Raw genomic sequence first — 172,971 nt, forward strand, 5'->3', positions numbered from 1 at the left:
AGTGAGGCGAATTTCGTAATTAGTAATTTTACTGACCGCTTCATAGAAAGAGACCATAGCAACGAGCTATGGTCTCTTCATTTTATCTAGGTTCTTCATTATTTATTGAGAAATGGATCTATTTCGTGACCCTCGCTGATACTGGCAGCCTATTTGTAATTGTGCTATCGTTCCTCGTTAGCTTAATTCAGTAAAGCCTACATACTCTATTCCAACGCTAAAAATGCTTGCTTCATTAGTGTGATTACTTTTTTTTGCTTTTGAACTTTTCAACCAGTTTTAGAAATTCAGGTGTCGTCTTTACACTAACAATCCCAAGATCCTTGGGTAGATTTTCATCCTCAACTATTTTAAAACTTAATATAAACTCCGAGAATGAATTTGCTACTAAGTAAACATTATTCCATAATTCTTCTTCTGAGGGGTCGAAGTGTTCTTGGTCATGATCCCAAAAGTAAATTTTTCCCCATACATCCTCAGTAACTCCAATGCAAAGTTGATCCCCACCTGTAATATCCGCAAAAGGTATCATTTTTTCAGGCATTCGCCCCAGATAACATTCGATATTACTGATTAAATCGTTATTGTTATTTTGCAGGTTATAAAAATAGCCCAGTTCCCCTCGTTCATTGTGCTTTGGTATGTTGGTTATTAATGAATAGCTTATTGGATGATTGTAGTTTATTCTCCCATATGTCAAAAGAAACTTTTTATAATCTTGAGGCAAGCGAAACCCATATTTCTGTTCAATTGAAATAACTAAATTATCAGAGTAAATACCACCTTCATTAGTGATTCCTACCTCTAATAATTTCTGTTTCACCTTTTCAAAACTACTTTGCATCTTTATTCACTCCACCTATTCAGATACATTTACTGGAAATATTTTACCACAAATTACTTACTCTTAACTACGCTAATCTGTCCGTTACTTTAATGAAACCAGGGAGCAACTGCCGCGTGGCAATCTGCTCCCTGGTTATTCCGTTATCGTTAACCGATAGCTTAATGACGTTTTTAAATCGTTTAACGTTAACTCTTATAAATCGTGAGATATCTACTTTCATATCTTAACTTTATGTAACCTCAAGATGAAGACTGCTGCCACAATAAAGAGGGACAACATTAGAAAAGCAAGCCCAAGCACGCTTCTCCCAGCTGCGTACAAAGCTGCTGAAGCTACAACGAACACAACCAATTTAAGTGCCGTTCGAAAGGGGAAGGAGAAGATGGATAACGAAGCCTTAGGAGAGAGAAACACCCCCCAAAGAATTGCGACGACCAGTGGTGAAGCGATTACCAGCATGATTTTGACCGCACTTCCTGCCTTGATATGATAACCCCAGTATCCAAACGCAACCATTGCTCCTAGCTCCAGCAGGAAAAATGCGGTGAGGATGATAACACCTATCGATTTCACTTCCATCTGCCTCCCATTCCAATTATCCGGTGTATTGCTTCGCCTTACACCTATATAGAACTCCTGTGATGATTGCTTACGCCCGATCGATCCGTGGTATGCTGGGCTATCGTTCTTACGTTAGCTTAACTTTAAATCCTTCCGTTATCCCATGTGAAGTCACTTTGGAAAGGAAGTACAAATTTGATTGAATAAGGGATTTATGTAAGCGACATATGGAATAAAATAGAACCAGACCAAGATTACCTAATACTCGCCAGTCAGCGTGAGGGGCATTTAGAAGCTAATTTATGTGGAAATTCACAGCTTTGGTCCGAGGTGATCCAAGCGCAAATTAAAGAGCTTCGCAAGGGGAACTGATACCCGTGAAGAATGTTAGCATTAGGCGGTTATGTTAGCAATACGTGCTTATCGTTTTCGGAGAAAGTGAATATGCCTGTATAGTCATTGTGTAAGAGATGCCCTCCCAGTGTTAAATCATGTCGGAGCTGTAATAGCCAGGCTACCCAGACTTTTGTCTAGGGGAGTGAGTGACCAAGGACCGGTTTAATTATCTTACGAGCTTGCTATGATGAATATATAAACTTATTTCGAATTTCACAACTGTATGATCTTGCAAGAAAAATCGAGACGGACACCATTTTTTTGTGATATTTACATTGAAATAAAATTGAACCTGTTGAAGGGGTTTTCATGGAGAGAACGTATATTATCGTTTCGCAATTCACAACGGAAATATACCAAGTCATTCACACCGCTTGTAGAGTTTCTCGATAAACAGAAATTGCGAATCGGTAATCGGTACACAATAAACGCCAGCGAGAGTTACATGATTAACCCACTAACATTCAAGTGGTTACAGAATTCTAAGGAGGATCAATAGTGAAGAAGAAAATACTAATACTAAAGAGAATAGGTTATTGTTTGGGGGGAATTGTAGGACTTTTTGTATTAGCTGCTTTAGTTGTAGTGATCAATCACAAAATCCATTTGAGCAGGGAAGATTCATTAGTTAAACCTATGGGGCAAACGGTTTCAGTAGGTGGACATAAAATGAGTATCTATACAGAAGGTCAGGGAAATACCACCCTGGTATTTCTGGCAGGAGGCGGAACAGCCTCGCCTATATTAGATTTTAAAAGCTTATATTCTCGATTAAGTGATAGATATAAAATCGCAGTACCAGAAAGAATAGGGTATGGTTACAGTGATGTTGCGGACGTTCCAAGAGATCTTGATACCGTATTGGAGGAGGACAGACAAGCATTATTATTAGCCGGGTTGAAACCTCCTTATGTATTAGTTCCTCATTCTATTACGGGATTGGAGTCAGTTTATTGGGCACAAAAATATCCAAAAGAAGTATCTTCCATTATAGGAATAGATGTAGGTACTGTAAATGCTTATTTTGACCCCAGTTTGCCGAAAGCTTCTGATTTTATACCTAAAATAAAGATACTGGCATTTGCAGAACATATGGGAGTAACTCGTTTTATCCCATCCATGGTTAAAAGCGAAGCGGCAATATCGGCAGGAAACTTGACAGATCATGAAAAAGATATTTATAAAGCAATATATTATAGGAGAACGAATACACCACCGATGATACAAGAGCTAGTGGATCTTTTGGATAATGCTCATAAAGTAGATGCATTGCCACCACCACAGTTACCAGTATTGTTTTTCATATCGAATGGTGACGGAATTGGTCTTGGTTATACTAAAGAACAATGGCAAGGGTTCCAAATATCTTACCTTTCAAAAATTGCTAATAGCAAGTATGTATTAATGGACGACTACGGACATTATCTTCAAGATTTTGCACCTGATTTACTTGCACAGAAAATCAAAGAATTTATACCAGCTAATTAACTGATGTGCGTGAAATTTGGCTTCCAAATAGTTGCTGGTATATGGGAGGCAACGTGATGAGCACGAATCTGCGGTTCCGGTTTCGCGAATCAAAAGCCAATTTAAAACCTTACAATGAAAAAGTGATTAGGATTCGAGATGCTAAACTTGACTTTATTGAACTATAGCTAAATATACCATCTAGGTGAAGCTGCCGTTTAACGCGGCAGCTTTGTCATGGTGTAATTTATTGCGCTATCGTTACCAGTTAGCTTAGAAATTTATTAAACACTGTAAACACAGATTGAACAGATAGGGGCGCTCAATTCATCCCATACCTGATCATATTCATCGACGTCCTTCAATTCAAAACAGATCCCCTCGATATTTGGCATCTTCACAACATACGAATCTTGTGTACAGTTACCGAAATGTTCTTCGATATCCGATATTGTATCACCGAGTCCAATAAGCTTTGCATACTTCCCAAGGAAACCGTCAATTGCCATAATCTGAAACGTCTTATTCTCTTCATCCAACCAAAACCACAATGTGGACGTCTTAACCACGATGCAGTTGGATCTTTGCTCACTTTGATAATCCTCAAGCATATTTAGTAACTGCTCTGCCTTCATACCGATTTGAAATGCTCCTATGCTTTCCCCTGGTACTACGTCTCCATAACGAAAAATATCCATTTAGATCACCCAATAAATGTGTCTTTGTTTCATTTTACCATTAAACAAATCTGCCCGTTAGCAGGGTGAAGGGCCACCTTCCATCATGCATGCATATTATATTGTTTGTATGGCAACCACCGATAGTCAACAAATGACTCCCCAGAATTAAGATAAGTGAATGTTCAAAAAGTAAACACTCACTAACGAATTCTATTTTCCACTAACGGACTTTATTTTCTTTGATCACAAGCTATCACAGCATCCCAGCTCATTTTTTTAATTTTACAATTTAAGTAAAAAGTGATATCATATAAATATCACAACGATATACACTAGGGAGGGTTTTCAACGTATGAAAGAAACGAAAACATGGGCACTCAATGGCTTTATCGGCTTACTCTTATTTTTCGCCGCGCTCGGGCTAGGTATTTACAGTTTCACACAAGAGAGCTTTTTAATAGGGGCTATTTTGATCGTAGTTAGCATCATCTCCCTCACGACAATTAATGTCGTTCAGCCGAATCAAGCCTCGGTCATTACTTTTTTCGGGAGCTATCTAGGGACGATTCGCAAAAGTGGCATGTGGCTCGTCATTCCTTTCTCTTCACATAAGAAAATATCGCTGCGTGTTCGCAATTTTAACAGTGTCAAATTAAAAGTGAATGATATCGATGGGAATCCGATTGAAATTGCTGCTGTGATCGTGTTCAAAGTCGTTGATACGTACAAGGCTTTGTTCGATGTAGATAGTTATGAGAAATTCGTAGAAATTCAAAGTGAGACTGCACTACGTCATGTGGCCAGCAAGTACCCATATGATCGTTACGAAACAGAAGGCTATTCGTTAAGAGGGAATGCTGATGAGGTTGCGGCTGAGCTCAGCACAGAGCTTCAACATCGTCTTTCCGTTGCAGGTGTTGAGGTGATTGAGTCCCGTTTGACTCACCTGGCCTACTCCACCGAAATTGCCAGCGCCATGCTGCAGCGTCAACAAGCCTCTGCGATTTTATCAGCACGCTCCATCATTGTCGAAGGCGCCGTGGGGATGGTTCAACTGGCTGTCGAACAATTGGAAGCGAAGGGCTTGCAGCTTGACGAGGAGCGTAAAGCTGCCATGATCAACAATCTTCTAGTTGCGATTGTGTCTGATCGTTCAGCAACGCCGGTCATTAATACCGGAACGTTGTACTAACGGAGCCATGTTATGGCTCCCAAGAAGAATTTCCCGCTTCGACTAGATCCGAAGCTGCACCAAGCTCTTGAGCAGTGGGCAGAAGACGAATTTCGAAGTGTTAACGGACACATTGAATATTTACTCCGCGAAGCGCTCCTCCGTTCGGGACGGCTCTCCAAAGTTAGTCTAGCTCAGCAAACGAATGATGAAGTAGACAACTAACAACAAAAAAACTTACATGTCATAGACATGTAAGTTTTTGTTGTTTTCTTAAGTTGTAACATCAATCGCTGGTGCCGAAATAGTCTGTGGTGTAGTAATCGTAGAATCCGTGTTTGAGAAATCAGCAACTTCGAGAACGACAGGTGTGCCTGCTGTTGCTAAGATCGTGGCTAGAACCAATGAAGCTGTTGTTAACGTAGAGAGACCCTCCTGTTGTAACACACCATTGACATATACGTTAATGTAACCGTCAGTAGGCACTGCTGGTAGAGAGTTCGCGTCTACGGGATTTCCATTATCATCTAAGAAATCATCTGCAGGAATGGTTGTTACCGCACCGCCAATCATTCCTCCTGTAATCACTGCATTAAATCTTGTAACAGCAGGATCTACGGTTGTTGTCACAACACCGCCCGAAGCTACTGGAGCATTAGCCAACGCAGCTGTAATAAATAGTTTAATAAGTGAGGCTGCCATCTAATTCACCCCCTTCCCGATCTTCGCTTATATATGCGAATGCTTTGCACGATGATGGGAACACCTTTTTCAGGCACATCCTTCGATGTTAACGTTAAAGAGCCTTTTTCTATTTGATAGAGCGTGCTAGGCTGGAGTACACCATTAACGAAAACTTGTGCAAAAGTAACCGCTTTGGGATCAGGAATTGATTGAGCGCCATAACCTTTGGTCCGATCCTCTTCCGAATAGCAACGCTTGTCTCCATCTGAAATGGCGTAATAGAAATAAGTTTTCGATACATAGTCAGCTTTACGTACCCGTTCTTTGCTCTTTTTCGACTTTCGGACAGTAGTTCCAAGACATTTTCGCTTCCGGATATGAATCACCTCACAGACCACTCATAGATTAGGATATTCTATGCGAGAAACTTTACCTTAAATTGGATATTCATCTCAGTACGTATCCCCATTTATAACAAACAAAACCCCCTAATCATGGTGATTAGGGGGTTTTCTAAAGTTTTAGTTCTGCACTTCGATTCCGTTCGCGTTGATATAGCCAATACTATTTTGATCCTTACGCTCAACTTCTCCCTGATACAGGATGTTCCCCGTTTGCAGCTCAATGATAGCAGCGGATGGTTTGGGACGACCAGACATGAGTAGATACAATCGATCCTTCTCTACTACGCTATAATTGACTCTGCCCCACTCTTTCTGAATAGCTTGCAGCGGTAATTGCACATCACGAATCACTTTATTCTCCGCTACATGTACTACCATGACGTGAGTGTCTTTATTTTCCGAGATAGCGGCCAGTGATAGCTCCTGATTGGCAAACTGAATAGACATCCCCATCGAGTTATCCTCCATCAAAAAACTATGCAGTGGCTCACTCTGCAGTGTCCGCCATTGTCCGTTCCAAATATCGTATACTCGAATTTCCCGGTTTACTAACCCTTCATTTCTCTTTACGGTCTGACTTTCGACCTTATCTATGATTTTATTTTCACTGCGATCAAATATCGCATATTCACTCGGGCCAAGCTTACCTTTGTCCGATATATACCATGTAGTCGTTCTTATCCCATCGGCCTGTGTTTCAGCAGTCAAGATCTGCTCGCTGTTCAGCAAGCTTTTGTTTGTTAGATCAATCGTATACATATCGTATCCAACATGATAAAACTGCGGATATTTGTCAGATCGCATACGATTAACGAGCACCTTCATGACCTGATCTTTGACCTGGACGTCATGGATACCTATATATTCATCGTTTTTCTTGTTCGTACGAATTTGAAATGATGATTCCACTTGGTCCATTTTCCCCATTATTGAGATGGTTAACCTATTAGATTGCTTCTTGGATACATCATTGTGCGCTTCGGTATCTACATACGCCAGTACCTTATCATCCTCATAAAAGGCATTCATATCATTCTTCCCTCGCATGAAAGAACGTTGCTCTTTGACAAGCCGTTTTAAATCATCCTCATAGTAAGATTCCGCATCAAGCCTTTCCAAATAGGAGAGTTGCTCGACTTCCGACTCGCTCCCTTTCGTAGAAACTGTTGTCGTGATGCCATCCATATTTACCTTAATTCGCAGCCCAGCAGCATCGCTTTCTAAGCCTTTCATCGTTTTCAACACAAATTCCTGCTTCTGATCACTAGTACCTGACACATAATACGTTCCCATGGCTATTACACAAAAAGGTATCAGTGTAGCAAGCAGCCAGTATCGTTTCATGCGTGCACCTCCTTAGCATTGTCTTTGAAAGTTTTTCATGAGAATTTCGAGAATTCGAGAATTTACACCGTCACCTTTTTTCTCAGTAAATAAGAACTAAATCCGATTGAAACGGCGATCATACACAGTCCGATGAACACCTGCAACAACACGATTTCGCTTGGAAATAATGGAAGCGTAATTCCTAATTGACTTATTTCTTGTGGCAAAATGATCACGATCAGAACCGCTGCACCGTACAGAATACCCGCAACAATGCCCTTCCAACGATAACTTCGTTCCAACAGTATGGCCGTGAAGAGTACAAAAACCCCTAGAATCCCAGCTCCATAATACAAAATAAATTGCATAACATAGCTTGGCATAAACAAATTCAGCAAAGGATCTCTTCGGATCAGTTCCCCTATAGAAACCGTTACTCTTAGTTCAGCTGGAATGATGGCAAGGAAGGAGGCCAATTGAAGCGGAATCACCACAAATTGTAGGGAGACATAACCAAATACAAACAGCACAATTGCACTTAACTTAGCGAAATATACGTTCATTCGTGATGTTGGCAACATAAGTAGTCGATATGCAAACGTATTCCGGCCGAACCATTCCTTGTACCAAATCATAAAAACATAAAGGAGTAGAACGATGGCACATAAACTGATGGCTCCTTCGTACCAGACCGAATGAAAAATATTAATAAGATTCAATTTTTGAAAGTTTTCCGCGTATTGCGCTTCTGTTCCACCATTTCTGTCTACCCAAGCATGTGCATCACTGAGATAGGATTGGACTGTAAGCCAAATTCCCACAAACTGAGATACTACTAACAGAAGTGCCAAGGCACCATATAGTTTGCTAAACCGTACAAGTTCCCAGTTCAACAACTTGATAAAGAATTTCAAGTCACATACACCTCTCTCATGACATCCACAACGGACTTTCCTTCATTCGTTCGCATTTCCTCTGGATAAAACTGTTTGCGAACCCGCCCTCCATCCAGCAAAACAACTTTATCAATCAAATGCTCGATATCTTGAATTTCGTGAGTTGTGATCAGAACACCGCGGTCTTCCATCAAATGGCTTGTGAATACGGCTGTAATTTGTTCGCGACTGAACATGTCAATCCCCGAGAATGGCTCGTCCATGAGTAAATAGTCTGCGTCCAAAGACAGTCCTAGCAGCAGATTCGCCTTCGCAGAGTTTCCTTTGGACAAGCTCGAAAGTCGATCCTCAGGATTCAATTTGAAAAAGGTGATCAACTCTTCCGCCCGCGCTTCATTCCAGTTCCCATAGAAATCCTTCATAAATAGCATGGCTTCTTTAATTTTCATATGTGAAGGCATAATTAAAGTATCAGGAATAAAAACAACCTTCTCATACGTCTTGGTAGTTGGAATCTGACCATCCACACGAATGACTCCACCTTGAATGGAGGTCAGCCCCATGATCGCCTTCATAATCGTAGATTTGCCCACGCCGTTTATCCCAATCAAACAGGTGATTTGGCCTTTCTCCGCGGTAAAGGAAACGAGATCCAACACATTTTTCCGACCATATCGCTTCACAAGTCCATCCACTTCGATCATTCCGAAACCTCCCTTACGCGTTCTGCCTCATACTTTTCTTTAACAACACGCAATAATTCATCCGTTGGCAGCCCAATCTTGCTTATGGATTGAACGAACACCCCAACGGCTTCTTGAATGAGTTCTTCACGAATGGTATTCAAAATGTGCTTATCCGTCGTTATCCGACTCGGTGAATTACCAGCAGTTGTAATCAACTTCTGCTCCTCCATTTCTTTATAAGCCTTCTGTGCGGTATTCGGATTGATTTGAAGCAGCCCTGCTAGCTCACGCCGCGACGGAATTTCTTGTCCGCCTTTCAGCCTGCCTGTGGCCATTTCCTCTTTGAAATACCTGACAACCTGCAGATAAACGGGATCGCGATTATTAAACGTAATGTTCATCTACCCATCTCCTATGTTCCTTTCTAGGTAAAACTGGAATTATTTAGTGTGTGTACTAACTAGTTCATACACTTTAAGTGTACTATACTACCCATACACTTATTCTGTCAACATCTGGATTTCCCAAAAGTTCTTCCTTCGTTTTTTCACACCTATGACATACCTGACTAGTTACATGCAAATAATAGAAAGTAGGATTACGTTTCTAGAGAGGAGGCCATCATGAGAGTCAATCTTCCACCAAAAGACAAGGATAATCAGGGGTTTTACGAGAAAATGCGAGGACTGCCAGGTGCAGTTGTACAGCTTGTTAAACAGCAGGCCGCCAAGTTCATGATTTCCTCAGAGCTTGCTGAACATGGGTCATCGACTCCCAACATCGAAATCCCTCCTGCCACACAAGCTAGATTAGAAAAAGCGTTGCATCAACAAATAGCCTTACAGGAAGGAGGCGTCTTATCTCCCTCACCCACTGTTCAAGAACAACAGATTGTGGAACAAATCGTTGCCCTAACTAAGATCAATAATCGCAATAACGTGACACGTACACAAGCCTACTGGGCTTGTTATCGTGATTATCCCGAGTTGCATTGGGCCTTGTTAGCCCATATGGTTTCCCGCAATGGCGGCTGGTGCATGACGGATTTACGTGGTGAACTTATGCCACACCTGTTGAACAACGATGCCACGGCGTATATATTTTCCTTTCTTGAGCGCGCGAATGCCCTCATTTTTCAAGATGCTTACCCGCAATTATTGCTCTATGCTGAAAGCAAAAAAAGGCGGATTAACCTATTTCACCTTCTTCCGCATTTACATATATCCGCTTGGATGCTCCCCATCTGGCAGGAATTCTGGCTTCATCAAGATTCGGCACTGCTCACCTTAGGTCTGATTGTCAATGAGCAGCATTATGTCGAAGAACGTGTTGTTCAGAATCCGCTCTACAAACAAACGGTCTTAGATACCGCTCTGTTCAAAACACAAGCCTGGCTGCAGCTCAATCATGTCGGATTCCCTTTTCGTTCCACATCCATGGATCCACCTCAACCCCATCTTGCTGGCCTTATTCTTGAAAATTTCTCAAAGCTCTCCGAACGCATCGAATTCGGCAAAAGCTTATACGCGATCCTGTTTGGAGCTCCAGGTGTGCTTCAAGGCGCTTTAGCTTTCGCGTCTGCTACTCCACACACTGGCTCTCGTTCCGACTACTGGCCTCATCTATTCGCCCCCATACGAAAAACCCCTCCTGATCGCAAATATCAGGAGAGGCTCGATGGCTACAGCCTTAAGAAAGGAGCTGCGCCGTTCTATAGTCCCCCGCTTCACTCGGCATGGCCTGACAGGCCAATGGCTCCCGTTGAGCGAGGTGATTGGTTAAAGCTTGAACATGAACCTTTACAGCATATTAGCTCGATGAAGGTTCCAAGTGCTTACGATTTGACACAAGATCTGTGCCTAGGATTAAGTAAAATTGAACTCGCTGTTCTAAGTGCACAAGCGATTAAGAAGATCATTCGCTAACAAGCGGGATGCGATTACGAACGTCGGAGCAAACGACTCGCTTTCCCAATGAGCTTCTGTATGGGTGATGGAAAGTTCTTCACATCATCCTTCGTCACCACGCGCGTAACCATAAGCATCAGCGGATACAAAGCCACTGTTAATCCGCAGATCAGCACCGCTTGGATACCTTGATTCAAACGGTACCAAGAAAATGGCACCACATAGTTGTGCGTCACCCATTCCGCTGCAAAGCCAAGAACGCCGATGACAATGATTGTTATGAGAAGTCCACCGAATCGACGCCCCAGAATCGTGAACGATACTTCCTTACGGAGCGTGCGTAAATTCAGCCATGACATCGCGATAAAGCAAAGTCCTGTTGAAATGATGATGCCGTATATGCCAAACCAATGCCCGAGAACGAAGCTGCCAAGCAGCTTAATTGCGATGCCGACACCAACATGAGCCATTAGTGGCTTCATCCGTCCCATCCCCATCAGAACGGCTCCTGAGGTCTGCATCACGATCTGGAACATTGCGCCTGCCGTCAGCAAGGAGATCATCGCAGGTCCATGGGCGATTCCATAAGCGGAATCCTCATACCCAAACACGAAGAAGTCGATCGGTCTAGCCGCAATACTGATCATAAGTACAGCAGGAAGACCTGATAGAATCGCAAGCTGTAACACGCGCGTCGTCTGCTGTCCGACCTGTTTCAAATCTTTACGCGAATACGCTGCTGAAATAATAGGTACAACGGATTGACTCAAGGCGATGGCCAAAATAATGGGAATCCCCGCGAGTGATTGCGCGCGTCCACCAATGATCCCGACTAAGCCTAGGGCCTCCGCGGCACCGATCTTATCTTCAAGCAACGGGATAATCATCGAGGTATCGATCGCATACACCAGTGTTACGGTGACGGAGAAAACGACGATTGGGATCGAAAGCTTTAGCAAGCTTCGATAAATATCCCGATACCTGAACATTTCAGCTGGTTGATCGCCTGTACCTGTCGCTCCGATCTGCTCTGCAGCGGCTTGTGATACTGCCCCGATGGATTGACGTGTTTGCGCATCATTTCGCTTCAGCTTCATAGCGTAATACAGCATGACGGCAAGTGCGGCAACACCTCCGACAACGCCTCCGAAGGAAGCCCCTGCCACACCCCAGCCCAGTGAAATATTGAGCAAGAAATAGGCAAGTAAAATGGACGTAATCAAGCGGAATATTTGTTCCACTACTTGCGAAATACCATTGGGCATCATATGTTGTCTGCCTTGGAAATAGCCGCGCATAATGGCAATAAGCGGGAAGAACAGCATCGCTGGTGCAATGGCTCTAGTCGCTAGCGTAGCATCCGGTCCACCGTGCGAGATATTCTCAGCATAAATAGGTGCGAAGACGTATAACAGTACCGTCATCCCAACGCCAGCCACGACAGCAAACCAAATTGCTGCCCGATAAATCCTTTGTGCTTCTTGCGGTCGACCGATGGCTCTCTTCTCGGCAACCATTTTACTTAATGCACTCGGAATACCCGCTGTTGCGATAACGAGCAGGATGGAATATAAATTAAAAGCAATGGAATAGCTGCCCATCCCTTTTTCCTCAAGCAGATGTACCAGCGGTATTCGCTGGAAAACGCCGAGAAACCGCGCTACAAGCGCGGCCACGGTGAGAATGAGCGTCCCTTTTACAAGGGAATCTTTGGTTACCTTCGTCAAGTCCGTTCCTTCTCTCTCTTACAGTTTTCTTACGTCCTTCTAAGCCTCAAAAGATCCACAGGAAGAAAATAACAATCATAGCCAGCTGCAAAACAATTTTCACCACAGAGCTGGCAAAAAAACCAAGCACAGACCCAATTCCTGCGCGTATAGCGTTTTGCCAATTGGTTCCGGCAATTAATTCACCCACTACGGCGCCGATGAATGGTCCTAGGATGATCCCGAATGCTGGAATCACGAAAGGACCAATGATTAAACCAATGGTGCTTCCAACGATTGCCGGTTTCGAGCCTCCGAACTTTTTGACCCCTAAGGCACTAACCGCATAATCCGCCACGATAATAATAATGACAACCAAGGTCTGGATCAACCAGAACCAGAAGCCGAAGTGCTTCCAAGTGATCAGCCAACCATAGATGAAAAAGGCAGCATAAATAGCTAGTACACCAGGCAGGATTGGATAGACGGCACCCACCATTCCGATGACAAATAAAAGAATAACGACAATCCAACCCAAGGTAATCATGCGCAGTTCATTCCTCCATGTTAGCGTGAATGTGGAGCTTAGTCCTGGGCTAGGTGAGCAGGTAAGTGCGAATGACTTGCGCGACAGCATCCTCATTGTTCGTCACTGTCGTAATATCAGCGATCCGTTTCACTTCATCTTGGGCATTTCCCATAGCCACACCTAATCCTGCTTCACGAATCATCGCAATATCATTTTCGCTGTCGCCCATAGCAATTACCTCGGACATCGCAATGCCCAGAAGTTGGCATACCGTTTCAACACCCGTTGCTTTGCTGATCCCGAGCGGATTCAGTTCCAAGTTCGACGGGTGTGAATTGGTGATTTCAAGCGTCCCCCAACTCGACACCACTTCGCGAATGCGTCGCAATTTCTCAGCATTGTCTGTGAAGTAACCGAATTTTAGCCATTCATGCTGATTCAAATCTAATCCTTCACTTTCTCGATTGAACACACCCGCTACGGAATACGCCCACCACCAGCAGTCGTTTTCCACCGCTATCTGGTGCAGATTACGTATCGTTTCAATCGGTACTAGCGTTCGTTTCAGCAACGTATCTGGAGACGCCCACACTTCACTACCGTTTACCACAACAAGGGGTGTTGAGAGCCCCAGCTCTTTAATGAAAGGCATAGCACTGATGGCACCGCGTCCCGTGGACATGATCACCACTTTACCTTGTTCAGAGGCTTCGCGAATCGCCGCTTGATTCTCCGCAGATATTTTCTTGTCCTCGTTCAATAAGGTGCCATCCATATCAAGTGCGATTAATTTGTAGTTACCCATTGGCGTCAACTCCTGTCTCATGCTGCCTTACATTTGTCTTTGTCGTTCTAGTAAGCAGTAAGCACTCTCTTAGGCAGCTCTTCCATGAACGTTTTGTGCCATAGTGCAAAAATATAGAGAGTCCACAAGCGTCGTGCGTAGTCTCCTTGACCAATACGATGCTTATGCAGCATTTTCTCAACTGCTTCAATGTCGATGTAATCCTCAATACCGCTGGTTTTGATTTGATCCATCACCATATCGCCCATAGCGCCTTTCATCCAATCCCGCAGGGGTACTGGGAAGCCTAACTTCGGACGATTCAGAATCGGATCTGGAATGATGCCTTCCATCGCTTTTCGGAAAATGTACTTCGTTGTCCCATTCGCTATGCGATACTTCGCTGGAATGCGGCGAGCCACTTCGAACAGCTCCTTGTCCAGAAAAGGAACGCGCAGCTCCAAGGAATGCGCCATCGTCATTTTGTCGGCTTTCATGAGAATATCGCCAGGCATCCACAAATTCATGTCGATGTACTGCATCCGGCTTACTGGATCTAGATGTTTCGTTTTGTTATAGTAATCGCCGGCGATTTGCACAGGATTCTTGTAGGCGCGCAGCATCTCACTATCGAGACGGAGCACTTCCGCTTTCATATCCTCGGAGAAAATTTTGGCATTCCCGAGGAAGCGTTCTTCTAGCGGAGTCGTCCCCCGCAACACATAGTTGCGGCCTTTCACTCCGCTCGGCAGAATGCGTGCGAAGCGGTTCAGCATGCGCTTCACCGATGGCGGCAGCTGATCCAGCGGCTTGAGCGACTGCGGCTCGCGATAGATGCGATAGCCGCCGAAGAGCTCGTCCGCGCCTTCGCCGGACAGCACGACCGTTACGTGCTCGCGTGCAAGCTGAGCCACGTGGTAGAGGGCAATGGCCGAAGGATCGGCGACAGGCTCGTCCTGGTGCCAGATCGCCTTCGGCATCGTCGCAAAGAAATCATCCTGCGTGATGATTTTGTCGTAGTGCTCGGTCCCGAGCGTCGCTGCGGTCTGAGCAGCGATCGGCGTCTCGTTGTTGGCGCCATCGAAGCCAACGGAGAATGTGCGGATCGGTTCGATATTCCGCATGTGCGTAGCAATCGCCGTCGAATCGATCCCACTCGACAGGAAGCATCCGCGTTCCACATCACTGACCATGTGGAGCTTGACCGACTCTTTCAAGCCTTCACGAATTTGTTCCACATAGTAGTCAAATGGCTTCTCTTCCGGCTCAAACATAGGATCCCAATATTTATGTAGGGTCATTTTGCCGTCAAAAGTAATTGTAACCGAATGAGCAGGCGGCAGCTTATAAATACCTTGAAACATCGTATGTGGCTCTGGCACATATTGAAAGGTCAAGTAATTCAGCAAGCTGTCCGTATGGATCAACCGATTCATGCCTTCCGCCGCTAGCAAGCTCTTGATTTCCGAGCCGAACAGAAATTGACGGTCACTCACATGATAATAAAACGGCTTAATACCGAAGTGGTCTCTCGCACCGAACAGCTGCTTTTTCTTGCGGTCCCAGATCACAAAACCGAACATACCACGCATATGCTTCACGCAATCCTCGCCAAACTCCTCATAAAGATGGACGATAACTTCTGTGTCGCTCTGCGTGCGGAAAATATGACCGCGCTCCTTCAACATCGTGCGCAGCTCTTTGTAATTATAAATTTCACCGTTGAAAATAATCCAGACGGTTTCATCTTCATTCGCTAACGGCTGATGGCCTTCTTTGATATCAATAACGGATAATCGTCTAAATCCTAAGCCAATGCGGTTCTCAGTCCAGAAGCCGACATCATTAGGCCCCCGATGCACAATCACATCTGTCATTTGCTGAAGCATAGCCTCAGTTGGTTCTCTATCTTCAAAATACATAACACCCGTAATACCACACATGGTGAGACTCACTCCTCCGTACTCTCATCATTCTTTCTCTTGGACAACCGATATATTAGTATACCATATCAGCCCGTCTTTCAGGAAATACCATGAGCGTACGAGAATGGAAAAACCCAGATGCCTATAGAAAAATGATGGAAATGAGAAGTCGTTTTAGAGAAGCAGATAACCGGCTTTTTTTCATGAGATTCGACCACCTTTCCTCTGTGCACAAAAGTTGACCTCGGGCAACATTTAGGGTGAAGCTAATTCTTACCCTTGGAATAGGATATGCCGTTGGGCAGTAACTGGTGCACGTTGCTAAAAAGGCAGAGTATCTTTACTCGATTACGTGCCAGTAGATCAACTTAAACTTATCTCGACCTGACTTAATTTTTCTCAGCTTAACTTGATTCAACTTAACTTAACTGGAAAATGTACAGCTATTTAGGAGAAATCCACCGGGTAAATCGATTTAGATGGAAAACATGTAGCTAATTCTCCCCCATCAGCACATATTAGCGAAATTTCCTGAAATTAACTGTACAAAATCCAGCTATTCTCGATTTATATCGATTTTACGAAGAATTAACTACAGGAAATCCATCTATTCGCAAAAATGGGTCGACCGACGTTCAGTGGGCGGGGAGTCGCAGCGGCAGCGGCAGCGAGCAGTTGCAGCGAGCAGTTGCAGTTGCTATGTGATTAGTGGTTTGCGGTTTGCGGTTTGCGGTTTGCGGTTTGCGGTTTGCGGTTTGCGGTTTGCGGTTTGCGGTTTGCGGTTTGCGGTTTGCGGTTTGCGGTTTGCGGTTTGCGGTTTGCGGTATGTGATCTGCGGTTTGGGGTTTACGGGTTGCGGTTTGCGGTATGTGATCTGCGGTTTGGGGTTTACGGGTTGCGGTTTGCGGTATGTGATCTGCGGTTTGGGGTTTACGGGTTGCGGGTTGCGGGTTGCGGCTTGTACTTTGTGATTTGAGATTTGTAGTTTATGGTTTATAGTTTGCGGTTTGTGGTTTCCGGTATGTGCTTTGTGGGTTGAGGTTTATGGTTTATGGTTTATGGTTTATGGTTTATGGTTTATGGTTTATGGTTTATGGTTTATGGCTTGCGGTTTACGGTTTGTGGGCTGCGGTTTGTGATATGTGGTTTCCGGTTTGCGAGTTTCGGGTTACGGATTGCGGATTGTACTTTGTGCATAGTGGCACTCTCCACTCAACTGTTGACAACCGATGCCGACATAACTCGGCAATATATCCATCACCAAATTCAATAGCTTTAATCACAAAAAAGAGCCTGCCGCAGCAAGCTCTCTTCCCATTCGTACTTCTTCCACTATCTTTCTTCCACTTACTTACCAAGGCCGCTTCCCGCCGCCAAGTTTCGTCAGAACACCACCGTATGCCGCGTCATATGCTTCGAAAATTTTCGCCGCAATTGGAGATGCTCCATAACGTCCGAAACCACCTTCCGGCACTACGACCGCTACGGCCAGTTTGGGATTCTCCACCGGTGCAAAGGCGATCAGTACGGCATTCTCAACTCTTCCTCCAGCCACATCCTGTGTGGATGTTCCTGTCTTACGAGCGACATTGAAGGGTAATTCGTCAATGCCTTGAGCACCGCTTTTCATCCCATGAATAATTGTATTCCAGTCCGCTTGTGAGAACTCCTTGGATGAATCATCTAGGACTTCAGGCTCAATTGTTTTCACCAGATTGCCTTGATAATCACGTATTTCTTCTACGAATTGAGGTTTCATCCGTTTCCCACGACTAGCAAGCGTTGCCGTATACTGCGCAAGTTGCAGCGTAGTCGTCTTCTCATTCTGTCCCCAGGATGCGTAAACCATCGCGGATTGGTAACTGTCTTTCTCCGCATTTTTAATAAAGTCATTGGATCCAGCGTATTCACCAGGCAATCCACTGCCCGTTTGCACACCCATCCCGAACTTAGCTAGATACTCTGCCCATTTGGCTGTAACCTTCGAGTTTTCCCGTCCATATTTATTCCAGAAAGGGATACCTACCATTGCCGACATATACGTATTCGAGGAAACCTCAATGGCGGACGACGCATTTAAACTGCCATAAGCGTGTTTATCGGAGTTTGAAATGGAGCTATTGCCATCCCTACCAAAGGTAAATGTACCTGTATCATTGTAATTCTGAACCCCCGCTGAAAAGAACTTTTCTTTTAATCCGATTAATACGGATAACGGTTTAATCGTTGAACCCATGAAAACAATGGAAGAAGGATGCTTCGCATTCTCTTTAGCGTCTGGATATTTGGCTTTAGCTGTAGTGATCGTACCATTCTGTATGTACGTCTCGATCTCCTTATAGGTGGCTGTTGCCATCCCACCTGTCCAAGCATTAGCATCATAATCCGGGTAGTTCGCCATCGTGATGATACGTCCAGTGTCCACTTCCATCGCTACTGCGAAGCCCGAGGAGGCCTTTACCCCATATTTCAAATACGCATCATTCGCATTGGAAGGAGAACGGAGATATTGGATATGATCATGCAGCATTTTCTCCGTCGCCTTCTGAACGTCCTTGTTGATCGACAGATACAGATTATTCCCCTTAATCGGGGCTGTGACTTCGGCTCTTCCAATGATTTTCATCGCGGCATTCACTGGATACTTCTTACTCCCATTCTTGCCGCGCAGCTCATCTTGATACATGCGCTCGATCCCATCGAAACCGACATTCTCATTACTTAAATATTCTTCACTATTCGGATTATCCTTATAGATTTTTTTCGCTGTTTCAGTTGAAAATGCATTCGTATATCCGACCAATTGTGTAGCAATTGTCGTCTTATCGTCTTCCACCTCATAGGTACGGATACTTTCTTCCGTCACTTCCAGCCCTTTGAATTCATCCCGGTGTTCCAGCAAAAATGCAATTTCAGCATTGGATAAATCTGCTTTAATACGGCGTGGTACGGAATAGTAGCTAGGGTCTTTCACTTTATTTTTATTAATGTCATAGCCCAAGTCCATGGCAAGAACAATCTCTTCAGCTGTTGGGCTAACTGTATTCGGTTTAGCATACTTGTCAAATACTTCGCTCTTAATGCGTTTGGCTAAATCAATATTAGCATCCTTATCCTGGCCTGGTTCAATACGGAAAAATAAGGACTGTACGGGAATGGTATACGCCAGCGGGGATTTCGTAGAATCATAAATATTGCCGCGAATTGGGGCGATTTTGTTGGTTTGATTCGTATTGGTATTCTCCGCAGCCTTCAGATCCTTGGCTTGAACGAATTGAAGAATCGCTAACCGCACAATGAGTACGGAAAAAAGTAAAAAAGTAACGAAGAAAAATATATTGATCCGAAACGAAAAGTGCCGTTTTTTAGTGATTTCTTTTTTCTTCGGATCATCCATAATGGATGACTTCATGCGGGTTCATATCCTTTCTCACTATCACTTAGATCGTACTTCAGCGGCAGGTTCCTGAATCAATTCGAGTAGAGATCGGATTCCATCTCCCGTGTGATAAGGGTACCGAATAATACGAACAGCATCTATTCCTACTTGATTAGGGGCCCAAATATCATTCGTCTCATGATCCCCAACATATAGGACATCACTAGCCTCAACGTCCGCTATCTGTAAAGCAAGCCGAAAAATTGCAGGGTCAGGCTTCTCCAAACCAACTTCGGTGGATACCAGTACGGGGTCAAAATAGTGTAATACCCCTTTGTCAGCTAGAATCGCTTTCAGTGTCGGCGCAAAATTAGAGATAATACCGATACGAAAACCTTGTTTCTTCAGCTCTTCCAGAAATGGCTTCACATCATCAAATAAATCATAATACTCCGGTGCTGTGAAAATCTCGTATAACTCATGACAGCAGTTGAAAATCTCTTCCTCTGTCCAATCTTCATGAACGCCTAACTTATGCAGAACATAGTTGTATAGGTTAACCCAGAATTCACGATCTGACTCTGGACTGCATACTACGAAGTTATCTTTTTTCTCAACATAATAAAATAGACGAAATGCTTCTGTAAAAAGTTCATTAATATGATCTTCATCACGGTCAACTGCCCGCAGTTGCAAGTATTGTTTTAAAATCGTTTGTGCCGCAGGAATCGTTACTAACGTATCACCTGCATCCAAATAAATCATCTTATAAGCATGTAACTCTCTCCGCATATTCTCTCCTTTAAACGTCCCTCACATGTGTTTGATCGAAATTCGGCGGATTGAACCAATTAGCTCCACTTGCCACCCAAGTAGAATCCAGAGGTACCCACTTATTCGTTTCCTTGAGATACACTTCATTCCAGGCGTGCGGGCCATATCCACCCTGACCATCATACCCTAGACCTGTGACAACCTTCACATCAAGTCCAATGGATCTGGCCATTTGTGCGTATAACCTTGAATAATCAATACAAACGCCTTCTTTGGTATTGAACGTATCTTCTGGCGTTTGCTCCTTCCAAATTCGCTGTTCTTCATACAGCTTTACTTTATTCCAATCATACTGAACGCGGGTTCCGACCCAACTGTACAGCAATTTAGCCTTTTCTTCATCTGTCGTGGCATTCGCTGTAATTTCTTTGGCCGCATCCGAAATGTTACCCGGAATTTTCGCGTCAAGAACTTCATATTTTCGTTGCAAAATATTCGTGAATTCTTGCTCTACAGCACGCGTGAAAACAGGCGCCTTCTCCGCAATAAAATCACCTGTGAACGGTGAAATCACTTCTTGAGCTCCTTTTTGATACATATGTGAAGACTCTATATACGGGGTTAGCATCGAATGAGGGAATATGGAAACATAAATGAATAAAATAGCTATTAACATTAGAGCTCTAGCAAATCCAGCTATGGATCCAATGGCCCCGCCTGAAATCGAGCTCAAGATAGAATGACTCCGTTTGGGCATGGCAAACCGTTCTGCTAACCAACGCCCTAACACTAAATCAACCAAGTGATTCAAGATTTGTTTGATAATAACATAGCCGAGAATAAATAAAACGCCAAAACGGAGTAATGGAAAATCGCGCAAGCTAGTAATGACGGTATAGTAAGCTTGTTTTAACGCACTTATGTCCACCGTTGGAATCTGCAAATTCTGATCTTTCAGCCACGTTTGAATCCAAGGTGAAATCAGTTGCACACCCTTCCAAGCAATAAACATGGCGAGGATGGCGAGCACTGCTTCCACCAACATAGCAACGAAATGCCTGGCTGAACCAGAGCCACCACGGAAAAACCCCTGCAGCACAGAAGCTGCAATCGTGAGAACGATCAAGATGGATATAAAATTGATTGAGGTGGTTGAAAACCACGCGTTATCCGTCATGTGTACTCACCTTCCTTTGATAGGCTAGCCCAGCTAATGACTAGGCATTTTTCTTTGCTTGCTCGATGAATGCATTCACCGCAGCATTTGCATTCATTTTGAAAGTTTTCCCGAGAAAAGTGACCTGAACCTCATCGGATCCTGGTTTCCCTTCTACTTGCAAACTTTTCGTCGTAATTAAAAAGGAACCGTCTGGGTTAGCCTTGAATTTCGCCTCTTTGGCTTCCGAAGTCAAGGCACTAATCGTCTTATCTTTGATGTCATCGCTGACTTGAGAAATAACCGTTGCCCCAATATCTTTTATTTTATCCTTATAACTCGCTCCATAAACGATAAGCGCCCCAACGATGACAAGGACTACGACCCATTTCACCACGGTTTTGACAATACCAATCACAATAAATAGAACAATAATAGCCCCTACAATTAAATACCAACGATCCTGTGCAAACGAAATCCACTGATCCAACTTTAACCCCTCCTTATAATCCAAAAGTCCCTTCCTATCATACTACACGGACTCCTTAATCTTCATCTCTTTTTTTCCTTAACTGTGCTAGCTTCTGCTCGATTTCTCTGGTCTTATCTATGCTTTTTCCCGTTTTACGATAAGATTGTCTTAAACGAAAAACTAGAAAAATTCCGACGGCAGCCAAAAGTATAAAAACTATAGGGTCCATACTTCCTCCCTGTTTCGAATTTGTGTCATTTGTCCCGAACGGTCATATCCTTGGGACGAGCGGCGTAAAACTTAAGAAGAGATGAAACTAAAGGATCGAGGTGGTAAAACCGTGCGAACAGCCATATGGTTATACTTATTTATGTTTGTTGCATTTTTTGATTTACACGCGCAATACCCGATTTTATCCCCTTTCGCCTTATCGCTGGGAGCTGCTCCTTCATTTATAGGGCTCATCATGGGCGTATATTCACTCACACACCTTCCTGGCAATCTCCTTGCAGGCTATGGTGTAGACAAATACGGCAGTAAATTTTTCATTGTCTGTAGTTTAATTGTAGCAGGGATCATCTTACTATTTCAATCCAATGTGAAAGATCCGTGGCATCTGCTTTACATTCGTTCCATCAGTGGATTTGTACTTGCCTTTCTATCACCTGCTTGTTTATCTCTACTTGCTCGCATAGCGCGTGATCGCATTCATCAAAGCAAACTCATGGCAGGCAACGGCCTGGTCCACACACTAGCATCCGTAGTCTCACCTGCGGCAGGTGCTGTATTAGTAGCCAAGATTGGCTTTACAACCTCTTTTTCCGTATTAGGCTGGATCCTTATTTTCACGGGTATTCTTGCCATTTTCGGTGTAAAAGAGAAGGAAATGCTAGCTCACAAAGCGGACAAGGCAGGAGCCAAAGCCCTCTTAGATCCGCACGGACATCATGCATCACAGGATATCAAAGAAGATGATGAAGGTGATGGTGTCTCTATCCCCTGGCTTTTCTTCCTTATTCCCATGGCACTCTCTTGCTCACAGGGGATTTTGTTCTTCGAGCTGCCCTTAATGAAATCAGCACGAGAGTCAATCCTTACTTCTGGCGTTTTTTTCACATTAGTCAGTTTAGGCGCATTGCTTAGTATCTCTTTTTGGTTTTTGAATAAAATATCACCTTTTTTACGGACAATCTGTGGGAGTATCGGGCTTGCCGCAGTTTTCTTCGGATTAGCCATCCAGTGGCCAATTCCATTAACCGTATCCCTTTTCTTAATCGGAATGGCCAAAGGTGTCATTTATCCCGCACTTGCAGCTTTACTTGCCAGTATTACCAGCAGCTCTAGATATGGTCGTGTGTTTTCTTTGCTTTCGATTTCATACTCGGTCGGTGCCTTTATTGGACCCATGATGGCCGGCCAACTTCGCGATCATATATCCTCCTACTTCATTGCATTCTTCATCCTGATGTTAGCCCTATCGCTTCTGCCGTTTCGTACGTTCAAATCACCTGTGATAACTTCATAATTTCTCTTCACTATAAAAAGGCTTGATGTCGTCAGGCCTTTTTCCATGTGTCATACGCTGTAAATCCTTGTCATTTCCCAGGAAATATCGCAGCTCCGCATTACTTGGATCGCCGCTCCAAACGGGGTATACTACTCTAAAAAGGAGTGAAGGTGAATCCATGTCCATTACCATAATTGTTGAGGGAAAAAATGATAAAAGTCGCTTGAAGCGAGTCGTTGATGATACTGTCATCATCCACTGTACCTTCGGCACTCCCAGTTCCATTACCTTGGACTCGCTGCGCAAAAAGGTAGGCGATCTGCCTGTTTATATTTTCACTGACAATGACGCATCCGGCAAAAAAATCCGCTATTTGCTGCGCGATACATTTCCCGACGCCGAACACATCTATACCCGTAAGGGCTACGCAGGTGTCGAAGGCACACCAGAAGAATATCTCATTGGGCAATTAGAAAAAGCAGGACTGGACGCGTATATTATCTACCCTGCGCCCAACCCTGCTTATGAATAATCACTTTGCGTTATTTCCCTTTTGAAAGGGTTACAACATCCTTCACGATATGCTCCGCATCCAACTCTGGATTGCTTGCATCATAGTAATTTCTTAGCTGTCCTTTCGGATCCACTAACAAAATCGCATTGGCATGCGAGAAATTACCGTCCTTCTCTTTGATGACCATGATACCGAAGTCCTCAGCAAGCTTCTGAACCTTCGCTTCCTCACCTCGGAGGAACGTCCATCCACCTGGAATCGGCTTCGATTCGAAACGATTTCCGAAAGCTTTTAACACCTCAGGCGTATCTCTTGTAGGATCAATTGTAATCGATAGGATTTCTGCTTTCGATCCGAGAAGATCCTTCTTCTTCAATTCATCTTGTACTTGTGAAATTAAGAAGCTTGTTGGCAAACATACATCCGGACAGTATGAAAAGAAGAAATACACGAGTCTCACTTTACCCTCCATATCTTGGGAGGTCACTGTTTTGCCATCTAAATCTTGAAGCTGAAACGAAGGTGCTGCTTTCATTGCTGTTAATCTTTCATCCGGCTTACTGCCGTTCGTCACTAATTTATAAGCAAAGGATGCAATCATCGCAATTAAAATCGCACCCAGTGCTAGCTTAAACCAGTTTTTCTCCAAAAACGTCCCCATCGTTTTCGTCCCCCAGACTAAATTTTCGCTGTCGTATCAATAACCATCAAGATCGATAACAGCGTTAAATATAAAAGGGAGAACAAGAACATGCGCTTTGCCCATACAATTTCTGCTTCCCCATTTGCTTTGAATCCTTTGACACTCATGAAAACCCACGTTAATCCAAGAATGGTCGATACGATTAAGAAGATCGTCCCTACATACCCATATGCCGTTAACATTACTGTAACAGGTACTAATAGAACGACATAACGAACCATACTAATTTTCGTTACAAAAGTTCCTCTGACTACCGGCAATAACGGGAAGCCCGCTGCACGATACTCTTCCATACGGCGAATACCAAGCGCCCAGAAATGCGGCGGCTGCCATAAGAATAAGAACAAGAAAACCAAGATCGCTCCCAAATCAATATTCCCGCTAACTGCGCAATAACCGATCAGAGGTGGTACTGCTCCTGAGATCGCTCCTACGAATGTGCTCCATACCGATGTTCTTTTGAACCACGCTGTATAGATCCAAACATAAAAGAACAATCCAAGTAAACCCATTAATGTAGCTAAAGGTGAATGCGCCCCTAAATAGAGAACCCCTAATCCAATCGTACCAAGAATAATTCCGAACCAAAGAACAAAATTGGCGCTTAACCGTCCACTTGGCAGTGCTCTATTCTGTGTGCGTTCCATCTTCGCATCCATCTCACGGTCCAGATAATTATTCAGTACCGTACCTCCAGCCATAACAAGTGCTGTGCCTAGCATCGTCATAAATAAATGGAGCCAGTCAACTTCCCACTTGGCCGCTACCCAGTATCCAGCGAATGCTGTCATCAAATTGGAATAAATAATACCCGGTTTCACCAGTCGGTAATATTCCTTCAAGGTCACAGGCCCATTTGCACCTTTCGTCGAGCTAGCATCTATGGCATCAGTTCCAGCTTGCCCTTGGGACGAGCCGGTTGAAACATTTTCGTAAGTGACTTGATTATCCATGTGCGTTTACCTCCTCTATATCGAATTTCCGATCCTACACCTTAATGAACATTCTCATCATACCAACCCCTACATCATTTGACAATGAAGCACGGGCAGTTGTCATCATATTGTCGATTCTCCCTTCCAGTATGCGTGGAAAATGCACTTACCATTCGATTCCATTTTGGAATATGTGAAAAATTTGTGTAATTAGCCTCTGGGACACCTTATCGCCGCTAACTATGTTCCCATAAAGCTATCTATCGCCACTATCCCCTTCGCTCAGGCAAGCACGCGTTGGCGATCCTGAGCCATTGGGATAGTGTCCATAAGCTTCAGCGTTAAACATATTCCCCCGCCCACAGCCGGATAAATAGAAAGAGGAGACAGGTTATAACCTGCCTCCTCTTTCTATTTATTCACTAACAACGGCGTTAAATCAAATAAGCTGCGGCGGATTTGATGCCATGCCTTCGTCAAGACATCTTGCAGCTCCCAGGCATGCCTGCCCATGACGTTCACAACAAGTCCATATTTGTAAGTTAGACTTGCTCCTACTCGAACCCTATGGCTTTCCAGCTGACTTAATTTGTCCACAATGACTTCAAGGTGGCGTGGACCGAGCCGGTCTGAGAAGACAAACAGATTCCCCATATGCGTCTCGCCTTCCCAGCAGCCTGGTGAAGACAGCAACATCGTCCCTGGTTCAACACGCTGATTCTGATAAAAGATCAACTCGCCCTCATACCAGACTTTCATCCTGTTCACATACCTAGTATAGTGAAATATTTCCCCTCGCTGCGTGCGACCGGGACAAAGGACATCGGAGAAAATCAATGCTGATCCTCTCGATAGATGCGCTTCCGTTTCAGCGAATAAATCCGCATCCTTATAAAGCATTAGCGGCTCCGGCATATACTCGAGCAGCGCGTCAGCTTCCAGTCGAAGTATTTGATGCTGCGTGCTTCCTTGATCCTCCGAAGAAGGATGCACCTTCGTGAACGACTGGTTCGTTAGAAAAACACGTGCGCCCTCTTCAAGGCGCACGTTAATTTCATAATGATCACCGGCCATCAGTCCAGGTGAGCAATCCATCATATATACGCCCAATTGATCTTTGGGCGCGACACCATCCAGAAACGTTTCGTTCTCGTAACGAAACGTTTTGGCGATTTTGAGCGGGGAGGCATGATATTTGTGTACGAGCCGTGTGAAGCCGCTGCGCACCGCAAATTGTGCGGATATCTCCCCAGTCAGCTTAGGCATGGCTGAACTCCGTCTCCACCCAAGACACGATATCATCCAACCCTGTACCACCCATCAGGTTTGAGAAGATATACGGGCGCTCGCCGCGCATTTTTTTCGTATCGGAATCCATTACTTCCAGAGAAGCGCCTACATATGGAGCAAGATCGATTTTGTTAATGATCAGCATATCTGATCGCATGATGCCTGGCCCGCCTTTACGAGGGATTTTCTCCCCTTGGGCTACGTCAATAATATAGATGAAGCGATCCACGAGCTCCGGACTGAAAGCAGCTGCCAAATTATCACCGCCACTCTCAATGAAAATAATATCGAGATTCTCGAATCGTTTCTCCAGCTCTTCAATCGCTTCGAAATTCATCGATGCATCCTCACGAATCGCCGTATGCGGACATCCGCCTGTCTCTACCCCAATGATTCGCTCCTCTGGCAGGGCTTCAGAACTAATCAGAATACGTGCATCTTCCTTCGTATAAATGTCATTCGTGATAACGGCGATACTATAGCGGCCGTTCAACTTTCTTGCCAAGCGCTCTACTAGCGCTGTTTTACCGGAACCTACGGGACCTCCGATCCCAATTCGCATCGGGCGACTGCGGTCTGCTGCTGGCTTCTCCCATTCGTGATGATGATGACCGTTTCCTTGACACATAGTAATTCCTCCTCAGATATATCTAGATTTCCTTCTATGACATAAACAAACGCGAATATAACGTTTCATGCTGCATCATTGCTAAATCAGCCGCCGGTGAATTCGTGTAAGCCTCCATTGGATCCAAATGTGAAACTCGCTGCCATTCACTTCCCGTCAAAGGAATGAGCTTCGCCAGCAGCATCTGACCTTGCGTTTGACCAATGGACATTAGCCTGAGTGCACTATTGATACATGTCATGATACACATATATAGATAGCCTTCAGCAGCCTGATGGAGAGGAACGCCTAAATGGTAGCTCACCCATCCATGAATAACGGGATGATTCGAGCTGCATTTCCCAGCACTTACCGCATCATCGAGCGGCTGCCAATTCAGCTCCGGATACAGCGAACGTGATAATTGGAGCAATCTGCGCCCCATTTTCTGAACGCCGCTTCGCGTCTCACTCCCTACCCGCTGCACATGAAGCATATGGTCGAGGTCCCAAAGCTGCCCCAACTCCCCTCGAGGGATGTGCAGATAAGCCGCTTTAATGACCATGGCATCCGAGGATGCCCAACTGCCCGCAAGCATCGACCGAATATAGGATTCGAGCTCCCCAATCGTCGTCAATCTCCCTTGCTGGACGAGTGTTTCCAATCCAAAGGAGTGGGAAAACCCGCCAATCGGAAGCGCTGAATCCAACAGTTGCTGATAAGCTAACCAATGGAACGGCGGATGTTCTAACGCAGTCAATGTTGTCACCTCAATCGGGACTTTCTTCTCTTCTTTTTAAAATAAGAAATATAACTGAGCCATCGGCAACTCTGTCGCAGGCTCACAGGTTACGGCTTCGCCATCAACCTTCACCTCATAGGTTTCCGGATTCACTTCTATAGAAGGAGTTCCGTCGTTATGAATCATATCTTTCTTGGAAATGCTGCGGCAGCCTTTCACCGGCTCAATCCGCTTCTGCAATCCGAATCGCTCCCCGATCCCGCTGTCATACGCTGCCTGAGAAACGAAGGTAATCGAGCTTTGCGTCAACGCTTTCCCAAATGCAGCGAACATCGGTCTACCGAAGACAGGCTGCGGTGTTGGGATGGATGCGTTCGGATCTCCCATTTGGGCATAAGCAATGCTGCCGCCTTTCAGGACGAGATCCGGCTTCACACCGAAAAACATCGGACTCCAAATGACCAAATCTGCGAATTTGCCTGGTTCAATCGACCCTACAAGATGCGAGATGCCGTGAGTAATCGCTGGATTTATTGTATATTTCGCCATGTACCGTTTGATGCGAAAATTATCATTGCTTTCGGTATCCGGAGCTAGCGGTCCGCGCTGTTTTTTCATTTTATCCGCGGTTTGCCACGTTCGAATAATGACCTCACCCACTCGCCCCATTGCCTGTGAATCGGAGCTCAGCATACTGAACACGCCTAAGTCATGCAGAATATCCTCCGCTGCAATCGTCTCCGGGCGAATCCGAGAATCGGCGAAAGCGACATCTTCCGGAATTCGACTATCCAAGTGATGGCACACCATCAACATATCCAAATGTTCTTCTATTGTATTGATCGTGTACGGGCGTGTCGGATTGGTCGAGGAGGGCAGGACATTCAGCTCAGCGGCCGCTCGGATAATATCCGGTGCATGACCGCCTCCCGCTCCCTCGGTATGATACGTATGAATGGTACGTCCTTTGATCGCTGCAAGCGTGTCCTCAAGAAATCCCGCTTCATTTAATGTATCCGTATGAATCGCCACTTGCACATCATAACGATCTGCCGCTTCCAAACACATGTCGATCGCTGCCGGCGTTGTTCCCCAATCCTCATGAAGCTTCAAGCCAATGGCGCCCGCTTCAATTTGTTCCGTCAGAGGCGCCAAGAAGGAAGAGTTCCCTTTGCCGGTAAAGCCCAGATTCATCGGGAACCCTTCGGCTGCCTCCAACATCCGCTGCATGTGCCATGCGCCTGGCGTGCAGGTTGTCGCATTCGTTCCGGTTGCTGGACCTGTACCACCGCCGATCATCGTCGTCACGCCTGAGGAAAGCGCAGTTTCAATTTGCTGCGGACAAATGAAATGGATATGCGCGTCGATGCCGCCAGCCGTTACGATTTTACCCTCACCCGCAATAACCTCGGTGCTCGCACCTACGATCATATTCGGATGGACGCCATCCATAATATCTGGGTTACCTGCTTTGCCAATACCAACAATATGACCATCACGAATACCGATATCACCTTTGACAATTCCCCAATGATCAATAATGACAGCATTCGTTATTAAGGTATCTAGAACACCCTGTGCACGGGTCGCGCCGCTGGATTGTCCCATACCGTCACGGATAACCTTGCCGCCGCCAAATTTACATTCATCCCCATATACGGTGTAATCGTGCTCAATTTGTGCCCATAGTTCTGTGTCTGCCAATCGAATGGCATCGCCTGTAGTAGGGCCAAACATCAGTGCATAGTTCTTACGATCTATTCGACTCACCGTGCATCCCCTCCCAAGCCTGCCATCTTGCTTTCGTTTCTGCCGGCATTTTGTCTTTTTCCGCTAATCCTTGACTTAAATTATTGAGTCCATAACTCAATTTGGCTCCGCCTAATTCGACAAGTTGAACTGGTTTCTGCTCACCAGGCTCGAAACGGACTGCCGTTCCTGCTGGAATGTCTAGGCGCATGCCAAAGGCCAGCTCTCTAGAGAAATCCAACCCTCGATTGACTTCAAAAAAATGAAAATGCGACCCCACTTGAACTGGTCGATCTCCTGTATTCGTAACGATGATTTCTATCGTCTGTCTGCCAACATTCATTTCTATATAGCCTTTGGCTGTTCGATATTCACCGGGAACCATGTGCTCGCCCCTTTCATGGTAATTAAGTAATAGGTTCATGTACGGTAACTAATTTGGTTCCATCGGGGAACGTGGCTTCCACTTGCACTTCGTGAATCATTTGAGGCACACCTTCCATAACTTGATCTGCCTTCAATATCGTCGTACCGAAAGCCATGAGCTGCGCGACCGTCAAGCCATCCCTAGCTCCTTCCATGATTTCGGAGGTCAGCAGAGCAATACTTTCTGGATAATTCAGCTTTAAGCCTCTGGCAAGCCTTCGTCTAGCTAAGTCAGCAGCTACGGTAATGAGTAGCTTCTCTTTCTCTCTTTCCGTTAAATGCACGTTTCTCACCTCTTCTAAATCCGAATAATGGCAATCCTTTACACTCATTATATTCGTGTATTTCACGATTGTAAATCTTTAATGTTATGTATATTGACGTTAAAACGGTGTAATCGAACCGAATTTTTCGTTTTCATGTGATTTTCACAAGTTTTCCGCTTAAGTTTGTGCATTTTTACCAAAAAACTGTATTTCAATGTCATCTATATTGACATTAACTTGTATCGCCATTTATCATAAGCCATGTAATCCAAATCTTGTAAGGCAAGGGAGTGGGACGTGAATGAGAGAGATAAGAAACAAAGGTAAGCTTACAGTTGCACTAAGTATGGCTTTGATGTTAGTAGCGGCCGGCTGTGCGAAGACAGAATCTACCACCTCTACGACGACTGCACCTGTGGCTTCAACATCTGGCGATACCGTACCAGTGGGAATTCTTCACTCACTAACAGGTACAATGTCCATCAGTGAGGTATCTGTACGAGATGCTGAGCTCATGGCGATTGATGAAATTAATGCAGCTGGGGGACTATTGGGCAAAAAGATTAAACCCGTGATCGAAGATGGGGCATCGGATTGGCCAACTTTTGCAGAGAAGACAAAGAAGCTCCTGCAAAAAGACAGCGTAGTAACCATTTTCGGTTGTTGGACATCAGCTAGCCGTAAAGCCGTACTACCGGTTGTCGAGCAAAACAAAGGATTACTGTGGTACCCGGTACAGTATGAAGGCGTAGAATCCTCACCTAACATCTTCTACGTCGGCGCAACAACGAACCAACAAATCATCCCCGCAGTAACATGGCTCCTGCAAAACAAAGGCAAGAAATTCTTCCTCCTCGGTTCTGATTACGTCTTCCCTAGAACAGCCAACAAAATTATTAAAGAGCAGCTGAAAGCGGATGGCGGGACACTGGTAGCTGAAGAATACACACCGCTTGGACACACAGACTACAATACAATCATTAGTAAGATTAAAAAGGAAAAACCAGACGTTGTCTTCAACACATTGAACGGCGATAGTAACGTTGCTTTCTTCAAGCAGCTGAAAGATGCTGGAATTTCGGCAAAAGATTTAACAACCATGTCCGTTAGTATTGCTGAAGAAGAAGTGCGTGGTATCGGTGCTTCCGTTCTCGACGGTCACTACACAGCATGGAACTACTATCAAACAACAGATACACCTGAAAACAAAAAATTCGTTGATGCTTACAAAGCCAAATACGGTAAGGACCGCGTAACGGATGATCCAATTGAAGCTGGGTACACAGCTGTGTATCTGTGGGCTGAAGCTGTGAAGAAAGCAGGTTCCTTTGACGTAGAGAAAGTAAAAGCAGCAGCCAAAGGAATCGAGTGGAATTCACCTGAAGGTAAAGTCACCATCGATGGTGAGAATCAACATATTTACAAAACAGCACGTATCGGTCAAATTACAGCCGATGGCCAAATCAAAGAAATTTGGAATTCCGGTAAAGCACTCAAACCAGATCCATTCCTCAAAACATACCCTTGGGGCGCAGAAGTAACGAAATAATTCTTACAAGTTGGTACTCAGAAACCAGGACTGCCTAACCGCAGTCCTGGATTTCATCATTTTACTCCGGTTTCAGAGAGGAGAGGTCGCTATGAGTTTGCTACTGCTTCAAATATTTAACGGACTCAGCTTAAGCTCCATTCTGCTTTTGATCGCAATTGGTCTCGCTATTACCTTTGGTCTCATGAACGTTATGAATATGGCGCATGGCGAATTTATTATGATTGGTGCTTATATGGCTTACCTCGTACAGAAATGGTTTCAATCGTATATGCCCGCTTCTGCATTCGGCTGGTATTTCGTCGTTTCACTTGGCGTTGCCTTTGTCGTTGCCTTCGCCATAGGGTGGCTGCTCGAAGTTGTGCTCATTCGCTTCATGTACGGCAGACCGTTGGATAGCCTACTCGCTACCTGGGGCGTCTCCCTTGCCTTACAGCAAATTGCACGATCCATCTTCGGCGCTCCTAACGTCGCTGTGAAAGCACCACAATGGCTAGAAGGCGGATGGCATGTAACGGCTGACTTAATTCTTCCATATAAGAGACTCTTTATCATTGGGCTTGTCGCAATATGCATCTTGATTATCTATCTGTATCTCTATCACTCTGCTGGCGGAAGACGAATGAGAGCGGTTATGCAAAATCGCCAAATGGCTTCGTGTTTAGGAATATCTACCCGTAGAGTTGATGCGCAATCCTTCGCTTTTGGCTCCGCTATGGCAGGTATTGCCGGTTGTGCCCTGTCCTTACTAGGACCGATCGGGCCCACAATTGGGACCTATTATATTGTAGATGCCTTCATGGTCGTCGTGCTTGGCGGAATCGGCAAGCTAATCGGCACCGTAGCTGGAGCACTCGGCATCGGCGTTTTCAATACGGCTTTGGAATATACAACCAGCGCTACACTCGGTAAAGTACTTGTGTTTACACTGATCATCGCCTTCCTACAATGGAAACCAATGGGACTTGTAACGATGCGTTCGAGATCCTTAGATTGAAGAAAGGATGTGACTACCATCTATGCTTTTGGCCAAACAATCTAAGCTCAAACTAACCATCTATGGGATCTGTCTACTACTCATCGCGCTTGCCCCCCTATTCTTGTCTGACTTTCGTTTATCCTTACTCGGCAAATTCCTGGCTTATGCCATTATCGCGATCGGAATTGATTTAATCTGGGGATATACCGGCATTTTGAGCCTTGGTCATGGCGTATATTTCGGTCTCGGCGCTTATTGTATGGCCATGCACTTGAAGCTGGCTTCCACGCCAAATCAATTGCCTGATTTCATGTCCTGGAGTGGTGTCAAAAGCTTGCCGTGGTTCTGGGTGCCGTTCCACAGTGCCGCGGCTGCGTTCCTATTGGCGCTCATCGTACCGATGATCGTCGCCTTCATCCTTGGTTATTTCACGTTTCGCAATCGGATTAAAGGTGCATTCTTCTCGATTTTATCCCAAGCCTTGGTCATCATTACGGTGACACTCTTCGTTGGGCAGCAAGGTTATACGGGCGGGACGAATGGTTTGACGAATTTCACGACCTTTCTTGGTCTGAACCTACAGTTGCAATCAACCAAGCTGCTGTTTTTCTATCTCACCTTAGCTGTCGTACTACTCGTGCTGATCCTTAGCACCATGCTCGTGACTAGCCGACTCGGCAACATTCTTACGGCCATTCGCGATGGTGAGAATCGCGTGCGCTTCATTGGCTATAATCCGGTAACGTATAAGGTATTCATCTACTGCCTCTCCGCGGGGTTAGCTGGGCTTGCTGGCGTACTCTTCGTACTTCAAGAAGGGATCATCTCCCCTGCGCAGATGGGTATCGTGCCATCTATTGAAATGGTGCTATGGGTAGCCATTGGCGGTCGATCAACGATTGGCGGCGCTGTTCTTGGCGCATTAGTTACGAATACAGCTAAAACAACCTTCAGCGAAGCCTATCCAGCTTGGTGGCCCATCATGCTCGGCGCCATGTTCATCGTCGTGGTTCTTTTACTGCCGAAGGGAATCGTCGGCACATTGACCCACTTTTTCTCCAATTGGAAAAGAAACAGAAATCAGCTTCCGAAGCAGATCTCTACATCGCAAGAAGTCATAGAAACATAACCGCTTATGCAAACCGGAAAGGGGAACATTTCAATGCTAGGACAATTAGCGAAACAACAACCGACAACTGACGAGACAATCCTGAGCGTCAAGGGACTTGAGGTGAACTTCGACGGTTTCAAAGCCTTGCGAAATCTAGATTTCTCGTTAAAACAAGGTGAACTCCGCTTCCTTATCGGGCCTAATGGTGCGGGCAAAACAACGCTGCTTGATGTCATTTGCGGCAAAGTAAAGCCTTCGCAAGGCCACGTCATATTCAAGGATTCGATTGATCTCACCAAGCACCAAGAGCACCAAGAGCACCAAATTGCCCAGCTTGGGATTGGACGCAAATTTCAGGCGCCTACCGTTTTCTCGACGTTGACAGTGTTTGAAAATTTGGCACTATCCATGAAGCAGCAGCGCGGCCTTCTCAGCGCGCTCTGGGCCAAAACCACCAGTGAACAAAGAGAACGACTTCACCTCAGGCTTGATATGATCGGTCTGCAAAGTAAAGCCAAAGAACGTGCGGGCTCCCTCTCCCATGGGGAGAAACAGTGGCTTGAAATCGGGATGCTTCTCATGCAAGAGCCTGATCTCTTGCTGCTCGACGAGCCTGCCGCTGGCATGACAGATAGCGAAACAGAGAAGACGGGTGAACTGCTCCATGAAATTGCAGCCAATCAAACTATTATTGTCGTTGAGCACGACATGGCTTTCGTACGCCAATTCGCTAGAATAGTAACGGTTCTCCATGAAGGAACTGTCCTGCGCGAAGGCACCATGCAAGAGATTCAGAATGACGACAAAGTGGCGGAAGTCTACCTCGGAAGGAGAGTTGAACGCGGTGCTTAAACTACAAGGTATAGAGTCCGGCTATGGCGAAAGTATGGTCATCCGTAACGTCAACCTCGAAGTAAGACCCGGTCAGATCGTTTGTCTAATGGGGCGCAATGGGGTTGGTAAATCAACTTTAATGAAGAGTGTTATGGGACTCATTAAGCCCCGATCGGGTTCCATTCACTACTCGGATACAGACATCACTTCATCTTCACCAGATCGCCGTGCCAAGTCAGGCATTGGCTATGTACCACAAGGCAGGGAAATATTTCCCCAGCTATCCGTTGAGGAGAATCTTTTATTAGGCTTAGAAGCCTCATCCGATCGTCGCAAGAAATTACCAGATACGATCTTCGATACGTTTCCTGTATTACGACAAATGCTCCATCGCAAAGGAGGGGACCTCAGTGGCGGCCAGCAGCAGCAATTAGCTATCGCACGGGCATTGGCTCCTGGACCTAAACTATTGCTCCTAGATGAACCTATGGAGGGGATACAGCCATCTATCGTCATGGAGATTGAGGCGATCATTGAAACGATTAAACGCAATCGCGAAATTGCCGTTCTATTGGTAGAGCAAAGCTTAGAATTTGCTACAAGCATCGCTGATTATTACTATGTGCTTGACCGCGGCACCATTGCTGCCGAAGGGAAAGCAGAGCATCTGAGCGAAGATCTCGTCCGGAAGCATTTGACGGTATGATCGCTCCCCTTCTTCTCCCCCTAACCGAATGAAGCTGACTAACTTGACCTAAAGATTGAAGGTTCAAGTAAAGATCAGCTTCTTTTCTCTGTTTAAAAATAAGTTAAAACTGGACGTCACAAAATGGATAGGATAACATGTCATATAGATAGGATCGATTATTGCGGGAAGGCATATCGAGCACCTAACCTTTTAAAGGAAAAGGAGGGGAACCTGTATGTCCAAAATTTTAATCATCGAAGACGACTTAAGTATCGGTGAAATGATGTCCATTTACTTATACGAAGATGGCTATGAAGTGAAACGAGCAGAGAACGGCCGACAAGGCGAGGTCTTATTCCGGGATTTTCAACCTGATATGATTATTCTTGATCTTATGTTACCTGATATGGATGGTATTCAGCTGTGTACAACAATTCGTCAGACCTCAACCATACCGATCTTGATGGTATCGGCCAAGAACGAAGTTTCGGATCGTGTGAAGGGCCTTCAAACAGGTGCAGATGACTATTTATGCAAACCTTTTTCGATGAGAGAGCTATCGGCCAGAATACAAGCCTTATTTCGACGTTCCAACGCCTATCCTTTACAGGTCCCATCGCCATCTGACGTGATTGATCCCCTAGGAATTCACTTGGATCTGGAAAAGCGCTGCCTATATGTTAGTGGCAGGAGTATCGAGACAACCTTCTCCGAATACGAAATTATGAAGCTATTCTGGCAAAATCAAGGCAGGGTTTACAGTCGAGAAGAGCTGTTAAATCGTGTTCGCGGCTTTGATTCCCAGGTAACTGAGCGTGCAATCGATGTACATATCGCCAACCTTCGCAAAAAAATCGAGGTTGATCCTAAAGAGCCCAAGCACATCAAGACGGTGTGGGGTGTCGGTTATAAATTTCTACTTTGATAAAGCTCCTTCGGGAGCTTTTTTGTTTTGTAAAATGCCTACAAATTCGTCACCAAATAGGCAGAAGCACAATATGATGATTATGGAAAATGACCTTTTCGATCGTTCAAACACATTATGTGAAGAAAGCTTTCGTATGGAAAGCTCAAGGAGGAAATTATCATCATGTTGAATAACCCTTACAAAATAGGTAATCAAGCAATGCCGCAAATGCAATATGGTAATCCGTATCCAGCGTACCCCGTTCCAACTGCAATTACGAATAAAGTTGTTCCCCAAACACCAGCCGGATCTGTCCTCACTCCACCAGGAAGTGGTTTACAAACAGGCGTGAACGTACCGGGAGTTCCACAATTTGAAGAATCGTATATCGAAAATATTCTTCGTTTGAACCTTGGTAAAATGGCAACCATCTATATGACATATGAAAACAACTCCGAGTGGAACGCCAAAATTTTCAAAGGAAGATTAGAAGCCGCAGGTCGTGATCATATCATTATCAGCGATCCTGTTACTGGCATGCGTTTCCTATTACTTATGGTGAATTTGGATTACATTACATTTGATGAAGAACTCAATTACACCTACCCCTTCCGGGGCGGAGCACTCTCCAGATAATAGCTGAATCGCATACGAAAGCCGTTGCTCGAATAGAGAGCAGCGGTTTTTGCGTTTTAAGAATACGTAGCTGGTGAGAAATGCCACATGTGCAGTTTGGGGATGCCTCCTTTGATCCATTGCTCCCAGTCACCATGCTGCCCATCACGCAATCGTTCAACGTTCAATCGCTCCTCCTTCATGCTCAGGTAGTCCTCATACGTTACATCATGCCAAATTTCTACATAAAGTCCTTCTTGATCAGTCCCCACCAATAGCTCCAAACGCCCTTCCCGCAACTGAAGTTCCTGCATATAGATGAGAAAAGAAGCTCGAAATTCGGATTTTATGGCATACTCTACAAAAACTTTAGACATTTTTAGATCTCCTTCTGATTTATTTTTTGCTCTAAAATGGTAAACTAAGAGCAAGATGTAAATTGTCCCTTCAGCCAGATACAGAACAAACCATGTGTACAGAACACTTAGGAGGATAACCAGTTGGATACAGGCACTCATCTCGTCATTGGTTTAGGATTAGCAGGGCTCTCGCAAATCGACCCGAGCATTTCCGCAAACACAGCAGCAACAACTGCTGTTTTCATCGGAACTGTCGTTGGCTCTCAGATTCCCGATATTGACGGATTGCTCCGATTCAAGGGCAATGCCCTCTATATTCGCAATCATCGCGGTCGCTCACATTCGTTGCCTGCCCTCCCCTTATGGACGTTGTTGATTACCGGTGCACTTGCGCCATTTTTCCATGGCATTTCCTTCCTTCATCTCGCTATGTGGATTGGGATCGCGGTTTGCGTTCATGTGTTCACCGATTGTTTCAATACGTATGGTACGCAAGCCATTCGACCTTTTTCGGAAAAATGGGTGTCATGGAACATCATTCACATCTTTGATCCATTCATATTCACGAGTCACATTGCCGCGATCTTCATGTGGTCTTTCCATCTAGCGAAGCCGCAGCTGATTTTCCCTACCTTATACGGCTTACTTGCGCTGTATTACATTTGGCGGACGCTGGACCATGCTATTATTGAAAAAGGGCTCTATCGCAAAGATGCCACGTATCAGCCAGGAGATAAATATACCCTTATTGTAACATTCAACCTCTATGTCTGGAATGTTGTGAAAGAGTGCACAGACGGAACTTACCAATTAGGCGAACTCAAAAGTGGCAAGCTGAAATGGCTCGACGCCATCACTTGCTCTGATCACCCGGCCGTCGAGGTTTCCAAGCAGCATGAAGACATTCAAGCGCTGCTTTATTTCTCCTCTTTCACTTGTGCTGAGGTCAAAGAACATCGGTGGGGCTATGAAGTGAGATGGGCGGATGTCCGCTACCGCCATCGCAAGCAATTCCCATTCGTCGGTGTTATTCGGATGGACCGCAATTTCCAAACGCTCGATTCTTATGTAGGCTGGGTGAACGATACAAAGCTTGAGAAGAAGCTGAAAGTTGACCTTTATTAAGATGAGGCCCTTGCTTGGTTGCAGGGGCCTTCTTTTTTCATAGTTAGCTCTTACACCGAACGCACCAAAAGCCCAGAAGCTATTTAGGCTCCTGGGCTTTATTATTACTTAATTCGGGTATGCTAGTACGGAGACAAGTTTTCTAAGTTAACGGAAGTTAGACCCAGAGTGTCCCGCGAGCGATTGCTCAGCAATTTGTACCAAGCGGCGAGTAATCGCACCACCAATGGAACCAGTGTCTCGAGTTGCCATGTTTCCATAGTAACCGTCTTGAGGGATTTGAATGCCCAGCTCTTGAGCTACCTCATATTTCAATTGATCTAGAGCTTGATTGGCTTGCGGAACTACCAGTGTGTTGCTACGAGATTGTGCCATCAGGATCGTACTCCTTTCAGTCAGCTATAATCTTTGATGTATTTGCAAGCTTGCAAAGATAGTATGTGGAGGAAATGAATTTATATGCACAGCGCTCAAAAAAGTTTAATATAAGAAGGTGTCATGAACTTCAAGAAAGTAGGTCGCCTATATTGAGTAAACCACTTGCTCTCCTATTCGCAGTTGTTGGTACGCTGCTGCTCGCTTGTATCTCCCTATTCATTGCTCTACGCGAGCCATGGATGGTGCTTCTCTTCTCCCTCATTTCGTTAGGATTTATCGGTTACGGCTTCGTTACGAAAGCCAAAATGCGTCGTCGGAAAAATACCCCTTCCGAATGAACAAAAAGCTCAAATCCCCGGTCGTTGGGATTTGAGCTTTTTGTATGTGTAGAGATGCGCTTAGCGAACAATAAAGCCCATCCGTTTCTTTACTTCAAGCAGCGTTTGATTCGCCACTTCGGCAGCTTCGTCCGCACCTTTTTTCAAAATATCAAAAATAGCTCCAGAACTGCGAATCTCACGATAGCGCTGCTGGATCGGCTCCAGAACAGCAACGATGTGTTCGGCTAGTTCCTTTTTAAAAGGACCATAACCTTGCCCCTCATACCTGGCCTCAATCTCCGCTAAACTCATCTCCGCAAAGTGAGAATAAATCGACATCAAGTTACTAACCTCTGGTTTATTCTGAGGATCATACTTCACTTCACGCCCAGAATCGGTAACAGCGCGACTAAGCTTCTTACGAATGACATCTGGCTCGTCGAGCATCGCGATGTAACTGCCCGCATTTGGACTGCTTTTGCTCATCTTCTTGGAAGCATCATCTAATGACATGATACGGGCGCCTACCTCAGGCATATAGGGCTGTGGCATTGTAAACATATCGCCGAAACGGTTATTAAATCGGTTAGCCAAATCACGCGTCAGCTCCAAATGCTGCTTCTGATCATCTCCAACTGGAATAAGGTCAGCGTTGTATAACAAAATGTCAGCCGCCATCAGGGACGGATACGTGAATAGTCCTGCACCGACAGATTCTTTACCTTCGGACTTATCTTTAAATTGTGTCATGCGCTCAAGCTCGCCCATATGCGTCAGCGTCGTCATAATCCATCCTAGCTCTGCATGTGCGTGAACATGGGACTGTAGGAAGACCGAAGCCTTATTCGGATCTAGACCCGCAGCAATGTATAACGAAGCGATGGACTCCGTTTGTTCCCGAAGCGCAGCCGGATCTTGCGGCACTGTGATCGCATGCATATCGACCACCATGAAATAACAGCGATGAAGTTCTTGCAGCTTCACAAAGTTGCGAAGTGCCCCAATATAGTTGCCAATCGTCAGCTGACCGCTGGATTGCATGCCAGATAATACACGTTTCATTCCAAAAAACCTCCTATTTTGTTAAACATTTTCAACTTATCAGGTAAAAAAGACAACAAAAAGGCCTCCCTCCGCAAGGGACGAGAGACCGTGGTACCACCCTAATTTGTCTACCTACATAACCAAAGTTATGTGCACGTAAACCTTCAGGCTCTGATAACGGAGAGCTACCGTTTAGCATAATTAACTGTGGTTTTAATCCGGCCTAGGTTCCGGTGATTCTACACAGTGTTCAGCTTCAAGCTCAAGGATCCATTCGGTCTGCTTGTTTCACCGGTTCGCACCTACCACCGGCTCTCTGAGAAACGGGAGACAAACGTACTTGTTCCTATCATCGCAATTGATTTCCTATTATTATACACGCTTAAGTAACAATGTCAATCAAGGACATTGTCCTAGATAGCCTAGCATGTACATAGGATAGTTACATACCAATTCCTTCGGCAAAGGGGTGTCAATGCATTGTCCTCAACTCTATACCGCTGGAGCCTTCCCGTCTCCTCGGTGATTTGCGTGTTTCTCTTGTTTCTGATTGTAACAACAAGACAACTCCCTCCAATGGGGATGGTCATGGAACCGATCAGCCATGTCTTTATGGCTTTTATGGACATCTTCTTAGATGCCCTTCCGTTCATGATTCTCGGCGTACTGTTATCTACGATCGTTGAAAACTTCATTCCTGAGGGTGTCATCCAAAGATTGACCCCCAAACACCCCCTCGGTGGTGTGTTATTCGCCTGCGTGCTGGGAATTATGTTCCCCCTCTGTGAGTGCGGCATGATTCCTTTCGTACGCAGGTTGATGCGCAAAGGCATGCCCGTCTACATCGCTGTTATTTTCATTCTAGTGGGACCTATCCTTAACCCCATCGTCTTCGCTTCCACTTGGATGGCTTTCCGCGGTAACCCTGCTATGGCCTATTCACGTATGGGGCTCACCTTTGGCGTCGCGCTGGTCGTTGGCTTCTTGCTCACGCGTTTCCTCAAAAGCAACCCTTTGCGGCATCCCATTGAGCCAGCAGCAGCAAGCCTGACACATCAACATAACCATGCGCATGGAAAAGAACACATCGACCAGCATGATCATCACCACAGCCACGATCACGCTCACAAGCACGACCACAGTCATGACCATGATCATAGTCACAATCACGATCATGGACATGACCATCATGGCCACAACCACACCCATGGAGGAAGCCAGCTCATGACCATGGTCAGCCACGGCTCCTCCGAGCTATTCGAGATGAGCAAGTATTTGATGTTAGGCGCGCTTCTGACAGCCCTGATACAGACATTCGTGGCACAGGATAGCTTGAGCGCCATCGGCCAGGGAGCCTTCATCTCTCACGTATTCATGATGGGCTTCGCCTACCTGCTCTCCTTATGTTCGACCACAGATGCCTTCGTCGCGGTCTCCTTCGCCAAGTCATTCTCGCCTGGCTCCCTGCTCGCCTTCTTAGTATTCGGGCCCATGATCGACGTGAAGAGCACTCTAATGATGTTATCGATTTTCAAGGCACGGTTTGTATTAACGCTTTCGATTGTCGTGGCGATAACAGTTTTGAGTGGCTCTCTTCTGTTTATGCATTTTTTTCTGGCTTGAATTCCCTACACGCTTGATTCGTACGTTATATGTGTAACACTTCATCAATGTTCTTCATGACAGCAAAATCTATGGCCACTATCCCTTTCGCTAATGTTCTTCATGACAGCAAAATCTATGGCCACTATCCCTTTCGCTCAGGTTGTCGGTTCAACGAAGGCTGAACTGAGCTTAGGGGATAGTGATGACAGCATGTCTCGCATCCAATAGTTGTACAAAAAGCCCTACCCGACACAAGTCGGATAGGGCTTTTATCTTGTAAAGAATTAGATTTTCAAAATAGCGCCAGCGCTTGCGTTCGTTACCATTTTCGTGTAACGAGCTAGGTACCCAGAAGTAATCTTCTGTTGGAATCCTGCCCATGACTCACGACGTTTGGCAAACTCTTCATCGCTGATTTGCAATTCGATTTTGCGTCCATCCATGTCGACATCGATAATGTCGCCATCATGTACGAAAGCAAGTGGTCCACCTTCAGCAGCTTCAGGTGACATATGACCAAGCGAGATCCCGCGGGATGCGCCAGAGAAACGTCCGTCTGTAATCAAGGCTACCTTCGCGCCAAGACCCATACCTACGATTTGGGATGTTGGTGCCAACATTTCTGGCATACCAGGTCCACCCTTCGGTCCTTCGTAACGAATGACAACAACGTGTCCTTCTTTTACTTTCCCGTTTGCGATACCGTACAAAGCTTCGTCTTGGGAGTCGAAGCAGATCGCTGGGCCTACGTGACGTCCGCCAACGGACTTATCAACAGCACCAACTTTTACGATACTGCCTTCTGGAGCCAAGTTACCGAATAGAACAGCAAGACCACCGCGCTCACTATGCGGGTTCGTCAATGGACGGATAACGTCAAAGTTCTGAATTTCACGTCCAGCCACGTTCTCGCGAAGTGTTTGTGCTGTAACGGATAGACAGTCACCGTTGAAAGCACCTGGTTTTTTGAGCAACTCATTGATTACCGCACTCACACCGCCTGCCAAATGCACATCTTCAATGTGGTAATCGGAAGCTGGAGCGATTTTCGCAAGGTGAGGTACGCGCTCTGCTACTTCGTTAATACGAGCGATCGGATACTCGATACCCGCTTCAGCCGCGATAGCCAAAGTGTGTAGAACCGTGTTCGTGGATCCACCCATCGCCATATCCAAAGCAAATGCGTTATCAATCGCATCAATCGTAACGATATCACGCGGCTTGATGTCTTTCTCGATCAGAACCATCAATTGCTTCGCGCAATCTTTAACGAATTGCTTACGCTCTTCCGCAACAGCAAGAATGGTTCCGTTACCTGGCATTGCAAGTCCAAGACCTTCAGCTAGACAGTTCATGGAGTTCGCTGTGAACATACCGGAGCATGATCCACATGTTGGACAACCGTATTGTTCCAACTCTTCCAGACCCGCTTCATCCAATTTACCAGCTTGGAAAGCACCAACGCCTTCAAATACGGAAGAAAGGGAGATGGATTTACCGTTTTTATCTTTACCAGCTTTCATCGGTCCACCGCTCACTAACATCGTTGGGATGTTAACGCGAAGGGCACCCATGATCATACCCGGTGTAATTTTATCGCAGTTAGGAATACAAACCATGCCATCAAACCAGTGTGCGTTTACTACTGTTTCCAAGGAATCGGCAATAATCTCACGGCTTGGCAAGGAATAACGCATCCCGATATGACCCATTGCAATTCCATCGTCAACACCGATCGTGTTGAACTCGAAAGGAACCCCGCCTGCTTCGCGAATCGCTTCTTTCACAAGTTTACCGAATTCTTGCAAATGAACATGTCCAGGAATAATGTCTATATAAGAGTTACAAACCGCAATAAACGGCTTGCCGAAATCTTCCTCTTTAACGCCAGCTGCACGTAGTAAGCTACGGTGTGGAGCGCGGTCGAAACCTTTTTTAATCATGTCACTGCGCTGTTTTGGATGAGCCATACTATATTCCTCCTAGAATTCATATCTGTTATGAAAACAATGAAACTATCATACCACACTTCTCGCAATATTTCTCCCTTTAGTGTGATAACGCATCAAAGTAAAAGCAAACCAACTTATTCACGAATTAGCACGTCACATTCATTCGACTTACTTCCTGCCGAAATCCGCCTTGATCTCGCCCCATTTTTTCGTGTCCCACTTGACGATCTTATTGGTATACGTATTCGTATGCAGCCATTTCAACGCGCGATCCACCAAAGTCCATATTTCCGCGGTAGATGCATCTCTCACTAAATTAGTAGATACTTCCTTCTTCCGAATCCAACTTAATGCTGTAACCGAATCGGTATAAATGGTTTGTTTACTTCCTTTTTTCTGCAGGTAAGCCAGTCCATGGACAATGGCAAGAAACTCCCCTAGATTATTCGTACCCTTCGAAATCGGTCCTTGATAGAATATGATTTCACCAGTCCGCGTATCCACGCCCTTGTACTCCACAATTCCTGGATTTCCTGAACAGCCTACGTCCACTGATATACTGTCATAATCCACCTCAGGCGCTGACTCAGGAGTCGCCGTTTTTTTACCAACAGCCGGAGCTCCAGTCCCTTTTGCCGCAAAATTCAGTGACTTCTGCCATCCCTTCTCAAGTGCTTGACGTGCTTCACCTTCAGATTCATAAGACTTGAACTTTGCTTGTGGATAGCCATTCGTTTGCGCTTGGCATTCGGCCCATGAACGATACACCCCTGGCTTGTGCCCAACCCAAACCACATAAAATTTCGATGCAGCCATATTATTCACTCCGTAATGTTAGTTGTAATTGCTCTACCAGCTCTTCGACGACCTTCACCGTATTCTGAAAATAAGGGCGGTAATCCAAATCTGCCACAAATCGCAAATAGGTTTCCCCAATATCTACAACTTGTTCGCGATAATGGCGAATCGGGATGACATGCGTCTCCAACTCGCGATATGTACCATTCGTTCGCTCTTCCACAGAAGAGAGTTCAAGCTGCTCCCCGGGCAAATGCCGAACAACAAATGAGAAACCTCTGCACTCTGGGTCACCGCATCCGCATACGAAGAACGGCATCCGTTCCCACTGATCGGCAGGGGCGAAGCGGTTCGGCGCTGTATCATGCAGCGCACTATATAACAAAGCAGGAAGACCAACATCAACGCATAGAGGTTCTTCAATAATGAGACTATCATCCACAGACATATGAACATCCGCTTGAATAATTTGTAAATCTTTATCTAAGGACCAGCCCTTAATTACTAGTTCAAACATGTTCTCTCCCCACTTTCCCGATGTCCCATTTCCATTATAACAAAGTCGAAACATTCCTGCTTTTACGCTTTTATAAAAAGGATTAAATTTCCAAAAAAAGTATGAGTAATATTTACAAAACTGTTCATACTACCTATTACTGGAGGTGATATCAGATGGCTACAGGACAATCTCGCAGCAGTAACTCCTTAGTAGTTCCTCAAGCTTCATCAGCCCTAGACCAATTGAAGTATGAAGTTGCTCAAGAATTGGGCATCCAAATTCCTCAAGACGGCTACTACGGTTATATGACGTCTTATGACACAGGTTCTATCGGAGGCAGCATCACTCGTCGTCTCGTTCAAATTGCTGAGCAACAACTTGCTGGTACTAGCAATAAATTCAGCAGATAATTTCGCTCCAAAATACTTAAGCAACAAAAGGGCCTTCTTCCGGGTAGTTACTCGGAGAAAGCCCTTTTTTTCAACCTATTTAATGTCGTAGATTTTGTACAAATCATCCAACATAATGTTTGCTGATCGAACGCCGCCGCCTGTATTCCAAGTTGCATCGTTTACTTTGACAATTTTATTTTCTTTCACTACTTTTAGATTTTTCCAAAGCGGATCATTCATCCACTCTTGCTCTTGTTTATTTCCTTTGCCATCACCGATTTCATACGTAAAGTAGAATACGCGATCTGCATTATCCAGTTCAGTTAAACGTTCTTTGGTAATATCTTCGAAGGACTTCTCATCACTCTTAGCATCCGAACGAGCGAAGCCAAGTTGTTTGAAAACAACCCCAGAGAACATATCACCATAGTAATATCTGGATTTCCCCCCCATAAACCGGACAACAGCCACTTTTTCTTTCAGCTTGTCACCTGCTTTGGATTTGAAATCTTCAATACGTTTATCGTAATCCCCGATCACTTTGGCGCCTTCGGCTTTCTTATTCAATGTATCTGCATATAGACTGAAGTTATTTTTCCATTCACCACGAAGTGTTTCTGAGAACACAGTTGGCGCAATAGCTTTCAATTGCTCGTATACTTTCTCTTGGCGAAGCTTATTCCCAATAATTAAATCAGGCTTCAATGACGCGATGACTTCCAAGTTCGGCTGTCCTTCGACACCTACTGTTGTGACACCCTGCATGTCCGCTTTGAAATGGTCAAACCAAGGATTACCATAGAAGGATTCAACAGCTCCAACTGGCTTAATTCCTAGAGCAAGTAAAGCTTCTGTTCCTTCATTCGTTAAAATGACAACACGTTTAGGGTTGGCCGGTACGGCTGTTTCTCCCATAGCGTGCTTAATTGTGCGAGGAGCATCCGTTTTTGCTGATTCTTGCGGAGCTGTAGAGGCAGGTGACTTCGTTTCTGCTTTCTCTCCACATGCCGTTACGATCATACTAAAAACAAACAGACATGCAACAAGAGCCCACGCTCTTCCAAACGTGCGGCGTTTTTGATTAAACATAATAATTGTGTTCCCCCTAGTTGAACTTTATTGTGATAACGATTCTCACTACTTTGCACATAATACTAGAAATCAACCTAATTTGTCAACAATTTTGATAATGATTCTCATATTCATTGACTTCAATTAACGTTGACTTTAGAATATATGAAGCAAGAAAGGTAGGAAGGAAGAGGGTAACCACCGTGCATACACCAACAACAGAACGTCTCTCTCACATTTATAAAAGTATCGGGTTACTAGCAGCCGTTTGTGTTCTACTTGTACTCGTACTTAGCAGTGTCCGATTCGGACTCAAAACATATTCCTGGGATCAAATCATGACTTCTTTTGATCCTTCTGACAAACCAACGAATGAATCGATTATTATTCAAACAGTGCGAATTCCTAGAGCTTTAATTGCCGCACTCGTTGGTGGCAGTTTGGCCGTTGCTGGTGCACTTATGCAAGCAATGACTCGAAATCCACTCGCTTCGCCGAGTATATTCGGAATTAATTCTGGGGCTGCGTTTGCTATTGTTATAGCTGTTAGCTTTTTCAACATATCCAGCCTAACGCAATTTACGTGGGTTGCTTTTTTTGGTGCTGCCGTGAGTGCTACATTGGTCTATGGGCTTGGATCGCTTGGCCGAGACGGCTTGACACCCATGAAGATCACACTTGCAGGCGCTGCGATGACGGCTTTTTTCGCTTCACTCACACAAGGAATATTGCTGGGTAATGGCAAAGCCTTCGAACAAGTACTTTACTGGCTTGTAGGATCTGTCGAAGGGCGTACGATGGCTATGCTGCAATCCGTGTATCCATATATGCTGATCGCTTGGATCGGGGCTATTCTGCTATCCCCCCACATCAATGTCTTATCCATGGGTGATGATATTGCCAAAGGATTAGGACAACAAACCGTGTACATCAAACTAATTACTGCACTTATTATTATTATTCTTGCTGGCGGATCTGTGGCTGTTGCAGGCCCAATTGTGTTCGTCGGCCTTATGATACCTCATATCGTCCGCTTTCTTATCGGGATTGACTACCGATGGGTCATTCCTTATTGTGCTGTGCTAGGCGGTATTCTATTGGTAAGCGCGGATATCGGAGCTCGCTTTATTATTATGCCGAAGGAAGTCCATGTCGGGGTGATGACCGCTATCCTTGGCGTTCCTTTCTTTATTTACATAGCGCGTAAAGGAGGACTCCTGAAATGAGTACTTCTAAGCGAGATATTACGATTCGAAGCAAAAGTTACTCTTTTTTAATAAGTAAAAAAGCCATTATCGTCACGCTATCTCTATTCCTGGCGGTCATCCTCATGATGATTATAAGCACAGGCGTCGGCAGTATTACGATTAAACCGTTGAATGTCATAAAGGCCGTATTCGGCTATGGAACAGATTCAAGTATGATGATCGTTCGCTCATTGCGTTTGCCTCGTGTCATCGTAGCTGTTCTAATCGGCGCATCTTTAGGTGTAGCAGGCGCTATTCTACAAGGGATCGTGCGCAACCCGCTCACTTCACCAGATACGATTGGAACAACAGGCGGTGCAACGCTTGGCGCTGTATCTTTCTTCTTCTTTTTCTCAGATAAACTTAGTATTCATTGGCTGCCGGTCGCAGCTATCCTAGGTGCATTCCTTGCAACCTTGCTGGTTTACCTCTTTTCTTGGAAAAATGGCATTACGCCGCTGCGACTTGTCCTCATCGGGACAGGGCTCACAGCTGCAATGAGCGCAGTATCCTATCTCATGATGCTGACTGGCCCTATCGTACTCGCCCAGCAATCACTAACTTTTATGACTGGCAGTATCTATGGCGTATCTTGGGCCAAAGCGGTTTACCCTTTGCTCCCTTGGGTCGCTGTGCTGATACCCGTTATCTTCTTCTACGCGCGGCACATTACCATCCAGTCACTCGGAGAAGATATTGCACAGAGTGTTGGAAGCCATGTACAGCGTCAACGTTTTCTGTTAATTATGCTGAGTGTTGCCCTGGCTGGAGCTGCTGTCGCCTTTGGCGGTGCGATAAGCTTCATTGGGCTCATGGCTCCGCACATTTCACGTAAACTTGTCGGTCCTAGCTTCGGCTCCTTGATTCCTGTCTCTGCATTCACTGGCGCTCTGCTGTTGCTGCTCGCAGACTTATGTGGTCGTTTCCTGTTCAAGCCACTCGATATCCCAGCAGGTGTATTCACAGCAGCCATTGGCGCACCTATTTTCATCTACGTCCTATATCGCAGTAGGAATCGGGGATAACCCTCGTGTCTACGAAAAAGGAGAACGAGCTTATGACAACCTCAGACCAAGCACTCGAAGCCCAATCGCTTCAATTGACATATGGCGATACAACGATTTTCCAAAGTTTACATGTACAAATCCCTAAGGGTAAAATCACGGTATTTATCGGCAGTAACGGCTGTGGAAAATCCACACTTCTACGCTCACTTGCTCGACTTATGAAACCAACCTCAGGTAGCATTCTATTAGACGGAAATGAGATCGCGAAGCTCTCGACCAAAGAGATCGCACGACGAATGGCGATCTTGCCCCAAGGGCCAACGGCTCCAGAAGGCCTCACCGTTAGACAACTTGTTAAACAAGGGCGCTATCCATATCAGAGTTGGCTGCAGCAATGGAGTCAAGAGGATGAAAACAAGGTTATGAAGGCACTCGATCTTACCGATATGCTAGAAGTTGCCGATCGCACCGTGGATTCGCTCTCTGGCGGACAACGCCAGCGCGCATGGATCGCGATGACTTTAGCACAAGACACACCTACATTACTCCTAGATGAACCAACCACCTATCTCGATCTTACCCATCAGATTGAAGTGTTGGACTTATTATTCGACCTGAACGAGAGAGAACAGCGCACAATTGTCATGGTTCTGCATGACATTAATCTAGCTTGTCGTTACGCACATCACATTGTCAGCATCAAAAAAGGTTCCATTTATGCGGAAGGAAAGCCAGAGGATATCGTCAATGCATCTTTGTTGCGTGAAGTGTTCGGGATGGATTGTCAGGTAACAACTGACCCGATCTTCGGAACTCCAATGTGTATTCCGTATGGTAAGGGCCGCATACTGTTAGCGAAAGAACCCCAATCACAATTGTGATCGGGGTTCTTCTTTCACTTAATAGAAACGGGTATAAGTGCTAAATCGTACGTGCGAATGTGGCCATATTGTAATTGCTTTCAAACATGATACTAATTGAAATAACATTCTTTCTTACCGTAAAGTCAAACATAATTTCCCCATGCGTCCAGCTCTTCTTACGCTTAAGTGACTCGATTGCCATTTGACGAAACGTTTGGAATTGTAATTCGGTTAACCCTGCGTTAGAAGGAGCAGGCAATACACCCTCTGAGCTTTCAAACGGCAAATGTTTAATACCAAATTTGCCAATCTCATTGTTACGAATATGAACAAACACTGTGCCTGAGTTCACATGAGAAAGCTCATCTTTAATCTTACGAAATACCATATCGATTTGTCTCGCGAGTGTAAACTGTTCCAATTTTATAATACTCCTCCTTAAATTGCGTATATTTACTAATTATGTTAATTATGTGACTGTAGACCTATTATACCCAGACAATTTACATAATTCAACAGTTTATTTCCAATATTTGAATAATTCACTATATTCTTTATATTCACTTAATGTAATTTCCAAATTTCTTGTAAATACCGAACGATTGGTGTCGAAAAACTGTAGAATGTTTCCAAGTTCGGTGATATAATTTCCAAATACACCTATTATTTTTCTCCATAAGTAAACAAATTTTGCAGAGGAGTCGATCGGATTGGAACAAATCTCATCCTTATCGTTTAGAAAGAAACTACAACTTGGTTGTTTTGCACTAATTGGTTTGAATTCGATCTTCATGTTAATTGTAACTTTCGCCTCAGACTGGAACCGCTTACTTGGCATTATTTTCCTAGTCATTATCTTAGCCGGAAGCTTTCCCTTCATCCGTTGGTTTGAAGCTCAACTTACAGAGCCAATTGCCGATATCTCTCGCATTGCGCTTAATATTTCCAAAGGGGACTTCTCTCAAAAGGTGGCAATCACTACTGACGATTCACTTGGTCAACTCGGCCAATCTTTTAACAAAATGATTGACAAGCTACGCGATATTTTACGCGATACTGGATCAATTTCGAAGCAAGTTTTCCAGACAAGCCGCGATATTTATGTAAAGAATGAGAGCTTTCGTACTGTTCTTGAGCAAGTGAGTATTTCGGCCCATGAGCTAGCTGCTGGTGCAGGACAAATCTCTGAAGAGGTTTCTGGCGTATCTATCACTTCCAAAGATATTGAAGTGAAAATCGTGAATTATGCTGGATCTGCCCAAGAAATGAAACACCGTTCAGATCTAATGATGACCCTCGTTGAAAAAGGACGCACATCGGTTGAGAGCCAAGGCGTCGGTATGAAACGAAATGTTGAAGTAACGAGACAAGTATCCGATACGATTGATATGCTCGCTCGCCAAGCCGCAGGCATTACGAGCGTTACGCGCTCCATTTCCGAGATTGCTGAGCAAACGAACCTATTGTCCCTCAACGCATCCATTGAGGCTGCTAGAGCAGGTGAGCATGGCCGAGGCTTCGCTGTCGTAGCGCAAGAAGTACGTAAGCTTGCTGAAGAATCAACTTCCCTCACACGCGAAGTATTTGGCTTCGTTAAGAGCATTGAGCAAGGCATTCAAGATGCGATTCGCAGCATCCAAGTCAATGAAGATGTCGTTAAGAAACAAACCGTCTTAATCGATCAAACCGAAATTGTATTTGCTGAAATTGTTGGCAGCGTTGGCTTCATTTCAGAGGAAATTACACGCTTCGCCGAAGAAAGTGAAAGCATGCTTCAAAGCTCCGGACAAATCGCCGCAGCGATGGAAAATATTTCAGCTATTACCGAAGAGTCCGCGGCGGGTACGCAAGAAGTGTCTGCTTCCATGAATGAGCAAATTTCAACCGTACAGGGCATCGTTACCCAAGCGGAAGAAATGACGCGGGTTGTGACTCAGTTGCAGCAAACCATTCAAATCTTTAAACTTTAATACATAAAAGAACAGCCCCTCAGAGACCTTCTCCGAGGGGCTGTTTATTTGTTAAAACTTACAGACGTACCTTCGATTCAGTTAGCTCCATGAATTGCTTCACATCTTGCGCTGCCATGTCGACAGCACTTTGCCAGAAATCCGGCTCCGTGAGATCCACGCCTAAATGTTTCTGCGCTAGTTCCTCTACGTTCATGCTGCCTGTATCGCGAAGCAAGGAAATGTACTTGTCTTCGAAGGTTGCACCTTCCTGCACAGCTCTTGCATAAATACCAGCACTGAACATGTACCCGAACGTATATGGGAAATTGTAAAACGGAACATCTGTCGCATAGAAATGCAGCTTGGCTGCCCAGAAATGCGGATGGTAGCTGCTCAAGGCATCCTTGTAAGCGAGCTTTTGCGCATCGACCATGAGCTCATTAAGGCGCTCTACACTAACTAAGCCTTGACTGCGTTCAGCATAGAAGTTCGTCTCAAAAATAAATCTCGCATGAATGTTCATGAAGAACGCGATAGCCCGCTGGATTTTATCCTCGAGCAACACAATACGCTCCTCATCTGTCGATGCACTCTTCACGACCGCATCTGCTACGATCATTTCAGCAAAAGTGGAAGCTGTTTCGGCTACATTCATCGCATATTCTTGCGCAAGTGCCGGCATATCCGTCATCACATGCTGGTGGTAACCATGTCCTAGCTCATGAGCGAGCGTAGAGACGTTATTCAGCGTCCCGCCATACGTCATGAAGATCCGAGTCTCACCCGCTAGAGGGAATGAGGTACAGAAGCCGCCAGGGCGCTTACCAGGGCGATCCTCCGCTTCGATCCAGCGCTTCTCGAAAGCTTCCTCAGAGAAAGCAGCAAGCTTCGGACTAAAGCGTTTGAACTGATCAATGATCAGACTCGCACCCTCGTCGTAAGAAATCTTCTTCGATGAATCGCCAAGCGGCGCATCCACGTCAACCCATGCCAGCTTGTCAACGCCTAGCAGCTTCGCTTTTCGATTTAAATACTCCACGAAAAGACCTTTATTACGGTCAATAACGTCCCACATCACGTTCAATGTTTTTTCTTCCATACGATTGATTGCCAGTGGTTCTTTATGTATCCTTTTCCAGCCTCTTGCCTTATAAACTTGAAGACGGAAGCCAGCCAAGTGATTTAATGCTTCTGCACAGTATTCTTCTTTATCCGTCCAGGCTTGTTCCCATTTATCAAATAAGTCTAAACGTTCCTCACGATTCTCGGTATGCAGCTTATTAAAAGCTTGGCCTGCGGATAGTTCAACCTGCTTCCCGTCAACTTCAACAGCCATGCTGAATTGACCTACGGTCGAATTATACAAGTCGCTCCACCCGTGATAGCCATCAACGGCTAAATCATTAATTAAAGCTTCTTGCTCAGGCGGGAGTTTCTCCTTAGCCAGTGCGCGACGTTCATCGAGCGAAAAAGCGATAGCTTGAAAGGGCTCTTGTTGCAGCACGGCTGCCCAAACCTGATCTGGAATCCCTTTTAGAATTTGATCAAAATGAGTAAGGGAAGATAAATGCTCGGCATATAAGCTTTTCACTTGTCCACTTAACACAGGTGCTTTCTTATCCTTCTGATTATCCGCTTGCAAACAACCTACGAAAGAATCTGCCTCGTGAATATGCATCACATTATGCTGAAGCAATTCAATCAATTGGGCCAGCGATGAGGTATCCTCTACGCTTTGCGGAGATGCTGTACGACGTACTTGCTCTTGAAAAGATGCAATGGACTCCTGAAGCTTCTTCAGATGTGCAGCGAATGCAGGAGAATCACTTCCTCCAGGGAAAAATGTTTCAAGATTCCATGTTTGATTAAGAGGTAATGTTAACAATGCGATCACCTTTCCTTTCCACTTTTAATTAAATCATATCCACCAGGCATTCGCCAACTATCCGCATCTTCCTCATTGCTTCTCTTCAAAAAGTATGATTCAATTATGTATAGTTCCTTCGGACTAAATCGGAACAGGATGGGTGATTTCTAAATTATGAAACCGTTACAAATTTCTCCTGAAACAGCTGTTAAGTTAGCGGAGCAGCTTAAAGTACCTTTAGAACATCTCATGCATATGCCACAACATATTCTTCTTCAGAAATTAGCAGAGCTCGCGAAAAGCACATCGTCAGACACGAGCGAATCGGAATCGAAGTAACCCTTGATACCTTTTGCTAACACTTGGCCTTACGACATCATTATGAAGGACATTTATGTGGCCCAATGTCCGTTCTGTCTAAGCTCAAATGTCCTGCTGCCGCTCAAAATTCATGAGCTCGAGTCCATACACGAGGGGAAAAAGAAACTGCTTGTCTTCCCTTGTTGTCATAACAAGTTGACGCTTGTGGATACAGATCGCGATTATTTACTAGCGGACACCGCGGTACGAAATAAACATAATTCATAGTTCATTGCAAGGAGCAAACGAACCTTTATGAATGAGTACCTCATTCCTTTGACAAGCGCATGTACATTAGTGACCTTAAATTATTTAGCCTTGAAAGTTCATAGCAAGATGTTAATTGATTCGCATGAACATCTATTCGCCTCCTTGCTTACAGGGTTAGCCAGCATCGTCATGATGCTGGTTCCACTTCCTGAGACATTCGGCTTAATCGATCTACGCTCGTTACCCATCTTCATGGCCGGATTGCGATACGGATTACCTGTAGCCCTCTTCTCGACCATACTGCCTGCTGGTACTAGTATTATTTCACAAGAAAATCAAGACTGGTTCATCATCGCACAAGACCTCATTGCCCCAGCCTTCATTAGCTCCTTTTTCCATAACAAAGAATACCGAAATGGCTTCTTGGACATACCTATTCGACTCGCGCTACAAATATGTGGTTTCGTTTTCATTATGCGTATACTTACCCATAGCTTCCTGGAACGCAGCTTATCTTGGTCCTATACCCTTGATCAATTGTTCATGTTTGCCATTACCTCCGCCACCCTCTTCATGATCATCATTATGGTGAATGACGAGAACAACAATTGGCGACTGCAGCGCAAGCTTGAAATGCAAGCGAATCAAGATGGTTTAACCAAACTGCCCAACCTAAGAAGTTTTATGCCTATCGCTCAGAGTACCTTACATAAGCGTAAAGTATCTATCATGATGATTGATCTCGATAATTTCAAGCTGTATAACGATCGATTCGGACATTTAGAAGGCGATCAATTACTCCAAGAAGTAAGTTCTGTTCTTCGTCATTTGATTCAAGAGCAAGACTACCTGGCGAGGTATGGGGGCGAAGAATTTATTCTGCTCTGTACGGAAACAGACCCTGCTCGAGTCCTTAGCTACGGCCAAACCTTATGCACCTCCATTGCGGAACTATTTCTCTACAAAAAGAACGGCTTAGAAGCGGCTCCCATCTCTATTTCTATCGGGATCTCAACGGCTGACTCTCCACACATGGATCTTAAAACACTGATCTCGGAAGCCGATCACGCCCTCTATCAATCCAAGCATACCGGCAAAAACCGTCCCACACTATTCAAGCAGCCTCAAGGAATCGCACAAAAAATGAACGCTTAACCATCCGGTTAAATACCGTGCCATGGCTAAGCGTTCATTTATTTTTTTACAATTCAATTGTGCATTTACGTAGCTTGTTTCATCTCATCCGGCAGTTCTAAACGCATAGCAAGCATATCTTCTCGCGTTGTCACCCATTGTTCGCGACTAGCCCTAATCATCCCGGCATCCATAATCTTACGATCATTAATGACCCGTGAAAACCATTTAACTGCTTCTTGGAAACGTTTTAATCTCCGGTTCAGCTCACCCAGTAGATACATGAGCTTCGCATTATTCAAATCCATGCCTTCGGTTTCGAAAACATTCACATAGGCATCTAAGGCAAATGCGAGGAAACGTTCTTCTTGCTCCCAGTCGCCTTTGTCCCGATAAAGCCAAGCCAAATGATGCAATAAACCAGCAACGATACGTGACTTCTCGTTTTTGATTTGTGCACTTAGAAGTGCTAGCTTAAAGCACTGAATGGAATCTTCCCACGTTCTCTCCTTGCAATAATCCCGCATCGACCAGTTCTGAGCTACTTTTTCTTGGAACATGGCTCGTTCCGCAGGAGTCCATTTATCCGAGAAGTTCTCCGTATGTGCATACCCGCAAAAAGGGCAGATCCGCACAACGTAGAAATCAGGATTAATATCCTTATAGTGAAGGCAGAAATCCGCATCTGTTTTACTTGCCTTCTTGAAGCTTGGTCGAACCTTCTTCGACTTAAACGTATTGGTACAGTAAGTGCATGTCACTGATATGTCATATAAAGGTTCGACCACTTGCAATCCCGCCTTTTTCCCTAATTAATATGGTATAGGAAGAATGGACTAGTCTTCCTCAGGTGTATTGATAAAATGATACGCAGAACCTCTAAGACGTTCTATGAGAAAATCCTGTAAATCATCCGGCATGCCGATCTCAGCCATCGCTTCTGTCATACAAGCTAACCAGGCATCCGCACGCTCTCTTGTAATCGGAAAAGGCATATGCCTAGCTCGCATCATCGGATGACCGTGGCGATCGGAGTACAAGGTGGGGCCACCGAAAAATTGGGTTAGAAACAACGTCTGTTTCTCTATAACTGGGTCTATGTTAGCAGGAAAAAGCGGCGAAAGTAACGGGTGCTGCTGTACTTTCGGATAGAAGGCCTCTACCAAACGACTTAACGTCTCCGCCCCCCCCATTAACTCAAATATGGTTCTGCTTTTGCTCTCTGACATACCAAGAAACCTCGCAATTCGTATTCAATAGTTCTCTAAATCCTCGTCCCCTGCGTGCATGAGCGTTTCTCGAATGACAAACACGAACATACAGACAACCAATCCGGCAATGACACCTGTCATTTGAATCACTCCCGACGTATGGATTTAAGTTTTACTAGTTCTATTTTACCATAAAAACAAGGACTGAACAGTCCCAAGCACCAAAATAAACGACCACACAGTCCTACTTGGACATAGGCGCTCATCTATCTACTATTTCATGAAATTCGGGACGGTATGTATGTCCAAGCTTATTCATATAGTTGACTAAGAGGAGGTATCTACGATCTATGCCGAAACAAAACTTCACCCCAGCCTTGCTTATGTCATTTGTTATTATAGGCATCATTGTATGCTTGGTTCTATTCCCGCATGACGGTTTTCAAGCCGCTTTACGCGGTGTTGCTATTTGGTGGGATGTGCTCTTCCCAGCCCTGTTTCCCTTCTTCGTTATCTCCGAAATTATGCTCGGCTTCGGGATCGTTCATTTCTTCGGTACACTGCTTGATCCGATGATGCGTCCCGTCTTCCGTATCCCTGGGATAGGTGGATTCGTGATGGCGATGGGTTTTGCCGCTGGATATCCCGTAGCGGCTAAGTTAACTGCTCAGCTCTGGGAACAGAAGCTGGTCAACCGGGAAGAAGGCGAACGACTTGTTGCCTTCACAACGAGCTCGGATCCGATTTTTCTAATCGGAGCCGTGTCGATTGGCTTTTTCCACGACGCCACCTTAGCATTTATTTTGGCCATTGCCCACTATGGAGGATCGTTCATGATTGGCCTCATCATGCGGTTTCATGGCAGGAAAGCCTTACCTACTCCTGGGCCACCTAGGGAGAGGGGCTCAATATGGAAACAAGCCTTCCAAACAATGCATAGCGCGAGATTACGGGATGGAAGATCTTTAGGTACTTTATTAAGTGAATCGATTCTCCACTCTCTCCGCTTGATGTTCGTTGTAGGTGGACTTGTTGTCTTCTTCTCTGTCGTTCTAGAGGTGCTTACCTCTGCCCAGGTTATGAATGTGTTCTATCTGTTAATTACATCCCTCTTATCCATCACAGGGTTACCTCACGAGCTCTCGCAAGCCGTCATGAATGGGTTATTCGAAGTCACACTGGGTGCAAAAGCTGCAGGTGGTGCCCCTGCTTCGATTGCCCTTTCCAGTAAAGTCGCGATAGGCGCCTTTATCCTCTCCTGGGCCGGCATGTCCGTGCATGCTCAAATTGTCAGCTTATTAAGCCATACCAACATGCGCTATCTCCCGTTCCTTTTTGCCCGCCTCCTTCACGGCATACTCTCTGCTGCTATTGTTCTCCTGATTTGGGAGCCTATGCAGCGATTTCGAAGTCCCCAGGCTGTATTCTTGCCGTACTATGAGGAGAATTCACCCGTTATAAGCTATCTAAAGCTTATTTTCCCGATAAGTGCGATGGTCTTTGTTGGTGCTTTTGCTGTCATCATGAGTCTCTTCCTCGCATATTCCTTACTTAGACTGGTGTATGAAAAGGTTGGTGGAACAAGATAATATGGGTAACTACGATCATGTTTATAAAGGGAGAGAATATATGATAGCAGCCGACCCCCAAGAGGCGAAAGGTTTACCGCAGGCGATTGAACGACTTCGCGAGCTGGCTTTTAATTTATGGTTCAGCTGGAACGATGATGCTCTGCAGCTTTTTGAAAGCATGGACCCTGGCCGTTGGAAAGCTCTCGGTCACAATCCGGTTCGACTGCTTCATGAGCTAGAGACTCCCCAGCTTGAAGCCTTAAGCCAGAACACTGATTTTGTCGAGCATTATCGCCAAGTCATGCTAAGATTTGATACGTATATGAATGAACCCAGTTGGTATTCAACTAACTATGCCGCCGAAGCTGATGTGCAAATTGCTTATTTCTCTGCTGAATTTGGTTTTCATGAATCGCTTCCGATTTATTCAGGCGGGCTCGGCATTCTTGCCGGTGATCATATCAAATCTTCCAGTGATCTCGGAATACCGCTTGCAGGCATGGGCCTACTCTATAAAAAAGGCTATTTCACGCAAAAAATTGATGCGAGCGGCAGTCAGCAAAGTGAACTATTCCCCTATGATTTTGAGCAATTACCGATTCGTCCGGTACTTCAGCATGACCAGCAGCTTACGGTCTCACTTGATATCTCTGGCCGCACGATTACCGTCTTGGTTTGGGCTGCTAAGGTCGGACGCAATCTGGTCTTTTTGCTGGATACTGATCATGAAGCCAATCAAGACGCAGATAAAGCATTGACCGCACAGTTGTATGGCGGGAATCAAGATATGCGGATCGCGCAGGAAATGGTACTGGGAATCGGTGGTGTCAAAGTGCTCCGTGCACTCGGTATTTACCCGAATGTGTACCACATTAATGAAGGTCACGCGGCTTTCCTCACGTTAGAACGGTTGAAGGAACTGGTTCACATGGGCCTTCCTTTTCATGTAGCAGTAGAGACTGTGCGCTCCGCTACCGTTTTCACGACCCATACACCTGTTCCAGCAGGTCATGATACCTTCTCTGTCGGGATGGTGGAACACTATCTCGGTCACCTTTTCAGCGAACTGCCTAAGCATAAACAAAGCATTATTTCATTAGGGCTTGATCATAAGTCCGGTCAATTCAATATGACACATCTAGCGATGAATACAGCGGGGCTGCGTAATGGTGTCAGCAAGCTGCATGGGCAAGTTTCACGCGAAATGTTCAAGGAATTCCATGGTCATATCGATGCCAGCGAGGTGCCGATCAGCTCTATCACGAACGGTGTCCATTTGGATACTTGGACCGCCCCTGCTTGGAAGGAGCTCTTCGATCGATTCCTCCCCGGCACATGGCGAGCAGAGCAGTCTAACGAGCATCAATGGGCGCAAATTGAGGTCATTCCCGACGAATCCATTTGGAAGGTTCATCAGCATTTGAAAGATGATCTGGTACGTTATGCTCGCAATAGCCTCATGGAGCAACGCAAACGTAACGGGGAATCCGAAGAACGGATTGAAGAGGTTCGGCACTATTTAAATCCTAAAGCCCTTACAATTGGGTTCGCCAGACGCTTCGCTACTTACAAACGGGCCAATATGATTTTCAATGATTTGTATCGGCTCAAGAAATTAATTAATAATCCTGAGAGACCCGTGCAATTTATATTTGCGGGTAAAGCCCATCCTGCTGATTACCCTGGCCAAGATCTCATCCGAGAAATTTACCGCATCTCTCAGTTAAAAGAGTTTCTCGGTAAAGTCGTTATTCTCGAGAATTATGATATCAACATGGCTCGCTATCTCGTGCAAGGCGTCGACGTATGGCTAAACAACCCTCGCAGACCCCTCGAGGCTAGCGGGACTAGCGGCCAGAAAGCGGCCATGAACGGCGTTCTTAATTTCAGCGTGCTGGACGGCTGGTGGGAAGAAGGCTACAACGGTATGAATGGTTGGGCTATCGGATCCACGGGAGCCGCGGACTGGGCCGCACAGGAGAAAGAAAATACGAAAGCGATTTATCACCTTTTGGAGAATGAGATTATCCCTCTTTACTACAATCAGGGTGAGATCCCTCATCAATGGATTGGACGCATGAAGCGGTCCGTGCAATCGCTCAGCCCCGTCTATAACACGCACCGAATGGTGCAGGACTACACGAATCTTTCGTATGTACCAACAGCCAAACGTGCTCGTTTGTTTGTCGCGGACAATTATGATGTGGCTACCAAAGTTGCCGACTACAAGCAGTTTATCCGCAGCAATTGGCATCAGGTAAGAATAATGAATATTGATGATCATGCCGATAAATCGACATCTGACGTCCCCTTAGACGAGATTCTCCCATCAACGAAAGAGATTACGGCGCAAATCCATTTCGGCCCTATTTGGCCGCAGGATACAGCAGTAGAAGTCATTTATTATGCAGAAAATGGCGAAACGTGGGAGCAGAAAATTATCCTCATGGCTCCAATCGGGGAACTTATTGAGCAATCGCAGCGCTTCCAAGCAACCATTCCATCCCATCTTATTCATGGACCTCACTTCTCGATTCGTGTGCGTCCGATCTCAACCAACTTTGCTCATTCGTTTGAACTCTCCCTCGTTACGAGCACCTTGTCTTAATAATAAAATCGCTTAACCTAAGCTAAAGCCCCGTTTGGGGCTTTTCTTATTGACTTAGATAAATTATGATGAGAAGAGTATTTACAGGATGTACAGGCAGATGTGAATGTAAATCTAACGACTTGGTGATGCTATGGATTGGAATAAGGTACTAGAATTGGCTTCTTTTTCGCCAAATCAGGATTGTCATATTATCATTGTTGGTGAAAGTAAAGATGGACAACCTTTCTGCTTTGAAGATAACTTTGCTATCGACAAAATAAGCGAAGATTCGATAACCGTATGTCTTGAACAATTGGGTGTCTACCCCTTTGACAAGCTCGAACATGTTTCTTTCGTTGAATTTTCTTTCAAAGATGGTGCCATTTTATATTACGCTTATGTCGATTTGATTCAGCTTGAACTCAAGAAAACGATCTGTTCCCTGACACTATCTCTTCCAGAGGAAGTTTTTCAACATCAAAACCGCAGACATCCTCGTGCTAAGCTTACACTGCGCACACCGATTACACTGCGCGTCGCTGGCATACGAAGCTTATCTGCTCAGAAGGGTGTCGCTTTTACCGGACAACTCCTTGATATCAGTGTTGGCGGATTATCCTTTGTCACATCCAATCGACTATTCTTTCCGTTGATTCTGGAGTTCAGCTTCATTCTCCCGAACGTCTCTCAGCCTATGACTGTCTATGGTGAAATTGTAAGAGTTACGCATTTCAGCAACGACAGCTATCGGGTCGCCGCAGAATTTCGGTATACGCCAGAATCCATTCTCCAAGATATTGATGCCTTCTGTTCCAATTATTAAGATAATAATTCTACGAAAACTCAGTCCACGCTTACGAAGCAAGTTTTGCTGAAGCAAAACTCTTAGGAGGAACAAGATTGAAATATAACGTCATTGAACGAGGCGATGACATCTCTAAGGGGCTGACCGAACGCTTCCACGCTCTCGCCGCTCAGCAAGGCATGCCAAGGGATGAAGATCATCCCGATATCGTCCTGTCCATTGGCGGAGATGGCACGATGCTCCAAGCTTTTCATAAATATGTGGACAAGTTAGATCATATCGCATTCGTTGGGATCCATACGGGGCATCTTGGCTTTTTCGCAGATTGGAAGCCGGACGAATTAGATCATCTAGCTTCATTAATGTTTAGTGTCGCAACACCAGCGGAGTTGCAAGTCGTGCGCTATCCCGTTGTCGAAATCGAAATTACGACGGACAAGGGTGTTGAAACACACCTCGCACTTAACGAGTTTACGATTCGTGGGATCGAAGTTTCACTAGTCGCAAGACTTCACGTGAACGATGAAATGTTTGAAATGTTCCGCGGTGACGGTATCTGCATATCTTCTCCTGCAGGCAGTACGGCTTACAACAAGAGCTTGGGCGGCGCCATGGTCCATCCATCGCTGGAAGCTATTCAAATTGCCGAGATCGCATCGATTAACAATCGCGTGTATCGTACACTGGGTTCATCGATGATCTTGCCGAAGCATCACCACTGTGACATTTATCCAAAAGCACAGCAGAATATGCTGTTGTCGCTGGACCATAAATATATGCAGCGTGCCGATGTCGTTTCCATTCGTTGCCGAGTGGCTTCCAATGTGAAAGTAAAGTTCGCACGGTTCCGTCCGTTTCCTTTCTGGAATCGTGTTCGCGAAGCCTTCGTTGGCCTTGAAGTCAAATAAGCTTTAACTCATATATAACAAAAAACAAAACGCCATCTGCTCTCCACACTTGTTGGAGTTCAGATGGCGTTATTTGGTTTATTGCTGATTAAACCGTTGTAGAACTAATAACTTCAGATGGTATTTGTTGTTTAGGCGCGTTTACTTTCTCGATAATAAAGTAAGCACAGCCGAAGTTGCAGTACTCATTCAAATAATCTTGAAGAGCTGCGATAGAGGATTCTTTGGTCGCCTTTGGGTGGATTTCTTTGAAAAACCCTCTCAGTCTTAATTGACTATATCCCCAATCGCCCACAATATAATCGTACCGCTCCAACACTTCGCTGAAGCGTTCCTTGAACACTTCGAAATTCCAACCATTTTTGTGGTCGGTAACAAGCTCGTATGTTTTATTGGCAATATGAATCATGGTGGTAGGAAGCTCTCCTTTCTATGATCCGTTCATTGAATTCGCATTCTAAACGCTGGATGCTGCTTTCACCTGTTCATGTGCATGATAGGAACTGCGTACCAGCGGACCCGATTCCACGTGCTTAAAGCCGCGTTTCATGCCCTCTTCCTTCAGCATAGCAAACTGTTCAGGTGTGTAATACTTGGATACCGATAAATGCGTCGTGGACGGCTGTAAGTATTGACCGATCGTCATAATATCACAATCCGCTTCACGCAGATCTTCCATCGTTTGTAGCAACTCGTCCCATTCTTCCCCTACACCAATCATGACACTGGATTTCGTTGGAATGTTCGGAGCTATCCGTTTAGAACGCTGTAACAGCTCGAGGGAACGACGGTATTTCGCTTTGGAACGAACACGATCTGACATCCGCTCGACCGTTTCCATATTGTGATTCAGAATATCTGGCTTTGCCTCAAGCACGATAGCTAGTGATTCTTCTCGACCTAGGAAGTCAGGAATCAACACCTCAACTGTACACATCGGCAGTTTACGACGGATCGCTTTGATCGTCTCTGCGAAAATCATGGCACCGCCATCTGTTAAATCATCGCGTGCCACAGAAGTAACAACACAATGACGAAGCCCCATTTGTAGCGCTGCATCTGCAACACGTTCCGGCTCTTCCAAATCAAGCTCCGTTGGGAGACCTGTTTTAACTGCACAAAAGCGACAAGCACGCGTACAAATATCACCTAATATCATAAAAGTCGCTGTCCGATTCGCCCAGCATTCATGAATGTTCGGACACTTGGCTTCTTCACAAACTGTATGCAACGTCTTGGAACGCATCATGGATTTAATTTCTTTGAAATTCTCATCGGTCTTCAGATTGATCTTTAACCAGTCTGGTTTTCTCTCTAACACTTTTCTAGGCACTGTATTTCCCGCCTTTTTATTTGGTTTCTCAATGATGTTATTATAACATGAATGACTGACAAAACAATCCACTTTGGGGGTCAGTTGTGATACACTTGTTTAGATGGACCAAAACAGCTCAGCTTACTACATAAAGGCTGTATGGGAGGAAAGAAACATGAGCATAACTGAAGTGACTCGCGAGAAAGATCGTAAGCTTGGTGAAATTTTAAGAAACATGGGCCGTGTCATCGTCGCCTTCTCCGGAGGGGTTGACAGTACATTCGTCCTCAAACGTGCACAGCAAGAGCTTGGTGACCAAGTCCTTGCCGTAACTGCAGCATCTGAAACGTTTCCCACGAGGGAGTTCGATGCCGCTGCACAACTAGCAGAACAATTTGGCGTTCGCTTGCACAAAACAGAGGTAAAGGAATTGGAAAACGCGAATTTCGTTGCCAATAATCCTGACCGTTGTTACCACTGCAAGACAGGGCTTTATTCCCATTTACAAGACATCGCGAAGGAACTGGGCTATCCGTTTCTCTTGGATGGTTCCAATGTCGACGATTTAGGCGACTATAGACCAGGACTGCAAGCGAAGAATGAGCAAGGCGTCCGCAGTACACTGCAAGAAGCCGGCTTAACCAAAGACGAGATCCGAGCGCTTTCCAAAGAGCTTGGTCTGAAAACATGGAACAAACCTTCCTTTGCCTGCTTATCTTCTCGTATACCGTATGGTACACAAATCGAGAAGTGGAAGATTGACCAATTGGATGAAGGCGAATATTTCCTTTCCCAACTAGGTCTCTATCAAGTACGTGTGCGTCATCACGAGAAGATTGCTCGAATCGAAGTCATGCCGGACGAGATTCACAAAGTCCTTGAACATCGCGATGCGATCTATGAGAAATTCAGCAAGCTTGGCTTTACGTATGTCACATTAGATTTGCAAGGCTACCGCACTGGCAGTATGAATGAAGTGCTATCTCAAGAAACGAAAGATAAGGTGAAAGAAGCTTCCTTATGATGGACTTAGAGAAGATCCTAAAACTCGTCCAGACCGGCGATCTGGACATCGACGAAGCCAAGAAGCAAATCATCAAGGAAGGCGGGTCAGGTCCCGCCAACCTTGATCTTGGATTTGCGCAGCTCGACATCGATCGCGAGAAGCGGACAGGCTTCCCCGAGGTCATTTTCGGGGAAGGCAAGACGCCCGAGCAGATCGAGGCCATTTTCCGGCGGCTGATGGAGCATACCGACCGCGTGCTCGCCACACGCGTCGACGCGGCCAAAGCCGCCTATGTCGTAGCCAACGTGGAAGGTGTCACCTACCACGAAACTGCACGGGCGCTCACTTGGTTTAAGCGCCCGCTGCTCAAAGTCCACGACGGCTATCTCGCCGTCGTGTGCGCAGGCACCTCCGACCTGCCTGTGGCAGAGGAGGCTGCCCTTACTGCAGAATGCCTAGGCAGCCACGTTGAACGTATATACGACGTGGGTGTCGCTGGCATTCACCGGCTCTTCCGCCGGCTCGAGCTCATTCGCGGTGCGAACGCGATTGTGGTCGTTGCCGGCATGGAAGGCGCACTCGCCAGTGTCATGGGCGGGCTTGTCTCTAAACCCATCGTCGCTGTGCCGACAAGTATTGGGTACGGTGCGAACCTTGCCGGGATCGCACCGCTGCTGTCCATGCTCAATAGCTGTTCACCGGGCATCTCTGTCGTTAACATCGACAATGGCTTTGGCGCTGGTTATTATGCAGGACTCATTAACAAAAATATGTCGAAACGAGCGTGAATTACAACCATGCGCATTTTATATTTGGACTGCTTCTCTGGAATTAGCGGTGATATGACCCTTGGCGCTTTGGTTGATGCGGGAGCAGATCGTGCTTATATTGAAGATGAGCTTTCCAAAATCAAACTAGAGCCCTACACCTTGGAATGGAAGCGCGTTGTGAAACGCGGTATTTCTGCCCTTAAGCTGGATGTCATACTCGATCCTGAGCATCCTCCGAAGAAGCACAGACATTATTCAGAAATCGTCAATGCCATTCAAAAAGCAGAATACAATGAGCGTGTTACAGCACTAAGCCTAGCTATTTTCGAAAAAATTGCGATTGCAGAAGCTAAGATTCACGGGACACCTATTGAAAAAGTACATTTTCATGAAGTCGGTGCCATTGATTCCATCGTCGACATCGTAGGTGTTGCATTAGCCATCGATTCCTTGCAAATCGAGCGTATTTTCTCCTCTCCAGTACCACTAGGATCAGGAACCATACATATCGATCATGGTATTTATCCAGTACCCGCTCCTGCCACACTGGAGATGATGAAAGGCTTACCGATCGCTTCTACTCCTTATAGTTTAGAAATGACAACGCCAACGGGAGCCGGTATTATTTCAGGAATTGTTGATGAATTTTCCAAAAGCTTCCCACCCATGGTCGTTGATCATATTGGCTATGGTGCAGGCACTAGGGACTTACCCAAGCAACCCAATGTGCTGCGCGTTGTAGTTGGTAGAATTGATCCATTTATTGGTAAATGGCAAGTTAGTCATGAGCATCTAGCGCATGATCATAGTCATGAACATACACATACGCACGATGACCATCACCACCATCATGATCATACGCATACACACGATGATCATCACCACCATCATGATCATGCGCATACACATGATGATCATTCACACAGCCATGATCATAAACACGATCACGATCATCATCATGATCACTCTCATACTCACACGCATCATGGCGATGCCACACCTAGCACCCCACAATAGCGTAGACATGACAAACGCCCTTCCATCACAATGGAAGAGCGTTTTTTTGTCTCTGTTGTTGCAAGAATAATAACCTAACTTCCTCATAAACCATCTTCAGCGGTACTTCATGCATCCTTGCTACTTGTTCACATTCCTTAAATTCAGGTGCAAATTGCACTAATTTCCCTGCGTGATAACCAACTTTTACCGTCAAGGGTCCCCAAGGTGTTTCTACATGCTCAAATTCTCTGGCTAATCGATGACAAGATGCATGCAGATATCGAATGCCAAGTGTGGTCGTTTCACTAAAAATAATCTCCTCAATCGGAGACAAACGACCCTCATCCACTAATACATTCAGCATGATTCCAGGACGTCCTCGTTTCATAATGATGGGTACCATGTATACATCATTCGCACCTGCATCAAAAAGCTTATCCATCACATAAGTCATCCACTCCGGATTCATATCGTCCAAATTGGCTTGAACTAATAACATATGATCGTCAATATGCTCTTCTCTATGGTTAAAAGTCACTTTTCCCACCTCTTATTGGCATCATAGCAAATATCCCGCGGTAACGAAAGATCGAAGGATAAACAACAAGACATCCGTACATCCTAAGAACTAACATTTCAGGAAGGATGATAGAGATGCAAAGCAGAGCATTTTGGTCAAAGGTTCTCGTCCTTAGCCTCCTCCTATCAACAATCACATTACCGCCTTTTTCAAATATGGATGTATCATCAGCTATGACAAATGATCAGATAGCTCCAATACCTAGCTCCCAACCGACCAAACCTTCACAATCCGAGCGAAAAGAGCTTTTTGAAAAAATAAGCTTACTTACAGGTATCCCTTGGACATACCTAGCTGCTGTAGATCAATATGAGAAAACCATGAACACTGCCAAAAAAAGAACCGTTCAACAAAGCATCACGAATATTTATTTTTCAGAACTTGTTTGGGCGGGTATGCTTAATCCAGATCCAAACGATTCCAATTTGAAAAGTGTTTCCTTCTTCCATGGCTTAGGGCGGGATGGATCGGGAGATGGCATCGCTGACCGTGCCAACGATTTAGATGTACTAGCGGCTATGGCAGCGATCTTAGGCAACAATGGAACGAAAGTTGATAACTTACAAATGAACCTTTGGAATTATTACCACAACGCACGAAGCGTAGAACGCATTCGTCAATTCGCTGCGATCTATGAGTCTTTGGGCACATTAGAAGCAAATGCTCATGCATTCCCCCTGCCTGTTACATCCAACTATTCTTATCGCAGCACGTGGGGAGATAGTCGCGGCTGGGGTGGGCACCGTACTCATGAAGGCACTGATCTATTCGCTGGCTACGGTGTTCCTGTTAGAAGCACTTGCTATGGAATCGTTGAAATCAAAGGATGGAACCCATACGGTGGCTGGCGAGTTGGCATTCGTGATCTCAACAACATTTATCACTACTACGCCCACCTTTCCGGCTTTCAAAAAACGCTCAAAATAAACGATATCGTCAAGCCCGGACAAACCATCGGTTGGGTCGGTAGCTCCGGCTATGGCAAACCAGGTACATCCGGTAAATTTCCACCTCATCTTCACTTCGGGCTATATCGTGATAACGGCTCAACAGAGTGGAGTTACGATCCCTATCCATCCTTACGAAGATGGGAGCGCGAAGATCGAGCTAAAAAGAAATAAACCCACCTTTTCACGGTGGGTTTATTTTTTGGGACTTATGGTTTGATTACGCCCTCCTTGGGCGTAGAATTCGTTGCCCCTGAATGCGGAATAGTTGGTAACGTTATGCTCGGTGGGCTGCCATCCTTCGAACTTCCCACTGGATTACCTTTATTGTCATAGTAATAAGTAGGAACATCCCCTACAACAAGCGAATAAGAAATCGGAATTTCAGTCTCTACAATTTCAGTTTCTGAATCAAATGGGATAATAACAGAAACCTCTGCAACAATGTGCACATATACCTCAAACATCACCATATTAATACCAGCATTTTGAGTTCGTGTGTTTAAATCCACCTTCACACTTCCAACAGGAAGTAATCTGATCGGGATATCTGGGCCAAAAGAGGCGAGAATAGCACTATTCATAGCCTGCCCAAGGGGAATATGATCTGCAATACTTTCCAGATTATTCAACTCACCTTGGACCGTTTTAATAGCCTCCGAAGTAATCCTCATATGCTCGTTATAATTCAACATAAAACCTGTAATTTTGTTGTTTTTATCCATTTTCCAATCAATTAATTGCTCCGCATTCGTTCCCCCTGCCACATGATCGGCGATTGCACTATTTATCGCTTGGGTTGCGATCTGCTTAACCCTAACCTTCGCCAGATTCATCAAAGGCGGTCTTAGATTCCGTTCTATAAAAATAAAAAACTGAATACAAAACAAGACTAAGATGAGCAAACCAATCCACAGTACCTTTTTACGGCTTGTTTTCACAGTTGGCCTGCTTCTCCATCGTCGCCTCTGCAGCATGCTTCTCCCCCTTCCTCCGTGACCAAATCCTACTTATTCGCCATAATTCATTAGTACTACCTTATGCGGACATGTTTTGAAAAAGACGATCCAATGCTCCATCATCCTTTATTCCTTATTAACATACTCCGCTATTCACATCCCCCCACTTAACCCAACTACACTAACCTATTTCTTACTCACTACCTTTCCCATTGCACTCCCCCCTTCCTTACTCGTTACCTTTCCTCATTGCACTACCCTTTCTTACTCACTACCTTTCCTCATTGCACTACCCTTTCTTACTCACTACTTTTCCTCATTGCACTCACTTTCTTACTCACTACCTTTCCCCATTGCATTCCCCTTCCTTAATCACTACTTTTCCTCATAGCACTCACCTTACTTACTCACTGCCTTTCCTCATTGCATTCACCTTTCTTACTCACTACTTTTCCTCATTGCATTCCCCTTCCATAATCACTACTTTCCCTCATTGTACTACCCTTTCTAATTTGCTACCTTTCCACAATTACTCTACCCCTACCGGGCCTTCTTCCCACTACTTCTTCTCGTCAAACCTTATCACCACTATCCCCTTAACTCAGAAAAAAAAGCCAGTTTTTTTATCCAAATTATTGAAATCAGATCATATGTTTGGTATAATAAAAAAAGAGAACAAACGTTTCCATTCCTATTATTTTAGGGAGGATTTTTATGGACATTTCAAGTTTTTCATACGAGCAATTTCATAATTATTTTTCCTCTGAAGATATCTGCATTGACTTTCTTTTTCAAACAAAATGGCCTTCAGGCTTTTATTGTCCACGTTGTGAACATCGTCATGCCTATGTAACTACAACTCGACGTTTACCCTTGTATGAATGTTCCCGATGTCGTTTCCAAGTCTCATTACTTTCAGGAACGATTATGGAAGGTTCCAGAACTGAGCTTCGTAAGTGGTTATTGGCAATTTTCCTAATTTCGCGTACTCATATTGGTACAACTGCCATGGAGCTTTCAAGACTTATTAAAGTCACTTACAAAACAGCCTGGCTAATCCTGCATAAAATTCGCACTTCCATCGTACAGGCGGATAACCAAAGTCCACTCTCAGGATCAGTCCAAATTAACTCCGCTATCTATGGAAAACCCTTCAATCCAACTGTCCACAAACATTCCCAAGAACATCTCCTGCTCGTAGGCTCCTCACTCAATGATTCAGGTGAACCTACGCATATCAAAATTAAACATGTTACACCCTCACATCCTACAAATAAACATATTACTAAATTCGATATATCCACCTTTCAGGAGCAACATATCGAACCTACTGTGAAAGAGATTCACACGACTACTGGATTTTACACGCCAAAACGTCAGCGTCCCCTACTTGAAATTGCTAAACAAGCAAGCACGTGGATTAATACTACCTTCCATGGCATCGGCGCCCGTCATCTTCAAAGCTATTTAGACGAGTTCTGCTACCGAATTAATCTAACTACCTCCAAAATACCTGTCTTCGAAAACTTGATTAAATGTTGCATACTAAAATTCACTGCAGCCACTAATCTTTGTGAGGACACTGCTTGTCAGTAGCCTTTTTGATCTTCTAAACTCCTCCATGCTATTTCGGGATCACCAATTTTAAAATTTCTGACAAATAACATGAAGATGAAAAGGTCTGTTGCTTCTGGATTGGTTTGTTTGTTGTGTTTAATCAGATAGCTGGATCTAGTTCGGTCCGGTTTGATCTGTTGCGTTCAATTCTGTAGCTGAGTCTGTTCAGCTCTGCTGGTCTGTTGCGTTCAATTCTGTAGTTGAGTCTGTTCAGCTGTGCTGGTCTGTTGCGTTCAATTCTATAGTTGGGTCTGTTCAGCAGTGTTGGTCTGTTGACTTCAATTCTGTAGTTGGGTCTGTTCAGCTGTGTTGGTCTGTTGACTTCAATTCTGTAGTTGGGTCTATTCAGCTGTGTTTGTATGTTGCGTTCAATTCTTAGTTGGGTCTGTTCAGTCTGTATTGGTCTATTGACTTCAATTCTGTAGTTGGGTCTATTTACACTTTGTTGGTCTGTTAACTTCAACTCTGTAGTTGGGTCTGTTAGTCAATTCTATAATTAGAACTTGTCCGGTCTAAGTTGATCTCGATTTTAACAAAGTCAAAGTGCTGTCATTTTTCTGAGCTAAGGGGATAGTGAAGATAGATGGCTGTGAAAGATATAGAACCATGTAAATGAACTTGCTTTAGTTTTTGTGCAATTAGAGACTTTGGGGCTTGGGGCCTGGGGACTTGGGGACTTGAGGACTTGGGGACTTGGGGACTTGGGGACTTGGGGACTTGGGGACTTGGGGACTTGGGGACTTGGGGACTTGGGGACTTGGGGACTTGGGGACTTGGGGACTTGGGGACTTGGGGATTTGGAAGCTTGGAAGCTTGGAAGTTGGAGAGCTGGGGAGCTGGGAGCTTTTGCGCTGAGCTGGGAACCAACTGGTGACTGGTAACTGGTGACTATTCGATTATGGCGCAGCAATATGAAAAACAAAAAACATTCATCCCCATCACTTGAATGGGAACAAATGTTTAGAGTTAATGACTATGTAAAATGAGTCTAGTTAGTGTGTGGATGGAACAAGAGCTGTGCCGCCAAGTCCGCTTGGGGTGCTGCTTGTTTTGGATAAGGCAATTTTGTCTACCATCGCGCCATCTTCTCTGACTTTGATATAAAGAGTATGTGTACCCGTTGAAAGTGAGATTGAGCTGCTCGGCTTTTTCCAGGCCCAGCTGCCCGCGCTGCCAGTTGTTACTTGGTAGTTACTGCCTGCGTCCACTGCAACGTTAAAGCTATCTGAGCTTCCATCTGGACCTTGTGAAAGCAAGTAGATGTAGAAAGAACCTCCGTTGGTTACTTCAAGATCGTATTTCAGATAATTCGTGTCACTGTCGCCAGATCCGTTCGGCGTCTGCATGTTAGCCGTTCCCGAGCATGCAGAGCAAGTTGCTTGTGTAAATGTACCTGTTTTGGCTGTGAAGGTTTCCGCTTCGATATAGGAAATGTTACTACCGTTCACATTGTAATATAGGGTTCCTGTTACACCACCCGCCGCTGTAGTCACTGAGACTGCACTACTAGCTGTGGAATCATTCCCAGCTGCATCTTTAGCAATAACCGTATAACTGTAAGCAGTGGAAGCTGTGAGGCCTGAATCCGAATATGTTGTCGTGGAGGATGAACCAATTTTAGAACCATTGCGATACACATCATAGCTTGTTACAGCAACATTGTCTGTAGCAGCTGTCCAATTCAATTGAACTTGGGTGCTGGATGTTGCCGTTGCGATTAATCCCGATGGTATTGAGGGTACAGTTGTATCTGGTGTTGGAGCCGTTGGTGCATATCGTTCCATAATTAAGCTTGTTTTTAGCACGTCAGACTGCACTAACCATCCTTTTGTATTCAGTAAATTCATAAGATTGGTTCGTGCGGTTGTTGCTTCACTAAGGGTATCTGCCTTAAAAGAAGCTTCTACGATGTCTTCAGTTCCTGTTTTGGCAGCATTTAGAATGGTCCATACTTCAATGTCTAGATCCAGATCATCGAAAGTACCTTCGTATCTTTTAAAATCGATTGGACCATAGATGACGGAATTGTTCAATTGCGTTGTTCCCCAACCTGTGCTGCTCCAGTTTTTCAACTGGCTTGGCGCATTGGCAACGGAGATGGACTTGGATGTTGCCAGGTTTGGAGCGTTAAGTCCACTGCCACTATAGCCAGACACGGTCACATCTTTTTCATACTGCACGCTTAAGGTTTGCTTGCTAAATGTCCAGTCCACTTGAAACTCAAATCCAGAGGCGGAGCTATTCAGACCATCGTTCGCTGCAGTTGTCAAAGCACCCGTAATATCACCGTTCGTTATCGGATAACGCTTCTTAAATTGCAGTTGGTGTGTGCTGTCGCTGCTTTTTTTACGAATCCTGTCACTCCAGCCTTGCGCATCCAATGCTCCTGTCGCCGTATCCATGTACTGAACACGATAGGCTTTGGAGGATGAGCCGGTTGAAAATTGACTGCGTACGCTGCTGATTAAGTTATGGCTAGAGTCCACAACGATACTGGGATTTAGATTAAATTTAACTTCATAGTTGGGTGTACCATTTGCTGCGGAAACCTGTTGAGGACTCAGAATGCCACCCGTTAAAAGCAAGGCTGCTGCGGTTGAAGCCATGATTACTTTGGACATTTTATAAGCTTGGAACATTGATTGGGTCATCTCCATTCGTCATTTAGTAACGGTCCATAATTAATTGTGTCTTCAAGGAATCTTGAGCCAGGAACCAACCTTTGCCTTGCAAATAAGTAATTAATTCATCATGTTTGGTAGATGCAGTCGTTTGGCTCGTTGTTTTAAAGGAAGCCTCTACGACATATTCTGTCCCAGTCCCTGCTGCGTTACGAATTGGCCAAACTTCAATGTACAACTGTAACCCACTCCATGTACCGATGGAACGTTTGGCCAGAATTGGGCCGAATACACGCGAAGTGGATAGTTTGCTGGTTCCCCAACCGCTGGAAACCCAATTGTTAAATTTATCAGGAGCATTATTGATCAGTAGATTCCGTGAATCCGCTAGATTAGGCAGATCCATTCCGCTATAACCTGATTTACTCCCTTGTTTGGAACGAGTAATGCTTAGCGTTTTCTTTTGATAGCCCCACTCGACTTGTGCTTCGTAACCCGTATCGCCTGAATTAAATCCTTGTTGATTCGCCAAAGTCAGAGCGCCAGTGATATCGTTTCCCGTTATGGCATATCTCTTTTTATAGCTAAGCTCAAAGTCACTTTCACCCTCTGTCTTGCGAATGCGTGGGCTCCAGCCGTTGTTGTAAACGTCCTTAGCATTGGTATCGAGGAATTCTACGTTCATTTTGGTAACGGTATCCGGCATACCAAATGCTGATCTTACGCTGCTCGTCAGTTTGAAATCAGTACCAAGTACGACACTTGGATTTAGGAGAAGTTTTACTTCGTAATCTGGAACCATGTTGCTTGCTGCGCTCGCTGTCTGAGGGGCTGTACCCATACCAGCAAGTAAACTAGTCCCGACTACTGCGGCCATGATGACAGTCATCGCATTTTTCTTAAACATCACTACATCTCCTCTACGTTTCTGGAAATTTTTTCTTACGACATGAGCATAAAGTAGATTTGTTCGTAGATTGTCATCAGAGCATGATGTTTTTGTAAAGGATTAAAACGCGCGAACAGAGTCATGCAAACAAGATAAGAAACTATCGAAGAAGGAGGAACGAATTCGATCCGCATTATATGTGAAATAAATATAACGTTTAAACGGATTTTGAGGGATACTGCGACAACTTAGTTCGCCTCGTTGCAATTCTTTTGCGATGGCAATTTTCGAAATAACGGAAACACTTTCTCCAGTCAAAACGGCTTGTTTAATTGCCTCTAAGGAATCCATCTCCATGACGGGCTTGAGTTTGATCCCCAGTGTTTTGGCCCAGTTCAGTGTCATGGTTCTAGTGCTGGACTCTTGCCCATGCAAGATAAAAGGAACTTCATTTAATAATTCTGGGTATAGCGTTTCTTGTCGTGCAAAGCGATGATTCGGATTAAAAAAGAAAACCAGTTCATCTTCACACAGCGTTTCCCCTACGAGCGGAGACCATTGAAACGGTTCTGCTGACATAATGCCGATATCAATTTCATGGTTGAGCAGCATTTCTTGAATGATTGGAGTCGGCCGCACAGTTAAAGATATCGAAATTTGCGGATATAACTTTGAAAATGAGCTTAGCATTTCTGGAAGCACATACGTACCTGGTACGGAGCTTGCTCCTATTTTTAAATGACCACTTCCTCGCTCATCGAATTCCTTCACAACGCGTTCCGCTTCCTGTACTAACGCATTAATCTTCTTAGCATAATGATGCAACGATTGCCCCGCCTCGGTTAAATGGACTTTCCCCCCTCTTGAATAAAATAACTGCACACCCATCTCTTGCTCCATTGATTTCATATGAAAGGAAACTGTCGGCTGCTTGAGTCCTAGGCGCTCTGCAACAGACGTAATGCGTTTGTGTTTCTCCAGCAGTTCAATGACCTGAAATTTTAACATATGCCAATTCATTCTGTGTCCCTCTTCTCCCTGATTCAACCTCTTTGGGGCTCATTATAGAAAAAATCTATGGAGATGAATAGATGCACAACAAAAACTTAACATTCTATTTACCTGGCATTGACACTTAGCTGACGCTCCACTTCTACACTAAAGGTGAGATCAAAAGCACGGAAGGAAGCATGCGATGTCTCTACTACTTAGCGGTATAAGCAAATCTTTTGGTTCCATGACAGCACTGGAAGGCATTCAGCTCTCCCTCGCCAAAGGACGATTCACAACTTTACTAGGCCCATCTGGCTGCGGTAAAACAACCCTTCTTCGGATCATTGCTGGTCTGGAGACACCGGATGAAGGTGAGCTTCATTTCGGAGATGTCTGTTTGTTTTCGAAGAAGGGCAGGATCAATCGCCCTGTACACAAACGTAATTTTGGCATGGTCTTTCAAGACTTTGCACTTTGGCCACATTTAACCGTGTTAGAGAATGTTGCTTTTGGACTTAAAGCTACTGGTGACAAAGCAAATTGGCGTCAAAGAACGATGGAAGCTATTGAGTTGGTACAGTTGGAAGGAAAAGAAAAGCGCTATCCACATGAGCTTTCTGGAGGCCAACAGCAACGTGTTGCACTCGCTCGTGCGATTGTAGTCCAGCCTCAGCTTGTGTTGTTCGATGAGCCTATGAGTGCTTTAGATGCTCTACTGAGGGAAGAAATGCGCCTCGAGCTCATGAATCTCGTTCGAAGAATCGGTTTTACAACCGTGTATGTCACACATGATCAGACCGAAGCGATGTCGATGTCAGACGAAATCATCGTCATGAAGGATGGTCGTATTTTACAAAAGGATACACCTGAAGCCGTTTACAAAAAGCCTAAGCACCCCTTTACTGCTCGATTTATTGGCAAGACCAATTGGTTGGAAGTGGACAAGCGATTAGTCCGACCTGAGCATGTGAGATGGACGTCTGTTTCTGAAGACGAACTGACATACACAGGTGTCGTACAAACAGTTAGTTATATGGGAGAACGTTATGAAGTTACTGTGCAGTTAAGCACGGGTGAGGTTTGGATGGCCTATCATCCATCGCGATTAACCGTTGGAGATTCCGTCCAATTCTATGTTTCACAGCAACAGATTCATGTGCTTTAACAAGCAATGACCATAATCATACATAAGAGAGGGCGTTTAAAAATGAAAACGAAAATGAAAAAGTCTTTTCACATGAGTTCATTAGCTTTAATGACGGTTTTAGTAGGAGTCAGTCTAACAGGATGTGGGACGGCTAGTCAAACAACGACAGCAGGGTCTACAACGGCTACACCAACAACTGCAGCAGCCACTACGTCAGCATCAACAGCACCAACCGCTACACCAGAAGCAAAAAAACTTAGCGGTAAAATCGTTGTCTACAGCGCAGGACCTAACCCGCTTGCAGTAAGCATTCAAAAAGCGTTTCAAGCAAAAACAGGTGTAGAAGTTGAAATGTTCCAAGGAACCACTGGTAAAATCATGGCACGTATGGAAGCTGAAAAGTCCAATCCTGTTGTCGATGTTGTTATTCTTGCTTCGCTCCCTTCCGCAATCGGGATGACCAAAAGTGGGCTAACGCTTCCATACAAAGAAGCAAAAAATGGCGATAAGCTGATTCCTGCTTACTCTGACAAGGATGGCAACTATTTTAGCTACAGTCTATCTGCCTTAGGTATTGCTTATAATACGAAGCTGGTAACGAACCCTCCGAAAGAGTGGAGCGATCTAACGAAGCCAGAATGGAAAGATCAAATTAATATTCCAGACCCAGCGCAATCCGGTTCCGCACTTGATTTCATGTCTGGCTATACGAATAAAAACGGTGATGCCGCATGGGATTTGTTCGGAAAAGTGAAAGCAAACGGAGCTATCATTGCAGGTGCTAATCAGGAAGCTATGGATCCGGTTATTTCTGGAGCTAAAAAGATCGTTATGGCAAGTGTTGACTATATGACCTACGCTTCAAAAGCAAAAGGCGAGCCGATTGATTTGATCTATCCAGCAAGTGGGACGGTCATCTCCCCGCGACCTGCGATGATTATGAAAACATCCAAAAATGTGGATGCCTCCAAAGCATTTATTGATTACTTGCTTTCGGATGAAGCTCAGAAATTGGTTACTGATTCGTACTTGCTTTCGGGCCGCAGCGACATCCAAATTCAAGGCCGCGTTAGCGCGAAAGATATTCCAACTTTTGATGTGAGCTGGAGCTGGATGAATGAAAATCAAGATGCAATCACTCAAAAATTTACACAATTATTCAAAAAGTAAGCTGAGGTTGGGGATGACGACAAGATGATTGTAAAACGTACTGGGACGTACTTAGCATTGCTGCTTCTAGCTATGCTAGTCGTCCTTCCTCTTCTATTTGTGGCTTGGAAAAGTATTTGGACAAAGGGGACATTAGATCTCCTAGCCCCTCTACGAACTGTCATCGAAAAAGACTTAACGGGTGTTTTCAGCAACTCTTTCATGTTAGGCATTTGGGTTGTTCTGGGATCAACGCTTCTCGCTTTGCCGCTCGCTTGGATCATGGCTAAAACACCGCTGCGCAAGCATCGTTGGCTGGACATTGTGCTGCTGATTCCCTTCATGACACCGCCCTATATTGGATCCATGGGGTGGATCCTCTTCATGCAGCCACGAGGATACTTAGAGCAGTTTTTTCCAGGTGCTCACTGGATTTCCAGTCATTTTTTCACTCTTTTCGGAATGATCACGATCATGAGTCTGCACTTATTTCCTTTTTTGTATCTTATTCTGCGAAATGCCATTCTACAAATCGGCGGAAACAAGGAAGAAGCTGCAGCTGTACATGGGGCTAGTTATTCCTATACCTTGCGGCGAGTGCTTTTACCACTTGTGTTCTCCAGCTATGTGATGGGAGCATTGCTCATATTTGTCAAAACATTGGCCGAGTTTGGTACTCCTATCACGTTCGGGAAACGCATCGGTTATTTCGTTCTTACGACGGAAATTCAAGCTTCCATTTCCAGTTGGCCCGTCGATTTCGGAAAAGCGACTTCGTTAGCCTCACTTTTGCTTATGGCCTGCCTCATCCTTTGGTATGTACAATCCGTGATTGTACGCCGACATTCCTATAACCTTGTGAGCGGGAAAAGCGCCCAAGGCAAATTAATGGGTTACCGCGGCTGGCAACGCGCTCTTGCTTGGCTGTATGTGGTTCTTGTGCTCGCTACGGCAATTGGCATCCCCTACTTCTCGATCATCTCGGCTTCGCTCATGAAGCTCAGGGGCAATGGGCTCGCTTGGACGAACCTCACCTTCCGACACTACGGTGAGCTGCTGACGTGGGGCTCACCAAGCATGAAAGCCCTAACGAACAGTATGGGCCTCGCCTTGCTCGCCGCATGCTTAGCGGCGGCGCTTGGCACCTGGTTCGCCCTCACGATCGGGCGCGGCAAACGCTTGCCGGAACGGATCACCGACATGTTCAGCCTGCTGCCGAACACCGTTCCCGATATGGTCCTCGTAGTCGGACTCATCATGTTATGGAACGCGCCATGGATGCCGCTCCATCTCTACAACACCTATGGCATGGTCGTCCTCACTTACGTGGTATTCTTCCTGCCGTACACCGTTCAATACGTCAAGGCACGCAACGGCCAGCTCGACGAATCCTTGCGGCAAGCCGGGCAAGTATTCGGTGGGCAGCCGTGGTACGTGTTCCGACGTATTGTCTTACCCCTTCTCCTGCCGGGCATTATCGCCGGCTGGATGATGACCTTCACCATCTCGCTGCGCGAGCTCGTCGCTTCGATGATGGTGCTCCCGCCGTCGATGCAGACGTCGGCGACGTATATTTTTGCTCAATTTGAACAAGGTCAAATTTCGCTCGGTATGGCCATGGCCGTCGTTTCGGTCGGCCTAACGACGATCCTGCTGTTGATTGTCAACAACATGAATTCAAACAGAAAGTGGAATGCGTAATGATGCATGTGGAAGTATGGGGCGGAGCCGGTGAACACGGGCGCTCCTGTTATTGGATCGGAAATACGAGGAGCAGTGTGATGCTCGATTGTGGGGTAAAGCGTGAAGGCATCGGTGAATACCCGCTTCTAGATGCTTCTAAAGTGGCCGCATTGGATGCGGTTTTTCTATCTCACGCCCATGAAGACCATTCGATTGCGATCCCTTTGTTATACAAATTAGGATACACTGGCGTCGTGTGGACGACGCGCATCACAGCTGGACAGCTGCCTGGTTATTATACAAGCTGGAGGAATTACGTTGGTCAACAAGGTGGAGCGTTACCCTACGATGAAACCCACCTTGCTTCTGTCAAGTACGCATTCATCGAGGAGGCTGCTCCAGCGCAGCATTGGTTTGCCATCTCCCCAACGCTTCGCTTGTGTTGGGGGCGCAGCGGACATATGCTCGGTTCCATCTGGATCCTGATTGAGCTTGAAGGAAAGCGGCTTTTCTACTCAGGTGATTATAGTGAGGATTCTATACTGCTCGAGACGGATTCGCCGCGGCTGATCGACCAGGGGATCACTTTAGATGGCGCCATCTTGGATGCTGCCTACAGCACGGACACTGATGAGCAAGAGACCAAACTCGAGCATCTCTTCAAGGAAGCTGATTCCGTTTTGAACGCAAATGGCCTACTACTATTGCCCGTTCCTGTTTGCGGTCGAGGACAGGAGCTGCTGCTCCTCATGGAGCAGCAATACCCTGAAACGCCGATCCGAGTGGAGCACGAACTGATCGAATCGATGAAGCTCATGCTTCAACATCCAAGCTGGCTCAAGGGTGGCATGGCAGCGCGATTAGCCGAAGCCTTAAGCAGTTCACGTTATGCCATCATCTTAACTGATGATGATCGAGAACGTCTCCTCCAGGAGGACATCGCGGGTTCGCGCGCGGCGATATGGTTCACAACGGATGGCATGATGCAATCCAGCAAAGCGCAACGGTATTACGATGTGCTTCGTCATAACCCCAACAATGGCATCCTGATCACGGGGCATGTTGCGAAAGGCACTTTTGCTTGGCGTCTGCTTGCCCTGCCGGATGCAGAAAGCGGATGCCGCATACGCGCCACCCGCTACAAAATTCATCAAGGACTCCCCGATGTCCGCCGAATGGTTCGATCTATGCGCAGCAACTTCAAGTTGCTCGTCCACGCCCCGAAACGGGATACGGATGCGCTGCTCCAACAGCTCGAAAAAGAGGGAGAGCAAGATCTGCTCTCCCTTCAGCCAGGTACTCGAATCGTGTTGTAACGATGCGAGTACCTTTTCACTTTTTTAACCCTTCATAAGCTCATCAAGCTCGTCCCAAGACGTAATCCGCGGCAATGCCAGATGTTGATTATACGATCTGTCCTTCACACAAATGCGAACAGGCAGGTGCGCTAACGTCTCCAGCACGGTTGGTTTATCATCAAAATAATAATCCAACTCTAGTGCCTCAATGATATGTACTTTCTCGGAATCACTCATCCCACAGAAGAAATGCCCCTCTGCGACAGGGAATCCATGGTCGAGCAACCATTGTCGTGTGCGCTCCGTATGCTCTTTGGCTCGAGCCGTAATGTAGTACACCTCATGACCTTGCTCCACCAGCCTGTTCAAAACCTCACGCGCATGGGGGAATAACGCACAGTCTGAATAATAGATCTCATCACGCAGGCTGTACCACAACTTCCCGCCTTCTTCCTTCGTTAGTCCAAAAGCACTGTGAATTTCCATCGTTGGCAAGGCATGAAACACCTCTAGCCCAATGTCCTGCTGCAGCTTCTGATTATAAATATGAAACGCATGCTCTCTTAGATTAATGAGGGTATCATCAATATCAAATCCAAATTTCACCGTCTACCCCTCCATTCACCTTGCCTCTATTCCTTTAATTTGATCCCAAAAAGACTTACAAATACCGAAGCCTGTCCTCTAGAAATGATACATCCGCGCAGATCTTCAATACTTACACCTAAGCTTGTAAATTCACATGTACTGAGGTCGATCCCATCCAGCTTCGTACCCGTAAATTGTGCTTGTTCCAATTGACAATGCTCAAATTGTAGCTTTTGCAAAGTCGCTTCATAAAAATCAGAGTTGTTTAAAGAACACGTGTGAAACGTGATTTGTTTGAGATTTGCCATTCGGAACGTCGAAAAATCCCCTAAGCAATCTTGAAAAAGGATGTTTCGTAAGGTCGAGCCAGTAAGATCCATGCCGATAATTTTACAATTCCGAAATTCCGTTCGATGTATCGTCGCTTCTGTAAAGTCGACATTCGATAAATCACATCGGTCAAAAATAACATCCGTAAATTCAATTTCTTTCATCGCGATTCGTGTAAATGTCACATTGCGAAAAATCACTTTATCAAACGCTACCTTATAAGCTGACTGATTATCAATGACACAATCACTAATGATGCCAGTATGAAAACTATCCTCAGGTTCAAACTTTCCTTCTTGCAAGGTTATGATGGGCATTTCTTTAGGCATTTTGGGTGCATCTAATTTAAGATTACTCATGAAAAACTCCTTTAACATAAGGTAATGGGCAAAAAAATAAGCCTTACCGGCTTACCTTTATAAAATGATCATCGTGGATAAGCTGTGCAGCATGAAGAATAAGGATCCCCATTTTCTTTTGATATAATTCCGGCCACGAAAAAGCCTCGTCTTAATCGTAGAAACAGGTAAATTCACTTCTCGGCTGATGTCTTCTAAGGACATATCCAAATAATATTTGTAAACAATGAGATCTTTATATTTATCTGGCAGATCTTGAATCATTTGTTCCACCTGGCTATACGTTTCCTGTTCAATAAGCTGAAGCTCAGGCGTCTTCTCATGACTCACCAACTTCTCAATCAGGGGGCGTTCATCTTGGGATGGAAACCCGCTTGTATCCATGGAGAGCTCTTTTTTCTTCTTCCGCATCAGATCAATCGTAACATTTTTGCCAATGCTAAAGATCCAGCTGGAGAAATTTTTGGTAGCGTCAAATCGATGAGAATTCAAATGTGCACGCAAAAAAGTCTCCTGAACAACATCTTCGGAATCTGATTTATTTCGAAGCATACGAAAAGCTAATCGATAAATTCTGTCCTTATACAGCTCCAGAAGTCGATTAAACGCTTTCGCATCTCCTTGACTCCACATTGTTGCAAGTTGACTATCGCTTAATTGCAGCATGTTAAATCTCCTTCACATAGTAAACTACCTATCTTCTATTCTACCAAATTGAAGCAAAAAAAAGAAACCTTTTCAGGCTTCAAAGATGACTATTTATCGATAAAATTGGACACATATTCCGCTTTCTCTGCACTTGCTATGACGATTAGCGTTACAATAATTCCGAATAAGATAATTCCGCCTACGATCACACCGCGCACCCTCTTCGCTGATTGATACGAAATGATCATCTCTTATCAAAGATATGATGCGCGGCAGTGATTATTCACCGAGATTCATAATAACATATTGTTCAATATGGCTTGCCAATAGGCCGAAGGTTGGCTTTTGGACCTCAACATGCTCGCCAAGCAGTGATTTCACAGCTAAATACGGGAAGTTAATGCCCGATAAACAAGTGACATGTAAACCGCCTGACATCCGCGGATTAATCTCCAACAGCTTCGGTACATCCTGATTGTATTTGACTTGAATATTATAATTGAAGGGAATTCGGTAAGTAGCAGCTACCCGATTAGCAAGTTCAATCAGCTCTGGCACTTCCTCCAACAGCCTCAATCGTCCATCCGCCTTACGACGCGGGACAGCCGCAAGAAGCTCACCAGATGCGGAAGCTAAGCAATCGATGCTGTATTCATGGCCACCCAGTACTTCCATAACCATGACATCATCAAAACGTTCCACAGTCGAATAGTTCTGGTAGGCTTGTTCTTTCGTGAGATACGGCATAACCGGTCCAAACATATCAGTGAGCGCATTCCGCTTATTGCTGATAATCCGAAATCCATTGCCACCCTCACCATTCGTTGGCTTCATGCAGACGCCATGCCCAGCCGCAGTAAGCGCATCATGCGCTTTAAGAAACTGCTCAGCCGTATTCACCACATGATAATCCGGAATCGCGACGATCCCCTTAGGCCGGATGGACTCGTAAAACTTCTGCTTTTCCATGAGATTTTCTAAGAGCTCCAGATCACGACACACCGTTACGCGTGTACCTATTTTCTCAAACTCATCGAGATGCTTGGCAATCGCGTACATATGCAGCCTAGGAATAAACACATCAATCCCATGCTGTTTACAAAAGTTCAGGGCAAATTCCACATAGTCGTCATCGCCAAGAACAGGCTCTGTAGCTGCAAAGTCCGCTGCTTGCAGCGCCATGTGGGTACGATCCGGATGCGTTGCATACATCTTAAACTGAGCCCCATCCTCATTATTACGGATGCTGTTCATGTAATGATAAGCAACAGAGAACCAACGGTTAAACCATACTTTTTTCATGAGGGCTCCTTTATGAGCAACTTTCGGTGCTCGCTATGTGTGGAATGTACAAATGTGGTAATGTCATCAGCTGCAAAAATGCCGGATTCCTCCGTAAATCTATATACGCCGGACGGGGTTATTTGTTCTTGGCGGAATAACTCTCCATGACCTGGCGCAATCGCGTAATCAGCGATGTCTAACAAGCTCTGATCCAGTAGGGAGTCACCCGAAGCAATGACTTTCCGACCATCAAGTATTTGCTTTAGATGGGCAACTGCTGCTCCCTTGCTCACGGCCTCAGGGACGATGTAGACCTTCCTTCCTTGAACAGAAGTGCGCCAGCCCATACCCTTCAACTGTTTGCTCAAATCGGCTATTTCCTGTACAGGCATACGGTCACGCTCGACGATATGGGAGTAGAATAACTCATCGCAGAAGCTCGAGCTAATTAACCAATCCTGTTGCAACACTGCCTGCATGACAGGCAGGACATCCTCGACAGGAGCACTCGTCTCGCTGACACGAGCCCTGACGAGATCTCGCCACTCGGTATCCACTTTGCCATCGATCAACATATTCCCCCCGTTGCTTGTAACCGCATATTGGGGTTTCAGAATTTGACTGATGAGGTGTATTCGCTCATATTGGGCAATCGTTCGTGTTGTCACAGGGATGAAAATGAGTTCATTCATCAGCTCTTGTAATCGTTGATACGTGCTGGCGGACATATAGGATCTCACTTTGCCATCGATCAGCTCGGCAACCATGATACGTTCCCCCAATTGCTCCGCTCGCTCTGCTGGTTGGGAATAGATTAAGGTCTGATCTAAATCACTGGCATAAATCATTCGGCATCCCCTTTCACAGATTGTATGAGGCCGCAACACGAATACGTGAGGCCTGGATACACCTCAATAGGTACTCCACGCGCCTCAGCTAGCAGCAAGATATGCCGAATATGCGGATTATCCATGCGATCTACCAAGATCCGCCACGGTACTCTCCGAAGCAACACACGAGTCGTTTCTCCCACGCCAGGCTTAATCAAGTTGATATCAGCCATCTGATAGGTCGTCTGAATCTCTTGGATATCCCGTAAGCCATGCCAGGTAATTTCAGGTGGATCTGTCACGAAAGATTGGGCCATCTCTTGAGCTTCCTTAGTCACCTTGTTGAAAAAAGGAACAATCGATTCGATAAAATGATTAGACTGATCGTGATCCAGCCAATCTTTGTAATATTTCGAGCCATGAAAATCATGCGGGCCAATCAAATCGTCGCGCAGCACTGTACGACTCATTAAACCGGAGACCGTCGAGTTCAGACATGCACTCGGTATGAGAAAATCCTCACGGGTTCCGAACATGTCTGTACAATGCCCAGGATCGGCGAGTACCGCTAGATCATCGTCTAGGATGATCCCGTAATCCCTTGCCATTTTGCCACAAGCTTGGGTAAGCACTTTACGAATGGCCCCCTTGCCTGTCCACCCATCAATAAATTGCAGCTTAGCACCCGGATGTTTCTGCAACATATACAAGAGAGCGTTCTCATCAATCCCCTTGCCCCGAATAATCGAGATACTATAATGCGGTAGGTTCATCTGGTGGATATCTTGCAAGTATCGCTTGATCAAAATGCCAACAGGTGTACCCGCTCTAGCCAAGGAAACAAGGACCGTGTTCGGCCCCTTTTTGGTTCGGATAAGCTCAGCAACCACACCGACGGATACAGCTACTTTCTCGGCAGACAGCTCGAGGGTTTCTTGATACAGGTTCAAATAATCCGAGGAAGGCAGATGCTCCTGAGGAAGCATTTCGGAATAGTGCGTTCCAGATTGGATAGCTCGCTCTCTAGCATCTAAAGCGACTTCCAGCTTGATATTGCTGATATCCTTCAGTAAAAAAGTCACATCACCCGGTGGATAACTCCCAATAGGCAGGGGGTCATCTATGCGTCTGGATTGCCAAGTTTCCATACCTTAGCCTCCTTCCAATCGACCGTTTGCGGCGAGAAGAAGACGATATGCAGGGTGTGCAGTCCCTTGGCTTGGAGAATACGTACAATCGGCTCCATAGACGAAGGCGAAGCTTCTCTCTCCATAAAAAGAAAGATTTCCTGATACGTGCCGTACGGAATATTGTAGAAGAAGTGCGCGACTTGTTCATCCTCTGGCGAGGGGAAAGCGTGGCCATATTTCACTGCATAGTCAGCGTGTTCCATGACATGAATCGGGCTGCGTGTCGTTGATTGGTAAGACACCCCTGCCCCCATCTCAGCAGCAATTCGCATCGGGATATACATAAACTCCCCTGTGCCTACACAGAGTGTCTTAATCCCTGTACGTTTACGTTTAAGCAGCTCGGCCGTCTGCGTAATGGAACGATCCAATTGTTCCGAATTGGAGGTGGTAAGCCCGAACCTTCCGCTATGTTGCAAATAAGGGCGGTTCCCTGCATAAGGAGCATGCGAGAATAGCTGATTCACATAGCAAATTTGCAGATCTGTGCGCTCCTCAAGCAAAGGGCTAGGCGCTTGCAAGGGCAAGCTCTCGCTAGAGCCAACTACCTTCGTATTCCCGCGAATTAATGAGATGACGTGAATCGTAATCTGCAATTCCCGCTCCAACTCGGCAAAGTGTAGAATGTCTTCCTCTGTACGCCAATCTAGCAGTGCTAACACGTAGTACATTCTCTTGGGGTATTTCCCTTGCAGGTCGCGAATGATATTAAGCGACGTTCTACCTGTCGTAATTTCATCATCAACGAGAACAAGAATTTCAGGCTGCGCAAGAATGGCAGGGTCATCGGAGTAGCCATAGTGATCTGTAGCATGTGAATGCTCTTCTTGGAATTGAAATATGGATGGTGATTCATCGATCACTTCGCGTGTCGTGTGCAAATAATGGCTTCCTTGGCCAAAAGCTTCATAGACCGCATGGCCAATGGCCGTCGCTGTTTCCGCAAATCCAATGAAAGCAATAGGCTGCTTTAATGGTAAACGTTCAGACATGATCGCTTTATAGGCCGTTTCCGCTTTATCCGGGTATGTGAGCCCCTCAACAGCCAGCTGTACCTTCTCTTCTAGCTTCGTTTCTTGTAACGCTTCCTGCAATAATATCGCTAATGTAGTTCCACTTAACAGTGAAGTGTACGGATTCACCGGGATATGTTTGCCTAGCACCTTGCTTACAAACAAGAAAGATCGTTTCTTATTAATTCTCGCCGCCATCGCGAATAACGCATCGGACGGTATGTTGTGGGGATTGGACGTCACGGTGACGTGAAGCTCCAAATCGCCTGCTATTTTATACGTACGCTCGGTTAGGTCCAGTGAGTAATCCATCAAAGGTTTGTTGTTCATGCAGCACCCCATAAACTTGTGATCGTAAAAGAATACGTTTTGCCCAATTGAAATGGGGTTTGAATTCATTCATTTTATTGCCGTAGACACTCTTCATAACCCCAAGGTCGCCATGACTGTTCTTCAGAATGCTTATCGCATCCGTATATTCCTCATGTGTGACCGCATAGAGAGTTTGAACCGGCTTAATGTGCGTAGGATGAATAATTGTTTTCCCAATCAAGCCATTCTCTTTATCGAGCATGACTTCATTTAAGAGTCCCTTCGTCGGGAAATATTCCCACACGGGTCCAGAAATCACGTTGGAGGCTTCCATACGACCAAACATATTAATAATATCAGCCACACAATCCCGTATCGGGGCAATGTCATAAATCGTTCTGTCCTGACTTCGTCTCAGCCCAAATAAGCTTGAAAAGTCAGTAGCGCCAATCCGGATGTTCAAGACCAAATCCTTAAAATTCGTTATAATTTCGTTAATCGCCAGTAAGGTAAAAGTGCGGCTTTCTTTATAAATAATCGAGGCAGATTCTAGAATCGGTAATCCATATAAAATTGGTGCAGATGCCGATTTCTCATCGTTGTAATTTTCTAAAACTTGAAAATAATCCTCGCCATTTTCCACAGTAAATTTCGGGAACACAATACCCGTTAGAAGGGCTACATGCTCTTCCAGTCGCTCTAGTACGTAGTTCAATTGATTTACACTTCTAACACGGATGAATATCAGCGGAAGATTCTCAGCACTTACAATGCCAACTTCCATCCAATGGGCGATCTGATTCATTTGTCCAATAAGGGATTCTTCTGCAGCATGCACTTCGTTATCACCTACAGCATCCTCCAGATCAAGGACAACGGACACCAAGCCTTCAATTTTACCAAAAGCAATATCTTCTGCGAACGTACGTCGGGTCGCTGGCATGTACAGCGCAGCACCGACAGAATGAGCTAAAATGTCTTTGTGCGAATGATTATGGAAGGAATTCGGCGGTAAATAAAATAAAGCTTTCTCTTCATCCGCAGTTAAATAATTGAAATATCGCATGCCGATTCCTCCCTCTTTATTTCAACAAACAAATCCCTCCTTAGCGGAGGGATTGCCCATTGGTTACACGTAAGATTAAATTTTAAGATTCTTTAACTGATCCAGACTTGTCCTTTTTACGAAGCATGCTTAGAATAATTGTTCCTCCGAACAAAGCAATAATGACGGAGAAGAAGATCACATGTGAGATGTGGAAACCGAATGCTCCAGCAATCATTTTAAGACCGATGACGATAATTAAGATAAACGCTGTTCTCTCCAGTTCCGGGATCTTGTCAATGAGCTTCAAGAAGACTTGCGCCACGCCTCTCATCATGAGGACGCCTAAGATACCACCTAAGAACAATACCCACACCTTGTCGCTCACACCAAATGCGGCAAGAACGCTATCGACACTGAACGCGATATCCATGATTTCTACGGCAAGAACGGTACGCCAGAAGGATAGACCTTTATTCTTGACTTCCCCGCCTTCGTCGCCATGCTTCTTCATGAAGAGGTTACTATAAGCAATCCAAAGGAGATACAACCCACCGGCTACCTTAATCCAGGTAATCTGTACTAAGAACGTACCCACACCAATGGCGATAAACCTAAATATGTAGGCTCCTAATAAACCATAAAATAAAGCTCGCTTCTGCTGTTCCTTCGGCAAATGCTTAACCATTACAGCAAGCACTAACGCATTATCTGCAGAAAGTAATCCTTCGAGAAGGACGAGTGTACCGATAATCCCCCAGTTTACGGGATCAGTTAGTGTTGCTGAGAGTACGTCCCAACTAAAGAAATTCATAAAATTATCTACAAAGCTTTGGAAAAAGTCTGACATTAAGATGGACCCCCTGTTTAATTGCTATTCATCCTTACGTGATCTTCCTCATCTATCTCATTCACCGATTACACAATTCGTCTAATCGGATCATTGAATTCCAATCCATAACGCAACAAAGCTGGTCAAGTGAACACCATTTCTCGAGTTGAATTGATTAAGAAGAGTAGGGAGGTGATGCTCCAGAAAGCACCACCCTATTCCATTAGACTTCTTATTAGGAAGTTTGTAAACCGTAATCACGTGCCAAACCTGCTAGTCCATCTTTATAACCGCTGCCGATTGCACTAAATTTCCACTCGCCGTTATTGCGGTAAAGTTCGCCGATCACAACACCTGTTTCAATGGAGAAATCCTCGCCAAGATCGAAACGGATTAATTCCGCGCCAGATCCTTCATTCAACACACGCACATAAGCATTGGAAACTTGTCCAAAGTTTTGCGCTCTTGCTTCCGCATCATGAATCGTAATGCAGAATGCGATTTTCTCTGTTTCAGCAGGTACTGCGCTAAGATCAATGGAGATAACTTCATCATCGCCATCGCCTGCACCTGTACGATTGTCACCTTTGTGCTCGATAGAACCATTCGCATTTTTAGTGTTGTTGTAGAAAATAAAATCGGATTCGTTGCTAACTTTACCAGCTGCATTCGCTGCAAAAATGGAAGCATCCAAATCGAAATCCTTACCGCCATCATATTTGTTCGTGTCCCATCCTAAGCCAACAAGAACTTTCGTCAAACCTGGGTTTGTTTTCGTTAAATCGACTTTCTGACCTTTAGATAATGAAATAGACATGTGAAATACCTCTCTTTATATGGGATTTGGCTGTGCCATTATTGATATCTTTTAACTAATTGTCCAATGGTTGTGTCTGTATTGCCTTCACCAATTGCACTGAATTTCCATTCGCCGCTGTGTCGGTAAATTTCACCAACAATGAGGGATGATTTGCCTGAATAGTCATCAGTTAAGTTAAACTTAACCAACTCTTGTTGATTAGAACCATTCAATACACGGATATAAGCGGATTGAATGAGACCGAAATCTTGCTTTCTATTCACACAGTCATAAATATTCACGACGAATACGATTTTACTCACATCCGCTGGAACTTGTCCTAAATGAATTGAGATCGTCTCATCGTCACCATCGCCATCTCCGGTACGGTTGTCACCAGAGTGAACGACTGAACCATCAGGGCTTTGTAGATTAGCAAAATAAATTACATGTTTCTGATTCGTTATTCTTCCCTTTTCATCCAATAAGATCACGGAAGCGTCACAATCGATCTCAACGGCCGATTTCTTTGAGCCGAAGAACCCCTTCTTCTCAACAACTGCAGGATCCCAACCCAATCCAACCACAACTTTAGAAAGACCTGCGTTACCTTTTGTTAAATCAATCTTTTGACCTTTGACTAAACTGATTGTCAACGAGGTCACCTCCCTTCGCTTACCTGTTTTAGTGAACTCCCTTATCTGATACGCATAAAATTCAAACACGTTTCACTTTCCTGGGTAAATTATTTGTTAATTCGACTTTAATAGTCAAAATCCCCCAGAATTCAAAAGAAAAGCAGCCACAGGACGATCCTAGGCTGCGTTTTATCTTATTATAACATTTTACAACTTATGGTATTCAATAATTTTCCATTGGATGGCTTCTCATCCAATGATGAGCTTCTCCTCTGGATATCGGATGGCCGGTTTCTTTCTCCCATTGGTAAACAGGGAGTAAAACAAGAACAATCCGATGCGTCCGATGAACATGAGCACGATGAGCGAGATTTTGCTAACGGTGCCAAGATCTGCGGTAATTCCCGTGGATAAACCGCACGTGCCGAACGCTGACGCCACCTCGAATAGGATCGCCGACACTCCCCAACGGTTAGGTTCAGCTATCAGCAGGACGAAGATCCCTCCGAGAAGAAGTGCTATACCCGTGAGGAAAAACACAAAGCTTTTGAGTGAGTCCTCTTGGCTTATCATCCGACCGAATACCTTCGGTTCTTTCTCCCCGCGCGCATAAGCAATAAGGGCCAAGACAATAACGGCTACGGTCGTTGTGCGAACACCGCCCCCCATAGAGGAAGGGCTAGCCCCAATAAACATTAAAATAGAAACAAGCAGCAGGCTTGCCTCTGTAATGGTAGACATATCAATGGTTGTAAGTCCAGCGCTGCGTGAAGTGACGGATGTGAAGAGTGCGGTGAGTATTTTCCCATGCCAGCTCATCCCTGCCAACGCATGTGTTCGCTCCGTCAACCAGAAGCCGATCGTCCCGAACAGTAGCAGCACCGATGTCGTCACGAGTGTCAGCTTGGTAAACAGGGAGAACCGAAAATTCTTATGCCCGCCCCACCAATATTCTCGTAACTCAGCCACGACAGGAAACCCAATCCCGCCTAATACAATCAAGAATATCGTAAGCGCCTGAACGAAATAATCACTCGAATAATTAAGCAAGGAGTTGCCGAATAGATCAAATCCAGCATTCGTAAATGCGGAAATGGTATGAAACATCCCATAATACAGTGCTTTCCCAATCGACCCGTATTCGCCAGTAAAATAAAAATACAAGCCAAATGCCAATGTACTAATCGCCTCTAGAATCAGCGTAAAGCCCAACACTAGCTGCATTAACTGAACCAATCCAGATAAATGGTGGCGATTCTGGTCAATCATAATCATCTTTCGCTGCAGCAATCCGATTTCCTGACCGAACAATAGCCAATAGAAGCTCCCCAACGTCATGACGCCGATCCCACCGAATTGAAAAGCAACGATAAGTACGCCAATACCGAAATTGCTAAGCGTATCCGTGATACCAACCGTCGTCAGACCTGTCACGCTGACTGCACTAACAGATGTAAAGAGGGCGTCCACGAAAGAGATCGTGGCGCCCGGTTTTAAACTAATAGGTAATTTAAGAAGAATGGCAATTAGAAAAATACCAATCATATAAGCGATAACAATATGTCTTGATGCTGGCATTTTCTTTAGTTTATTGAGCATGATTATACCTTCAACTGAGAGTAATAAGATTAGATACTCTTATATTGTCCTTTGAAATGTTTTCCCATCCAAAGGCAAATGTCCCATAAATCTGCAACAGGTTGGTTCGTGAACGGCAAGGTGTGCAAATACCCTGGAGGCCCAAACTCTGGTGTAAAGGTGACTGTCGTTAGTCCTGCATCCTGCTTCGCTTGTACGATGCTATTCCACCAGCTCATGTGCTTCTGCAATTCGTTTGCATACTCCGGTGCTCTTGGATCTGGCACTTGAGGTCCTTGTGCATAGCCTACTCGGCCATGAATATGCAGGACACGGGAGAAGGATTTGCGCAAATTCTCCTCTTCATTCTCTAAGGTGGTCTCGGTTACACAGCACCAGTGGCTGTAATCCGCTGTTAGGTTGATCCCAGGCACGGCATCTAGCAGCCTGCCTGTTTCCCATGGATTATACAAGGCTCTGCCGCGATGCGTCTCATGACCGATCGCAATCCCGTATCTTTTCTCAATTTCAGCCGCTTCACGAAAGAATTCGACTTGCTCTTCAAAAGGCATCGAATCCTTGGCGCTGTGGGATGTAATGCTAACGGGACGAAATGAAACCGCCCGTGCCACTTGCTCAGCAAAAGAAGCGATATGGTCAGGACCTTGCGTAAATACCATAGCTATATAGTCCAATTGATAGGCTTCAAGCAGCTTCCTGAACTGATCTTCATCGGCAAGTGTCGGCATCGGTGCCTCAATTCCCACATAACCCGCTGCTGCAATTCGTTCAAATTGGGATTCTAGCGAGCCTTCCATGCCCCACAATGCTTTAAATAATTTGATTTCCATCTTTCATAGCCCTCCTCAACACAATCAATGAGTCAAGCTTAAATCATCTTACATTATTTGACTAGTGCAATTTTGGGATGATCTCATTGGTGCTGCTAATTGCGATGTCCTAACGGACATGAATGACGCTATTGCGGTCAAAGTAGTTCTTTTTAGGAGCTAACGGACGCAGGAGCCGCTATTATGGCAAAGATACCCCATATAATGGCATATTTCATAGATTAACGTCTTCTCTGTCCGTTAGTTTTCTTATTTCGTACTTTCCGGTTTAATAGAAGCTCCTGTGGCCGTTAGCCATGAGCAGGATGTCGGAGGTATCAAGCTGTCACATTCCTATTGTTACGGCTCATAATCCATAGCGTCAACCAGATAAGTATAAACCCAAGCAGCTGACCTATCGTCAGCTTTTGACCAAATACAAGCCAGTTCATACAAACCCCAACTGCAGGGAATGCAAGTTCAGCTAACGTCGCAAAGAACGCTTTGGTGGTGGACAAGCCTTTATAATAAAGCAGCATGCTAAGCAGGCCTGGGAAAAAAGCTTGGAACAGCAGGTTTACCGCGATAATCGTAAGCTCACTGCTCGATCCATTCAGCCCCCAATGGTCACCGCTTGCTAACAGAACAATCGTCAGAAGTGGCAGTGCCAGCAAGAAGCGAAGTGAGGTCACGACAGGGAAATCCAACTTTTTCTGAAGCAGGAATTTCCCCATCACCGTGGAACCGCCCCACAAAACAGCCGCCAATATGGAAAATAAGCAGCTTATTGTACCTAAATCCTTCAAGCCCATGCCAGGCAAACCGAGGCCGAACGTCAGCAGATAAGTACCTAACAGGGCCACCCCGATATAGGCGAAAAACTTCGACGGCAATGTCTCTTTGAGCAGCACACGAGCTAGGATAATTGCGAATAAGGGCTGTAGTTTCTGTAGAAGCAAGATCGCATTGGCGCTGCCATGAGAGAAAGCCGCGGTGAATAGAATGGTGGCAATTGCCGATCCACCCCAAGAAATGAACAGCAGCGCTCCAATAACAGCAAGTGAGAGCTTGCCAGTTAACGTACGGCGATATTTCATCAAAACGGGCACAGCGTAAATGGCCAAGAGAACATGTTCGATGAATACGATTTGCGCCGAGGTAAAGCTTTTCAATAGTAAGATGCGAAATAGAGGATCCAGTCCCCACAGGGTTGCGCCAAGAGCGACATACCAGATCCCGCTCATACCACTCGTACGTGTGGGTTGAAGAGTCGCGCCCTTATTTCCGAACTTAAATGCATTTTCCAATTCAAAAACCTCCTAAAGAACGGTTTGAATTGAACCTTCTCGAAGAACAATGCCCCCGCACATGATAATGGCGGGGGCATTGACAAACAGACCTGTTAAATGATGAAATTTAACAAGTTTGTTCTTCACCTTCTCTCATCCGGACTATACCGTCGGCCTTGGAATCACACCAAGTCAGTCCCAGCCATTACTGGCTGGGAGTCGCGGGCTGGAGATACACGCATGCATGTATCCTCACCGCCGGTAGGGAATTGCACCCTGCCCCGAAGGTTCATATTCGATTAAGTGTATACTATCAGGTTACAGTTTAGTTGGCAACTGTATAAATGAAAAAAGACTGAATCACCTCATCTTCCCTGGTGATTTCAGCCTCTAATTAAATAACAAATTCTATAAATTCCGGTGAACGCAGTCTCCCGCTTTGGGTCCAGCTTCTAGTTTTAACCCTCGCCATAATCCGCGGCTCCATATAGGCGAAATTCTTGTCTTCCTTGAAGACTAATCGCCTCTTCACGCCTTCTATAGCCTTCATATGAAGGGGGGAAACGCCTGATTCAATGATTCCTACTGGTAACTTGGATCCGTCTGCTGCATCAATAGAAGCCAGTAAAGCAAAATTATTTTTCCTATATCCAGAAATGTACACATCGGCGTACGTCCAATTAATTACTTTTTGCCAGCGGATGGAGCGTTTGTTTATTTCGTAAGTGGAATTTTCTTTTTTGGATTTTATAATAATGCCCTCAAGTCCGCGGCCGCGAACGTGTTCATAATACTCGATGGCATTTCCCTCGAACATTTCAATCTTTTTATAGTTCTCATTTTCGCTAAAAGCCTGCTCTAACAGCTCTTTACGCTTAAGCAAACTTAAACCCGTGACGTCAATTCCCTTGTATCGCAAAATGTCAAAAGCACAAAAAACCACAGGTTTCTTATTTTTCTTAGATAAAAACCGTGCGGACATCGCTTCAAAATCAGGCTTCCCTTGATCATCCAGCACGACTAATTCACCATCAAGTATGGTGCCTTCCGGTACAGGGCATCTTAATAGCTCAGGGAATTTATGCGTTATTAAGTCATTGTGTCTCGTATATACATACAGTTTATCCATATGGGAAAGAATACATCGTAAACCATCTAATTTTAATTCCGCAATATGATTCTTACTGTAAAATGGCTGATTATTTTTGGCATTGTACAGCATCATAGGAGAAATGAACATGTTATTATCACCCTGATTTAAATGATACTTCACTATGAACCTTCTGCCTATTGGTAACTGTTTCCCACGGTAAACAATTAAAAATTATCGCTTTGATGTCACACATGAATGCCCTCAATTGTCTTATAAGTGTCACAAAAAAATTGGAGGTAATCACTGATGACACAACGTTTAAATTATATGCAGCAATCACCTGAGCTTTTCAAAAAAATGCTGGAATTCAGCAACGCCGAACACGATAGTGCCGTTGAAGAGAAGATTCTTGATCTTGTTCACATCCGTGCTTCGCAAATGAATGGTTGTGGGTTCTGTCTAGACATGCACGTCAAGCAAGCGAAGATCCATGGGGAAGGCGAACTTCGCCTCTACCACATTGCCATATGGCGTGAATCCACGTTGTTTACACCGCGCGAGCGGGCAGCACTGGCTTGGACAGAGATTCTGACTAAGCTTCCTGAGCATGGTGTGCCGGACGAATTGTATGATCGCGTTCGTGGTCAATTCTCTGAAAAAGAAATCTCAGATCTAACTTTCTCCGTCATGGCTATTAATGCTTGGAATCGCATCAATGTCGCTTTCAAAAACGTACCAGGTTCGGCAGATGCAGCATTTGGACTAACGAAAGCTGGTTTGAGTTAATCTCATAGCCAGCCCCACTAAGAACCCTGCGAAGGGTTCTTTTTTATTTCCCCGTGACACCATCCTTATACATGCCAATTTCTGCATAAGCACTTTCCGCTCTGTTCATACTATCTCCGAGATTATAGGCACTGGAGGGAATCATCTTTGGAGGCAATCAGCACGAGTATAGAAACGAATGAAGATTATCTCACCGAACAGTTCAAAGATTGCTCCGATATGGTCATACGATCCTTTAAATTAATGGATGAAACCCAACTTCTACTCGTATATTTGGATGGCATGACTCGCCTACAAAGCATTGAAGATAACATTCTGAAGCCATTGATTTTCAGCGGCTTGCCGCAAGGCATTGATCGCATACAATCGCTTGCTGAGATGTTCAGACGTGAATGGTTGCCATTAACAGATATCAAGACCGACAAATCCCTTGCGGATTTGGTTAACCATATCCTGCACGGCTGCTTAGCTATCTTGGTGGACGGTGAAGCTTCTGCACTCATTGCTCAAGTCCAGGGATACGAGACAAGAGGTATTCAAGAGCCGATGAAGGAAGCAACCTTGCGAGGCTCCAAGGAAGGCTTCGTGGAACATATCCGCACCAATACAACGTTAATTAGACGCAGGATCATTCACCCGCTTCTGAAAATGGAGTCTTTTACAATTGGCAAATACACGCAAACAGATGTGATTCTTGCCTATATGAAGGGACTTGCAGATGAGAAAGTATTATCAGAAGTAAGAGAGAAACTGGGTAAAATCGAAATGGACGGCATCATTGATTCCGCGTATATTGAAGAATGGCTGGAGAATAGTTCCTTCTCCATCTTCTCGCAAATCCAGAATACCGAGAGGCCCGATATCGTAGCTGCAAGTTTAATAGAGGGAAAGGTCGCTCTCATCACGAACGGCACTCCCTTTGTTCTTATTCTTCCGGTTACCCTCTGGTCAGGTCTTCAATCGGCAGACGATTATTTCGAGCGTTTTATATTTGTCATCATAATTCGGATGATCCGATACATTATGACGTTTATTTCATTTGCCTTACCTGCAATCTACGTCGCACTGTCAACATTCCATCCCGAAATGGTCCCGAGTTACCTCATGATCGGAATTGCAACCGCGAGGGAAAATACACCATTCCCCACCGTCATTGAGTTATTCCTCATGATGTTTGTTTTCGATGGCTTACAAGAGGCTGGCGTTCATCTCCCCAATCAACTCGGGCCTGTCGTCAGCATTATCGGTGCCTTGGTCATCGGACAAGCCGCTGTCGAAGCCGGGATCATCTCTACGCCGATTATCATCGTCATTTCGTTAACAGGCGTTGCAGCTTATACAATTCCCAGATACAGCGCCACGCTTCCCTTTCGCTTAATCAGGTATTTGATGCTATTCATCTCAGGGTTCCTAGGCTTTGTCGGCTTTGCCTTCGGCATTATTTTCTTGTTGATCCATCTGGTATCACTTGAGTCCTTTGGAACACCCTACTTAAGTCCAGTAGCCCCATTCGATGGTAAACGGATTAGAGATCTACTTATTCGATACCCCTTCTGGGTCAAGAACGGTCGCAATAAGAAAGGACGTTCAACATGATCCGTATTGCCATCCAAACATGCGTGTCATTGTCTCTCTTTATGCTTTTAACCAGCTGCACGGATTTTGTGGAACCGAATCAATTAGCTTTCGTGATGGGGACAGCGATTGACCATGTTGAGAACGGGAATATTGAAGTTAGCCATCAGATCGCAATCCCCTCTAAGATGAATACATTTAAAAACGGATCTGGCGATTCCGATAGCTTTCTCGTCATGTCGGCTAAAGGTAAAGATGTTTTTGAAGCCACTGAGAAAATACAAAGAGAGATGTCCCGTCGATTGATGACGAGCCATCGGATACTGATCGCGATCAGTGAGGAGTTTTTTAACAAGAATGACGTTAGCAAATTATTTGATAAGCTGGGGAGAGATCCTGCGAACAATCAACGAGATGTCACCATCATGGTCAAAGGAAACAATGCCAAGGAATTCCTTCTGATTAAGCATCCTATGGAGAATCTCTCGAGCATCGCTGCCGGTAAAGAAATGCATATCAACGGAATGAAGAACTTCTCTACCAGACAATTTATTATCGATAGTGTAGCAGAGGAAATCAGTTCGCTGATACCGATTCTCCAGATCAGAAATGTGAAGGTGAACACCAAAAAAGCAAATCCTTTAGCTGTCTTATCCGGATACGCTGTTTTAAACAAAAAACTGAAAGTAGGTGGCGTACTAGACGATTTCGAAGGCTCAGATGTGGCTTGGTTGTCTGGGAAAGGAAGTGCACAAAGCGTGACTTTTCCATGGAAGGAAGGCAATGGCATCTTATCGTTTCGATTAACCCACCTTGCTCGTAATGTTCAATCTAACGGTAACCATGATCCGCGTCAGGTTGTCATAAAGGTCAAGGCGCAAGCCTATCTTCTTGAGAACACGACCTCACTAGACATGTCCGAAGTACATAATATGATAGAAGTCGAAAAGTACCTTAATGAGCAGATCCAATCCAAATTACAACTTGCACTGGTGAAAGTTCAGCAATGGGGACCCGATGTTTTCGGTATCGGTGCCTATCTTCATCGCAAATATCCGTACTGGTGGAAATCGCAAAAAGACGATTGGAATGAGAATTTCAAGAAAGTTGAAGCTACTGTCCAAGCGAATATACATATCAGATCCGTCGGAGTGCTTGGCGGTCAATTAGAATGAGGAAGGTAAGGAGTGACAACGAGGGTATGAAAGTAAGCGGTTATCAAATGTTTTGGTTGGTTAGTATTTCTTCCATTATCGTGGTTTCCTACCTCCCCATCCAGTTAGCCGCGGAGCAGTCACGTCAAGACTGTTGGATTTCCATACTACTCGGGGGCATAATCATGATGGCTATCACCTGGATGATGCTCCGAGTTTGTCTGCAGAATAAGGATAAAACGTTGGTCAATTTCATGAAAGACCTATTAGGAACTGTACTTGGGAAAATCATCATCACCGTGTATTTTCTACTATGGTTTATGCAAATGTCTACGATCGTAAGAGGTATGGCCGAATTTGTAAATTTAGTTCTCGTTCATAACACACCGATGATCGTCATCGTACTGTGCATGTTATTTCTTCTTGCGTATGCGATTTATAAAGGTGGGATTACGACGATTAGCCGCTGTGCTGAAATGATTGGACCTTTCTTCGTCCTCATGCTATTCGGGCAGCTATTCTTGAATCCTCAGGATATGGAGGTAAATCGAATTCTGCCCATTTATGCTGATTCAGGCTGGACTCATATTCTGAAGGGCACGTTTCGTTCCTACAATTATATGATGGATCCTTCGATTATTCTTATGTTATTCTTTTTCGCCGAGAATAAGCGAACTGCTACAAGAGCGATCCTATGGGGGACCGCTGTAGCCATGATATGGGGTGTTCTGACCACGCTAGTTCTTCTCTTTGTGACCGGGCCCAACGTGGCGGCTAAATTAATTGCTCCTGTCTATTCACTAACCAAATTCGTCTCCATTCTCAATTTCGTTCAGAATATCGATGCTTTTTTCATACCGCTTTGGCTGCTTGGCGCTTTCATTAAATTATCCGTATGCTTATTTATACTCAGCTATGGTTTATCGGAGTGGACAGGAATTAAAAATTGGAAGTTTATTGCTTACGTCATAGCTTTCATCTTATTGATATACGTTATCTATAGCACCCACCATCTTCGGCTTTCGTTTACACTTAAAAACATGTTTCTGATTAGCATCTTTTACCCTGCCGTCTACATTGTCATTCCCTTGATTTTATGGGCAATTGGCGGCATACGACTTCGCCGTAAAGTCTCAAATAGCTAAATGCTCTAGTTTATCTGGATTCACGATAATGTAAATTCGTTGCATGGTCATGGTGTGGGTATCCCATTCAAAACAAATGACACCCGTGGGAACACCATCTTGCGATAACATTACCCCAGGTTGATCATTGACCTCTACAAGCTGTGCTTTCGAAACCGGGAAGCGACTTTGAGAGAGAGCACTCAACAACTTGAGTACGCGTTCTTTCCTATATATAGGATGGATAGCTGCCGATACTTTCCCTCCACCATCTGCAATCAGCACGACATCCTCTGTTAACATATCCACCAAGGATTGAATGTTACCATGCGAAATCGCCGAAATGAAACGTGTCACCAGTTCCTTTTCTTCAACCAGACGGGTGGATGGACTTACCTGCTTGGCTGAGGACACATCTACCTTCTTCTTGACACGACTGAATATTTTCCGGCAATTCACTTCCGTTTTATTAAACATTTCGCCAATCTCACTATGTTCATAAGCAAAAACTTCGCGAAGAATAAACACCGCTCTCTCCAAAGGAGTCAGTTTATCCATCAGAATAAGAAAAGCATAAGAAATCGTATCATGGCGCTCTGCGCTTTCCAATGGACGATCCTCGCCTAGCTGAACGGTTGGTTCAGGCAGCCAATTCCCCACATAGCTAATTCTCTTTTTCCTCGCTGACTTTAATTCATTCAAGCATCGGTTGACCATCATTTTGCTTAAATAAGACTTGGTATTATGAATATTCTCATTGCTATGTCCATGAATGCTTATGAACAAATCTTGCACCATATCTTCTGCATCTGATCTAGAACCAAGCATCCGATATGCGATGGCAAACAAATGAGGCTTATAGGTTGTATATAAATCCTCGATACTCGTTGTGGGTTGATCCTTTGTGAAACTTTGCATAATACCCCTCCTTCATTCCTAAAGAGAAACTTCAGCCCTTCTGACAAAAACATGCGTCTTTGATAAGACAACTGGCGTTGTCCATCTGTGACATGCATCTTGAAATAGGGGAGGGACTTGCGATTCGCAAATTTGTATTAACTGGAAAATATACAGCTATTTATGAGGATTTTCTTCGAAAACTCGATTTAACTGTAAAATATGTAGTTAAAACCACCTGTTTCATTCAAATTGGCAAAAATGGTTAAAATTAACTACAGATTATCCATCTATTTTGCTTTTAATCGAATTAGCCCATAATTTAACTGTACAAAATCCATCTATTCGCCGAGCACACAAGGAGAATTACGAAATTTCCATCTGATCGACTCACAACCAGCATGTCACACCTCAGCAGGGCATATGGAAAAAAAGCAGCCTATTAGGCTGCTTTTCCTTTTTTTTGCATATATCACTATTTCAGTTAGGCAACTCCACCGATACCTCACGACGAGTCGCCGCGGAGCGCAGCACGCCGTCAATAATTGCTTGCTGAATTAGAATTTGCTCACCAGGAATTGGGGCTGGTCGACCATCCCGAACCGCTTCGGCAAAATCATGTACTTTCTGATCGAACAGATTCAATTTATGCTCGACAAGCGGAACTGGCGTCGCTGTATGTCCGCCGAATTCATCATGGAATAGCGTGATGGAACCTACGGAGCCATCCCATACCCCTGACCACGGCCCAGCACCAGCCGGAGTCACTTTAAGACCAGCATCCGTACCGAGAAACATCGTTGCTCCAAGGGTATCCATGTGCATCGCCCACGATATTTTGAATTGCAGCACAAGATCATTCTCGAAACGCACCATCGCAACCCCGAAATCTTCGACTTCGAACTTGCTCGCTTCCGGATGGTACATGGAGTTCGTGCCGAAATGGTTAGACGTAAATGCGGACACCGTTAGCGGACGAGGATATCCAAGCGTATTAAGCGCCATATCTAGCGAGTAACAACCAATATCCGCCATCGCGCCTGCCCCGGCGAGCTGTTTATTGATGAATGTTCCACCTGGCATACCCCGGCGACGCCCGCCTCCCGTCTCTACATAATAGACATTGCCAAGTCGTCCAGATTGCACAATCGTTTGCAGCAGCTTCATATTCGGATCATAGCGAGGCTGGAAACCGAGTGTTAGCATCTTCCCACTCTCATTCGCCGCTTGTGTCATATCGATACCTTCTTGAAGTGTCACCGACATCGGTTTCTCAAGTAATACATTCTTTCCTGCGCGCAGAGAATCCACAGTCGTTACGTGATGGGAAACGTTCGGCGTACAAATACTAACCCCATCCAAATCTAAGCGCAATAAATCCGTATGGCTATCAAATGAAGCAGCTTCCGTTAATCCTTCCGTCTTCGCGAATGCTGACGCCTTGCCTGGGATGACATCGGCCACACCTACAATCTCTACATAGTCAAGCTTTTTATACGCGGTTATATGGGCTCTGGCAATGCCCCCAGTTCCGATTATCCCAATACGCAGCTTTTTACTCATCCTCGTCAATCCTTCTCTCATGAAAGTGTATGAAGTCCGAACTTCCCTTCATTTCAATATAGATTGACAATAGCATAGAGAAGGACGATTTTTTAGTTCATATTGATGCCATCGGAAGTGTAAGATTGCGACATTCGTCAAATCACCGCTCTATCGACTCGCTAATCCCCTGTACAATACCAAGAGCCGAAGCCGCTCGTGGCCATCCTGCATAGAAGGCCATATGTGTAATTGCTTCCACTAGTTCTTCTGTGCTTAGGCCATTCTCTATAGCCAACCGCAAGTGATATGGTAGGTGTTCTGTCATACCTCCCGCGACCAGCACCGCAATGGTGACTAAGCTTCGATCCCGAATAGAAAGCTGCTCCCTTCGCCACAAATCTCCGAAAAGCACGTCCTCCGAGTATGCAACGAATGCTGGCGCGATTTCACCGTAGGATTCCCTTGCGGTAGACACTATTTTCCGATGAGTCATAGGCCACCACCGATCTTGAGCATCTGTGCTTCTCCGTTACCGAATGACCAATCCTCGTATTCGTTATCCACCAGTACCACAAATACATCTTCTTTCCGCATAGGAAGTTCATTGGATAATTGTTCAGCTAGCGCGCTATAAAAACCTTTCTTCTGCGAAGTCGTTCTCCCTGATTTCAGGGTTATTTGAATGTATAGCAGTCCATCGCTTCGTTCGACACCTAGATAGCTAGGACTATAATAGAACTCACCTTCCTTATGCGAATGAAATACTTGAAAAACATCGTCTTTCGGAACGTTGAAGTACGCCACCAACGCGCTTCCAATAATTCGGCTGATCTGCCCTAACTTATTACGATCATATTGGTGCTCGTAGTAGCTGACTCTTATGAATGGCATACCCTGCATCACTCCCTTGATCAGATAGCTACATTGTACGCCGTGAATTTCAATCTATATAATGGAATAAAACGATGATCTTAATCAATTTTATCGATGGAGGCTTGAGGGATTTGGATTTAAAAGAATTGATCACTTTCCAAACCATTCTTAAAGAGGGGACCTTCTCTCGTGCAGCGGAGAAATTGAATTATGCGCAATCTACGATATCGAATCAAATGCAACGATTAGAGAAGGAAATTGGCGTACAACTTTTCAATCGGGGATGGGACGTCGAACTGACAAGCGCTGGGGAACGATTCGCGTTGGAGATTGATAAACTCATTCAACATTGGAACGATGTGACCAATCTGACCAAAGCCTTACAGCAAGATGAGATCGGCAACTTGCACATAGGCGGTATCGAATCTGCCATGCAGACGTTACTCCCTCATACAATGCGGCTATTTCACGAACAGAAGCCACGAATCTCCTGTCAATTCACGATGGGAAATACCGATGCATTATCACAGGCGATTATCAAAAAAGAGCTCGATTTAGCCATTTGCGGTGAGCCGTCCGATTCGTTGCCATTCTTTTTCAAGCCGCTTTATCAAGAGAAAATGGCAATTGTCGTTGATCGAAGTCATCCACTGCTGGAACGAAATCACGTTACTTTCCGTGAGCTTCTACATTACCCCCTCATCTCAGGGGGACCCACCTGTCTCTATTATTCACAAATAACAAAATTACTTTCTCATTACGAAGTAACGCTTCCCCATCTTCATACCATAAACCAAATTTCAGCCATCCCCCATTTTGCAAAAGGAACGTTGGCAGTGGGTCTCGTTCTGGACTCGACTCCTTTGATCCCGGAAGTGGTGAGAATGGATATGGCATGGGATGAGCCTGTCATCCCCATCGGGATCTTGCAACTTCGTGGACAGCACGCCGCCCCATTCTCTTATAAGCAATTGTTCTTACAACTTTTGAAAAAGGTAATAACAAGCTCCTGAGTGTCCTTCTACACAGCTTCTCCAGTTAATAGACGCGCGGCCTCTTCAAGTATCGTCTTATCTCGCAAAAGCATGAATTTGGATGAGTAATCGGTACAAGTTAGCATCAACTCCTGCATCACGGCCAGCGCTTGATCTAATGACATCCACGCAACGACCATCCCTAGTTGGATCTCGTTTTCAGTAAGCATCGTATCGCGGAAGCTAGCGTTAGCTTTGGCTATATAACAGTAGGAGAATTGCATAAACTTGTTTCTGTTTTTATGTTCTTCGATATACCCCAATTCATGAATGATTTCAGCATCGTAACCCGTCTCTTCCTGGATTTCACGTAGAAAGGCTTCATTTGCATCTTCTCCTTCATCTACACCACCGCCAGGCAGCTTGTACAGGTTCGTTTTGGACATATACATCATGGCAACATTTAACTGGCTATCTACTAAAAGACCTCTTGATCCGTATCGAGAGATGGTATCTAGTAATTCGGGTGCACTTCCTAGGATATCGTTATCCGTAATTTTTCTAATCAGTTGCACAAAATCAACCCCCATTACAGTACTTATTTCACATCATTATAAGGCATTGATTCCATTTCGAGTGAAAAAGAAGCACGTTTTATGCTTGACTCTCCTCTTAGGGAAGACTTTAAACTACGTAAAGAAAGGAGGCATGAGCATGCTGTACTCGGTAAAAGAAGTCTCGGAGCTATCGAATGTAACCATCAAAACGCTTCATCATTATCACAAGATCGGTCTCCTTTTACCAAGCAAAATAAGTGAAGCTGGCTATCGTTTGTATGGAACCAAAGAGCTGGAGCGTTTACAAGAGATTTTATTTTACAGAGAATTGGATTTCTCCTTAGACGTTATCAAGGACATGATGGATCACCATGCAGATCGGCTATCCATTCTTTCACAGCAGGAGGAACTGCTCCTAAGTCGCAAAGAGAAGCTAGACACCATCATTCAAACATTACGTAACTCAATCGAAAGTATAAAGGAAGGGACAACGATGGACACGAAGGAACTGTTCAAAGGTTTTGAAAACGAGGAATCCTGGAATCAAGCACTGGCTGAGCAAAATCAATATTTAAAGGAATCCTATGGGATGGATCCACTTAAAGTTGTCACAGAGGATGTTCAAGAAATGAATGAACAAGCGGTTGAAGCTATGACCTTCATGACTACTATGTCGAGTTCCTTACGAAGTGGCATTAAGCATTCGGATGAGCACATAAGAGATTTGATCCGATCCCATCTTGATTTTATGAATAAACAGGGTCATGCGCTATCCGTGCAGGATTTTGCAGCGCAGACGCAATTTTTCCTACAGGATGACTTTCATCTTAAAATGCTGGAAGATCAGCAAACTGGGCTAGCTTATTATTTGTCGGCCGCGGCCGCGTCGTTGGCTTCATCAAATTCATAGCGCATTTCCGGCGACAATGTCGCCATAAGAGAGTTGGTATCCCCTAACAAAAATAAGTGTACTTTCGCATCTTTGACCCCTTGCAGGCTTACAAAGCGCAGGCCTCAGCGCTATTCTGCAACAATGTACAACAAAGGAGCTAAGCGCCAACGCGCTATAGCTCCTTCACATTTTTCCCTATAGATATCCGTTCAGCCCGGCCTTCAGCCTCATCGTCACCTCTGGATGATCCTCTGCCACGTTCCGGTTCTCCCAAGGATCACTGGTCAGATGATACAGCCGATCTGGACGGTTTATTTCCACGATCAACTTCCACTCACCGTCCGATGCGATCCGCCATGAGCTCGGATGCTGCGGCCCTTCGTCCAAACCTGCAATTTGCACCTTGCGTAACGCCGCTTCGGTTTCCCCCTGCAGGACACGTTTGAGTGAAAGGGAATCCTCCGCTTCCGGCATCGCTAGACCGGCCAAGTCGAGGATCGTACTAGCCAAGTCCTGCAACTCGGCCAACGCTTCGCTGTACTTCCCCATTTGGATGCCTGGACCGCTAATCACCAAAGGAATATGAACCGATCCGCGTTCAGGCTTGCATTTTCCGAATTTATCAAAGTCGCCCAACATATCGCCATGATCCGAAGAATAGATGATGACCGTGTTTTCTAATTCGCCACGGTGCCTAATCGTATCCAGTAATAGTCCAATGTTACGGTCGATATTGGCCAGCATGGCTGCATAATTTTGCCGGATCGGATTCCATTCCTCTCGGGATAGTGAACAACGATTAGGCTCTGCGAAATCAACCTGCTCCCACTCCGCTTTCATCCGAGCCGTAACGTCAAATGGCTCATGCGGGCACACAAAATTCACCTGCAACAACCATGGCTGCCCCTGCGGGAATGAATCCAGCATCTGAACCCCGCCTCGCGTCAGCCAATTGTCGCAATACGCTTCGTCCGGAAGCGCGGTAGCCTCCGTTCGCCTGCCACGATCCGCCATATCCGCCAGATGAATAGCTGCTAAGCCTTCGCGATACAAATACGACATGTACGGGTCTTTGGGCGAATCCTTGCCTGATATGATCGCGTCGATTTTACCTGCGTTATCGATCGCATCCGTAAAGCCAAGATCGCCGAGATCGTCGATCCAGCCGTCCAACCCCCACCAATGCGTCGCTTTGTGGAGGTCGAATTTGCCGACACCGCCGACGCGGTAACCATTCTCTTTTAACACGGAATAAAAGGTTTTCCGGGAAATATCATAATTCTCATGATTGCCGGTCACTTCCGGCTTGTTGTACCGCAGCCCCGATGCAAGGCAAGCTCTCGCTGGTGCGCAAAGCGGGGAAGAGGTGACCGCCTTCGTAAAGGTAACACCCTCCTTCATCAGCGATTCAATATAGGGCATGCGCAGCGGCAATTCTTCCATTCCCAGCGCAGCCAATGTTGCAGCATCATAGGGCATCCAATCGCCACGGTGCGTATCTGGAAATAGAAATAGAAAGTTGGGACGTGTCATCCTATCCTTGACTCCTCTCACTGACAAGCTTGATCGGATCCTTCACCGCTACCTGCCAGGCTAGCAGCTCTTCCTCTAGCCGTTTCAGGTGATCTTCCCCTGCCGGGTCTTCGGCTACATTACTCAATTCCCACGGGTCTGTTTGCAAATTGAACAGCTGGGTCAAGTTCGAACCGACCTCTCCACAGCGGAAATAGCGAATCAGCTTCCAGCGGCCGTCGCTGACCATGCGCTGCACATTTTTGTAAGCGCCAAATATGCTCTTCCTCGCTGCGTCCTCGCTGCCTTCCAGCAGCGGCACCAAGCTTCTGCCTTCAACCTGAGGGTTTGTGGGGGTCTGAGTTAACTCACACAAGGTCGGATATATATCCATTTGGCAGCCAAGTCCACGGACTTCCGCGCCTACCTGCAATCCCGGTCCCCGCATAATGAGCGGAATGTGAAGGCTGTGCTCGTATAAATTTTGCTTGCCAAGAAGTCCATGCTGCCCAAGTGCGATCCCATGATCCGCGGTATACACGATAATCGTATGTTCATCTTGATTGCTGTCTTGTAGAGCCTGTACAATACGTCCAATTTGCTCGTCCATATGCGTGATCATACTATAATACTCAGCCAGGTGCTGGCGGATCTCATCCGGCTTGCGTGGGAAAGACGCCAAACATTCATCCCGCACAGACAGCTCTCCATTATCAAAAGGATGCTCTGTCATATAATTGCCGGGAAGCGGTATCCCCTCCAGCGGATATTGATCTAGGTATGCCTGTGGCGGTGTTCGTGGATCGTGTGGAGCCGTAAAAGCCACATACAAGAAGAAAGGCTCTTCATCGGTATGTTGTTGTATAAAGTCAACAGCGCTGTCCGCGAAAAGCTCCGTAGAGAACTTATCGCTCGGCTTGGCGTCATCCGCATGAAAAATCCCTGATGGATCGTAATCATGCACCGGTAGTCCGATATGATCGCCCATCCCCCCAAAGAAAACGTTGGCTCCGCCCGCAAAGCTTCTGGCATAGCTCGCTTTGCCATTATGCCACTTGCCGATGCCGAAGGTCTTATATCCGTCTCTCCGATATACTTCTGGCAAGGTAGGTAAGGTGGGATTCAGCTCCCATAGTTGCTGATTTTCCGTCTGCCCGAGCATCACTTCCTTCTCAGAAACAGTCGCTTTGAAGATATTCGTTCCGGTCAGTAGACTAGCTCGGCTTGGCACGCAAAGGGCTGCCGTTTGTCCACCCATTGTGTACATGGATGAAAATCGCACTCCTTTTGCCGCCAAATCATCCAGAACAGGTGTTCGAACCACCTCATTACCATAAGCACCGATCCCGTCGAACCGATGATCGTCCGCGATCAGGAAGACGATATTCGGCTTCCGCTTACCAGCTTTCTCTTCTCTCATGAGTACCTCCAGAATTCGGCATTTATTTGATGGCGCCGCTCGTTAAGCCCCGCTGCATATACTTCTGTCCGAAGATATAGAGAATGACAACGGGAATCGTAATCAGTACAAGCGCTGCAAACACTTTGTGATAATCCGAGGTATATTCCTTAATGAAAAATTTAGGCGCCATCGTCACCGTCAGCATCGTTTCCTTACTGATGAAAACAAGTGGCAGCACATATTGATTCCACGAGTTGAGAAAAGCGAGAATGCCAATGGTTGATAGCACCGGAACGGACAGCGGGAGCATCACATGTAGGAATCTCCCCCATACGTTAGAGCCATCAATTTCTGCTGCTTCCAAAAGCTCGCTCGGCACCTCGTCGAAACTATTTCTGGCCAGCAGCAGCGAGAAAGGAATGCACATCGCCACTTCCGGACCGATTAAGGACATATACGTGTTCATCCAGTGAAACGACTTCACCGTTTGAAACAAAGGGACAAGCATCGCGACAGGCGGGATCATGAGTCCGATCAGACAAATCGCGAATACCGACGAATCCCCGGGAAATCTCAGCTTACTGAAACCGAAGGCCGCTAATGCAACTACGATGAGCAGGAGCACAACGACGGAAACGGAGACAATAAAACTGTTGATCAGAAAATGCGGAAACAAATCCAGGCTGAGTACGGCTTGATAGTTCTCCCATCCAGCGCCTTCGAATGAATACAGGACAAGATCAATCAGGGGAATGACCCAAACAGCAGCCAATAGGAAGAGCAGAAGATTCATTGTGATCTTCTCCGAAACTTGCATGCGTCCGAACAATGTCATTACCTCCTAATCCTGTTATAAACGCGCAGCTGGAATGCCGTGTAGCCGAAAGCAATTAACAGCAGAATGACAGACACCGCACCACTGTATCCCACTTTGTATTTGAGCAGTGACTCCCGAAAAAGGAACGTCGAGATGAGCTCTGTTTCTCCCCCAGGACCGCCTTCTGTCATGATCCAGATTAAATCGAACACTTTAAGCGCATGAATAATACCCAAAATTAGCAATGTGATATGCGTCCCGCTAAGCATAGGGAAAATAATATATCGGAACTGCTTCAACACACCGGCCCCATCAATCTTGGATGCATCGAATATTTCCTGATCAATATTGAGAAGACTTGTGTAATAAATCAGCATGTAAAAGCCGCTATTGGCGAAAACATAAACAACAGCAATAGCATTTAGAGCAGTAGCAGGCTCGGATAGCCAGGAATGCGCAAAGCTCTCCAAACCGATGTACCTCAATATGGTGTTCAATAAGCCGAAATTCGGTTCATAAATACCGGCAAAGGTGGTTCCGATGGTAACAACAGCAATGATGTGGGGAAGAAAGAAAATCGATTTGAACAGACTATCAGCAGCCCATACGCCGTTTAACAAGGTAGCCAGCAAGAGCCCAAACGCCATCGAAAGTGGAATGGTCATAACTAGGAAGATCAACGTATTGCCCAATGCCTGATAGAAATTCGGGTCCTGTAATAAATTTACGTAGTTGCCGAAACCGATAAACACTTTACTTCCAATCCCCGACCATTCGAAAAAACTGATATACACATTATAAAAAATACCGAAAAACGTGAATACCGAGACGAAGATTAGTAATGGCAGCGCAAAAAATAATCCGGCAAAGCGTCCTCGCTTCTTCTTTCTAGACCGGACTGTTTCAACATTCTCTTGCGTGTAAACGAGCTCCACATTGATCCTCCTCTCCAAGCCTCACGGAGGAGGGAACCTCATCTTCTATGAAAAGAGGTTCCTCCGTGAATGGTTGCCATTTCATTTTAATGAAACGAAATATAGTCCAGATGTGCAAAATAGTTATTCGAATTCGCGTTCTTCGTATGCTTCACCACTACCTTAATTGTATGATTGCCTGGGGCTAAATCTTGCTTGTTGAAGGCCAACACTTTGTTCTGCTGAGATGCTGCATAGGAATCATACGTAGTCTGAAGCACGCCATCTACATAAATATCAAATTTACCTCCGCCAGCCCCCTTCTGGGTATACAACTTAACACCCGTTCCACTGAATGCGTACTCGGCGTAAGCATCTTGCGTGGAACTGTAAGAGATCGTACCGTCATAGCTGGCAGCTCGAGAAATATGATTCCAAGTTCCGCTATAGGTAATGGCGGCATTCGTGTCATCCACAATCGTATCGGTTTGTGCCTGTGCCGGGCTCACCGAATACTCGAACAAATCCAGATTCACGCCTGTACCGGTGGAGTTCGGATTCTTCGTGCCGGTCACCACCATTTTGATCGTATGCGTCGTGTTCGCCAAAGACGTCGTTTCGTAAGCAATAGCATCAAAGACTCCCGACGAAGCATAGGAATCGTACGTTGAGACTTTGGTACCATCGATATAAATATCGAAGATCCCAGTCGACGAATTTTTCTTCGTAATCAACCTTACGCCTGTGCCCGTAAATGTGTACTCCGCATAAGCTCCGGCCTGAGAGCTGTTACGATCCGTGCTTTTGAAATAACTCGTATTACTTTGATCCGCCCAAGTGCCGCTATAAGTGACCAGAGGACTCCTGTCATCGGTCTGCTTCCAGCGCAGAATTTGCCCGATATTATGCATGAGATCAAGCCCAGCTTGCGATATTTTGCCATTCGGCCCAGGCGGAACACTCACTGCGAAAGAGGCATAGCGCTTGTTGTAGTAACGCACCTTATTCGCCGTATACGAAGCACTGCTCCATGGAGCAGCCGGTGATTCATTGTTCGTGTAGGACCAATAATCCGTATACAGCGTCCAAGCTTCCTCCCATGGTGTGGCGTTGCCGACCGGAGGATCGCCATTTACCAGCTCCGTCACATGCACATCGGAATCGGCAGCTTTATCATCGTCATGGAAGAAAACAAGTGTATTCGGCTGTATGGATTTCACATGAGCTTCTAGCTGAGCCGCTTGGGCATTGTTAATCGCTTTCGCATGATCGAACCAGATGGCAATGACTTCACCATAATTGGTAAGGAGCTCTGTCAGTTCATTTTTAGCAAAATCCGTGTAGGCGCTGTTACCCATTACGCCATTCGGATAATGGTACCTGTCATCCGCATTAAAGTAGATCGCGAACTTCAAGCCGTACTCCGCACAAGCGTCAGCAATCGCTTTTACAACATCCAAATTCGGCGTTGAGCTCGTCTCAATATCGTATGTCGTGTACGCACTGTCCCAAGCTGCCCAGCCATAGCGGTGTTTGGCCACCGCAATAACATAGTCCATGCCAGCGTCTTTCGCAGCGGCCACCCACTGATTCGCGTCAAAGTCCGTCGGTGCGAACAGCGTGGAAGGGAAGTTCTGCGGGTTTCCGTCACCACCGGCGGTTCCTGTATACGTATTTAATCCATAATGCGGGAAAAAGCCAAATCCCAACTGCACATACTCATCAGGTGTAATTGCTTGCGTGCTCGGCGTGCAAACAGAAACAGATATCACAGATGCAAGCAGCACACTCCCTACAATGGATAATCCTTTTTTTCTCATTGGGATCACTCCTTTCGGTTAGCGTTTCACGGCATCAGATGCCTTCTGCACTTCGGCCATCGCCTGCTCTGGTGTTGCGGTTCCACTGGCCACCTTTTGCAAATTAGCGAACAGCGCTTGTTCAATCGAAGCATTATCCAAGAAACGGATTCCTCCAACATTATTCGTCAGCGCGTTCAAAATCACATCAACCGACTGCTTCTCGATGTCCGTTTTCAGATTGGCTTTATCCATCGATAACCCTTCTTTCACGGGAAGGAACTGCAGCGCTTTGCTTAAAATCGTCTGATATTCGCCAGTAGCCATGAACTCAACGAATCTCCAAGCTGCTTCTTTATGCTTCGAATCTTTACTAATACCTAGTGGCACATCACCATTGATGAGGACACTTGTTTTTCCGCCAGCAATTGTCGGCATTGGCACAAGACCGAACGTACGATCGCCGATTTTCAGCCCATCCTTATTCGCCACATCCGTCATAATCCAAGCACCCACCAGAATCATTGGCAGCTGTCTCTTCTGTTCGTACATATCACGCAAATCCGGATCGAATTTGGTTGTCAGGTTGCCGTCTTGGAAAATTTTATCCGCGTAAAACTGTTTGAATGCATTCGTCGCCTGGAGGAACACAGGATCTGTAAATTTCGCTTTGCCCGCGTCAGCTTCGTATAATTTCCCTGGTGCAATTTGATTCACAAGTGTATAAAAGACATCCGTAACCGTCGCGCTTTTCCCACCGGCGAAGCCTAGACGAGGCACAATGCCCGGCAATTTGGCATCCTCGAACTTCTTCACGACCTGCTTCAGTTCGTCGTACGTTTTAGGCGGCTCAGCGCCTACTTTCTTGAACAAATCGACATCATAGGAGAGGAACGGTGTTACCGCAACGCCAGTCGGTATCGTTTTGAAATCGTTCTTCTTGGACGATTCCATCGGTGTTGCTTTGAACAACTTCTGCCAATCCTTCCCGAGTGATTTCTCAGCAAGCGGCGCTAATGGCTCTAGAATCGGTGTATAGTTTTTGATCATCGGCCCGTTAGAGAAAGCCATCACATCCGGAACCTCTCCACCTTGGATAGCGACTTGAATTTTCTTGTCGTAATCGGCAGATGGCGTGCGCACATAATTCACTTTGATTTTGGGATATTTCTCGTTAAAAGCTTTAATTAACGGCTGCCATACGTTGTCTTCCGGTGACCAGGACCAGAACGAAATTTCGCCTGTAATCTCTTCAGGCTTCTGCGTGGCAGCTGCCTTCACATCCCCCGACGGGGCTGGCGTCGTACTGGCCGTTTGTGATGAGCAAGCAGACAGCACCAACGGAACGGTCAATCCAATGAGTAAATAATTCATAAATCTCATTCTTTTCATACAACAAAACACTCCCTTTTAAACATATTTAGTATACACGTAATACCAAGTAATCAACTGGGATTAGTTGTTTTCAATGTAATGTCTGTAGGGCAATCTGTCAATAATTAGTTTTATTTTGTGTGAAAAGAAATGATATCGAAGCTAAACCACCCCTAAAATCACCTCAGATTTATTGATTAAGCGCTTACATTAATGTATATTTAGTATATACGTTATACTAAATAATAGCACGATAAATTTACGCGATATCCAAAATATTTTTGACATAAAAACTTATTTTGTATATTATTCATACTAATTACTACCAACGTAACTAAGTAAGGTTGTGACCCGATGCCATCCATTGGACCCATTGGCAATTTTGATTTAGTAAAGAAAATAAATATGGAACACGCTCTCTCTACGATCCTGCAGTATCGTCCCTTGTCCCGTGCCAAAATTGCTTCGCTCACAGGTCTCAATAAAATGACCGTCTCTAGCTGTGTGGATCTGTTCGTGCAGAAAGGCTTTGTCGTGGAGTTGGGAACTACCGGTACGTCAAGAGGACGCCCCCCCACTCTGGTCGATCTGAATGAGAAAGCGGGCATTTGCGTCGGGGTGGATATTGAAATTAATCATTTTACCGTCTTGATTACCGATTTACTAGGGAAAAAGCTAGATAGCAAGGTATTTCCGCTTCAAAGCAAAGATCCCTTCTTTTTCGTCGAAACGATTTCAAATGTATTGCGAGACATTGTGAAAGACCATGGCAAACGCCAATTAGGCATTGTCGGAGTCGGTATCGTCATCCCTGGCTATTACAACATCCGAACGGATGTCGTTGATTTCAGCGCCAATCTGCAAGAGTGGAACGATTTCCCTTTGCAGGCCGAGCTCACCAAGAGAGTCCCGGATACGACTTTCTATATCAATCCAGCTCCTTATGCAGGGGCTATGGGAGAAGTGCATTTCGGTGGGGCCAAATCAGCTGATCATTTGGTTTATGTAACGAGTTCATGGGGGTTGTCTGCGGGCGTATACAGCAAGGGCGAATTATTCACCGGATCGACGGGTACTGCGGGGCGGTTAGGACATTCCACCATTCATATGAACGGCAAAAAATGCACCTGCGGAAGCAGGGGCTGCTGGGAGATGTACGCCTCCATCAAGGCGCTGTATGAACTGCTTGACACTACGCCTCAGGCGCTGACATTTGCAGAAATTGTGGAAGGCATCAAGCGCAGCGATTCCCGAATGACCAGTGCTGTGCACGAGCTAGGCCACTACCAGGGCATCGGTCTCGCCAACGTGATCAATGCCTACAATCCGAAATTCATCTGCATCGGAGGATTGCTAGCGCTGCTCGGTCCGACGCTGATCAATTCCATCTGGAACACGTTGCGTGAAATGATTCCAGAACGCTTTCTCCTGAATCTGGAGATCTACTGTTCGGATCTGGGCGAACTTGGCATTGCTCACGGCGGCGTCTCAATGGTACTGCGACATCTGTCCGGCATGATTATTGAGCATTCGTTGCTGGAGCAGGCGAAAGTGTAGGATGTTTGTATTGGGCAAGTGTTGGTTATGAACAAGAAGCAGAGTGATAATTATAAAACTCATTGACCAAGGATCCTCTTGAATTCGGCAAAATCCGATAAAAAAGAGGATTCTTTTTTCTGTTCTTTTCGAAACCTAGATAAGCGGAATGAATATGGCAGTGTTCCTCTGGGTTAACCCCTCCAATCGCTTGTTTCCATGGATAAGCTGCAATGCCTGGAAGATCCGCTCGTCAGAGAGATTGTAGAAATGGTTAATTGATTTCCAAGGGGTAACTTTACATTTGAACTCGATTCTTCCTTTTCTTCCAAAATGCACAAATTTACCTTTCTATTAAATTAAGTTCATGATATTTTAAAGTAATAATTTAGCAATTTATAGATCATTATTAGATTATTTGGAGGAGAGAAAGTGGGATATTTCATCAAACGTTTTACATCTCTAATGCTTGTTTGCGCTTTAATTTGTAGTTTCACAGGAATCGTTCAAGCAGAAGAGCTGCCAAAAAATGCTCTGTCTGACATCAATCAATCTTATGCAAAGGCTGAAATTGAAGCATTAGTTAATTCTGGCGTACTTGCAGGATATGAAGATGGAACTTTTCAGCCAACCAAGTCGGTGACAAGAGCAGAATTGGCTAAAATTCTCGTACTGTCTCTTGGTTTGAAAATAAACTCTTCGCAGGAGACTACTCAATCGTTTCAGGATGTAGCATCATCGAGCTGGTACGCCGATTACGTTAAAACATTAGTAGCAGCGGGAATTACAGAGGGTACTTCAACAGAAACGTTCTCGCCTAATGCAAATGTGACACGAGAAGAGTTGATTGTCTTTATTGTTCGCGCCCTTCAATTAGACAAGCTCGCAGCAAATCGGGCTGTGAACAAGGTATTCTCGGATCAAGAGAATATTGCCGATTGGGCGCAAAGTGCTGTTTCATTAGCAGCAGAGATTCAGTTAGTTCAAGGCATTGAAACGGCAGATCAGGGACTTGTATTTTCGCCAAAAGGGTTAGCAGACCGGCAAGCTATTGCTAGATTAGCATTCGAACTGCAGGCTCATCATGAGGTATACAAGGATAAAGCTAACAACCTTTCTACTAGTGAAAGTGATGCCCACCCGGGGATTACGAAAATTGAAGTTGTCAGTAATACGAGTATCACTGTGACATTTGAGAGAAATCTGACTAACTTGAATAAGGATGATTTTGCTTTTGATAAACCATTACTGGTCGTTGAAGCTGCTTATCAAACAGGCAGTAAATCCGTCGTTATATTAACGACATCTGCTCAAATTTTGGGTACAGACTATCATTTGTCATTCCGAGGAAAAGCCATTGATCTCGTCGTAACAGGAGTTGCCGGATTATTTGGAGGCGGTGGCGGTGGTGGTGGTGGTGGTTCAACGATCGCACAACAATTAGCTAGCGGTAAGGAGATTGACTCTGTAATCGTTAGCCAATCAGGCACTTACGGGCCTAGTTCTGGAACCACAACAGTAAAGAACTTGGTACTTGATCCAGGTACACAAGGTGAAATTACATTAAAGAACATTCACGCTGATCATCTTGAGGTGAAGTCAGGTGCTGTGAATTCTGTCAAATTAACGAATTCATCGGTTAGTTTACTAGTCGTTAATGCTATTAATAACAATGGTCAAATGGTTCGAATTGTTGTGTTAGACGGCGCGGTAATTACGAACACAGAAGTACTTTCACAAGTTATTCTTGAATCTGCAACAACGAGCGGAACATTAGGCAACATAACAATCAAACCCGCAGCAGGTGGGAAGAACATTGCTTTTAGAGGGAATTTGAATGGCAATATCTTGAATGAAGCGTCAAATTCACATCTTCAAATTGAACCGCCGACTACTGGCAATACGCAGCCTACCGTCATCCATTCTATTCATTATGCTGACGGTATCACTAATGGCGTATTAAACGTTGGAAAAGATGTAGATATACAATCGATCGTTTCGGTTACACCAATTACATTTCAAGGCGATATTGATACTGTGTTGAAACTACTAGATCAGTATCCGATTGGACAAGTGGACAATACGCTGAAGACGAAAGCCATTGAAGAAGCCAAAAAAGCCATGGAAAAGGCAATAAATAGTTCGATGACTGGTAGTTCAGATCAGAATACGCTGTTTGATCAAGCAGATAAAGCGATAACGAACGCTAAGGCGCTGGGAGTTACTGATTCAGAGTTAAACCAATCCAATTATAATATTGTAAAATATTATTTTAATGCAACTCAATTACTGTTAAACAGTGTAGAAATTCAATACAAGCCTGGTGACAACGCGTTATCTGTTACTCAAATGCCTATTTTTCCTACTTCTATGGATCCGAGTGTAGCTTACATATGGAAGTCTGATCGAACCGATCTCATATCACCTTGGAGTTTTAATCGCCCAGCAGCAGGCGAAGGAGATGCCGAAGTCCATCTAACACTTACGCTATTCAGTGGTCCATCTTCCGCTACTAAGACTGTTACAATTCGAATAAAAGAATATAACTCTAAGGTAGAGGCAGGTCAGAGTGTTCGATCGGATCTAATTCTTATCAAATTTGATCATCCTGTTGTCAATTCGAAGGTATCGGACTTTTCTTTCGATAAAGGGGTACAAGTAACGAACGTTACGCAATACCCGTACCTGAAGGAATTTGCACTTTTAACGATTACCGGACAAGTTAGTGGCGAAACTTATCAACTGCAGTACTTGAATAAAAACATTGTTACACTTACTGGAAATACGGTTAACAAGTGCACTGAAACAAGTTGTGAGATTCCACATTATTACTACCCGGCCTCTAATCTTATACCGTTACCAGGAGTAATGATTCCTGGTAGAATCATCGGAGACACTAGAGAATATACGTCAAACGGGTATACGGGTATTCAGAATGCCCTAGTAAAATTAGTGGGAACGAATCAAACTACACATACGGATCTTAATGGTCATTTTCAATTTGATCAGGTTGATCCGGGTATCCCCTATACGATTGAGGTTATAAAAGAAGGGTATTCTACTGCATCTACAGCACAATTCACATTGGCTTCTGGAGAGCCTTATTTTGCAGGTATGTTGATTATGCATACAAAGCCAAAGCAAGTAACTGATTTTAAAACACAGCTTGTTAAAAGCAATGCTATATTCTTTCTATGGTTTCCGCAGTCATATGACGGCAGCATCGTCGAGTATGTTATTTATAAAAATGGGGTTGAAGTTCAAAGAACCGAAGGCGTTGGCTCAACCATAGGTAACTTGCAACCAGGAACTAGCTATACATTTAGTATTAAAGCGTGTAATGATGTGGGCTGTTCCGAACCTGTTGATATTGACGTACGGACATCGATTACTCTGAAAATAAGTGAGATCGTGCCAATCGATACGGATACAGTAACGCATACCGTGTATGATACCTTAGTTCAACAGAATGCAACTGGTGCTTATATAGTACCAACCAAAGCGGCTTCAGCGGACATTTTGCGCATAGCGTTGGCTGATGCTGATTATATACCGCATCAAGGTGCCGCTAGACTCAAAGGACAATTAGATGCAACGATGCTAACTGTCAATATTCTAGGCGTGGTGAATAATTTAGCAGGGAAACTTATCGTAGATAACGGAGTTACTTATTTAGAAATTCCATTTATTTCGAAACTAAATCCTTATTATCTCTCTAATCACTACGATTTGAGTGGATTATCTTATACGATAAATGGTCAAGAAAACCAAGTGGATTATTTAGGTTTTTTCATCTTAAACGAATAAGCGTCAAATAACCTCACGGTGAAATGAGAACAACCCCCAAAAACAATATGGGGGTTGTTCTCATTCGATTATTTTTTCATAAGCAGCTTAACGGATCTCAACTAAACTCACGCCTCCGCGGCAAAGAAAACCATAGTCCATCGAGCCATGCTAGCTCCTGTTCCGTTAACTTATCCATGTGAGCAGCACGCAGACTGGCGTCCAACTGCTCCGGACGACTCGCACCAATGATCGCGGATGTGATTCCCGGTTGCTGAGTAACCCATCGCACGGCCGTTGTTGTTGGATCAAAGTTACGTTCTTGGCACCAGGCTTGGTACTTCTCAACCGCGACAAACTGCGCTTCTTGCCAATATCGCTCCTGATACAAAGAACCCGCATTGTTTCCGAGTCCAAAACGAGTCCCCTCTTCCACACTTGCATTGTTCCTATAGCGGCCCGTCAACAGGCCTCCCGCTAGTGGGTTGTAACTGATAATCCCAAGCCCCTCATCAAGGGCCATTGGAACCAGGTCTTCCTCAATCATGCGAAACAAGAGATTGTAGCGGGGCTGAACGCTCACAAGTCGGATGTAATTCTTTCTTTCAGCAATTCCGTTAGCTTTTGCCACTTGCCAAGCACGCCAATTGGATACACCTATGTAGCGAACTTTGCCTTGCTCAACCAGATCATCGAACGCACGTAAAGTTTCATCCATAGGTACGCTTGGGTCAAATTGATGAGCTTGATAGAGGTCAAGATAATCCGTTTTTAGACGGCGAAGGCTCTCCTCAACAGATGATAGGATATGCTTCCTACTCAACCCACGATCATTTGGACCAAGTCCCATCGCACCAAAACACTTTGTCGCTAACACCACTTTGTCTCGTTTACTCTCTAACCATTCCCCAATAATCGATTCAGTTGCACCCGCGATGGCGTGCGAAGTTCTCCCAATGGGATACACATCTGCCGTATCAATAAAACTCACGCCAGCGTCGAACGCCTTATCAAGAATTTCGAAGGAGGTTTTTTTGTCTGCCTGATTGCCAAATGTCATCGTGCCCAGACACAGATTCGTTACCTTTAATCCGGATTGTCCTAAAGAGCGAATTTCCACAATAAGCACCTCTTTCCCCACGTTATAGTTATTTTTCGATCGAGAAAACTTCTTTTGCAACCGTCAGGGCGGACATTGCCTTCGGCCATTCGCATCCCTACTTCCACTTTATTAATTTTGCTCTTCTAAATAAGCTTTGCGTAATTTAATTATGCAACGAATCCATAAGAAACTGGTATCCTGATCATCTTAAATGTTTGCCTATTTCTCTCACACATTAGATACTTGCTCTGTAGTGTCCTGTACTTGATCATATGTTTCCTTGATCCGCTTTTTATCGGCTTTGGGCGGATAACCATACATTCGAGAATACTCACGGCTAAACTGAGATGCACTTTCGTAACCCACTCGGTAGGCAACCTCAGAAGCATCCACCGATTCTGTTAACAATAAGCGCCGTGCTTCTTGTAACCGGATTTGTTTTTGAAATTGAAGAGGGCTCATCGCAGTAATTTCTTTAAAGTGTCTATGTAACGAAGAAACACTCATATTCGCTATTTCGGCAAGTTCTTCAATTCGTAAGGGGCTGGCATAGTTGTTTATGACTTGTTCAATTGCAACATTGATTTGATGGGTTGAGCTTCCTTCCATGACAAGTTGCTCCAAAATAATCCCATTCTGTCCTTGCAGCACCCGATAAAGAATTTCCTTTGTAAATAGTGGAGCAAGCACCGGAATATCTTTCGGACTATCCAGCAAACGAGCTAACCTAATAACCGAATCTAACAAAGATGTTTCGATCTGGCTGACAAACATAGCCCGCTTCGGATATTGTTTAGGGTCCGTACGAAATTCAGTATCATGTAGAAGCTCTAGGATTTGACTCGGTGTAAATTCAAGTTTGAAACCCAAATAGGGAATATCGGAAGTGGCGTCAGTGACTTGGGAGGTAACGGGTAAATGAACGGATGCAACAAGATAATCGGCAGGACTGTACCTAAAGCGTTCCTGTGCCAGCCAAACTTCCTTCGCCCCTTGAACTACCATACAAAAAGAAGGCTTGTAAACGCCATGGCTTTGTCCAGCCGCTTGCGAGACACGTATGAAAAATAAGGATGGAATAGCCGTTGGGTGAACACCATCCTTTTGTGCATAGCGCTCTATGATTTTGCTAAGTTCCTTCTGCTGTTTACTGATGATTATTTCAGTCATTATCTTCTCCTTGTTCCTATTTCTCTTAGTTCGATTATAATCCATATTTGTCTGTCGCATAAGTCGTCGTGAGAGGATTAGGCAAACATTTGGCACGAATGGGATAACTGTCTCTAGGTCATCTCGTGCATAATAAGTAAGAGAATATGGAAAATACGACATCATTTAAAATGGAGGAATATATATGCAAAAAGTAATTTTGAACAATGGCGTTGAGATGCCTTTACTCGGTTTTGGCGTATTTCAGATGACAGATCAAAGTGAATGTGAACAAAGCGTTTATGACGCTATTATGGCAGGCTATCGGCTGATTGATACAGCCGCCTCTTATCTTAATGAAGCAGCAGTTGGCAGAGCGATCAAACGGAGTGGCCTAGCAAGAGAGGAATTATTTATCACCACAAAACTTTGGGTGCAAGATACTGGTTATGAGCGCACCAAAAAAGCATTTGAAAACTCACTGAACAGATTGCAATTGGATTATTTGGATTTGTATCTCATTCATCAGCCATTCGGCGATGTGCATGGTTCTTGGCGTGCTATGGAAGACTTGTATCGTGAAGGAAAGGTCCGCGCCATTGGCGTTAGTAATTTCCATGAGGATCGTCTTATCGATTTTATTATCCAAAATGAAGTCGTTCCCGCGGTAAATCAGGTAGAGACCCACCCTTTCAACCAACAAATCGAAAATGCAAAATTCATGAAGGAGAACAATGTTCAGATCGAATCCTGGGCGCCTTTTGCTGAAGGGAAAAATGATTTGTTCCAGAATGAACTTTTGGTATCCATTGCTGAAAAGGTTAATAAATCCGTTGCTCAAGTAGTTTTACGTTGGTTGACACAAAGACAAGTCGTTGTGATTCCAAAATCGGTACGTAAAGAAAGAATCATCGAAAACTTCAACATCTTTGATTTTGAATTAAGCGAAGAGGATATGGCGTTAATAACTACGTTAGATACGAAACAAAGCCTGTTCTTTTCACATCGCGATCCTGAAATGGTGAAATGGATCAGTAACCGTAAACTGGATATCTAACGCGAATAAAATGAGAAACAGCGGCAGTCATGGACTTTCTTCCCGTCCGAGGCTGCCGCTGTTTTCTGATTTCGGCACTCTTTCCTTATTATTTGGTATTCTGATTAAACAAAGTATTTTATTTGAAATAGTACCTTGACAGTCATAGTACTATGCCGTATTATAATAAATGTGAGGTGATGATATGAGCGAGAACAAAATTACATCCGACCTGCTCCGCGGACATACCGATACGATGATACTACGGCTCTTATCCGAAGCTGACCGCTACGGTTACGAAATTGTCAAATTGATTGCTGAACGCTCGGGCGGCGAATATGAATTAAAAGAAGCCACGATGTACTCCAGCGTTAAGCGGCTTGAAACAGACGGCGATATCGAGTGGTACTGGGGTGATGAATCTCAGGGAGGAAGACGCAAGTATTTCAGGATTACTGAAAAGGGCAAAAGTGCTTACGTTCGCAACAAGAACAATTGGGAGTATTCGAAGCGCGTACTAGAAAATTTATTATAAGGGAGAGATTGCTATGATGAATCAGAAATTAACGAACTATTTGAACGGTATTTTCACGCCATACGATGGGGTAAAAAGCGTCACCGAATTAAAGACAGACCTGCACTCCGATTTGCAAGAGCGATATCGTGAACTCAAAGCTGAGGGCAAAGACGATGAAACAGCGTTTCATATGACCATTGAGAGCATCGGCGACATCGAACAAACGATTCTGGAAGTCGCCAACCTCTCCCGCTCGCTGGAACGGCAAGTCGTGACCAATTTTAGCGCAAGCAACCTGGCAATGAGCGACTTTGCAGGCGTTAAGGCTCATAAAGGTCAATTTAATGCTAGCGCTTTACGCGGCGCCGACTTTGCAGGTGCAGACTTGACTGGAAGTTCGTTTAAGACCAGTGACCTACGTGAAGCCAATTTTGACGGCGCTAATCTGACAGACTGTACCCTAACTGCAACTGACCTTACGAATGTAAGCTTCAATGAATCGATCCTTGTACGCACTAACTTTAGCGTTTCGGGGATGGAGGGTGCGAAATTCACAGGCGCCAAATTCACCGACGTTACGCTAAGCAAGATCGACCTCAGAAAAACAATCTTTGAAAACTGTATCTTTGACGGCGTGGACTTCGAATTATCCGACCTGAGCGGGGTGCGTTTTGACGGGCAAACCTTTATAGGCGTTAAGTTTGACAAATCGGCAGTAAACGAAGTTTCATTTAAGGGCGCTATACTCAAGAATGTGTCTTTTCAAGCGTTCTTTTCATTAACAAATAAGTATTACCGTGCGTTCAAAACCATATGCTTTGATGATGCAGTCATGGATAAGCTGACCTATGCTTCGCTTAAAGGCGTGGGGGCCGATTTGTCCAAAGTTACAGTTCGATAAGGAGAAAAAACTGATGCCAACTAATTCAATTCAAGTCGTTGGATTGCAAAAGTCCTACAAGCAGCATCAAGTTCTAAAGGGCGTTGATTTCGAGGTGGAAAAGGGCAGTATTTTCGCCCTTCTCGGCTCCAACGGCGCGGGCAAGACAACGGTTGTCAAAATCCTCACTACGCTGCTTAAACAGGATAGCGGAACCGCCACCGTAAATGGATTCGATGTTGCGTCAAAACCCGATCATGTGCGGCAGGCGATCTCTCTGACGGGGCAATTTGCCGCGGTGGACGAAATTTTGACCGGTCGGGAAAATCTGATCATGATTGCGAAACTGCGATACCTCAAAGATCCGCGTCAAGTTGCAGACGACTTGCTTAAACGCTTCGACTTGACTGACGCCGCCGACCGCAGGGCGTCTACGTATTCCGGTGGTATGCGCCGCAGGCTCGACATCGCCTTGAGCCTTGTGGGTAATCCTCAGATCATTTTCCTCGACGAGCCGACAACTGGACTTGACCCCGAGGCGCGCATCGAGGTTTGGAAGATTGTTAAGGAACTTGCGGGCGGCGGTACGACAGTACTCCTAACCACGCAGTATTTGGAGGAAGCTGAACAGCTTGCTGACCGAATTGCTATTCTGCATGAAGGTAAGATTATCGCAAGCGGCACGCTCTCGGATCTTAAAAAGCTCTTTCCATCTGCAAAGGTGGAGTATATTGAAAAACAGCCATCATTAGAGGACATATTCCTCTCTATCGTCGGCAAAAAGGAGGCGAAGTAAATGGAAACGGCAAAAAACCACTTCTTCACCGATATTAGCGTTATGCTTGGACGGTCCATGCGCCATATTTTCCGCAGTATGGACACCATCATCACAGTCTGCATCACGCCAATTGCCATGATGCTGCTGTTCGTCTATGTGTTAGGCGGAGCCATTCAAACCGGAACGGATAACTATGTGAATTACCTGTTGCCAGGCATACTGCTGATGGCGATCGCAAGCGGGATAGCCTATACCTCTTACCGCCTGTTTATGGATAAGCAGCGAGGCATATTCGAGCGGTTTCACACGATGCCGATTTCACGTTCCGCCTTGCTTTGGGGACATGTGCTGACCTCTCTGGTGTCCAATGCCATATCACTAATCGTCATCATTCTTGTAGCGTTGATTATGGGTTTTCGTTCGTCCGCGGGCATACTGCCATGGCTTGCCGTAGTAGGCATACTAGCGTTGTTTACATTGGCCTTAACTTGGGTTGCGGCGATTGCCGGACTGTCCGCAAAAACGATTGAAGGTGCAAGCGCATTTTCCTATCCACTCATCTTCCTGCCGTTTATCAGTTCGGCGTTTGTTCCGACCGAGTCAATGCCGACGGTCGTTCGTGCCTTTGCCGATAACCAGCCGGTGACCTCGATCGTGAACGCCATCCGTGCGCTACTGGCAGAGCAGCCAGTGGGCAATGAGATATGGGTCGCTCTTGCATGGTGCGTTGGGATTTTGGTAGTAGCCTATATCTTCGCGATGAGGGTGTATAAAAATCGGGTGTAAAGAATATATACCTGTACCAGCTCAGCTCTAAGCACCGCTTTGGTGCTTTTTTTGCTTTCTTTCATTTTTTCACACTGGACAATCGCCAATTCTTACTGTTCATAGTAACAATCCTTGAATATAAACGGTTGGACTTATAGACTTAAGAGAATCTTAAAATGGCTAAACGCTCTTCCAAAATTACACGCAGTTCATCAGGAATTCGCTCAAACTCGACCCCTTTCCCCAAAAACAAAAGCCAATCCGCATAATACGCCAACGCCTCGACATCGGTCACATCCAACTGACATTGAATATCCCGCTCGACTGAAACATCCCAGTTAAGGACAAAATTATCCCAGGCGGGTGCATACGCTTAAAGCGCTGAATCCCAATCGTATCAAGTTTCACAACAAAAAACGGCTTCACGTGCGCGAAGCCGTTTTTTGTTCAAAATCTCTTCTTCAGACAACTTCATCACCTGCTCAGAAATTGCCGAATTCCGCAGCATCTCCACAGGCAAATAATGAAACTCATCCGTATCAAAATTATAAACCTCGACAAGCCACTGAGCGTTCGAGTTAAATATATGTAGCAAAAAAACGTCCAGTAACAGCGGCCAGCCAAAACTCAGCTCGTAAGTCACCCGTAAATGCTTATCCCGCACAGCAAGCGAAATCAGTTGGTTTAGCTCCGCAGGCGCCGCATCATCGAGCTCCAACAGATTCGGATTGGCGGGATTTGTATTTTCGAAAAGCAAAATATTATTCAGCTCGATCAGCTCGTCCTGCTGGGTTTGAGACGCGATGCCGATAAGTTTTTCAGTGATTGAGCGGCGATTTTGCAGATAAGGCAACTGCGAATTTTTCGAGGCGATAAAGCTAATAAAAATCGCCTTCAACTCTTCTGGTGTGAAGCGAGCGGCGGGTAGATATTGATTTTGCAGGACATTGTATCCGCCACCGCGCCCCAACTCGGACGTCAGTGGGAAACCCATCGCCTGAATCTCGTTTATGTCGCGAATCGCCGTCGCGCGGGAAATCTTGAACTCTCTCTGAATCTCGGCAATCGTAAAATGCGCGCGGTTATTGATGTAACGCATGATCAGGTTAACTCGTTCTGTTTTCTTCATGATTTTATTATATCAAAAATGTAGCATTTCGATAATCAGTATCATTTTTTGATACATTTGAGAAATAGAATCAATTTTGTAAAGAATAAATCCACAAAGGAGAGAACAAAATGACTAACTACTCTATCAAAACAATCTCAGAAAATTACAAGATGACTGCTTTCGGTGTTTCATTTGATGACTTCAATGACTGGGCAGGTAATGCAGCAAAAACTGCAGCGAAAAAAGCTGAAATCACTGAAAATGGCAAACTTGCTGAACTTCTCGCACTCGCTGACGGACAAGAATATCAAATTAATTACAACTTCGACCACAAGCCTTGGCGCGGCTTCGGCGTTATGGGTGAGTTCAACGTGGAAGGCACGGTTGTCCTCGACTTCCTCGCTGGCGAGTATATCGTAGTTCCTGGGACAGGCGCTGACAAAGAGCGCCTTGCAGACGAAATCACAGGCAAAGTTTTCGGCGGCCTGATCCAGGAAATCACAGAATACAAATACGTTGGTCCTGGTAACTCCACGTTCGTAAAAGCAAATGAAACGGGTGAATTCTACGGCGAAATGTGGCTTCGTGCAAATAAAGTCCAAAACTAAGGAGCACTCACATGGCAAATTACACACTTGAAAACAAAAAATCATTCACATTGACCGCTTATGGTTTTTCTATCCAGTCGAATTTTCAAGACATGCCTGCATTGCAAAAAGAAAAAACCGAGTTTTGGGATAAACTCAAGGCTGACGGGCGTTTTAATAAGCTCAAAGACGCTGCAAAAGATGATCGCGAATGGTCAGTCAATGAGGTTTATCAAGGAAAACCGTGGAATTATTTCGCGGTAGAAGCTGGCAAATCAGTGGCTGACGCAACACGCTTCATTGAGTTTCCAGAGAGCGAGTACATCGTGGTCGCAGGAAATGGCGACAAGGAAACTTTGTTTGATCAGCTGACTTACCGAGCTTTTGGTGAAGTCTTGGCCCAAATCACTGATTATGCTTACATCGGTGGTCCAAATGCAACTTATCGCAAAGATAACGGTGACGGCACTTTCTACGGCGAATTTTGGGTGCCTGTGGTTAAAAAATAAGGGAATTCGGAAGACCAATCTCCCGATTCGGAAATCAACAACTGCCTCTCGCTCGTACGTAATAGCGGGAGGATTCTTTAGTCAAACAGGCCGCCATCATTCAGTTGGCAGCCTGTTGCGTTATGCGAAATCATAGTAAAAACAAGCCAAAGGGATGCACTCCCTTTGGCTTGTTCATCAACTCATAACTATACTTATTGCTTAAGTGGACTTACAACCGCTGCCTAGCCGCCTCAAACAGCAAAACCGTCGCAGCCATCGCGACGTTCAGCGACTCCGCCTTGCCCTGCATCGGAATAATGACCTTCACGTCCGACTGCGCAGCTACTTCCGGCGACACGCCCTTGGCCTCGTTACCGAAAATCAGCCACGTCGGCTGCCGCAGGTCCGTGTCGTAACACGAGCCCTGCGCCTGCAGGCTCGTTGTCACGAGCCGCACGCCGCGCTCACGCGCGCGCGGCAACAACTCACCCAAATCTGCCTCCACAATCGGCAGATGATACATCGATCCCATCGTCGAGCGGATCGTCTTGGGATTGAACAGATCGACCGTGCCGCGGCCGAGCACGACCGCTTTGGCCCCGACGGCATCCGCGCTGCGGATGATCGTGCCGAGGTTGCCCGGGTCCTGAACGCCGTCCAGGACCACGACCAGATCGTGCTCGCCAGCAAGCAGCTCGTCCATGCCAACCTGTGGCCTCGTCACGATGGCCACTACACCCTGCGGCGTCTGTGCGTCCGAGCACTTGGCCAACACCGCGGCGCTCACGCCGATCCATTCGACGGCGCGATCACCAGCGAGGGCGACGAGCTCCTGTGGACTCCCTTTTTCCACTTGAAAAAGAATAGTTTCCACCTCAGCCCCAGCCTTCAAAGCTTCCTCAATCAAATGATAACCCTCAATGATATACTTGCCTTGTTTATCCCTGCCGCGCCGCTCTAAGAGCTGAGCCCAGTCCTTGACTCTCATATTTTGAACAGACATGATTTCTACGTATGCATTTGTCATGAATATACCTACTCCGCAAAAGTGACTTCAAGGTTCTGAAGACTCGAATTTTTACCCACAATGACCAAAATATCTTCTTGTTTAAGCGGCGCCTCCGCACTCGGCGGAATGGTCATCTGCTCGTTATGTTTAATCGCTATCACGTTGCAGCCATATTTGGCACGCACATCGAGCTCACGCAGACTTTTGCCAATCATCTCTTTCGATGCTCTCATTTCAACAATACTGTAATCGGCGGAGAGCTCTATATAATCGATAATGTTCGATGAAATCATATGATGGGCTACGCGTTGCCCCATATCCCGTTCTGGATAAACGATTTTATCTGCGCCAATTTTTTTGAGAACCTTGCCATGGAGATCATTCACAGCTTTCACGATCGTCGTAGCTACGCCCATTTCTTTGAGAATTAATGTCGTTAGAATACTTGCTTGAATATCTTCTCCTATGGCCACAACCACAACGTCAAAATTGCGAATTCCCAGCGCCCGCATAGCTTCCTCATCCGTAGAATCAGCTTGAACCGCATGAGTCACATAAGCGGAAACGTCTTGAACCGTTTCTTCGTCCTGATCAATGGCAAGAACCTCGAATCCTAGTTGTGATAACGTCTTAGCAACAGCTGAACCAAATCTTCCCATCCCAATAACCGCAAATTGATTTCTCACCGCTCACGTTCCTCCATATTCCAAGAATATATCCCATTTATTATACCATACTCAGCCCCCTGAGCCACTTTACAACAATGGAGCCACTGCCTGCATTGGCGAAGAGTGGGAAGGATGAAGCCATCTGAAACTGCACATAGTAATAGCGAGAATGAAATGGAAGCGAGGTCCTTGAATGAATATTACCCTTAGACAGGCGATCCACCAGCGGGTTAATAACAAAACACCAGAAGAACTCAAAGAAGTTATTGAAGACTCGATTGGTGGAGAAGAGAAGGTTTTACCTGGGTTAGGTGTTCTTTTTGAAATTATATGGCAGCATTCAGAAGCAAGTACGCAAGATACACTCGTCGAAACACTTAAGGCGCATCTTGAGTAAATTCCTCTCTATATGACCATCGTGTTGTTAAAATAATTAAAACTTGCTTGGGGATGTTCCGGCATCCCTTAGCTCCAACAAAATAAAATCCCCCTCATCAGTCACTGACCAACGAGGAGGAAAGATTATAATACCGTTAACGGATTCATCGCTGCAGGCTTCTCGCAGCTGCTCTTCATGACATAATGCTGACCAGAGTCAGACGCATCATGAAAACCATGCATCGCTTCCAGCACGTGATAAGCAAGCTCGCCATTCGCACGATGTGCTGTACCATCGCCAGTTATAAGCGCTTGCGCCATTGCTGCAACGCCCAATCCGCGATTATTATCCTTGTAGCCATGCGAAAGTGGGATGGGCTCATACTCTGAACCGCCTTTGCGAATAAGCACCTGGCCACCGAACGTATTCGGATCGGGGACTCGCAACGAGCCATGACTACCATAGATTTCAATATTAGGCAATTGCGTACCTGCCATGATATCAAAACTTGTCACAAGCGTTGCAATAGCACCACTATGGAAATCTAATACCCCAGCCACGTGTGTTGGCGTATCTACTTGAATTTTCTGCCCGCGCTTCTTCTCGCTCGAAATCGTCCGCTCTGGGAAACTCACAGCCGTTGAACCTGTTACCCGACGAATTGGCCCGAGCAATGCCACCAGTGCCGTTAAGTAATAGGGACCCATGTCGAACATCGGGCCGCCGCCTTTGGCATAGTAAAACTCTGGATCTGGGTGCCAATGCTCATGCCCCTTCCCCATCATGAAAGCCGTAGCCGCAATCGGTGTACCAATCCATCCATCCTGAATCAGTTTCACGCAAGTTTGGATACCGCCGCCCAGGAACGTATCTGGCGCGCTGCCAATCAGAAGTCCTTTGCGCTTAGCTACCTCCAAGATCTGCATCCCTTCTTCCCGTGTTACGGCAAGAGGCTTTTCGACATACGCATGTTTACCAGCTTCCAGAATTTGAATACAGACTGCCGCATGTACAGCCGGGATCGTCAAATTAATCACGATGTCCACTTGTGGATCGTCCAGTAATTGTTCTACCGTGTACGCATGCGGAATCCTGAACTCCTCAGCACGCGCTTCAGCTTTGCTCACATCAATATCTGCACAAGCGACCAACTCCAAGTGTGCATAGTTAGGAATGTTTTTCATATAAGCCGCGCTTATATTTCCACATCCAATGATACCAACCTTCATCTTACTCATCGCTTTATGTCCCCCTATAGTTAGCGTGTTGCCCAAAGCAATCCGCGTCGCATTAATTCTAACGTCTCTGGCATACGAACAATGTTAGCCTGATGGCCCAGTGAATTATAATACACTTTGCCTGCACCATACGTTTTGGTCCAAATAACCGGCATCTCCACATCATCAAAATCAGTCACCGCATGCACCTTAATCGCAGGATCGACATGCATATAATATTTTTCCGAAACGACGACGAAATCACCGATGCCCGCGGTAAGTGGCTGCTCGCTGTCTTTCATACGAACCGTATAGGTAACACCATCATTTCCCGGATGTGCGACCCATTGGCCTCCAACCATATACTGGTAGTTCACTTCATTTCGGAAGGAATCCGCCATACCGCCATGACACCCTGCAATCCCTGTTCCGCCTACTTGGACTGCGTTAATTAAAGGTGTTAGTTGTTCTTTCTCAATTTGCCCCATGGTCCACACAGGAACGATAAGATCAATACTTGCCAACCGTTCCTCATCCCGGAAGCTGTCCAGCGTAGCCGAAACCTCTACCCCATAGCCCTCTTCACGCAGCAGACCTGCAAAAATCCCCGCAACCTCCTCGGGTTGATGACCATCCCAGCCACCCCATACAATCAATGCTTGTTTCTGACTCATGCCATTTCGGCTCCTCTCTCCATGACCCTGTTATACTTCACTTATACGAACCCAACGGCGCTGTGCAATCGATTGATCCACGGCTTCCAGTACCTCTTGACACTTGACGCCATCCACAAAATTCGGAACCGGTTGCCGATCCTCGGAAAGCGCTGTCATCAGCTCCACAACTTCATGAACGAACGTATGCTCATACCCAATCGTATGTCCTGCTGGCCACCAAGCATCCATATAAGCATGTGAGGCATCCGTTGCTAGCACGCGTCTAAAGCCCTGAACATCCTCATCATCACTTGTAAAATACACCTGCAACTCATTCAATCGCTCGAAATCGAATTTCACACTGCCTTTACTGCCGTTAATTTCAAAAGAGTTCGTACACCGGTGCCCGGGAGCAAATCTCGTTGCCTCGAAGCTGCCCAATGCACCATTCGCGAAGCGAGCCATGAATAATGTCGCGTCATCAACCGTAACAGGACCATGCGGTGCATCTTTGCTGCCTTTGGCACTAAGCCCCGTCATCGATGTCGGAAGCGGACGCTCCTTCACGAATGTTTCACTCATCCCGATCACTTCGGTCATTTCGCCAACGAGGAAATGCGCCAGATCGATGAGATGCGCGCCCAGATCGCCATGCGATCCTGATCCCGCAATCTCCTTCTGCAAACGCCATACCAACGGGAACGTCGGATCGACAATCCAATCCTGCAAGAACCATGCACGGAAGTGGTAGATTTGGCCGAGGCGGCCGCTCTCCACGAGCTTCTTCGCCAGCTGTACCGCTGGTGCAAAACGATAGTTGAAGCCCACCATGTGCTTCACGCCAGCTTCTTCAGCCGCCTCCAGCATCTCCCTTGCATCCGCAAGGGTCAGTGCCAGTGGCTTCTCGCAGAACAGATGCTTGCCGGCTTTCGCCGCCGCCAAAGCAATTTCCTTGTGCGCATCACTCGGCGCATTGATATCGACGACGTCGATATCCGGATGCGTAACTAGCTCGCGCCAATCCGTCACATACCCGTCCCAGCCGAATTGCTCGGCTGCCTGACGAACACCGTTCTCGTCGCGACCGCAGATGAGTTTCATCTTCGGAATCGCCGTCTGTGGAAAGAACATAGGTAAATCTTTATAAGCATGACTATGCGCTTTTCCCATAAATTTATAGCCAATCATACCGATATTGAACGTTTTTTTCATCGCATACACGCCTCCCCAAGTGTGTTACTCTCCAGTCACTCGCACTCGCTTCCACTCTTCACTCTGCGCTCCGCACCAACTCAGCGCCTCCCCATCGGCCACCAAATAACTGGAAAACTTACATTTATTTCTACCATATCCAACTGATTTTTCAATCTAACTGTAAAACATACAGTTAATAATCCGCTTCCTGTCTCTCTTTAAGCAAATCCACGAAATTAACTGTAGAAAATCCATCTAAACCTCCAAACAAGCCAATTCCAAGGAAATTACCTACAAGAAATCCAGTTATTTATACAAACACCCTAGCTACTCTCACTTCACACGCTGCATCCATCCAGCAATTAAGCACTTTCACCAGCTCTGAGCTCTCATAACTCGCTACTCATCACTCATCACTTTCTACTCAGCACCAATCCCTCTACCCTCTACCCTCAGCTCCCCGCTCTCAACGCTCCATTCTTCGACGACTGCCTAATCTTCACTTCCGTCGGCAGCTTAACTTGCAGCTGAGCCTCGCTGCTTCCCTGCCCAACACTTGCTAGAACGGCACGGGCTGCCTGTTTGCCCATTTCAAAAAAAGGCACTTTAATACTGCTGAGAGGTGGATCACTTAGCTTCGCAGCATCCGAGTCATCACACCCGATGACCGCATAATCTCGCCCAGCTATCCATCCCCGTTCGCGAAGTCCTTGCATGAGTCCTATGGCCATTCGATCATTAGCCGCAAAAACAGCCTCTATTTGATCACGGTTCTCCCACACCTTTGCGGCAATCTCATATCCGCTAGTCCGGCTGTAGTTCCCCTCAAACTGTAAAGAAGGATCCATCGTTAAGCCAGCTTCTAACATCGCCTTTTGATACCCAAGACGTCTATCCAAGGAATTCGTATATTGCGGAGAACCATTGAGAAAGGCAATCTTCCGATAGCCTTCATCCAGTAAATGACGTACCGCTTGGTAGCTCCCCTCCACATGATCCGCATCAACTTCAAGGAAGGATAGCCCCTCGAATCGTTGATTGACCAAACAGAAAGGTAGTCCTTGTTCCTGCAATTGCAGCAAAGAACTTCGCTGTGATTCGGTATCTCTCGCCCCGAGAATGACACAGGCATCTACCTTTTGCGAGCGGTATAACCGGCCGTAATCCAAATCATCATTTGGTGTTAGGAGGGACAACAACATATCATAGCCTTGCTCCCTCACCTGCTCCCCAATCCCGCTAAGAATCTCTGCAAAATAATACGCAGAAAACAGATGTACCTTCGGCATATAAGGAAGGACGACCCCCAAATTACCGCTTCTTCTTCGAGCAAAGCTTTGCGCAATCGCATTCGGATGATACCCAAGTACCTTCGCTGCTGCGAGAACTCTTTCTTTGGTTGCAGGCTTCATCGGACCAAGTCCATTGAATACACGAGATACAGTCGCCTCAGATACCTTCGCTAAGTCAGCAACCTCTTTTCTCGTCACCATGTTGATTGGCTCCTTTCCGCCTAATTTCACGTAAAATGTACACGCGTACATTTTCTCATTGAGAAGCTACTTCTGTCAATATAAATTCAGAATTTCACTCTTCAACTCTTTATCGCCATAATTCGACATTTACATCAATTTTTCATTAAGAAACACGGAAATAAAGTCCATTTTTTGTCATAAAAGCAAACTCTTAATATTGTTTATCTCCTCTTAGACCTTTATGATAAAGGATATTGGGACAACTATGGGAATGAGTGATAGCAAATGAAAGCAATCTGGCGCCATCTTCGGTTCACTGCGTCATCAACGATCGAAGCTCTCACGAGCCGATCACAGATCACTCGACTTCACTCTCGCGGGCAGCTCCTTGCCCAGTTAGAACATGCTGTTCGGAAACACGATGACACTTCATCCTCTCAGGTCCGTGCATGTCTTGTTTTCGATATTGATCGTTTTCGCCAAGTGAATTTCTCCTTAGGCTACGCTTGCGGAGATCATTTACTGCAGGAATTAAACCGCAGATTAAAATTAGTAGATCACATCGATCTTGTTGTTCGGTCTGGCGATGATGAATATACACTTCTTCTTCGAGCACCCAAGCAAGAACAACTTCTATCTGCGATACATCGTGTTATGCAGGTATTTGAGCCCCCTTTTACTTACCAGGGCCAGGACTGCTTCCTTCGTGCAAGCTTCGGTCTGAGTGACCTTACGATAACATCTGAGAATGTACCACAAGCTTTCCATCAAGCTGAGCAAGCACTCCTCATTGCCAAACAAACAGGCAAGAATAAACTCATTACTTTTCACCCCTTACCAACACAACAACGTTTTGCTAGCCAGATTCAAATGGAAAACGACCTGCGCAAAGCGATCACAGAGAATCAGCTATTGTTATACTATCAACCTCGACTCGAACTCTCGACTGGTCAAATTAGTTGTCTGGAAGCCCTGGTGCGTTGGAATCATCCTCTACATGGCATGATTGCGCCTGCCGATTTCATCCCGCTTGCTGAGGAATCAGGCCTCATTTTGCCACTTGGTGAATGGGTATTGCGGGAGGCTTGTCTACAGAAAGCACGTTGGCTCGCTGAAAATAAGCTTGATTATCAAGTTGCCGTCAACATTTCGCCTTGTCAGTTTCAAGATGAGGACTTTGCGGATAAAGCCATTCATATCATACAACAAACCGGTATTAACCCCTCTTATTTGGAGTTCGAAATTACCGAAAGCTCAATTATGCAAAATATGGAGAAAACCATCGCCGTCCTTGATAAGCTTTGTTCCAAAGGAATTTCCATTTCCATCGATGATTTTGGGATTGGCTATTCGTCCCTCAATTATTTGAAGGAGTTTCCTATACATTGCCTCAAAATCGACCGTTCCTTCGTCAAAAACATTCAAAATAATTCCAATGATTGGGCGATTACGAACGCCATCATTCACCTCGGTCATGCCCTTAATATCCAAGTTGTCGCCGAAGGGGTCGAGGATGTGGGACAGCTAGATATTCTCAAAGAGACAACCTGCACAACCATTCAAGGCTTCTTGCTTAGCCCTCCGATTTCTGCTTATGAGATTGAACAAACCTTCTATATGAATGACAACAGACCGGTTATGATTTCATAACCGGCCGTATGATTTGGCGTATTTTCTGATTTTGGCAAAAATGCGCTTATCCTTTAATCTCCGAAAAATATACGGATCCGGACTTGTATTCACTTCAAGAATCCATGGCTGCAAATCTTTATCTAAGGCAACATCAACGCCTATCTCTTTTACCCCTCTGTACCTTGTATTAATCGCTTTAGCCACTTGAATCCCCATCACTTGCAGCCGTTTCACATACCCATTCCTCTCCGTAGGAGGCAAATATGCCTTTAACAAGGTATCCACCGATTTCAACGTACCTCCATTATGAAAGTTCGTCACAATCTTTGCGGGATGTGCCACGCGGCCGATAATCCCTGTTGTCTCCCATTTGCCAGTAAGTGATTGCTGCACCATAACGCGGAGATCAAAGCGGTTCCCTTTGTAGGTCAATAGATGAATCCCTTTCTGCACTAGATAAGGCCGTTTTCTTGTCACCTTGAGCAGCGAGACGTACATGTCAGCAAAGGTTTTGAACCTTTTGATGGTGACACCTGATTGGTAGGAATAAGATTTTTCTGCTTCTTCCCCTGCCAGCTCGATACGAATCACACCGTTCCCGAACATGCCTATATTAGGTTTTACGTAGACCATTTTATATTCTTCGAGCATTTCTTGTAAGGTAACTGCCGTCATGCGTTTGGTGCTTGGCACATACTTGCGAAGTGATTCGACAGACTCGACGGCCTTCGTTTTGCCAATTTTGCTGCTTACGTATCTTGCCCTGTTCAAACTTATCGGTTTCTTTGTACTCTTCTTCCTAATTCTCTTCATACCAGGCCTCCAGCTTCGAATTCACCCCATCCTAGTGTATGAAGGCAACAGAGCATTGGCGACAAAAATACAAGAAGAGGCTGCCCCTGAAATCCATCAGGAGAGCCTCTTTATCATGTCTAGCTATTAAGGCGCACTTGTTAAGAACTGTGCGGTTGGATTTTTATCTATGGAAGAGCGCAGCGCATATTCACTTTCGAACAAGCCTACGAAATTCCCTTTCTTGTCTTTGACCAATTGGGAGTTAATGCGGAATTTAGCTGGATCAATTTTATCATCGATAATCCAACGCGCGAATTGATAATTCTGACGTTGCAAAAGAATATCCACACCATACTCCGATTTCATCCGATGCTCCAGTACTTCGAATTGAAGTTGGCCTACGACGCCAAGAATCATATCTTCGAAGCCAATCGTCGTGAAGACTTGGATCATCCCTTCTTCCGTCAACTGATCGATCCCTTTCAGGAACTGCTTTTGTTTCAAAGCATTTTTGATTGACACCTTGCTGAATAACTCTGGTGAGAAGGTAGGAAGCTCATCGAAAACAACCTCTTCTCCCTCGCTTAAGGAATCACCAATTCGGAAAATACCTGGATCGAATAGACCAATGATATCCCCTGGGAAAGCTTCTTCCACGATATCACGATCTTGGGCTAGGAACTGCTGCGGCTGTGCCAGCTTAATATCCTTGCCGAGCCTTACATGCTTCACGGACATTCCCCGTTCGAACTTTCCAGAGACGATACGCAAGAAAGCTACGCGGTCACGGTGTGCTGGGTTCATGTTCGCTTGAATTTTGAACACATAACCTGAGAATTTCTCTCTCGTTGGCTCGATCACACCAGCCGTGCTTGTGCGCGGCTCTGGCTGTGGTGCTAATTGCAGGAAGTTCTCAAGGAACGTCTGAACACCGAAGTTATTCACCGCACTCCCGAAGAAAACAGGCGTAAGTTCACCCTTCATCACTTTTTCCATATCAAAAGGGTCACCAGCAACATCCAACAGCTCGATATCTCCGCACAATTGCTTGTGTAAGAACTCCCCAGCGATTTGCTTCACTAACGGATCTTCTACGCCATCTACCTTGCGGACTTCAATATCCTTGTGATCGTCGCCTTGGTATAGCTCTAGCTGTGATTTCCCGCGGTCGTAAACCCCACAGAACTGCTTCCCTGACCCAATTGGCCAGTTCATCGGATAAGAACGAATACCGAGTACTTCTTCAAGCTCTTCTAATAACTCGAACGGATCACGGCCTTCACGGTCCAATTTATTAATAAATGTGAAAATGGGAATCCCACGCAACCGACATACTTGGAAAAGCTTCTTCGTCTGGGTCTCGACCCCTTTGGCAACGTCGATCAACATCACCGCGCTATCCGCGGCTGTCAACGTGCGGTAGGTGTCCTCACTGAAGTCTTGGTGACCTGGAGTATCTAGAATATTGACGCGGTGACCTTCATAGTCGAACTGCATCACGCTTGACGTTACGGAGATCCCCCGTTGTTTCTCAATTTCCATCCAGTCTGATGTAGCATGCTTACTAGCTTTACGACCTTTAACTGTTCCGGCTAAGCGAATTGCGCCCCCGAACAAAAGCAGTTTCTCCGTTAATGTTGTTTTCCCCGCATCCGGGTGAGAAATAATCGCGAACGTCCGTCGTTTAGCGACTTCCGTTTCGAGAAGTTTAGTGAGTTGCGTTTTCATGTGTTCGTTTATTCCCTTCTTCTTTTAGAGGTAGTTCTTATACATACAGACTACTTCAGAATCAAGCGTGTGCTTTCTCCAAAGGAACGGTCCAGTTCGCTTCTTCGATGAACGTGCGATTGCTGAATTCCCTGCCGCGCACAACCACTTTATCTGCAAATACTTGCACATAGATTCCCTGTGCTTTATCCTGTGCAGTTTGCTGATACGCCCGATTCAGCGTTCTTCCTACAGAGGCATTATGGAAATAATGGAACGTTTCCTGAATATAGTGCGGTGTTCCATTCTGAAAATCCTGATGGCGATGTCCACAGAAGACGAATACATTCTTGTATGGCTTCAACGTTTCGCGGAACTGAATAGCCCGAATGAGCTGGTGAGTAGCCCCATCGGTGCCAACAGGCGGCAATGGTTGATGCGTCATCACGAATAGAGGTCTTCCTGGTTTATATAAATTGCCCAGTCTTCCTTTGAACCAAGCGAGTTGTTCATCGGAGTACCATGCACCTTCACCCACTTCTGGCTTCTCTTGCACGTAAGCTTCTTGTGACAACAATAAGATAGAGTGTCCGTTCGTCGTAAAATCATTATAAATGGACGTATAGCCCATGAACTTCTTGAATAGCTCTCTACTTACCGCATCACTTTTGCCATTCGGTACGTTATCCTGATCCCAACTATTCGCTTTATTAATCCAAATCGTATAATAATCATGATTCCCCATATTCCCATGCATAGGGGGAAGTTTACAATTATTCAATATGGCACGCAATGCCTTATAGTCAACCTCAGTTCCTGTATCCGTCAAATCACCGGTTAGCATAATCGCATCGACAGGTCCATCGAATTGCGTGACATCATCTAACGCAAGCCTTAGCTTTTTATTAGGAAGCGAATCACCCGATGTAACATGAAGATCACTTAAGATAAAAAAGGACATCAATGGGCCAAGAGGCAACGGTTCCTCCGAAGGCGCTGGCGTAGCTTGTTGAGGAGGCTCGGAGCTTGCTACGGGTGCGGCAACAGCCTGTTCCTCGGGAATGAATTTTTTCTTAACCAACAGACTAAACCAAGCACTTAATCCTACTAAAACAGCCCCAATGGCAAGCAGCCATCGCACAAACGCTCTTCGTGACATCGATGCACCTCAAGTGTATAAAATGAAAAAATGGCCATATTCACTAGTATACCACAAATTGTGTCCTATACGTCGTCCAGACTCGACATCATCAAGTGATTTCTTGCTGCGCTTGTACCCACATGCAAAAAACCAACAGGCGAAATTCGCCTGTTGGATAAACTCCCTATTTTAAGCCAATACGGTTGTTTTCTGAATAGCTTCCCAATCAACTTCCCCTTCATTCTGGCCGTTAATCGGCCACCACTTGAACCCATCATCGCTCAACAGCTTCGCTGCTTCTTCAGGGCCCCAAGATCCAGCAGGATAGTGCTTGAGATCTTCGGTCTGCTCGCTCCACGCAGCTGCAATGCGATCCACATAAGACCATGCAAGCGCAACTTCATCCCAACGCGTAAAGTAAGTGGAATCTCCGCGAGTTGCATCATACAGCAAGCGCTCGTAAGCCTCTGGCGTATTGATGCCGATTTGACAGCTTTGGCAGAAGTCCATTGCAACCGGTACGATCACACCTTCAGAACCAGGCTGCTTCGCGTTCATTTTCAAATAGATGCCTTCCATCGGATTCACTCGGAATACGAGCAGATTCGGCTCAAGCTCATGCTTTTTAGCCAAATAGACATTGTTTGGAATGTTCTTGAATTCGACAACGACCTCTGTCGTTTTGACCGGTAGTCGTTTTCCGGTACGAATATAGAATGGCACACCCGCCCAGCGGAAATTATCCACGTGAACACGTGCAGCAAAATAAGTCTCTGTCGTCGATTGCGGATTCACGGAATCCTCTTCACGGTATGCAGGAAGTGCTTTGCCTTTGGCAGAACCGCTGGCATATTGACCACGAATCACGTTCGTACGTACATCATCACCGTCTTCGAACAGACGAAGTGAACGGAGTACCTTCACTTTCTCATCACGGATATCCTCCGGATGTAGACGGCTAGGCGGTTCCATTGCCATCATCATCAGCATTTGCAGCATGTGATTTTGACCCATATCGCGAAGTGCCCCGGAGTGGTCATAGTAGCCACCGCGCTCTTCTACACCCACAGTCTCACTCAACGTAATCTGGATGTTCGCTATGTATTTATTATTCCAAAGCGGCTCGAAGAAAGCATTCGCGAAACGAACGAACTCGATGTTTTGGACCATTTCTTTGCCCAAGTAATGATCGATACGGTAAATATCTTTCTCTTCGAATACTTGACGAAGCTGTCCATTCAAACGCTCCGCCGATGGCAAATCGTATCCGAATGGTTTTTCAATAACTAGGCGATGCCAGCCTTCCGTTTGGAGCAAGCCGCCTTCACTTAAATTGTACGAAACATTGCCAAACAACTCAGGTGCAAGCGCCAAATAGAACAGACGGTTACCGCCCGTTTGATACTTCTCATCCAATTTCGCTGTCAGTGTATTCAGTTCATGGAAACCTGCAACATTGTTAATGTCGAGAGACATATACTCGAATCTTTGGGCGAACTTTTCCCATTCTGCAGCATCTGTATTTTTGTAACGAGCGAAATCTTGAATCGAATTTTTCACGTCTTCACGGAATTGCTCATTCGTCCGCGGTCTGCGAGCTAGACCAACTACAGCAAAGTTATCTCCCAGCTTACCTTCTCGATAAAGGCTATAAAAGGCTGGAAACAGTTTTCTTTTGGCTAAATCACCCGTTGCTCCGAAAATATAAAACACAGCTCCACTCATCTATGCATCATTCTTTCTCTATTAGAATTAGTTAATATGCTTAGCATACCTAAAATTGTCAAGCTATTCAACTTATATAGCCACATTAACCCATAACATTTTCTTATAAGAAACTAGACATCCGTCTATACCGTTACAATCTGCATGGCATAGGCTAACAGTACATACGAATACGGAGGTGCCCTAAGTCATGCAACCCTTTCACCCAATCACCGAAAAAAGCTACAAAAATCTTGTCGGAAAACCCGTTCTTGTCTTCTTAACAAATGGCTCTGAGATATATGGAATCGTCAGTCGCGTGGAGAAAAACAAACTCATCCTTAATGACGATCGACAAGTGAACACGAAGTCCTCTTCCAAAAATACCAAGCCAACGCTTACGAAAAAGGGGAAAAAGAAGCAAGCTCAACCCGTTTCACCAACTCAGCCATCAACAGAAGATCCGTTGTCTTCCTTCGGTCTGATCCGTTTTGGAGGACCGCTCCAAGCCCCAACGGCTAGACCCACTGGACCCGTAGATATTCAAATCGACTATATTGCCGCCATGTTTAGTGAATAACGGAAATCAAGGCTGTGGATGTGTACCTCATCTACAGCCCTTTCCTCAACGTTTCAACTTTTTATTCATACGGTAACAGCTAAGGTCAGGTACATAAGAATCAATCTCATAACCTCTTTTACTATAAAATCGGATCGCCTTCGGGTTGCTGTCATCAACAAATAGCTCCACCGTATGGCAACGTTCACTAAGCCCGTAGTCTTCTGCAGCTTTCATAAGTGTATGTCCAATGCCTTTGCCCTGCTCACGCGGATCAACAGCCAGCATATCTATGAAGAGCTTACTCGATTTACGTATCATCGAAATGAAACCGTAAGGCCGTTTGTACCCTTTGGCGATGACGAACGTTTTATTGGCGTTCAGTCGCTTGCGGATCTCCGAGTATGTCACAGAATTACCTGAATCATACATTCTGGAAAAAGGAACTAATTGTTCAACAACTAATCGATATATAGCAGGGTCATCAATGGTAGCCAAACGTTTGCGTATCACATGGCACCGCCTCCACAAGAAGCAATAATGCTATCTTATGTTGGTTAACACGTAATTGACCCCACAAGTACCAATTTACCCCAGTCTACTGGGATGATATACTTAACGTATAGAAATGAGGTGATCGTAATGATCAATGCTTACCCCTCCGTCATGGCGGTGAACAGGTATCAAACTCATAAAGATTATTACCGTGTTGGTGCTGTTAGTGCGGTTACCGGTGGTAAATCGAATACAATACGACGAATGTTGGATTTACCTTATGAGCAACTTGCCTACAAGCAGTTCGCACAGACGGCTGCCAAAGACGTGGCTGGCTTAGTTCAATCTACGCAAACCGTCAAACAATCCGCTCAGACACTCGTCAACACGACTACGTTCACCACGACTAAAGCGTCACAAGCCGATCTCACCCAGAACCTTCAAACGTTTATTCATACATATAATGAGTTGCAAGATCAGCTAGGGGATTCACCTGACTACGTGAGCCATGCCCTTCTTCAAGGTCTGGAAGGAGCCGCAAAGCCGGGCACATTGCACGATCTTGGCATCACCAAGAGTGATAATGGCAAGTTGATGCTACAACCTGAAGTGTTAGAGAAGCAACTTAAAGATCCTAGTGGCATTCTTCGCAAAAGCTTGCTTGATCTCACCAGCTTCGCCAGCTCGATAGTAAGCCGAATTGATCGTCTGCAGCAACTGCCTTCCGTCTCCTTGTTTCAGCTCTCCACATCACCGCTTAAGCCATATGGCCAGTATCAATCGCAGCTTGAGGCGTATTTGCCGGTTCCGATGCGCGGTATATTGTTGGATGCGAAGATGTGAACGGAAGAGTACTCCGAGCGGGTTAGCAGCCCTGCTGCGATAGGAGCAGCTTAAGGAGCAGCCACGCTGAATCCAACAAACAGCTCTCCACCCAAGAGGAGCAGCGCTGCCACACACACACGGCCATCCACCTTAGAGAGCTGCTCTGCCACCTCCACAAACAGCCATCCACCTCAGGGAGCTGCGCCATTCAACATTAACTGGAAAACATGTAGCTATTTTCACAGTTTTGAGCCCTTATTCGCTTTTAACTGGAAAAACTCCAGCTATTTCTCCCAGTTCCACCCCATTGAGCTCAAAAGTGGAGAATTAGCTGTACATTTTCCATTTATTCGCAGATTCAAGCTATTTCCGGCAAATTTAACTGGATATTTTACATCTAAAGCAACCAAGCAAGCCTCCTATTCACCTGCCTTCTGGCAAACTACAACAAAAAAGCTGTATCCCCAAAGTAGAATCATCTACGGAACGGGTGATACAGCCTTTTCCATTTAAAATAGCTTTTTACCTAGCACATGGTCAATCGGAATATAGCCAATGACGCGACTATCCATGCTATTGTTCCGATTATCCCCCATCACGAAAATATGATCAGCTGGAACGGTCCACTTCTTGTTCCCATTCGCTCTCATTTCCTCATTGATGTAAGACTCATTCAGCAGTTCACCATTGCGGTACATCTGATTATCCTTCAGCTCAAGCTGATCCCCTGGCTTACCGATCACACGCTTAATCCATACGTGTTTATCATCGCCTCGAACAAATAAGCTGAGCAATGGGCTGTCCAACAAATCATTTTTAAAAGTCCGCTTCATCTCAACCCTAGAGTCGATAATGACGATGTCTTCATAATTAGGCTCGTAGTGAAACGTATGCGAAAGCTTCGAAACATACACGCGCTGACTATCATGCAATGTCGGATCCATCGAATGGCCGCTAACTCTCGTAGATTGAAACACAAAAACACCTAGAAAGACGACTAATACAAAGGAAATTGCAATGGAACCAAACCAGCTCCAAATCTGTTTGACTACATTCAAATTTATCGCTCCCTTGCCTTATTCCGCCAGTCCGTGCTTAAAGGCATAAATCGCCGCTTGTGTGCGATCTTCTACGCCAAGCTTGGATAGAACGTTGGTGACGTGGAATTTCACCGTCTTCACGCCGATGAATAAATCATCAGCTAACTCTTGATTCGATTTGCCCTTCGCGATCAAGCGAAGCACTTCCATCTCGCGGTCCGTCAGCTCCTCATGCGGCTCCGCAACCGGCTTCGGTTGACGGAAGCGATTCATGATTTTCGAAGCCACCTGCGACTCCAGAATCGATTGTCCTTTGGCCGCAGCTCTAATCGCTTGCGCGATTTCGGAGGCACGCGAGGTTTTCAATAAATAACTGAAGGCACCCGCTTCAATAACTGGATACATTTTCTCATCATCTAAGAAGCTAGTCAATACAATGACTTTACAATCTGGATAGAGTTGCAATAATTTCCTTGTCGTTTCGATGCCGTCCATACCTTCCATAACTAGGTCCATCAGCACCACATCCGGACGATATTCCTGAGCTAAACGAATGCCATCGTGCCCATTGCTCGCTTCGCCAACGACCTCAATCCCATCTTCCGTCCCTAGAACAGCTGCAAGTCCAATTCTGACCATTTCATGATCATCGACTAATAGTACTTTGATTAAGGTGTCGTCCATTCGCTTCTTCCTCTCTATGTACGATGTTAATTTTCGATCAATTGAGGATCGGTTGCTAAGATTGGTACTCGAATTTCAATACGTGTTCCTCGGTCTGGTGCTGTAATAATATCCACCGAACCGCCGATTTCGTTCACGCGTTCCTTCATGGACACGATGCCATAAGAAGTTAGCTTCTTCGCATCCAGCTCAAAACCAACACCGTCATCGCGGATCACTAAACGGATACCGTCTGAACGATGCAACAGTTTCACTTCCAGCTTATTCGCCTTAGAGTGACGCAGGGCATTGGAAAGCGCCTCTTGCACAATTCGGAATAAATGATCCTCGATCCCCTTGTTCAAACGGATTTCCTCATCCATGTCCCAGCTGATCGCCATTGGAACCTTGGCCGCTAGCTCCTTCAAGAGCTCAACGAGTCCCTCCGACAGTCGTTTTCCTTCGAGATGGATCGGTCTCAGATGCAGCAACAAAGCTCTCATTTCGGATTGAGCGACGGAAGCCATCTCTTCAATCAGATGAATCTGCCGCTTCGCTTTCTCAAAATCTTTATCCAGTGTCCGACCAACAGCCGTAGCTGTCATGGATATAGCAAACAATTGCTGACTTACCGCATCATGCAGCTCACGCGCCAAGCGCTGACGTTCTTCAATAACCGCCGAAAGCTTGGCTTTCTCGGTAAGCTCAGCATTGCTATTCGACAGTCGTTGAAGGGAGGTCACTTGCTCTTCCCATCGTTTCATAATACGGCTAAGTTGTTCGCCTAAGCGTCCAATCTCATCGTCATCCCCGTTTTGAAAGCCTTCTCGGGCAAATGTCCCTTTTTCTAATAAAATCATCGTTTCCATCATGGGCTCAAGTCTGCGTGTCACCTTAGAACTGTTCCAGTAACCGAATACCGCCCCAATTACACCCAGAATTAACAAAGCCATGAACGAGAACTTGACTCCCTGCTGCCAACTGGTAAAGGGCTCAATCAAATGACTTGAATTCAGAAAATACAGCATAGCTCCGAAAACGGCGAAGCTAAATAGGATGGCTTCCCCCATGCTGCGCCAGATCATGTTCGTTAATCGTCGTTTGTAGCCGTCCACTTGGTGAAGTACCCCCTTGAAATAAACGACTACACCGTCCTTTACAAACGGTCTCGTTTATCTAAAATATAGCCCATGTATATATGGAGACTATATTTTCTACTAATTAAAGAAAGTTACAATACTTTGACCTTGATATCTCCTACGATGAAAGAAAGTATGAGTTTCACCCGATGGTCACAATGCCCATAATTCTGCGATTGCCAAACGACTTTGTTCATCACACCTGACTCTTTTTCTTCCGCGATTTGAAGCTGACCTAGCATGATGGAAGCTGTGACGGAAACTCCGATATCGTCAGGCACCTTTATATCAATATCTCCTACAACTCCCTGTAGGATAACTGTCGTTTCTTTTTGCTCGAGAATTGCCATGGAAAGATCCATATACGTTTCTCCCACCAAATACCACGTCGAGGTATTCCGTTGAATCCATGGTTCTCTGCCTAGGCGAACGCTATCGACAATCTTTTGCTTTTGAGTATACGTATCATCTTTATGAATCTGTTTGGATCGAATGAAAAATAAACCTAATGAAATCAACACAACCGAAATGACAATGGTAAGATGATCACCAAATAATATGACGGCACCAATCCCCATCAGCACATAGCCCTTGCGCTCTTTGCGTGAACGAACACGATGAATGCCCAGCAAAATAAGGATTACGGCCATAACGGGAAAAAAGCCTATGGTATGTTCCAGAAGCAAAAAAATACCGGCTCCAATCAGCAGAAGCGCTGTATTCCGGCTGCGGTTATTTTTCGTTTCCTCTCCCATCGATGCACCTCCTCTGGCTGCCATTTCTCTTTCGTTCATACGATTCCTAGCATACCATAAGAATGGACGACCTCCAAGATGCAAATCCTTATAGATCAAGGCTTTGCTTTCGTGGAGGTCACCGTCCATGACTATTTGCTGTCGTGCGGATCTCGCTCACCGCGAGAACGCTGCTCCTGCTGCCACTCATGCTGCAGCTTGCTGCGCAGCACGCGCAGTTCATTCTGAAGGTTGCCACCGGCTTCCTTCAGCGTCTCCTTCGACAGGCGGCCCGCCACGCGGAGCCCCTGCAATGCCTCCCGGCCGAGCTCGCGGCCGGTGACCTCCAGCTCGCGCCATGTGTCGCGAGCCTCTTTGCCGTGCAGCCCGCCGCGCGGCTGCACATCCTCGGCTGCGTGCCCCGCACGCAGCCCGCGCAGTTCCTCTGCGAGCGCCAGGCACAAGTCCTGGCTGCTCGCGTACTGCGCGCGGTAGTGCTCGCTCGCGGCTTCCTCGTTCAGCTTCTCTTGCAGGGCGAGCCGCGCGAGATCCTCTTCGCCAGCGCGCATCGCAAGCTCGGCTTGCTCGCCGCGCAGCTTCGCCATCTCTTCCGCTCGCTCGATATGACTGCGCAGCGCAATCGTTGCTTGCAGCGCTTCCTCATAGCGCTCCTCAAGCTGAGCGATCTGTCTACCGTCGTCAGAAGTGCCTGGATTCGTTTTGCCGATCGTCTCGTGCCAGACGGTTTCAGCCATTTTGCCAATACGGTCAAATATATTAGTAAGATCCATTTCCTGATTCTTGTTATTGTTCATGTTCATTCGCCCCTCATCCATCATCATACTCTTATGGTAGCTCAATTTCTGAGGTTCTAAAACCGACTATCGACTGTTTTTGAACCTAGACCTAAGTCTAGTATAAATAGGCACAACCATATTTTGGTCGTTGTCGAAGCATGCCCGTGATGCTAAAATATTTGAAGCCGAGTCTGGTGCGTAAATTAGGCACTAGTACGGGGGACGAAATACTTGGGGTGAATATTTGCTTCAGCTTGGAGCAGACTAGGGAGAACCTTCTTCCCGAACCCGTCAACTAACCTCGAAGGCTCAAGAAGGAGGATTACCAATTGAATAAGCTTACCAAAGGGTTAACTAGCCTTGCTGTTTCACTAACAGTTTTGGCTGGAGGCTTTCTTTCCCCATTTACACCGCCTGCGCAAGCAGCTGAAATGGCCGTGAAAGTGCAAGTCAATGATGAACTGATCCATTTTCCTGATGCACAGCCATTTCTGGATGGCAACCACACGACCCAAGTCCCGCTTCGATTTGTAACGGAGAAGCTCGGATATACGGTAAACTGGCAGAAAGATGGCAATCAGATTAAGGTAACACTAAATAACGACAATCATACGATTACCTTGGTTTCAGGGCAAAAAGAAGCAAACGTTGATGATGCAACGGTCATCTTAGATGGAGCTTCTCAGTATCAAAATGGACGTGTATATGTACCTCTTCGCTTTCTTTCCACAACCGCAGGCGTACCTGTACAGTGGGATGCAAGCAGTAATCTGGCTATCTTAAGTAAAGATGGAGAGAAACATGCACCTGATTATCAAGTATTCGAATCTACAGCTTATTCGGCAGATCCTTCTGAAAATGGCGGGTATGGAGCCATTGATTACATGGGCAACCCACTAGCAATCGGCACAGTTGCTGTTGATCCTTCCGTCATTCCGCTTGGCACGAAGCTTTATATTGAAGGCTATTCGTTTGGCGGGCTTCCTAAAGGCGGCATGTACGTCTACGCAACAGATACGGGCGGATCCATTAAAGGAAATCGCATGGACATCTTTATTCCAGGCTCAAGGAAATCATTACAAAGCTTTGGCTTCCAGAAGATTAAAGTGTATCAAATTCCCAATTAAATGCATGGAGAGAGCTGCCCTAAGAGTCATACAAGGGCAGCTCTTTTTGTAGGTGAATGTTCCACTCAATAAGGGCATATGTCCAATCAACAGGGTTCCCACCTACATATGTTATATAGTGTTTAACCCACATTCATTCAAAACCGGAGGGGATACTATGTCAGCTGCAGTTGGTTGTGGAACGCCAGGATACGGAAGTTCCGCAGGTTTAATTCTTGTACTTTATGTACTGTTGGTCATCATTCTTGCTACTTTCTACTAGGACCATCTTCCGCCTGCGAAAATAGACCCGGCTGCTGAAGCTTCTCATTAAGAGGCTTCAGCAGCCGGGCTTTTCATTTGAAGTCGATGCCACTCGTTCGCTGTTTCAAGATTTCTTCCAGCATTCCCCCAATATACGCCCCCGCTTCCATGGCAGGCGTTCCGCCGCGATGAATGTTCGAAATAACCATCCGATCCGAATCCGTTCTCCCTGTTCTTGGCTGATAACACATGTACGCACTTAACGACTCAGCAGTCACAAGACCAGGTCTCTCACCGATAAGCAGCACAAGACATTCCGGATTTAACAAATCTCCGATGGCATCCATACAGCCAACCCGTCCGTGATTCACATAGATTGTCGTTCCCGCTGTTAAGCCTCGCAATCGCAAGGAATCCAGCAAGGCAGGATACAGGTCACGCATATTCGCTTCGATACTATTTGCACTTAACCCATCGGATATTACAATTTGCACCTGTGGCCTAAGCTGACATTTCGCTAATAGCTCCTGTTTGCTTTCGGGCTTCAATACTCTCCCTAGATGAGGACGCTTCAAATACATATCCTTCGTTTCTGCATAAGAATCGACGATGAGCCACCCCATTTCTGCTAAGAGAGCAGAACTCACCTCATTGTGCACAGCATCCACGCTGCTAGCATGATCCCATCGAAAAGTAAGTAACTCGCTCGTTAAGGGACGTGTACCTGATCTTGAAACGTCAATGCGTGCCGGAGTTAGTGCTTTCATCCGAGCGAATTCATCCACGCTTTCCACCTCCTCGCCAGAATAGCCTAGGATCACCTGCTAGCTGACTTAGTGTACCGTTCAACCATAGGCCCATATCCTGCAGCCAATCTCGAAATTCTGGTGCTGGCGCGCGCCCAAACAACTCGCGTAAAGTCGCAATATCGTGGTAGCTGAGTGATTGGTAATTGAGCATGCAGTCATCCGCCATAGGTACGCCAATCAGGAAGTTCACATGAGCAGAAGCCAGCATGACCGCTAAGGAATCCATATCATTTTGATCGGCATTCATATGATTGGTATAGCACACATCAACCCCCATCGGGAGACCATGCATTTTGCCCATAAAATGATCCTCAAGGCCTGCACGCATAACTTGCTTGCTATTGTACAAGTACTCTGGACCGATAAAACCTACCACCGTATTAACCAAAAAAGGCTTGTAGATTCTAGCTAATCCGTAGCATCTCGCTTCCAACGTCACTTGGTCTATGCCATGATGCGCTTCCGAAGATAGCTCCGAACCCTGCCCAGTTTCAAAATACCACCGATTCGGCCCCGCCGCACTGCCCATGCTATGAATCAAGGCATCCGCTTCATCCAGAAGCGCCTTATGAATGCCAAACGCACGATTGCCTTTCTCCGTACCGGCCAAGCTCTGGAATATAAGATCAGCCCTGGCCCCCTGCTTGATCGCTTCCATCTGTGTCGTCACATGAGCTAAGACACAGTTCTGCGTCGGGATGCGCCACGTCTCCATGACTTCCTTCGCCGCTTCGAGCAGCGCTTTGGTCGTCTGTGGGTGGTCCGTTACGGGATTGATCCCAATAACCGCATCCCCAATCCCATAGCTCAGTGCCTCGTATAGCGAAGCTTTCATCCCTTCCAAGGAATCGGTCGGATGATTGGGCTGCGCTCGACTGCTCAATGTACCTCGATGTCCGATCTCCGTATTACACCTTGTCCGCACTTCAATACGTGACGCTGCTTGAATGAGATCCAGATTCGACATGATTTTGGCAACAGCTGCAATCATCTCGCTCGTGAGTCCCTTGGATATTCGAAGCAGCTCATCTCCCGTTGTTTCCGTTCGCAGGATATATTCGCGCAGTTCCGCAACTGACCATTGGCTAATAGAAGCATAGACAGTTTCATCTATACTTTCCTCAATCAACCGCGATACCTCATCTTCTTCAGCAGGCAGCAGCGGATGATTTCGAATCTCAGTGAGGAGGAGATCTGCAAGTACGGACTTTGCTGCAATCCTTTCCTTGAGATCTGAGGCACTGACACCAGCCAAGTCATCACCAGAGCGCTCCTCATTTGACTTACCGAACACTTCTTTCAAACTCCCAAACTCGTAGACATGGCCTTTCATCGACGTTTTCAATTTCATAGACGCACCTCAGAAATCTCATTTGGAAAAAGCAGTGTTTTTACGATTACTGGAATCGTTCGATTCCCAATTAGTTCGCCAAGATCGATATAATCACCGAAATTCAGCGCAATGCCATCGATGCAGACAATGCGAGGGCTCCCTTGGCATCCGAGTGAGAGCAACTGGCCTAGTGCTTTGGCCATATCTTGATCGCACAGAATGACTATTGTATGTTGTTGCGTAAAATGGGAAGTCAACAGAGGGATTAGTTGGCTCGCAAGCACTTGCAAGTGTTTATAGGTATAGGATTGCTCCTGCTCTGTCGTAAGTGCAATCCCAAATGGCGTCTGATTCGATGTTCCGTAGAGTTGACTTGCTTGTTGAAAAAGATCTTTTAAAGCAGTAGCTAGCTTATCTGGTTCCTGCTGTATGTGGAGCTTCACAATCGGTACATTACGTATGGGCAGTGTACCAGCGTCGACATGAATGGTCGAGCCACTGAGCTCCACGCTCTGCAACCCCGCTCCTACGACCGTTGCCCGCTGCATGTGCCCCGCCTTCACTAACGGAAAGCCAAGCTCCGTCCACGTCTCCTGAATGGCTTGTGCGAGTATGGGACCGATATCGTCATAGGTTGTGACCTCCGTTAGCGCCATAATTGCTGGACGTGACAGCAGCTCAGCAATACCGCCAGACAGTATCCATTCATCTGCTTGCGGGAGCTTGTTGGGACGCTGGCCTAGAAGCAGAAGCTCGTTCCCTGCCTTATCTGGACCGCCAGCTACAAACTGCCCTACAGCCCGTGCCATGCGACGTGTCAGCTCTCGAAGCTCAGGGATGTCGACGATTTGACCTGGCACCATTAACAGGCCTTGCTCATCCAGCCAACGCTGAATGGCTGAGGACACATAAATCACCCTTCCATCAGCTTGCAATCGAATGACGCTTCCCCCCATATGAAAGGTTACCGTTGCAATCGGTATTCCGTTCCGAAACCAGGCAATATTCGCTGTGCCGCCCCCGATATCCATGTTCGCTACCGTGTTCCGAAGCTTATGCGAACGCCCAGCTGCTCCTGAACCTTTACCGGCCATGATGGCTTCCAAATCACTTCCCGCCGTTGCCACAACGAAAGCGCCTGCTTGTTCCGCGAGTCTATGTAAAAGGGCTTCAGCGTTCGTTTTCGTCGCGGTTTCGCCCGTCATGATGACAGCTCCGCTGCCAATATCAGCAAGTTCTACACCTGCAGCAGCAAGCTCCGCTTCAAGAAATTCCGTAAGCTGAGCTGCATCTAACGTGATAGCATCAACCAACGGCGTGCGATGAATCGGACTCTCATACAAAAGCTTTCTCTCCGTGATTTCATCTCGTGAAATGGTGTATGATGAACCGCGTTCCGCCAGCGTAAGCCGACTTACAACAAGCTTCGTTGTACAGGTTCCGATGTCGAGCCCAACACTCATGAGATGCGTTTCCATCATACAGGCTCCCCCTTAAAAGTTCATGTCTTACTCTGACTGGACTTTTTGATCCCTTTCGGCCCCTCTCTCTCTATTATTGTGGTCCAAGAATTAGAATAACTGGAAAAACTCCAGCTATTTTCGGACATATTCGCTCCACATTCAGTTTAACTGGAAAACCTACATCTAATTTCCATTACTCTGACTAATCCGCCCCTATCGATGAAAAATGACTGTAGAAAATACATCAATTCCTCTTATTTCCACTAAATACGTGGAATTAACTACATAAAATACATCTATTACTGGGTGGAAGGTGTTAATAGGGCCTTTGCCAGGGACGTGGGATTGGAGTGACACTTGTTCACCTTATAAAAAAAAGACGCCACAGCTTCCCCTCCTGACAGACGGTTACTTGTTAGCGTCAAACTTGCGATGATATAGGTGATTGATGTTCTGCCTAACATTTTACTTCCGAGATTTTCACATAAAAATGGGAACAAGTTCATTTAAATTATCGTGTTGTATACACCTTCACGCCATCACCACGTTGATAGCCCTGCCCTCCGGCTGGCAGCCAAATCAAGCAATCCGCATCTTTGATCGATACCATAATGCTCGATTTATCAATGCCAGCGGGTCTTACCCATAAGCACCCTGCGTCCACTCGTGTTGTCCCTCGAATATAACGCGGATAAACAGACGGTTTATCGTAGGGAACATCCAAAAAGGCTGTTAACACTTCCGTCTCCGGACATAGACACCCTAACATCGCTTTAATAATCGGCTTAGCCAATAGCTCGAAACCTACGAACGAAGCGCCCGGGTTACCTGAAAGCGCAATGAGAAGTTTGTTTTTCCATAACGCAGCACTCGTTGGTGTGCCTGGTCGCATCGCAACTTTATTAAACAATAGCTCCCCATCGAATCGACCGAATACATCGACGAGTACATCGTAATCGCCAACAGAGACACCACCAGAAGTCAGAATAAGATCGACCTCAGGCAGTACAGCTTCAACTGCGGCTTCTACCTGCCCAGGATCGTCCGAGAGTGCTGGCATGATGAGGGCCGCTCCCCCGTTTGCTTCCACTTGAGCCGCTAACATGTAACTGTTACTGTTACGTATTTTCCCTGGCTGCATCTCCTGTTCGACTTGTAAGAGCTCAGAACCAGTTGAGAAAATAGCCACTCTTGGCCTTCGGTACACCTCAACCATGGAGAACCCGAAGGTCGCTAATATCGCGGCTTCTCCTGGACCAATCCGAGTCCCCTGTGGGATCACTAACTCCCCAAGACTAACCTCACCAGCGATCGGCGTAATATTACTTGCTGCTTGCACATTTTTCTTAATCTTCACCTTGGCACCGAATGATGAGAGTACCTCATCCTGCAAGGAATCCGTCATCTCCAGCATCACAACCGTATCAGCACCATCTGGAACAGGCGCCCCCGTCATGATGCGAGCAGCCATCCCTGCTTGAACCGTGCACTTAGGTATAGTACCGCTTGGAATTCGCTCAATCACATGCAACACAATCGGATTGTCTGGATTCGCCGCTGCGATATCCTGGGAACGTACCGCATACCCATCCACACCTGATCTGCGAAAATGTGGCACAGCATGATCCGCATAAATATCTTTTGCTAACATTCTGCCAAAAGACGCCGGAAGCGAAACAGTCTCCGTTTCTGTGGGTTTAACATATTCGTAAAGTGCTGTCCGTGCTTCATCAACTGAGATCACTTTACGGCCAAACCTAAGCTTCATTTCGCTGCTCACTTGCTTCCCATGCCTCCCTGTGCCCGTTAGCTAACCGCCGATTTGAGACATTCGACGAATAGTTGGTGTATGCGACTGTTCTTCATTCATCAAAGCCTGAGCCATTTCGTGATTTTGAGGTTTAATGTCCAGCGCACGGAAGAACAAATCTTCCACCGCTGCATCATCGCCGATATATTTTCGAACATTGAACTCATCGGACCAATACAAGCAAGGCTTAATATTCCCATCTGCTGTTAAACGAAGCCGATTGCATGTTTCACAGAAATGATCGCTGATCGGGTGAATGAGCCCGAATGAGCCTAACGCACCTTCAATGCGATAATTCTGTGCTGGGCCGTTGCCATAAACCGCGTTCGAAGCTGTTGCTTCCCAACCCATTTCCTTGCAGCGATCGAGAACCGTTGTAAGAGATAAATAACGCTTTTTCCAATCCTCATCTTGATGACCGATAGGCATATATTCAATAAAACGAACTTGAATCGGTCGATCAATCGTCATTTGTAAGAAATCAGCAATCTCGTCATCATTAATGCCTTTCATCAGCACCACATTCAGCTTAATCGGCGTAATGCCTACACGATATGCTTCTTCAATAGAGGCAAGCACGCGACGAATATCACCACCGCGGGTGATTAACGAGAACCGATCTGCCCTCAAGGAATCCAAACTAATATTTACACGAGTTAGCCCTGCTGCACGAAGCTTCTCAGCCCGTGACGCAAAGTAAATCCCATTCGTAGTCAATGCTATATCTTCAATTCCGGGAATCTGTGATAACATGCCGATCAATTGGTCTAGGTTTTTACGAACCAACGGCTCTCCACCAGTTAATCGCAATTTGCGAACACCAAGTCCAGCTAGTACTCGGACAATCTCGGTTATTTCATCAAAAGTTAACAGCTTCTCATCCGGTTCAAATTCCATTCCATCTTCCGGCATACAATATACACAACGCAAATTACAACGATCTGTCACTGAGATGCGCAGGTAATCATGCATCCGGCCAAAACGATCCAATAGCTGCTTTGGCATCGGAGTCCACCTTCTCTCTCTGTTCATTATGGCATATTTTCTAACAAAATCCTAGATTATCAAGCATTTTATATAAAAAAATGAATTATTGTGGTAGATTATCTAACATATACTCATATTCTTCTGGCGTATTAATATTGGTTACGAAATCGGTTCGAAGACCACGTTGAACCCAATAATCCCCATCCACAGACTGCCAATCCAAATGCTCTAGCAGCCCCATCAATCGGTAATTGTGTTGCCCAAGCAGCAGTTCGGCTTCAAACCCAACTTCTCTTGCATAGATCCCATGCAGGGGATGCAGACGGCCTTCTATCTCAGGAATAACGGCATCCACATTAGTCTCTCGGCACAGTTCTGCCATCACCTTAGCTGCTTCTACAGAAATAAATGGCATGTCGCACCCAACAACCCATACATGAGACGCGCTAGCGACTTTCAGGGCAGCGTGAATGCCGCTTAACGGACCCTTTTGGATATAATGGTCGCTCACACATTGTACGTCTATATCCTTAACCCCAATCAGCAACGGCTGAAGGGTTTCCATGTCATTGGTCACTACAATAATTTGCTCGCATCCACGCGACATTTCTTTCAGTTGTCTTAAGAGAATAGCTTCGCCTTGCACAGGTAGAAGTGCTTTGTGTTTCCCGCCCATGCGGCGATTCAAGCCTCCTGCAAGTATAACACCCGTCATCATGCCTCGAGCTCCGCCAATCTTTTCCTAAACGACTGCTTCCAGCTAGCCGAAAGGCTATCTACAGAAAGCACTCTTTTGATCGCATCGATATTGAACTTATCGTGATACTTGATCTGATTGGCGAACGCAACCGTCACACCCGCTTCATCACTAGCAATGAGTTTCATCTCGGAGTCCGGTGCAAGGTAACCCTCTTTCAGTACGCGAAAATAATAGCCTGTATATCCTGTTTCCTGAACGTACAGCGTTGCTTCTGGCCAATCCATACGCTTTGCTAGTTTATGACAAGGCTGCCTAGGCTGTGAGACCTGCACGATAACCTCGCCAATGGCAAATTGATCACCAATACAAACCTCATGCTCCTGCAAGCCGCGAATCGTCAGATTTTCACCAAAGGTAGCAGCGTCCAATGTATGGCCCCGCAAGTTTTCCCAGTACGCATAGTGCTCTTCAGGATACACGCAGATGGCTTTATCAACACCGCCATGAACCGTTAGATCGGCCTGCCCATCCCCGTCAATTTGTACCTTGGATACAAACAAAGACGAGCTGACCGGCGTCTTATAAATCCCCGTGGTCAGCTCTTTTCCTTGATATGTTATATGCTGGGGTAACCCCACATTGATAGATGTAATTTGCATGGCAAATGCCCCTCATTCCGCACAGGATTCTTTGCCCTTACTATATCAAAATTTTTGCAAAAAGTCAGCGCCTGCATCAACAGCACCGAACCTATGTTAGGCGTTTGATTTGCCTACCCACGCATCGTTATCATAGCCCCGTACTTCCCAATACCCCATGTGCTCTTTCTCGATTAACTCGATACCTTGCAGCCATTTCACTGATTTATAGGCGTACATCTGAGGCACAATCAGTCGCACTGGTCCACCTAGTTGCTGTGGAATCGGCTTACCGTCCATCAAGACGGCGACCAAGATATCATCTCCGTTTGCCTGACTCAAGGACAGTGCATCTGTATATACTTTATCGCCTGAATAAAATTTCACAAATTTTGCCGATGCTTGAACACCAGCCGCCGCTAACAGTTGCTTCAGTGGAATGCCTTCCCATGTACATTGGTACACGGACCATCCTGTTACACAGTGAAAGTCACTTACTTGAACTGTGCGTTTCATCTGCAGGAACTGTTCCCAGTTCCACGCATTGGGTTTATCCACGAGACCTGAAATTGCGAATTTCCAGGTGTCCGAGGAGAACGTCGGAATTTCCGTCACCGTGTAGATGCGGAAATTCCCTTTGGCCCCTCCGCCTACAACAGCGGCGGAGTCAGGCAATGGCGCTGGCGGCGGCAACATGCGGTTGCCGTCATTGGCCACATACTCGGCGGTCGACGACCCGCCGGTATCGAAGGCGCCTTTTATCCAGCGATAAAAGGCGGGGCCGACCGCGATCACGAGCAGCACCCCTGCGACGAGTCGCAGGAAGGAGGCGCGTGTGATCGGCGATTCCTTCAGCGCGGCGATGACCGCCTGCGCTGCTGTGCGCCCTGCGGTGGCGTCTTCGGACGCCACCGGGGCTATGTCTGCCGCTGCGACGCTCGCGGCGGCAGGCGGCCTGCTGGCAGCGGCTTGTTCGAGCCGCTGTTGACGCTTGAGCCATCGGCTGCGCGAGATGGCGTGGTACACGGCATACGGCACTCCGACCCAGGTGAGCAGGTCATGCACGAGGAGTGCCGCGTTGTTCAAGCCCGGTGGCATGTGACGGAACTGCCACAAGATCACGCCTGATGCGGCCCAGCCGATCAGGAGCGCGAGCACGAATACCAAATTCGCGCGTTGGTTGCGGCGCGCGCGAATCTGACGCCAATGCTTGCGAATCATTGGCGCGTACAAAACCATGAGCAGCGCAGAGGCTACTCCCAAATAAATGTGGAGCTGCTTCAGTGTCACACGAAATGCGCCAAGATCTCCTCGAATTGCGCCAATACTGAGCACAATTCCTGTCACAGTCAACAACACCAAAATCCAAGCATTCCAGCTATGAATGGCGTTTAAACGCTTTCCAAACGACTGCTTGAGCCAGCCTCTTTTTGACTCCACCTTCGCCACATCCTTTATGCGTTCATCCTAATATTTCTATCATAACGTATAAATATTAAAAAAGGCTTACAATTAGGTGCTAGGCCTTCTTTTTTACCTTCATAAGTTCAAAAGAGCCTGCCCAATAGGCAGACTCCATCCATCCATTTATTTCAATAAGTACATTTCAACAAACGACTTCGGAACATACGTCATACTGTCAATCAGCATCGGAGTGTACATCAACATGCCTTCCATGCCATCCACGATGATCGTCTTACTATCAATCTGAATACTGAACGTGTGCCCCTTCATCATCTTGTCTTCCATCATTCCTTTATCATCCATCTTATTCTTGTCTTCCATCATTCCTTTATCACCCATCTTGCTCTTGTCCTCCATCATACCCTTATCACCCATCTTCGCCAAAACAATCATATGTGTAGCATCTTGCCATGTCACTTTGAACCCTAATGATTCCGCAACTTGGCGCAACGGGACTAACTCCGTGCCGTCCTTCATCATCTTTTGGATACCTGTATAATCATAAGACTTTGCCATCATTTCCTCAGCACTCGCGAATGTTGGGAGTGCCAGCGTGCAAGCAGCTACCCCCACAATCATTGCTTTTCTCCAAGACAATCTCACATTCATTTTCGGATTCATCGCATTCATTCCTCTCATTTCAATTGTTGTGTTCGCTTCACATCACCTAATTTACAGTGTCATGCTTACCAAGCTCTAACGATAACCTTACAAATCACTTACAGAAGCCTAACAAAAAGAAGCCTAGCATCTTGTTACATGCCAGACTTCTTTGAACATACCGCTATGCTTGATGGACCGGCAGCGTGAACCAGAACTGACTCCCGCCCCCGCCTGTCGCTTTATTTCTATCGACGCCAATTGTGCCGCCATGCAGCTCTACAATCGATTTAGCAATGGCCAAACCGAGCCCAGCCCCACCGCTTGATCTTGTTCGAGATGGATCAGAGCGATAGAACCGATCGAAGATTCGTTCTTTATCTTCTTCCACAATACCGTGTCCTTGATCTGTGATAGACAGTTTTACGAACTGCTCTGTTACATGCTCCGCCCGAATATCTATCATTCCGCCAACAGGCGAATGCCGAATCGCATTATCCAAAATATTAGCAAGCACTCGTTTCATTTCCTGCGGCATAATGGCAACTGGCGGTAATCGCTCAGGCAGATCGACTTCAACCTGCATTTCTTTTTCCTCTAGTTGAAAAGCTAAGCTTTGCAACCCATCCACAAGAAAATGATCCACATGGTATAGCTCAGGCGTGAACTCCGTACCACCTGCATCTAGCTGTGATAACTTAAACAGTTCTTGAATTAGCGCATCCAATCTCCCTGTTTCCAGTCGAATCGTTTGCAAATACCGCTCGAAAGTCGGCTTATCTGCAATCACATCATCCTGCAAAGCTTCAACAAAGGCTTGAATAGAGGCCATCGGGGTTCGCAAATCATGTGATACATGGGCTACAAGCTCTTTGCGGGAGGCTTCAGCTGACCGAATTTTACCGAAACTTTCATTTAATTTGGCCGTCATCTGATTAAATTGCGCCGCTAGCCGCTGGTATTCTAAGGGACCAATTAGCGGTACTTTACCTTTGAAATCCCCCTCCGCAATATGCGTGGTTTCCTGAGTAATGGCTTTAATCGCTTTTTCCAAAGGTCTCGTCATGACAAAATGAACGAGCATGGAAACGCCAGCCGCACCCACCGTTACGGTTGATAAGAGCACAACATCTTTCCAATTCAACAGCATGTATCTATAACATATAAATAAGCTAAGCAGGATCATCCCTGTACTTACACCGCTTGCGATAAGCAGATATAACCGAAGCTTCATGATGGCTCCCTACCCTCAAATTTATAGCCGATTCCCCATACCGTCTTAATAAATCGTGGTTGAGACGGGTTCGCTTCTATTTTCTCCCTTAGCCTGCGAATGTGTACAGTGACCGTTGTGGTGTCGCCATAATAATCCACATCCCACACTTTATTAAGCAGTTGATTTCGTGAAAAGACTTGCTCTGGATGCCTGACAAATAAATGCAGCAACTCAAACTCTTTCACGGTCAATTCGATTTCCTTCTCATTCACACGCACAGTGCGGTGTAGGACATTGAGCTCCAGTCCTGGAAATCTCATAATATGCGAAGGCGTCACCTCCGCCATCTCTGGCAACACCAGCTGATTGCGCTGCTGCCTACGTAAAATAGCCTTCACGCGCAGCACCAGCTCACGAGGCGAGAAGGGTTTCGTCATGTAATCATCTGCTCCCATTGTTAACCCCATCAAGCGATCCATTTCATCCCCTCTCGCCGTTAACATAATAATGGGCACGTCCTGCTCGTTGCGAATTTCTTCGCATACCTGCCAACCCGTCGTGCCAGGCATCATGAGATCAAGCACGATTAGCTCCGGATTATGCTGCCTCCATAGTCGAAGAGCCTCATCCCCGCCTTCAGCTGTCATGACTTGATAGCCTTCCCGCTTCAAATATACGGAGCATACATCGGTTATATTAGTCTCATCATCAACAACGAGAATGAGTGAATTCATCCTTATAATCTCCCCTAACGACGGAATGACGTTCAATACTGTTTTTAAGTATACCTCATAACAGGGAGCTCAAAGCTTACAGATATCTTACAAATAGGTTGAACATCATGCCTTTCAAGCAAAAGAAAAAGGTCAAATCGCGTCGCAACGGATTTCACCTTCATGAGTATGTATAGTTGAATTTAGCCGCCAATACGAATCTTGCGGTATGTATCGATAAACGATAGGACATCGACCCGTTTCCCCCTCTTTTTAGCTACACGAGCCATTTTCACAAGGGTTGTCCAGAACTCATCTAGCACAGGTGATTCAAATCCTTCTTCATTTGATTCTTGCGTTAACTTATGTTTGTTTTTGTAGGAAGTGCCTTCATCCGAAATAAGGTACTGAATTTGACTTTTTTTCCATTGCTCACCCGATACATAACTGACACCCATTTCACGCATTTTTTTGCGGACCGATGTAACAGGACGTGATAATTCTCTAGCAATGACAACTGGTGGACACTCCGAGGAAAGGCGAATTAGTTTGTCCAGTTCTTGAGTGGACCATGGTTTTTTAGTCATAGCAATAAACCCCATTTCGTAAATATGAATGTTTCATTTTGCCTATTCTTGGTGAAGTACTAAAGGTATAATCAGAGAATAGCAATGAAATGTTAAGTAAGTATGAGTTAACCATAATGAAAGTATGAAGACATAACTTTTTCGCTATTTTTTTTACAAATATGTCAATGGAGGGTGAAAAACAATGAAAAAACACGTAAATGGTACCGAATTGTTCGTTCAAGATCAAGGTCAAGGAGCTCCTGTTATCCTCCTTCACGGTTTTCCCTTGGATCACCGGATGTGGCAATCACAAATCGAGGCATTGTCCGCAAACTACCGCGTACTTGCACCTGATTTCCGTGGCATGGGTCAATCCGATTTGCCAGTTACGCCAATGTCTCTCACACAATATGCGCAAGATATTCTCGCTCTTATGGATGAATTACGGATAGAAAAAGCCACCCTCGGAGGCTTTTCCATGGGCGGCTATGTCGCTTTTGCTCTACTTCGTCTAGCACCTGAACGCTTCTCAGCGTTGATTCTAGCCAATACACGTCCCGAGCCAGATGGCCAAGAAGGACGGAAAAATCGCATGAACATGGCTGTCTCTCTGTATGACAAGGGAGCCGCGGCCGCTCGAAATGCCATGCTTCCTAAACTTGTGACAGAAGCCACAGTTCAAGAGCAGCCGCAGCTGATCGATTCACTCAAAGTGATCATGGACAGCATGCCAGCCGAAGGTCTTGTCCACGCCAGCATCGCGATGGCCTTCCGCGCGGACTCGGTTGGCCTCCTGCCTACCATCTCTGTGCCAACCCTCGTCATCGCTGGCGAACAGGATGCAATCGCGCCGCCGGATGTTATGAAGTCTATGGCTGATCAGATTCCAGGCGCTAACTTTCACGTCATTCCTTCTGCTTCCCACTTAACACCCATGGAGAAACCGGAAGCCTTCAATGATCTAGTTCTTGCCTTTCTGAAGGAAGCTTCGCTTAAATCAATGGACTACCGCTCGCCTTCCTAACAGAAGCTAAGCTTTAACCAGTTGATTCATAACCATCACGGCAGCTCCAATGGCTAATGCTTCATCACCAAGCTGTCCTTTGCTGAAAACAACCTGATAGGCGGGGTAATAATAAGTCTTACGAATCGCAACCTGCGTTGCTGTCTGGAAGAACAATTCCCCGCCTGTTATCAATGGCCCCCCGATGATCACTTTCTCCGGGTGCAAAATATTTAATAAATTCGCCAGGCCGATCCCGAAATAGGTCGCAGCCTCCGTCACGATCTCCACGGCTAGGGGATCATTTTTTTTGAGCGCCTCCATAATATGCTGGTAAGTAACCTGCTCTGGATCCTCAACCATATGTACTAAAACGGTAGATTTCCCTTGTTTCAAGGCAGATTTTGCAGCCTTCTCTATCGCATACAGCGAAGCGTAAGATTCCAAAGCACCATAATTGCCAGCTTGGTTACGATGGGCAACACCATCGGTTTGAATGATCATTTGCCCCACAGAGCCTTCCATATCGACCGCCCCATAGATAACCTTGCCTTCTGATACCATCGAGGAACGTAAGCCTACGCCAGCGTGAATATAAAGGAGATGCTTAAAACTCCGGGTCCGTTGGTGCCAGGATTCCGCCAGAATCGCTGTGTTCGCGCCATTGTCCAACAGTGCAGGAACTTGCAGTTCTTCACTCAACCACCTGCATATGTCCACATGTCTCCATCCACTCGCCGGGAAATAAGAGGGTTCCAGAATAACTCCGGATACTCGGTCTACCGGTCCCACTGCTCCAATTCCTATTCCCAACACCTGCGAAGTTTCGATGCCATGGTGAGCTATCATGCGCTTCGCTTCCTGTACAATAAGGGGAAGCAGTACACCTGGAGTCATAACTTCTGTCATTGCCCAACTCTTCGTTTCCAGCTTGTTCATCCCTAGATCTACAAGTACGAGCTTGGACAAGGTTCTCGAGATTTCCAAACCAAATATATAAGCATAGGCCGGATTCTTCTCATACAAAATCGGCCTACGCCCGCCCGTAGATGCACCAAAGCCGGATTCTAATATAAGTCCCTGACTCGTTAACTCCTCTAGAAGTCGCGTTAAGGTCGAGACCGTCATACCGCTTTGGTCTAATAAATCTATTTTCGAAACCGTCGTTTGACGTGTAATCAGCTCGTAAACTTCCTTGGCTTTACGGTTCGAAATTCGCTCTGTAATAACGTCTACATTCAAAAGAAGCAGCCTCCAATGATAATCTTTCTCATATGCTTCGCCATGAAGGAATCATTATCCTGCTTCTTAGTGTATCCTTAGTCCTTGGAGCCAATCATTAGGGTGTAACCCATATAAGGATGATACTTGTTGACCAGCTCATCATACCGAGCCGTGATCTGCCATACACGGGGATCCATGAAGGATTGTCGATCAGATAAATGAACAGGATCTGGATGCTGAACCTGATCTTCGAACATCGTTAATGGGAAGGGATGGATGCCTGTCGAAGTGACGGTACTGAATTTATTGCTCTCCAGCAGATCTTGCCACTCTTCCAGCTTATAGATCTTACTCACCCCATAGAAGCTGCATAACGCCCTATGAATGCCTGTTGTCATATCTTTTACTTTAATCACTTCACGGTCATATAGCTTTCCTTCTGGTTTTAATACCCGATAGTACTCCGACACAGCTTTCTGAGCGTCTGCGAAGTTCGTAACAGATTCCACCATCACGACATCGAAAGAATCTGCATCGAATGGCAGCTGACAAACATCACCAATCAGGAATTTCACCTGGGTCCCCTGTTTCTCCGCTCTGATCTTGGCTTTGTTGATCATCTCCGGACGTATATCGATGGCGGTGACATCACAGCCCTGCTCTGCCAAATAACAGGCTGTTCTACCTGTTCCGCAGCCAACTTCCAACACCTTTTTCCCTTTGTCGATCGGATATTTCTTCAGTTGCTCAATGGTTTCTCCAAATCCCCCGGGATGTGCGTTTCCTATCCCGAGCTTCGCTAACATATCCAAGTAATCGATAGCCCTTACACCTCCGCAATGGCATTACGTTCTTTTTCTACCATATGGAAGGCTACTGTCACTTGTTCAACTTCTCGCTATCTTTTTACAAAAACAGGCGCTAGCCCAAAAGTCGTGATTATCCCTATAGATTTAGGCGAAACACCCAAGCAAATCGTGACATCTCTCCATAGGATAGTATTGTCTCTCATTCGCTTCTGCGGAAGAGCATTCCTAGAGATGGGGGGTGACATAAATGGGTGTTGCTGTAGGTGCTGGTTCTTGTGCAGGTTTTGGTGGTACGTCGTCCGCTGCAGTTGTTCTTGTTCTGTTCGTTCTGCTTGTTATCGTAACAATGACTTTTGTTTGGTAATTAGTCATAGATGCCCGCAAACAAAAGGAGCCAAGACTCATTGCTGAGTCTGGCTCCTTCTACATAGAACGTTTTATTTCTTCGAAGCTGCTAAGAAAGCATCCAATTGCTTTTGCTTTTCAGCAATGATTTTATCAATGCCTGCTGCTTTCATTTTATCTTGATATTTCGGCAAGGAAGCATCCATATCCACAGAACCCGTATCCATCGCTGCATCGAATTCTTTACCTACGTTAACTGCGGCAGCCACTTGTGTTTTAACTGGCTCGGAGTCGAACGTAAAGCCTAGACCTGGTGATTTTTTGCCCGATTTATTGAACTCTTTGAATTTATCCCATTTCTGTGGATCTTCATTATCGTATAGGTAGTTCAAGAATTGGTTACCGAACTGCCATGCAGCACCTGGAGCATAATTTTTGCCTGCGTCTGTTGCTTTAATAATGTTGTCCGACACTTTCGTGTAGTGCGTACCTTCGATACCGAAGTTGATCAAATTGTTCAATTGTTTATCCGTGTGCAAAAGGTTAATCACCATCATCGTACGAGCTGGATCCTTGGAAGTTACGGAAATACCCAACATGGAACCCGCTGTGTCGCCAGTGGAAATGGTACGTGGTGTCAGCTCGATTTGACCAAGCTTGCCTACCAAGTTCGTTGCATTCGCAAGCTCACTATCTTTACCTGGTTTCAAAGAAGAAGTAATCATGAACACATTACCAGACTTCAAAGCATCTTGACCCGACAATTGTGTCGTAGCCGCATCCTTATTGATATATCCTTTTTGCATAAAATCACGTGTTAATTTCAAAATTTCCTTATAACGCGGTTGATCCCATTTAGGAATCACTTTTGTATCTGTGCCATCTTTCATAATCACACCTGGAATTGTGCTGTCACCCAGATAGTCATACTGCGCCAAATAGTGTGCATTTAGGTTATCCCCGTCGCGAAGGAAGAAAGCTGTCATTTCTGGCTTTTTCTCTTTGACTGTTTTTAGTACATTAGCCAGATCTGCCATCGTCTTCACAGTCGTCATATCAATGCCTAATTCTTTGGCAATATCGGCACGATACACAACCCCACCGGAAGCTGCGAGTTCTTTATTCGTTGGAACACCATAGTTTTTGCCGTTGATTTTAGCACCTTGCAAGAACGCTGGATCCAAGGAGTCTGTGATTCCTTTTCCATATTGCCCAATCAAATCATTCAGCGGCATCAACGCGCCTTTACCCACATTGACAGCGTGACCATTCCATTGTGCTGTGAAAAGGATATCGAACTCTTCACGGGAAGCGATCATTAAGTTCGTTTTGTTATCCCATTGACCCCAGTCGATTGGCATTAATTTGATCGTTGCATTGATTTTTTCTTTCAAAACCTTGTTCATAGCGTCTTCTACTTTAGCTTGATCCGGTTGTGGTGTACCAGGGTAGACTAGTTTCACTTCATAAGGCTTCAAATCCGTTGTAGCTGCTTTCGTCGCAGCAGGCGCTGTACTTGTTGCTGGTGCTGCTGTAGCACTTGCTGCAGGCTCTGGTGTGCTCTTCGAACAGCCCGCCAAGGTGAGTGATAACGAAAACGTTAGGGTAAGAAGTGCAAGAGTGCTTTTTTTCAAAGCTTTCATTGATGGATTGCCTCCCTTTATCTCAATTCTTCTTCTATGCTAAACCAGTCTACACTGGTACAAGCCTTGGTTAACTATCCTTTTATTGCACCAACCGTTAGGCCTTTCTTAAAATACTTCTGGAAGAATGGATACGCGAACACGATCGGTCCAATTCCTAGTACAGCCATCGCCATACGGACTGTTTCCGTTGGTAGTTGTAGCATGCCCCCTGCTTGGGATAAACCTTGACTTGCCTGCACATTCGAAGTTAAGAACTGAATATCCAGCATTGTTTTGTACATCATGAACTGTAGATTGATGTTTTTGCTGCCAGAAATGAACACCAGACTCAGGAACCAGTCATTCCAATAGTTCAGCACCTGAAACAAACCAACGGAAGCTAATACCGGTAAGGAGAGTGGAATAATGATTTGACTGAAAATCCGAACCTCACCGGCTCCATCAATCTTCGCTGCTTCGATTAAGGGCATCGGAATTGAATTCGCAAAGAATGTCCGAAGCAATAGGACGAAGAAGGCCGAGACTAGCAAGGGCAGCATAAGTGCTGCGATCGTATTTTTCAAGTCCAGCATCTGGGTATAGACAAGATACCATGGAACGAGCCCACCATTGAATAACATCGTGAAAAACATGAAGAAGGAGAAGAAACTTCGATGTGGAAAATCACTTCGCGAGATCGGATACGCATACAGTGACATCATCACTAAACTAATCGCTGTTCCAACCGTTGCTAGAAAGACTGAGATTCCGAAGGAGCGTAAGATTTGGTGCCAATCCTTGAACATGAACTTATACGCTTCCAAACTCCAAGCTTCAGGTATGAAATTGTAGCCATGTATGAGAACTCCCTTTTCATCTGAAAAGGATACGATGATAACCAACACCAGAGGCATTATACAAGCTGCGGTATAAATCCAGAAGAACACGTTAACCAACAAATTCGCTGTAGGCGTTAATTCATTTGGTCCTCGTTTCCTGGCTATCCGTTGTTTACGTACTGAAATTGCTTCACTCATGACAGCCACTCCTTCTTAAAATAGTGCGTTCTCTTTGCTTACTTTTCTTACAAATAAGTTCGTAACTAGAACAAGTAGGAAACCTACAACGGCTTGGTACAAGCCTGCTGCCGATGACATTCCGATATCCCCCATCGTCAGGAACGTTTGATACACATACGTATCAATAACTTGTGTGGTCGGAAATAAAGCGCCTGCATTTTTGGTTACTTGGAAGAATAGGCCGAAGTCCGCATAGAAAATTCTACCTACTTGAAGCAGTGTCATCGTGATCATGACCGGCATGATCAGCGGAATCGTAATCCGTTTAACTTGCTGCCATTTATTTGCTCCATCGATTAATGCCGCTTCATAATATTCATGATCAATCCCAATAATGGCTGCCATATAGATGACCGTATAGTACCCAAGATTTTTCCATGTGTTCACAATCGGTAGAATGACCGTCCAATATTTCGACTCCGTATACCAGTCAATCGGCTCTATGCCTAATTTAGGCAGGAGCACCGTATTCACGAAACCATGCTCAGCTCCCAAGAAAGCATATACCAGATAGGCTACACACACCATGGAGAGAAAGAAGGGCAGAAACATCGTGCTTTGATGAAACTTCGATAGAAATTTGCTGCGCATCTCATTAAACATAATAGCCATTGCAACAGCGATTACCAAATTCAATACGATGAAAACCAGATTATACGAGATCGTATTTCGAGTAATGACCCACGCAACCTCACTAGAGAACAAATACTTGAAATTATCGAAGCCCACCCATGGACTTCCTAGAATCCCTTTTGTGTAATTCACATTTTTAAAAGCAATCAGAACGCCCGCCATTGGAATGTAGTTGTTAATGATGAGCAGCAGTGCTGCTGGTGCCATCATCACATAGAAGATCCAGTATTTGCGAACCGTCCATAGAAAATTTGATTGAACCCTAGTTCGTTTCGTAGTACGTATAGGGGCTGCCTGCGCTGCCGTATTTGACGTATCGTTCATCGTTTATTTTGCTCCCCTCTCCATTCAATCCGCTTGCTTCCTCTCTCTTATAGGTTCATTGTAAATTGTTTGGAAATAAATCTCTATCTGCGTAGTGACCGAATAAGCACTTCTGTGACATTCGTCTAGACGTTGCCATCTCTCCCTGAAAACACAAAAAAGCTACCCATTCTTGGGTAGCTTTTCCATACCATCTTATGTTGTTCAGTACCCCTGAACCCATGCCTCAGAACCTCTTCAGCCCTGAAAGTTCTTTCGATACTCCTGAGGCGAAAGTCCTGAATACTTCTTAAACATTTTCGCGAAAAAGGAAAAGTGCGAATATCCCGTTTGCTCCGCTACATAGCTGATCTTATCGTTGGTTTCCGCAAGCAGCTTCATTGCTTTCTCCATCCGAACCTTCAAACTGTACTCCGAGATGGAAAGCCCCGTTTCTTTCTTAAATAAACGCGATAAATAGGCTGGGTTGAGAAACACAGAAGCCGCCAATTCCTCTCTGCTGAGCTCTTCCTCCATATGTTCGTCAATGTACTGGCATACCTTCGCAGTAACCGCTGAGACGCCTTTCAGATGGCTATTCATGTAGTCACAGCTTACGGTAGCGATTCGAACCGCCCAATTCCTCAGTTGATTTAAAGAACGCGTTGCGCTGCTATAGTCCTGTAGCTCTTGATGAGGGAGCATATCATGTACAGCTAATCCTTTTTTGTGCAAAACATGATACACCACATGCAACAACCCATAATAGAAAGCCTCCACCGTTTCGGAGCCCACGTCATTAGTCTTCTGTAGACGATCAATATTCTCCTGTATGCGAGCTACCAGCTCGGCTTTCTTCCCTGATTCAAGCAGCACGATCCAGTCGGAGAAGGTTGGCGCCTGCGGCTTGTTCATAAGCGGTTGATCCGTTTCATTGTCCAAAAGCACACAGTTACTTTTCGTCACATTGTTCCGCTCATTTTGAAAAAGATCCGCCACCTTCGCCGTTAGCTTAAGTAAAGGCGTTTGCTCGCCTACATAGCAGGACAAGCTGCACTGGAAATAACGGTGACAAGCACTAATATAAGCCTCACACTTCGCTTTGATGTCAGGTAGAGATAGTTCGCTTCCTTCACCTACATACAGAAGAACCAAAGATGAGCCATTCTCCTGAATCACACATCCAGCCTGCTCTACAACAATGATTTCAGCAGCCGCTTTCCTAATCGCATACTCCATAATCTCTTCATCTCTTGCATTCAGGTCTTCCTTCCAATGCTCGACACTTATTAGGATAGGTAAGATCCTACTCGTCATATCCAAGGGAATTTCATACATCTGGAAATTGCGAGTCAATCGCTCCTCATTGGCAGGTATTTTCCCGCTCAACAGCTCCTGCCAAAACTTCTCAACCAACGTTGGCAGCTCATTGACCCAGTGACTATAATACGTCTTATAGGTTTCATGAAAATCTAACTGCTCCTGATCTTCTTTAATCTTCTCAATGGCGAGCTTCACAATATCTTGCAATCGATCGTGATCCACTGGCTTTAAGACGTAATCAAAGCTCCCTAAACGAACAGCCTGCTGCGCATATTCGAAATTCGCATGACCCGTTAAGAAAATTGTCTCCGTTTGCGGCGAATGCATACGTACCCACTCCTGCAGCTGCAAGCCGTTGCTACCTGGCATTTCGATATCCGAAATCATGATATCAATTCGATTCTGAGATAACACCTGCTTTGCTTCATTCACATCCAGCGCTTCAAAAATCTGGCCAATCGGAAACGCCTCCCAATCGATCCCCACTGTGATTCCTTTTACCGCGATCTTCTCGTCGTCCACAACCAATAAGTTAAACATCCTTTTCCGTCCCTTCCACAATGGGGGTGTGAAGCGGCAGCCTAATCTGAACCAAGGCCCCTCTCTCCGGCTTATTCAGAAATCTCAGCGCAACTCTGTTCCCATAATTCATTTGCAACCGATGCCGTACATTCCAAATCCCAAGGTGGTCATCACCCGATTGGTCCAAATACTGAGCTGAGTTTAATTGCTGCAGCATTTCTGGTTGAAATCCATTCCCGTTGTCACTAATCGACAAGAGAAAGAACTCCTCAGGAGCTTCAGGATCTTGCTCAGCTTTCACTTGAATGACATACGTACCGTACTGCTTCGTAAACCCATGGATCACGGCATTTTCTACAAACGGCTGTACAATAAGCGGAGGAATAGCGTATTGGCTGTATGTCTCTGGTAATTGAAGGTCAAACGTCAGATTGTCCGGATATCTCATGACTTGAATCTCCAAATAGTTGCGAATATGATCGATCTCATCCTTCAGTGTCATTGTTGTCCGATTCGTACGCATAATAAAACGGAAATAATCGGCCAGATGCAGTGACATCTTCTGAACGGATTTCGTATCTTTTAACGCCGCGAGGTTATAAATGATATTTAAACTGTTCATATAGAAGTGTGGATTAATCTGCACCTGCAAATGCTTGAATTCAGCCTGCTGTACGCGAATCTTCTCTTCATAGACGGAAATCTTCAGATTCTCAATCTGATCCACCATGTTATTAAAAGTAGCGATCAGAAAGGCAAATTCCGTCGAACTGCCTTCATGTAACCTGACTGACAATTCCCCTTGGGCAATCTTCCTCATACCTCGTATTAATTGCATCAACGGCTTGAATAAGATGCGTTGCACGTAGAGGAGATAGATACCTAGTACAAAGGCTCCGCCCAATGGTAAAAAGTAAATCAAAAGCTGCAAATATGGCAAATTCTGCAGCATATTTTTCTCGGCAATGATGAGTTCAAATTCTAATTCTGCATGTGAGGAAGCTTCCCGCACAATCAAAAACTGCTGATCAAGCTCCTTATCTTTGACAATTTGAAAGCCAGAGCTTTTGGGTGCAATTTGATCGCTGATGTTCTGATACCTTTGTAACGGGAAATAGTTGTTTGCTAACGTTATCCCGTCTGGAGACACCACAGTGGTTCCTCCACCTTCGCCTGTGTCCCACTTACTTAGTGGCTCAACCATGCTGCTCATTTTAATGAGAATGCCGCCTGACAGCCCTGCGCCCAAATCCTTATTAATTTTCATCAAATAGTGGTCGCCGTTCGCTGCCTTCATAATGAGCCAGTTGCCATTCGAGCTGTCATTCGGACGGCTCTTCGAATTTTCCACGATGAATTGTTTCACTGTCTGAACACGATCATAGTAATACGTATTTTCTCTCGTTGAAACTAACAGATCTTCAGTAGTAGCTGAGAAAACAAAAAACGTATTCACTAAGTTGTATATATCCAACTGTCGGGTTAACTTATTGAACAAGCGCTGCTTTGCTAGCACATAATCATCCGATTCCAAGGGGTACAAGTTCATATTAATCACATCAGGATCACTATAGAGATGAAACAAATAATTATCGAATTCTTTGAGTGTATTATCCGTATCCTCCACGTACTGCTGCAGGAGCTTATTATAGTTTTGAGAAATTTGATCCCTCACCACATTCATGGAATACACATTATTAAAGATCAAAAACAAAACCAAGGGAGCAACCACCAGCACAAACCCAATAAAAATCTTAAACCTTACCGAATTCACAATATTCAAAGGGTCCCCGCCTCATACGTCATATTTGGGAATGAACTTCCATTGTAAGCGTTCCCTTCCTATTTTACTATCTGTAAAACACATATACATAGCATTTTAGATACAAAGTGTACGAAGCACATCGATCCCTCTTCTGTTCCGAAAGTGAACAAAAAAAAAGCCCATGAAATCAAATGATTTCATAGACTTTCTTTGTTCGTTATACCGGCAAGAGGACTCGAACCTCCACCCTTTCGGACTCGATTTTGAGTCGAGCGCGTCTGCCATTCCGCCATGCCGGCATAAACTTGTAAAAACAATGGTGCCGAAGACCAGACTTGAACTGGTACGGTAGTCACCTACCGCAGGATTTTAAGTCCTGTGCGTCTGCCGATTCCGCCACTCCGGCTTATAAATTTGTGGAGGCGCCACCCAGATTCGAACTGGGGGTAAAGCTTTTGCAGAGCTCTGCCTTACCACTTGGCTATGGCGCCTTAGTAATAATGGAGCGGAAGACGGGGATCGAACCCGCGACCCTCGCCTTGGCAAGGCGATGCTCTACCGCTGAGCCACTTCCGCATATAAAACTGGGGATCAAGGATTTGAACCTTGGCATGACGGAGTCAAAGTCCGTTGCCTTACCGCTTGGCTAATCCCCATTATGTTGCTTTGGTAATAATGGGCGGACGACGGGACTTGAACCCGCGAATGCCGGATCCACAAACCGGTGCGTTAACCCCTTCGCCACGACCGCCACAATATTAAGTTTCTTGCATTTTTGGCAGGGGCAGCAGGAATTGAACCCACACCAAAGGTTTTGGAGACCTTTGTTCTACCCTTAAACTATGCCCCTACAAAAAGGAAAATGGAGGCTGATGGATTCGAACCACCGAACTCGAAGAGAGCAGATTTACAGTCTGCCGTGTTTAGCCACTTCACTAAGCCTCCACAAAGCAATGGTGCCGTCGAGAGGACTTGAACCCCCAACCTACTGATTACAAGTCAGTTGCTCTACCAGTTGAGCTACAACGGCTTATTTAATTTAAATGGTGGCTTTGGACGGAATCGAACCGCCGACACGAGGATTTTCAGTCCTCTGCTCTACCGACTGAGCTACAAAGCCTAACTAAATTTTGTAATAATAATGGCGGAGCTGACGGGATTCGAACCCGCGGTCTCCTGCGTGACAGGCAGGCATGTTAGGCCACTACACCACAGCTCCACATGTATTATTTGGTTGCGGGGGCAGGATTTGAACCTGCGGCCTTCGGGTTATGAGCCCGACGAGCTACCGGGCTGCTCCACCCCGCGTCATTAAGTATATGTCACGTTTCCTATTAAATCAAGTCTTTCATAAGGAAAAGTGATGGAGGCTGACGGGATCGAACCGCCGACCCTCTGCTTGTAAGGCAGATGCTCTCCCAGCTGAGCTAAGCCTCCATGGGAAGTAAAAATGGTGACCCGTAGGGGACTCGAACCCCTGTTACCTCCGTGAAAGGGAGGTGTCTTAACCACTTGACCAACGGGCCTTACTAGAAAGATTGTGGCGGAGAGAGAGGGATTCGAACCCTCGAGACGCTTGTGACGCCTACACGATTTCCAATCGTGCTCCTTCGGCCAGCTCGGACACCTCTCCATATGGCTCCCCGAACAGGACTCGAACCTGTGACAACTCGATTAACAGTCGAGTGCTCTACCAACTGAGCTATCAGGGAATAGAAACATTGAATCTTTCAAGGATTTATTCCTTGAAAACTAGATACGAAACTTCAACGTAAAGTCTTATTAGGTTTTCTAGCAGAGAGACTTTAATCTTCGATTAAAGATCCCTATAT

General features: G+C 45.5%; 168 protein-coding genes, 16 tRNA genes, 2 riboswitches and 1 other annotated feature. Of the genes, 61 read left to right on the plus strand and 123 right to left on the minus strand.

Translation table 11 applies throughout. The annotated features are described in order from the left end of the window. Positions 1 to 244: 244 nt before the first annotated feature. Both GC096_RS04785 and GC096_RS04790 read right to left on the minus strand, forming a co-directional pair. A complete protein-coding gene (locus GC096_RS04785; protein WP_171629152.1) occupies positions 245 to 844 on the minus strand; it encodes an SMI1/KNR4 family protein in 600 nt (199 codons plus the stop codon). Between the two features lie 219 nt (positions 845 to 1,063). Beyond that, entirely contained in the window at positions 1,064 to 1,426 is a 363-nt protein-coding gene (locus tag GC096_RS04790) for a YrdB family protein (RefSeq protein ID WP_171629153.1), read from the minus strand. 876 nt (positions 1,427 to 2,302) lie between these two features. On the opposite strand from GC096_RS04790, the gene GC096_RS04795 reads away from it, so the two are divergent. Then, entirely contained in the window at positions 2,303 to 3,292 is a 990-nt protein-coding gene (locus GC096_RS04795) for an alpha/beta fold hydrolase (RefSeq protein WP_216626030.1), read from the plus strand. Between the two features lie 263 nt (positions 3,293 to 3,555). On the opposite strand, the gene GC096_RS04800 is transcribed toward GC096_RS04795, so the two are convergent. After that, positions 3,556 to 3,969 carry a hypothetical protein gene (locus GC096_RS04800; RefSeq protein ID WP_171629154.1) on the minus strand — a complete coding sequence of 138 codons (414 nt, stop codon included), beginning with the start codon at positions 3,967 to 3,969 and terminating at the stop codon, positions 3,556 to 3,558. Between the two features lie 334 nt (positions 3,970 to 4,303). On the opposite strand from GC096_RS04800, the gene GC096_RS04805 reads away from it, so the two are divergent. Further along, positions 4,304 to 5,143, plus strand: a complete 840-nt coding sequence (locus GC096_RS04805) for an SPFH domain-containing protein (protein WP_171629155.1) — start codon at positions 4,304 to 4,306, stop codon at positions 5,141 to 5,143. Positions 5,144 to 5,155: 12 nt separating this feature from the next. Then, entirely contained in the window at positions 5,156 to 5,347 is a 192-nt protein-coding gene (locus GC096_RS04810) for a type II toxin-antitoxin system antitoxin (protein WP_171629156.1), read from the plus strand. 48 nt (positions 5,348 to 5,395) lie between these two features. Here GC096_RS04810 and GC096_RS04815 read toward each other — a convergent pair whose 3' ends face one another. The 6 genes from GC096_RS04815 to GC096_RS04840 form a co-directional block, all read right to left on the minus strand. Continuing rightward, positions 5,396 to 5,824 (minus strand): DUF4183 domain-containing protein, encoded by a 429-nt coding sequence (locus tag GC096_RS04815; protein ID WP_171629157.1) that lies wholly within the window; start codon positions 5,822 to 5,824, stop codon positions 5,396 to 5,398. Positions 5,825 to 5,829: 5 nt separating this feature from the next. Further along, positions 5,830 to 6,192, minus strand: coding sequence for a DUF4183 domain-containing protein (locus GC096_RS39305; protein ID WP_171629158.1), 363 nt, complete (start codon positions 6,190 to 6,192; stop codon positions 5,830 to 5,832). A 135-nt stretch (positions 6,193 to 6,327) separates the two neighbouring features. Beyond that, positions 6,328 to 7,554, minus strand: coding sequence for a hypothetical protein (locus GC096_RS04825; protein WP_171629159.1), 1,227 nt, complete (start codon positions 7,552 to 7,554; stop codon positions 6,328 to 6,330). 62 nt (positions 7,555 to 7,616) lie between these two features. Then, entirely contained in the window at positions 7,617 to 8,450 is an 834-nt protein-coding gene (locus tag GC096_RS04830) for a hypothetical protein (protein ID WP_171629160.1), read from the minus strand. Further along, the gene (locus tag GC096_RS04835) at positions 8,447 to 9,136 is read right to left on the minus strand and encodes an ATP-binding cassette domain-containing protein (protein ID WP_171629161.1); all 690 of its coding nucleotides are present in this window, start codon (positions 9,134 to 9,136) and stop codon (positions 8,447 to 8,449) included. Before GC096_RS04835 ends, GC096_RS04830 begins: the two co-directional genes overlap by 4 nt. Beyond that, positions 9,133 to 9,519 (minus strand): GntR family transcriptional regulator, encoded by a 387-nt coding sequence (locus tag GC096_RS04840; protein WP_171629162.1) that lies wholly within the window; start codon positions 9,517 to 9,519, stop codon positions 9,133 to 9,135. The genes GC096_RS04835 and GC096_RS04840 overlap by 4 nt, the downstream gene beginning before the upstream one ends. A 222-nt stretch (positions 9,520 to 9,741) precedes the next feature. Between GC096_RS04840 and GC096_RS04845 the strand changes: the two genes are divergently transcribed. Continuing rightward, the gene (locus GC096_RS04845; protein ID WP_171629163.1) at positions 9,742 to 11,043 is read left to right on the plus strand and encodes a DUF2515 family protein; all 1,302 of its coding nucleotides are present in this window, start codon (positions 9,742 to 9,744) and stop codon (positions 11,041 to 11,043) included. Between the two features lie 14 nt (positions 11,044 to 11,057). On the opposite strand, the gene GC096_RS04850 is transcribed toward GC096_RS04845, so the two are convergent. From GC096_RS04850 to GC096_RS04885, 8 genes are all read right to left on the minus strand, one after another. Then, positions 11,058 to 12,752: a putative polysaccharide biosynthesis protein gene (locus GC096_RS04850; protein ID WP_171629164.1), complete on the minus strand. Its 1,695-nt coding sequence runs from the start codon at positions 12,750 to 12,752 to the stop codon at positions 11,058 to 11,060. 46 nt (positions 12,753 to 12,798) lie between these two features. Further along, a complete protein-coding gene (locus GC096_RS04855) occupies positions 12,799 to 13,278 on the minus strand; it encodes a DUF456 domain-containing protein (RefSeq protein WP_171629165.1) in 480 nt (159 codons plus the stop codon). Between the two features lie 49 nt (positions 13,279 to 13,327). After that, a complete protein-coding gene (locus tag GC096_RS04860; protein WP_171629166.1) occupies positions 13,328 to 14,065 on the minus strand; it encodes a Cof-type HAD-IIB family hydrolase in 738 nt (245 codons plus the stop codon). 47 nt (positions 14,066 to 14,112) lie between these two features. Then, positions 14,113 to 15,987, minus strand: coding sequence for an asparagine synthase (glutamine-hydrolyzing) (gene asnB, locus GC096_RS04865; RefSeq protein ID WP_171629167.1), 1,875 nt, complete (start codon positions 15,985 to 15,987; stop codon positions 14,113 to 14,115). Positions 15,988 to 17,320: 1,333 nt separating this feature from the next. Then, on the minus strand, positions 17,321 to 19,381 hold the full coding sequence (locus GC096_RS04870) for a peptidoglycan D,D-transpeptidase FtsI family protein (protein ID WP_171629168.1): 2,061 nt from the start codon (positions 19,379 to 19,381) through the stop codon (positions 17,321 to 17,323). A 24-nt stretch (positions 19,382 to 19,405) separates the two neighbouring features. Beyond that, positions 19,406 to 20,140 carry an HAD-IA family hydrolase gene (locus GC096_RS04875; RefSeq protein ID WP_171629169.1) on the minus strand — a complete coding sequence of 245 codons (735 nt, stop codon included), beginning with the start codon at positions 20,138 to 20,140 and terminating at the stop codon, positions 19,406 to 19,408. Positions 20,141 to 20,150: 10 nt separating this feature from the next. Next, positions 20,151 to 21,299: a transglutaminase domain-containing protein gene (locus GC096_RS04880; protein WP_171629170.1), complete on the minus strand. Its 1,149-nt coding sequence runs from the start codon at positions 21,297 to 21,299 to the stop codon at positions 20,151 to 20,153. A 40-nt stretch (positions 21,300 to 21,339) separates the two neighbouring features. Then, on the minus strand, positions 21,340 to 21,768 hold the full coding sequence (locus GC096_RS04885; RefSeq protein ID WP_171629171.1) for a hypothetical protein: 429 nt from the start codon (positions 21,766 to 21,768) through the stop codon (positions 21,340 to 21,342). Positions 21,769 to 22,090: 322 nt separating this feature from the next. Here GC096_RS04885 and GC096_RS04890 point away from each other — a divergent pair, with 322 nt between their 5' ends. Next, a complete protein-coding gene (locus GC096_RS04890) occupies positions 22,091 to 23,275 on the plus strand; it encodes an MFS transporter (protein WP_171629172.1) in 1,185 nt (394 codons plus the stop codon). Between the two features lie 160 nt (positions 23,276 to 23,435). Beyond that, positions 23,436 to 23,789: a toprim domain-containing protein gene (locus GC096_RS04895; protein WP_057308761.1), complete on the plus strand. Its 354-nt coding sequence runs from the start codon at positions 23,436 to 23,438 to the stop codon at positions 23,787 to 23,789. A 10-nt stretch (positions 23,790 to 23,799) separates the two neighbouring features. Here the strand turns inward: GC096_RS04895 and GC096_RS04900 are convergent, their stop codons facing one another. The 8 genes from GC096_RS04900 to GC096_RS04935 all read right to left on the minus strand — a co-directional run bounded on the left by GC096_RS04900 (position 23,800) and on the right by GC096_RS04935 (position 30,507). Further along, on the minus strand, positions 23,800 to 24,432 hold the full coding sequence (locus GC096_RS04900; protein ID WP_246302580.1) for an SCO family protein: 633 nt from the start codon (positions 24,430 to 24,432) through the stop codon (positions 23,800 to 23,802). Between the two features lie 17 nt (positions 24,433 to 24,449). Then, positions 24,450 to 25,427 (minus strand): heme o synthase, encoded by a 978-nt coding sequence (gene cyoE / locus GC096_RS04905; RefSeq protein WP_171629173.1) that lies wholly within the window; start codon positions 25,425 to 25,427, stop codon positions 24,450 to 24,452. 393 nt (positions 25,428 to 25,820) lie between these two features. Then, positions 25,821 to 26,675 carry an urease accessory protein UreD gene (locus tag GC096_RS04910; protein ID WP_171629174.1) on the minus strand — a complete coding sequence of 285 codons (855 nt, stop codon included), beginning with the start codon at positions 26,673 to 26,675 and terminating at the stop codon, positions 25,821 to 25,823. Next, positions 26,668 to 27,327, minus strand: a complete 660-nt coding sequence (gene ureG / locus GC096_RS04915; protein ID WP_171629175.1) for an urease accessory protein UreG — start codon at positions 27,325 to 27,327, stop codon at positions 26,668 to 26,670. Before ureG ends, GC096_RS04910 begins: the two co-directional genes overlap by 8 nt. Before the next feature lie 34 nt (positions 27,328 to 27,361). Further along, the gene (locus tag GC096_RS04920) at positions 27,362 to 28,075 is read right to left on the minus strand and encodes an urease accessory protein UreF (RefSeq protein ID WP_376769474.1); all 714 of its coding nucleotides are present in this window, start codon (positions 28,073 to 28,075) and stop codon (positions 27,362 to 27,364) included. Positions 28,076 to 28,102: 27 nt separating this feature from the next. Further along, positions 28,103 to 29,818 carry an urease subunit alpha gene (gene ureC / locus GC096_RS04925; protein WP_171629177.1) on the minus strand — a complete coding sequence of 572 codons (1,716 nt, stop codon included), beginning with the start codon at positions 29,816 to 29,818 and terminating at the stop codon, positions 28,103 to 28,105. Continuing rightward, positions 29,799 to 30,182, minus strand: a complete 384-nt coding sequence (ureB, locus tag GC096_RS04930; protein WP_171629178.1) for an urease subunit beta — start codon at positions 30,180 to 30,182, stop codon at positions 29,799 to 29,801. The genes ureC and ureB overlap by 20 nt, the downstream gene beginning before the upstream one ends. Positions 30,183 to 30,204: 22 nt before the next feature. Beyond that, entirely contained in the window at positions 30,205 to 30,507 is a 303-nt protein-coding gene (locus GC096_RS04935) for an urease subunit gamma (RefSeq protein ID WP_056613424.1), read from the minus strand. A gap of 283 nt (positions 30,508 to 30,790) precedes the next feature. Here GC096_RS04935 and urtA point away from each other — a divergent pair, with 283 nt between their 5' ends. From urtA to gerQ, 7 genes are all read left to right on the plus strand, one after another. Beyond that, positions 30,791 to 32,038: an urea ABC transporter substrate-binding protein gene (urtA, locus tag GC096_RS04940; protein WP_246302581.1), complete on the plus strand. Its 1,248-nt coding sequence runs from the start codon at positions 30,791 to 30,793 to the stop codon at positions 32,036 to 32,038. 91 nt (positions 32,039 to 32,129) lie between these two features. Further along, complete coding sequence (gene urtB, locus GC096_RS04945) at positions 32,130 to 33,035, plus strand: urea ABC transporter permease subunit UrtB (protein WP_171629179.1); 906 nt, start codon at positions 32,130 to 32,132, stop codon at positions 33,033 to 33,035. Positions 33,036 to 33,057: 22 nt separating this feature from the next. Continuing rightward, the gene (gene urtC, locus GC096_RS04950; protein ID WP_171629180.1) at positions 33,058 to 34,146 is read left to right on the plus strand and encodes an urea ABC transporter permease subunit UrtC; all 1,089 of its coding nucleotides are present in this window, start codon (positions 33,058 to 33,060) and stop codon (positions 34,144 to 34,146) included. 33 nt (positions 34,147 to 34,179) lie between these two features. Further along, entirely contained in the window at positions 34,180 to 34,980 is an 801-nt protein-coding gene (gene urtD, locus GC096_RS04955) for an urea ABC transporter ATP-binding protein UrtD (protein ID WP_171629181.1), read from the plus strand. After that, a complete protein-coding gene (urtE, locus tag GC096_RS04960; RefSeq protein WP_171629182.1) occupies positions 34,973 to 35,668 on the plus strand; it encodes an urea ABC transporter ATP-binding subunit UrtE in 696 nt (231 codons plus the stop codon). Before urtD ends, urtE begins: the two co-directional genes overlap by 8 nt. Positions 35,669 to 35,885: 217 nt before the next feature. Next, positions 35,886 to 36,575 (plus strand): response regulator transcription factor, encoded by a 690-nt coding sequence (locus GC096_RS04965; protein WP_171629183.1) that lies wholly within the window; start codon positions 35,886 to 35,888, stop codon positions 36,573 to 36,575. Positions 36,576 to 36,740: 165 nt separating this feature from the next. After that, positions 36,741 to 37,193: a spore coat protein GerQ gene (gerQ, locus tag GC096_RS04970; RefSeq protein WP_171629184.1), complete on the plus strand. Its 453-nt coding sequence runs from the start codon at positions 36,741 to 36,743 to the stop codon at positions 37,191 to 37,193. A 56-nt stretch (positions 37,194 to 37,249) separates the two neighbouring features. On the opposite strand, the gene GC096_RS04975 is transcribed toward gerQ, so the two are convergent. Beyond that, complete coding sequence (locus GC096_RS04975) at positions 37,250 to 37,549, minus strand: hypothetical protein (protein WP_171629185.1); 300 nt, start codon at positions 37,547 to 37,549, stop codon at positions 37,250 to 37,252. 123 nt (positions 37,550 to 37,672) lie between these two features. Between GC096_RS04975 and GC096_RS04980 the strand changes: the two genes are divergently transcribed. After that, the gene (locus GC096_RS04980; protein WP_171629186.1) at positions 37,673 to 38,656 is read left to right on the plus strand and encodes a metal-dependent hydrolase; all 984 of its coding nucleotides are present in this window, start codon (positions 37,673 to 37,675) and stop codon (positions 38,654 to 38,656) included. Positions 38,657 to 38,803: 147 nt separating this feature from the next. Here GC096_RS04980 and GC096_RS04985 read toward each other — a convergent pair whose 3' ends face one another. Continuing rightward, the gene (locus GC096_RS04985) at positions 38,804 to 39,031 is read right to left on the minus strand and encodes an alpha/beta-type small acid-soluble spore protein (RefSeq protein WP_171629187.1); all 228 of its coding nucleotides are present in this window, start codon (positions 39,029 to 39,031) and stop codon (positions 38,804 to 38,806) included. Between the two features lie 152 nt (positions 39,032 to 39,183). Between GC096_RS04985 and GC096_RS04990 the strand changes: the two genes are divergently transcribed. After that, positions 39,184 to 39,372: a DUF5325 family protein gene (locus tag GC096_RS04990; protein ID WP_082595379.1), complete on the plus strand. Its 189-nt coding sequence runs from the start codon at positions 39,184 to 39,186 to the stop codon at positions 39,370 to 39,372. 60 nt (positions 39,373 to 39,432) lie between these two features. Here the strand turns inward: GC096_RS04990 and trpS are convergent, their stop codons facing one another. Continuing rightward, the gene (trpS, locus tag GC096_RS04995) at positions 39,433 to 40,416 is read right to left on the minus strand and encodes a tryptophan--tRNA ligase (protein WP_171629188.1); all 984 of its coding nucleotides are present in this window, start codon (positions 40,414 to 40,416) and stop codon (positions 39,433 to 39,435) included. 73 nt (positions 40,417 to 40,489) lie between these two features. Continuing rightward, positions 40,490 to 40,760, minus strand: a binding site (T-box leader). Positions 40,761 to 40,986: 226 nt separating this feature from the next. On the opposite strand from trpS, the gene GC096_RS05000 reads away from it, so the two are divergent. After that, entirely contained in the window at positions 40,987 to 42,021 is a 1,035-nt protein-coding gene (locus GC096_RS05000; protein ID WP_246302582.1) for a permease, read from the plus strand. A gap of 266 nt (positions 42,022 to 42,287) precedes the next feature. Here the strand turns inward: GC096_RS05000 and ilvD are convergent, their stop codons facing one another. From ilvD to GC096_RS05015, 3 genes are all read right to left on the minus strand, one after another. Beyond that, positions 42,288 to 43,973 (minus strand): dihydroxy-acid dehydratase, encoded by a 1,686-nt coding sequence (gene ilvD, locus GC096_RS05005; RefSeq protein ID WP_068668162.1) that lies wholly within the window; start codon positions 43,971 to 43,973, stop codon positions 42,288 to 42,290. A gap of 150 nt (positions 43,974 to 44,123) precedes the next feature. Next, the gene (gene rnhA / locus GC096_RS05010) at positions 44,124 to 44,771 is read right to left on the minus strand and encodes a ribonuclease H (RefSeq protein WP_171629189.1); all 648 of its coding nucleotides are present in this window, start codon (positions 44,769 to 44,771) and stop codon (positions 44,124 to 44,126) included. A gap of 1 nt (position 44,772) precedes the next feature. Continuing rightward, entirely contained in the window at positions 44,773 to 45,270 is a 498-nt protein-coding gene (locus GC096_RS05015; RefSeq protein ID WP_171629190.1) for a hypothetical protein, read from the minus strand. Positions 45,271 to 45,425: 155 nt separating this feature from the next. Between GC096_RS05015 and GC096_RS05020 the strand changes: the two genes are divergently transcribed. After that, positions 45,426 to 45,662 (plus strand): alpha/beta-type small acid-soluble spore protein, encoded by a 237-nt coding sequence (locus GC096_RS05020; protein WP_056613391.1) that lies wholly within the window; start codon positions 45,426 to 45,428, stop codon positions 45,660 to 45,662. Positions 45,663 to 45,737: 75 nt separating this feature from the next. On the opposite strand, the gene GC096_RS05025 is transcribed toward GC096_RS05020, so the two are convergent. After that, positions 45,738 to 46,733: an ABC transporter substrate-binding protein gene (locus GC096_RS05025; protein WP_171629191.1), complete on the minus strand. Its 996-nt coding sequence runs from the start codon at positions 46,731 to 46,733 to the stop codon at positions 45,738 to 45,740. A gap of 185 nt (positions 46,734 to 46,918) precedes the next feature. Between GC096_RS05025 and GC096_RS05030 the strand changes: the two genes are divergently transcribed. The 3 genes from GC096_RS05030 to GC096_RS05040 are packed head-to-tail and all read left to right on the plus strand — an operon-like array spanning position 46,919 to position 49,850. Continuing rightward, positions 46,919 to 47,941, plus strand: a complete 1,023-nt coding sequence (locus tag GC096_RS05030) for a FecCD family ABC transporter permease (RefSeq protein WP_171629192.1) — start codon at positions 46,919 to 46,921, stop codon at positions 47,939 to 47,941. After that, complete coding sequence (locus GC096_RS05035; RefSeq protein WP_171629193.1) at positions 47,938 to 48,987, plus strand: FecCD family ABC transporter permease; 1,050 nt, start codon at positions 47,938 to 47,940, stop codon at positions 48,985 to 48,987. Before GC096_RS05030 ends, GC096_RS05035 begins: the two co-directional genes overlap by 4 nt. A 32-nt stretch (positions 48,988 to 49,019) precedes the next feature. Next, positions 49,020 to 49,850, plus strand: coding sequence for an ABC transporter ATP-binding protein (locus GC096_RS05040; RefSeq protein WP_171629194.1), 831 nt, complete (start codon positions 49,020 to 49,022; stop codon positions 49,848 to 49,850). 40 nt (positions 49,851 to 49,890) lie between these two features. On the opposite strand, the gene GC096_RS05045 is transcribed toward GC096_RS05040, so the two are convergent. Further along, entirely contained in the window at positions 49,891 to 50,253 is a 363-nt protein-coding gene (locus tag GC096_RS05045) for an O-methyltransferase (protein WP_246302583.1), read from the minus strand. A 289-nt stretch (positions 50,254 to 50,542) separates the two neighbouring features. On the opposite strand from GC096_RS05045, the gene GC096_RS05050 reads away from it, so the two are divergent. Next, the gene (locus tag GC096_RS05050; RefSeq protein WP_171629195.1) at positions 50,543 to 51,802 is read left to right on the plus strand and encodes a methyl-accepting chemotaxis protein; all 1,260 of its coding nucleotides are present in this window, start codon (positions 50,543 to 50,545) and stop codon (positions 51,800 to 51,802) included. 58 nt (positions 51,803 to 51,860) lie between these two features. Here GC096_RS05050 and GC096_RS05055 read toward each other — a convergent pair whose 3' ends face one another. Beyond that, positions 51,861 to 53,678 carry a M3 family oligoendopeptidase gene (locus GC096_RS05055; RefSeq protein ID WP_312886187.1) on the minus strand — a complete coding sequence of 606 codons (1,818 nt, stop codon included), beginning with the start codon at positions 53,676 to 53,678 and terminating at the stop codon, positions 51,861 to 51,863. Positions 53,679 to 53,825: 147 nt separating this feature from the next. On the opposite strand from GC096_RS05055, the gene GC096_RS05060 reads away from it, so the two are divergent. From GC096_RS05060 to GC096_RS05065, 3 genes are read left to right on the plus strand one after another with little or no spacing between them, the layout of a single operon-like run. Next, complete coding sequence (locus GC096_RS05060; protein WP_068668182.1) at positions 53,826 to 53,990, plus strand: YycC family protein; 165 nt, start codon at positions 53,826 to 53,828, stop codon at positions 53,988 to 53,990. A 3-nt stretch (positions 53,991 to 53,993) separates the two neighbouring features. Next, a complete protein-coding gene (locus tag GC096_RS38620; RefSeq protein ID WP_082595376.1) occupies positions 53,994 to 54,239 on the plus strand; it encodes a hypothetical protein in 246 nt (81 codons plus the stop codon). Between the two features lie 27 nt (positions 54,240 to 54,266). Continuing rightward, complete coding sequence (locus tag GC096_RS05065) at positions 54,267 to 55,376, plus strand: diguanylate cyclase (protein ID WP_171629198.1); 1,110 nt, start codon at positions 54,267 to 54,269, stop codon at positions 55,374 to 55,376. Between the two features lie 65 nt (positions 55,377 to 55,441). Here the strand turns inward: GC096_RS05065 and GC096_RS05070 are convergent, their stop codons facing one another. Further along, positions 55,442 to 56,143, minus strand: coding sequence for a DUF2225 domain-containing protein (locus tag GC096_RS05070; protein WP_171629199.1), 702 nt, complete (start codon positions 56,141 to 56,143; stop codon positions 55,442 to 55,444). Between the two features lie 48 nt (positions 56,144 to 56,191). Continuing rightward, positions 56,192 to 56,584, minus strand: a complete 393-nt coding sequence (locus GC096_RS05075; protein WP_171629201.1) for a globin domain-containing protein — start codon at positions 56,582 to 56,584, stop codon at positions 56,192 to 56,194. 332 nt (positions 56,585 to 56,916) lie between these two features. Here GC096_RS05075 and spoVV point away from each other — a divergent pair, with 332 nt between their 5' ends. The 4 genes from spoVV to GC096_RS05095 all read left to right on the plus strand — a co-directional run bounded on the left by spoVV (position 56,917) and on the right by GC096_RS05095 (position 62,440). Further along, positions 56,917 to 58,155 (plus strand): dipicolinic acid transporter SpoVV, encoded by a 1,239-nt coding sequence (spoVV, locus tag GC096_RS05080; RefSeq protein WP_171629203.1) that lies wholly within the window; start codon positions 56,917 to 56,919, stop codon positions 58,153 to 58,155. Positions 58,156 to 58,195: 40 nt separating this feature from the next. Continuing rightward, complete coding sequence (glgP, locus tag GC096_RS05085) at positions 58,196 to 60,745, plus strand: alpha-glucan family phosphorylase (protein WP_171629204.1); 2,550 nt, start codon at positions 58,196 to 58,198, stop codon at positions 60,743 to 60,745. 133 nt (positions 60,746 to 60,878) lie between these two features. Then, positions 60,879 to 61,550 (plus strand): PilZ domain-containing protein, encoded by a 672-nt coding sequence (locus GC096_RS05090; RefSeq protein ID WP_171629206.1) that lies wholly within the window; start codon positions 60,879 to 60,881, stop codon positions 61,548 to 61,550. Between the two features lie 77 nt (positions 61,551 to 61,627). Further along, positions 61,628 to 62,440, plus strand: a complete 813-nt coding sequence (locus tag GC096_RS05095) for an NAD kinase (RefSeq protein WP_171629207.1) — start codon at positions 61,628 to 61,630, stop codon at positions 62,438 to 62,440. 88 nt (positions 62,441 to 62,528) lie between these two features. On the opposite strand, the gene GC096_RS05100 is transcribed toward GC096_RS05095, so the two are convergent. Beyond that, complete coding sequence (locus GC096_RS05100; RefSeq protein WP_056613316.1) at positions 62,529 to 62,849, minus strand: YutD family protein; 321 nt, start codon at positions 62,847 to 62,849, stop codon at positions 62,529 to 62,531. 48 nt (positions 62,850 to 62,897) lie between these two features. Continuing rightward, entirely contained in the window at positions 62,898 to 63,845 is a 948-nt protein-coding gene (gene lipA, locus GC096_RS05105) for a lipoyl synthase (RefSeq protein WP_171629209.1), read from the minus strand. Positions 63,846 to 63,930: 85 nt separating this feature from the next. Between lipA and larE the strand changes: the two genes are divergently transcribed. The 3 genes from larE to larC are packed head-to-tail and all read left to right on the plus strand — an operon-like array spanning position 63,931 to position 66,548. Next, a complete protein-coding gene (larE, locus tag GC096_RS05110) occupies positions 63,931 to 64,779 on the plus strand; it encodes an ATP-dependent sacrificial sulfur transferase LarE (RefSeq protein WP_171629210.1) in 849 nt (282 codons plus the stop codon). Next, positions 64,776 to 65,549, plus strand: coding sequence for a nickel pincer cofactor biosynthesis protein LarB (larB, locus tag GC096_RS05115; protein WP_171629211.1), 774 nt, complete (start codon positions 64,776 to 64,778; stop codon positions 65,547 to 65,549). Before larE ends, larB begins: the two co-directional genes overlap by 4 nt. Before the next feature lie 9 nt (positions 65,550 to 65,558). Beyond that, entirely contained in the window at positions 65,559 to 66,548 is a 990-nt protein-coding gene (gene larC / locus GC096_RS05120; RefSeq protein WP_171629212.1) for a nickel pincer cofactor biosynthesis protein LarC, read from the plus strand. 25 nt (positions 66,549 to 66,573) lie between these two features. Here the strand turns inward: larC and larC2 are convergent, their stop codons facing one another. Then, positions 66,574 to 67,068, minus strand: coding sequence for a nickel pincer cofactor biosynthesis protein LarC2 (larC2, locus tag GC096_RS05125; protein ID WP_171629213.1), 495 nt, complete (start codon positions 67,066 to 67,068; stop codon positions 66,574 to 66,576). A 116-nt stretch (positions 67,069 to 67,184) separates the two neighbouring features. Here larC2 and GC096_RS05130 point away from each other — a divergent pair, with 116 nt between their 5' ends. After that, a complete protein-coding gene (locus GC096_RS05130; RefSeq protein ID WP_171629214.1) occupies positions 67,185 to 68,231 on the plus strand; it encodes a M23 family metallopeptidase in 1,047 nt (348 codons plus the stop codon). Positions 68,232 to 68,266: 35 nt separating this feature from the next. On the opposite strand, the gene yunB is transcribed toward GC096_RS05130, so the two are convergent. Further along, a complete protein-coding gene (yunB, locus tag GC096_RS05135) occupies positions 68,267 to 69,034 on the minus strand; it encodes a sporulation protein YunB (protein WP_246302585.1) in 768 nt (255 codons plus the stop codon). A gap of 696 nt (positions 69,035 to 69,730) precedes the next feature. Here yunB and GC096_RS05140 point away from each other — a divergent pair. After that, positions 69,731 to 70,612, plus strand: coding sequence for a transposase (locus GC096_RS05140; RefSeq protein ID WP_171629215.1), 882 nt, complete (start codon positions 69,731 to 69,733; stop codon positions 70,610 to 70,612). A gap of 698 nt (positions 70,613 to 71,310) precedes the next feature. Further along, complete coding sequence (locus GC096_RS38625; RefSeq protein WP_246302586.1) at positions 71,311 to 71,514, plus strand: hypothetical protein; 204 nt, start codon at positions 71,311 to 71,313, stop codon at positions 71,512 to 71,514. Between the two features lie 111 nt (positions 71,515 to 71,625). Here GC096_RS38625 and GC096_RS05150 read toward each other — a convergent pair whose 3' ends face one another. The 3 genes from GC096_RS05150 to GC096_RS05160 all read right to left on the minus strand — a co-directional run bounded on the left by GC096_RS05150 (position 71,626) and on the right by GC096_RS05160 (position 75,163). After that, the gene (locus GC096_RS05150; protein WP_171629217.1) at positions 71,626 to 73,272 is read right to left on the minus strand and encodes a fibronectin type III domain-containing protein; all 1,647 of its coding nucleotides are present in this window, start codon (positions 73,270 to 73,272) and stop codon (positions 71,626 to 71,628) included. A gap of 25 nt (positions 73,273 to 73,297) precedes the next feature. Next, positions 73,298 to 74,161 carry a hypothetical protein gene (locus GC096_RS05155; protein WP_171629218.1) on the minus strand — a complete coding sequence of 288 codons (864 nt, stop codon included), beginning with the start codon at positions 74,159 to 74,161 and terminating at the stop codon, positions 73,298 to 73,300. Positions 74,162 to 74,263: 102 nt separating this feature from the next. After that, the gene (locus tag GC096_RS05160; RefSeq protein WP_171629219.1) at positions 74,264 to 75,163 is read right to left on the minus strand and encodes a LysR substrate-binding domain-containing protein; all 900 of its coding nucleotides are present in this window, start codon (positions 75,161 to 75,163) and stop codon (positions 74,264 to 74,266) included. A 175-nt stretch (positions 75,164 to 75,338) separates the two neighbouring features. Here GC096_RS05160 and GC096_RS05165 point away from each other — a divergent pair, with 175 nt between their 5' ends. Genes GC096_RS05165 through GC096_RS05180 form a run of 4 tightly spaced genes read left to right on the plus strand, consistent with a single transcriptional unit; the run spans position 75,339 to position 80,431 of the window. Further along, positions 75,339 to 76,301 (plus strand): ABC transporter ATP-binding protein, encoded by a 963-nt coding sequence (locus GC096_RS05165; RefSeq protein ID WP_171629220.1) that lies wholly within the window; start codon positions 75,339 to 75,341, stop codon positions 76,299 to 76,301. A gap of 42 nt (positions 76,302 to 76,343) precedes the next feature. Then, positions 76,344 to 77,453: an ABC transporter substrate-binding protein gene (locus GC096_RS05170; protein WP_171629221.1), complete on the plus strand. Its 1,110-nt coding sequence runs from the start codon at positions 76,344 to 76,346 to the stop codon at positions 77,451 to 77,453. A gap of 24 nt (positions 77,454 to 77,477) precedes the next feature. Further along, positions 77,478 to 79,133: an ABC transporter permease gene (locus GC096_RS05175; RefSeq protein ID WP_171629222.1), complete on the plus strand. Its 1,656-nt coding sequence runs from the start codon at positions 77,478 to 77,480 to the stop codon at positions 79,131 to 79,133. Beyond that, complete coding sequence (locus GC096_RS05180) at positions 79,133 to 80,431, plus strand: MBL fold metallo-hydrolase (protein ID WP_171629223.1); 1,299 nt, start codon at positions 79,133 to 79,135, stop codon at positions 80,429 to 80,431. The genes GC096_RS05175 and GC096_RS05180 overlap by 1 nt, the downstream gene beginning before the upstream one ends. Before the next feature lie 24 nt (positions 80,432 to 80,455). Here the strand turns inward: GC096_RS05180 and GC096_RS05185 are convergent, their stop codons facing one another. The 15 genes from GC096_RS05185 to GC096_RS05255 all read right to left on the minus strand — a co-directional run bounded on the left by GC096_RS05185 (position 80,456) and on the right by GC096_RS05255 (position 95,251). Continuing rightward, entirely contained in the window at positions 80,456 to 81,019 is a 564-nt protein-coding gene (locus GC096_RS05185; protein WP_171629224.1) for a 5' nucleotidase, NT5C type, read from the minus strand. Between the two features lie 26 nt (positions 81,020 to 81,045). Further along, positions 81,046 to 81,690 (minus strand): pentapeptide repeat-containing protein, encoded by a 645-nt coding sequence (locus tag GC096_RS05190; protein ID WP_171629225.1) that lies wholly within the window; start codon positions 81,688 to 81,690, stop codon positions 81,046 to 81,048. A 57-nt stretch (positions 81,691 to 81,747) separates the two neighbouring features. After that, positions 81,748 to 82,356, minus strand: a complete 609-nt coding sequence (locus tag GC096_RS05195; protein WP_068668226.1) for a sigma-70 family RNA polymerase sigma factor — start codon at positions 82,354 to 82,356, stop codon at positions 81,748 to 81,750. A gap of 261 nt (positions 82,357 to 82,617) precedes the next feature. After that, positions 82,618 to 83,640, minus strand: coding sequence for an ATP-grasp domain-containing protein (locus GC096_RS05200; protein ID WP_171629226.1), 1,023 nt, complete (start codon positions 83,638 to 83,640; stop codon positions 82,618 to 82,620). Continuing rightward, positions 83,637 to 84,470 carry an HAD family hydrolase gene (locus GC096_RS05205; RefSeq protein ID WP_171629227.1) on the minus strand — a complete coding sequence of 278 codons (834 nt, stop codon included), beginning with the start codon at positions 84,468 to 84,470 and terminating at the stop codon, positions 83,637 to 83,639. Before GC096_RS05205 ends, GC096_RS05200 begins: the two co-directional genes overlap by 4 nt. Next, positions 84,467 to 85,600, minus strand: a complete 1,134-nt coding sequence (locus tag GC096_RS05210) for a cysteine protease StiP family protein (protein WP_171629228.1) — start codon at positions 85,598 to 85,600, stop codon at positions 84,467 to 84,469. The genes GC096_RS05205 and GC096_RS05210 overlap by 4 nt, the downstream gene beginning before the upstream one ends. After that, positions 85,573 to 86,985, minus strand: a complete 1,413-nt coding sequence (locus GC096_RS05215) for a phosphoribosyltransferase family protein (RefSeq protein ID WP_246302587.1) — start codon at positions 86,983 to 86,985, stop codon at positions 85,573 to 85,575. The genes GC096_RS05210 and GC096_RS05215 overlap by 28 nt, the downstream gene beginning before the upstream one ends. Beyond that, positions 86,930 to 88,033 carry an HpcH/HpaI aldolase/citrate lyase family protein gene (locus GC096_RS05220; protein ID WP_171629229.1) on the minus strand — a complete coding sequence of 368 codons (1,104 nt, stop codon included), beginning with the start codon at positions 88,031 to 88,033 and terminating at the stop codon, positions 86,930 to 86,932. Before GC096_RS05220 ends, GC096_RS05215 begins: the two co-directional genes overlap by 56 nt. 82 nt (positions 88,034 to 88,115) lie before the next feature. Beyond that, positions 88,116 to 88,862, minus strand: coding sequence for a MeeY/MeeF family manganese export membrane protein (locus GC096_RS05225; protein WP_171629230.1), 747 nt, complete (start codon positions 88,860 to 88,862; stop codon positions 88,116 to 88,118). Positions 88,863 to 89,079: 217 nt separating this feature from the next. Further along, positions 89,080 to 89,661, minus strand: a complete 582-nt coding sequence (locus tag GC096_RS05230) for a TerD family protein (protein ID WP_171629231.1) — start codon at positions 89,659 to 89,661, stop codon at positions 89,080 to 89,082. A gap of 38 nt (positions 89,662 to 89,699) precedes the next feature. Next, positions 89,700 to 90,299: a TerD family protein gene (locus GC096_RS05235; RefSeq protein WP_171629232.1), complete on the minus strand. Its 600-nt coding sequence runs from the start codon at positions 90,297 to 90,299 to the stop codon at positions 89,700 to 89,702. Between the two features lie 231 nt (positions 90,300 to 90,530). Continuing rightward, entirely contained in the window at positions 90,531 to 91,880 is a 1,350-nt protein-coding gene (locus GC096_RS05240) for a TrkH family potassium uptake protein (protein ID WP_171629233.1), read from the minus strand. Positions 91,881 to 91,909: 29 nt separating this feature from the next. Further along, positions 91,910 to 92,710 (minus strand): sugar phosphate isomerase/epimerase family protein, encoded by an 801-nt coding sequence (locus GC096_RS05245; RefSeq protein ID WP_171629234.1) that lies wholly within the window; start codon positions 92,708 to 92,710, stop codon positions 91,910 to 91,912. 317 nt (positions 92,711 to 93,027) lie between these two features. Then, positions 93,028 to 93,933, minus strand: a complete 906-nt coding sequence (locus GC096_RS05250) for a DMT family transporter (RefSeq protein WP_171629304.1) — start codon at positions 93,931 to 93,933, stop codon at positions 93,028 to 93,030. 186 nt (positions 93,934 to 94,119) lie between these two features. Beyond that, positions 94,120 to 94,271: riboswitch (FMN riboswitch) on the minus strand. A gap of 101 nt (positions 94,272 to 94,372) precedes the next feature. Continuing rightward, a complete protein-coding gene (locus tag GC096_RS05255; protein ID WP_312886192.1) occupies positions 94,373 to 95,251 on the minus strand; it encodes an ATP-dependent DNA ligase in 879 nt (292 codons plus the stop codon). A gap of 126 nt (positions 95,252 to 95,377) precedes the next feature. Here GC096_RS05255 and GC096_RS05260 point away from each other — a divergent pair, with 126 nt between their 5' ends. From GC096_RS05260 to GC096_RS05275, 4 genes are all read left to right on the plus strand, one after another. Continuing rightward, positions 95,378 to 95,857 (plus strand): carboxymuconolactone decarboxylase family protein, encoded by a 480-nt coding sequence (locus tag GC096_RS05260; RefSeq protein WP_171629235.1) that lies wholly within the window; start codon positions 95,378 to 95,380, stop codon positions 95,855 to 95,857. Between the two features lie 147 nt (positions 95,858 to 96,004). Then, positions 96,005 to 97,453 carry a spore germination protein gene (locus GC096_RS05265; protein WP_246302588.1) on the plus strand — a complete coding sequence of 483 codons (1,449 nt, stop codon included), beginning with the start codon at positions 96,005 to 96,007 and terminating at the stop codon, positions 97,451 to 97,453. Further along, positions 97,450 to 98,607: a Ger(x)C family spore germination protein gene (locus tag GC096_RS05270; protein WP_171629236.1), complete on the plus strand. Its 1,158-nt coding sequence runs from the start codon at positions 97,450 to 97,452 to the stop codon at positions 98,605 to 98,607. Before GC096_RS05265 ends, GC096_RS05270 begins: the two co-directional genes overlap by 4 nt. After that, a complete protein-coding gene (locus GC096_RS05275; protein ID WP_171629237.1) occupies positions 98,604 to 99,731 on the plus strand; it encodes a GerAB/ArcD/ProY family transporter in 1,128 nt (375 codons plus the stop codon). Before GC096_RS05270 ends, GC096_RS05275 begins: the two co-directional genes overlap by 4 nt. Here GC096_RS05275 and GC096_RS05280 read toward each other — a convergent pair. The 4 genes from GC096_RS05280 to GC096_RS05295 all read right to left on the minus strand — a co-directional run bounded on the left by GC096_RS05280 (position 99,720) and on the right by GC096_RS05295 (position 103,043). Continuing rightward, the gene (locus tag GC096_RS05280) at positions 99,720 to 100,628 is read right to left on the minus strand and encodes an RNA polymerase sigma-70 factor (protein WP_171629238.1); all 909 of its coding nucleotides are present in this window, start codon (positions 100,626 to 100,628) and stop codon (positions 99,720 to 99,722) included. The two genes, GC096_RS05275 and GC096_RS05280, sit on opposite strands and share 12 nt — an antisense overlap. 459 nt (positions 100,629 to 101,087) lie before the next feature. After that, complete coding sequence (locus GC096_RS05285; protein ID WP_171629239.1) at positions 101,088 to 102,170, minus strand: Gfo/Idh/MocA family protein; 1,083 nt, start codon at positions 102,168 to 102,170, stop codon at positions 101,088 to 101,090. 142 nt (positions 102,171 to 102,312) lie between these two features. After that, the gene (locus tag GC096_RS05290) at positions 102,313 to 102,645 is read right to left on the minus strand and encodes a carboxymuconolactone decarboxylase family protein (protein ID WP_171629240.1); all 333 of its coding nucleotides are present in this window, start codon (positions 102,643 to 102,645) and stop codon (positions 102,313 to 102,315) included. Further along, the gene (locus GC096_RS05295) at positions 102,642 to 103,043 is read right to left on the minus strand and encodes a tautomerase family protein (RefSeq protein ID WP_171629241.1); all 402 of its coding nucleotides are present in this window, start codon (positions 103,041 to 103,043) and stop codon (positions 102,642 to 102,644) included. Before GC096_RS05295 ends, GC096_RS05290 begins: the two co-directional genes overlap by 4 nt. 113 nt (positions 103,044 to 103,156) lie before the next feature. Here GC096_RS05295 and GC096_RS05300 point away from each other — a divergent pair, with 113 nt between their 5' ends. Further along, on the plus strand, positions 103,157 to 104,038 hold the full coding sequence (locus tag GC096_RS05300; protein ID WP_171629242.1) for a LysR family transcriptional regulator: 882 nt from the start codon (positions 103,157 to 103,159) through the stop codon (positions 104,036 to 104,038). Between the two features lie 8 nt (positions 104,039 to 104,046). On the opposite strand, the gene GC096_RS05305 is transcribed toward GC096_RS05300, so the two are convergent. Beyond that, on the minus strand, positions 104,047 to 104,574 hold the full coding sequence (locus GC096_RS05305) for an NUDIX hydrolase (RefSeq protein ID WP_171629243.1): 528 nt from the start codon (positions 104,572 to 104,574) through the stop codon (positions 104,047 to 104,049). A 139-nt stretch (positions 104,575 to 104,713) separates the two neighbouring features. Between GC096_RS05305 and GC096_RS05310 the strand changes: the two genes are divergently transcribed. After that, on the plus strand, positions 104,714 to 105,466 hold the full coding sequence (locus tag GC096_RS05310) for a MerR family transcriptional regulator (RefSeq protein WP_171629244.1): 753 nt from the start codon (positions 104,714 to 104,716) through the stop codon (positions 105,464 to 105,466). 177 nt (positions 105,467 to 105,643) lie between these two features. Here GC096_RS05310 and GC096_RS05315 read toward each other — a convergent pair whose 3' ends face one another. The 6 genes from GC096_RS05315 to GC096_RS05340 all read right to left on the minus strand — a co-directional run bounded on the left by GC096_RS05315 (position 105,644) and on the right by GC096_RS05340 (position 113,284). After that, positions 105,644 to 106,981, minus strand: a complete 1,338-nt coding sequence (locus tag GC096_RS05315; protein ID WP_171629245.1) for a sulfatase family protein — start codon at positions 106,979 to 106,981, stop codon at positions 105,644 to 105,646. A gap of 1 nt (position 106,982) precedes the next feature. Then, positions 106,983 to 108,380, minus strand: coding sequence for a sulfatase family protein (locus tag GC096_RS05320; protein ID WP_171629246.1), 1,398 nt, complete (start codon positions 108,378 to 108,380; stop codon positions 106,983 to 106,985). A 22-nt stretch (positions 108,381 to 108,402) separates the two neighbouring features. After that, complete coding sequence (locus GC096_RS05325) at positions 108,403 to 109,191, minus strand: carbohydrate ABC transporter permease (RefSeq protein WP_171629247.1); 789 nt, start codon at positions 109,189 to 109,191, stop codon at positions 108,403 to 108,405. 5 nt (positions 109,192 to 109,196) lie between these two features. Then, positions 109,197 to 110,114 carry a carbohydrate ABC transporter permease gene (locus GC096_RS05330; RefSeq protein WP_171629248.1) on the minus strand — a complete coding sequence of 306 codons (918 nt, stop codon included), beginning with the start codon at positions 110,112 to 110,114 and terminating at the stop codon, positions 109,197 to 109,199. Positions 110,115 to 110,200: 86 nt separating this feature from the next. Next, positions 110,201 to 111,913 carry an alpha-L-fucosidase gene (locus GC096_RS05335; protein ID WP_171629249.1) on the minus strand — a complete coding sequence of 571 codons (1,713 nt, stop codon included), beginning with the start codon at positions 111,911 to 111,913 and terminating at the stop codon, positions 110,201 to 110,203. An 18-nt stretch (positions 111,914 to 111,931) separates the two neighbouring features. Next, positions 111,932 to 113,284, minus strand: coding sequence for an ABC transporter substrate-binding protein (locus tag GC096_RS05340; RefSeq protein ID WP_171629250.1), 1,353 nt, complete (start codon positions 113,282 to 113,284; stop codon positions 111,932 to 111,934). 336 nt (positions 113,285 to 113,620) lie between these two features. Here GC096_RS05340 and GC096_RS05345 point away from each other — a divergent pair, with 336 nt between their 5' ends. Both GC096_RS05345 and GC096_RS05350 read left to right on the plus strand, forming a co-directional pair. Continuing rightward, entirely contained in the window at positions 113,621 to 114,823 is a 1,203-nt protein-coding gene (locus GC096_RS05345) for an ROK family transcriptional regulator (RefSeq protein ID WP_171629251.1), read from the plus strand. Between the two features lie 411 nt (positions 114,824 to 115,234). Then, positions 115,235 to 118,609, plus strand: a complete 3,375-nt coding sequence (locus GC096_RS05350) for an S-layer homology domain-containing protein (protein WP_171629252.1) — start codon at positions 115,235 to 115,237, stop codon at positions 118,607 to 118,609. A gap of 97 nt (positions 118,610 to 118,706) precedes the next feature. Here the strand turns inward: GC096_RS05350 and GC096_RS05355 are convergent, their stop codons facing one another. Then, positions 118,707 to 119,708 carry an aldo/keto reductase gene (locus GC096_RS05355; protein ID WP_171629253.1) on the minus strand — a complete coding sequence of 334 codons (1,002 nt, stop codon included), beginning with the start codon at positions 119,706 to 119,708 and terminating at the stop codon, positions 118,707 to 118,709. Between the two features lie 210 nt (positions 119,709 to 119,918). Further along, positions 119,919 to 120,860, minus strand: a complete 942-nt coding sequence (locus tag GC096_RS05360) for an AraC family transcriptional regulator (protein WP_171629254.1) — start codon at positions 120,858 to 120,860, stop codon at positions 119,919 to 119,921. A 184-nt stretch (positions 120,861 to 121,044) separates the two neighbouring features. On the opposite strand from GC096_RS05360, the gene GC096_RS05365 reads away from it, so the two are divergent. The 5 genes from GC096_RS05365 (at position 121,045) to GC096_RS05385 (ending at position 124,836) form a co-directional block, all read left to right on the plus strand. Continuing rightward, complete coding sequence (locus GC096_RS05365) at positions 121,045 to 121,896, plus strand: aldo/keto reductase (RefSeq protein ID WP_171629255.1); 852 nt, start codon at positions 121,045 to 121,047, stop codon at positions 121,894 to 121,896. A 184-nt stretch (positions 121,897 to 122,080) separates the two neighbouring features. Beyond that, on the plus strand, positions 122,081 to 122,410 hold the full coding sequence (locus GC096_RS05370) for a PadR family transcriptional regulator (protein ID WP_057308688.1): 330 nt from the start codon (positions 122,081 to 122,083) through the stop codon (positions 122,408 to 122,410). Between the two features lie 16 nt (positions 122,411 to 122,426). Continuing rightward, positions 122,427 to 123,293 (plus strand): pentapeptide repeat-containing protein, encoded by an 867-nt coding sequence (locus GC096_RS05375; RefSeq protein WP_171629307.1) that lies wholly within the window; start codon positions 122,427 to 122,429, stop codon positions 123,291 to 123,293. A gap of 13 nt (positions 123,294 to 123,306) precedes the next feature. Beyond that, entirely contained in the window at positions 123,307 to 124,068 is a 762-nt protein-coding gene (locus GC096_RS05380; protein ID WP_171629256.1) for an ABC transporter ATP-binding protein, read from the plus strand. Beyond that, a complete protein-coding gene (locus GC096_RS05385; RefSeq protein ID WP_171629257.1) occupies positions 124,069 to 124,836 on the plus strand; it encodes an ABC transporter permease in 768 nt (255 codons plus the stop codon). It begins immediately after the preceding gene. A 379-nt stretch (positions 124,837 to 125,215) separates the two neighbouring features. On the opposite strand, the gene GC096_RS05390 is transcribed toward GC096_RS05385, so the two are convergent. Beyond that, positions 125,216 to 125,947, minus strand: a complete 732-nt coding sequence (locus GC096_RS05390) for a helix-turn-helix transcriptional regulator (protein ID WP_246302589.1) — start codon at positions 125,945 to 125,947, stop codon at positions 125,216 to 125,218. Positions 125,948 to 126,057: 110 nt separating this feature from the next. Here GC096_RS05390 and GC096_RS05395 point away from each other — a divergent pair, with 110 nt between their 5' ends. Continuing rightward, the gene (locus tag GC096_RS05395) at positions 126,058 to 126,537 is read left to right on the plus strand and encodes a hypothetical protein (protein WP_171629258.1); all 480 of its coding nucleotides are present in this window, start codon (positions 126,058 to 126,060) and stop codon (positions 126,535 to 126,537) included. An 11-nt stretch (positions 126,538 to 126,548) separates the two neighbouring features. After that, a complete protein-coding gene (locus tag GC096_RS05400) occupies positions 126,549 to 127,025 on the plus strand; it encodes a GyrI-like domain-containing protein (RefSeq protein ID WP_171629259.1) in 477 nt (158 codons plus the stop codon). Between the two features lie 211 nt (positions 127,026 to 127,236). Here the strand turns inward: GC096_RS05400 and GC096_RS05405 are convergent, their stop codons facing one another. Both GC096_RS05405 and GC096_RS05410 read right to left on the minus strand, forming a co-directional pair. After that, the gene (locus tag GC096_RS05405) at positions 127,237 to 128,034 is read right to left on the minus strand and encodes a TrmH family RNA methyltransferase (RefSeq protein ID WP_171629260.1); all 798 of its coding nucleotides are present in this window, start codon (positions 128,032 to 128,034) and stop codon (positions 127,237 to 127,239) included. Between the two features lie 8 nt (positions 128,035 to 128,042). After that, complete coding sequence (locus tag GC096_RS05410) at positions 128,043 to 128,702, minus strand: potassium channel family protein (RefSeq protein WP_171629261.1); 660 nt, start codon at positions 128,700 to 128,702, stop codon at positions 128,043 to 128,045. A gap of 175 nt (positions 128,703 to 128,877) precedes the next feature. On the opposite strand from GC096_RS05410, the gene sspI reads away from it, so the two are divergent. Then, entirely contained in the window at positions 128,878 to 129,081 is a 204-nt protein-coding gene (gene sspI, locus GC096_RS05415; RefSeq protein ID WP_056618924.1) for a small acid-soluble spore protein SspI, read from the plus strand. A 125-nt stretch (positions 129,082 to 129,206) separates the two neighbouring features. Here the strand turns inward: sspI and GC096_RS05420 are convergent, their stop codons facing one another. From GC096_RS05420 to GC096_RS05435, 4 genes are all read right to left on the minus strand, one after another. Next, entirely contained in the window at positions 129,207 to 130,301 is a 1,095-nt protein-coding gene (locus tag GC096_RS05420; protein WP_171629262.1) for a Gfo/Idh/MocA family protein, read from the minus strand. A gap of 20 nt (positions 130,302 to 130,321) precedes the next feature. Then, complete coding sequence (locus GC096_RS05425) at positions 130,322 to 130,954, minus strand: ThuA domain-containing protein (protein ID WP_171629263.1); 633 nt, start codon at positions 130,952 to 130,954, stop codon at positions 130,322 to 130,324. A 30-nt stretch (positions 130,955 to 130,984) separates the two neighbouring features. Continuing rightward, positions 130,985 to 132,148, minus strand: coding sequence for a Gfo/Idh/MocA family protein (locus GC096_RS05430; protein ID WP_171629264.1), 1,164 nt, complete (start codon positions 132,146 to 132,148; stop codon positions 130,985 to 130,987). A 434-nt stretch (positions 132,149 to 132,582) separates the two neighbouring features. Then, positions 132,583 to 133,623, minus strand: coding sequence for a LacI family DNA-binding transcriptional regulator (locus GC096_RS05435; RefSeq protein ID WP_171629265.1), 1,041 nt, complete (start codon positions 133,621 to 133,623; stop codon positions 132,583 to 132,585). 267 nt (positions 133,624 to 133,890) lie between these two features. On the opposite strand from GC096_RS05435, the gene GC096_RS05440 reads away from it, so the two are divergent. Beyond that, positions 133,891 to 135,255 (plus strand): putative bifunctional diguanylate cyclase/phosphodiesterase, encoded by a 1,365-nt coding sequence (locus GC096_RS05440; protein WP_171629266.1) that lies wholly within the window; start codon positions 133,891 to 133,893, stop codon positions 135,253 to 135,255. Here GC096_RS05440 and GC096_RS05445 read toward each other — a convergent pair. The 4 genes from GC096_RS05445 to zwf form a co-directional block, all read right to left on the minus strand. After that, positions 135,250 to 136,050, minus strand: coding sequence for a YheC/YheD family protein (locus GC096_RS05445; RefSeq protein WP_171629267.1), 801 nt, complete (start codon positions 136,048 to 136,050; stop codon positions 135,250 to 135,252). The genes GC096_RS05440 and GC096_RS05445 overlap by 6 nt on opposite strands. Before the next feature lie 126 nt (positions 136,051 to 136,176). Further along, complete coding sequence (locus tag GC096_RS05450) at positions 136,177 to 137,760, minus strand: peptide chain release factor 3 (RefSeq protein ID WP_171629268.1); 1,584 nt, start codon at positions 137,758 to 137,760, stop codon at positions 136,177 to 136,179. A gap of 61 nt (positions 137,761 to 137,821) precedes the next feature. Beyond that, positions 137,822 to 138,898 (minus strand): metallophosphoesterase family protein, encoded by a 1,077-nt coding sequence (locus tag GC096_RS05455; RefSeq protein ID WP_171629269.1) that lies wholly within the window; start codon positions 138,896 to 138,898, stop codon positions 137,822 to 137,824. A gap of 171 nt (positions 138,899 to 139,069) precedes the next feature. Next, positions 139,070 to 140,605 carry a glucose-6-phosphate dehydrogenase gene (zwf, locus tag GC096_RS05460; RefSeq protein ID WP_171629270.1) on the minus strand — a complete coding sequence of 512 codons (1,536 nt, stop codon included), beginning with the start codon at positions 140,603 to 140,605 and terminating at the stop codon, positions 139,070 to 139,072. 190 nt (positions 140,606 to 140,795) lie between these two features. Here zwf and GC096_RS05465 point away from each other — a divergent pair, with 190 nt between their 5' ends. Then, positions 140,796 to 141,164, plus strand: a complete 369-nt coding sequence (locus tag GC096_RS05465; RefSeq protein WP_171629271.1) for a hypothetical protein — start codon at positions 140,796 to 140,798, stop codon at positions 141,162 to 141,164. Positions 141,165 to 141,209: 45 nt separating this feature from the next. Here GC096_RS05465 and GC096_RS05470 read toward each other — a convergent pair whose 3' ends face one another. After that, positions 141,210 to 141,656 (minus strand): GNAT family N-acetyltransferase, encoded by a 447-nt coding sequence (locus GC096_RS05470; RefSeq protein ID WP_171629272.1) that lies wholly within the window; start codon positions 141,654 to 141,656, stop codon positions 141,210 to 141,212. 129 nt (positions 141,657 to 141,785) lie between these two features. Between GC096_RS05470 and GC096_RS05475 the strand changes: the two genes are divergently transcribed. Beyond that, positions 141,786 to 142,481, plus strand: a complete 696-nt coding sequence (locus tag GC096_RS05475; protein ID WP_171629273.1) for a hypothetical protein — start codon at positions 141,786 to 141,788, stop codon at positions 142,479 to 142,481. Positions 142,482 to 142,972: 491 nt separating this feature from the next. Here the strand turns inward: GC096_RS05475 and lepB are convergent, their stop codons facing one another. The 5 genes from lepB to GC096_RS05500 all read right to left on the minus strand — a co-directional run bounded on the left by lepB (position 142,973) and on the right by GC096_RS05500 (position 146,854). After that, positions 142,973 to 143,521, minus strand: a complete 549-nt coding sequence (lepB, locus tag GC096_RS05480; RefSeq protein WP_171629274.1) for a signal peptidase I — start codon at positions 143,519 to 143,521, stop codon at positions 142,973 to 142,975. 18 nt (positions 143,522 to 143,539) lie between these two features. Next, positions 143,540 to 144,187, minus strand: coding sequence for a response regulator transcription factor (locus GC096_RS05485; protein WP_056618875.1), 648 nt, complete (start codon positions 144,185 to 144,187; stop codon positions 143,540 to 143,542). Between the two features lie 26 nt (positions 144,188 to 144,213). Next, the gene (locus tag GC096_RS05490; RefSeq protein ID WP_171629275.1) at positions 144,214 to 145,281 is read right to left on the minus strand and encodes a sensor histidine kinase; all 1,068 of its coding nucleotides are present in this window, start codon (positions 145,279 to 145,281) and stop codon (positions 144,214 to 144,216) included. 116 nt (positions 145,282 to 145,397) lie between these two features. Beyond that, positions 145,398 to 146,060: a cell wall-active antibiotics response protein LiaF gene (gene liaF / locus GC096_RS05495; RefSeq protein ID WP_171629276.1), complete on the minus strand. Its 663-nt coding sequence runs from the start codon at positions 146,058 to 146,060 to the stop codon at positions 145,398 to 145,400. Between the two features lie 131 nt (positions 146,061 to 146,191). Next, the gene (locus GC096_RS05500; protein WP_171629277.1) at positions 146,192 to 146,854 is read right to left on the minus strand and encodes a PspA/IM30 family protein; all 663 of its coding nucleotides are present in this window, start codon (positions 146,852 to 146,854) and stop codon (positions 146,192 to 146,194) included. Between the two features lie 155 nt (positions 146,855 to 147,009). Further along, a riboswitch (cyclic di-AMP (ydaO/yuaA leader) is annotated at positions 147,010 to 147,161 on the plus strand. 4 nt (positions 147,162 to 147,165) lie between these two features. On the opposite strand from GC096_RS05500, the gene GC096_RS05505 reads away from it, so the two are divergent. Together GC096_RS05505 and GC096_RS05510 are read left to right on the plus strand one after the other, a co-directional pair. Next, positions 147,166 to 147,963: a stalk domain-containing protein gene (locus tag GC096_RS05505; protein WP_246302590.1), complete on the plus strand. Its 798-nt coding sequence runs from the start codon at positions 147,166 to 147,168 to the stop codon at positions 147,961 to 147,963. A 157-nt stretch (positions 147,964 to 148,120) separates the two neighbouring features. Continuing rightward, entirely contained in the window at positions 148,121 to 148,225 is a 105-nt protein-coding gene (locus GC096_RS05510) for a YjcZ family sporulation protein (protein ID WP_171629278.1), read from the plus strand. 73 nt (positions 148,226 to 148,298) lie between these two features. Here the strand turns inward: GC096_RS05510 and eutC are convergent, their stop codons facing one another. The 12 genes from eutC to GC096_RS05570 form a co-directional block, all read right to left on the minus strand. Next, positions 148,299 to 148,991: an ethanolamine ammonia-lyase subunit EutC gene (gene eutC / locus GC096_RS05515; protein ID WP_312886195.1), complete on the minus strand. Its 693-nt coding sequence runs from the start codon at positions 148,989 to 148,991 to the stop codon at positions 148,299 to 148,301. Continuing rightward, positions 148,984 to 150,366, minus strand: a complete 1,383-nt coding sequence (locus tag GC096_RS05520; protein WP_171629279.1) for an ethanolamine ammonia-lyase subunit EutB — start codon at positions 150,364 to 150,366, stop codon at positions 148,984 to 148,986. Before GC096_RS05520 ends, eutC begins: the two co-directional genes overlap by 8 nt. After that, on the minus strand, positions 150,363 to 151,829 hold the full coding sequence (locus tag GC096_RS05525) for an ethanolamine ammonia-lyase reactivating factor EutA (protein WP_171629280.1): 1,467 nt from the start codon (positions 151,827 to 151,829) through the stop codon (positions 150,363 to 150,365). Before GC096_RS05525 ends, GC096_RS05520 begins: the two co-directional genes overlap by 4 nt. Positions 151,830 to 152,322: 493 nt before the next feature. Next, complete coding sequence (locus GC096_RS05530) at positions 152,323 to 153,591, minus strand: molybdopterin molybdotransferase MoeA (protein ID WP_312886196.1); 1,269 nt, start codon at positions 153,589 to 153,591, stop codon at positions 152,323 to 152,325. Positions 153,592 to 153,621: 30 nt separating this feature from the next. Continuing rightward, positions 153,622 to 154,626 carry a GTP 3',8-cyclase MoaA gene (moaA, locus tag GC096_RS05535; protein ID WP_171629281.1) on the minus strand — a complete coding sequence of 335 codons (1,005 nt, stop codon included), beginning with the start codon at positions 154,624 to 154,626 and terminating at the stop codon, positions 153,622 to 153,624. An 85-nt stretch (positions 154,627 to 154,711) separates the two neighbouring features. Continuing rightward, positions 154,712 to 155,326, minus strand: coding sequence for a molybdenum cofactor guanylyltransferase (gene mobA, locus GC096_RS05540; RefSeq protein ID WP_171629282.1), 615 nt, complete (start codon positions 155,324 to 155,326; stop codon positions 154,712 to 154,714). Continuing rightward, positions 155,323 to 155,967 carry an MOSC domain-containing protein gene (locus GC096_RS05545; protein WP_171629283.1) on the minus strand — a complete coding sequence of 215 codons (645 nt, stop codon included), beginning with the start codon at positions 155,965 to 155,967 and terminating at the stop codon, positions 155,323 to 155,325. The genes mobA and GC096_RS05545 overlap by 4 nt, the downstream gene beginning before the upstream one ends. 96 nt (positions 155,968 to 156,063) lie before the next feature. After that, entirely contained in the window at positions 156,064 to 157,386 is a 1,323-nt protein-coding gene (locus GC096_RS05550; protein ID WP_171629284.1) for a molybdopterin-dependent oxidoreductase, read from the minus strand. Positions 157,387 to 157,533: 147 nt separating this feature from the next. Then, positions 157,534 to 158,031, minus strand: coding sequence for a stalk domain-containing protein (locus GC096_RS05555; RefSeq protein ID WP_171629285.1), 498 nt, complete (start codon positions 158,029 to 158,031; stop codon positions 157,534 to 157,536). A gap of 163 nt (positions 158,032 to 158,194) precedes the next feature. Then, entirely contained in the window at positions 158,195 to 159,244 is a 1,050-nt protein-coding gene (locus tag GC096_RS05560) for a HAMP domain-containing sensor histidine kinase (protein ID WP_171629286.1), read from the minus strand. Then, positions 159,241 to 159,960, minus strand: a complete 720-nt coding sequence (locus tag GC096_RS05565) for a response regulator transcription factor (protein WP_171629287.1) — start codon at positions 159,958 to 159,960, stop codon at positions 159,241 to 159,243. Before GC096_RS05565 ends, GC096_RS05560 begins: the two co-directional genes overlap by 4 nt. A gap of 182 nt (positions 159,961 to 160,142) precedes the next feature. Continuing rightward, entirely contained in the window at positions 160,143 to 160,526 is a 384-nt protein-coding gene (locus GC096_RS05570) for a hypothetical protein (protein WP_171629288.1), read from the minus strand. 184 nt (positions 160,527 to 160,710) lie between these two features. Here GC096_RS05570 and GC096_RS05575 point away from each other — a divergent pair, with 184 nt between their 5' ends. Then, positions 160,711 to 161,532 (plus strand): alpha/beta fold hydrolase, encoded by an 822-nt coding sequence (locus tag GC096_RS05575; protein ID WP_171629289.1) that lies wholly within the window; start codon positions 160,711 to 160,713, stop codon positions 161,530 to 161,532. Between the two features lie 6 nt (positions 161,533 to 161,538). Here GC096_RS05575 and GC096_RS05580 read toward each other — a convergent pair whose 3' ends face one another. Both GC096_RS05580 and GC096_RS05585 read right to left on the minus strand, forming a co-directional pair. Then, positions 161,539 to 162,753 carry an ROK family protein gene (locus tag GC096_RS05580; RefSeq protein WP_246302591.1) on the minus strand — a complete coding sequence of 405 codons (1,215 nt, stop codon included), beginning with the start codon at positions 162,751 to 162,753 and terminating at the stop codon, positions 161,539 to 161,541. A gap of 77 nt (positions 162,754 to 162,830) precedes the next feature. Next, positions 162,831 to 163,541: a class I SAM-dependent methyltransferase gene (locus GC096_RS05585; protein WP_246302597.1), complete on the minus strand. Its 711-nt coding sequence runs from the start codon at positions 163,539 to 163,541 to the stop codon at positions 162,831 to 162,833. A 250-nt stretch (positions 163,542 to 163,791) separates the two neighbouring features. Between GC096_RS05585 and GC096_RS05590 the strand changes: the two genes are divergently transcribed. Next, on the plus strand, positions 163,792 to 163,908 hold the full coding sequence (locus tag GC096_RS05590; RefSeq protein ID WP_171629291.1) for an MYXO-CTERM sorting domain-containing protein: 117 nt from the start codon (positions 163,792 to 163,794) through the stop codon (positions 163,906 to 163,908). 73 nt (positions 163,909 to 163,981) lie between these two features. Here the strand turns inward: GC096_RS05590 and GC096_RS05595 are convergent, their stop codons facing one another. The 21 genes from GC096_RS05595 to GC096_RS05695 all read right to left on the minus strand — a co-directional run bounded on the left by GC096_RS05595 (position 163,982) and on the right by GC096_RS05695 (position 172,851). After that, entirely contained in the window at positions 163,982 to 165,532 is a 1,551-nt protein-coding gene (locus tag GC096_RS05595; RefSeq protein WP_171629292.1) for an ABC transporter substrate-binding protein, read from the minus strand. Positions 165,533 to 165,606: 74 nt separating this feature from the next. Next, positions 165,607 to 166,551, minus strand: a complete 945-nt coding sequence (locus GC096_RS05600; RefSeq protein WP_056618820.1) for a carbohydrate ABC transporter permease — start codon at positions 166,549 to 166,551, stop codon at positions 165,607 to 165,609. 15 nt (positions 166,552 to 166,566) lie between these two features. Continuing rightward, positions 166,567 to 167,550 carry an ABC transporter permease gene (locus GC096_RS05605; RefSeq protein ID WP_171629293.1) on the minus strand — a complete coding sequence of 328 codons (984 nt, stop codon included), beginning with the start codon at positions 167,548 to 167,550 and terminating at the stop codon, positions 166,567 to 166,569. Between the two features lie 237 nt (positions 167,551 to 167,787). Beyond that, complete coding sequence (locus GC096_RS05610) at positions 167,788 to 169,392, minus strand: response regulator (protein ID WP_171629294.1); 1,605 nt, start codon at positions 169,390 to 169,392, stop codon at positions 167,788 to 167,790. Beyond that, complete coding sequence (locus tag GC096_RS05615) at positions 169,385 to 171,148, minus strand: sensor histidine kinase (protein ID WP_312886197.1); 1,764 nt, start codon at positions 171,146 to 171,148, stop codon at positions 169,385 to 169,387. Before GC096_RS05615 ends, GC096_RS05610 begins: the two co-directional genes overlap by 8 nt. A 211-nt stretch (positions 171,149 to 171,359) precedes the next feature. After that, positions 171,360 to 171,438, minus strand: a tRNA-Leu gene (locus GC096_RS05620). A gap of 18 nt (positions 171,439 to 171,456) precedes the next feature. Beyond that, positions 171,457 to 171,545 (minus strand) — tRNA-Leu (locus tag GC096_RS05625). Positions 171,546 to 171,556: 11 nt separating this feature from the next. Beyond that, positions 171,557 to 171,630: transfer RNA gene (locus GC096_RS05630), tRNA-Cys, on the minus strand. Positions 171,631 to 171,640: 10 nt separating this feature from the next. Next, positions 171,641 to 171,715, minus strand: a tRNA-Gly gene (locus tag GC096_RS05635). 8 nt (positions 171,716 to 171,723) lie between these two features. Then, a tRNA-Gln gene (locus tag GC096_RS05640) sits at positions 171,724 to 171,795 on the minus strand. Between the two features lie 22 nt (positions 171,796 to 171,817). Beyond that, a tRNA-His gene (locus GC096_RS05645) sits at positions 171,818 to 171,890 on the minus strand. Positions 171,891 to 171,915: 25 nt separating this feature from the next. Further along, positions 171,916 to 171,989 (minus strand) — tRNA-Trp (locus GC096_RS05650). Positions 171,990 to 172,002: 13 nt separating this feature from the next. Continuing rightward, positions 172,003 to 172,084, minus strand: a tRNA-Tyr gene (locus GC096_RS05655). Between the two features lie 9 nt (positions 172,085 to 172,093). Beyond that, a tRNA-Thr gene (locus GC096_RS05660) sits at positions 172,094 to 172,169 on the minus strand. A gap of 14 nt (positions 172,170 to 172,183) precedes the next feature. After that, positions 172,184 to 172,259, minus strand: a tRNA-Phe gene (locus tag GC096_RS05665). 22 nt (positions 172,260 to 172,281) lie between these two features. Beyond that, positions 172,282 to 172,358, minus strand: a tRNA-Asp gene (locus GC096_RS05670). A 12-nt stretch (positions 172,359 to 172,370) separates the two neighbouring features. Continuing rightward, positions 172,371 to 172,447: transfer RNA gene (locus GC096_RS05675), tRNA-Met, on the minus strand. Between the two features lie 56 nt (positions 172,448 to 172,503). Next, positions 172,504 to 172,576 (minus strand) — tRNA-Val (locus GC096_RS05680). 14 nt (positions 172,577 to 172,590) lie between these two features. After that, positions 172,591 to 172,665 (minus strand) — tRNA-Glu (locus tag GC096_RS05685). A 15-nt stretch (positions 172,666 to 172,680) separates the two neighbouring features. Beyond that, positions 172,681 to 172,772 (minus strand) — tRNA-Ser (locus GC096_RS05690). A gap of 3 nt (positions 172,773 to 172,775) precedes the next feature. Further along, positions 172,776 to 172,851, minus strand: a tRNA-Asn gene (locus GC096_RS05695). Positions 172,852 to 172,971 lie beyond the last annotated feature (120 nt).

It is taken from the genome of Paenibacillus plantarum, from assembly GCF_013141695.1.
Lineage (GTDB): Bacteria > Bacillota > Bacilli > Paenibacillales > NBRC-103111 > Paenibacillus_E > Paenibacillus_E plantarum.

Bases quoted from the DNA above. Each gene is read 5' to 3' on its own strand.
- GC096_RS05015 (WP_171629190.1), bottom strand. From the start codon at position 45,270: ATGTTTGAACTAGTAATTAAGGGCTGGTCCTTAGATAAAGATTTACAA.
- GC096_RS05230 (WP_171629231.1), bottom strand. From the start codon at position 89,661: ATGTCTATTTCATTATCTAAAGGTCAGAAAGTCGATTTAACGAAAACA.
- liaF (WP_171629276.1), bottom strand. From the start codon at position 146,060: ATGGGAGAGGAAACGAAAAATAACCGCAGCCGGAATACAGCGCTTCTG.
- GC096_RS05425 (WP_171629263.1), bottom strand. From the start codon at position 130,954: ATGAGTCAGAAACAAGCATTGATTGTATGGGGTGGCTGGGATGGTCAT.
- GC096_RS04800 (WP_171629154.1), bottom strand. From the start codon at position 3,969: ATGGATATTTTTCGTTATGGAGACGTAGTACCAGGGGAAAGCATAGGA.
- GC096_RS05525 (WP_171629280.1), bottom strand. From the start codon at position 151,829: ATGATGGAAACGCATCTCATGAGTGTTGGGCTCGACATCGGAACCTGT.
- GC096_RS05510 (WP_171629278.1), top strand. From the start codon at position 148,121: ATGTCAGCTGCAGTTGGTTGTGGAACGCCAGGATACGGAAGTTCCGCA.
- GC096_RS04975 (WP_171629185.1), bottom strand. From the start codon at position 37,549: ATGTCTAAAGTTTTTGTAGAGTATGCCATAAAATCCGAATTTCGAGCT.
- GC096_RS04810 (WP_171629156.1), top strand. From the start codon at position 5,156: ATGGCTCCCAAGAAGAATTTCCCGCTTCGACTAGATCCGAAGCTGCAC.
- GC096_RS05310 (WP_171629244.1), top strand. From the start codon at position 104,714: ATGCTGTACTCGGTAAAAGAAGTCTCGGAGCTATCGAATGTAACCATC.
- GC096_RS05475 (WP_171629273.1), top strand. From the start codon at position 141,786: ATGATCAATGCTTACCCCTCCGTCATGGCGGTGAACAGGTATCAAACT.
- GC096_RS04840 (WP_171629162.1), bottom strand. From the start codon at position 9,519: ATGAACATTACGTTTAATAATCGCGATCCCGTTTATCTGCAGGTTGTC.
- urtC (WP_171629180.1), top strand. From the start codon at position 33,058: ATGCTTTTGGCCAAACAATCTAAGCTCAAACTAACCATCTATGGGATC.
- GC096_RS04910 (WP_171629174.1), bottom strand. From the start codon at position 26,675: ATGCCTAAGCTGACTGGGGAGATATCCGCACAATTTGCGGTGCGCAGC.
- GC096_RS05200 (WP_171629226.1), bottom strand. From the start codon at position 83,640: ATGAAAAAAGTATGGTTTAACCGTTGGTTCTCTGTTGCTTATCATTAC.
- GC096_RS05160 (WP_171629219.1), bottom strand. From the start codon at position 75,163: ATGAATTGGCATATGTTAAAATTTCAGGTCATTGAACTGCTGGAGAAA.
- larE (WP_171629210.1), top strand. From the start codon at position 63,931: ATGAGCATAACTGAAGTGACTCGCGAGAAAGATCGTAAGCTTGGTGAA.
- GC096_RS05285 (WP_171629239.1), bottom strand. From the start codon at position 102,170: ATGAGTAAAAAGCTGCGTATTGGGATAATCGGAACTGGGGGCATTGCC.
- GC096_RS05560 (WP_171629286.1), bottom strand. From the start codon at position 159,244: ATGAAGCTTCGGTTATATCTGCTTATCGCAAGCGGTGTAAGTACAGGG.
- GC096_RS05170 (WP_171629221.1), top strand. From the start codon at position 76,344: ATGAAAACGAAAATGAAAAAGTCTTTTCACATGAGTTCATTAGCTTTA.
- GC096_RS05180 (WP_171629223.1), top strand. From the start codon at position 79,133: ATGATGCATGTGGAAGTATGGGGCGGAGCCGGTGAACACGGGCGCTCC.
- GC096_RS05360 (WP_171629254.1), bottom strand. From the start codon at position 120,860: ATGACTGAAATAATCATCAGTAAACAGCAGAAGGAACTTAGCAAAATC.
- GC096_RS05290 (WP_171629240.1), bottom strand. From the start codon at position 102,645: ATGACTCATCGGAAAATAGTGTCTACCGCAAGGGAATCCTACGGTGAA.
- GC096_RS04880 (WP_171629170.1), bottom strand. From the start codon at position 21,299: ATGACGGATAACGCGTGGTTTTCAACCACCTCAATCAATTTTATATCC.
- GC096_RS05035 (WP_171629193.1), top strand. From the start codon at position 47,938: ATGAGTACTTCTAAGCGAGATATTACGATTCGAAGCAAAAGTTACTCT.
- GC096_RS05315 (WP_171629245.1), bottom strand. From the start codon at position 106,981: ATGACACGTCCCAACTTTCTATTTCTATTTCCAGATACGCACCGTGGC.
- asnB (WP_171629167.1), bottom strand. From the start codon at position 15,987: ATGTGTGGTATTACGGGTGTTATGTATTTTGAAGATAGAGAACCAACT.
- GC096_RS05390 (WP_246302589.1), bottom strand. From the start codon at position 125,947: ATGAAGAAAACAGAACGAGTTAACCTGATCATGCGTTACATCAATAAC.
- GC096_RS05195 (WP_068668226.1), bottom strand. From the start codon at position 82,356: ATGCTGCAATTAAGCGATAGTCAACTTGCAACAATGTGGAGTCAAGGA.
- GC096_RS05450 (WP_171629268.1), bottom strand. From the start codon at position 137,760: ATGAAAACGCAACTCACTAAACTTCTCGAAACGGAAGTCGCTAAACGA.
- sspI (WP_056618924.1), top strand. From the start codon at position 128,878: ATGAATATTACCCTTAGACAGGCGATCCACCAGCGGGTTAATAACAAA.
- yunB (WP_246302585.1), bottom strand. From the start codon at position 69,034: ATGCTGCAGAGGCGACGATGGAGAAGCAGGCCAACTGTGAAAACAAGC.
- GC096_RS05295 (WP_171629241.1), bottom strand. From the start codon at position 103,043: ATGCCATTCATAAGAGTCAGCTACTACGAGCACCAATATGATCGTAAT.
- GC096_RS05165 (WP_171629220.1), top strand. From the start codon at position 75,339: ATGTCTCTACTACTTAGCGGTATAAGCAAATCTTTTGGTTCCATGACA.
- GC096_RS05320 (WP_171629246.1), bottom strand. From the start codon at position 108,380: ATGAGAGAAGAGAAAGCTGGTAAGCGGAAGCCGAATATCGTCTTCCTG.
- larB (WP_171629211.1), top strand. From the start codon at position 64,776: ATGATGGACTTAGAGAAGATCCTAAAACTCGTCCAGACCGGCGATCTG.
- GC096_RS05575 (WP_171629289.1), top strand. From the start codon at position 160,711: ATGAAAAAACACGTAAATGGTACCGAATTGTTCGTTCAAGATCAAGGT.
- GC096_RS04835 (WP_171629161.1), bottom strand. From the start codon at position 9,136: ATGATCGAAGTGGATGGACTTGTGAAGCGATATGGTCGGAAAAATGTG.
- cyoE (WP_171629173.1), bottom strand. From the start codon at position 25,427: ATGGATAATCAAGTCACTTACGAAAATGTTTCAACCGGCTCGTCCCAA.
- GC096_RS05020 (WP_056613391.1), top strand. From the start codon at position 45,426: ATGGCTACAGGACAATCTCGCAGCAGTAACTCCTTAGTAGTTCCTCAA.
- GC096_RS05155 (WP_171629218.1), bottom strand. From the start codon at position 74,161: ATGTTTAAGAAAAATGCGATGACTGTCATCATGGCCGCAGTAGTCGGG.
- GC096_RS04855 (WP_171629165.1), bottom strand. From the start codon at position 13,278: ATGATTACCTTGGGTTGGATTGTCGTTATTCTTTTATTTGTCATCGGA.
- GC096_RS05220 (WP_171629229.1), bottom strand. From the start codon at position 88,033: ATGCGATATTTCAATTATTTAACTGCGGATGAAGAGAAAGCTTTATTT.
- GC096_RS04815 (WP_171629157.1), bottom strand. From the start codon at position 5,824: ATGGCAGCCTCACTTATTAAACTATTTATTACAGCTGCGTTGGCTAAT.
- GC096_RS05400 (WP_171629259.1), top strand. From the start codon at position 126,549: ATGGCAAATTACACACTTGAAAACAAAAAATCATTCACATTGACCGCT.
- GC096_RS05385 (WP_171629257.1), top strand. From the start codon at position 124,069: ATGGAAACGGCAAAAAACCACTTCTTCACCGATATTAGCGTTATGCTT.
- GC096_RS05595 (WP_171629292.1), bottom strand. From the start codon at position 165,532: ATGAAAGCTTTGAAAAAAAGCACTCTTGCACTTCTTACCCTAACGTTT.
- urtB (WP_171629179.1), top strand. From the start codon at position 32,130: ATGAGTTTGCTACTGCTTCAAATATTTAACGGACTCAGCTTAAGCTCC.
- GC096_RS05025 (WP_171629191.1), bottom strand. From the start codon at position 46,733: ATGTTTAATCAAAAACGCCGCACGTTTGGAAGAGCGTGGGCTCTTGTT.
- GC096_RS05140 (WP_171629215.1), top strand. From the start codon at position 69,731: ATGGACATTTCAAGTTTTTCATACGAGCAATTTCATAATTATTTTTCC.
- GC096_RS05075 (WP_171629201.1), bottom strand. From the start codon at position 56,584: ATGTCAGAGAGCAAAAGCAGAACCATATTTGAGTTAATGGGGGGGGCG.
- GC096_RS04870 (WP_171629168.1), bottom strand. From the start codon at position 19,381: ATGAAGTCATCCATTATGGATGATCCGAAGAAAAAAGAAATCACTAAA.
- GC096_RS04785 (WP_171629152.1), bottom strand. From the start codon at position 844: ATGCAAAGTAGTTTTGAAAAGGTGAAACAGAAATTATTAGAGGTAGGA.
- GC096_RS04845 (WP_171629163.1), top strand. From the start codon at position 9,742: ATGAGAGTCAATCTTCCACCAAAAGACAAGGATAATCAGGGGTTTTAC.
- GC096_RS05345 (WP_171629251.1), top strand. From the start codon at position 113,621: ATGCCATCCATTGGACCCATTGGCAATTTTGATTTAGTAAAGAAAATA.
- GC096_RS05465 (WP_171629271.1), top strand. From the start codon at position 140,796: ATGCAACCCTTTCACCCAATCACCGAAAAAAGCTACAAAAATCTTGTC.
- GC096_RS05040 (WP_171629194.1), top strand. From the start codon at position 49,020: ATGACAACCTCAGACCAAGCACTCGAAGCCCAATCGCTTCAATTGACA.
- GC096_RS05610 (WP_171629294.1), bottom strand. From the start codon at position 169,392: ATGTTTAACTTATTGGTTGTGGACGACGAGAAGATCGCGGTAAAAGGA.
- urtA (WP_246302581.1), top strand. From the start codon at position 30,791: ATGAGAGAGATAAGAAACAAAGGTAAGCTTACAGTTGCACTAAGTATG.
- gerQ (WP_171629184.1), top strand. From the start codon at position 36,741: ATGTTGAATAACCCTTACAAAATAGGTAATCAAGCAATGCCGCAAATG.
- GC096_RS04860 (WP_171629166.1), bottom strand. From the start codon at position 14,065: ATGGGTAACTACAAATTAATCGCACTTGATATGGATGGCACCTTATTG.
- GC096_RS05250 (WP_171629304.1), bottom strand. From the start codon at position 93,933: ATGAGCGGGATCTGGTATGTCGCTCTTGGCGCAACCCTGTGGGGACTG.
- GC096_RS05260 (WP_171629235.1), top strand. From the start codon at position 95,378: ATGACACAACGTTTAAATTATATGCAGCAATCACCTGAGCTTTTCAAA.
- GC096_RS05420 (WP_171629262.1), bottom strand. From the start codon at position 130,301: ATGAGTAAGATGAAGGTTGGTATCATTGGATGTGGAAATATAAGCGCG.
- GC096_RS05370 (WP_057308688.1), top strand. From the start codon at position 122,081: ATGAGCGAGAACAAAATTACATCCGACCTGCTCCGCGGACATACCGAT.
- rnhA (WP_171629189.1), bottom strand. From the start codon at position 44,771: ATGGCTGCATCGAAATTTTATGTGGTTTGGGTTGGGCACAAGCCAGGG.
- GC096_RS05065 (WP_171629198.1), top strand. From the start codon at position 54,267: ATGAATGAGTACCTCATTCCTTTGACAAGCGCATGTACATTAGTGACC.
- GC096_RS05600 (WP_056618820.1), bottom strand. From the start codon at position 166,551: ATGAGTGAAGCAATTTCAGTACGTAAACAACGGATAGCCAGGAAACGA.
- GC096_RS05225 (WP_171629230.1), bottom strand. From the start codon at position 88,862: ATGTCAGACTTTTTCCAAAGCTTTGTAGATAATTTTATGAATTTCTTT.
- GC096_RS05500 (WP_171629277.1), bottom strand. From the start codon at position 146,854: ATGAACAATAACAAGAATCAGGAAATGGATCTTACTAATATATTTGAC.
- GC096_RS05275 (WP_171629237.1), top strand. From the start codon at position 98,604: ATGAGGAAGGTAAGGAGTGACAACGAGGGTATGAAAGTAAGCGGTTAT.
- GC096_RS05210 (WP_171629228.1), bottom strand. From the start codon at position 85,600: ATGGAAACTTGGCAATCCAGACGCATAGATGACCCCCTGCCTATTGGG.
- GC096_RS05000 (WP_246302582.1), top strand. From the start codon at position 40,987: ATGGAACCGATCAGCCATGTCTTTATGGCTTTTATGGACATCTTCTTA.
- GC096_RS05590 (WP_171629291.1), top strand. From the start codon at position 163,792: ATGGGTGTTGCTGTAGGTGCTGGTTCTTGTGCAGGTTTTGGTGGTACG.
- GC096_RS05570 (WP_171629288.1), bottom strand. From the start codon at position 160,526: ATGACTAAAAAACCATGGTCCACTCAAGAACTGGACAAACTAATTCGC.
- GC096_RS05280 (WP_171629238.1), bottom strand. From the start codon at position 100,628: ATGCAAAGTTTCACAAAGGATCAACCCACAACGAGTATCGAGGATTTA.
- GC096_RS05435 (WP_171629265.1), bottom strand. From the start codon at position 133,623: ATGGTGACGAGAAAAGAGGTTGCTGACTTAGCGAAGGTATCTGAGGCG.
- GC096_RS05455 (WP_171629269.1), bottom strand. From the start codon at position 138,898: ATGTCACGAAGAGCGTTTGTGCGATGGCTGCTTGCCATTGGGGCTGTT.
- GC096_RS05585 (WP_246302597.1), bottom strand. From the start codon at position 163,541: ATGTTAGCGAAGCTCGGGATAGGAAACGCACATCCCGGGGGATTTGGA.
- GC096_RS05485 (WP_056618875.1), bottom strand. From the start codon at position 144,187: ATGGACGACACCTTAATCAAAGTACTATTAGTCGATGATCATGAAATG.
- ureB (WP_171629178.1), bottom strand. From the start codon at position 30,182: ATGGTTCCCGGTGAATATCGAACAGCCAAAGGCTATATAGAAATGAAT.
- ureG (WP_171629175.1), bottom strand. From the start codon at position 27,327: ATGTGTCAAGGAAACGGTCATCATCATCACGAATGGGAGAAGCCAGCA.
- GC096_RS05270 (WP_171629236.1), top strand. From the start codon at position 97,450: ATGATCCGTATTGCCATCCAAACATGCGTGTCATTGTCTCTCTTTATG.
- GC096_RS04965 (WP_171629183.1), top strand. From the start codon at position 35,886: ATGTCCAAAATTTTAATCATCGAAGACGACTTAAGTATCGGTGAAATG.
- GC096_RS05365 (WP_171629255.1), top strand. From the start codon at position 121,045: ATGCAAAAAGTAATTTTGAACAATGGCGTTGAGATGCCTTTACTCGGT.
- GC096_RS05395 (WP_171629258.1), top strand. From the start codon at position 126,058: ATGACTAACTACTCTATCAAAACAATCTCAGAAAATTACAAGATGACT.
- urtD (WP_171629181.1), top strand. From the start codon at position 34,180: ATGCTAGGACAATTAGCGAAACAACAACCGACAACTGACGAGACAATC.
- GC096_RS05555 (WP_171629285.1), bottom strand. From the start codon at position 158,031: ATGAATCCGAAAATGAATGTGAGATTGTCTTGGAGAAAAGCAATGATT.
- GC096_RS05520 (WP_171629279.1), bottom strand. From the start codon at position 150,366: ATGAAATTGAAAACGTCGATGAAAGGCCATGTCTACGAGTTTGGGAGT.
- trpS (WP_171629188.1), bottom strand. From the start codon at position 40,416: ATGAAACGTGTATTATCTGGCATGCAATCCAGCGGTCAGCTGACGATT.
- GC096_RS05130 (WP_171629214.1), top strand. From the start codon at position 67,185: ATGCAAAGCAGAGCATTTTGGTCAAAGGTTCTCGTCCTTAGCCTCCTC.
- GC096_RS04825 (WP_171629159.1), bottom strand. From the start codon at position 7,554: ATGAAACGATACTGGCTGCTTGCTACACTGATACCTTTTTGTGTAATA.
- GC096_RS05245 (WP_171629234.1), bottom strand. From the start codon at position 92,710: ATGGAAATCAAATTATTTAAAGCATTGTGGGGCATGGAAGGCTCGCTA.
- GC096_RS05190 (WP_171629225.1), bottom strand. From the start codon at position 81,690: ATGAGTAATCTTAAATTAGATGCACCCAAAATGCCTAAAGAAATGCCC.
- ilvD (WP_068668162.1), bottom strand. From the start codon at position 43,973: ATGGCTCATCCAAAACAGCGCAGTGACATGATTAAAAAAGGTTTCGAC.
- GC096_RS04985 (WP_171629187.1), bottom strand. From the start codon at position 39,031: ATGGCACAATCTCGTAGCAACACACTGGTAGTTCCGCAAGCCAATCAA.
- GC096_RS05100 (WP_056613316.1), bottom strand. From the start codon at position 62,849: ATGATTCATATTGCCAATAAAACATACGAGCTTGTTACCGACCACAAA.
- GC096_RS05090 (WP_171629206.1), top strand. From the start codon at position 60,879: ATGGATTGGAATAAGGTACTAGAATTGGCTTCTTTTTCGCCAAATCAG.
- GC096_RS05545 (WP_171629283.1), bottom strand. From the start codon at position 155,967: ATGCAAATTACATCTATCAATGTGGGGTTACCCCAGCATATAACATAT.
- GC096_RS05060 (WP_068668182.1), top strand. From the start codon at position 53,826: ATGAAACCGTTACAAATTTCTCCTGAAACAGCTGTTAAGTTAGCGGAG.
- moaA (WP_171629281.1), bottom strand. From the start codon at position 154,626: ATGCCAAAGCAGCTATTGGATCGTTTTGGCCGGATGCATGATTACCTG.
- spoVV (WP_171629203.1), top strand. From the start codon at position 56,917: ATGCCGAAACAAAACTTCACCCCAGCCTTGCTTATGTCATTTGTTATT.
- GC096_RS05335 (WP_171629249.1), bottom strand. From the start codon at position 111,913: ATGAGAAAAAAAGGATTATCCATTGTAGGGAGTGTGCTGCTTGCATCT.
- GC096_RS05375 (WP_171629307.1), top strand. From the start codon at position 122,427: ATGAATCAGAAATTAACGAACTATTTGAACGGTATTTTCACGCCATAC.
- GC096_RS05175 (WP_171629222.1), top strand. From the start codon at position 77,478: ATGATTGTAAAACGTACTGGGACGTACTTAGCATTGCTGCTTCTAGCT.
- GC096_RS05215 (WP_246302587.1), bottom strand. From the start codon at position 86,985: ATGAACAACAAACCTTTGATGGATTACTCACTGGACCTAACCGAGCGT.
- GC096_RS05565 (WP_171629287.1), bottom strand. From the start codon at position 159,960: ATGAATTCACTCATTCTCGTTGTTGATGATGAGACTAATATAACCGAT.
- GC096_RS05150 (WP_171629217.1), bottom strand. From the start codon at position 73,272: ATGTTCCAAGCTTATAAAATGTCCAAAGTAATCATGGCTTCAACCGCA.
- GC096_RS05240 (WP_171629233.1), bottom strand. From the start codon at position 91,880: ATGCTCAATAAACTAAAGAAAATGCCAGCATCAAGACATATTGTTATC.
- GC096_RS05380 (WP_171629256.1), top strand. From the start codon at position 123,307: ATGCCAACTAATTCAATTCAAGTCGTTGGATTGCAAAAGTCCTACAAG.
- GC096_RS05440 (WP_171629266.1), top strand. From the start codon at position 133,891: ATGAAAGCAATCTGGCGCCATCTTCGGTTCACTGCGTCATCAACGATC.
- GC096_RS05445 (WP_171629267.1), bottom strand. From the start codon at position 136,050: ATGAAGAGAATTAGGAAGAAGAGTACAAAGAAACCGATAAGTTTGAAC.
- zwf (WP_171629270.1), bottom strand. From the start codon at position 140,605: ATGAGTGGAGCTGTGTTTTATATTTTCGGAGCAACGGGTGATTTAGCC.
- GC096_RS04875 (WP_171629169.1), bottom strand. From the start codon at position 20,140: ATGCGGAGAGAGTTACATGCTTATAAGATGATTTATTTGGATGCAGGT.
- GC096_RS05605 (WP_171629293.1), bottom strand. From the start codon at position 167,550: ATGAACGATACGTCAAATACGGCAGCGCAGGCAGCCCCTATACGTACT.
- GC096_RS04805 (WP_171629155.1), top strand. From the start codon at position 4,304: ATGAAAGAAACGAAAACATGGGCACTCAATGGCTTTATCGGCTTACTC.
- GC096_RS05340 (WP_171629250.1), bottom strand. From the start codon at position 113,284: ATGAAAAGAATGAGATTTATGAATTATTTACTCATTGGATTGACCGTT.
- mobA (WP_171629282.1), bottom strand. From the start codon at position 155,326: ATGATGACGGGTGTTATACTTGCAGGAGGCTTGAATCGCCGCATGGGC.
- glgP (WP_171629204.1), top strand. From the start codon at position 58,196: ATGATAGCAGCCGACCCCCAAGAGGCGAAAGGTTTACCGCAGGCGATT.
- GC096_RS05405 (WP_171629260.1), bottom strand. From the start codon at position 128,034: ATGACAAATGCATACGTAGAAATCATGTCTGTTCAAAATATGAGAGTC.
- GC096_RS04790 (WP_171629153.1), bottom strand. From the start codon at position 1,426: ATGGAAGTGAAATCGATAGGTGTTATCATCCTCACCGCATTTTTCCTG.
- GC096_RS04900 (WP_246302580.1), bottom strand. From the start codon at position 24,432: ATGGGGACGTTTTTGGAGAAAAACTGGTTTAAGCTAGCACTGGGTGCG.
- GC096_RS05430 (WP_171629264.1), bottom strand. From the start codon at position 132,148: ATGAAAAAAACGTTCAATATCGGTATGATTGGCTATAAATTTATGGGA.
- GC096_RS04895 (WP_057308761.1), top strand. From the start codon at position 23,436: ATGTCCATTACCATAATTGTTGAGGGAAAAAATGATAAAAGTCGCTTG.
- GC096_RS05205 (WP_171629227.1), bottom strand. From the start codon at position 84,470: ATGATTTATGCCAGTGATTTAGATCAGACCTTAATCTATTCCCAACCA.
- larC (WP_171629212.1), top strand. From the start codon at position 65,559: ATGCGCATTTTATATTTGGACTGCTTCTCTGGAATTAGCGGTGATATG.